At 64.2% G+C, this 226,992-nt stretch carries 196 protein-coding genes, 3 tRNA genes, 1 rRNA gene, 1 other RNA gene, 6 pseudogenes and 1 riboswitch (1 of these 208 only partly in view); of the genes and pseudogenes, 95 read left to right on the plus strand and 112 right to left on the minus strand.

Annotated elements, in window-relative coordinates; translation table 11 throughout:
- From rrf to FAZ11_RS08665, 7 genes are all read left to right on the plus strand, one after another.
- Positions 1-114: ribosomal RNA gene (rrf, locus tag FAZ11_RS08635) — 5S ribosomal RNA — on the plus strand; the annotation flags it as partial.
- A gap of 411 nt (positions 115-525) precedes the next feature.
- On the plus strand, positions 526-1,170 hold the full coding sequence (gacA, locus tag FAZ11_RS08640) for a response regulator transcription factor GacA (RefSeq protein ID WP_058763130.1): 645 nt from the start codon (positions 526-528) through the stop codon (positions 1,168-1,170).
- Position 1,171: 1 nt separating this feature from the next.
- On the plus strand, positions 1,172-2,998 hold the full coding sequence (gene uvrC / locus FAZ11_RS08645) for an excinuclease ABC subunit UvrC (RefSeq protein WP_058763132.1): 1,827 nt from the start codon (positions 1,172-1,174) through the stop codon (positions 2,996-2,998).
- 32 nt (positions 2,999-3,030) lie between these two features.
- A complete protein-coding gene (gene pgsA, locus FAZ11_RS08650) occupies positions 3,031-3,591 on the plus strand; it encodes a CDP-diacylglycerol--glycerol-3-phosphate 3-phosphatidyltransferase (RefSeq protein WP_058771822.1) in 561 nt (186 codons plus the stop codon).
- A 60-nt stretch (positions 3,592-3,651) separates the two neighbouring features.
- Positions 3,652-3,727 (plus strand) — tRNA-Gly (locus FAZ11_RS08655).
- Between the two features lie 36 nt (positions 3,728-3,763).
- A tRNA-Cys gene (locus FAZ11_RS08660) sits at positions 3,764-3,837 on the plus strand.
- A 106-nt stretch (positions 3,838-3,943) separates the two neighbouring features.
- A tRNA-Leu gene (locus FAZ11_RS08665) sits at positions 3,944-4,030 on the plus strand.
- Positions 4,031-4,075: 45 nt separating this feature from the next.
- Here the strand turns inward: FAZ11_RS08665 and FAZ11_RS08670 are convergent.
- From FAZ11_RS08670 to sseA, 6 genes are all read right to left on the minus strand, one after another.
- The gene (locus tag FAZ11_RS08670) at positions 4,076-4,336 is read right to left on the minus strand and encodes a hypothetical protein (protein ID WP_058763137.1); all 261 of its coding nucleotides are present in this window, start codon (positions 4,334-4,336) and stop codon (positions 4,076-4,078) included.
- 125 nt (positions 4,337-4,461) lie between these two features.
- Positions 4,462-4,689 (minus strand): TIGR02450 family Trp-rich protein, encoded by a 228-nt coding sequence (locus FAZ11_RS24950; RefSeq protein ID WP_058771823.1) that lies wholly within the window; start codon positions 4,687-4,689, stop codon positions 4,462-4,464.
- Positions 4,686-5,351, minus strand: coding sequence for a gamma-glutamylcyclotransferase (locus tag FAZ11_RS08680; protein WP_058766150.1), 666 nt, complete (start codon positions 5,349-5,351; stop codon positions 4,686-4,688). Before FAZ11_RS08680 ends, FAZ11_RS24950 begins: the two co-directional genes overlap by 4 nt.
- Before the next feature lie 209 nt (positions 5,352-5,560).
- Positions 5,561-7,120, minus strand: a complete 1,560-nt coding sequence (gene ahpF / locus FAZ11_RS08685) for an alkyl hydroperoxide reductase subunit F (protein ID WP_058763144.1) — start codon at positions 7,118-7,120, stop codon at positions 5,561-5,563.
- Positions 7,121-7,202: 82 nt separating this feature from the next.
- Positions 7,203-7,766, minus strand: a complete 564-nt coding sequence (ahpC, locus tag FAZ11_RS08690; protein ID WP_007161854.1) for an alkyl hydroperoxide reductase subunit C — start codon at positions 7,764-7,766, stop codon at positions 7,203-7,205.
- Between the two features lie 147 nt (positions 7,767-7,913).
- Complete coding sequence (sseA, locus tag FAZ11_RS08695) at positions 7,914-8,765, minus strand: 3-mercaptopyruvate sulfurtransferase (protein WP_058771824.1); 852 nt, start codon at positions 8,763-8,765, stop codon at positions 7,914-7,916.
- 115 nt (positions 8,766-8,880) lie between these two features.
- Here sseA and epsC point away from each other — a divergent pair, with 115 nt between their 5' ends.
- A complete protein-coding gene (gene epsC / locus FAZ11_RS08700) occupies positions 8,881-9,825 on the plus strand; it encodes a serine O-acetyltransferase EpsC (protein ID WP_058766149.1) in 945 nt (314 codons plus the stop codon).
- Here the strand turns inward: epsC and tcyN are convergent.
- The 6 genes from tcyN to FAZ11_RS08730 form a co-directional block, all read right to left on the minus strand.
- Complete coding sequence (gene tcyN, locus FAZ11_RS08705) at positions 9,816-10,580, minus strand: L-cystine ABC transporter ATP-binding protein TcyN (protein WP_058771825.1); 765 nt, start codon at positions 10,578-10,580, stop codon at positions 9,816-9,818. The genes epsC and tcyN overlap by 10 nt on opposite strands.
- Complete coding sequence (gene tcyL, locus FAZ11_RS08710) at positions 10,577-11,251, minus strand: cystine ABC transporter permease (protein ID WP_058763152.1); 675 nt, start codon at positions 11,249-11,251, stop codon at positions 10,577-10,579. The genes tcyN and tcyL overlap by 4 nt, the downstream gene beginning before the upstream one ends.
- Entirely contained in the window at positions 11,248-12,060 is an 813-nt protein-coding gene (tcyJ, locus tag FAZ11_RS08715; protein ID WP_193557146.1) for a cystine ABC transporter substrate-binding protein, read from the minus strand. The genes tcyL and tcyJ overlap by 4 nt, the downstream gene beginning before the upstream one ends.
- 96 nt (positions 12,061-12,156) lie before the next feature.
- Entirely contained in the window at positions 12,157-13,149 is a 993-nt protein-coding gene (locus FAZ11_RS08720; RefSeq protein WP_058771826.1) for a D-cysteine desulfhydrase, read from the minus strand.
- Between the two features lie 225 nt (positions 13,150-13,374).
- Positions 13,375-14,028, minus strand: coding sequence for a 7-cyano-7-deazaguanine/7-aminomethyl-7-deazaguanine transporter (locus tag FAZ11_RS08725; protein ID WP_058771827.1), 654 nt, complete (start codon positions 14,026-14,028; stop codon positions 13,375-13,377).
- A gap of 157 nt (positions 14,029-14,185) precedes the next feature.
- On the minus strand, positions 14,186-15,337 hold the full coding sequence (locus FAZ11_RS08730) for a glutathione-independent formaldehyde dehydrogenase (RefSeq protein WP_137279177.1): 1,152 nt from the start codon (positions 15,335-15,337) through the stop codon (positions 14,186-14,188).
- Positions 15,338-15,540: 203 nt separating this feature from the next.
- On the opposite strand from FAZ11_RS08730, the gene FAZ11_RS08735 reads away from it, so the two are divergent.
- Complete coding sequence (locus FAZ11_RS08735; protein WP_058771829.1) at positions 15,541-16,578, plus strand: NADP(H)-dependent aldo-keto reductase; 1,038 nt, start codon at positions 15,541-15,543, stop codon at positions 16,576-16,578.
- 1 nt (position 16,579) lies between these two features.
- On the opposite strand, the gene FAZ11_RS08740 is transcribed toward FAZ11_RS08735, so the two are convergent.
- Positions 16,580-17,452, minus strand: coding sequence for a LysR family transcriptional regulator (locus tag FAZ11_RS08740; protein WP_058771830.1), 873 nt, complete (start codon positions 17,450-17,452; stop codon positions 16,580-16,582).
- A gap of 96 nt (positions 17,453-17,548) precedes the next feature.
- Between FAZ11_RS08740 and FAZ11_RS08745 the strand changes: the two genes are divergently transcribed.
- Both FAZ11_RS08745 and FAZ11_RS08750 read left to right on the plus strand, forming a co-directional pair.
- Complete coding sequence (locus tag FAZ11_RS08745; RefSeq protein WP_058771831.1) at positions 17,549-18,256, plus strand: glutamine amidotransferase-related protein; 708 nt, start codon at positions 17,549-17,551, stop codon at positions 18,254-18,256.
- The gene (locus tag FAZ11_RS08750) at positions 18,253-18,603 is read left to right on the plus strand and encodes an antibiotic biosynthesis monooxygenase family protein (RefSeq protein ID WP_058771832.1); all 351 of its coding nucleotides are present in this window, start codon (positions 18,253-18,255) and stop codon (positions 18,601-18,603) included. The genes FAZ11_RS08745 and FAZ11_RS08750 overlap by 4 nt, the downstream gene beginning before the upstream one ends.
- Here FAZ11_RS08750 and FAZ11_RS08755 read toward each other — a convergent pair.
- On the minus strand, positions 18,569-18,943 hold the full coding sequence (locus FAZ11_RS08755; protein ID WP_058763169.1) for a hypothetical protein: 375 nt from the start codon (positions 18,941-18,943) through the stop codon (positions 18,569-18,571). The two genes, FAZ11_RS08750 and FAZ11_RS08755, sit on opposite strands and share 35 nt — an antisense overlap.
- 148 nt (positions 18,944-19,091) lie before the next feature.
- Positions 19,092-19,574, minus strand: a complete 483-nt coding sequence (locus FAZ11_RS08760) for a hypothetical protein (RefSeq protein ID WP_237141906.1) — start codon at positions 19,572-19,574, stop codon at positions 19,092-19,094.
- A gap of 239 nt (positions 19,575-19,813) precedes the next feature.
- On the opposite strand from FAZ11_RS08760, the gene galU reads away from it, so the two are divergent.
- Both galU and gorA read left to right on the plus strand, forming a co-directional pair.
- The gene (galU, locus tag FAZ11_RS08765; protein WP_058763173.1) at positions 19,814-20,644 is read left to right on the plus strand and encodes a UTP--glucose-1-phosphate uridylyltransferase GalU; all 831 of its coding nucleotides are present in this window, start codon (positions 19,814-19,816) and stop codon (positions 20,642-20,644) included.
- A 127-nt stretch (positions 20,645-20,771) separates the two neighbouring features.
- Positions 20,772-22,145: a glutathione-disulfide reductase gene (gene gorA / locus FAZ11_RS08770; RefSeq protein ID WP_058766139.1), complete on the plus strand. Its 1,374-nt coding sequence runs from the start codon at positions 20,772-20,774 to the stop codon at positions 22,143-22,145.
- Positions 22,146-22,169: 24 nt separating this feature from the next.
- Here gorA and FAZ11_RS08775 read toward each other — a convergent pair whose 3' ends face one another.
- Entirely contained in the window at positions 22,170-23,180 is a 1,011-nt protein-coding gene (locus tag FAZ11_RS08775) for a bile acid:sodium symporter family protein (RefSeq protein ID WP_058766138.1), read from the minus strand.
- Positions 23,181-23,260: 80 nt separating this feature from the next.
- Here FAZ11_RS08775 and FAZ11_RS08780 point away from each other — a divergent pair, with 80 nt between their 5' ends.
- A complete protein-coding gene (locus tag FAZ11_RS08780; RefSeq protein WP_420849641.1) occupies positions 23,261-24,052 on the plus strand; it encodes an AraC family transcriptional regulator in 792 nt (263 codons plus the stop codon).
- A gap of 26 nt (positions 24,053-24,078) precedes the next feature.
- Here FAZ11_RS08780 and FAZ11_RS08785 read toward each other — a convergent pair whose 3' ends face one another.
- The 6 genes from FAZ11_RS08785 to ku all read right to left on the minus strand — a co-directional run bounded on the left by FAZ11_RS08785 (position 24,079) and on the right by ku (position 30,648).
- The gene (locus tag FAZ11_RS08785; RefSeq protein WP_058771835.1) at positions 24,079-24,735 is read right to left on the minus strand and encodes a glycosyltransferase family 2 protein; all 657 of its coding nucleotides are present in this window, start codon (positions 24,733-24,735) and stop codon (positions 24,079-24,081) included.
- On the minus strand, positions 24,732-25,331 hold the full coding sequence (locus FAZ11_RS08790; RefSeq protein WP_058771836.1) for a methyltransferase: 600 nt from the start codon (positions 25,329-25,331) through the stop codon (positions 24,732-24,734). The genes FAZ11_RS08785 and FAZ11_RS08790 overlap by 4 nt, the downstream gene beginning before the upstream one ends.
- Entirely contained in the window at positions 25,328-26,089 is a 762-nt protein-coding gene (locus FAZ11_RS08795; protein WP_240043564.1) for a PIG-L deacetylase family protein, read from the minus strand. The genes FAZ11_RS08790 and FAZ11_RS08795 overlap by 4 nt, the downstream gene beginning before the upstream one ends.
- Positions 26,077-27,090 carry an acyl-CoA dehydrogenase family protein gene (locus FAZ11_RS08800; RefSeq protein ID WP_167497011.1) on the minus strand — a complete coding sequence of 338 codons (1,014 nt, stop codon included), beginning with the start codon at positions 27,088-27,090 and terminating at the stop codon, positions 26,077-26,079. The genes FAZ11_RS08795 and FAZ11_RS08800 overlap by 13 nt, the downstream gene beginning before the upstream one ends.
- Before the next feature lie 115 nt (positions 27,091-27,205).
- The gene (gene ligD, locus FAZ11_RS08805; RefSeq protein WP_058771839.1) at positions 27,206-29,767 is read right to left on the minus strand and encodes a DNA ligase D; all 2,562 of its coding nucleotides are present in this window, start codon (positions 29,765-29,767) and stop codon (positions 27,206-27,208) included.
- 11 nt (positions 29,768-29,778) lie between these two features.
- Entirely contained in the window at positions 29,779-30,648 is an 870-nt protein-coding gene (gene ku, locus FAZ11_RS08810; protein ID WP_058771840.1) for a non-homologous end joining protein Ku, read from the minus strand.
- A 143-nt stretch (positions 30,649-30,791) separates the two neighbouring features.
- Here ku and FAZ11_RS08815 point away from each other — a divergent pair, with 143 nt between their 5' ends.
- From FAZ11_RS08815 to FAZ11_RS08845, 8 genes and pseudogenes are all read left to right on the plus strand, one after another.
- Positions 30,792-31,781 carry an XdhC family protein gene (locus FAZ11_RS08815; protein ID WP_058771841.1) on the plus strand — a complete coding sequence of 330 codons (990 nt, stop codon included), beginning with the start codon at positions 30,792-30,794 and terminating at the stop codon, positions 31,779-31,781.
- 2 nt (positions 31,782-31,783) lie between these two features.
- Positions 31,784-32,266: pseudogene (locus FAZ11_RS24955) on the plus strand (nucleotidyltransferase family protein); the annotation flags it as partial.
- Positions 32,267-32,431: 165 nt separating this feature from the next.
- Entirely contained in the window at positions 32,432-32,941 is a 510-nt protein-coding gene (locus FAZ11_RS24960; RefSeq protein ID WP_058763245.1) for a CinA family protein, read from the plus strand.
- On the plus strand, positions 32,938-33,768 hold the full coding sequence (gene nadE, locus FAZ11_RS08825) for an ammonia-dependent NAD(+) synthetase (RefSeq protein WP_058782444.1): 831 nt from the start codon (positions 32,938-32,940) through the stop codon (positions 33,766-33,768). Before FAZ11_RS24960 ends, nadE begins: the two co-directional genes overlap by 4 nt.
- A gap of 468 nt (positions 33,769-34,236) precedes the next feature.
- Positions 34,237-36,240, plus strand: a complete 2,004-nt coding sequence (locus FAZ11_RS08830; RefSeq protein ID WP_058782443.1) for an alpha-1,4-glucan--maltose-1-phosphate maltosyltransferase — start codon at positions 34,237-34,239, stop codon at positions 36,238-36,240.
- A 135-nt stretch (positions 36,241-36,375) separates the two neighbouring features.
- Positions 36,376-39,705 (plus strand): maltose alpha-D-glucosyltransferase, encoded by a 3,330-nt coding sequence (gene treS / locus FAZ11_RS08835; RefSeq protein ID WP_058782442.1) that lies wholly within the window; start codon positions 36,376-36,378, stop codon positions 39,703-39,705.
- On the plus strand, positions 39,702-41,921 hold the full coding sequence (gene glgB / locus FAZ11_RS08840) for a 1,4-alpha-glucan branching protein GlgB (protein ID WP_058771845.1): 2,220 nt from the start codon (positions 39,702-39,704) through the stop codon (positions 41,919-41,921). The genes treS and glgB overlap by 4 nt, the downstream gene beginning before the upstream one ends.
- A gap of 88 nt (positions 41,922-42,009) precedes the next feature.
- Complete coding sequence (locus tag FAZ11_RS08845) at positions 42,010-42,738, plus strand: polysaccharide lyase family 7 protein (protein ID WP_058771846.1); 729 nt, start codon at positions 42,010-42,012, stop codon at positions 42,736-42,738.
- 6 nt (positions 42,739-42,744) lie between these two features.
- Here the strand turns inward: FAZ11_RS08845 and FAZ11_RS08850 are convergent, their stop codons facing one another.
- The 10 genes from FAZ11_RS08850 to FAZ11_RS08895 all read right to left on the minus strand — a co-directional run bounded on the left by FAZ11_RS08850 (position 42,745) and on the right by FAZ11_RS08895 (position 58,591).
- Complete coding sequence (locus FAZ11_RS08850) at positions 42,745-43,794, minus strand: lysylphosphatidylglycerol synthase transmembrane domain-containing protein (protein WP_058771847.1); 1,050 nt, start codon at positions 43,792-43,794, stop codon at positions 42,745-42,747.
- Complete coding sequence (gene clsB / locus FAZ11_RS08855; protein ID WP_058763206.1) at positions 43,791-45,035, minus strand: cardiolipin synthase ClsB; 1,245 nt, start codon at positions 45,033-45,035, stop codon at positions 43,791-43,793. The genes FAZ11_RS08850 and clsB overlap by 4 nt, the downstream gene beginning before the upstream one ends.
- A complete protein-coding gene (locus FAZ11_RS08860; protein WP_058763208.1) occupies positions 45,032-45,793 on the minus strand; it encodes an endonuclease/exonuclease/phosphatase family protein in 762 nt (253 codons plus the stop codon). Before FAZ11_RS08860 ends, clsB begins: the two co-directional genes overlap by 4 nt.
- Complete coding sequence (gene glgX / locus FAZ11_RS08865; RefSeq protein ID WP_058763210.1) at positions 45,790-47,979, minus strand: glycogen debranching protein GlgX; 2,190 nt, start codon at positions 47,977-47,979, stop codon at positions 45,790-45,792. The genes FAZ11_RS08860 and glgX overlap by 4 nt, the downstream gene beginning before the upstream one ends.
- Before the next feature lie 248 nt (positions 47,980-48,227).
- Positions 48,228-48,710, minus strand: coding sequence for a DUF2934 domain-containing protein (locus FAZ11_RS08870; RefSeq protein ID WP_058763212.1), 483 nt, complete (start codon positions 48,708-48,710; stop codon positions 48,228-48,230).
- Positions 48,710-51,514 carry a malto-oligosyltrehalose synthase gene (gene treY / locus FAZ11_RS08875; protein WP_137279178.1) on the minus strand — a complete coding sequence of 935 codons (2,805 nt, stop codon included), beginning with the start codon at positions 51,512-51,514 and terminating at the stop codon, positions 48,710-48,712. Before treY ends, FAZ11_RS08870 begins: the two co-directional genes overlap by 1 nt.
- Complete coding sequence (malQ, locus tag FAZ11_RS08880; protein ID WP_058771850.1) at positions 51,511-53,577, minus strand: 4-alpha-glucanotransferase; 2,067 nt, start codon at positions 53,575-53,577, stop codon at positions 51,511-51,513. Before malQ ends, treY begins: the two co-directional genes overlap by 4 nt.
- Positions 53,574-55,379: a malto-oligosyltrehalose trehalohydrolase gene (gene treZ, locus FAZ11_RS08885; RefSeq protein WP_081319929.1), complete on the minus strand. Its 1,806-nt coding sequence runs from the start codon at positions 55,377-55,379 to the stop codon at positions 53,574-53,576. Before treZ ends, malQ begins: the two co-directional genes overlap by 4 nt.
- A 159-nt stretch (positions 55,380-55,538) precedes the next feature.
- Positions 55,539-57,122, minus strand: a complete 1,584-nt coding sequence (gene glgA, locus FAZ11_RS08890; RefSeq protein WP_058771922.1) for a glycogen synthase GlgA — start codon at positions 57,120-57,122, stop codon at positions 55,539-55,541.
- A 347-nt stretch (positions 57,123-57,469) separates the two neighbouring features.
- Positions 57,470-58,591, minus strand: a complete 1,122-nt coding sequence (locus tag FAZ11_RS08895; RefSeq protein WP_058771851.1) for a mechanosensitive ion channel family protein — start codon at positions 58,589-58,591, stop codon at positions 57,470-57,472.
- A 331-nt stretch (positions 58,592-58,922) separates the two neighbouring features.
- Here FAZ11_RS08895 and FAZ11_RS08900 point away from each other — a divergent pair, with 331 nt between their 5' ends.
- Positions 58,923-59,294: a response regulator gene (locus tag FAZ11_RS08900; protein WP_058763220.1), complete on the plus strand. Its 372-nt coding sequence runs from the start codon at positions 58,923-58,925 to the stop codon at positions 59,292-59,294.
- A gap of 77 nt (positions 59,295-59,371) precedes the next feature.
- Here the strand turns inward: FAZ11_RS08900 and FAZ11_RS25165 are convergent, their stop codons facing one another.
- The 3 genes from FAZ11_RS25165 to FAZ11_RS08910 all read right to left on the minus strand — a co-directional run bounded on the left by FAZ11_RS25165 (position 59,372) and on the right by FAZ11_RS08910 (position 61,914).
- Positions 59,372-59,506 (minus strand): hypothetical protein, encoded by a 135-nt coding sequence (locus FAZ11_RS25165; RefSeq protein WP_257787170.1) that lies wholly within the window; start codon positions 59,504-59,506, stop codon positions 59,372-59,374.
- Positions 59,507-59,612: 106 nt separating this feature from the next.
- Positions 59,613-60,836 (minus strand): acyl-CoA dehydrogenase family protein, encoded by a 1,224-nt coding sequence (locus FAZ11_RS08905; RefSeq protein WP_058766122.1) that lies wholly within the window; start codon positions 60,834-60,836, stop codon positions 59,613-59,615.
- 166 nt (positions 60,837-61,002) lie between these two features.
- Entirely contained in the window at positions 61,003-61,914 is a 912-nt protein-coding gene (locus FAZ11_RS08910) for a TauD/TfdA dioxygenase family protein (protein WP_058766121.1), read from the minus strand.
- Between the two features lie 366 nt (positions 61,915-62,280).
- On the opposite strand from FAZ11_RS08910, the gene FAZ11_RS08915 reads away from it, so the two are divergent.
- Both FAZ11_RS08915 and solA read left to right on the plus strand, forming a co-directional pair.
- On the plus strand, positions 62,281-63,264 hold the full coding sequence (locus FAZ11_RS08915) for a fatty acid desaturase (RefSeq protein ID WP_137279179.1): 984 nt from the start codon (positions 62,281-62,283) through the stop codon (positions 63,262-63,264).
- 138 nt (positions 63,265-63,402) lie between these two features.
- Entirely contained in the window at positions 63,403-64,572 is a 1,170-nt protein-coding gene (gene solA, locus FAZ11_RS08920; RefSeq protein ID WP_137279180.1) for an N-methyl-L-tryptophan oxidase, read from the plus strand.
- Here solA and FAZ11_RS08925 read toward each other — a convergent pair.
- Both FAZ11_RS08925 and FAZ11_RS08930 read right to left on the minus strand, forming a co-directional pair.
- Positions 64,569-65,225, minus strand: coding sequence for an ion channel (locus FAZ11_RS08925; RefSeq protein WP_137279181.1), 657 nt, complete (start codon positions 65,223-65,225; stop codon positions 64,569-64,571). The genes solA and FAZ11_RS08925 overlap by 4 nt on opposite strands.
- 88 nt (positions 65,226-65,313) lie before the next feature.
- Positions 65,314-66,546, minus strand: a complete 1,233-nt coding sequence (locus FAZ11_RS08930; protein ID WP_058763230.1) for an MFS transporter — start codon at positions 66,544-66,546, stop codon at positions 65,314-65,316.
- A gap of 180 nt (positions 66,547-66,726) precedes the next feature.
- On the opposite strand from FAZ11_RS08930, the gene FAZ11_RS08935 reads away from it, so the two are divergent.
- The 3 genes from FAZ11_RS08935 (at position 66,727) to FAZ11_RS08945 (ending at position 69,437) form a co-directional block, all read left to right on the plus strand.
- The gene (locus FAZ11_RS08935) at positions 66,727-67,179 is read left to right on the plus strand and encodes a MarR family winged helix-turn-helix transcriptional regulator (RefSeq protein WP_058763232.1); all 453 of its coding nucleotides are present in this window, start codon (positions 66,727-66,729) and stop codon (positions 67,177-67,179) included.
- Between the two features lie 50 nt (positions 67,180-67,229).
- Complete coding sequence (locus FAZ11_RS08940; RefSeq protein WP_058763235.1) at positions 67,230-67,493, plus strand: hypothetical protein; 264 nt, start codon at positions 67,230-67,232, stop codon at positions 67,491-67,493.
- Between the two features lie 273 nt (positions 67,494-67,766).
- Positions 67,767-69,437 carry a methyl-accepting chemotaxis protein gene (locus FAZ11_RS08945; protein WP_137279182.1) on the plus strand — a complete coding sequence of 557 codons (1,671 nt, stop codon included), beginning with the start codon at positions 67,767-67,769 and terminating at the stop codon, positions 69,435-69,437.
- Positions 69,438-69,471: 34 nt separating this feature from the next.
- Here FAZ11_RS08945 and FAZ11_RS08950 read toward each other — a convergent pair whose 3' ends face one another.
- Positions 69,472-70,503, minus strand: a complete 1,032-nt coding sequence (locus FAZ11_RS08950) for a GGDEF domain-containing protein (protein WP_058784412.1) — start codon at positions 70,501-70,503, stop codon at positions 69,472-69,474.
- A 148-nt stretch (positions 70,504-70,651) separates the two neighbouring features.
- Here FAZ11_RS08950 and FAZ11_RS08955 point away from each other — a divergent pair, with 148 nt between their 5' ends.
- From FAZ11_RS08955 to FAZ11_RS08970, 4 genes are all read left to right on the plus strand, one after another.
- Positions 70,652-70,930, plus strand: coding sequence for a hypothetical protein (locus FAZ11_RS08955; RefSeq protein ID WP_137279183.1), 279 nt, complete (start codon positions 70,652-70,654; stop codon positions 70,928-70,930).
- Positions 70,931-70,970: 40 nt separating this feature from the next.
- Positions 70,971-72,065, plus strand: a complete 1,095-nt coding sequence (locus FAZ11_RS08960; protein WP_058784414.1) for a CdaR family transcriptional regulator — start codon at positions 70,971-70,973, stop codon at positions 72,063-72,065.
- 81 nt (positions 72,066-72,146) lie between these two features.
- The gene (locus tag FAZ11_RS08965) at positions 72,147-73,283 is read left to right on the plus strand and encodes a glycerate kinase (RefSeq protein ID WP_058789417.1); all 1,137 of its coding nucleotides are present in this window, start codon (positions 72,147-72,149) and stop codon (positions 73,281-73,283) included.
- 99 nt (positions 73,284-73,382) lie between these two features.
- The gene (locus FAZ11_RS08970) at positions 73,383-73,790 is read left to right on the plus strand and encodes a hypothetical protein (protein WP_137279184.1); all 408 of its coding nucleotides are present in this window, start codon (positions 73,383-73,385) and stop codon (positions 73,788-73,790) included.
- On the opposite strand, the gene FAZ11_RS08975 is transcribed toward FAZ11_RS08970, so the two are convergent.
- Positions 73,787-74,944, minus strand: a complete 1,158-nt coding sequence (locus FAZ11_RS08975) for a GGDEF domain-containing protein (RefSeq protein WP_137279185.1) — start codon at positions 74,942-74,944, stop codon at positions 73,787-73,789. The two genes, FAZ11_RS08970 and FAZ11_RS08975, sit on opposite strands and share 4 nt — an antisense overlap.
- Before the next feature lie 209 nt (positions 74,945-75,153).
- Complete coding sequence (locus FAZ11_RS08980; RefSeq protein ID WP_137279186.1) at positions 75,154-77,427, minus strand: OsmC domain/YcaO domain-containing protein; 2,274 nt, start codon at positions 77,425-77,427, stop codon at positions 75,154-75,156.
- A 187-nt stretch (positions 77,428-77,614) separates the two neighbouring features.
- On the opposite strand from FAZ11_RS08980, the gene FAZ11_RS08985 reads away from it, so the two are divergent.
- Entirely contained in the window at positions 77,615-78,802 is a 1,188-nt protein-coding gene (locus tag FAZ11_RS08985; protein ID WP_137279187.1) for a BaiN/RdsA family NAD(P)/FAD-dependent oxidoreductase, read from the plus strand.
- 17 nt (positions 78,803-78,819) lie between these two features.
- Here the strand turns inward: FAZ11_RS08985 and argE (FAZ11_RS08990) are convergent, their stop codons facing one another.
- The 8 genes from argE (FAZ11_RS08990) to FAZ11_RS09025 form a co-directional block, all read right to left on the minus strand.
- Positions 78,820-79,971, minus strand: a complete 1,152-nt coding sequence (gene argE, locus FAZ11_RS08990; RefSeq protein ID WP_137279188.1) for an acetylornithine deacetylase — start codon at positions 79,969-79,971, stop codon at positions 78,820-78,822.
- Complete coding sequence (locus FAZ11_RS08995; RefSeq protein WP_058771863.1) at positions 79,968-80,645, minus strand: DUF1028 domain-containing protein; 678 nt, start codon at positions 80,643-80,645, stop codon at positions 79,968-79,970. The genes argE (FAZ11_RS08990) and FAZ11_RS08995 overlap by 4 nt, the downstream gene beginning before the upstream one ends.
- Before the next feature lie 9 nt (positions 80,646-80,654).
- Positions 80,655-81,071 carry a RidA family protein gene (locus FAZ11_RS09000; protein WP_058771864.1) on the minus strand — a complete coding sequence of 139 codons (417 nt, stop codon included), beginning with the start codon at positions 81,069-81,071 and terminating at the stop codon, positions 80,655-80,657.
- A 99-nt stretch (positions 81,072-81,170) separates the two neighbouring features.
- The gene (locus FAZ11_RS09005) at positions 81,171-82,466 is read right to left on the minus strand and encodes a flavin-containing monooxygenase (RefSeq protein WP_058771865.1); all 1,296 of its coding nucleotides are present in this window, start codon (positions 82,464-82,466) and stop codon (positions 81,171-81,173) included.
- Between the two features lie 79 nt (positions 82,467-82,545).
- Positions 82,546-83,277, minus strand: a complete 732-nt coding sequence (locus FAZ11_RS09010; RefSeq protein ID WP_058771866.1) for a class II aldolase and adducin N-terminal domain-containing protein — start codon at positions 83,275-83,277, stop codon at positions 82,546-82,548.
- Between the two features lie 51 nt (positions 83,278-83,328).
- The gene (locus FAZ11_RS09015) at positions 83,329-84,168 is read right to left on the minus strand and encodes an ABC transporter substrate-binding protein (protein ID WP_058771867.1); all 840 of its coding nucleotides are present in this window, start codon (positions 84,166-84,168) and stop codon (positions 83,329-83,331) included.
- Between the two features lie 29 nt (positions 84,169-84,197).
- Positions 84,198-85,070 carry a phytanoyl-CoA dioxygenase family protein gene (locus FAZ11_RS09020; RefSeq protein WP_058771868.1) on the minus strand — a complete coding sequence of 291 codons (873 nt, stop codon included), beginning with the start codon at positions 85,068-85,070 and terminating at the stop codon, positions 84,198-84,200.
- A gap of 29 nt (positions 85,071-85,099) precedes the next feature.
- Positions 85,100-86,620 carry an amino acid ABC transporter permease/ATP-binding protein gene (locus FAZ11_RS09025; protein WP_058778277.1) on the minus strand — a complete coding sequence of 507 codons (1,521 nt, stop codon included), beginning with the start codon at positions 86,618-86,620 and terminating at the stop codon, positions 85,100-85,102.
- A gap of 379 nt (positions 86,621-86,999) precedes the next feature.
- Between FAZ11_RS09025 and FAZ11_RS09030 the strand changes: the two genes are divergently transcribed.
- Positions 87,000-87,932, plus strand: a complete 933-nt coding sequence (locus FAZ11_RS09030; RefSeq protein WP_058763006.1) for a LysR family transcriptional regulator — start codon at positions 87,000-87,002, stop codon at positions 87,930-87,932.
- A gap of 32 nt (positions 87,933-87,964) precedes the next feature.
- Here the strand turns inward: FAZ11_RS09030 and FAZ11_RS09035 are convergent, their stop codons facing one another.
- Positions 87,965-88,861: a LysR family transcriptional regulator gene (locus tag FAZ11_RS09035; protein ID WP_058768797.1), complete on the minus strand. Its 897-nt coding sequence runs from the start codon at positions 88,859-88,861 to the stop codon at positions 87,965-87,967.
- Positions 88,862-88,950: 89 nt separating this feature from the next.
- Here FAZ11_RS09035 and FAZ11_RS09040 point away from each other — a divergent pair, with 89 nt between their 5' ends.
- The 5 genes from FAZ11_RS09040 (at position 88,951) to FAZ11_RS09060 (ending at position 94,088) form a co-directional block, all read left to right on the plus strand.
- Positions 88,951-89,727, plus strand: coding sequence for an SDR family NAD(P)-dependent oxidoreductase (locus FAZ11_RS09040; RefSeq protein WP_137279189.1), 777 nt, complete (start codon positions 88,951-88,953; stop codon positions 89,725-89,727).
- A 1-nt stretch (position 89,728) separates the two neighbouring features.
- Complete coding sequence (locus tag FAZ11_RS09045; RefSeq protein WP_058789427.1) at positions 89,729-90,484, plus strand: SDR family NAD(P)-dependent oxidoreductase; 756 nt, start codon at positions 89,729-89,731, stop codon at positions 90,482-90,484.
- Between the two features lie 36 nt (positions 90,485-90,520).
- Positions 90,521-91,909, plus strand: coding sequence for an aspartate aminotransferase family protein (locus FAZ11_RS09050; RefSeq protein WP_058771873.1), 1,389 nt, complete (start codon positions 90,521-90,523; stop codon positions 91,907-91,909).
- Positions 91,910-91,926: 17 nt separating this feature from the next.
- The gene (locus tag FAZ11_RS09055) at positions 91,927-93,294 is read left to right on the plus strand and encodes a glutamine synthetase family protein (RefSeq protein ID WP_058771874.1); all 1,368 of its coding nucleotides are present in this window, start codon (positions 91,927-91,929) and stop codon (positions 93,292-93,294) included.
- A gap of 176 nt (positions 93,295-93,470) precedes the next feature.
- Positions 93,471-94,088 (plus strand): DUF2971 domain-containing protein, encoded by a 618-nt coding sequence (locus tag FAZ11_RS09060; protein WP_137279190.1) that lies wholly within the window; start codon positions 93,471-93,473, stop codon positions 94,086-94,088.
- A gap of 211 nt (positions 94,089-94,299) precedes the next feature.
- On the opposite strand, the gene FAZ11_RS09065 is transcribed toward FAZ11_RS09060, so the two are convergent.
- The 3 genes from FAZ11_RS09065 to FAZ11_RS09075 form a co-directional block, all read right to left on the minus strand.
- Positions 94,300-96,231, minus strand: a complete 1,932-nt coding sequence (locus FAZ11_RS09065) for a UvrD-helicase domain-containing protein (protein WP_058763012.1) — start codon at positions 96,229-96,231, stop codon at positions 94,300-94,302.
- Positions 96,228-98,633 carry an AAA family ATPase gene (locus FAZ11_RS09070; RefSeq protein WP_058771875.1) on the minus strand — a complete coding sequence of 802 codons (2,406 nt, stop codon included), beginning with the start codon at positions 98,631-98,633 and terminating at the stop codon, positions 96,228-96,230. The genes FAZ11_RS09065 and FAZ11_RS09070 overlap by 4 nt, the downstream gene beginning before the upstream one ends.
- 268 nt (positions 98,634-98,901) lie before the next feature.
- Positions 98,902-99,513 carry a LysE family translocator gene (locus FAZ11_RS09075; protein WP_058771876.1) on the minus strand — a complete coding sequence of 204 codons (612 nt, stop codon included), beginning with the start codon at positions 99,511-99,513 and terminating at the stop codon, positions 98,902-98,904.
- 103 nt (positions 99,514-99,616) lie between these two features.
- Between FAZ11_RS09075 and FAZ11_RS09080 the strand changes: the two genes are divergently transcribed.
- Positions 99,617-100,069, plus strand: a complete 453-nt coding sequence (locus tag FAZ11_RS09080) for an Lrp/AsnC family transcriptional regulator (RefSeq protein ID WP_058771877.1) — start codon at positions 99,617-99,619, stop codon at positions 100,067-100,069.
- Between the two features lie 37 nt (positions 100,070-100,106).
- Here FAZ11_RS09080 and FAZ11_RS09085 read toward each other — a convergent pair whose 3' ends face one another.
- Entirely contained in the window at positions 100,107-100,463 is a 357-nt protein-coding gene (locus FAZ11_RS09085; protein ID WP_058763016.1) for a YajD family HNH nuclease, read from the minus strand.
- A 194-nt stretch (positions 100,464-100,657) separates the two neighbouring features.
- Positions 100,658-101,563, minus strand: a complete 906-nt coding sequence (locus FAZ11_RS09090) for a LysR substrate-binding domain-containing protein (protein WP_240043566.1) — start codon at positions 101,561-101,563, stop codon at positions 100,658-100,660.
- 125 nt (positions 101,564-101,688) lie between these two features.
- Between FAZ11_RS09090 and FAZ11_RS09095 the strand changes: the two genes are divergently transcribed.
- The 5 genes and pseudogenes from FAZ11_RS09095 to FAZ11_RS09120 form a co-directional block, all read left to right on the plus strand.
- Positions 101,689-102,561: a transketolase gene (locus tag FAZ11_RS09095; RefSeq protein WP_058763017.1), complete on the plus strand. Its 873-nt coding sequence runs from the start codon at positions 101,689-101,691 to the stop codon at positions 102,559-102,561.
- A 1-nt stretch (position 102,562) separates the two neighbouring features.
- Positions 102,563-103,564, plus strand: a complete 1,002-nt coding sequence (locus tag FAZ11_RS09100) for a transketolase family protein (protein WP_058771878.1) — start codon at positions 102,563-102,565, stop codon at positions 103,562-103,564.
- A 10-nt stretch (positions 103,565-103,574) separates the two neighbouring features.
- On the plus strand, positions 103,575-104,420 hold the full coding sequence (locus tag FAZ11_RS09105) for an NAD(P)-dependent oxidoreductase (protein ID WP_058768811.1): 846 nt from the start codon (positions 103,575-103,577) through the stop codon (positions 104,418-104,420).
- A gap of 75 nt (positions 104,421-104,495) precedes the next feature.
- A complete protein-coding gene (locus tag FAZ11_RS09110) occupies positions 104,496-105,818 on the plus strand; it encodes an MFS transporter (protein ID WP_058771879.1) in 1,323 nt (440 codons plus the stop codon).
- Positions 105,819-106,192: 374 nt separating this feature from the next.
- Positions 106,193-106,669, plus strand: a pseudogene (locus FAZ11_RS09120) (ABC transporter substrate-binding protein); the annotation flags it as partial.
- Positions 106,670-106,727: 58 nt separating this feature from the next.
- Here FAZ11_RS09120 and tldD read toward each other — a convergent pair.
- The 9 genes from tldD to FAZ11_RS09165 form a co-directional block, all read right to left on the minus strand.
- Positions 106,728-108,173, minus strand: a complete 1,446-nt coding sequence (gene tldD, locus FAZ11_RS09125; protein ID WP_058771880.1) for a metalloprotease TldD — start codon at positions 108,171-108,173, stop codon at positions 106,728-106,730.
- An 11-nt stretch (positions 108,174-108,184) separates the two neighbouring features.
- Positions 108,185-109,528 carry a TldD/PmbA family protein gene (locus FAZ11_RS09130; RefSeq protein ID WP_058771881.1) on the minus strand — a complete coding sequence of 448 codons (1,344 nt, stop codon included), beginning with the start codon at positions 109,526-109,528 and terminating at the stop codon, positions 108,185-108,187.
- Positions 109,529-109,546: 18 nt separating this feature from the next.
- The gene (locus FAZ11_RS09135; protein ID WP_081319933.1) at positions 109,547-110,794 is read right to left on the minus strand and encodes a thioredoxin family protein; all 1,248 of its coding nucleotides are present in this window, start codon (positions 110,792-110,794) and stop codon (positions 109,547-109,549) included.
- Positions 110,795-110,803: 9 nt separating this feature from the next.
- Positions 110,804-112,489: an ABC transporter ATP-binding protein/permease gene (locus tag FAZ11_RS09140; RefSeq protein WP_204957087.1), complete on the minus strand. Its 1,686-nt coding sequence runs from the start codon at positions 112,487-112,489 to the stop codon at positions 110,804-110,806.
- A gap of 83 nt (positions 112,490-112,572) precedes the next feature.
- The gene (locus tag FAZ11_RS09145) at positions 112,573-112,998 is read right to left on the minus strand and encodes an ExbD/TolR family protein (protein WP_204957089.1); all 426 of its coding nucleotides are present in this window, start codon (positions 112,996-112,998) and stop codon (positions 112,573-112,575) included.
- Positions 112,998-113,744, minus strand: a complete 747-nt coding sequence (locus FAZ11_RS09150) for a MotA/TolQ/ExbB proton channel family protein (protein ID WP_058771882.1) — start codon at positions 113,742-113,744, stop codon at positions 112,998-113,000. Before FAZ11_RS09150 ends, FAZ11_RS09145 begins: the two co-directional genes overlap by 1 nt.
- Before the next feature lie 22 nt (positions 113,745-113,766).
- Positions 113,767-114,582, minus strand: coding sequence for an energy transducer TonB (locus FAZ11_RS09155; protein ID WP_058771883.1), 816 nt, complete (start codon positions 114,580-114,582; stop codon positions 113,767-113,769).
- Positions 114,583-115,158: 576 nt separating this feature from the next.
- Positions 115,159-116,091 (minus strand): FecR domain-containing protein, encoded by a 933-nt coding sequence (locus FAZ11_RS09160; RefSeq protein ID WP_137279192.1) that lies wholly within the window; start codon positions 116,089-116,091, stop codon positions 115,159-115,161.
- Entirely contained in the window at positions 116,092-116,604 is a 513-nt protein-coding gene (locus FAZ11_RS09165; protein ID WP_137279193.1) for a sigma-70 family RNA polymerase sigma factor, read from the minus strand. It abuts the gene before it with no gap.
- Between the two features lie 495 nt (positions 116,605-117,099).
- On the opposite strand from FAZ11_RS09165, the gene FAZ11_RS09170 reads away from it, so the two are divergent.
- The 3 genes from FAZ11_RS09170 to FAZ11_RS09180 all read left to right on the plus strand — a co-directional run bounded on the left by FAZ11_RS09170 (position 117,100) and on the right by FAZ11_RS09180 (position 121,788).
- Positions 117,100-119,478: a TonB-dependent siderophore receptor gene (locus FAZ11_RS09170; protein ID WP_158295274.1), complete on the plus strand. Its 2,379-nt coding sequence runs from the start codon at positions 117,100-117,102 to the stop codon at positions 119,476-119,478.
- 71 nt (positions 119,479-119,549) lie between these two features.
- Complete coding sequence (locus FAZ11_RS09175; RefSeq protein ID WP_158295275.1) at positions 119,550-120,578, plus strand: DUF2891 domain-containing protein; 1,029 nt, start codon at positions 119,550-119,552, stop codon at positions 120,576-120,578.
- Positions 120,579-121,077: 499 nt separating this feature from the next.
- Positions 121,078-121,788, plus strand: coding sequence for a cupin domain-containing protein (locus tag FAZ11_RS09180; protein WP_058771888.1), 711 nt, complete (start codon positions 121,078-121,080; stop codon positions 121,786-121,788).
- A 160-nt stretch (positions 121,789-121,948) separates the two neighbouring features.
- Here the strand turns inward: FAZ11_RS09180 and FAZ11_RS09185 are convergent, their stop codons facing one another.
- Positions 121,949-123,274: an NAD(P)/FAD-dependent oxidoreductase gene (locus FAZ11_RS09185; RefSeq protein ID WP_058763032.1), complete on the minus strand. Its 1,326-nt coding sequence runs from the start codon at positions 123,272-123,274 to the stop codon at positions 121,949-121,951.
- Between the two features lie 514 nt (positions 123,275-123,788).
- Between FAZ11_RS09185 and FAZ11_RS09190 the strand changes: the two genes are divergently transcribed.
- The 6 genes from FAZ11_RS09190 (at position 123,789) to FAZ11_RS09215 (ending at position 129,821) form a co-directional block, all read left to right on the plus strand.
- Positions 123,789-124,778, plus strand: a complete 990-nt coding sequence (locus tag FAZ11_RS09190) for an ornithine cyclodeaminase family protein (RefSeq protein WP_058771889.1) — start codon at positions 123,789-123,791, stop codon at positions 124,776-124,778.
- A gap of 34 nt (positions 124,779-124,812) precedes the next feature.
- Positions 124,813-125,784, plus strand: coding sequence for a threonine ammonia-lyase (locus tag FAZ11_RS09195; protein ID WP_058763034.1), 972 nt, complete (start codon positions 124,813-124,815; stop codon positions 125,782-125,784).
- A 376-nt stretch (positions 125,785-126,160) separates the two neighbouring features.
- Entirely contained in the window at positions 126,161-126,862 is a 702-nt protein-coding gene (locus FAZ11_RS09200; RefSeq protein WP_058771890.1) for a haloacid dehalogenase type II, read from the plus strand.
- Entirely contained in the window at positions 126,862-127,941 is a 1,080-nt protein-coding gene (locus FAZ11_RS09205) for a phosphotransferase (protein WP_058771891.1), read from the plus strand. Before FAZ11_RS09200 ends, FAZ11_RS09205 begins: the two co-directional genes overlap by 1 nt.
- Complete coding sequence (locus tag FAZ11_RS09210) at positions 127,925-129,280, plus strand: aspartate aminotransferase family protein (RefSeq protein ID WP_058771892.1); 1,356 nt, start codon at positions 127,925-127,927, stop codon at positions 129,278-129,280. Before FAZ11_RS09205 ends, FAZ11_RS09210 begins: the two co-directional genes overlap by 17 nt.
- Positions 129,281-129,305: 25 nt before the next feature.
- Positions 129,306-129,821: an Lrp/AsnC family transcriptional regulator gene (locus FAZ11_RS09215; protein ID WP_058771893.1), complete on the plus strand. Its 516-nt coding sequence runs from the start codon at positions 129,306-129,308 to the stop codon at positions 129,819-129,821.
- A 266-nt stretch (positions 129,822-130,087) separates the two neighbouring features.
- Here the strand turns inward: FAZ11_RS09215 and FAZ11_RS09220 are convergent, their stop codons facing one another.
- Positions 130,088-130,930 carry a GNAT family N-acetyltransferase gene (locus FAZ11_RS09220; RefSeq protein ID WP_081319936.1) on the minus strand — a complete coding sequence of 281 codons (843 nt, stop codon included), beginning with the start codon at positions 130,928-130,930 and terminating at the stop codon, positions 130,088-130,090.
- A 183-nt stretch (positions 130,931-131,113) separates the two neighbouring features.
- Here FAZ11_RS09220 and FAZ11_RS09225 point away from each other — a divergent pair, with 183 nt between their 5' ends.
- The 11 genes and pseudogenes from FAZ11_RS09225 (at position 131,114) to argE (FAZ11_RS09265) (ending at position 143,687) form a co-directional block, all read left to right on the plus strand.
- Complete coding sequence (locus tag FAZ11_RS09225; RefSeq protein WP_058771895.1) at positions 131,114-132,589, plus strand: aldehyde dehydrogenase family protein; 1,476 nt, start codon at positions 131,114-131,116, stop codon at positions 132,587-132,589.
- A gap of 110 nt (positions 132,590-132,699) precedes the next feature.
- Positions 132,700-133,479 (plus strand): annotated as a pseudogene (locus tag FAZ11_RS25430) (MCP four helix bundle domain-containing protein); the annotation flags it as partial.
- Positions 133,471-134,334, plus strand: coding sequence for a methyl-accepting chemotaxis protein (locus tag FAZ11_RS25435; RefSeq protein ID WP_420849642.1), 864 nt, complete (start codon positions 133,471-133,473; stop codon positions 134,332-134,334). The pseudogene FAZ11_RS25430 and the gene FAZ11_RS25435, both read left to right, overlap by 9 nt.
- 188 nt (positions 134,335-134,522) lie before the next feature.
- Entirely contained in the window at positions 134,523-135,194 is a 672-nt protein-coding gene (locus FAZ11_RS09235; RefSeq protein ID WP_058763037.1) for a haloacid dehalogenase type II, read from the plus strand.
- Between the two features lie 26 nt (positions 135,195-135,220).
- Positions 135,221-136,513, plus strand: coding sequence for an NAD(P)/FAD-dependent oxidoreductase (locus tag FAZ11_RS09240; RefSeq protein WP_058771897.1), 1,293 nt, complete (start codon positions 135,221-135,223; stop codon positions 136,511-136,513).
- A gap of 484 nt (positions 136,514-136,997) precedes the next feature.
- Positions 136,998-138,647 carry an ABC transporter substrate-binding protein gene (locus FAZ11_RS09245; protein WP_058771898.1) on the plus strand — a complete coding sequence of 550 codons (1,650 nt, stop codon included), beginning with the start codon at positions 136,998-137,000 and terminating at the stop codon, positions 138,645-138,647.
- Positions 138,648-138,716: 69 nt separating this feature from the next.
- Entirely contained in the window at positions 138,717-139,673 is a 957-nt protein-coding gene (locus FAZ11_RS09250; protein WP_058771899.1) for an ABC transporter permease, read from the plus strand.
- Positions 139,670-140,569, plus strand: a complete 900-nt coding sequence (locus FAZ11_RS09255; RefSeq protein ID WP_058767605.1) for an ABC transporter permease — start codon at positions 139,670-139,672, stop codon at positions 140,567-140,569. Before FAZ11_RS09250 ends, FAZ11_RS09255 begins: the two co-directional genes overlap by 4 nt.
- Positions 140,570-140,579: 10 nt before the next feature.
- Entirely contained in the window at positions 140,580-142,424 is a 1,845-nt protein-coding gene (locus tag FAZ11_RS09260) for an ABC transporter ATP-binding protein (RefSeq protein WP_058771927.1), read from the plus strand.
- A complete protein-coding gene (locus tag FAZ11_RS25170; protein WP_275045098.1) occupies positions 142,421-142,543 on the plus strand; it encodes a hypothetical protein in 123 nt (40 codons plus the stop codon). Before FAZ11_RS09260 ends, FAZ11_RS25170 begins: the two co-directional genes overlap by 4 nt.
- Positions 142,536-143,687: an acetylornithine deacetylase gene (gene argE, locus FAZ11_RS09265; RefSeq protein ID WP_058771900.1), complete on the plus strand. Its 1,152-nt coding sequence runs from the start codon at positions 142,536-142,538 to the stop codon at positions 143,685-143,687. The genes FAZ11_RS25170 and argE (FAZ11_RS09265) overlap by 8 nt, the downstream gene beginning before the upstream one ends.
- Positions 143,688-143,704: 17 nt before the next feature.
- Here argE (FAZ11_RS09265) and FAZ11_RS09270 read toward each other — a convergent pair whose 3' ends face one another.
- From FAZ11_RS09270 to FAZ11_RS09320, 11 genes are all read right to left on the minus strand, one after another.
- Positions 143,705-144,631 carry a 2-hydroxyacid dehydrogenase gene (locus FAZ11_RS09270; protein ID WP_058771901.1) on the minus strand — a complete coding sequence of 309 codons (927 nt, stop codon included), beginning with the start codon at positions 144,629-144,631 and terminating at the stop codon, positions 143,705-143,707.
- Positions 144,632-144,896: 265 nt separating this feature from the next.
- Positions 144,897-145,388: an Lrp/AsnC family transcriptional regulator gene (locus tag FAZ11_RS09275; RefSeq protein WP_007161776.1), complete on the minus strand. Its 492-nt coding sequence runs from the start codon at positions 145,386-145,388 to the stop codon at positions 144,897-144,899.
- 29 nt (positions 145,389-145,417) lie between these two features.
- Positions 145,418-146,107 carry an HAD family hydrolase gene (locus FAZ11_RS09280; protein WP_058771902.1) on the minus strand — a complete coding sequence of 230 codons (690 nt, stop codon included), beginning with the start codon at positions 146,105-146,107 and terminating at the stop codon, positions 145,418-145,420.
- Between the two features lie 55 nt (positions 146,108-146,162).
- On the minus strand, positions 146,163-147,452 hold the full coding sequence (gene gabT, locus FAZ11_RS09285) for a 4-aminobutyrate--2-oxoglutarate transaminase (RefSeq protein WP_058771903.1): 1,290 nt from the start codon (positions 147,450-147,452) through the stop codon (positions 146,163-146,165).
- A gap of 143 nt (positions 147,453-147,595) precedes the next feature.
- Positions 147,596-149,059: an NAD-dependent succinate-semialdehyde dehydrogenase gene (locus tag FAZ11_RS09290; RefSeq protein ID WP_058771904.1), complete on the minus strand. Its 1,464-nt coding sequence runs from the start codon at positions 149,057-149,059 to the stop codon at positions 147,596-147,598.
- 273 nt (positions 149,060-149,332) lie between these two features.
- Positions 149,333-149,875 (minus strand): ProQ/FinO family protein, encoded by a 543-nt coding sequence (locus tag FAZ11_RS09295; RefSeq protein WP_058771905.1) that lies wholly within the window; start codon positions 149,873-149,875, stop codon positions 149,333-149,335.
- Positions 149,876-149,963: 88 nt separating this feature from the next.
- On the minus strand, positions 149,964-150,869 hold the full coding sequence (locus FAZ11_RS09300) for a LysR family transcriptional regulator (RefSeq protein ID WP_058771906.1): 906 nt from the start codon (positions 150,867-150,869) through the stop codon (positions 149,964-149,966).
- 32 nt (positions 150,870-150,901) lie between these two features.
- Positions 150,902-151,813: a pyridoxamine 5'-phosphate oxidase family protein gene (locus FAZ11_RS09305; protein WP_137279195.1), complete on the minus strand. Its 912-nt coding sequence runs from the start codon at positions 151,811-151,813 to the stop codon at positions 150,902-150,904.
- A gap of 45 nt (positions 151,814-151,858) precedes the next feature.
- The gene (locus FAZ11_RS09310) at positions 151,859-152,470 is read right to left on the minus strand and encodes a glutathione S-transferase family protein (RefSeq protein ID WP_058771907.1); all 612 of its coding nucleotides are present in this window, start codon (positions 152,468-152,470) and stop codon (positions 151,859-151,861) included.
- A gap of 145 nt (positions 152,471-152,615) precedes the next feature.
- Positions 152,616-153,281 carry a response regulator gene (locus tag FAZ11_RS09315; RefSeq protein WP_058761938.1) on the minus strand — a complete coding sequence of 222 codons (666 nt, stop codon included), beginning with the start codon at positions 153,279-153,281 and terminating at the stop codon, positions 152,616-152,618.
- Entirely contained in the window at positions 153,278-156,673 is a 3,396-nt protein-coding gene (locus FAZ11_RS09320) for a hybrid sensor histidine kinase/response regulator (protein WP_058771908.1), read from the minus strand. Before FAZ11_RS09320 ends, FAZ11_RS09315 begins: the two co-directional genes overlap by 4 nt.
- A gap of 286 nt (positions 156,674-156,959) precedes the next feature.
- Here FAZ11_RS09320 and urtA point away from each other — a divergent pair, with 286 nt between their 5' ends.
- The 6 genes from urtA (at position 156,960) to urtE (ending at position 161,989) form a co-directional block, all read left to right on the plus strand.
- A complete protein-coding gene (gene urtA / locus FAZ11_RS09325) occupies positions 156,960-158,204 on the plus strand; it encodes an urea ABC transporter substrate-binding protein (RefSeq protein ID WP_058771909.1) in 1,245 nt (414 codons plus the stop codon).
- A 60-nt stretch (positions 158,205-158,264) separates the two neighbouring features.
- Positions 158,265-158,340, plus strand: a non-coding RNA gene (locus FAZ11_RS09330) — sX9 sRNA.
- A gap of 66 nt (positions 158,341-158,406) precedes the next feature.
- Positions 158,407-159,324, plus strand: coding sequence for an urea ABC transporter permease subunit UrtB (urtB, locus tag FAZ11_RS09335; protein WP_058771910.1), 918 nt, complete (start codon positions 158,407-158,409; stop codon positions 159,322-159,324).
- Between the two features lie 10 nt (positions 159,325-159,334).
- Complete coding sequence (gene urtC, locus FAZ11_RS09340; protein ID WP_058771911.1) at positions 159,335-160,495, plus strand: urea ABC transporter permease subunit UrtC; 1,161 nt, start codon at positions 159,335-159,337, stop codon at positions 160,493-160,495.
- Complete coding sequence (urtD, locus tag FAZ11_RS09345; protein ID WP_058771912.1) at positions 160,492-161,256, plus strand: urea ABC transporter ATP-binding protein UrtD; 765 nt, start codon at positions 160,492-160,494, stop codon at positions 161,254-161,256. Before urtC ends, urtD begins: the two co-directional genes overlap by 4 nt.
- A 43-nt stretch (positions 161,257-161,299) precedes the next feature.
- Positions 161,300-161,989: an urea ABC transporter ATP-binding subunit UrtE gene (gene urtE / locus FAZ11_RS09350; RefSeq protein WP_058771913.1), complete on the plus strand. Its 690-nt coding sequence runs from the start codon at positions 161,300-161,302 to the stop codon at positions 161,987-161,989.
- 186 nt (positions 161,990-162,175) lie between these two features.
- On the opposite strand, the gene FAZ11_RS09355 is transcribed toward urtE, so the two are convergent.
- From FAZ11_RS09355 to FAZ11_RS09390, 8 genes are all read right to left on the minus strand, one after another.
- Positions 162,176-163,414 carry a Zn-dependent hydrolase gene (locus FAZ11_RS09355; RefSeq protein WP_058771914.1) on the minus strand — a complete coding sequence of 413 codons (1,239 nt, stop codon included), beginning with the start codon at positions 163,412-163,414 and terminating at the stop codon, positions 162,176-162,178.
- Between the two features lie 12 nt (positions 163,415-163,426).
- Complete coding sequence (locus FAZ11_RS09360; RefSeq protein WP_058771915.1) at positions 163,427-164,602, minus strand: amidase; 1,176 nt, start codon at positions 164,600-164,602, stop codon at positions 163,427-163,429.
- Positions 164,603-164,630: 28 nt separating this feature from the next.
- The gene (locus FAZ11_RS09365) at positions 164,631-165,626 is read right to left on the minus strand and encodes an ABC transporter ATP-binding protein (protein ID WP_058771916.1); all 996 of its coding nucleotides are present in this window, start codon (positions 165,624-165,626) and stop codon (positions 164,631-164,633) included.
- A complete protein-coding gene (locus tag FAZ11_RS09370; RefSeq protein ID WP_058771917.1) occupies positions 165,619-166,692 on the minus strand; it encodes an ABC transporter ATP-binding protein in 1,074 nt (357 codons plus the stop codon). Before FAZ11_RS09370 ends, FAZ11_RS09365 begins: the two co-directional genes overlap by 8 nt.
- Positions 166,689-167,582, minus strand: a complete 894-nt coding sequence (locus tag FAZ11_RS09375) for an ABC transporter permease (RefSeq protein WP_058771918.1) — start codon at positions 167,580-167,582, stop codon at positions 166,689-166,691. Before FAZ11_RS09375 ends, FAZ11_RS09370 begins: the two co-directional genes overlap by 4 nt.
- Position 167,583: 1 nt before the next feature.
- The gene (locus FAZ11_RS09380; protein ID WP_058761926.1) at positions 167,584-168,537 is read right to left on the minus strand and encodes an ABC transporter permease; all 954 of its coding nucleotides are present in this window, start codon (positions 168,535-168,537) and stop codon (positions 167,584-167,586) included.
- 82 nt (positions 168,538-168,619) lie between these two features.
- Positions 168,620-170,293, minus strand: a complete 1,674-nt coding sequence (locus FAZ11_RS09385) for an ABC transporter substrate-binding protein (protein WP_058771919.1) — start codon at positions 170,291-170,293, stop codon at positions 168,620-168,622.
- Between the two features lie 216 nt (positions 170,294-170,509).
- The gene (locus FAZ11_RS09390) at positions 170,510-171,301 is read right to left on the minus strand and encodes an IclR family transcriptional regulator (RefSeq protein WP_058771920.1); all 792 of its coding nucleotides are present in this window, start codon (positions 171,299-171,301) and stop codon (positions 170,510-170,512) included.
- Between the two features lie 254 nt (positions 171,302-171,555).
- Between FAZ11_RS09390 and fmdA the strand changes: the two genes are divergently transcribed.
- From fmdA to FAZ11_RS09410, 4 genes are read left to right on the plus strand one after another with little or no spacing between them, the layout of a single operon-like run.
- Positions 171,556-172,785, plus strand: coding sequence for a formamidase (gene fmdA, locus FAZ11_RS09395; protein ID WP_058777142.1), 1,230 nt, complete (start codon positions 171,556-171,558; stop codon positions 172,783-172,785).
- A gap of 24 nt (positions 172,786-172,809) precedes the next feature.
- Positions 172,810-173,157 carry an FmdB family zinc ribbon protein gene (locus FAZ11_RS09400; RefSeq protein WP_058773079.1) on the plus strand — a complete coding sequence of 116 codons (348 nt, stop codon included), beginning with the start codon at positions 172,810-172,812 and terminating at the stop codon, positions 173,155-173,157.
- A 33-nt stretch (positions 173,158-173,190) separates the two neighbouring features.
- A complete protein-coding gene (locus FAZ11_RS09405; protein ID WP_137279196.1) occupies positions 173,191-174,234 on the plus strand; it encodes an aliphatic amidase in 1,044 nt (347 codons plus the stop codon).
- Positions 174,235-174,257: 23 nt separating this feature from the next.
- On the plus strand, positions 174,258-175,289 hold the full coding sequence (locus FAZ11_RS09410; RefSeq protein ID WP_058773081.1) for an AAA family ATPase: 1,032 nt from the start codon (positions 174,258-174,260) through the stop codon (positions 175,287-175,289).
- A gap of 28 nt (positions 175,290-175,317) precedes the next feature.
- On the opposite strand, the gene atzF is transcribed toward FAZ11_RS09410, so the two are convergent.
- From atzF to FAZ11_RS24965, 8 genes and pseudogenes are all read right to left on the minus strand, one after another.
- Positions 175,318-177,114 carry an allophanate hydrolase gene (gene atzF, locus FAZ11_RS09415; RefSeq protein WP_058773082.1) on the minus strand — a complete coding sequence of 599 codons (1,797 nt, stop codon included), beginning with the start codon at positions 177,112-177,114 and terminating at the stop codon, positions 175,318-175,320.
- A gap of 11 nt (positions 177,115-177,125) precedes the next feature.
- Positions 177,126-180,722, minus strand: a complete 3,597-nt coding sequence (gene uca / locus FAZ11_RS09420; protein WP_058773083.1) for an urea carboxylase — start codon at positions 180,720-180,722, stop codon at positions 177,126-177,128.
- Positions 180,723-180,896: 174 nt separating this feature from the next.
- Positions 180,897-181,532 carry an urea amidolyase associated protein UAAP2 gene (locus tag FAZ11_RS09425; protein ID WP_058768870.1) on the minus strand — a complete coding sequence of 212 codons (636 nt, stop codon included), beginning with the start codon at positions 181,530-181,532 and terminating at the stop codon, positions 180,897-180,899.
- A gap of 9 nt (positions 181,533-181,541) precedes the next feature.
- Complete coding sequence (locus FAZ11_RS09430) at positions 181,542-182,252, minus strand: urea amidolyase associated protein UAAP1 (RefSeq protein ID WP_058768869.1); 711 nt, start codon at positions 182,250-182,252, stop codon at positions 181,542-181,544.
- An 11-nt stretch (positions 182,253-182,263) separates the two neighbouring features.
- Positions 182,264-183,022, minus strand: a complete 759-nt coding sequence (locus FAZ11_RS09435) for an ABC transporter ATP-binding protein (RefSeq protein WP_058761915.1) — start codon at positions 183,020-183,022, stop codon at positions 182,264-182,266.
- A complete protein-coding gene (locus FAZ11_RS09440; protein WP_137279197.1) occupies positions 183,022-183,834 on the minus strand; it encodes an ABC transporter permease in 813 nt (270 codons plus the stop codon). Before FAZ11_RS09440 ends, FAZ11_RS09435 begins: the two co-directional genes overlap by 1 nt.
- Before the next feature lie 23 nt (positions 183,835-183,857).
- Entirely contained in the window at positions 183,858-184,922 is a 1,065-nt protein-coding gene (locus tag FAZ11_RS09445; protein WP_058768867.1) for a putative urea ABC transporter substrate-binding protein, read from the minus strand.
- Between the two features lie 51 nt (positions 184,923-184,973).
- A riboswitch (guanidine-I (ykkC/yxkD leader) is annotated at positions 184,974-185,073 on the minus strand.
- 192 nt (positions 185,074-185,265) lie between these two features.
- Positions 185,266-185,370, minus strand: a pseudogene (locus FAZ11_RS24965) (LysR family transcriptional regulator); the annotation flags it as partial.
- Between FAZ11_RS24965 and FAZ11_RS09455 the strand changes: the two are divergent.
- The 7 genes and pseudogenes from FAZ11_RS09455 (at position 185,336) to FAZ11_RS09485 (ending at position 193,272) form a co-directional block, all read left to right on the plus strand.
- The gene (locus FAZ11_RS09455) at positions 185,336-186,829 is read left to right on the plus strand and encodes an ABC transporter substrate-binding protein (RefSeq protein ID WP_058768866.1); all 1,494 of its coding nucleotides are present in this window, start codon (positions 185,336-185,338) and stop codon (positions 186,827-186,829) included. The pseudogene FAZ11_RS24965 and the gene FAZ11_RS09455 sit on opposite strands and share 35 nt — an antisense overlap.
- Before the next feature lie 48 nt (positions 186,830-186,877).
- Positions 186,878-187,795 carry an ABC transporter permease gene (locus tag FAZ11_RS09460; protein WP_058768865.1) on the plus strand — a complete coding sequence of 306 codons (918 nt, stop codon included), beginning with the start codon at positions 186,878-186,880 and terminating at the stop codon, positions 187,793-187,795.
- An 8-nt stretch (positions 187,796-187,803) separates the two neighbouring features.
- Entirely contained in the window at positions 187,804-188,706 is a 903-nt protein-coding gene (locus FAZ11_RS09465) for an ABC transporter permease (protein WP_058768864.1), read from the plus strand.
- A gap of 14 nt (positions 188,707-188,720) precedes the next feature.
- Positions 188,721-189,716, plus strand: coding sequence for an ABC transporter ATP-binding protein (locus FAZ11_RS09470; protein WP_058768863.1), 996 nt, complete (start codon positions 188,721-188,723; stop codon positions 189,714-189,716).
- A complete protein-coding gene (locus FAZ11_RS09475) occupies positions 189,713-190,675 on the plus strand; it encodes an ABC transporter ATP-binding protein (RefSeq protein WP_058768862.1) in 963 nt (320 codons plus the stop codon). Before FAZ11_RS09470 ends, FAZ11_RS09475 begins: the two co-directional genes overlap by 4 nt.
- Positions 190,676-190,724: 49 nt before the next feature.
- Positions 190,725-192,119: a M20 family metallopeptidase gene (locus FAZ11_RS09480; protein ID WP_137279198.1), complete on the plus strand. Its 1,395-nt coding sequence runs from the start codon at positions 190,725-190,727 to the stop codon at positions 192,117-192,119.
- Positions 192,119-193,272: pseudogene (locus tag FAZ11_RS09485) on the plus strand (M20 family metallopeptidase). The gene FAZ11_RS09480 and the pseudogene FAZ11_RS09485 overlap by 1 nt, the downstream one beginning before the upstream one ends.
- Before the next feature lie 155 nt (positions 193,273-193,427).
- Here the strand turns inward: FAZ11_RS09485 and FAZ11_RS09490 are convergent.
- Positions 193,428-194,480, minus strand: coding sequence for a Gfo/Idh/MocA family protein (locus FAZ11_RS09490; RefSeq protein WP_137279199.1), 1,053 nt, complete (start codon positions 194,478-194,480; stop codon positions 193,428-193,430).
- 110 nt (positions 194,481-194,590) lie between these two features.
- Here FAZ11_RS09490 and FAZ11_RS09495 point away from each other — a divergent pair, with 110 nt between their 5' ends.
- Positions 194,591-195,532 carry a LysR family transcriptional regulator gene (locus FAZ11_RS09495; protein WP_058773087.1) on the plus strand — a complete coding sequence of 314 codons (942 nt, stop codon included), beginning with the start codon at positions 194,591-194,593 and terminating at the stop codon, positions 195,530-195,532.
- A gap of 8 nt (positions 195,533-195,540) precedes the next feature.
- Here the strand turns inward: FAZ11_RS09495 and FAZ11_RS09500 are convergent.
- Positions 195,541-195,845: pseudogene (locus tag FAZ11_RS09500) on the minus strand (LysE family translocator); the annotation flags it as partial.
- A 66-nt stretch (positions 195,846-195,911) separates the two neighbouring features.
- The gene (locus FAZ11_RS09505) at positions 195,912-196,382 is read right to left on the minus strand and encodes an Lrp/AsnC family transcriptional regulator (RefSeq protein ID WP_058768857.1); all 471 of its coding nucleotides are present in this window, start codon (positions 196,380-196,382) and stop codon (positions 195,912-195,914) included.
- Positions 196,383-196,541: 159 nt separating this feature from the next.
- On the opposite strand from FAZ11_RS09505, the gene FAZ11_RS09510 reads away from it, so the two are divergent.
- From FAZ11_RS09510 to FAZ11_RS09525, 4 genes are all read left to right on the plus strand, one after another.
- Complete coding sequence (locus FAZ11_RS09510) at positions 196,542-197,555, plus strand: 1-aminocyclopropane-1-carboxylate deaminase (RefSeq protein ID WP_058773088.1); 1,014 nt, start codon at positions 196,542-196,544, stop codon at positions 197,553-197,555.
- A 48-nt stretch (positions 197,556-197,603) separates the two neighbouring features.
- Positions 197,604-198,008 carry a hypothetical protein gene (locus FAZ11_RS09515; RefSeq protein WP_058773089.1) on the plus strand — a complete coding sequence of 135 codons (405 nt, stop codon included), beginning with the start codon at positions 197,604-197,606 and terminating at the stop codon, positions 198,006-198,008.
- Positions 198,009-198,975: 967 nt separating this feature from the next.
- Positions 198,976-199,578, plus strand: coding sequence for an AAA family ATPase (locus FAZ11_RS24970; protein WP_338052960.1), 603 nt, complete (start codon positions 198,976-198,978; stop codon positions 199,576-199,578).
- Positions 199,575-200,225: an HNH endonuclease gene (locus FAZ11_RS09525; protein ID WP_137279200.1), complete on the plus strand. Its 651-nt coding sequence runs from the start codon at positions 199,575-199,577 to the stop codon at positions 200,223-200,225. The genes FAZ11_RS24970 and FAZ11_RS09525 overlap by 4 nt, the downstream gene beginning before the upstream one ends.
- 188 nt (positions 200,226-200,413) lie before the next feature.
- On the opposite strand, the gene FAZ11_RS09530 is transcribed toward FAZ11_RS09525, so the two are convergent.
- A complete protein-coding gene (locus FAZ11_RS09530; protein ID WP_058773090.1) occupies positions 200,414-201,277 on the minus strand; it encodes a hypothetical protein in 864 nt (287 codons plus the stop codon).
- 524 nt (positions 201,278-201,801) lie between these two features.
- Here FAZ11_RS09530 and mgrA point away from each other — a divergent pair.
- The gene (gene mgrA / locus FAZ11_RS09535; RefSeq protein WP_058761899.1) at positions 201,802-202,839 is read left to right on the plus strand and encodes an L-glyceraldehyde 3-phosphate reductase; all 1,038 of its coding nucleotides are present in this window, start codon (positions 201,802-201,804) and stop codon (positions 202,837-202,839) included.
- A gap of 39 nt (positions 202,840-202,878) precedes the next feature.
- Here the strand turns inward: mgrA and FAZ11_RS09540 are convergent, their stop codons facing one another.
- Positions 202,879-203,787: an AraC family transcriptional regulator gene (locus tag FAZ11_RS09540; protein WP_058773091.1), complete on the minus strand. Its 909-nt coding sequence runs from the start codon at positions 203,785-203,787 to the stop codon at positions 202,879-202,881.
- A 282-nt stretch (positions 203,788-204,069) separates the two neighbouring features.
- Between FAZ11_RS09540 and FAZ11_RS09545 the strand changes: the two genes are divergently transcribed.
- Together FAZ11_RS09545 and FAZ11_RS09550 are read left to right on the plus strand one after the other, a co-directional pair.
- Entirely contained in the window at positions 204,070-205,377 is a 1,308-nt protein-coding gene (locus FAZ11_RS09545; RefSeq protein WP_058773092.1) for an ABC transporter substrate-binding protein, read from the plus strand.
- Between the two features lie 73 nt (positions 205,378-205,450).
- Positions 205,451-206,224 carry an L-iditol 2-dehydrogenase gene (locus FAZ11_RS09550; protein ID WP_058773093.1) on the plus strand — a complete coding sequence of 258 codons (774 nt, stop codon included), beginning with the start codon at positions 205,451-205,453 and terminating at the stop codon, positions 206,222-206,224.
- Position 206,225: 1 nt separating this feature from the next.
- Here FAZ11_RS09550 and FAZ11_RS09555 read toward each other — a convergent pair whose 3' ends face one another.
- The 12 genes from FAZ11_RS09555 to FAZ11_RS09610 all read right to left on the minus strand — a co-directional run bounded on the left by FAZ11_RS09555 (position 206,226) and on the right by FAZ11_RS09610 (position 218,472).
- Entirely contained in the window at positions 206,226-206,819 is a 594-nt protein-coding gene (locus tag FAZ11_RS09555; protein WP_058773094.1) for a DUF1349 domain-containing protein, read from the minus strand.
- Between the two features lie 78 nt (positions 206,820-206,897).
- Entirely contained in the window at positions 206,898-207,389 is a 492-nt protein-coding gene (locus FAZ11_RS09560; protein ID WP_058773095.1) for a DUF2269 family protein, read from the minus strand.
- Positions 207,386-208,486: a saccharopine dehydrogenase NADP-binding domain-containing protein gene (locus FAZ11_RS09565; protein WP_058773134.1), complete on the minus strand. Its 1,101-nt coding sequence runs from the start codon at positions 208,484-208,486 to the stop codon at positions 207,386-207,388. Before FAZ11_RS09565 ends, FAZ11_RS09560 begins: the two co-directional genes overlap by 4 nt.
- A 225-nt stretch (positions 208,487-208,711) precedes the next feature.
- Positions 208,712-209,227 (minus strand): nuclear transport factor 2 family protein, encoded by a 516-nt coding sequence (locus FAZ11_RS09570; RefSeq protein WP_058773096.1) that lies wholly within the window; start codon positions 209,225-209,227, stop codon positions 208,712-208,714.
- Positions 209,224-210,381, minus strand: a complete 1,158-nt coding sequence (locus FAZ11_RS09575; protein WP_058773097.1) for an amidase — start codon at positions 210,379-210,381, stop codon at positions 209,224-209,226. The genes FAZ11_RS09570 and FAZ11_RS09575 overlap by 4 nt, the downstream gene beginning before the upstream one ends.
- 66 nt (positions 210,382-210,447) lie before the next feature.
- Positions 210,448-211,791, minus strand: a complete 1,344-nt coding sequence (locus FAZ11_RS09580) for an MFS transporter (RefSeq protein WP_058773098.1) — start codon at positions 211,789-211,791, stop codon at positions 210,448-210,450.
- 22 nt (positions 211,792-211,813) lie between these two features.
- Positions 211,814-213,058, minus strand: a complete 1,245-nt coding sequence (locus FAZ11_RS09585; protein ID WP_137279201.1) for an OprD family outer membrane porin — start codon at positions 213,056-213,058, stop codon at positions 211,814-211,816.
- A gap of 117 nt (positions 213,059-213,175) precedes the next feature.
- Entirely contained in the window at positions 213,176-214,135 is a 960-nt protein-coding gene (locus FAZ11_RS09590; RefSeq protein WP_058773100.1) for a PDR/VanB family oxidoreductase, read from the minus strand.
- 10 nt (positions 214,136-214,145) lie between these two features.
- Positions 214,146-214,622 (minus strand): aromatic-ring-hydroxylating dioxygenase subunit beta, encoded by a 477-nt coding sequence (locus FAZ11_RS09595; RefSeq protein ID WP_058761889.1) that lies wholly within the window; start codon positions 214,620-214,622, stop codon positions 214,146-214,148.
- 14 nt (positions 214,623-214,636) lie between these two features.
- The gene (locus FAZ11_RS09600) at positions 214,637-215,911 is read right to left on the minus strand and encodes an aromatic ring-hydroxylating oxygenase subunit alpha (protein ID WP_058761950.1); all 1,275 of its coding nucleotides are present in this window, start codon (positions 215,909-215,911) and stop codon (positions 214,637-214,639) included.
- A 361-nt stretch (positions 215,912-216,272) separates the two neighbouring features.
- A complete protein-coding gene (locus FAZ11_RS09605; protein ID WP_058768894.1) occupies positions 216,273-217,199 on the minus strand; it encodes a LysR family transcriptional regulator in 927 nt (308 codons plus the stop codon).
- A gap of 118 nt (positions 217,200-217,317) precedes the next feature.
- Positions 217,318-218,472 (minus strand): acyl-CoA dehydrogenase family protein, encoded by a 1,155-nt coding sequence (locus FAZ11_RS09610; RefSeq protein WP_240043579.1) that lies wholly within the window; start codon positions 218,470-218,472, stop codon positions 217,318-217,320.
- A gap of 282 nt (positions 218,473-218,754) precedes the next feature.
- On the opposite strand from FAZ11_RS09610, the gene FAZ11_RS09615 reads away from it, so the two are divergent.
- Both FAZ11_RS09615 and FAZ11_RS09620 read left to right on the plus strand, forming a co-directional pair.
- Positions 218,755-219,279, plus strand: a complete 525-nt coding sequence (locus FAZ11_RS09615; RefSeq protein WP_058773102.1) for a flavin reductase — start codon at positions 218,755-218,757, stop codon at positions 219,277-219,279.
- Positions 219,280-219,292: 13 nt separating this feature from the next.
- The gene (locus FAZ11_RS09620; protein ID WP_058773103.1) at positions 219,293-219,973 is read left to right on the plus strand and encodes a hypothetical protein; all 681 of its coding nucleotides are present in this window, start codon (positions 219,293-219,295) and stop codon (positions 219,971-219,973) included.
- Here the strand turns inward: FAZ11_RS09620 and FAZ11_RS09625 are convergent.
- Positions 219,965-220,924 (minus strand): LysR family transcriptional regulator, encoded by a 960-nt coding sequence (locus FAZ11_RS09625; RefSeq protein WP_058782404.1) that lies wholly within the window; start codon positions 220,922-220,924, stop codon positions 219,965-219,967. The genes FAZ11_RS09620 and FAZ11_RS09625 overlap by 9 nt on opposite strands.
- A 287-nt stretch (positions 220,925-221,211) precedes the next feature.
- Here FAZ11_RS09625 and FAZ11_RS09630 point away from each other — a divergent pair, with 287 nt between their 5' ends.
- The 3 genes from FAZ11_RS09630 to FAZ11_RS09640 all read left to right on the plus strand — a co-directional run bounded on the left by FAZ11_RS09630 (position 221,212) and on the right by FAZ11_RS09640 (position 224,290).
- Positions 221,212-222,600 (plus strand): MFS transporter, encoded by a 1,389-nt coding sequence (locus tag FAZ11_RS09630; protein WP_081320011.1) that lies wholly within the window; start codon positions 221,212-221,214, stop codon positions 222,598-222,600.
- 68 nt (positions 222,601-222,668) lie between these two features.
- A complete protein-coding gene (locus tag FAZ11_RS09635; RefSeq protein WP_137279202.1) occupies positions 222,669-223,739 on the plus strand; it encodes a catalase family peroxidase in 1,071 nt (356 codons plus the stop codon).
- Complete coding sequence (locus FAZ11_RS09640) at positions 223,736-224,290, plus strand: cytochrome b (RefSeq protein ID WP_058773105.1); 555 nt, start codon at positions 223,736-223,738, stop codon at positions 224,288-224,290. Before FAZ11_RS09635 ends, FAZ11_RS09640 begins: the two co-directional genes overlap by 4 nt.
- Before the next feature lie 504 nt (positions 224,291-224,794).
- Here FAZ11_RS09640 and FAZ11_RS09645 read toward each other — a convergent pair.
- Both FAZ11_RS09645 and FAZ11_RS09650 read right to left on the minus strand, forming a co-directional pair.
- Complete coding sequence (locus tag FAZ11_RS09645) at positions 224,795-225,739, minus strand: DNA replication terminus site-binding protein (protein WP_058773106.1); 945 nt, start codon at positions 225,737-225,739, stop codon at positions 224,795-224,797.
- 100 nt (positions 225,740-225,839) lie between these two features.
- On the minus strand, positions 225,840-226,992 hold the 3' portion of the coding sequence (locus tag FAZ11_RS09650; RefSeq protein WP_058773107.1) for an alkaline phosphatase D family protein. Its footprint extends 422 nt past the window's final position; only the last 1,153 of its 1,575 coding nucleotides appear in the window; its start codon lies off the right edge, out of view; the stop codon is at positions 225,840-225,842.

Consider the following 226,992-nt stretch of genomic DNA (forward strand, 5'->3'; position numbering starts at 1 on the left):
TGACGAACATAGAGCATTGGAACCACCTGATCCCTTCCCGAACTCAGAAGTGAAACGATGCATCGCCGATGGTAGTGTGGGGTTTCCCCATGTGAGAGTAGGTCATCGTCAAGCGCCTAATACCCAGCACCCCCGCTCAGTTCATTCTGGCGGGGGTGTTGTCTTTGGGGCGGGAAAAGTTTGGCTGGGGCGCCAAAAGCGCTCGAGACGGAAGCGGGTAGGTCATGTGGCTGGGTTGCCCTCACCCCAGCCCTCTCCCCGAGGGAGAGGGGGCTAGGCGCGTCGCGCAGCCATTTGCCAGCAAGGTCTCGGATCCGCTTCATTTTTTTGAATTTTTTAGGTATACAATGATGAACAGCTTAGGGCTGATAGGCAGGGGTGCGGAACGTCGTACCCCTTTTTTTTTGCTGGACTGACAAAATTTGCAGCTTAGCCTAGGATCTTATCCCTGGGGCCATCAGGCCCTTTGGTATTCTGGCTAAAGGCAACGCAAGCGATGAAAGCGCAAGCGAAGAGGATTCGATTTTGATCAAAGTGCTGGTTGTCGACGATCACGATCTTGTCCGTACTGGAATTGTCAGGATGCTCGCCGATGTTGCGGGGATTCAGGTCGTTGGCCAGGCTGACAGTGGAGAGACCGCACTTAAACTCGCTCGTGAACTTCAGCCGGATGTGGTCCTGATGGATGTCAGGATGCCTGGTATCGGAGGGCTTGAAGCCACCCGCAAGCTTTTGCGTAGCCAATCCGATATGAAAGTCGTGGTGGTGACCGCTTGCGAGGAGGATCCCTTTCCTACGCGTCTCCTGCAGGCCGGTGCTTCTGGCTACCTGACCAAAGGGGCCGACATCGAAGAGATGATCACCGCTATCAAGCAAGCATTCGCCGGGCGTCGCTACATCAGCGCTCAGATCGCTCAGCAGCTGGCACTGAAGCCTTTTCAATCCAAGGCTGAGGCGTCGCCGTTCGATCAGCTGTCGGAGCGAGAAATTCAGATTGCCTTGATGATAGCGGGTTGTCAGAAAGTCCAGGTCATATCCGACAAACTATGCCTGTCTCCAAAGACTGTTAATACCTACCGCTATCGTATATTCGAGAAATTATCGATTACCAGCGATGTCGAATTGGCCATGTTGGCCGTTCGCCATGGCATGGTGGATGCAACGAGTTGATATGAGTCACTCTTTTGATGCTGCAGCTTTTTTGTCCGGCTGTAGTGGTCGTCCCGGTGTCTACCGGATGTTTGATGAGGGCGGCAAGCTCTTATACGTAGGTAAGGCCAAAAATCTTAAAAATAGGCTTTCTAGCTATTTTAGAAAGACTGGTCTTGCCCCTAAAACCGCATCGATGGTCTCGAAGATCGCACAGATCGAGACCACCATTACCGGTAACGAAACGGAAGCCCTGCTGCTCGAGCAGAACCTGATCAAACAATGGCGTCCGCCGTACAACATCCTGCTTCGGGACGATAAGTCCTATCCCTACGTCTATCTCTCCACCGAAGACCAGTATCCCCGGCTGACCATTCATCGTGGTGAGAAGAGAGGGAAGGGGCGCTATTTCGGCCCCTATCCCAGTGCTGGTGCGATCCGTGAAAGCCTTAATTTGCTGCAAAAGGCTTTTCAGGTCAGGCAGTGCGACGACAACTACTTCCGCAATCGTACTCGTCCTTGTCTGCAGTATCAGATCAAAAGGTGCAAGGGGCCTTGCGTCGCCTTGGTGAGTCAGCAGGAATATGCCGAGGATGTTCGTCACTCGGCAATGTTCCTCGAGGGCCGCAGCAATGCTTTGGCTGAAGAGCTACAGGTCAAGATGGAAACGGCCTCGATCGGCTTGGAGTTCGAGCGTGCTGCGGAGCTGCGCGATCAACTCGCGCTGGTCAGGCGGGTTCAGGATCAGCAGAGCATCGAAGGTGGCAGTGGCGATGTCGATGTCATCGCGGCCATGGTCAACCCGGGTGGGGCGTGCGTGCATCTGATCAGCGTCCGCGGCGGCCGGGTATTGGGTAGCAAGAACTTTTTCCCCGAGGTGGGTATCGAGGAGGATGCCAGCGAGGTCCTGGCCGCATTCCTGGAGCAGTACTACCTCGCCTATTTGGAGCGGGATCTTCCGGATGAAATTATCGTGAATTCTGTACACGATGATTTCCCTACGCTGATAGATGCCTTCTCCGAGGTTCACAAACGGCAATTGGTCATCGCGCATCGTGTGCGCGGTACCAGGGCTCGCTGGCAGCAATTGGCTGTCACTAATGCTGAGCAGGCACTGAACACGCGCTTGGCCAATCGACAACACATGGGCGTGCGTTTCGATGCCCTGGTGCAGGCGCTGGATCTACCAGAGCCTCCGCAGCGCTTGGAGTGTTTCGATATCAGTCACTCCAGTGGCGAGGCAACGGTAGCATCCTGCGTCGTCTTTGGGCCGGAAGGACCGCTTAAGTCAGATTATCGTCGTTACAACATCGAAGGCGTTACGGCTGGCGATGACTATGCCGCCATGCACCAGGCGCTCACTCGACGTTTCAGTCGGCTCAAGGCGGGTGAGGGTAAGCTGCCTGATATTCTGCTGGTGGACGGTGGCAAGGGACAGTTGGCGATGGCTCGTGAAGTGCTCAGGGAGCTGGCGGTCCCCGATTTGGTTCTGTTGGGTGTCGCCAAGGGTGTCACGCGCAAGCCGGGCCTCGAAACGTTGTATCTGGATGACCCATCGAACGAGTTCACGCTCCCGGCGCATTCTCCAGCCTTGCATCTCATCCAGCAGATCCGTGACGAGGCGCACCGCTTCGCGATTACGGGTCATAGAGCGCGTCGGGGCAAGGCGCGGCGTACTTCCTCCCTGGAGGAGGTTGCAGGTATAGGGCCCAAGCGCAGACAGGAGCTCTTGAAACACTTCGGTGGTTTGAGAGAGCTACAGCGGGCGAGCATCGAGGAGATCGCCAAGTCGCCCAGTATCAGCAAAAAGCTCGCCGAGCAGATTTATGCCGCCTTGCACAGCGAGTAGAATTGCCCCCACGTTCATCAACAGCCGCGCCAATGAATATTCCAAATCTGCTTACCGTACTGCGCGTCTTTCTCATCCCCTTGTTCGTTATTCTGTTCTATCTGCCGGTTCACTGGAGCTACTGGACGGCGAGCACGATTTTCGCCATTGCCTGCGCGACCGATTGGTTGGATGGCTATCTAGCGCGTCGGCTTGGGCAGAGCACGCCCTTTGGTGCCTTCTTGGATCCGGTTGCTGACAAGTTGATCGTTGCAGTGGCTCTGGTGCTGCTCGTGCAGGAGCATGCCAATGCCTGGCTGACGCTTCCGGCCGTGATCATCGTCGGACGAGAGATAGTGGTATCAGCCTTACGCGAGTGGATGGCGGAGCTCGGGGCGCGGGCGCAGGTCGCGGTGTCCAACCTGGGCAAATGGAAGACAGCTGCACAGATGTTGGCGTTGGTAATACTGCTGGCCAATCCGCCGCAGCTCACCTTCTGGGTGATAAGCGGATATACCTTGCTCATCATCGCTGCTGCTTTGACGCTATGGTCCATGTGTACCTATCTGGTGGCGGCTTGGCCCCATCTGATGAGCGCTGAGAAAAAAAAATAAGTTTTTGAATCAATGGGTTGACATGTCGGGTGGCTGATATAGAATGGCGCCCGTCACCAAGCGGGAATAGCTCAGTTGGTAGAGCACGACCTTGCCAAGGTCGGGGTCGCGAGTTCGAGTCTCGTTTCCCGCTCCAAGTTTTACATGAGTGTCGCAAGACATTCAGGTTTGAGGCCGGGTGGCAGAGTGGTCATGCAGCGGATTGCAAATCCGTGTACGCCGGTTCGATTCCGACCTCGGCCTCCACTATTGAGAGCCCCGTAGATTCCGGTCTACGGGGCTTTTCATCATCCAGGGATGTTTGGGTACTGGATTAGGTGTTAAGCGTCCTGCCTGGTCAGGATTCGGCTTTGCCCGAGTGGTGAAACTGGTAGACACAAGGGACTTAAAATCCCTCGACTTCGCGGTCGTGCCGGTTCGATTCCGGCCTCGGGCACCATCCATCTGAAAGACCCCTCGTGTACGCACTAGGGGTCTTTTTCGTTTAGGAGGGGATTGTCCAGTAGGGTGTTTCGTCCGCGTCGCGCTCGATGCGTGAGCGGCTATCCAGGATGAAGGCCTCTAGCATGGCAGCATCTAGAAGTTCGGTGCGGGCGATGGGGCGTTTGAGCACTGACTGACCGCCGCGTGAGAACACCTCGACATCGTAGGCCCGTGGATCCCGCGTCGATATCACGCAACGTAACGGCTCGAAGCCACCTTTCAAGGTATTGAAGGCGCTGGCGAGTTCCACATAGAGGGTCATCCGGAAAAGCTTCCTGTTCAAAGGTGGCACTGTGACAGCATTGGCTGTTACAGGGTTTCACCTTTGCTAAGGAGTGCTGTCATATCGCGATGCTAATCGCAAAATCACAGTCCTGCGTTCGGAGTTCATTGCCAGCCTTGCAGCCAGCATTCTGCATCCAGCAGCTCATGCCAGTCCAGCGTCCATGTACGACGAGTGAGAACCGCTTGTAGATCTATTCGCGAGATGGGCTCGCTCTCCACTTCAGGCGTATAGACGCGGGTCACGATGAAGTGACGCTGGCGCTCACGGGGCTGCACGGCAGTCCATTTGCTGTGCAGCAGCTTGCTGGGATTGATGCGTCTGGCCGTCATCCCTGCATGGCCTCCAGTAGAGGAGCACGGCGATAACGCTGCAAGAGTGCCTCGAGATTGCGATCGGGCATGGCATGGGCTCTGAGCGCCGAGATGGTGCGCTCTACGTACTCCAGTGTGGTACCGAAATGACCGCAGGCTTCGGTCAGCACGCGGTTGAGGATGTCCTCCGGAAGATTGCCGGCGTAGCAGGGCAGATTGCGCTTGAGGACGAAACCGAGCGCCTGGACCTTGCTGCCGTCCTCCAGATGGCAGTGCAGCCAGCGCGGACGGTAGGAGCCGTCCGGCATCTCCCGCTTCCACAAGGCCAGCAGATGGTCGTCCAACTGGTCATCGGGCAACTGGTAGGCGAAGCCCGAGCAGGAACCGCCGCGATCCAGGCCTAGCACCAAACCGGGTTGTTCGGGTGTGCCTCGATGCAGTTGAGACCAGAGATAGAGGCCGCGGTGATAGCCATGCACCCGTGCCCTGCGGGCTGCAACTGCCGGGCATTCGGGGCGCCAGATGAGTGAGCCATAGGCAAACAGCCAGACCGGGCCAGGCTTGCGTTGCGCCAGGGTAGCCTCCAGGGAGGCAACGAGTTCCGGGTGGGTGAGGGGCGTGGCAGGCGCAAGCTTGGGTGGGTAGGAAGCGAGAGTGCTGGAAGAAATCTGTCTGTGCATAGGTGCCTGGTCCTCAACCGCAAAAGCTGCCGAGTCTTTCGGGCTCGGTCATAAGATCCTAACGAAAGTATGCTGGGAACCCATAGACCGTTCGTGCCCATCTTTATGACGCTTGGTTAGAGCACAGCGAGAAACATGCCAAAGAGCGGAATGGAAAACCTCAGGCGAAAAAAAGCCCGGCCGGAGCCGGGCTTGGGAAAGGCGGTGAATCAGGCGCTGGTGCGGATCAGGTGATCGAAGGACGCGAGTGAGGCCTTAGCCCCTTCGCCCAGAGCGATGACGATCTGCTTGTAGGGGACGGTGGTGACGTCGCCAGCGGCGAAGACACCGGGTAGCGAGGTCTGGCAACGGGCGTCGACTTCGATCTCGCCGCGCGGCGACAACTCCACGGTACCCTTGAGCCAATCGGTGTTGGGTACTAGGCCGATCTGGACGAAGACACCTTCGAGATCCACATGGTGGAATTCGCTTGAGTTGCGGTCCTTGTAGACGAGGCCGTTGACCTTCTGGCCATCACCCTTGACCTCGCTGGTGAGGGCGCTGGTGATCACGGTGACGTTGGGCAGGCTGAACAGCTTGCGCTGCAGCACGGCGTCGGCGCGCAGTTGACCGTCGTACTCGATCAGGGTGACGTGGGCAACGATGCCGGCCAGGTCGATGGCGGCCTCGACACCCGAGTTACCGCCACCGATCACGGCGACGCGCTTACCCTTGAACAGGGGGCCGTCGCAGTGGGGGCAGTAGGCCACGCCACGATTGCGGTACTCCTTCTCGCCGGGCACGTTCATTTCGCGCCAGCGGGCACCGGTGGCGAGGATCAGCGTCTTGGCCTTGAGCGAGCCGCCGTCGGCGAAGCGAACTTCGTGCAGGCCGCCGGCTTCGTGGGCCGGGATCAGCTGCTCGGCACGCTGCAGGTTCATGATGTCCACTTCGTACTGCTTGACGTGCTCTTCCAGTGCCATGGCGAGTTTCGGGCCTTCGGTCTCCTTGATGGAGATGAAGTTCTCGATGGCCAGGGTGTCCAGCACCTGACCGCCGAAGCGCTCGGCGGCTACGCCGGTGCGGATACCTTTGCGCGCGGCGTAGACCGCAGCGGCAGCACCGGCCGGGCCACCGCCGATGACCAGCACGTCGAAGGCGTCCTTGGCGTTGAGCTTGTCGGCGGAGCGGGCAGCGGCGCCGGTGTCGAGCTTGGCGACGATTTCTTCCAGACCCATGCGGCCCTGGCCGAAGGGCTCACCGTTCAGGTAGACGCTGGGCACGGCCATGATCTGGCGGCGCTCGACTTCGTCCTGGAACAGGGCGCCGTCGACGGCGACATGCTTGACCCGCGGATTGAGCACGGCCATCAGGTTCAGGGCCTGGACCACGTCGGGGCAATTCTGGCAGGACAGGGAGAAATAGGTTTCGAACTGGTAGTCGCCGTCGAGGGCCTTGACCTGCTCGATGACGTCCTGGCTGGCCTTGGACGGATGACCGCCGACTTGCAACAGGGCCAGGACCAGGGAGGTGAATTCGTGGCCCATGGGCAGACCGGCGAAACGCAGGTCGATGTTCTGACCAGGGGTCAGCAGGGCGAAGGAGGGACGGCGCTCATCGCTGCCATCGGTGCTCAGGCTGACCTGGTCGGACAGGCTGGCGATGTCTTGCAGCAGGCTGAGCATTTCACGGGACTTCGCGCCATCGTCGAGGGACGCGACGATCTCGATGGGGCGCGTGACGCGTTCGAGGTAGGTCTTGAGCTGGGCTTTCAGATTGGCGTCCAACATGGCGACGTGGCTTCCGTAAAAAATGGGCAAAAAAAGAGCGCGCGGGCGAGGCGCCCGGGCGCTCGGGCTAGATCAGGCGGGCTTAGATCTTGCCGACCAGGTCCAGCGAGGGGGTCAGGGTCGCTTCGCCTTCTTTCCACTTGGCGGGGCAGACTTCGCCCGGGTGGTTGGCGACGTACTGAGCGGCGCGGACCTTGCGCAGCAGTTCGCTGGCGTCACGGCCGATGCCGTTGTCGTGGATTTCGCACAGCTTGATCTGGCCTTCCGGGTTGATCAGGAAGGTGCCACGCAGGGCCAGGCCTTCTTCTTCGATCAGGACTTCGAAGTTGCGCGCCAGGCGAGCGGTGGGATCACCGACCAGCGGGTAGTTGACCTTCTTGATGGCCTCGGAGGTGTCGTGCCAGGCCTTGTGCGCGAAGTGGGTGTCGCAGGACACGCCGTAGATCTCGACGCCCAGCTTCTGGAACTCGGGGTACAGGTCAGCAAGGTCTTCCAGCTCGGTGGGGCACACGAAGGTGAAGTCAGCCGGGTAGAAGACGATGGCGGACCACTTGCCCTTCAGATCGGCCTCGGTCACCTGGACGAATTTGCCGTTGTGGTAGGCAGTCGCGGTGAAAGGCTTCACTTCGGTGTTGATCAGGGACATTGATGACTCCTTGAGGGTTTAAGGTAAGGGTTGAAATCGATAGGACGCATGCTAATCGCCTTTTGACGATTTGCCTCATTGTTAAAGGCGATGTCAGTGATTAGGCGCCTCTATCGAATACTACAGGGTTTGTGTGAAATCAGTGATTTAGGCGTGGCCGAGCGCTTTGGGCGTGGCCTGGTGCTGGCCCCATTCGCTCCAGGAGCCATCGTACAGCCGCCCATCCGGCAGGCCGGCGACACTCAGCGCCAACAGCAGAACGGCAGCCGTGACGCCGCTACCGCAGCTGGTGATGACCGGATGCAGGCCGTCGACGCCCAGCGCCTGGAAACGCTGGCGCAGTTCCTGCGGCGACAGCAGGGTGCCCGCCGCGGTCAGCAGGCTGTCGTAGGGCAGGTTCAGGCTGCCAGGCATATGCCCCGACGCGACGCCCGGCCGCGGTTCCGGAACCTCGCCGGCGAAGCGTTTGGCGCCTCTGGCATCGAGCACCTGGGTCTGGCCCACGGCGAGCGCGGTCTGGACATCACCCAGGCCGCAGAGCAGGCGATTGTTCAAGGCGGTGGGATAGGGCGCCTGGGGTTCAGGGCGGTTCTCGCCGGCTTCCAGGGGTAGACCCAGGTCGCGCCAATGCGGCAGGCCGCCATCCAGCACCGCCACCTGCTCGTGTCCGAACAGACGGAACAGCCACCAGGCGCGGGCGGCCGAGAAGAGGCCTTTCTGGTCGTAGGCTACGATGAAGGTTGCAGGCATGACGCCCAGTTCGCCCGCCAGCCTGGCGAAGCGGCCGGCACTGGGCACCATGTGCGGGAGCGAGGTATCCGGATCGGAAAAGAGGTCGATATCGAAACGCAGGGCGCCGGGGATGTGCTGCTGCCGATAGAGTTCGTCGGCATCTTGCGGCTCGTTCGGCAGATAGAGACTGGCATCGAGGATCAGCAGATCCGTGCGACCCAACTGCTCCTGCAGCCAGGCGGCGGTGACCAGGGGGGAGGAGATCATGGTGGCGCTCCTGGGTTGGCGAAGGATGACAGCTTAGCGTGCCGTGGACGGCATGGGCTGTCACGGATGAGCGGATACTTTATCCTCGACGGCTTGGCAACTGGGTAGATGACTTATGAGCGAACTTAACGGGCCCTCCAAGGGTGGCAACGACTGGCAGTTGAGCCGCATCGTCGGTGAGCTGCATGCCGCCCGTAGCGATTGGCGGGAAACCCACGGGCGTTTCCGTGAATTCAGCGGCCGCGAGTTGCCCTCGCGCAGCGTGATGGCGAGTGTGATCGAGTCCCTGAGCGGCGCGCTCTTTCCCCTGCGGCTCGGTCCGGATCAGCTGCGCCAGGAAAGCGAGGATTTCTACGTCGGCTTCGAACTCGAGCGCGCGCTCAACGCCCTGGTGATCCAGGCCAAGTTGGAGCTCGATTATTTCGCCAAGCAGCGTGGCGAGAATGGGGGCGATCGCGGCGCAGAGGCCCGGCGCCTGGTGCAGGCGTTCGCCCTGGCCTTGCCGGATCTGCGCCGGCTGCTGGATACCGATGTGATCGCTGCCTACCAGGGCGACCCGGCCGCGCGTAGCGTGGACGAGGTGCTGCTGTGCTATCCGGGTATCCACGCCATGATCCACCACCGTATCGCGCACCACTTCTACCGTAGCGGCCTGCCGCTGCTGGCGCGCATGGTCAGCGAGCGCGCCCATTCGGCCACCGGGATCGACATCCATCCGGGCGCCCAGATCGGCGAAGGCTTCTTCATCGACCATGGCACCGGCGTGGTGATCGGCGAGACCTGCATCATCGGCGACCGGGTGCGGATCTACCAGGCGGTGACCCTGGGCGCCAAGCGTTTCCCGGCCGATGCCGAGGGCAACCTCAAGAAGGGCCACCCGCGGCATCCCATCGTCGAGGACGATGTGGTGATCTATGCCGGGGCGACCATCCTGGGCCGCATCACCATCGGCCAGGGCTCCACCATCGGCGGCAACGTCTGGCTGACCCATGGCGTGCCGGCCAACAGCAACGTGAGCCAGGCCAGCCTGCAGGGCTGCGCCGGCTTGGCTCAGGAGTAGTCGGAAGCCTGGTCGCGAACGAACTTGGCGAGGAAACGCCGGGTTCGTTCTTCACGCGGGTGATTGAAGAGCTCGGCGGCTGGACCCTGCTCGACGATGCGACCGCCGTCCATGAACAACACCCGGTGGGCGACGTCACGGGCGAAGGCCATCTCGTGGGTGACGATGAGTAGGGTGCGCCCTTCCTGGGCCAGGCTGCGAATCGTCTGCAGTACCTCGCCGACCCGCTCGGGATCCAGCGCGGAGGTGGGTTCGTCGAAGAGGATCGCCTGGGGTCGCATGGCCAGCGCCCGGGCGATGGCGACGCGCTGTTGCTGGCCCCCGGACAACTGCCCCGGATAGGTATCGGCCTTGTCGGCCAAGCCAACCTTGGCGAGCAGTTCGCTGCCGTGGGCGAGGGCGGCGGCGCGGTCTTCGCCCTGGACGATGATGGGCCCCTCGATCACGTTCTCCAGCGCGGTGCGATGGGGAAAGAGATTGAAGTTCTGGAAGACGAAGCCCATGCGCTGGCGTAGCTGGCGGATCGCTGCCTGCTGCGCCTTCAGCGGTCGGGCCGCATCGATGTGCAGGTCGCCCAGGCTGATGCTGCCGGCGTCCGGCGTTTCCAACAGATTCAAACAGCGCAGCAAGGTGGTCTTGCCCGAGCCGCTCGGGCCGATGATGGCAACCACTTCGCCCTGGGCTACGTCCAGGGCGATGGCCTGGAGGACGGTCTGCTGGCGGAAGGACTTGGACAGCCCTCTGACCTCGATCATGACGGGCCTCTTTCGTTGAGGTGGCGTCCGTAGTGGCGCTCCAGGCGTTCCTGCAGCGTGGACAGGAGGCTGGCCAGAATCCAATAGAGCAAGGCCGCGGCGAGATAGAGACTGAAGATCTCGAAGGTCCGGGCGGTGATCAACTGGGCCTGGCGGAACAGCTCGGGCACCTGAATGGTGGCTGCCAGCGAGGTGTCCTTCACCAGCGCGATGAAGCTGTTGCCGAGCGGCGGCAGGGCGATGCGCAAGGCCTGGGGCAGGATGGCGCGCCTCAGGGTCTGCAGCGGTGTCATGCCGATGCTGGCGGCGGCTTCCCACTGGCCACGGTCGATGGCGCCGATGGCCGAGCGGATGATCTCCGCCGTGTAGGCAGCCATGTTCAGCGAAAAGCCGATCAGGGCTGCCGGCAACGGATCGAGCTGCACGCCGAGTTCGGGTAGGCCGTAGTAGATGACGAACAGCTGCACCAGCAGCGGGGTCCCCCGGAAGAAGGAAATGTAGAGCCGGGCGACGCCGCGCAACAGCAGCTGTTGCGAGCGGCGCAGCAGGGCCAGGCCGAAGCCCAGCAGCAGTCCGAAGAACATGCCGCCGAGACTCAGGACCACCGTCCAGATCGCGCCCTTCAGCAGGAAGGGCAGCGAATCGAGCAGAAGTTGTAGCGTGTCGGTCATTGGGTGACGTCAGCCTTGAACCACTTCTCGGAGATCTTCGCCAGGGTGCCGTCGGCCCTCAGCTTGGCGATGGCCTGGTCGATCGCCGCATGGAATTCAGGGTCGCCCTTGCGTTCGGCGATACCCGATTCCTGGCGGCTGAAGGGCTCGCCGGCCAGGGCCAGGCGATCCTTGGTCTTGGCCAGCAACTCCAGGGCGGCGAGGCGATCGACGAGGATGACGTCGATGCGGCCGACGCGCAGATCCTGGTACTTGGTGGGATCGTCTTCATAGGTACGGACATCGGCCTTAGGGACGTTCTGGCGCAGCCACTGTTCGTAGTTGGTGCCCAGGCCGACGCCGACCTTCTTGCCGGCGAGATCGGCGGCGGTCTTGATCTTGTCGGCGTCTTCCTTGCGCACCAGGGCCTGGATGCCGGACACGGTATAGGGGGTGGAGAAATCGTACTTTTTCTTGCGCTCGTCGCTGATCGTTACCTGGTTGATCACTACGTCCAGGCGGCGGGACTCCAGGGCGGCCAGCAGGCCATCCCATTTGCCAGGCTCGATCTTAGCCTTAACGCCCAACTCCTTGGCCAGCGCCTTGGCGAAGTCCACTTCGAAGCCGGTCAGCTGACCGTTTTCATCCTGGAAACTGAAGGGCGGGTAGGTGCCTTCCAGGCCGACGATCAATTCGCCACGCTGCTTGACGGTTTGCAGCAGGTCTTCGGCCTGAGCCGTGGCCTGATGGGCCAGGCCCAGGGCGAGCAACAGGGCGGCGCTGCGGAAGAGACGAAGGGACAGGGATTTGCGCATGGATGAGATCCTTATGGGTATGGGGTGCGCCACTATGAAGGTATCTGATCAGACAACCTTAGTGCGAAAACTGCTGACGTTATGCCATCTTCAGAGGAATTGGGCAGGCGTTCACGCCAGCCAGTCGCCATAGGCGAAGGTGCCCGGTGCGCCTCCGGTGTGCAGGAACACCAGCGGTCCAGGCGGCAATTCATCGCGGGCCGCCAGGTCCAGCAGGCCGGCCATGGCCTTGCCGGTGTAGACCGGGTCCAGGACCAGGCCTTCCAGGCGGCCCAGCCGGCGGATGGCTGCCAGGGTGCCGGCATTGGGTTCGCCGTAGCGCGGTCCGTAGTAGCCGTCGTACAGGATAGGGGCGTTCCGGGGCGCGGCGACGTCCAACAGCTCGGCCAGTTGCTGGCGTAGCAGCGCCACGCGTGGCAATTGCTCGGCGTTGCTGCGTGAAACGGTGATCCCTATGACTGGCAGGCCCGGTCGGAGGTGATCCAGGGCCAGATCCAGGCCGGCCTGGGTGCCGGCGCTGCCCGAGGCGACGATGACGGCGGCGGGTTGCAGTTCCAGGGCCTGGAGTTGATCGGCCAGTTCGAGTCCGGCCCGGACGTAGCCCAAGGCACCCCGCGCATTGGAGCCACCGATGGGAATCACCTTGGGCGTGCGGCCCTGCTGGCGCAGACGCTCGGCTTCGGCTGCCAGCTGGCCGGCCGGGTCGTCGAGGGCCGCGACTGGTTTGATTTGGGCACCGAACAGTTCGAGCAGCAGGCGGTTACCGCCGTGCAGGTAGCCCGGATCGTGCGTGGCGATGGGATTTTCCAGCAGGGCTACGCAGTCCAGGCCCTGCTGGGCGGCGACCGCGGCGGTCTGGCGGACATGGTTGGACTGGATGGCGCCGGCGGTCACCAGGGTGTCGGCGCCTTCGGCCAGGGCCTCGGCGACCAGGTATTCCAGCTTGCGCACCTTGTTGCCGCCCAGGGCCAGGCTGGTGGTGTCGTCGCGCTTGCAATACACCGCCCGCCCCAACTCCGCCGACAACCGCGGCAGGAAGTCCAGCGAGGTGGCGGAAGGCTGCAACACCAGGCGGGGAAAACGGGCGAGGGCGGTAGCGAGCATGACGAGACCTGGGTAAATGACGGGAACTTCAATCTAGACCGAAGAGGCGCCGACCTCTAAGAGCCTGTTCAAAATCTGCTGCGCGTCGGCCAAACTGCGTTGAAAACGCCTTCGGAATGCTCATTTACCACTCGTAAACTCCGCTTCCTCAGGCGTTTTCGTGGGGCCGCCCAGGCCTTGTTTGGCTCTAGCTCGCGAGATTTTGAACAGACTCTAATGCTGGACTCAGGCCAGGCTCGGGCGCCGCGCCAGAGTCTGGGGCAGCAGCGAACGCAACAGCATGCCGTAGAGCGGTACGAAGAGAATCAGGCTGACGGTCAGCTTCACCCCGTAGTCGACCAGCGCGATTTCCGGCCAGTGGGCGGCCATGAAGGGGTTGTCGCTGCGCCAGAAGGCCACGGAGAAGAAGGCGAGGGTGTCGAGGGCGTTGCCGAACAGGGTCGAGACGGTGGGCGCCAGCCACCAATGACGCGAACGGCGCAGGCGGTCGAACACCTGGATGTCGAGCAACTGGCCCAGCACATAGGCGCAGAAACTGGCCAGGGAGATGCGCAGGACGAAGACGTTGACCGCGGCCAGCGCCGCCCAGCCCTGGAAGCCGCCGTCCTGGAAGAGCACGGAAATGACATAGGACGCCAACAGCGCCGGGAGCATCACCCGGGCGATGACCTGCCTGGCGGGCGCCTTGCCCAGCAAGCGGACGGTGAGGTCGGTGGCGAGAAAGATGAAGGGGAAGCTGAAGGCGCCCCAGGTGGTGTGCCAGCCGAACAGTTGCAGCGGTAACTGCACCAGGTAGTTGCTGGCGATGATGATGAGGACGTGGAAAGCGACCAGCGCGGCGACCGCCGTGCGGCGCGCGGAATCGAGACGTGCGAGCATGAGTAGGCCTTTTTGAAGGTACCTGGGGTGAGGGAACCCAGGCCCCGGGATCCGGGGCGGCGCCATCCTAGCCCAAACAGGGCGCCTATCACCAGCGAACGCCCGCACCGGGAAGGGAGTCGCCCGTCGGGAGCGTCCCCTTCCAGGCTAAACAGACTCAGGCGGCCGGCTTGAGCACTACCTTGGTCCAGCCATCGTCCCGCGCATCGAAATGCCGATAGGCGTCCGGTGCTTCGGTCAGGCTCAGGCGGTGGGAAATGATCTGCGAGGGTCGCGCCTTGCCTGCATGGATCAACCGCGCCAGCTCGCGGTTGTAATTCTTGACGTTGGCCTGGCCGGTGCGGATTTTCTGGCCCTTGAACCAGAAGTTGCCGAAGTCGAAGGCCATCTTGCCTTGCTTGGCCAGGTCGTTCTGGCCGCCCGGGTCCTGGGGCACGAATACCCCGACCACGCCGATGCCGCCGGTGGCCCGCGTCGAGGCCACCAGGTTGTTCATGGTGAGGTGATTGACTTCGTGCCCATGGTGATCACAGCACTGGTAGCCGACGCACTCGCAGCCACGGTCGGTACCCCGCCCGTGGGTGAGATTGAGGATCTGCTCGACCGCATCGCCCTCCTTGGCATGGATGGCCTTGGCCCCGAGTTTTTCCGCCAGCGCCAGGCGATCCGGCTGGTCGTCGACCACATAGACCTCGGAGGCGCCGCGGATCATGGCGGCGTGGGTGGCCATGAGGCCGACCGGGCCCGCGCCATAGATGGCGATGGACTCCCCGGGGCGCAGGCCGGCCAGTTCGGTGGCATGCCAACCGGTGGGAAAGATGTCGGACAGCATCACATAGTCGTCTTCGCGTTCCGCGGCGTCCTCGGGCAATACCAGGCAGTTGAAGTCGGCATAGGGCACTCGCAGCAATTCCGCCTGGCCGCCCTGGTAGGGCCCCATGTCGGCGAAGCCGTAGGCCGCGCCGGCGACACCCGGGTTGGCGGTGAGGCAGAAGCCGGTCAGTCCGCGTTCGCAGTTCTCGCAGAAGCCGCAGCCGATGTTGAAGGGCAGGCAGACCCGGTCACCGACCTTGATGCGGTCGACACCGACACCGACACCGACACCGACCTCGACCACTTCGCCGAGGTTCTCGTGGCCGAAGACCCGGCCGCTTTCGAAGCTGGTTCGGCCTTCGTACATGTGCAAGTCCGAGCCGCAGATGTTGGTGGTGGTGATCCTGACGAGGACGTCGGTGGGTTTTTCGATGCGGGCGTCGTCTACGTTCTTGACCGCGACGTCGCGCGGGCCCTGGTAAACCACAGCTTTCATGATGTGCACTCCGGAGTGCCGCGCTGGTCCGTTACGGGCACCCGTTTGGGTTGATGGAAATCGTCCCTATGAGAGAGCGGCTTTAGCTGTCGCCTCAGGGGGAGGGCATCGTCAAGCGGAAGGGAGTTCAAATCGTCAGACGAGTTGGGCTGCGCTTAGGAGTCCTGCTAACGTTGCGCTTTTGACCACCAAAGAGGCTTGCCATGCACTATCGATCCCTGGGCCGAACCGAGCTGAAGGTGAGCGCCATTTCCCTGGGCACCATGACCTGGGGCGAGCAGAACACCGAGGCAGAAGCCTTCGAGCAGATTCGAGTCGCCAAGGCGGCCGGCGTCAATCTGCTGGATACCGCCGAGATGTATCCGGTGCCGCCGCGCGCCGAGACCTACACCCGTACCGAGACCATCATCGGCAACTACTTCCGCCAGCACGGGGACCGGGCCGACTGGGTGCTGGCGAGCAAGGCGGCTGGCCCCGGCCGCGACATGGACTACATCCGCAACGGCGGCCTGGCCTTCACCAAAGCCAATCTCACCGCGGCGCTGGATGCCAGCCTGCAGCGCCTGAACACCGATTATCTGGATCTCTATCAACTGCACTGGCCGGATCGGCGCACCAACTACTTCGGCCAGTTGGGCTACGTACACAACGATACCGACTTCACGCCCCTCGAAGAGACCCTGGAAGCCCTGGATGGCCTGGTGAAGGCCGGCAAGGTCCGCCATGTGGGGCTGTCCAATGAAACGCCCTGGGGTGTGCAGCGCTTCCTGCACCTGAGCGAGACCCGTGGCTGGCCGCGGGTGGTGTCGATCCAGAATCCCTATAACCTGCTCAACCGCAGCTTCGAAGTGGGCCTGGCCGAGCAGGCCATACGCGAGCAGGTGGGGCTACTGGCCTATTCGCCGCTGGCCTTCGGGGTGCTCGCGGGTAAGTACCTGAACGGCGCTCGTCCGGCAGGGGCACGCCTGACCCTGTTCGAACGCTTCCAGCGCTACAGCAATCCGCAAACGCAGCGCGCCGCCCAGGCCTATGTCGAGCTGGCCCGCGAGCGCGGGCTGGACCCGGCGCAGATGGCCCTGGCCTTCGTCACCAGCCGACCCTTCGTGACCAGCAATATCATCGGTGCCACCTCGCTCGCCCAGTTGGAAAGCAATCTGGCGAGCAGTGAACTGGAGCTGGATGCCGAGACGCTCGCGGCCATCGAGAAGATCCACGTCGATCAGCCCAACCCCGCGCCCTGAGTCAGGCGTTGTCGGGACGGTCGCCCAATCCGGCAGCCAGCGCCTGGTACAGCACCTGTACCGGGCGGATCGCCCGGCAGCCGGGGCGCATCAGCAGCCAGAGTTCCATCGGTGGCAGATCTTGCGGGGTGGCCAGCAGGACCCAGTCGGGATCGATGAGGTAGTCCGGGAGCAGGGCGACACCCAGCCCGGCGCGTACCAGGCGGGCCACGCCGAGCAGGGTGTCGCACTTCACCCAGGCCTCGCTGCCCGGATATTCCCGGCGCCGCCAGAGCACGCTGGGATGGTCGGGCAGCAGGTCATCGGGCGCCAGCCAGCGCCAGTCGCTGGCCTGGGTGCCGGCACGTTCGAGATAGGTCGCCGTGGCGCACAGACGGTACTGGACCTGCCGCAGGCGCCGGCCGACCAGGTGGCTGGGCGGACTGGCCGTCAGGCGCAGGGCCAGGTCCGCTTCGTGCCGGCTCAGGTTGACGAAGGCGTTGTCGGTGGTGAGCTCCAGGCGAATCTGCGGATAGCGCGCCAGGAAGGCATCCAGGAGCGGCACCAGCAGACGTTCGAGCACCGCATCGGTGGTACTCAGGCGCACGCTGCCACTGGGCGGTGCCTCTTCGGCCAGCAACTCGGCCCTGGCGGCCAGCAAGGCGTCTTCGGCGGCCTGCGCCGCCTGAATCAGCGGCAGCACCGGGGGCAGCGGTCGGCAGCCGTGGCGCCCACGCTCGAACAGCGCCAGGCCCAGGCGCGCCTCGAGCCGTCCGAGGGCGCGGTGTACCGAAGAAACATCCTGCGCCAGCAACTGGGCCGCCCGGGCAAGGGTCGCCCCGCGACTCAGCGCCAGTACCAGCGTCAGGTCGCTGTGTTCCAGTTGATAGTGCATCCGTGCCTGGCCTCCTGACCGCAACGCCTATGTAGGGCATACCGCCTGCCACCTTACTGTGCCTCGCGTCCTTCCACTACCCGCGAGGTAACACCCATGGCGACGCCCCTTATCCTCATGCTGTTGGGCGACCACGATCCTTCCATCGTGGCGCACCGGGCGATTCCCCAAGCCCTGGCGCTGACGGCCCAGGCGCTTGAGCTGACCGTCGAGTTCCGCTGGCTCGACTCCACGTCCGCCGAGCACGGGCTGCCCCGCTGCGATGGCCTCTGGTGCATACCCGGTAGCCCGTATCTCAGTCGCCGTGGCGTGCTCGGTGCCATTCGCACGGCGCGGGAACGCCAGGTGCCCTTTCTCGGGACCTGCGGTGGTTTGCAATATGCCTTGCTGGAGCATGCCACCTCGCTACCGGGCTGCAGCGATCTGGTCCATGGCGAGGAAGAGCCCGAGGCGCAGCGTCTCTTGCTGGCGCCCCTGAGCTGCGCGCTGGTCGAGGTCGAAAAAGAAGTACGCCTCGTACCCGGCACCCGACTGGCCCAGGTAGAAGGGCGCGAGCGCGGTCGTGCCGGCTTTCACTGCCGTTTCGGCCTGAATCCCGAGTACCTGGCGACCCTGCTCGCCGCCGGTTGGCAGGTGCTGGCCTGGGATGACGAGGGACTGCCGCTGGCCTTGGAGCTGACCACCAACCCCTGTCATTTCGGCACCCTCTACCAACCGGAGCGCGAAGCCCTGACCGGGCAGGTGCCGGGCGCGGTACGTTCCTGGCTCGCCAGCGTCGCCCGTCAACGAGGGCAGGGCGCATGAAGACGTTCGATCTGCCGCCGTCTTACGTGGTGGTCGCCTTCACCTCGCAACGGGCCGACGACGATCCGGAATACGCCAGCATGGCGCAGCGCATGCTGACGCTGGCCGCCGAACAGCCGGGTTTCCTCGGCGTCGAGTCGGTCCGGGACGCGCAAGGCCTAGGGATCACCCTATCCTATTGGACCGACCGCCAGGCGGCCGCCGACTGGGGGAGGCAGCCCGAGCACCGGGAGGCACAACGCCTGGGACGGGAACGCTGGTATCTCTGGTACCGCACGCGGGTGTGGGACGTGGTGGCGGGGCGGGACACCGTCACTCCATACGAACCGCTCCCAACGCGGGGGTAACGCGAATCCAGCCGACCGCGTTCTGTTCGCCGGTCAGCATGACCTTCTTCCAGGGGCGAAAGGGCGTGCTTTCCAGGATCAGGATGCGGTCGCCGGGCTTGAGCATGGCAATCAGCTGGCGGTTGGCGATCACGCTACGCTCGGGCATGTAGGGATTCTGCATCAGCGGGATCTGCCCCCCACGGATCTCCCAGGTCTCGCCTCGCGAGGCATTGGTGAAGGTGGGCAGCTGGGTCAGCAGCACGGCGAGGGCCAGGAATGCCGTCAGCAGCAGGACGAAGCGACGCGTCACCGTCCGGACGGCAGCGATATCGGGAGACAGCTTGCCAAGGGTGGACATGGGCGGGCTCTGGAGTACATGACGGTGGCTCAATGCTAGCGTCATGCGGCCGTTTGACATCATTCATCTGGGTGAAAGGTCAAACGGCTACTCATTTGCCATGTGCAGACTGTGAACGGCCGCAAAGGGTCTTACTAGAGCGGCTCGCTCAGGGCGTCAATTGGCGGGTGACTTCCACCGCCTTTTCGAAGGACGGATAGCCGCTCTTGGCCACCGCCAACTCCGCATAGGCGCTCTTGTAGGTCTGGGCCTGGATGGGGTCGGCCTCCGGTAACAGGAAGGGCTCGGAGTAGATGCGATAGAGCAGGGCGAAGGCCAACGGATAGCGTTTTTCCGCGGACTGGTTGAGCAGTTCCAGCACGTCATCGGTCTGCGGGCCCTGCTTGATGGCGATCACGGCCCGGTAGAACTCCACTTCGCCGTCCAGGCTGCTGCCGCCATTGCGCATCAGCAGGGCATCCGCGAGCCGGAGTTGCTCTTCGCTGCTTCCCAGGATCAGCAACTTGGCCTGGAGCAGGTCGTTCTGGCGCAGGAGGCTGATCTGGTCCTCACTCAGCGGGGGTGTCTCGTTCGCCTCTTGATGACCGCCCAGGGAGCAGCCAACAAGAGAAATACATAGCAACGGGAGCATCCATTTCTTCATATCGAGATCTATCCGCGGAGTCGTGACGCTGGTTCCAAACTTTGGACGATAGCAGTTCTTTGATGTTTTGCGCAGAACCGAGCGGGATTCCTGGAGTCGTATCCGCACGTCCAGCGAGCGCCCAGGTCTGGCTATTTCCAGCGCCGCGCGCTTCGGGCATTGTATGCGACAAGCGGCTGGATAGACCGCCGTTCGTTTTGCCTTCACGTACAGATCAAAGGACTCCCATGATCACCAAATGTCTGTTTCCGGCAGCCGGCTATGGCACTCGTTTTCTCCCCGCGACCAAGGCCATGCCCAAGGAAATGCTGCCCATCGTGAACAAGCCTCTGGTGCAGTATGCCGTGGAGGAAGCCCTGGAAGCGGGTCTGCACCAGATCGGTATCGTGACCGGTCGTGGCAAGCGTTCGCTGGAAGACCATTTCGACATCAGCTACGAGCTGGAAAGCCAAATCAAGAACACCGACAAGGAAAAGTACCTGGTCGGCATCCGTAACCTGATCGACAACTGCACCTTCTCCTACACCCGTCAGGTGGAGATGAAGGGCCTGGGTCACGCCATCCTGACCGGCCGCCCGCTGATCGGTGACGAGCCCTTCGCCGTGGTGCTGGCGGACGACCTCTGCCTGAACCTGGAAGGCGACAGCGTCCTCAAGCAGATGGTCAAGCTGTACAACCAGTTCCGTTGCTCCATCGTGGCCATCCAGGAAGTCCCGGCCAACGAGACCAACAAGTATGGCGTGATCGCCGGTGAGATGATCCGTGACGACATCTACCGCGTGAACAAGATGGTCGAGAAGCCCAAGCCGGAAGATGCCCCTTCCAACCTGGCGATCATCGGCCGCTACATCCTGACCCCGGACATCTTCGACCTGATCGAACAAACCGAGCCGGGCAAGGGTGGCGAGATCCAGATCACCGACGCCCTGATGAAGCAGGCCCAGGACGGTTGCGTACTGGCCTACAAATTCAAGGGCCAGCGTTTCGATTGCGGTAGCGCGGAAGGCTTCGTCGAAGCCACCAACTTCTGCTTCGAGAATCTGTACAAGGCGATGTAAGCCCGTCGTGCAGTCGAACAGGCCACCTGCGGGTGGCCTTTTCGTTTTCGGCGATTGGCCCCCCAGCGGCCTTTGCCCTGGGCGGCTTGCGTTATGCTGGTGCCAGCAGCAACCAAGAGAGTGTTCCATGACGACCTATGATTTCGACCTCTTCGTGATCGGTGCCGGTTCGGGCGGGGTGCGCGCCGCACGCTTCGCCGCCGACTTCGGCGCCCGGGTAGCGGTGGCGGAAAGCCGCTACCTTGGCGGCACCTGTGTGAACGTGGGCTGCATGCCCAAGAAATACTTCATCTACGGTGCGTCCTTTCGCGATGAATTCCGCCAGGCGCGCGGCTATGGCTGGGACGCCGAGGTACCGGCGTTCGACTGGAACACCCTGGTCGCCAGCAAGGACCATGAGATCCGCCGCCTGAATGGCATCTATCGCGCCCTGCTGGTCAACAGCGGGGTGACCCTGCTGGAAGCCCATGCCCGCATCCTCGATCCCCACACCGTCGAGGTGGAAGGCCAGCGCTATCGTTGCGCGCGCATCCTGATCGCCACCGGGGGCTGGCCGGACGTACCGGATTTCCCGGGGCGCGAGCATGCCATCACCTCGAACGAGGCCTTCTACCTGCCACAACTGCCCAAGCGCGTCATCGTGGTGGGCGGTGGCTACATCGCCGTGGAGTTCGCCTCGATCTTCCAGGGCCTCGGCGCCAAGACCACCTTGCTGTATCGCCGCGAGCTGTTCCTGCGCGGCTTCGATCGCGGCGTCCGCGAGCACCTGCGCGATGAGATGCAGAAGCGCGGTCACGACCTGCAGTTCAACGCCGACGTATCCCGTATCGACAAGGCCGCCGATGGCAGCCTGCAGGTGACGCTCAAGGACGGCCGTACCCTGGAGGCCGATTGCGTCTTCTATGCCACGGGGCGCCGGCCGATGCTGGATGACCTGGGCCTGGAAAACACCGCCGTCAGCCTGGACGAACGGGGCTTCGTGGCGGTAAACGACACCTTCCAGACCACGGAACCCTCCATCTACGCCATCGGCGATGTCATCGGGCGCGTGCAACTGACCCCGGTGGCCCTGGCCGAGGGCATGACCCTGGCGCGCCATCTGTTCAATCCGGAAAGCTACCGGCCGCTGAACTACGATCTGATCGCCAGCGCCGTGTTCAGCCTGCCTAACCTCGCGAGCATCGGTCTGAGTGAAGAGGCGGCGCGTGAGCGTGGCCATCGCCTGAAGATCTTCCAGAGCAGTTTCCGGCCGACCAAGCTGAGCCTGACCGATGTCCAGGAACGCACCCTGATGAAGCTAGTGGTGGATGCCGACAGCGACCAGGTGCTGGGTTGCCACATGGTCGGGCCGGATGCCGGCGAGCAGATCCAGTGTCTGGCCATCGCCTTGAAGGCAGGGGCGACCAAGGCCTGCTTCGACGACACCCTGGGCATCCATCCCACCGCCGCGGAAGAGTGGGTGACGATGCGCAAGCCGGTCCACGAAGACCCGGCGCGCTGATCGCGCGCCTGGCCTCCGCGCGGATCACTTGGTGGCAGGGACCGCCACCGGCGGGGCGACTTCCACCACCTGGCGCCGGGCATAGCGCTGGGCCAGCACCGCACAGACCATCAGCTGGAGCTGGTGGAACAGCATGATGGGCAGCAGCACCGGGCCCATGGCGCTGTTGCCGAAGAGGACCTTGGCCATGGGCACGCCCGTGGCCAGGCTCTTCTTGGAGCCGCAGAACACCACGGTGATTTCATCTTCCTTGCTCATGCCCAGCAGGCGGGCGCTATAGCGGGTGGCCAGCAGCACCAGGGTGAGCAGGGTAGCGCAGATGCATACCAGTCCGACCAGCGACAGCACCGGCGTCTGCCGCCACAGCCCTTCGATCACTGCCGCGCTGAAGGCGGTGTAGACCACCATCAGGATGGAACCCTGGTCGACGAACTTGAGCGAACCCTTGTGGCGATCCACCCATTTGCCGATCAGTGGGCGCAGCAACTGGCCGGCGATGAAGGGCAGCAGCAGTTGGACACAGATCTTGGTGATGGCATCCAGGGTGCTCTGGCCGTCCGAGCCGCCGTGGGCATCCAGCAGCAGCCGTACCAGCAGCGGGGTGAGGAAGATACCGATCAGGCTGGACAAGGAGGCGCTGCACACCGCCGCCGAGACGTTGCCGCGGGCCATGGAGACGAAGGCGATGGATGACTGCACGGTGGCTGGCAAGGCGCACATGAACAGGACGCCGAGATAGAGCTCGGGCGTGACCAGCGGCGCCAGCAGCGGCTGCAGGGCCCAGCCGAGCAGCGGAAAGGCGATGAAGGTGAAGCTGAACACCAGCAGATGCAGGCGCCAATGGGTGATGCCGGCGACCAGCGCCTGGCGCGACAGCTTGGCGCCGTGCAGGAAGAACAGCAGGCCGATGGCGATGTTGGTCACCACGTTGGCGATCTGGGCGGCGAGGCCCCGACAGGGCAGGACGCTGGCGAGGATCACCGTGGCGACCAGCAGCAGGGTGAAGTTGTCAGGCATCAGGCGGGGACGAGCCATGGTCTCTCTCGGGTTGTGTACGAATAGCCTGCAAGGCTATCGTCTGCTGACCAATCCGGCTAACGCGAAAAGCCCCAATGATATCGCCAAACGGACAGGGCGCCGTGGAGCGCCTGGTTCCCGATCTCGCGACCCTGCCGCGCCGCCTCTATGCGCGGGTCGAATCCCTCGAGCAACCGGCCTGGACCCCCTGGCATCGCCATCCCTGGGGGCAACTGTCCTATGCCATCAAGGGGGTGCTGACGGTGACGACGGCCGAGGGCAGCTATGTGGCACCGCCGCAGCGGGCGGTGTGGATCGCCGCCGACGTGGAACATCAGGTGCGCTCCTCGCCCCGGGCCGAGATGCGCAGCCTCTATGTCAGCGCCGAGGCAGCACCCTACGTGGGCAGTCAGTGCCGGGTGATCACGGTGAATGCCCTGATCCGGGAGTTGATCAAGACCTTCAGCGGCTTCGAACGGGAGTATGACGAGACGGGCGCGCACGGCCGCCTGGTGTCGGTGATGCTCGATCAACTCCAGGCGGCGCCCGAGGTGGGGCTGTCGTTGCCAGCGCCTCAGGATGGCCGGCTACGCCAACTGTGCGAGGCCCTGGCGGCCAATCCCTCGGATGACCGCACCCTGGCGCAGTGGTCACAGGTGGTGGGCGCCTCGGAAAAGACGCTGAGTCGTGCCTTCCTGCGCGATACCCAGCTGACCTTCAGAACCTGGCGCCAGCGGCTGCGGCTGATCAGCGCCCTGGAGCGTCTGGAAGAGGGCGCCGCGGTCACCGAAGTGGCCTTGGACTGCGGCTACAACTCGCCCTCGGCCTTCATCGCTGCCTTTCGCCGGCAATTCGGAGCGACGCCCGGGGCTTTCGCCCTGGGGGGCTAGTGTGGTGTTTGCGTGGTTACAGCACTCTAGGCGGTGGCCCCAAGTAGACTCAGATAGTCACCGAAGCCGCCACGGGCACGGCAATCGAGCCGCGAGCTGGTACGTACCCGGACACTGTTACTCCAGGCGATGTCTGCACCATCGGCCTTGAGCGCGGCCACCAGGCTGACATCCTCGTTGGCCGCCATGGCGGGAAAGCCGCCCACGCGCAGATAGGCGGAGGTGGCGATACCGAAGTTGGCGCCGTGGATGTGCTGATGGCCTTCGCGGTCGTGATAGGCCGCTTCATAGCGCGCTCTCAGGCTGGCGGAATGCGGCGCCCAGTCGTCCACTTCCACCACCCCGCAGACGGCTTCGGCACCGTAGGCGAGTTGCGCGGCGAACCAGTCCGGCGCCACTTCGGAGTCGGCATCGGTACAGGCCAGCCAGCGGGCGCCACGTTGGATCAGATGGGCAGCGCCAAACGCCCGGGTCATGCCGACGTTGCAGGCCCAGATTTCCAACATGGTGACGGGCAATTGGCGAACGATGCCGGCGGTGCCATCGGTGCAGCTGTCGAGCACGATGACGATCTCGACCTCTTCACCCAGCAGCGCGGGATGCCTGGCCGCGCGCAGGACCGACAGCAGACAGCGTTCGACATGTTGCTCTTCGTTATGGGCAGGTATCACGGCACCTATCATAGAAGCTGCTCCCGGCGGGCGACGGAGGTGGGGTCGGAGGACCAGAGGGTGAGGACGAAATCGGATTCTTCGAGATGACTCAGGCGGTGCAGGCCGGGCAGGGCGGCCAGGCGTTCGTGGACCTGGTCGCCGGTCAGGGAGCAACCGTCGATGGGGTGGCGCCAATGACAGCCGAGCAGCACGCCACCCGGCAGCAGCGCGCTGTGGGCGTGGTCCAGCAAGGCAGCTAGACCCTGTTCGCCGAGGTAATAGCCGATCTCGCTGATGACGATCAGATCGAAGACGCCCTCGGGCCAGCCACCCGGCAGCAACAGATGGCGCACCTCGACGTGGCGCTGATCGGCCAGGCGCGCACTGGCGGTGGCCACCGCGGAGACATTGCCGTCACTCACCAGCAGGTGGTCGCAGCGTTCGGCCAGACGGCGGGACAACTCACCGGTGGAGCAACCCGGTTCGTAGCCCTGCGTGTACCGCCGATGCGGCAGGATGGCCAGGGTCAGATCGCGCTTGCGCGCCTCGTACCAGCGATGGCGATAGTCCCAGGGATCAGCGTTACCGGCGTAGAGGGTATCGAAGTAGCTCATGGAGACGGTCACGTCAGATAGACCTCCCAGGCACGGGTCAGCCGGGCGACCACCGCCGGTGGCAGGATCGGACCCTGGCCGGTGCTGGGGTCTTCGCTCAACTGGCTACCGAAGGCATTGACCGCCTGTTTCTTCACTGCCAGAACGTCCTGTTCCAGATTCAGCCGCCGGGCTCGCTCCCAAGGCACGCGGGGGTCGCCCGGCGTGGCCCAGTGCCAGGTCCAGATCGGCACCTCGATACAGCGGATACCGCGCAGCCGACAGGCTTCGACGGCGGCCCGACCGGTCGCCTCGTGGTCGGGATGGCCATCCAGCCGCCAGGTGACGAAGACGATGTCCTGGGGCGTGAGCACCTCGAGCAGTCGTCGCTGCAGGGCTTCTTCCTGGTCGCTCACCTGGCCATCCGGGATCGCCAGGCGGGTCACGGTGGCACGCTCCAGATGCAGACGGCGCAAGGCTTCGCGGGTTTCCAGCGGACGGGTGTTGCGCAGCCGGCTCGCCGGCCAGAGGCTTGACTGCGGATGGCTGCCGTCGCCATCGGTCACCGCCACCAGCGCCAGACGGCGCCCGAGTTCGTTTAGCAGGTAGAGCAGGCCGCCACAGCCGAGGATCTCGTCATCCGGATGGGGGGCGACGATCACGGCGCGATGGCCGAGCGGGACGAGCTGGGCCGCCTCGATCTCGGGCATGCTGGCAAAGCCACTCCATTGGGCCCAGGCTTCGGGCGAGGTGCCCGCACCCTGGATCTGACGGTCACCTACAGTTGCCAAGGGGCACCCTCCAGCAGATTGAGATCGCCCAGCACCGCCAGATCGCGCTCGGCATGGCTCTGACGCAGATAGACGGGCAGGTCGGCCATGTGCCGGGCACAGTAGGCATCGCGGCACAGCGGCGCGGCGCCGAAGGCCCGGCCGGTATGACGCACGACGATTTCCGCGCATTGCTCGACCAGGGCGCGTAGTTGGCAGATGCGGTAGCGCGCATCGTCCTCGGGATGGCGATCGATCCAGTCGGCCGCCTGGCGCAGCGCGGTGGCGGCGCCGAGCAGGGCGGCATCGACATGGCCCAAGTGGGCCAGGGCATGGGGCTCGCGATGGCGCTTGCAGTGCGCCCTCAGGGTGTCGGCGAGGGCTGTCGATGAGCCGAACCAGCAGGCGGCGATGCCACCGCCGCCATGCCAGAAGCCGGGTCGATGCAGATAGCGACCGGGCGCCCCGACCAGCACGCCAGCGGCCCCGTCGAACACGACATCGACGCTGCCGGTGGCCTGCATGCCGATCGCCCGCCAGCCGTCCTGGGTGACCTCGACGCCGGGCTGGTTCATTCCCACCGCCACCAGCATGGGATGATCGTCCATCCAGGCGGTGACTAGGGCATGGCTGACCAGGGAGGCACCCGAGCACCAGGATTTGCGGCCGTGCAGGGTCACCATGCTGTCGACGCTATAACGCACCAGCAGACGCGCATCCGGGGGTTCGGCCGCCCAGACGCCCCAAAGGCTGTCCGGCGGTGCGGTGAAGCCGTCGAGTTCGGCCAGGATGGCCAGGGCATCGGTATGGCCTTCGTAGAGCTTGACCAGGCCCAGGTCCAGCTTGGCGACCTGGGCGAGGGCGCGCCAGCGGTCCAGGGTGCGACCCTGGCCAGGCAGTGGCAGGCGGTCGAGGCCGCGCTGATTGAGCGTCTGGAGGCGTTGCTGCAGCAGTGCGGGAGTGACCTCGTCGTAGGCCCACTCATCCAGGGTGTCCTGAAGGCTATCCAGATTGATCGACATCGGTTCCATCCCGTGGCTGGCGACGGCGTTGTCCACGACAACGCTCCTAGTTGCAGACCATGGCGAGCGCCGAGGGGTTTCGCTTGGGCGAGACGTTGGCGACGGCAGGCATGCCTCAGTCCACACCCAGGCGCTGGCGGCGGGCCCGGGTAAGCCCCTGGCGCACCTTGGCGTAGCCGGCCCAAGGATCGTCCTTGAGCCCTTCGAGGCGTTGCAGCAGGGTATCGAAGTGCCATTGGTCGCTTCGCTCGAGTCTGGCCAGCTCGCTGCGGGCCACGGGGACGGAAACGCCGAGGTGCGGGCGGGCGCGCAGCGAGAAGGCGCTGACCGTGGTGGCGCCCTGGCGATTGCGCAGATAGTCGACGAAGATGCGGCCGCGGCGATTCTCCGCACCCATCTTGGCGACGAAGAGCTTGGGCAGGGTATTGGCCAGGTGCTGGGCCGCGGCCTGGGCGAAGGCCTTGACGGTATCCCAATCCTGGCGGCGATCCAGCGGCACCACCAGGTGCAGGCCGCGCCCACCGCTGGTCTTGACGAAGGCCTGCAGGTCCAGTTCGTCGAGCAGGGTGAGGGTGAGTTCCGCCGCTTCCACCATGCGTGACCAGGGCAGGGCGGGATCGGGGTCGAGATCGAGGATGAAACGGTCAGGACGCTCGATGCGGTCGGCGGTGGCGTTCCAGGTATGCAGCTCCACGGTACCCATCTGGGCGGCGCCGATGAGGGCGTCGCGACTGTCGATGACCATCAGCGGTGCATGACCGGGGTCCAGCGCGGGATCAAGTTCGCGGATGTGGGGGATCGCCAGGGTCTGCTTGTGCTTCTGGAAGATCTGCTCGCCAGCGATGCCTTCGGGCGTGCGCACCAGGGCCACCGGGCGATCGGCCAGGTGTGGCAGGATCCAGTCCGCGACGGCGGCGTAATAGCCAGCCACGTCGAGTTTGCGAGCGCCGCTGGCGTCGTCGATCACCCGCTCCGGGTGGCTGATGCGTACGCCGGCCACCTCGGCGTCCTTTTGCTTGCCACTCGCCTTGCGCGGAGTACGGTCGGCGCGTTCGGCTTCGCGGGCCGGCGTCGCCGTTTCGAGACCGATCTCGCTGGCCGGCTTGTCGTCGCGCAGGCCGTGGAAGACGCCCTGGCGCACGATGCGGTCCTGGGTCATCTCGGCATAGGCGATCTCGCATAGCTGCTCGGGCTTGAGCCAGGTCACCTGCCGATAGGCGGCGCCCTTGGGCGGGTCCACCACCGGAGGCCGGTCGCTGATCAACGGTTGAAACCGCTCATGCAGCTGCTTGAGCTGCGCCGCCGTGAAGCCGGTGCCGACCTTGCCGGCGTAGTGCAACTCGCCTTGATCATCGTGCAGGGCGACCAGCAGCGCGCCCAGGTGCTGGCGGCCACCCTTGGGCGGGGTATAGCCGACGATGATGAATTCCTGACGATGGGCACACTTGAGCTTGATCCAATCCTTGCTGCGCCGGGACCGATAGGGACTGCCGAGTCGTTTGCCGATGACCCCTTCCAGGCCCAGCTCGCAGGCGCTGGCCAGGATGCGGTCGGCCGGCACCTCGAAGGCCGCGGAAAAGCGCAGCAGGTCGCTGGCGTTGCGTTCTTCCAGCAGCTTGCCCAGCAGTTCGCGGCGCTGCTCGACGGGCACCTCGCGCAGATCCGCGCCGTTGAGGTAGGGCAGGTCGAAGAGGTAGTAGGCGATGCGACTGTCCTTGGCGGTTTCGAAGGCGTTTTGCAGGGCCTGGAAACTCGACACGCCCTGGGCATCGTTCACCACGATCTCGCCATCCAGCCAGGCGTTCTCCAGGCCGAGCGCGGCCAGGGCCTTGGCCTGTTCCGGCAAGCGCGCGGTCCAGTCGTTGCCGCTGCGGGTGAAGAGCTGTACCTGGTCGCCCTCCACCCGGGCCAGCAGGCGGTAGCCGTCGTATTTCACCTCGTAGAGCCAGTCACCGGCAGGAGGGCTATCGACCAGGGTCGCCAGCTCGGCGTCCAGGGTCTCGGGCAGCTTGGCCTTGCGTGCCTTGGCCGTGCCCTGGCGCTGGGGCGCCTGGGTGGCCTTGGGTTTGGTGGCAGCCTTGGCCTTGCCCTGGCCCCGGTTCAAGCGCGGCAGGGTCTTGTCGCTCAGGACACTGTCGGGTTCGGCGGCGGTCACCTCGTAGTCCGCGGTATCCCGGGCCTCGTCGTCGCGTTCCTTGATCAGCAGCCACTGCGGCTTGTCGCTGTGCCCGCGCAGCCGGGTGCGTACCAGGGTCCAGTGGCCGCGGAGCTTTTCGCCCCTGAGTTCGAACTTGAGCTTGCCGGCGGCATAGCCTGCCGCCGCATCGCCGTCGGCCTGCCACTCGCCGCGGTCCCAGACGATGACATCGCCCGCTCCGTACTGCCCCTCGGGAATACTGCCCTCGAAGCTGCCGTAGGCGAGGGGGTGATCCTCCACCTGCACCGCCAGGCGTTTCTCCCCGGGGTCGAGGCTTGGGCCCTTGGGCACCGCCCAGCTCTTGAGAGTGCCCTCCAGCTCCAGGCGGAAGTCGTAGTGCAGGCGGCGGGCGTCGTGTTTCTGGATGACGAAAGTCAGGGCGCCCTTGGCCTTGCGGGGGCGGGGATTGTCCTCGTCGCGGGGTTCGACGGTGATGTCGAAGTTGCGCTTGCGATTGTATTCGCTGGTCGAGCTGGCCATGGCGGCGCTCCTCACTTGGCCTTGCGGGTGCGGCTGGCGGTCGAGCTGCGGCGGCGACTGGCGCTCTTAGCCTTGGGTGGCTCCGGGTCCTTGTCCTTGCGCTTGCCGCCCAGGCTGCGGCGCAGCAGTTCGGTGAGGTCGATGACGTCGGCGCCGCTGTCTTCGGTCGCCGGCTCTTCGGCGACGGCTTCGAGCTTGCCGTCCTTGAGCTTGCGTTCGACCAGGGCCATGACGTTGTCCTTGAAGGTGTCGTGGTACTGGGCCGGGTCCCATTGCTCGGTCATGTCCTCCACCAGGCGCTGGGCCATGTCCACCTCCTTCTTGGTCACCTTGGCGTCCAGGCCTTCCAGACCCACGTCTTCCGCGGAGCGCACCTCGTCGGCCCAGCGCAGGGTGTTCAGCACCAGGGCGTCGCCCAGCGGCATGATCACCGCCAGGTGCTGCTTGGTATGCATCACCAGGTTGGCCACGCCAACCTTGCCGGCGGCGCTCAGGGTGTCGCGCAGCAGCGCATAGACCTTCTCGCCGTTCTTGTCCGGTGCCAGGTAGTAGGGCTTCTCGAAGTGCAGGATGGAGATCTCGCGCGCCTCGACGAAGGCGAGGATATCGATGGTGCGGGTGGCCTCCGGGAGCGCGTTGTGGATCTCCTCGTCGCTGAGCACCACGTACTGCCCCTTGCCATGCTCGACACCCTTGACGATGTGCTCGCTGGGCACCTCCTTGCCGGTGGTCTTGTTGATGCGCTTGTAGCCCACCTGATCCAGGCTGCGGTCGTCCAGCCAGTCGAAGTCGATGCCCGACTGCCGGGTCGCCGAGACGACCGAGACGGGGATGTGCACCAGGCCGAAGCTGACGGCGCCTTTCCAGATCGAGCGTGGCATGGGCGTTCTCCAGGCAGGGGATGTCCCCTATGGATAGGCCGGCGATCCATGGGGTTCCGCCCCGGGGAACCCCGCTCCGTTGTTGGGTTCTACCCCCGAACAGTGATTTTGCCGCCGCAGGCGCAGGGTAGAGGGGAGTAGGCGTGGACAGTGTCGATCAAGAAGTTTTGCGCACGACGGTGGCCTGGCGCCGGGCCGGCCACTGCGTGAGCCTGTTCACCGTGGTCCAGACCTGGGGCAGCTCGCCGCGCCCGCCCGGCGCCATGCTGGCGCTGCGCGGCGATGGCCAGGTCTGCGGTTCGGTGTCCGGCGGTTGCATCGAGGACGACCTCATCGCCCGGCTGCATGCCGGCCAGTTCGCTGGTGAGCGGCCCGAGGTGATCACCTATGGCGTCTCGGGGGACGAGGCCGCGCGTTTCGGGCTGCCTTGCGGTGGCACCCTGCGGCTGGTGCAGGAGCGCGTCGATGACTGGCAGTGGGTGGCGCAGCTACTGGAACGCTGTGACGGCCACGAATTGGCCCTGCGCGAGCTGGACCTGGCGACGGGGGCGGTGCGCATCACCGCCACGACCCGCGACGAGCCGGTCGCCCTGGACGAACACCGCCTGCGCCTGGTCCACGGACCGCGTTGGCGCCTGCTGTTGATCGGTGCCGGGCAGCTGTCGCTGTACGTGGCCGACATGGCCGCCATGCTCGATTTCGAGGTGCTGGTCTGCGATCCGCGTGAGGAATTCCGCCTGGGCTGGGAGACGCGCCAGGCGCGGTTCATCGCCGGTATGCCGGACGACGCCGTGCTGGCGATCCGGCCGGACGAGCGTACCGCCGTGGTGGCCCTGACCCACGATCCGCGGCTGGATGACCTGGCCTTGCTGACGGCGTTGCAATCCGACGCCTTCTACGTCGGCGCCCTGGGTTCGCTGCGCAACAACGACAAGCGCCGTGAGCGCCTGCTGCAGCTGGATGTACCCGTCGCCGCGATCAATCGCCTGCACGGCCCCATCGGCCTGCATATCGGCAGCCATACGCCGCCGGAGATCGCCCTTTCGCTGCTGGCCGAGGTGGTGGCGGTGAAGAATGGCATCGCCCTGACCCAGAAGAAGCGCGCGCTGGTGGCGGTGGAGCAGGTCGCCTGAGCGTGGCGCCGGTACAGATCCTCGTCCTGGCTGCCGGTTCCGGCAGCCGCTTCCGCGCGGCGGGCGGGGGCGACAAGCTGCAGGCGGCGCTACCTGGCTATGCCGAATCTAGCGTCTTGCAGGCGACCTTCCGCCTCTGGACGACGCTCGGCCTGCCTTGCCTGGCCGTGGTTTCCAGCGCAGCGCCCTGGCGCGCCGCGCTGGCTCGCCAGGAAGGGCTGCAGGTGCTGAGCCTGCCCACCACGGGGATGGGCGACAGCCTGGCCGCCGCGGTGCGGGCGACGTCCGCTGCTGGGGGCTGGCTGGTGGCCTTGGGTGACATGCCCTTCATTCATCCGACGACCGCTCGCCAACTGCTCGAGCTGCAGCGGCCCGACCGTATCGTCGTGCCGGTCCACGCGGGGCGACGCGGGCATCCCGTGCTCTTTGGTCGGAATTATGCCGCTGCGCTTGGCGAGTTGAGGGGCGACGAAGGAGCGAAACGGCTGCTGCGCGAGGCGTCGGTGCTAGAGCTGGAGGTCGCCGACGCCGGCATCCAGCTCGACATCGACACCCCGGCCGACCTGGAAAAACCGCCCGCGACCGGCCTCGAACTTCCCCAATTCACCGCTCTTCCAACGGGGGTGAAAGCCCTGTGGTGGAAGACGTCCATGAACATCATCGAGTCCATGCTGGACTATCTCAAGACGCGTGAGCTGCAGCTCACCACGGCGGAGTCCTGCACCGCCGGCAAGGTGGTCGGGCTGTTGTCCGAAGTGCCCGGCAGCGGTAGCTGTATCGAGTCGGGTTACGTCGTCTATTCCCCGGAGGCCAAGCAGCGCCTGCTGGGGGTGAAGCCGGAGACCATCGAGCGCTACAACCTCACCAGCGAGGAAGTCGCCCGGGAGATGGCCGCTGGTGCCTTGCGCGACAGCCCGGCCCAGGTGGCCATCGCCAACACCGGGCTGGCCGGGCCGGGCGGCGCTGATGGTATTCCCGAAGGCACCGTCTGTTTCGCCTGGGGCTATCGAGCGGGTGACGACATCGTGCTCTATGCTGAGACCCAGCATTTTTCCGGCGACCGCGAAGCCGTCCAACTGGCCGCCGCCCGGCACAGTCTGGCGGGTGTAGTGCCCTATCACCAGCGTCTCGAACGCGAACTCAAGGAGAACGCCCGATGACCGACGCCCAGCAGCGCGACATCATCCAGGCCCTGCAGGTGCCCGCCCATTTCGATCCGGCCGAGGAGGCCGACCGGCGCATCCAATTCCTCAAGGATTACCTGCTGCAGAGTCGGCAGGAAAGCTATGTGCTGGGCATCAGCGGCGGGGTGGATTCCTCCACCGCTGGCCGCCTGGCGCAACTGGCGGTGGAGCGGGCGCGGGAGGAGAGCGGCAATGCCCGCCTGAGATTCATCGCCATGCGCCTGCCCTATGGCGTTCAGCGTGACGAGGAGGATGCCCAGCGTGCCTTGCAATTCATCCAGCCCGACGAGACCCATACCGTCAACGTCAAACCCGCCAGCGATGCCATGCTCGCGTCGGTGCGCGAGGCTCGGGTGGCCTTCGACGACGAGCTGCACGAGGACTTCACCCTGGGCAACATCAAGGCGCGCCAGCGCATGATCGCCCAATACGCCGTGGCCGGCGCCCGTCGCGGCCTGGTCATAGGCACCGACCATGCCGCGGAAGCCCTGATGGGCTTCTATACCAAGTTCGGCGATGGCGCCTGTGACCTCACGCCGCTGCATGGCCTGAACAAGCGGCGTGTCAGGGCGGTAGCCGAGTGGCTGGGCGCGCCCGACGCCCTGGTGCACAAGGTACCGACTGCGGACCTCGAATCCCTGTCACCAGGCAAGGCGGACGAGGATGCCTTCGGCATCACCTATGCCGAGATCGATGACTTTCTCGAAGGCAAACCGGTCAGCCCGGCAACCCTGGAGATCATCCTCAACACCTATCGGCGCAGCGCCCACAAGCGTGATCTTCCCTATACGCCCTTCATTTAAATCAATAGGTTATGTCAGTTATATGAAGTGAATTTTCATACAGTTCACTTGAGGGAGGCGTCGATTGGCGCCTTGCGTGGCTGAACGGACGCTGTTTGCCGGGTCATTTTTCAGCTATGAGAAATAACTTAATAGAGTCTTGGTAAACAATTGTTTTTAAATGTTTTCACGGTGTAGAGGAGGGCTGTTGGTCGATGTTGCGGCGCTGAACTTTTGCGCGCCCTCGTGGCTCAGACTCTTTCAGACACACCCGCGCTAGCCTTTCCGGTATCGAAGCTGACGCGGCGGTCTGGAAAGGTGGCTGCCGGGGTTCGTGGCGCATCCTTCCAGATCCAGGGCATCCCCAGCCAAGGGGGACGGCAGCCGGCTTTGCGGAAAGACGTCAGGCAGTAGCGGGGTCATGATCTAGGTCGTATCGCTTGGGCGATGCGACCTTTCACGCGTCTCAAGATGATGGAGTCAGGCTCGATGTCGAACACCGATCTCCCCGGTTCTTTTTCCACCCTTTCCCTCGATCCCGCTACCGCTGCGCAAACGCCGCGCATCGCCATCGAATCGGTCACCCCGGCGGTCGATAATGGCCAGTTCGCCGCCAAGGGCATCGCCGGTCGGGTCGTCGAAGTGACCGCCAAGATCTTCGCCGATGGGCACGATAAGCTCGCCGCGGCCATCCTCTGGCGCCAGGAGGGCGAGGAAGACTGGCAGCAGGCGCCGCTGGTACTGGAAACCAATGACCTCTGGCGTGGCCGCTTCACCCCGCCGACGGTGGGCCGCTACGAATTCGTGGTCCAGGCCTGGTGGGACGTCTGGGGCACCTACCGCTACGAGATCGAAAAGAAGCATGCCGCTGGTGTGCCGCTGAACCTGGAGTTGCAGGAAGGCCGCATTCATGTGGAGCAGGCGCTGTCCCGCGCGGAAGGCGAGCAACGGGCGCCGTTGGAGGCCTTGCTGCAGCGGCTGGAGCAAGCGCCCAGCGAAGGTGACAAGGTCGCGGTACTGCTGGGGGCCGAGGCGAGCCAGGCGATGACGCCGGTGGACGCCTATGAGCACCTCACCCACAGCATCGAATATCCGTTGGACATCGAACGGGTTCGGGCCGAATTCGCCAGCTGGTACGAACTCTTCCCGCGTTCCATCACCGACGATCCCCAGCGCCATGGCACCTTCCGCAACGTGATCGGTGAACTGCCGCGTGTGCGTGACATGGGCTTCGACGTGCTGTACTTCCCGCCGATCCATCCGATCGGCCTGGCCCATCGCAAGGGCAAGAACAACACCCTGGGCGCCGGGGCGGATCAGCCGGGCAGTCCCTATGCCATCGGCAGCCCGGATGGTGGCCATGATGCCGTGCATCCCGAACTGGGTACCCTGGAAGACTTCCGCGCCCTGGTCGCGGCGGCGGCCGACCACGGCCTGGAGATCGCCCTGGACTTCGCCATCCAGTGCTCGCCCGACCATCCCTGGCTCAGGGAACATCCGGGCTGGTTCTCCTGGCGTCCGGATGGCTCCATGCGCTATGCCGAGAATCCGCCGAAGAAGTACCAGGACATCGTCAACGTCGACTTCTACGCCAAGGACTCGATTCCCGATCTGTGGCTGGCCCTGCGCGACGTGGTCTGGCACTGGGTGGAGCAGGGGGTGAAGATCTTCCGCGTCGACAATCCCCACACCAAGCCGTTGCCCTTCTGGGAGTGGCTGATCGCCGATATCCGCGGTCGCGACGCCGACGTCATGTTCCTGGCCGAAGCCTTCACCAAGCCGGCGATGATGGCGCGTCTGGGCAAGGTCGGCTACAGCCAGAGCTACACCTACTTCACCTGGCGCAACACCAAGGCCGAGCTGACCGAGTACTTCACCCAGCTCAACGAAGCGCCCTTGCGCGATTGCTACCGGCCGAATTTCTTCGTCAACACCCCGGACATCAACCCGACCTTCCTGCAGACCAGCGGGCGCCCCGGTTTCCTGATCCGGGCGGCGCTGGCCACCATGGGGTCCGGCCTCTGGGGCATGTATGCCGGCTTCGAACTCTGCGAAGGCGCGCCGCTCACGCCGGGCAAGGAAGAGTACCTGGACTCGGAGAAGTACGAGCTGCGCCCGCGCAACTTCTATGCGCCGGGCAACATCATGGCCGAGATCGCCCAGCTCAATCGCATCCGCCGGCAGAATCCGGCGCTGCAGACCCATCTGGGCCTGGAGTTCTACAACTGCTGGAACGACCAGATCCTTTATTTCGGCAAGCGCACCGACGACCTGGGCAACTTCGTCCTGGTCGCCATCAACCTCGATCCCTTCAATGCCCAGGAAGGTAGTTTCGAACTCCCGCTGTGGGAATTCGGCCTCGACGACAATGCCACCACCCTCGGCGAGGACCTGATGACCGGGCATCGCTGGGCCTGGCACGGCAAGACCCAATGGACGCGCCTGGAGCCGTCGATGCCCTTCGGCATCTGGCGCATCCAGCCGGCCCACTAGCGCTCTCTCCGGTGGCGCGGGCCGCCCGGCGCAGGAAGCGATCCTGCGCCGGGGGCCTGACCCACCACCATCGCCGGTGGCCTGGACGACCGGTGCACGCATTCGATTCAGACGCCCTGTTAAGGACCTGACGACATGGCAAAACCCAATAAAGCTCGTTCCCGCAAACCCGCTGCCTTCATCGACGATCCGCTCTGGTACAAGGACGCGGTCATCTACCAGGTGCACGTGAAGTCGTTCTTCGACTCCAACAACGATGGCATCGGCGACTTCCCCGGCCTGATCGAGAAGCTGAACTACATCGCCAGCCTCGGCGTCAACACCATCTGGCTGCTGCCGTTCTATCCCTCGCCGCGCCGCGACGATGGCTACGACATCGCCGAATACCGCGGCATCCACCCCGACTACGGCACCATGGCCGATGCCAAGAGGTTCATCGCCGAGGCCCATGCCCGTGGCCTGCGGGTGATCACCGAGCTGGTCATCAACCACACCTCCGACCAGCACCCCTGGTTCCAGCGCGCCCGCCGCGCCAAGAAGGGCTCGGCCGCGCGTAATTTCTACGTCTGGTCCGATGACGACCAGAAGTACGACGGCACCCGCATCATCTTCCTCGATACCGAGAAGTCCAACTGGACCTGGGACCCGGTGGCCGGCCAGTACTTCTGGCACCGTTTCTACTCCCACCAGCCGGACCTGAACTTCGACAATCCCCAAGTCATGAAGGCGGTCATCTCCATCATGAGGTACTGGCTGGACATGGGCGTCGATGGCCTGCGCCTGGACGCCATTCCCTACCTGGTGGAGCGTGACGGCACCAACAACGAGAACCTGCCCGAGACCCACGCGGTGCTCAAGGAAATCCGGGCCGAGATCGATGCCAACTACCCCGACCGCATGCTGCTGGCCGAGGCCAACCAGTGGCCGGAAGACACCCAGCTGTACTTCGGTGACGGCGACGAATGCCACATGGCTTTCCACTTCCCGCTGATGCCGCGCATGTACATGGCCATCGCCCAGGAAGACCGCTTCCCCATCACCGACATCCTGCGCCAGACCCCGGAGATCCCGGCCAACTGCCAGTGGTCGATCTTCCTGCGCAACCACGACGAACTGACCCTGGAGATGGTGACCGACCGCGAGCGGGACTACCTCTGGAACTACTACGCCTCGGATCGCCGGGCGCGCATCAACCTGGGCATCCGCCGTCGCCTGGCACCCCTGCTGGAACGCGACCGTCGCCGCATCGAGCTGCTCAACAGCCTGTTGCTGTCCATGCCCGGTACCCCGACGCTGTATTACGGCGACGAGATCGGCATGGGTGACAACATCCACCTGGGCGACCGCGATGGCGTCCGTACCCCCATGCAGTGGTCGGTCGACCGCAATGGCGGCTTCTCCCGCGCCGACCCAGCCAGCCTGGTGTTGCCCTCGATCATGGACCCGCTCTACGGCTACCAGGCGATCAACGTCGAGGCCCAGTCCCGCGATCCGCATTCGCTGCTCAACTGGACGCGACGCATGCTCGCCGTGCGCAAGCAGCAGAAGGCCTTCGGTCGTGGCACCCTGAAGATGCTGTCGCCGACCAACAGGCGCATCCTGGCCTACCTGCGCAACTTCACCAACGCCCAGGGCGAGCACGAGACCATCCTCTGCGTGGCCAACGTCTCCCGTGCCGCCCAGGCGGTGGAGCTGGATCTGTCCAGCTTCGCCGGCCAGGTCCCGGTGGAGATGATCGGTGGTAGCGCCTTCCCGCCCATCGGCCAGCTGCCCTACATGCTGACCCTGCCGCCCTATGGCTTCTACTGGTTCTACCTGGCGGGCAACGAGCACCTGCCGGCCTGGCACACCGAGCCGCCGGCGCCCATGCCCGACTACCAGACGGTGGTGATCAAGCGTCATCTGCAGGAGCTGCTCAGCGGCGATCCGCGACGCATCTTCGAAGAGGTGCTGCCGGTCTATCTGCCCAAGCGTCGCTGGTTCGGCTCCAAGGACGAAGCCATCACCAGCGTACGCCTGGACTATGCCGCCCAGATCAACACGCCCAAGTTGCCGGTGATGTTCACCGAGGTGGTGGTGACCAACGCCAAGGGCGAAGAGCGCTATGCGCTGCCGCTGGGCTTCCTCGCCGAAGAGGACCAGCATTGCAGCCCCCTGGCTACCCAGCTGGCTATCTCGCGCATCCGCCATGTGCGCCGCGTGGGCTTGGTGACCGATGCCTTCGCCCTGACCAGCTTCGTGCACGGGGTGTTCGACGCCTTCCGCAAGGGGGCCAAGATCGCGCTGCCAGAGGGTGAACTGAGCTTCGAGGTCTATGACAATCCCGAAGATCTGGCCCTGGACCCCAGCACCGAGATCAAGCACCTGGGCGTGGAGCAGTCCAACAGCTCGTTGATCGTCGGCGATCACCTGATGCTCAAGCTGATCCGCAAGGTGGCCGCGGGCATCCATCCCGAGGTGGAGATGGGGCGCTACCTGGCCCAGGCCGGCTTCGCCAACATCGCCGCCACCCACGCCGTGGCCCAGCGTATCGCGCCGGACGGCACGCCCCATGTGCTGATGCTGGTGCAGCAGCACATCCACAACCAGGGCGATGCCTGGAAGTGGAGCCTGGACACCCTGGACCGCGTGACCCGCGATTTGCTCAGCGGCGGCATCTCCAACGTGGAGAACGAGTTCACCGCCATGGGCGATCTGACCGCCTTCGCCGGCGTGCTGGGCAAGCGCCTGGGCGAGATGCACGTGGTCCTGGCCCAGCCCACCGAGGATGCCGCCTTCGCGCCGGAAACCGTGGACGCCAAGGCGGCCAAGGACCTGGCGCACCGGGTGCGGGTACAGGTGGATGGTGCCCTGGATACCTTGCAAGGTATGCGCGACCAGCTCGACGCCGCCAGCCAGGAGTTGCTCGCCGGGCTGGTCGGCAAGCGTGAGGCCCTGGCCAAGCGCATCGAAGCCCTGGCTGCCGACGTCGAGGGCGGGCTGCGCATCCGCGTCCATGGCGATCTGCACCTGGGCCAGGTCCTGGTGGCTCAGGACGACGCCATCCTCATCGACTTCGAGGGTGAGCCGGCGCGTTCGCTGGAGGAGCGGCGCGGCAAGTACGGCCCCTACAAGGACGTCGCTGGCGTGCTGCGCTCCTTCGACTACGCCGCGGCCATGGTGACCCAGGTCAGCAACAGCGGAGCCGATACCTCGGAAGAGCACCAGCGGCTGCGTGCCCAGGCCGCGGAAACCTATCGGAAGTCGTCCTATGCGGCCTTCCTGGAAGCCTACCGCACCGCGGCGGCCGGTATCGGCCATCAGTGGGGCGAGCGGGGCGAACAGGCGGCGCTGGATCTCTACAGCCTGGAAAAAGCGGTTTATGAGATAGGCTACGAGGCTGCCAACCGACCCACCTGGATCAACATCCCGCTACGCGGCGTCGCCGCTATCGTCGAGACCCTCTTGTCTGGAGCCCGCGCATGACCGATCAGTCCACCGCCCCCGTCGTCCCCTTCGACGACGTCCGCCTCTCGGCCGCCGAGGCCGAGTCGCTGGCACGTGGCGAACACGGTAATCCCTTCGCCATCCTCGGCCCCCATGCCGATGGCGAGGGCGTGATCGTCCGCGCCTTCCTGCCCAATGCCCTGGGCGTCGAACTGGTCGACCGCATGAGCGGTCGGCCCCTGGCCCAGATGCAGCCCGGGCGCGTGCCCGGCCTGTTCGTCACCCGGCTGGACTACGCCGCCCCCTACAAGCTGGTCATTCGCTGGCCGAGCGGGGTGCAGGAAACCGAAGATCCCTATTCCTTCGGTGTCCTGCTGGGCGAGACCGATCTCTATCTGTTCAACGAAGGTCGTCACCGCAATCTCGGCGAGACCTTCGGTGCCCAGCGCTGTCAGGTCGACGGCGTGGAAGGCGTGCGCTTCGCCGTCTGGGCGCCCAACGCCCGGCGCGTCTCGGTGGTGGGCGACTTCAACTCCTGGGACGGTCGTCGCCTGCCCATGCGCCTGCGGGCCAATAGTGGCGTCTGGGAACTGTTCGTCCCCCGCCTGCCGGTGGGCACCGCCTACAAGTACGAGATCCTCGGCCAGTACGGCGTGCTGCCGCTCAAGGCCGATCCCATCGCCCTGGCGGCGGAGTTGCCACCGCGCACCGCCTCGGTGGTGGCCGACAACACTCCCTTCGTCTGGCGCGACCAGGATTGGATGGCGCACCGTCGTGAACGGCAGGGGCTGGAAGCGCCGCTGTCCATCTACGAGCTGCACGCCGGGTCCTGGCGCCGCGAAGGAGGGGACGAAGGTCGCCTGTACAGTTGGCGCGAGCTGGCCAAGCACCTGATTCCCTATATCCACGAGATGGGCTTCACCCATATCGAGTTGCTGCCGATCATGGAGCACCCCTTCAGCGGCTCCTGGGGTTACCAGCCGTTGGGCCAGTTCGCGCCGACCTCGCGCTTCGGCACGCCGGCGGATTTCGCCGCCTTCGTCGATGCCTGCCACCAGGCCAACATCGGCGTCATCCTCGACTGGGTACCGGCGCACTTTCCCACCGACGAACACGGCCTGGCCCGCTTCGACGGCACCGCCCTGTACGAATACGAGCACCCCTTCGAGGGCTTCCACCAGGATTGGAATACCTACATCTACAACCTGGGGCGCCACGAGGTGCACGGCTTCATGCTGGCCTCGGCCATGCACTGGCTGAAGCACTTCCACATCGATGGCCTGCGCGTCGATGCGGTGGCCTCCATGCTCTATCGCGACTATTCGCGCAAGCAGGGCGAGTGGATCCCCAACGTCCATGGCGGTCGCGAGAATCTGGAGACCATCGCCTTCCTGCGCCATCTCAACGAGGTGGTCCACGAAGAGGCGCCGGGTGCCCTGGTGATCGCCGAGGAATCCACCTCCTGGCCGGGAGTCAGCGCGCCGGTGAGCGAGGGCGGGCTGGGCTTCGACTACAAGTGGAACATGGGCTGGATGCACGACACCCTGCACTATGTGGAAGAGGACCCGGTCTATCGCCAATACCACCACCACCAGATGACCTTTGGCCTGGTGTACGCCTGGTCCGAGCGCTTCGTCCTGCCCATCTCCCACGACGAGGTGGTACACGGCAAGGGGTCGCTGATCGAGAAGATGCCGGGCGACAACTGGCAGAAGTTCGCCAACCTGCGTAACTACCTGAGCTTCATGTGGACTCATCCGGGCAAGAAGCTGCTGTTCATGGGCTGCGAATTCGGCCAGTGGCGGGAATGGAGCCATGACCGCGAGCTGGACTGGTTCCTGCTGGAGCACGGTACCCACCGCGGGGTGAAGCAGTTGCTGGCCGATCTCAACCGCCTGTATCGCCAGGAACCGGCCTTGCACCAGCGCGACCATCTGCCCGAGGGCTTCGATTGGGTGGTAGGCGACGACAACGGCAACAGCGTCTTCGCCTGGCTGCGGCGCGACGCCCAGCAACGGCCCTTGCTGGTGATCGCCAACTTCACCCCGGTCCCCCGCTACGATTACCGCGTGGGTGTACCTGGGGCGGGCCATTGGCAGGAGATCTTCAACAGCGATGCCGAATGCTATGGCGGTTCCAACGTCGGCAATGGTGGCGGTGTCAACACCGAGGAAATCGCGGCCCACGGCCAGCCGACGTCCCTGAACCTCAACCTGCCGCCGCTCGGTCTGCTGGTGTTCAAGCCGCAGGGCTGAACCTGGGTGCGCCCGCTTATGGGCGCTACGCGCTGACAGCGTCGCCAAACTGCGCGATGCTGTCAGGCGCCTGGCAACCGAGAAGCCCATGATCGATCTCGCCGAATGGAATCTGACGGTACCCGTGCCGCTACCCGTGGCCCAGGTACAGACCGCCGAGCTGAATAGCAACCGTTTTCATAGCCCCTATCTGGTCCGTGGCAACGGTGGTTCGTTGCTGTTCTGGGTACCGGTGACCGGCACGCCGCAACCCTTCAACGACTATCCTGCCACCGAGCTGCGCGAGACGCGCCCGGATGGCAGTGCCTATGCCTGGAAGTATCGCGAGGGCGACGCCCTGCTGCAGGCGGAAGCGGCGGTGCAGCAGGTGCCGTCTCGTCCTGAAGTCATCATCAGCGAGATCGAAGATCAGGCGAGTCCGCCAGACTCGGCGCCGCAGGCACTACTGCAAATGGTCTACCAGGAGGAGGAGGCGAGCGATACCAAGGGTCCGGTCCACCAGGGCCGCCTAATCGCCCGCCTGCGCGAAAGTCCGAACGACAGTCCCAAGGACGTAGTGCTGTTGGAACACCTGCCACTCAACAGTCGCTTCAGCTACGACATCAAGCTGGCGCGCAGCGGGGTGCTCAGCGTGCGTGCCCATGGCGCGGGCTCCCGTACGGGTGACCTGGGCCTGCAACTGGACAATGCCTGGAGCAGCCATCATCTGTACTTTAAGGCCGGGGCGCGCCTACGCGATGCGGAGGGACCCGCCAGCGAAGGCGGGCGCGTGCTTTTCTATAGGCTGGTTTCGATGCACCAACCCAACAACCGCTGACGACTGTCAGTGGTCGTGGGCTTCCTGCTGCTTGCGCTCTTCACGCCGATCGTTGCTCACCTTGAGCTTCTTGGCGCGGCTCTCCAGCGCGAAATAGAGCACAGCCGCGATCAGCAGCGGGACGATGAAGTAGAGCGTTCTATAGCCGAGCAGGGCGGCGATGATCTTGCCCTGGGACAGGCCATCGTTGGCCAGGAGGGCGATGAACACCGTTTCCAATACGCCCACGCCCGCAGGGATATGGACGATGACCATGGCGATACTGGAAAGCAGCAGCACGCCGAGCACGTGTAGGTAGTCCACCTGGCGTCCGAGGAACAGGTAGACGATGGCGGCCATGGCCATCCAGTTGATCGAAGACACCACCAGCTGGATGCAGGCCATGCGCAGCGAGGGCAGGGCGAGGCGCTGTTTGCGTACCGTCCATTCCCGTTGTTTGGCGAAGGCGCAGACCGCCAGGTAGAAGACGATGAAGGCCATCAGACCGACGCCGGTCAGCCGCAGAGTGGTATCGCCGACAAACCAATTGGACGGCATGTCCACCACGCCGCTGACGAAGATGCCGCCGGCCAGCAGGATGTAGCCGAGCCAGTTGGTGGCGATGCTGAGGGAAAAGATCCGCGTGATGGTGCCGCTGGAAAGCCCCAATCGCGAATAGAGCCGGTACCTCATGCCGATGCCACCCACCCAGGTACTCAGGGTAAGGGTGAAGGCATAGCAGATGAAGGACACCAGGAACACCTGCCGCTTGACCAGCTTGTGACCGCAATAGGCCCGGCCAATGAGGTCGTAGCAGCCGTACATGATGTACGACAGCACTACCAGGCCGCCGGCCATCAGTAGGGTCGTCCACTTGTAGCCGGTGAAGACCTTCCAGACCTCGCCCCAGTCCACCTTGCGGGCGTAGATCACCAGCAGCACCACCACGGCGATCAGGAAGGCCCAGGTCAGGATCTTCTTGGCCAGGGCCCAGCGGCCGTTCTGTGGCTTGTCTGTCGCCTGCTGGTCGTCCTCGTCGCCAGGGGCGTGATCGAGGGTATCGCTACGGCTGCTCATCGTTGGCACCTTGAAATCGAGGAATCCACCCGGTCCTGGGTTTCGAGCTCGTGCTGGGCCGAGGGATTGATCAACTCGATCTTGGGCGTATGGCCGGGAAGCCAGCCCACCCAGGCGGGGAAGTGGCGCAGGAAGTGGAACACCAGCATGGTCTTGGCCAGGTGCCAGTAGGTACGCTTGGGCACCTTGCTGCTGTCCACGTGCTCACAGTGATTCTGGATCAGTTGCTCCAGCCGACCGCGCAGTTCGCGATTGAAGTCGTGGTCGTGGAAGATCAGGTTGCACTCGAGATTCAGCGACAGGCTCAGCGGATCGAGGTTGCTCGAACCGACCGTGGACCAGTGTTCGTCCATGGTCGCGACCTTGCCGTGCAAGGGTCTCAGGCAGTATTCGTAGATCTCGACGCCAGCCTTCACCAGGTAGTTGTAGAGCATCTGGGCGCCCACCTTGACGATGGCCATGTCCGGCTCGCCCTGGACGATCAGGATCACCCGCACCCCGCGTTGCGCCGCATTGCGCATCTCGCGCAGCAGCCGATAGCCCGGGAAGAAGTAGGCGTTGGCGATCACTACCTCGCGCTTGGCCGTACGCAGCATCTCCAGGTAGTGCTGCTCGATGTCCGCGCGATGCTGGTCGTTGTCGCGGTAGACGAACAACGCCTGGGCATTGCCGGGATGGCGATTGTTGGCCGGCTTGCGCGAACGCTTGCCCCACCAGCGATGAGTCTCTTCCGGGGAGTCGATGGCGTCGCGGGCGAAGCGGTGGATGTCGTCGACGATGGGGCCTTCCACCTCGACGGCGTAATCCTGCTTGGCTTCAGGCCCGAAGTCGCCCAGGTGCTCGGCGGAATAATTGATGCCCCCGATGAAGCCGAGGCGGGCATCCACCACCACGATCTTGCGGTGCAGGCGACGGAAGAGGTTGGTCCTCATGCCCATCACCAGGGGGCGCGGATCGTAGTAGCGAAAGCGCACGCCGGCCTGGACCATCTCGTCGATGAACTCGCGCGGCAGATCGGGCGAGCCGTAGGCATCCACGGTGATGTCCACCTGGACGCCGCGTTTGGCTGCCGCTACCAACTCTTCCTGCAGGGCCTTGCCGACCTTGTCGTAGAAGAGGATGAAGGTCTCGATGATGACCTCGCGCTCGGCGGCGCGGATCACCTCGAACACGCGTGGGAAGAAGTCCTCGCCGTTTTCCAGCAAGGTGATGCGGTTTCCGTCCCGCCACTCGAAGTTCATAGGTGGAAGTCCGCGGCGAGAGGCGCGTGGTCGGACAGATGCGACCAGGGCTGATTGCCCAGCACCTGGGGGCGACCCACACTGACGTTGCGCGTGTAGATGCGATCCAGGCAAAGCAGCGGGCGCTTCGCCGGGAAGGTCTTGGGTAGTCGCCCTGCGGTCTTCATGAATACCTCTTCGAGTCCTGCGCCCTGGCCAAGGATGTCGTTGGCCTTCTGGCGCCAGTCGTTGAAGTCCCCGGCCACCACGACGGGGGCGTCGCTGGGCAGGGAGTTGATGTGTTCGCAGATCAACTTCATCTGCATCTGGCGATGCTTCTCGCGCAGACCCAGGTGCACGCAGATCACGTGGAGATCCACCGCCTGGTCCGGAAGGCGCAGAACGCAATGCAGCATCCCGCGCTTTTCCGGACCGGCGATGGAAATGTCGAAGTTGTCGTAACTGACGATGGGAAACTTCGACAGCACCGCATTACCGTGGTGGCCGTCCGGGTAGACCGCATTGCGCCCGTAGGCGAAGTCGGTCCACATCGAATCGGCCAGGAATTCGTACTGCGGCGCCGCCGGCCAGTTCTCGAAGCGCAACGGGTGTTTTTCGTGGGTGCCCAATACCTCCTGCAAGAAGACAATGTCCGCTGACACCGTCCGCACCGCTTCACGCAATTCCGGCAAGATGAACTTGCGATTGAAGGACGTGAAGCCCTTGTGCGTATTGATGGTCAGGACCTTGAACGAAAAACCCTGTTGCGCGTTCGTCATGCCTGGCGTTTCCTCCGCTTGGTCTGGGTCAGCTCGAACAGCAATACCGAGCGTCCGGTGACCTGATAGGTATCTCCGAAGTTGAAGACGTCACCCGCGTCCAGGTCCGGCTGATTGGTGTCGAGTTGCAACGCCCAATGCTCGCCCTGGGGGACCTCCGGCAGGGTGAAATCCACCACATCATAATGAGCATTGACCAGAATCAGCAGCGAGGTATCCGCACCCTTGCGACGAATACCGGTCGGCTGAGCACGACCATCGAGCAGGATGCCCATGCACTTGTTGCTGCCGTCCTGCCATTGCTCCACGCCCATCTCGTCGCCGCTGGGTTGCAACCAGGTGACGTCCTTGACGCCCAATTCCTCGTTGTAGACGCCGGTGAAGAAGCGGCTCCGGCGCAGTAGCGGGTAGCGTCGGCGCAGGTCGATCAGGGTGCGCACGTATTCCTGTAACTCGGCGCTCTTCTCGCTGATCTCCCAGTTGACCCAGCCGATCTCGCTGTCCTGGCAATAGGCGTTGTTGTTGCCGCCTTGGGTGCGGGCGAATTCATCACCCGCCAGCAGCATCGGCGTGCCCTGGGAGAGGAAGAGGGTGGCCAGCAGGTTGCGCATCTGGCGGTAGCGCAGTTCGATGATTTCCGGATCGTCGGTCTCGCCTTCGGCGCCGCAGTTCCACGACAGGTTGTGGGAGTGACCGTCCTTGTTGTCCTCGCCGTTGGCCTCGTTGTGCTTGTCGTTGTACGACACGGTATCGGCCAGGGTGAAGCCATCGTGGGCGGTGACGAAGTTGACGGAAGAGTAGGGCTTGCGGCCGCGGCGATTGAACTTGTCACCGGAGCCCAGGAAGATCTTCGCGAAGTCGCCGATCTGGTCCTCATCGCCTTTCCAGAAGGCGCGGGCGGTGTCGCGGAAGGTGTCGTTCCACTCCATCCAGCCGGGCGGGAAGTTGCCCACCTGGTAGCCACCGGGGCCGCAGTCCCAGGGTTCGGCGATGAGTTTGGTCTCGGCCAGGATCGGGTCCTGCCGGCAAGCGTGCAGGAAGCCGCCGCCTTCGTCGAAGCCGTCCGGCTCGCGGCCGAGGATGGTGGCCAGGTCGAAGCGGAAGCCGTCTACGCCCATCTCGGTGGCCCAGTAGCGCAGCGAGTCGGTCACCATCTGCAGCACGCAGGGGTGGCTCATGTTCAGGGTGTTACCGGTGCCGGTATCGTTGATGTAGTAACGCGCATCATCGGGCATCAGCCGGTAGTAGTTGGCGTTGTCGATGCCCTTGAGCGAGAGGGTCGGCCCCATCTCGTTGCCTTCGGCGGTGTGGTTGTAGACCACGTCGAGGATCACCTCGAGGCCGGCGTTGTGCATGCGCGCGACCATCACCTTGAACTCGCCGATGGATTGGCTGGCCATGTAGCGCGAGTGCGGGGCGAAGAACGCCAGGGTGTTGTAGCCCCAGAAGTTTCTCAGACCCTTTTCCAGCAGGTGGTTGTCATCCAGGAAATAGTGGATCGGCATCAGCTCGACGGAGGTCACGCCGAGGGACTTGATGTAGTCGATCACCTCGCTTTCCTGCAGACCGGAGAAGGTGCCGCGGGCGTTCTCGGGAACCGCCGGGTGCTGCATGGTGTAGCCGCGGACGTGGGTCTCGTAGAACACGGTGCGGTCGCGCGGGACCCGGGGATGGGTGGTGTTACCCCAGGTGAAGGCGGGGTCGATCACCCGGCAGCGCGGCATGAAGGGCGCGCTGTCACGCTCATCGAAGGAGAGGTCGCCATCGGGATGGCCGATGGTGTAGCCGAACAGGGCATCGTTCCACTCCAGCTCGCCGACGATCTGCTTGGCATAGGGATCGATCAGCAGCTTGTTATGGTTGAAACGGTGACCGTTCTGCGGCTCGTAGGGGCCATGGACGCGGTAGCCGTACAGGGTGCCCGGGCGGGCGTCGGGCAGGTAGCCGTGCCAGATTTCGTTGGTGAATTCCGGCAACTCGATGCGCTCGATCTCTTCCTTGCCTTCATCATCGAAGAGGCACAGTTCCACCTTGGTGGCGTTGGCGGAGAAGATGGCGAAGTTCACGCCAGAACCGTCCCAGGTGGCGCCCAGTGGATAGGGTAGTCCCTCACGCACACGAGACTTGGACTTACTGATGAAAGTGGTCGCTTCGGTTAACGGCTTGTGGGAATCAGTTGAAGTCATCTTGACGCTCTCGGGATAGCTGGGAAGGAAGTAGCTCTGAGTCGGCTCTCAATACCTGCCGGTGGCTGAATCGATACAGATCCGGCTACGTGTATATGAAAGGCCCGACGCAGCGCAGTTCCGGCACTCCTGAGCGAGCCGACAAAGCGTTGTTTTTTCTAAAAAAATCGGGGAATTTCGGATGAAGCGCGGGCCACCACGAGGCGGCAGGGGAAGGCCTGGCCGAACGGCCAGGCCGGGGCATCACATCACTCGCTTGCAGCGGGTTTTGCGGCGGGAGCCTTGGCGCGCGACGCGCGAGGTTTCTTCGGCGTAGCGGGAGCCACGCCAACACCCGTCGCTTCAACGTTCGCGTCCGGCTTGGCCTTGCTCGCACTGGCCTTGCTGGCGCTGGGCTTGACCGCCTGCTTGGCCTTGGACACCACCTTCTTCGCCGCCGCCTCGACCTTCTCGGTCACGGACTGGCCTTCGGCCGCCGCCTCGGTCGCAGCCTTCTCACTGCCGCTCTTGGTCTTGCCAGTGGTGCTGACCTTGCTGGCAGGCGCCTTGCTGGTCGTGGTCTTGGTCGCCCGTGGCTTCTTGGCGACGGTTTTCTTGGCCACACCTTCCTGTTCGGCTTCGTACAGTCGGGTCGCCATTTCCCAATGGCGATCATGTTCGTGCGCCGGCCGTCCTTCAGACTCCCAGATCTGATAGGCGAGCTGCTGAATGCGTTCGTCTTTTTGGGTCATTACGGTGCGGCTCCTTGAGTGGTGTCTTGTGTGCTGAGCAATCCAAGCGGAAAACGTGCCAGAACCTCGCCGATAGATAGCTCTTTCTTTTGGTCATGGACAGATGAGGGGACGAAAGTTTCCCCAAAACGGTACATGGACAAGGTTTCAGGGAGTTTTATCCGAGTGTCTTGCCAGGCATCCGCAGAAAAGCTGATTTTCCCACCGGCTTCCAACAGGCTGGACGTGTGTAGCGGCACCACGACGATGACCGCCTGCTCTTCCCAGGTGCGCGCGAAGGCGAGCACGTTCGCCGCGCGCGCACCTTCGACCGTCAGGGGTACATAGCTGCCTTCGGTGAACAGGCGCGGCTGCTGCTTGCGCAATTGCAGCACGGCGGCCAATACCTGCTGCTTGACCTCACCGTTCTGCCAATTCGCCAAGGCTTCCACAGCGGAAGCCTGCTGCGCCAGGGCGTCCTGGCGCGGGGCGTAGTCCACGGCGCGGCGGTTGTCTGGCTCCACCAGGCTGAAGTCCCAGAACTCACCACCCTGATAGAGATCGGGAACGCCAGGCGCCGTGTTGCGCAGCAGCAGTTGGACCAGGCCATTCAGGGCACCGGCCGGGGCTAGTTCCTGCACGGCAGCGACGATTTCGCCACGCAGCGAGCGGTATTTGTCATCGGTGAGCAAGCCTTCCAGGAAGGCTTTGCAGGCGGCTTCGTAGTCGCCATTCGGCGCCCACCAGTCCGACTCCAGCTTCTCTTCGCGCAAGGCTTTTTCCTGCCATTGCAGCAGGCGCTCCAGATAGGCCTGCAGGCCCTTGCTGTCGTCCGCCTGCAGGTCCAACGGCCAGCTGGCGAGCAGGGTCTGGTAGAGCATCAGCTCGTCACCGGGGGTGGGAGCGGGCGCTTCGTTCCACTGGCCACGCAAAGGTGCGGCCTGCTGCATCCAGCGGCTGACCTGAGCGATATAGGCCTCTGGTTTTTCCGATACCACTGCCAAGCGCGCCCGGGTGTCTTCACCACGTTTGTGGTCGTGGGTCGCCGTGGTCAGCATGTTGCGCGGGAAGTGCTCGGCGCGCCAGCCGCTGGCTTCATGGAAGGCACTCACTGGCTGGGCGAAATGCTGGGGGTCGAAGCCGACGTCGTTACGTGAGAGCAGGGGCGCGGAGCGATAGCAGGCGGTGTCTTCCACCGCCTTGGCGGCGATGGGCGAAGTGAGCTGCTGGAACTTGGTGATGGCGCGACGCTGTTCGCGACGGGCCAGGCTGCCCACCGGCTTGTGGCGCGGCGCCTCGCCACCCAGCCAGGCACGCAATTGCTCGAGCAAGGGTTGCTCCGCCTCGCTGACATGGGGCCGCGCCGCTTCCAGGGCGGTGTCGAACCACTGGGCATCGTTGCCGACGAAACCCGCCGCGCCGGCGTAGGTGCGATAGACCTTGAACTGCACGATCAACTCCAGCAGCACCCGGCGAATGGCGCCTTGGCTGGTGTCACGGGTCCGCCAATCCTGCTGGGCCAGCAGGTGCAGGGTATGCACGGCCGACTCGAATTCGCTGTTCAGCGCCGTGGTGAGTACCAGGCGCCGCGCCTCCCGTACCTCTTCGAGGAAGTCTTCGGTACGGCCGGTGGTTTCCGCCCAGAACTTGCGCAGGGGTGCTTCACCACGGGCATCGTGCTGGACCGCCGAGACCTCGTTCATGAATTCGTAGCCAGTGGTGCCGTCGATGCCCCAGCCTTCGCGCAGGTGTTCACCCTCGGCGAGGATCTTCTCGATGTAGATGGGGAAGCCATCTTCCGGTGCACCACCGGATCGGCTGGCGCAGAGATCGTCCACCCGGCGGCGCAGCTTGCGGCAATAGGCGCGCGGATTGGCCAGGCCATCGATGTGGTCGAGTCTCAGGCCGTCGAGCAGGCCTTCGCTGATCAGGCGGAAGATCAGCGAATGGGTTTCCTCGAACACCTCGTGGCGCTCCATGCGCAGGCCGCCCAGTTCGGTGATGTCGAAGAACCGCCGCCAGTTGATGTCATCCGAGGCGGTGCGCCAGCTGGCCAGGCGATAGTGCTGGCTCTCCAGCAGGGCATGCAGGCGTTCCTGGTTATCCGGCTGGCTACCATCGAAGGCGGCGATGGCCTTGTCGATGGCGGCGGCGACAGCGGGCTCCTTGGCGGCATCCGCCAGCTGGCGCTGGGCGCCCCGGGCTTCTGCCTGGTCCTTGGCGCGGGCGGAGAAGGCATCCGCGAACAGGCTCAGCTGGGGCAGGTCGCTCTCGCGCAGGATCTGGCCATAGGTGCCGGGATTGATGGGGAAGTGGTGGGCGTAGTACTCCACGCGGAAGGCGCCTTGTTCCGCATCGAACACCAGCTTGAGTTCGCCGGCCTGCAGGACGTTGCCATAGGCATCGCCGAGGAAGGGCAGCAGCACCTGGCCTTGCAGATCCGGATCGGGGCCGTACCAGTTGATGTCGTAGAAGCCGGCGTAGCGGCTCTGGCGGCCCCATTCGAGGATGTCGAGCCACCAGGCGTTTTCCGAACCGCCCACGTTGGTGTGGTTGGGCACGAAGTCGGCGATCAGACCCATGCCGTGCTCGCGCAGCCGGGCGACCAGGCGGCGCAGCGCCTCTTCACCGCCCAGCTCCGGGTTCACCCGGGTCGGGTCCACCACGTCGTAGCCGTGCACGGAGCCGGCGCGGGCGGTCGTGATAGGAGACGCATAGAAATGGCTGATACCCAGCTTGGCGTAGTACTCCACCAGGGGCAGGGCATCGTCGAAGGTGAAATCCTTGTGGAACTGCAGGCGTACGGTAGCGCGCAAGCGACTCATCGAGTGATCTCCGGATTGTTACGAGCAGCGCTCAGCACGCTTAGGCGTCGTTCAGGGGTGGCGGCGTCCAGCAGACGATCCGCGGGCGCATCCCAGCGGCGCAGCCAATTGGGGTGTTCATTAGTGGTGCCGGGCAGGTTGGCCTGCTCCAGCTGCCCCAGGGCGTCTTCCACCGGCAGGATGATCAAGGGCGCCGGGGTACGACCGATGAAGTCGATGGCCGCGTCGACCGCCGCCTCGACGTTGTCGACGCTGGTATCTTCCAGGTGCAGCACCTTGGCCAGGTGACGGCGATCCTCGGCACGTTCGGCCAACTGGTCTTCCCGGCTGGTGCCATCGGGCAGCAGGCCCAACTTTTCCTGCCAGTCGGCATCGCGGCCCTGCCACCAACCGGTGAGGGTCGGCAGGTCGTGGGTGGTGGGCATGCCCATGGCCGTGGCGGACCAGGCCTTGGCCGCCTTGAACGCCTTGCCATCGCGCTCGAACAGCAGGATCTGCATGCCCATGACGGCGCGTTCGGCCAGCCGCTCGCGGAAGCCTTCGGGCACCGTGCCCAGGTCTTCGCCCATGACCACGCAGCGATAGCGCCAGGACTCCAGAGCGACCAGCCGCAGCAGGTCGTCGATGGGGTAGGAGAGGTAGGCGCCATCGGCGGGCGAGGCGCCCTCGGGCACCAGCCACAGGCGTTGCAGGCCCATCACGTGATCGATACGCACGCCTCCGGCATGGGCGAAGTTGGCCCTGAGCATCTCGATGAAGGCCCGGAAGCCGTGCTTGACCATGCCGGTGGGCGAGAAGGCGGAAATACCCCAGCCCTGGCCCTTCTGGTTCAGCAGGTCCGGCGGGCAACCGACGGTGACCGAGGCCAGCAGCTCTTCCTGGCGACTCCAGGCCTGGCTACCACCGCCGTCCGCGCCCACGGCGATGTCGGCGATCAGGCCGATGTGCATCCCGGCGTCGCGGCACTGCCGCTGCGCCGCGGCCAGGCCTTCGCTGGCCAGCCACTGGGTGAAGGCATAGAACTCCACATCCTGGGCATGGTGCTCGGCGAATTCGGCCACCGCCGGATTCTTTGGATCGCGGTACTGCGGCGGCCAGTGCTGCCAGCTCGGCGACGCCTCGCCTTGGGTGAAGGAGGCATGCAGGGCCTCGAAGCGGCAGTGATTTTCCAGGGCTTCACCGCCCTCGCGGCGGAACGTCTCGAAGCGCTGGCGCAGTTCGCCGTCTGCGGTACGGAAATCCAGGTGCAGGGTACGCAGCAGGCGCAGGCGCAGCTTCGCCAGCGCCGGCCAGTCGATCAGCTCCAGCTGTTCGAGGCGCTCGGCTTCCGCCTGCAGGCCGGCCCGTTCCATGGCCTGGTGCACGCGGTCGGCGCCGAAGACCAACTCCGGCGCCGCATAGAGCACGTTGAAGAACACCCGGCTGGAGGGCGAGTAGGGGCTGTAGCGACTGCCATCGGCGCTGAACATGGCGTGCAGCGGGCTGATGGCCAGGGCGTCGGCACCCTTGCTGGCAGCGGCCTTGGCGAGTTGCACCAGGCCCTGCAGATCCCCCGCGCCGCTACCTCCTTCGCGTCGCAGGCTGTAGAGCTGCACCGCCAGTCCCCACAACCGGGCGTGTTCGTCGCCGGTCGCGTCGGCGATGGTGTAGCAACGCTCGGGCGCTACCGCGAGGGTCAGCGGTCTGCCGTCGATCTCTGCTTGGTGGTAACCCGGCTGCTCGATAGCCGGGAGTTGCCCCCGGGCGTCCACGGTGCCTTCCAGGCGCTCGCCACCTTCCAGTTGCACCTGGTAGCGGACGCCGCTCTTGAATTGATCCGGCGTCCCGACGGGTTTGCCCACCAGCGCGGTGATCAGGGGCGGCAGATGGTCCTTGTCGCCCACCTCGGCCAGCTTGCGCAGACTCGCCTCTATGTCGGCGTCGCTATCGGCCGGCAATTCGATGGCTTTGAGCAGGTTGCGTAACGCCTCGGGGCTTACCCGCTGGCGCTGGCCATCGTAGGCCGTCCATTCGATGGCGATGCCGGCCGCCTTGGCCAGCTGTTCCAGGCGATCCCCGCTCATGCCTTTTTCTCCAGCCAGACCAGCGCCGTATGAGCGGCCAGTTGGCCCTCCTGGCGCTGAGCGACAGCCTTGGCATCGCTGCTGTGCAGCAGCTCGCCGTTCGATTGCTCAGCCACCTTCACCGGGGCTTCGCTGAGGTTGAGTTCGATGGTCAGGCGACTGCCATCGGCCAGGGTCCAGCCGGCCCGTACGGCGCGGTCGGCCAGCGCCTCGGCGCCGGTGGCACGGGCGCCCTCCAGACGCGGGAAGAGTTCCTTGTGGCGGATCTCCAGCAACTCCCGATAGAGCGCGATCCAAGCGGCATGGTCGGGCTGATCCGCCTCGCCGAAGTTGGGTTTGGAATCCTCGAAGGTCTTGGGCGCGTTCGGGTCGGGGATCTGCTGGCGATGCTCTTCACTGGTGAAGAAATCGAAATCCTTGAATTCGTTGCGGCGCCCGTCGCGTACCAGTTCCGCCAACTCCTCGTTGTGGCTGGTGAAGAACAGGAAGGGTTGGCGGCTGCCCCATTCCTCGCCGATGAACAACAGCGGGATCATCGGGCTGAGCAGCAGCAGGGCGGTGGCGGCACGCAGCGCCGGCTCCGGGGCGAGGCGGGTGAGGCGTTCACCGAAGGCTCGGTTGCCCACTTGGTCGTGGTTCTGCAGGAAGACGATGAAGGACGAGGCGGGCAGGTCCTTGCTCGGCTCGCCGCGAGCCTTGCCATGGCGGGTCTGCTCGCCCTGGTAGATGAAGCCCTCGCCCAGGCAGCGCACCAGCTTGGCGGTCGCGTCCTGGGTGAAGTCCTGGTAGTAGCCCTCGTCCTCGCCGGTCAACAGCGGATGGATAACGTTATGCCAGTCGTCCGTCCACTGGGCGTTGTAGTGCTTGCCGCCAAGCAGGGTGGCGGTGTTGTCCTCGTTTTCCAGCATCAGATGGACATGGCGACCCGGCTCCACGGTGGCGCGGATTTCCTCGGCCATTTCTTCCAGGAAGCCTTTGTCATTGATGGCGTGCACGGCATCGAATCTCAGGCCGTCGAAGCGGTACTCCATCAGCCACATCAGGGCGTTGTCGATGAAGTAGCGGCGTACGGCATCCTGGCGGAAGTCGATGGCGGCGCCCCAGGGCGTGTGGATGTCTTCGCGGAAGAAACGCTCGGCGTAGGCGTGCAGGTAGTTGCCGTCCGGGCCGAAGTGGTTGTAGACCACGTCCAGGTAGACCATCACGCCATGGGCGTGGGCGGTGTCGATCAGCGACTTGAGGTCGTCCGGCGTGCCGTAGGACGCTTCCACGGCGTAGGGCAGCACCCCGTCATAGCCCCAGTTGCGGCCGCCGGGAAATTCCGACAGCGGCATCAGTTCGATGGCGGTGATGCCCAGGGCCGCCAGGCGCGGCACCAGTTTCTCCACCCCGGAGAAGCCGCCGAGGGTACCGACGTGCAATTCGTAGATGACGCTCTCGTGCCAGGGGCGACCCTGCCACTCCACGGTTTGCCAGTGGTAGGTGGTAGGGTCGATGACGATACTCGGCTCGTGGACATCGCCGGCCTGGGCGCGGGAGGCAGGGTCGGGCACCAGTTGATCGCCGATCTGATAGCGATAGCGCGTTCCCGCGCCACACTGGGCCTCGACGCTGAACCAGCCGTCGTCCTGGGCTTCCAGGGGGATGGTCATGCCGCCTTCCAGGGCCACCGACACGGCGTCGGCACTGGGCGCCCAGAAATGAAACAGCGTGCGGTCCTTGCTCAACAGCGTGGCACCGGCACGGGTCTGCCAGGCGTAGCCCCCGGTCACTGCGGCTGCGTCGCGCGAAATATCAGTCATGGATGGAAAACTCCCGAAGCCGGACGGCAGAAAAGAAACTGCGGCCCTGATGGCCGCAGTTGCAGTTATGACCGGTGGGAGTCGCTCAAAGTTGAGCGAGCCAGGCGCTTTTCGTCGGTCTTTTGCCGATGGAAAAGCGCTTGGTAGCCGCCCTGAGCGTCAGGCGCTGGCCTGACGTTCCTGCTGGGCGGTGGCGTCGAGCAGATCGAGATACAAAGCGGCGTAAGGCTTGGCGCATTCGGACCAGAAGAAGGGGCCCTGCATCGCCCGCCGGCGCATGGCATTGAGCAGGTCCTTGCGCTCGAAGGCACCCAGGGCGCGATCGATGGCACCGATGTAGTTTTCCAGCGACAAGGGGTTGAACAGGAAGCCGGTGGTACCATCTTCGATGCTGTCGGCCAGCCCACCCGTGCGGGTGGCGATCGGCAGCGAGGCGAAGCGCTGGGCGTACATCTGGCTCAGGCCGCAGGGCTCGAAACGCGACGGCATCAGCAGGAAATCGCTGCCGGCATACATACGGCGGGCTTCCGTCTCGCAGAAACCGATGTGGGCACTGACACGACCGGGATGACGCAGCGCCAGGGCGCGGACCTGCCGCTCGATGTGCGGCTCACCGCAACCGATGATCATCAGTTGGCCACCGCGGGCGACGATATGGTCGGCGGCCTCGATGGTCAGGTCGATACCCTTTTGCTGTACCAGGCGGGAAACGACGGCGAACAGCGGGCCGTTGGAGGGTTCGAGTCCGAACGCCTCGCGGATGTGGGCAGCATTGACGGCCTTGCCATCCCAGTCCTTTTCGGTGAAGCACTGGCTCAGGTGGGGATCGCTGCAGGCACTCCAGTCGTCATCGATACCGTTGAGCAGGCCGGTGAGCTTGCCCTGGCGCGCCTTGACCTGCAGCAGGCCTTCCAGGCCATAGCCGAACTCGGGCGTGGTGATTTCCTGGGCGTAGGTGTGGCTGACGGTGGTGATGTGATCGGCGTAGACCAGGCCGGCCTTTAGGAAGGACACCTTGCCCCAGAATTCGAGACCTTCCATCTGGAAGGCATGATCCGGGATGTCCAATTCGGCCAGTACCGAGGCCGGGAACAGACCCTGGTACGCCAAGTTGTGGATGGTGGTCAGGCAGGGGGTGTTGGAACCCTTCCAGCGCAGATAGCCGGCGGCCAGACCGGTCTGCCAGTCGTTGAGATGCAGCAGATCCGGCACCCAGCGAATGGAGGCTTCGCCCAGGGCGAAATCGGCGGCGGCGCTGGCCAGACGGCCGAAGCGAATGTGGTTGTCGGCCCAGTCGGCGTTGTTGAGATCGCCGTAGGGGTTACCCGGACGCTCGTAGAGCTCGGGGCAGATCAGCACATAGACGACCAGCCCGTCTTCCAGGTTGACCCGCCCAATGTCGCAGGCCGGCATCGCAGCGCGGGCGGCGATGCGACCGACCATCTGCATGCGATCCTTGACCGCTGCCATGACCTGGCGATAGCCGGGAATCAGTACCCGGACATCATGGGAGGCAGCCAGGGCGCGCGGCAGGGCGCCAGAAACCTCGCCCAGGCCACCGGCCTTGACGAAATCGGAAATTTCCGGGGTTACGAAAAGAATGCGCTTGCGGGTTTCGACGACGGAGCTCAGCGTCAGCTGGGGCTCGTCCGTACGCTTGCGGAGAGAGCTGGATCTGGTAGTGCGGGTGGCAGTTTCAACGGGCTTCAGGGCCCCAAATTTCCCCACGACGGCGTTTGCCATGGTGCGCTCCCAATGCAGCAAGTTCGAGACTGAGGTTTACCTGATTGCTTCTTTCCTGAAGCGCGATGCTCCTGGTTCAAAAACGCCTACAGCCGAGCTGCTACAGCCTTTTTGCCGGTCACCTCTTCTGAGATGTCTGGATCTGGGCGAGAACTGCTTCGCGGATTTCCAGATTGCTCTCGCACTGACTCACGGACACCGTCACAAGTTTCCCGCTCGAATGTTGCGGTCCTGCTTTGCTTTGCCAAATACATGCCCAAAGCGACAGGGTCTTCATTGGTGCGCTAAGGTTTAATCCATCGTGGAGCCGCTTGATGACGCCACGATGGGTGCCGATAGGCGCAAGATCAGACTTCTGGTTGCCGTACGACAGGCTCTTGCCTTTCGTCGGATTTCGTGACCGGTAGGCTGTCGCGTCGGCCAAGCTCGGTCCGCAGCTTGGGCAGACAGAGGGGGAATTCGCGATTGATGTAGGTGATCAGCCGCTCCCGCACGAAGCAGCGCAGGTCCCAGTTCTTCGAAGAGTCGTCCGAACTCACCAGGACGCGAATCTGCATGGATTCGTTCGAAGCGTCGGTTACCTGCAGCACGCAGACACGGCTATCCCACAAATGGGGCACCTCGGCGCAGGCACGTTCCAATTCAGTGCGGATGGGCGCCAGCGGCAGGGAGTAGTCGACCCAGATGAACACCGAGCCGATGAGGCTCGACGAGGAGCGCGTCCAGTTCTGGAACGGGGTCTCGATGAAGTACTGCAGGGGCACCACAAGCCGCCGATCGTCCCAGATACGCACCACCACGTAGGTGCCGGTGATTTCTTCCACCCGACCCCACTCGCCTTCGACGATGACCACGTCATCCAGGCGGATCGGCTGGGTCACCGCGATCTGCAGGCCGGCGATGAGGTTGCCCAGTACCGGGCGCGCGGCGATACCGGCGACCAGTCCCGCCACGCCGGCCGAGGCGAGCAGGCTGGCGCCCACCTGGCGTACGGCAGGAAAGGTCATCAGCATCAGGGCGATACCGACCAGCAGCACCACGAAACTCAGGCTGCGTACCAGTACCCGGTTTTGCGTCTGGATTCGCCGCGCCCGCAGGTTGTCGGCCACGTCCACCGGGTTGCGCAGCGCGATGGTCGCGCCCACGGCCTTGACCGCCCGCAATCCCAGCCAGGTAAAGGCGGCGATACTCAGCAGGCCGGTCACATGCTGTACCGCACGCAACAGGGGGAGGGCATCCGGTGCCGAATTCCAGACGCCTTGCAGCACCACCAGCGGCACGGCGAGGCGCGCGGGTTTTTCCACGAACTTCACCAGGTTGCGCGCCAGCAGGAAGGGATTGGCCAGGCGGCGGATCGCCGCGAAGGCCACGGTCAGGGCGATGCTGGTGATGACCAGGGCAACCGTTGCCGCGATCAGCGTGGTGATCCAGGGGGCCTGCAACCAGCCCGTCCAGTCGATGTCCGTCATGCGCTGCTCCTTTGGCTGACGGCTCCCCGTGATCTTTAGAGCTGACGCGTCGGATCGCGGGGAGCCCTTAGAGATACCTGATTTCCGACTGAAGCGATTGAGCACGGTTCCCGGTCATGCGCCTTTTGGGCTTCTACCTAGTAATACCACCCCTATAGAAAGGTTCGTGATCCCGCCTGCCTGATTTTTGTCCACCGATAGGTCGAAGTGGTGCGTTGCTGGTCCAAGCCTATGACGAAACTGCGCAGCGGACGCGTGATAGGAGTAGAATTCGCGCCCCAATGAGACACGTCCAGTCAGATGGCGGACCTGCGGAGATCGAGACGGATTTATGAAACCAGTGGTAGTGGTTGTCGAAGACGAGAACATGTTGCTCGGGCTGATGGAAGAAGTGCTCGAAGGTGAAGGCTTTCAAGTGCGGACCTTCGGTACCGCGGATCTGGCCTGGGAATTCCTGTCGACCGCGCGACCCACGCCGGACCTGCTGATCACCGACGTGCGCATGCCGGGCGCCATCGATGGTCTCGAGTTGGCTCGTCGCGTCAAGCACCAGCTGCCGGGGCTGCCCATCATCGTTTCCTCGGGCTATTTCGAAGAGCTGCAGCCCGAACGGGCGCCGGATATCTACTATCTGCCCAAGCCCTGGCGCTTCGATGACCTGCTGGCGGGTTGCTACCGCTTCCTCAATCAGCGCAAAGCCTGATTTCCGCTCCCTGGCGGTCCTTTAGCGGGCCGCGCGAAGTGGTCTGATCGGGTACTTGGCCGGGAGGCGAGGCTTCGTCAGTCGCTGAGGACGTCGACCAAGCCCAGGACGAAGAACAGCACGATACAGACCACTGCGACCACGACCGGAATGAAGCGTGGGTCCTTGATCGCCTTCCACATGACCTGACGACTGCTGCGGGACTTGTCCATAACACTGCTCCAAGAAGTAAGTCCCGATTTTAATGCATCGCCGGGCAGGGCGAATAGCGGCTCATGGTGGCTATCCCAAGGCCGCTCGGGCACCGAACGGGGTCAGCTAGGCCACGCCAATTTTCCACTGTGGCGGCGGTGGGGTGCCGTTGACCGCGAAGTCGCCGACGATACGATCCTTGTAGATGCGCGGGTTGTGCGAGGCGAGGGTGCGGGCGTTGCGCCAGAAGCGATCCAGCCCCTGGGGCCTGAGGGTCGCCGAAGCGCCCAGGGCATCGAACAAGCGACCGGAAGCATCGATGATCAGATCGGTGACCACGTTCAGCGACTGGCAAACCTCCAGCTCAGCCAAGTCCACCGCGCGATCTTCCGCTGCCTGGTCATCCGCGTGCCTGAGGTCGTACACCCGTTGCAGCGCCTCGGCATTCTTCAGTGTGATCACCCCGGCGCAATAGGCGGCGCTACGCACCTGGCCCACCACCGCCAGCACCTGCGGGTCCTGGCTGACGCGGTCGGCATTGCCAATGGTGAAGGTGCGGGTGCGCGCCGCCACGGCGGCTGCCACCTCGCCACTCATGGCGCGCCCCATGCCGGCGAGGTTGGCCAGGTGGAAGACCTGGAAGAAACCCGGTGAATAGCGGAAGCGCTCGCCCACCGCTACGACGTCCGCCGGCGCTACCCGCACATTGGTGAAGGTCGCGGTCCCGCTGGCGGTGAGGGTCTGGCCGAAACCGTTCCAGTCATCCACCACCTCCACACCTGGCGCATCACGGCGGACCGTGGCCATCACCCGGTTACCGGCTTCGTCGGTGGCCCCCACATCGATCCAGTCGGCGTAGAGCGAGCCCGTGGTGTAGAACTTGGTACCCGAGAGCAGCAGGTGGTCGCCGTCGCGGCGCAGGCGGGTACTGAATTCGGCGCGGCGGGCATCGCCGACTTCGCTGGAAGCCGGTCCGATGGTCTCGCCGGCGGCGATACGGGCGAACCAGCGCGTCCGGCGCGCCTCGTCGTCGCTGTTCAGCAGGCCCTCGACGAAGCCCATGTGCCCCCGTAGCGCCTGAACCAGGTTCGAGTCGGCTTCGGCCAGCTCGATGAGCAAGGCGAACAGTTCCGGCAGCGTTACCCCGGCACCGCCGTGCTCGACCGGTAGGCGCAGAGCCGTGAAGCCTGCGGCCTTGAGCCAACCCAATTCTTCGACGGGCAGGCGCCGCTGGAGCTCGCGCTCGATGGCCCCTTCACGAATGCGCTGGAACAGCGGCAGGAAGCGCGCCGAGAGTTCGGTATGGCGAGTGGATGGGCCGGCGCCCCAGCCTGAGGATATGACGGTCATGCGCAGCAGATTCCTTCTGGAAGATTCAAAGCTCGTGGACGATGCCGAGACGCCGCATTTCGGTGTGGGCAGCGCCAGTAGTGCCGATCAGGGTGATGGCCGCGATGAGGCCGCGGCCCAGGGTGCGAAGACGCTTCATGAATGGCTCCTTGCGTATCGGGTCGGGTCAGGCGGCCAGGTGTTTCTTGTCGGCTTCGCTACGCGGCGAGCGGGCCTCGGCCGAGGGCCTGATGGCCTGGCTGGGGCGGCCGTCGACGCCGAGCGGCACCTCGCCAGCGAGGGTGGTCCGCCGCACGATCCGCTCGGCGCTGCCGTAGTCGTCGATGGCGATATGCTGGGTGGCGCGGTTGTCCCAGAGCACCACATCGCCGGTCCGCCAGCGCCAGCGCACGGTGTTTTCCAGCGCGGTGATGCGGTCCTGGAAGAGGCGCAGCAGTTGCCTGGAGTCGTTGGCGCTGACGCCCTGGATCTGCTTGACGAAATGCCCCAGCACCAGGGCGCGTTCACCCGTTTCCGGATGGATCTGTACCAGCGGATGCTCGGTCTCGTACACCTCGGCGGTGAATTCCTCGCGATAGCGGCGCAGGCCGTTGGCCTCGGCGTGGCGCGACGGCGCGTAATCGTAGACATTGCTGTGCAGGGCGCGTAGGCCGTCCGCCAGCGCCTTGAGCGGCTCCGGCAGGTCGGCATAGGCCGCGGCGGTGTTGGCCCAGACGGTATCGCCGCCCCGGTCGGGGATCACCACGCCACGCAGGATGGAAATTTTCGGATAGTCCACCACGAAGGTAACGTCGGTGTGCCAGGAGTTGGCCCGGCTGTGGCGCGAGTCCAGGTTGAGCATGGCCGCGCTGCGCTCCGCCGAGCGCACGGTGGGGTGGGGCACCTGCTCACCGAAGCGCCGCGAAAAGGCTTCGTGCTCGTCATCGCTCAAGTGCTGGTCGCGCAGGAATATCACCTTGTGTTCGAGCAACGCCCGGTGCAATTCGGCAAAGGTCGACTCGTCGAGATCGGCGGACAACTTCACGCCGGAAATCTGCGCGCCGATACGACCAGTGAGAGGTTCGATAACGAGGGACATAGAAACACTCCTGGCAGTTGAGAGAGCGCTGGAGTGTAGAAGTGTGCTTTGGAAAATTTCTAATCTTCATTGCTGCTAAGCATATGCTTGGCAGTTTGTCTTGATCTAAATGTTCGCCAGGCAACACTTTGGGGACAGTTGATCAATTTATTTTACTTTTAAATTGCTGATTATATTCAATTTATTAAATTTTTGTTTTGCCTGTGCGACGGTTGGAGAAGTAACTGTTCGTGGGCGGTCATCTATCTTTCGATAATACCGGGATCCGTATTCAGCTTCTTCATGAGTTAATGCCCGAATGTTATTTGGCCAGGGCCTATCCTTTGCTTACTGTCGCGCTACACCTGAATGCGATGGGATGTAGTGGTGACTGTCTATCTGGATACGCGGCATCGCCGCCTGGTCAAATTACTTGCGCGAACCTTCATGGCCCGCAGCGAATGGCCTACCTGGATTTTGCTGATCGGCGTCTACGGCGGTTGGCTGGGCCTGAGCGCCGCCTGGCCGCTGCTGGGCTACTGGACGCTGCCACCGTTGATCCTGGTCGTGGTACTCCAGCAATCCCTGCAGCACGAATTGATTCACGGCCATCCCACACCCTGGCCACGAATCAATGCCGCGCTGGCCTATCCGCCGCTCGGGTTGTGGTTTCCCTATCCGCTCTATCGCGACAGCCATCTGGCTCATCATCGCCGCGAACATCTCACCGACCCGACTCTCGATCCCGAAAGTCGCTATGTCGACGGCGAGCTCTGGGAGCGCAGGGGATCGATTGGCCGAGGATTGCTTTGGCTGGACAAGACCTTGCTCGGCCGGATCCTGATCGGGCCGCTGCTGGCGCTGCACGGAATGGTCGGGCACGAAGTCCGTCGCTGGCGCCGGGGGGAGCAGGGCGTGCTGCGGGTGTGGCTAGTCCACTTGGGGTGCGTCATCGCGCTGCTCACGAGCATCCAGCACTTCTCCGGCATGCCGCTACTGGTCTACGTCCTGGGGATCGCCTGGCCCGCCCTGGCGCTGGCCTTGGTCAGGTCCTTCTACGAACACCGCCCCGCGCAGGACCCGGCCCAGCGCTGTGTGCTCAATGAAAGCGCTGGGGTGTTGCGCCTGCTGTACCTCAACAACACCTTGCATCTCGTCCACCATGACCTGCCTGGCTTGCCCTGGTATCTCATCCCGCGAGTCTATCGGGCGAGGCGTAGCGCCTATCGAGTGCGCAGCGGTGACTTCGTCTTCTCGGGCTTTCGCGAGCTGGGACGACGCTTCGCCTGGCAAGCCGTGGATGCCCCCGTGCACCCCAGTGCGCGGGTCTCATGGGACGAGCGGGCCTGCGTCCATTGCATGCCATGGTAATACCACCCCTATAGCAGCTGGGTTGTCTTGGTCCAACTCCCAGGCTCTTTCAGTCGCCAAGGGAGCAGGGCGCTACCGCCTGCCTGTCTATACCTTTGCTAGAGTGCCAGGCTTCGTCAGGGTTGCGAGGGGTTACAGGTGCAGGAATCGACATTCGAGGTGATCGTGCTGGGGCTGGGCGCCATGGGAGCGGCCAGCCTGTATCAGCTGGCCAAGCGCGGCGTGAAGGTTGCGGGCATAGATCGCTTTACGCCGCCCCATGAGCAGGGCTCCAGCCATGGGGCAACGCGCATCACGCGCCAGGCGGTGGGCGAGGGGGCCGCCTACGTTCCCTTGGCGCTGCGCTCTCATCAGCTATGGCGAGAACTGGAGGCCGAGCGAGGCGTGAGCCTGTTCGAGCAGTGCGGCGTGCTGATCATGACGGCAACAGCCACCGCTACCTCCCATCACGGTCGCCCGGATTTTACTCGGACCACCCTGGAGCTGGCGCGGCGCTACGGTATCACCCACGAGGAGTGGGACGGCCCCACCATTCGCCAGCGCTTTCCACAGTTCCAGGTGGCGGACGACGCTCTCGGCTATTTCGAGCCAGGAGGCGGTTATCTCTACCCGGAAGCCTGTATCCAGGCTCAGTTGGACGGTGCCCGGGAGCGGGGTGCCCGGCTGTTCACCGATACCGTCATCGACCGCTTGGAGCAGGACGCCAGTGGCGTGATCCTGCATTCGGCTCAGCGGAGCTGGCGTGCCAAGCGGGTAGTGGTTGCCGCCGGCATGTGGAGCGCGGAGCTATTGGGCGCGCCTTTCGACAAGCTACTGCGCGTCTGTCGCCAGACCCTGCATTGGTTCGAAGTGGTCGAGCCCGAACGGTTTCCCGCTGACTCTCCCAGTTTCATCCTGGCCCATGGCAGCGGCGATAGCGATCTCTTCTACGGCTTTCCGCCCTTGCCCGGTGAAGGCTCGATGAAGGTGGCTACCGAGCAATATGAAAATAATACCACCCCTACTGGGATTGATCGGTCACTTCACCCTGAAGAATCGAGCGAGCTGTTCAGTGATCAAGTGGAAAGGTGGATCGCCGGACTGGGGCCACGCGCCCTGCGCAGCGCGGTCTGTGCCTACACCGTGACCCCGGATTTCGGCTTCATCGTCGATGAGCATCCGGCGATGCCCGATGTGACCGTGGTCAGTGCCTGTTCCGGGCATGGCTTCAAGCATTCGGCGGCGCTGGGCGAGGCGCTGGCGCAGCGAGTCACCGAAGGGCGCAGCGATCTCGATCTGAGCAGCTTCAGTCTGGCGCGGTTCGGCTAGCGACTGCGGACCGTCAGGGTCACCAGCCGCGTCACCACCAGGGCGATATACATGACGCCGGAGAACTGGGCCAGCATGACCAGCGAACGCGCCATGGGGCGGATGGGATAGATATCGCTCAGGCCGACGCCGGAGAGGATCGCGAAGCTGACGTAGAGCAATTCCGTCCAGGTGCGCGCGGCCATGGGGTCGTTGGCGGCGGTGAAGCTGTGCGGCTGCAGGATCTGGCAGGCCGAGTAGGCGTGGGCGAAGGCCCAGGCCAGCAGGGTGAAGGTCGCGCCGACGGCGAAGAGTTCATCGGTGGTCGCGCGCTGGTCTTCCATCATGTAGGCGATGAGGCTGCCCGCCGCATAGAAGTAGAAGACCGCATCGAGGATCGCGAGGGACACTACCAGTTGGGTATTACCGTGCCATTCGACCATCACCGTCAGCACCAGGATGCAGCCGGCGAGAATGAAGCCCAGCCATTGGATGGTCGGACTGCGACGCACCATGCGCAAGGCGGTGGCCAGGACGATGATGCCGAAGGCGCCAATAAGGGCGCGGCCATGCTCTTCCTGTTCCACCAGCGGATAGAGGAGCAAGCCGAGCAGCTGGATGAACAGCAGATTGGCGGAGGGGTAGCGGACCAGGTAGTGCAGCGGGGTCTTCATCGGGGCTCGGTGAAAGGTCGGAGGGCGCAAGCGTAGCGGTTGGTGAAGGGCGCCGCCACGGGCAACGTCACTGCCCATGGCGTAACGCTCAGTTGCCTTGGCGGCGCGTGACCGGCAGCAGGATGGTGAGCACGCCCAGCAACGGCATGTAGGAGCACAGCTGGTAGACGTATTCGATGCCGCGGTGGTCCGCCAGGTTGCCCAGGCCCGCCGCGGCGATGGCGCTGACGCCGAACATCAGGCCGAAGAAGACCCCGGCGATCATGCCCACGTTGCCCGGCACCAGTTCCTGGGCGTAGACCACGATGGCGGAAAAGGCCGAGGCTAGGATGAAGCCGATGATCACACTGAGGACACTGGTCCAGAACAGGTCCACGTAGGGCAGGGCGAGGGTGAAGGGCGCCGCCCCGAGGATGGAGAACCAGATCACCGCCTTGCGACCGATGCGATCGCCGATGGGGCCGCCCAGGAAGGTCCCGGCCGCCACCGCTCCGAGAAAGAGGAATAAATGCAGTTGGGAGCTGGCTACCGACAGACCGAAGCGCTCGATGAGATAGAAGGTAAAGTAGCTGGTGATGCTGGCCATGTAGATGTACTTGGAGAATACCAGCAGCGCCAGTATGACCAGCGCAAAGGTCACGCGACCGCGCGAGAGGCCGTGGCTCACGTTCACCGGCTTGCGGCCCTTGGCGCTGCGCAGGTGGTTGCGATACCAACGCGACAGTCCGTACTGCACGCCGATGGCGAAGAGCGCGAACAGGGCGAACCAGGCCACGTGGGTCTGGCCATAGGGAATGATGATGGCCGCCGCCAGCAGGGGGCCAATGGCCGTGCCGGCGTTGCCGCCCACCTGGAAGGTCGATTGGGCCAGGCCGAAGCGACCACCCGAGGCCAGGCGCGCCACGCGTGAGGTTTCCGGGTGGAAGGTCGAGGAACCGACCCCAATCAGGGCGGAGGCGGCGAGTATGGCCGGAAAGCTACCGACGAAGGCGAGCAGCAGAACACCGAACAGGGTGCAGACCATGCCGGCGGGCAGCAGGTAGGGTTTTGGATAGCGATCGGTATGGAAGCCGATCCAGGGTTGCAGCAGCGAGGCGGTGATCTGGAACGCCAGGGTGATCAAGCCGACTTGGGTAAAAGTCAGATCATAGCTGTCCTTGAGCATCGGATAGATCGACGGCAGGACGGACTGGATAAGGTCGTTGACGAGGTGGGCGAGTGCGCAGGAAGCGAGGATTCCCATGACCAGAGGCGAGGTTGCGGGGATAGCGGACAGGGGCGTTTCGCCAGGTGCCGCTGGGGTGGCAGAGGAGACGGCCATGCAGGTATTACCCTTATTATTTATGTCCAGCCGTTCACTGTGGCATTCTGTCGACTCTGAATCCAGAACAAGTTGCCGGATACATCCGGCGGCTGATCACTTGGACCCGGGTCTTATAGCGCGCTATGGTGCCGGTGGCCCTGGTCAATCCTGTTCACGCCTTTCGTTACGGCATACCTCATGACTGTCAAAGATCCACTGCTCCTCGACCAGCAACTGTGCTTCTCCCTGTACTCGGCTTCGCTCGCCATGACGCAGCTCTACAAGCCATTACTGGAGAGCATGGGGCTGACCTTCCCGCAATACCTGATCATGCTCGTGCTGTGGGAGCATGACGGTTTGACGCTCAAGGAGCTGTCCAACCGGCTGCGCCAGGATTCGGGAGCCCTGACCCCGGTGGTCAAGCGCCTCGAAGCCGCCGGCCTGGTCACGCGCCGCCGTAGTACCGAAGACGAGCGCAACCTGTCGATTGAGCTCACCGCTGCCGGTCGTGGCCTGCGTGAGCAGGCCAATGGGGTCAACGGGCGGGTACGGCAGGTCTGCGCCCTGGGCGATGCCGGCCTGGACGATCTGCGGGAGACCCTGATCATGCTGCGTAGTCGCCTTGATGAAGAAGGTGCGACCCGTTCCTGAACCAACCGCGGGGTGGTGGTTCCCATGGCTACAGTCGCCGGGGAAATCGTATGACCTTCACCTACCAGCCTGACCAGGACTATTTGCTCGTCGATCTCGCCAGCGATCGTACCGCCGGCAAGCTGTTGCAGGGGGAACTGCACATCGCCGAGGGCTGCCAGGACGAGGATCCGCGAACCTATGCGCGGCTGCTTGGCGAGGAACTGCGCAGTACCCTGGGTGACGTGGTCGGGCGGCGTGAGGGCGACATCCTCACCCTGCGCCGTACGGGTATAAAGTTGCGCTTGGTGCCTGTAGAAGTCGCCTGCGACTAGCCAGCCATGAACCATTGGGCTGGCTAGCCTGCGGGAGCGCCACTCCAGACCAAGAGCTGGCCGACACCGAGCGCCAGGACCTGGCGCCTGGACGCCTTGGGTGCAGCGGAGGACATGGCAACGAGGCTGTACGCAAACGAGGATCGGACGTTAGCCGTTGCTGAGGTCTGCTGTAATCGTCGGACGTCATAATTCAGGCGCCATTTTGTAATCAAGCCGACATCTCGCCGCCCTAGGCTTTGACGCACAACCGTCTTCCAGCAGTGGCGAACCATGCTCCGTCTCCGCACTCCTTTCCGTCGTTTGTCGCGTCGCTCTTGGCTGAGATCGCTCAAGACCGGCCCGCGGATGCTCTGTTCCTTCACCTTCGCCGCCGTGCTGCTCGCTGGTCTGGGCACCTTCTCGCTATGGGAAATGCAACAGCTGCGGCGTCAGGCACTGATCATGGAGCAGCATTCCCTGCCGAGCATCGCCCTCGCCGATGCGCTGGCGATCAACCTCGGCAAGTTACGCAACCAGGCTTCGGTGGTACTGCTCAATGCCGAGGATCCAGGCGCCGTGGCCATGACCAGGATCACCCTGGAACAGTTGGTGAACGAGACCGATCAACTGTTCCGCGACTATCAGCCGGTCATCGCCGACAACACCGAGCGCGATTCGGTCAAGGCGTTGCACGATGCCTATCAGCCCTTCGTGGCCGGCTTGCGCGAAGAAGTGAAGCTGATCGAGCAACAGCAACTCGCGGCAGCGCGGGTAAAGCTGGATACCGTGGTGAATCTGCAGGGCGACCTGATGGACATGCAGGTCCAGCTGCTGCGCGAACTGAACAAGCAGAGTGCGGCCCAGGCCACGGAGCGAGCCGAAGCCCAGTTCGTCCAGGCCCGCACCATTGTCTGGTCGGCCATCGGGGGGGCTATCGTGGTGCTGCTGCTACTGGCCTGGCGCCTGACCCGCAGCGTGGTACAGCCACTGCGGCAGGCGGTGGACATTGCCACCGGTATCGCGGCGGGCGATCTGCGGCAGAACATCCAAGCCCAGGGGCGCGATGAGGCGACCGTGCTGCTGCTGGCGCTGGAGCGCATGCAGGGCAATCTACGCGAGGTGTTGGCGCATACCGGTAATGCTTCCGAGCAATTGGCGTCAGCCTCGACGCAGATGTGCGCGGTGATGGACGAGAGCTGTCTCAATCTGGAGCGGCAGACCGCCGAAATCCAGCAAGCGGCGACGGCGGTCAACCAACTCAACCAGGCGGTGCAGGCCGTCTGCGAGCACGCCATGTCCACTTCCGAGGAGTCCCGGCGCTGCGTCGACCAGGCCCATGAAGGAAAGGCGCAGGTGCAGGAGACGCTGGTCGCCATCACCGAACTGGTGGGTAACGTCGACGAGGCCGCTGCCCAGGCCGGGCATCTGGCCGAGCAGTCCAAGGGCATCAGCAAGATGCTCGACGTCATTCGCGAAGTGGCCGAGCAGACCAATCTGCTGGCACTCAATGCCGCCATCGAAGCGGCCCGCGCCGGGGATGCCGGACGGGGCTTCGCCGTGGTCGCGGACGAGGTGCGCGGCCTGGCACGCCGTACCGGCGATTCGACCCGCGAGATCGAAGGCCTGATCGGCGGCGTGCAACAGGTTTCTCAGAAGACCGCGATGGCCCTCGATCAGAGCCGCGCCCAGGCCAGCCAGACGCGCGACAAGGCCCAGGCCACCTGGCAGGTGCTCGAGGGCATCACCCACGCCGTCGCCGCCATCGAACGGCGCAACGATGCGATCTCCGCCGCCACCCAGCAACAGACGGCGACCACCGAAGAGGTCGACCGTAACCTGACGCTGATTCGCGATGCTGCCACCCAGACCGCGGCCGGCGCGCAGCAGACCAGTGCCAGTAGCCAGCAACTCTCGAGTCTGGCCGCCGATCTGCACGGCACCTTGCAACGCTTCGTGGTCTGAGACCGAGCTCCCTGGGTAGACCAGGGGGGCGGTCTCAGGCGGCCAGCATCACCCGGTCGCGTCCTTCCTGCTTGCCCCGGTAGAGCGCCTGATCAGCGCGCTCCAGGGCGCTGGCGAAGGCCTCGCAGTTGCGGATCTCGCAGACCGCCAGGGTTGCCGTGACCCGTGCCGGGCCACGTTCGATGACCTGGCTCACCTCGGCCAGACGGTGCCGGATGCGCTCCGCGACCGTCCAGGCCACGCTGGTCGAAGCGCCGGGCAATAGCACCAGAAATTCCTCGCCACCCCAGCGTGCGGCAAAATCCGATTGCCGGACCTCGCGACGGATGACATCGGCGATCCCTTGCAGCACCAGATCACCGCAGTCATGGCCGAAGCGGTCATTGATGTGCTTGAAATGATCGACGTCGAACAGGATGAGACTGCCGCTCAGGCACGGGCCGTTGACTGCCCGGTCGAGAATGCGCCGCCGGTTGTACAGGTTGGTGAGGCTGTCATGGCTGGCGGAGTGCAGCAGGTCCAGCTGCATCTTGGTGCTGTGGTGAAAGGAGGCCGCCGTGCCATAGAGCAACAGCAGCAGGGCGCTGGTGACGTTGATCGTGCCGAACAGCTGCATGGCCAGGGGCGGCAGCCCAGCGGCCGGGTGCAGCAGATAGCCGCCGGCCAGGGTAACCAGGATGCCGCTGACCAGCAGCAGATGCCGTTTGGGCGCGGTGCGGTAGTTGTAGATGACAATGGGCAGGATGCACAGCACGTAGTAATGGAAGTTGCTGTCCCAGCCGAGCTGCCAGGTGGCGAGCCAGGCGTGAGCGACGATCTCGCTGCACATGGTGAGGCTCGCGGCTCGATAGCGGCGGCGACGCAAGGCGGCCAGGCAACCCAGGTACAACGAGACGCTGAGCACATTGGCCCAGACCATCAGGGGCTTATCGAACAGGATGAAGACGGCCAGCAGGACCAGGTGAATCGCCATGGCCGATTGCACCACGGGTTTGGCGACGCACCAGAACTGTTCCAGGGAATCTTGCAGGGCCTGGTCACGATCGCGGGAGGAAAGAGCATTCATCGAGGGGTCCGTTGAAATACATTGCGCCAACAATAAATGCGCTAATAGTAAGCTTAATGGCAAACGGCCAGCCTGGCCAATCCTCCGGTCGAGTGGAGCGGAAGAAGTGCCCAATGGATAGCCGCGCCAGACGACCCGCCGGTCACGTTTGAAGATCGTGCTGGTTTCCCGTCTACGTGGTGCTTTGCCACGCGGCTTATCTGCTGAACGTCGAGCGATCCTTGAGTCACCGAAAAGGATGAACACCTCGCTCAGTCATCTGTCTTTTCTCCTTGGCGCAACCGCGGCGCTGGCGTTCTTCGACATCATCCAGCGCGAGGCCGCCGCAAATCTTGCCGAGAGCAGCGTCAAGGTGCCGTCCGGAACGATCGTACGCCACCAGATCCGCGCCACGGCTTGCTCAGCGGTGGGGACGCCTCTAAGGTGACGGCGCGCCACCCAGGCGCTCTGCAACCTCGGAGGTGGCCGTGGAACTGAGCCAGACGCTGGCGCAGGAAATCGTCGACCGCGCCATGCGCATCCTGCCGGGCAACGTCAACGTCATGGACGCGGCTGGGCTGATCATCGGCTCGGGTGATCCGGCGCGATTGTTCACCCGCCATGCCGGTGCGCGCCAGGTGATCGCCGAAGGGCGGGCGGTAGCACTGGACGCCCTGGCAGCGGCGCGCTTAGCGGGTGCCCAGGCGGGCATCAATCTGCCGCTGTATCGCCAGGGCGAACTGGTCGGCGTGCTCGGGGTGACCGGAGAGGACGCCGAGCAGTTGCGGTTGCCAGCCGAACTCTTGCGTCTGACTGCGGAAATGCTCATCGAACAGGCGGCCGGTCGGCAGCCCGATGCGCCCCTGATGACCGCGCCGCTGCTGCGCCAATTGCTCGCGCCCGGTGCTGCGCCCGAGCTGGGTCGCCACGCGAGCCTGCTCGGCCTCAGGCCGGACGTGCCGCGGGACGTTCTCTTGCTGGAGTTCGCCACCCCCGCGCCGACTTTCGGCGACTGGGCACAGCGGCGGGTCGCTGATAGCTGGTGTCTGCCGCGAGAGGAGCGCCAGTGGCTCTGGTATCGCCCGGACGCGGAGGCTCCAGAGCCCTTGCTGGACGAGTTGCCGGCCCAGGGCTGGGCGCTCCAGCGCAGTGCCTGGATACCCGTGACGCAGCCCTGGACCGGGCTAGCCGAGGCGACCCGCTGGGCGCTGGATCTCTTGACCGTGGCTCAGCGGCTGCGACCTGATCTTACCCAGGTGACGCTGGCGGATCTGCGGTTACCGACCTGGCTGCAGGGGCAGGCCGAGCGCCCGGAAAGCGCCTGGCTGTTGGAACCCTTGATGCGCCTGCGCCAGGCCGACCGCGACGGCCAACTGCTCACCACGCTGCGCCGTTGGTTCGCCGAGGAGGCCAGTCCCCAGGCTTGCGCCGCGGCCCTGGGGCTGCATCGCAACGGCCTGCGCCATCGACTGGAGCGCATCCAGGCGCTGACCGGCCGTGATCCCCGGCGTTTCGCCGACGCCACCGAGCTGTACTGCGGGCTGCTGCTCCTGGATTCTGGGTGGGCAGAGTCACAGTCTTGAGAGATTCTTGCTGGGCATTCGTCCTGTTGTCGTCGCCTGCTAACCAGGAAACACTCGGGGCACAACAACGGAGAATCGCCCATGAAGATCGTCATCGCCCCGGATTCCTTCAAGGAAAGCCTCTCTGCCGCTGGCGTTGCCAGCGCCCTGGCCCGCGGCCTGCGCCAGGCCCTGCCGCAGGCCGAGCTGGTTGAATGCCCGCTGGGTGATGGCGGTGAAGGCACTCTGGACGCCGTACTGGCCGCCACCGGTGGCGAGGTGCGGCAGGCGCAGGTGACCGGGCCCCTGGGCGAGCCGGTAAAGGCTCGCTGGGGTTGGTTGGCCGAGCAGCGTACCGCCTTCGTCGAGATGGCCAGCGCCAGTGGCCTGGAGCTGGTGCCCAAGGCTCGGCGTGATGTGCTGGCGGCTACCTCTCGCGGCACTGGCGAGTTACTGCGCGCGGCGCTGGACGCCGGCGCCGAGCGCCTGGTGTTGGCCATCGGTGGCAGCGCCACTAACGATGGCGGCGCGGGCCTGCTGCAGGCGCTGGGCGTACGGCTGCTGGATGAACAGGGGCAGGAATTGGTGCCCGGCGGTGCGGCCCTGGCGCAGTTGGGGCGGATCGAACTGACGGACCTGCATCCCCGGCTGGCCGACGTCGAGATGATCATCGCCGCCGACGTCGACAATCCCCTCTGCGGCCCCCAGGGCGCCAGCCACATCTTCGGCCCGCAAAAGGGGGCCTCACCCGACCAGGTCCGCCAGCTCGATGCAGCCCTGGCGCATTTCGCCACAATCACCGCGGCTATCCTGGGGCGCGACTTCAAGGACCAGCCGGGCGCGGGTGCCGCCGGTGGGGTGGGCTTCGCCGCCCTAGCATTTCTCCAGGCGACCTTCCGCTCCGGTATCGAGGTGGTAGCTGAGCTGGTGGGGCTGGAGGCGGCGCTGCAGGACGCCGACCTGGCACTGACCGGGGAAGGGCGGTTGGACGGCCAGACCTTGAGAGGCAAGACACCCGCTGGCGTGCTGCGCCTGGCTCGCCGCCACGGGGTACCGGTGGTGGCCGTGGCGGGTTCGCTGGGTGAGGGGTACGACGCCCTCTATGACCAGGGCCTGATGGCGGCCTTCAGTCTGGTACCGGGGCCGCTCAGCCTGGACGAGGCGCTGACCCAGGCCGAGGTCTTGCTGGAGCGGACCGCCCGCGATATCGGTCGGCTCTGGGCGATGGCAAGACGCTGAAGCCAGGGCCTTTGGCCGCTGGTCTGCCCAGGTGTCGCGGCTGGCAGGGCCGCGGGATTTGCCTCATGCTAGGCGTCCCGCTCCCGACCGACTGCCGCGATGATCCCGTCTGCCATCCTGCGTAACGGCCTGTTGTCCACCTTGCTGCTGTTCGGGCCGCTATGTTCCGCCGAGGCCGCCATCCCCAGTCTCAAGCCCGCCAACACCTGCGTACGCAGCGCCTTCGTGCTGCGTTGCCAGGATCGGCAGGGCGGTTGGTACGGGGTGGCGGTGCAGGGCAACGACACCCTGATGCGTGGTTTCGATCCGGTCTCCGGCCTGACCTGGGCCCAGACCAGTACCCGGCTGGGGCGGCTGCAGTTCTTCAGCGGTCTCACCAGCGATGGCCAGGTCTGGCTGGGTCGTACGCGCCAACTGGGCTGGAACGTGATCAGCCGCTTCTCCACCTCCCAAGGCGACCGCGCCCGCACCAGTTGCAACCGCGTCGCCGGGTGCGAGTGGCGCTAGGCGAGTGCCTGGTCGGCCGTCTGGTCGTCCAGGAGCACCCGATTGCGTCCCGCATGCTTGGCGCGATAGAGCGCGGCGTCGGCACGCGCCAGGGCGGCGGACCAGGAGTCGCCTGGCTCGAGCAGGGCGATGCCGAAGCTGGCGCTCACCTGCTCGAGTTGCGGATGGCTGGCGGTGAAGCGGCTCGGCACCCCGGCGCGCAGGGCATCGATCAGCTGGTAGGCGGCGTCGCCGCTGAAACCGGGCAGCAACAGGACGAATTCCTCGCCACCCAGGCGGCCGGCCAACCCCTGGCTGCCCAGTGCTTCACGCAAATGCAGGGCGAAGCGGCGCAACACATCGTCACCGGCGGCATGGCCAAGGCGGTCGTTGATCGCCTTGAAATGATCGAGGTCGGCGATGGCTACCGCCAGCGGTTGCTGCCGCGCCGCGCCTGACAGCAGCGCCTCGGCCTGCTCTTCGAGTCCGCGCCGGTTGAGCAGCCCGGTGAGCGCATCGGTACGGGCCTGGCGGCGCAATTCGGCGGCGAGATCGGCCGATACGATCAACAGCGTCAGGATGCCACTGCCGATCATGCCCGTCGGCGTCCCGATCGACAGCACCATGATGAAGACGTCATTACCCAGCGTCCCGCCCGGTCGCGCCAGCCAGGCGGTGATTCCGACGCTGATGATGTAGAGGCCATAGAGCAGCAGGTAGCCCTGCAGGATGCGGGCGGTGCCCCGGGTACGGCGTAGGGTCGCCAGCACGATGGCGATCATCAGGGCATCGACCGCGGCGGTGCCGATCCGCGAGAAGGTGCGCCACTCCGCGAGCTGGCCGTACCAGACGGCGGTGATCAGCAGCAGGGAAAGGAGCCAGCAGCCGATGACCAGCCGGCTATCCCGCTGTACCCGCAGGCGGAAACCCCAGGCCAGCAGGGCAAAACTGGCGATGGAGGCATGGCAGGCCAACATGGCGAGCAGCCCTTGCTGGGCGACCCACAGGCTGCCAGCGATGCGCAGGCCGTGGCCGACGGCGGCGGCCATGAACGAAAGGGCCCAGAGCGCCACGTGCCGCTGCAGACCGAACTCGCGCCAGGCGACGAGCAGGCTAGCGCCGAACAACAGGCTGATGACCACGATGCTGGAAGAGGTGACTAGGGTGTAAAGCATGACAAGACCGTGCGGTGGCGTTCGCTATTCAGATTAATCCTACAAATGACCAGAACCGTCCCGCGACTGACCGAGCGGTGCCGGGCGGTGGGTAGGCGGCCAGGTTGGGCAGCGCGCTTTATCGAGCGCCTCGGTCGCCAGTCCCAGGGCACCTCAACGGCGCCCCGAGGGCTTGGATAGGGCGCTGACGGGCGCAGGCCTGGCGCCGCTCAGTCCCTGGGCGCCGCCACCTTGCGGATGGCCACGCGGCGTGGCTTGAGGCCGTTGCCCGGCGTGGCGGGCTCCGCCACGGGCTGCAGCCTGGCGCGTGCGGCGTGCAGCTTCTTGTAGCTCTCGATCAGCCGCAAGTGCCGGTCGAGGCCTTCCAGTTTCAGGCTGGTGGGCGTCAGACCGTGGAAGCGCACGCTGCCGTCCACCGAGCCCAGCACCGCGTCCATCCGTTCGTTGCCGAACATGCGGCGGAGGTTGGTCTCGTAGTCGGCGATCTGCAGCTCGTCGTCCAGCTCGATTTCCAGCACGGCGTTCAACGCCTGGTAGAAGAGGCCGCGCTCGACGGTGTTGTCGTTGTACTGCAGGAAGGCTTCCACCAGCTCCTTGGCGTCTTCCAGGTGCTGCAGGGCGAGGTTGATCAGCAGCTTGAGTTCCAGCAGGGTGAGCTGGCCCCAGACGGTGTTCTCGTCGAATTCGACGCCGATCAGCGTGGTGATGTCGGTGTAGGCATCCACCTCGCTCTCTTCCAGGCGTTCGAGCAGCGCGGCGAGACGGCTGTTGTCCAGGCGATGCAGGTTGAGGATGTCTTCACGGAAGGCCAGCGCCTTGTTGGTGTTGTCCCAGATCAGGTCTTCGATTGGATAGATTTCCGAATAACCCGGCACCAGGATGCGGCAGGCCGGGACGCCCAGGTGCTGGTACACCGCCTGGTAGACCTCCTTGCCCTGGGCCGCCAACAGGCCGAACAGCGTGGCAGCCTCCTGGGCATTGGCGTTTTCCCCCTGGCTGGTGAAATCCCAGTCGACGAAGGCGAAGTCGGCCTTGGCGCTGAAGAAGCGCCAGGACACCAGGCCGCTGGAGTCGATGAAGTGCTCGACGAAGTTGTTCGGCTCGGTCACCGCCTGGCTTTCGAAGGTCGGCTGCGGCAGGTCGTTGAGGCCTTCGAAGCTGCGGCCCTGGAGCAGTTCGGTGAGGCTGCGCTCCAGCGCCACTTCCAGGCTCGGATGCGCGCCGAAGGAGGCGAAGACGCCCCCGGTACGCGGATTCATCAGGGTCACGCACATCACCGGATACTGGCCGCCCAGGGAGGCGTCCTTCACCAGGACCGGGAAGCCTTGTTCCTCCAGCCCCTGGATGCCGGCGACGATGCCGGGATAGCGCGCCAGCACCTCCGCGGGTACGTCGGGCAGGCAGAGTTCGCCCTCGAGGATTTCCCGCTTCACCGCCCGTTCGAAGATCTCCGACAGGCACTGCACCTGGGCTTCGGCCAGGGTGTTGCCCGCGCTCATGCCGTTGCTGAGGTAGAGGTTCTCGATCAGGTTGGAGGGGAAGTACACCACCTTGGCGTCGGACTGGCGCACGAAGGGCAGGGCGCAGATGCCGCGTGCCACGTTGCCGGAGTTGGTGTCATGGAGGTGCGAACCGCGCAGCTCGCCGTCTGGGTTGTAGATCGCCAGGCAGTAGGGATCGAGGATGCCCAGCGGCAGCTCGTCCTGGCGGCCCGGCTGGAACCAGCGTTCGTCCGGATAGTGCACGAAGGGCGCGTTGGCGATCTCTTCGCCCCAGTACTGGTCGTTGTAGAAGAAGTTGCAGTTCAGCCGCTCGAGGAACTCGCCCAGCGCCGAGGCCAGGGCGCTTTCCTTGGTCGCGCCCTTGCCGTTGGTGAAGCACTGCGGCGACTGGGCGTCGCGGATGTGCAGCGACCAGACGTTGGGCACGATGTTGCGCCACGAGGCGATCTCGATCTTCATGCCCAGGTCGGCGAGGATGCCCGACAGGGTGGCGATGGTCTGCTCCAGCGGCAGGTCCTTGCCCGGAATGTAGGTACGGGTGTCGCCGTTGCCACTGGGCATCAGCAGCGCCTGGGCGTCGGCGTCGAGATTGGCGACTTCCTCGATGACGAACTCGGGACCGGTCTGCACCACCTTCTTCACGGTGCAGCGGTCGATGGATCTCAGGATGCCCTGGCGATCCTTGGCGGAGATATCGGCGGGCAGCTCCACCTGGATCTTGAAGATCTGCGCATAGCGATTTTCCGGGTCGACGATGTTGTTCTGCGACAGCCGGATGTTGTCGGTGGAGATGTTCCGCGTCTGGCAGTAGAGCTTGACGAAGTAGGCCGCACAGAGCGCCGACGACGCCAGGAAGTAGTCGAACGGACCGGGCGCGGAGCCGTCGCCCTTGTAGCGGATCGGCTGGTCGGCGATTACCGTGAAGTCGTCGAATTTGGCCTCGAGACGCAGGTTATCGAGGAAATTGACTTTGATTTCCATGCAGGATTACCACGAAGAAGAAACGATTTGGTGTGCATTATCCGGACAATCGGCGCTTGGGGATACGCCTTAGCCCGCCGCGCCCCGGCCCGACGGTAGCGCCACCCGGTCGAGCGGTTGCCGGGCTTCGGGTAGAATCGCCGGCCCTCGGGCCGCTTGCCCGCTGCCAGTAGACAAGGAACCCGCCGTGCTTTCATCCCAGGTCATCATCATTGGCGCCGGTGCCGCCGGGATGCTATGTGCCATGAGCGCCGCCGCGCGCGGTCGTCAGGTGTTGCTGATCGACCATGCCAGCAAGGCCGGCAAGAAGATCCTCATGTCCGGCGGCGGGCGCTGCAATTTCACCAATCTCTATGTCGAGCCGGCCAATTTCCTGTCGCAGAATGCGCACTTCTGCAAGTCGGCGCTGGCGCGTTTCACCCAGTGGGATTTCATCGCCCTGGTCGCCAAGCACGGCGTGCCCTATCACGAGAAGAAGCTCGGCCAGTTGTTCTGCGATGGCAAGTCCAGCGACATCCTCCAGCTTTTGCTGGACGAATGCGCCCAGGCCGGGGTGGACCTGCGCCTGGACACCTCGGTGAGCGAGATCACCCGGCTCGACGAAGGTGGCTATCGACTGCAGACCAGCCTGGGCCCGCTGCGTTGCGAGTCCCTGGTGATCGCCACCGGCGGGCTGTCCATCCCGACCCTCGGCGCCACCGGCTTCGGCTATCAGATCGCCCGCCAGTTCGGGCACAGCGTGCTGCCGACCCGTGCCGGCCTGGTGCCCTTCACCTTGACCGATCCGCAGCTCAAGGCGCTGTGCGGCGAGCTGTCCGGTACCTCGGTGGAGGATTGCCGGGTGAGCTGCAACGGCCAGAGCTTCGTCGAGAACATCCTCTTCACCCATCGTGGCCTCAGCGGCCCGGCGATCCTGCAGATTTCCTCCTACTGGCAGCCCGGCGATACCGTCAGCATCGATTTGCTGCCGCACCTGGACCTAGCCGTCTGGCTGGCCGAGCAGCAGCAGGCGCGCCCCAACAGCGAATTGAAGACGCTCTTGGCCGAGCTGTTCACCAAGAAGATGGCTGGCCTGCTGGCGGAGCTGTGGTTCACCTCCAAGCCGCTCAAGCAGTACACGCCGGGCGAGTTGAAGACCATCGCCGAACGCCTGAGCGACTGGCGCCTGGTGCCGGCCGGCACCGAGGGCTATCGCACCGCGGAGGTCACCCTGGGCGGCGTCGATACCCGCGAGGTGTCGTCCAAGACCATGGAGTCGCTGAAATCGCCGGGGCTGTACTTCGTCGGCGAGGTGCTGGACGTCAGCGGTCACCTGGGCGGCTTCAACTTCCAATGGGCCTGGGCCTCCGGCTACGCCGCCGCCCAATACGTTTAGCGCCCCGCGCGACAGGCTCAGCTACAGGCGAAGGCGAGCACGCGCCCTAGCATGGCGTCGCAGCCATCCAGCTGGGCCTGGGTGACGAATTCGTCGGGCTTGTGCCCCTGGGCCATGCTGCCGGGGCCGCAGACCACCGTGGGAATGCCGGCCGCGGCAAAGAGGCCACCCTCGGTACCGAAGGCCACGGTGCCGAAGTCCCGCGAGCCGCAGAAGAGTGCGATCCACTCGGCCGCCGCGCTTTCGGCGGCCGTATCCAGGCCGGGATAGCTCGATAGCTCGGTGAAGCGGATGGCGCTCTGACCGCTGATGGCGCGCATGGCCGGTAGCAGCGCGTTCTCCGCGTAGGCCTGCACCTGGCGGATCACCTGGTAAGGGTCCTGTGCGGGCAGGGCGCGAATCTCGAAGTCGAAGGTGCAATCCTGGGGCACGATGTTCAGCGCCTTGCCTCCGCCGATCAGCCCGGTCTGCACCGTGGAGAAGGGTGGATCGAAGCGGACGTCTTGTCGGTCGGCCGCCTTGAGCGCCTCGCCCAGCCGGCCAAGTTCGACGACCAGGCGCGCGGCGTATTCGATGGCGTTGACACCCTGAGGCGCATAGGCCGAATGACAGGCCGCGCCCTGCACCTGGCAGCGCATGGCCACCTTGCCCTTGTGCCCGAGCACGGGCTTGAGTTCGGTGGGCTCGCCGATGAGGCACAGCAACGGCTTGACCGGGCGCTGGGCCAATTGGTCGAGCAGGCTGCGCACCCCCAGGCAGCCCACCTCTTCGTCGTAGGACAGCGCCAGATGCAGCGGGCGCCGCAGGGGCGCGCGGCAGGCCGCGGGCACCAGGGCCAGCAGACCGGCCAGATAGCCCTTCATGTCGGCGGTACCGCGGCCATAGAGCTTGCCGTCGCTTTCGCTGAGTTCGAAGGGGGGACGGGTCCAGGCCTGGCCATCCACCGGCACCACGTCGGTATGGCCGGAGAGCACGATGCCCGGTACGTCCGCCGGCCCCAGGGTGGCGAAGAGATTGGCCTTGGTGCCCTCGGCGTTGTGGATCAGCTCATAGGGTACGCCGAAGCCATCCAGGTAGCCGGCGACGAAGTCGATCAGCGCCAGGTTGGATTCGCGACTAGTGGTGTCGAAAGCCACCAACCGCGCCAGCAGTTCGCGGCTGGTGCTCATCGGTCGTCTCCCGGCACGCCATAGCCCGGGGCGAGATCGGGTCGCACCGCCCGGTCGAGATAATCCTGCAACTGGGGCTGGTAGGCGCGCCAGAGGTCGGCTAACTGGCCGATGGGATCGGTCTCGGCCCAGTCGACGCGCAGATTGACGATGGGCCAACTCGGCTCGCCCACTACCAGCAGCGCCGCCGAATGCACCGGGCCAGCCTCGCCACCCGCGGCCATCGCCGTCTGCATGGCCAGTAGCAAGCGCTCGGCGAGGGCGCCCTGGCTGCCTTGGAAGCTGTCCACCAGCGCATCCACCACCGCCGTATTCGCCAGCATGTTGCCGGCAGCCACGCAGTCCCGACCGCTGCGGGCGTGGTGGATGCCCAAAGTCCTGGCGCCGCTATGGTGGGCACTGCGCCCCTGGGCGTCGATGACGGTCACCTGGCGGTAGTCGGCGTAGCCGTCGCTCGCCAGACTGGCGGCCAGGGCCGTCTCGGGTGCCAAGCCCTGCGCGAGTCCCTCCAGGGTGCGCGGCCCGAGGGCGGGCAAGGTGATGTTCTGCGAGCTGACGGCGCCGATCCCCGGTTGCAGCCAGGGGCAGCGGGCACCCACGGCGATGCTGGAGGAGCTGATGGCGATGCCGAATTGACCGGTCGCGGCGCAGCGGGCGGCGATGGAAAAGGTCATGGCACGGCCTCAGTCGGGAATCACGGCGATGACGTCGATCTCCATCAGCCACTGCGGCTGGCCCAGGGCCGAGACCACCAGCCCAGTGGAGATGGGGAAGACGCCCTTGAGCCACTTGCCGACCTCCTGGTACACCGGCTCGCGGTAGCGCGGGTCGATCAGGTAGGTGGTGGTCTTGACGATATGGCTGAGGTCGCTGCCGGCTTCCTCCAGCAGTTGCTTGACGTTCTTCATCGCCTGCTCCGCCTGGGCGCGGGGATCGCCCAGCCCGACCAGGTTGCCCTCGAAGTCGGTGCCCACCTGGCCGCGCACATAGACGGTGTTGCCGGCGCGCACCGCCTGGCAGAGGTCGTTGTCCAGGGTCTGGTTGGGGTAGGTGTGCTTGGTGTTGAACATGCGGATACGGGTGTGGGTCGGGGTAGCCATGGGGATGCTCCTTGTTTCGAAGTAGGTTGGGTTGAGACGGCTTTATCGTCGAAGCCCAACATTGCCGGCCTTCGGGTCGACGTTGGGCTTCGCTGGCGCTCAACCCAACCTACGCGCCTGCAGGGGTTGGGCGGTCGTCTCGACGCCGGGGCGGTACTCCTGATACCGGCGCTGGATGGCGATCTGGTCGGCCACGTGGCGGGCGTCGTGCCAGCAGCCCCAGATGAACGCCGAGCCGCGGCGACTGAGCCAGGGCAGGCCGACGAAATAGATGCCCGGCTCGGCGCCAACGCCGCGCTGGTGTTTGGGCTTGCCGTTCTCGCCGAAGGTGTCCACCTGCAGCCAGCTGAAGTCGGTGGCGTAGCCGGTCGCCCAGATCACCGAGGTCACGCCGGCGGCCTTGAGGTCCAGCGCCTTGAGTGGTTCGCGGATGCAGGCGGCGTCGGGCACCCGCTCGCGGGCCGCAGGTTCTTCGGGCAAATCCAGGCCATGGCGAGCGGCATAGGCATCGGCGGCGTCGAGCAAGGCCAGGTAGTTGGCATCGCCGGCGTCGAGGTTCTGGTTGAGGTCTGGCCGGAAGCGCACCACACCCTCGCTGAAGGTGTCGGTGAGGCCCACCAGGGTCATGCCGGCCTGGGCCAGGCGGCGGAAGTCCACGGTATGGCCGCCACGGGCGCCGCTGACGGCGATGGTCACGTGCTCGCGGCCCGGCTGCATGGTCTCGGTGTCCCACAGGCCGAGTACGCCCAGCCACCAGCAAAAGTCACGCCCGCGATAGGCCCGCGGCGGCCGGTCGTGCGGGCCGACGGACAGATAGACGCGCTTGCCGGCGAGCAAGAGTTCCTCGGCGATCTGCACCCCCGAGGAGCCGGCGCCGACCACCAGCACCGCGCCGTCCGGCAGTTGCTGCGGATTGAAGTACTGGGCGGAATGGATCTGGTAGAGCTCCTCGTCCTTGGGCGCAATGGCCGGGATGACGGGTTTCTGGAAGGGGCCGGTGGCCACCACCACCCGCTGCGCGCTGAGGTTGCCTGCCGAGGTCTCGACCAGGAAGCCGCTACGAGCCTCGTGCCGGCATACCCGGGTGACCGCGACGCCGGTACGGATGGGGGCGTCGATCTGCCGTGCATAGGCCTCGAAGTAGGCGGCGATCTCGTCCTTGCCGGGGAAGCTGTCCGCCGGCGTCTGGAATTCCAGGCCGGGGAAGCGGTCGTGCCAGGCCGGGCCGTTGGCCACCAGGGAGTCCCAACGGCCGGTACGCCAGGCTTCGGCGATGCGGTTCTTTTCCAGCACCAGGTGTTCGATGCCCAGGCGGCCCAGGTGCTCGCTCATGGCGACCCCGGCTTGGCCGGCGCCTATCACCAGGGTGTCGATAGCGGTCGGTAATGCGGTCATGACGGTACCCTTCGGCCGCTCCGCAGGGGGCGGCCGTCATCTAAGCAGGAGGAGGGCGGAGCGCGGGGCGCCGCGGTGATCAATCCAGTACGGACGGGTCCTGCTGGATCATCAGTTCTTTCATCTCGGCGAAGTGCTGCTCGGAAAAGTCGGTGATGCCTTCCCAGGCCCGTGCGGTCTTCTCGGCGACCTCGTCGGACAGCACCTTGAGCGGCTGGCCGGTGGACCAGGCGGTGACCAGGATTTGGCAGGCGCGCTCCAGGGTCCAGATGTCATCGAAGGCCTGGCCGATGGTGGGGGCGATCACCATGACGCCGTGGTTGCCCATCAGCAGGCGCTGCTTGCCGTCGAGCAGCCCGGCAAGGCGCGCGCCCTCGGCCTCGGTGTCGGCCATGCCGCCATAGAGTTCGTCTACCGCGAGACGGTTGAAGTAGCGCGCGGTGTTCTGGTCGATGGGCGGGACCTCGGGCTTGGCCAGGCAGGCCACCGCCGTGGTATGGACCGGATGCAGGTGCAGCACCACCCGCGCCTCCGGCAGACGACGATGGATCTGCCCATGGATCGACCAGGCGGTGGTGTCCACGTCCGGCCGCTCAGCGCCCTGGGGATCGTCCGCGTCCAGCAGCAGCAGGTCGCTGGCACGGATGCGCGAGAAGTGCTTCCACTTGGGATTGATCAGGAACTGCTTGCCGTCGGCGGAGACGGCGGCGCTGAAGTGGTTGGCGACGGCTTCGTGCATGCCGAGGTGGGCGATGATGCGAAAGGTCGCTGCCAGATCGATGCGCAGCCGTTCCTCATGAGAAGGTGCCATGGTCGTGACTCCAAAGGGGGCGTCCCAGCCGCGGGGACGCCTGGTTAGAACTTAGGGCTTGGGCATCAGGGCGGCGATATCCGCCTCGGTGGGCGCCTGGAAGTTGTACTTCTTCAACAGCGCGGCGTACTCGGGGGTGGCGCTGTACTTTTTCAGCGCCTCGACCAGGGCATTCTTCACCTCGTCGTTGCCCTTTTTCACGCCGAAGCCGTTGAGCACCGGGTAGATCAGGGTGTCGGAGGAGATCACCACGCGATTGCCGAGCTTTTCCACCAGGCCGCGCGCCACGGCGGCGTCGGTGATCTGCGCCTCGACGGCCTTGGACAGCAGCGCCTGGGTGGTCTGGGGATCGGTGCCGTATTCGCTCACGGCGATGGGCTTGAGACCGTTCTTCACGCAGTACTCGTCCGACAACTTGTGCAACTGCTGCAGCCAGGAGGTGGCGCCCATGGAGCCGATCTTGTGGCCGCAGAAGTCTTCCGGTTTCTTGGGCTGATAGTCGCTGCCCTTTAGCGCGATGATGGCCTCGCCGCTCTTGAGGTAGGGGATCATGTCGATCACCTTGAGGCGGTCGGCGGTGATGTACATCGACGAGTTGGTGATGTCGAAGCGACCGCCCTGCAGCCCGGTGATGAGGTTGGGGAAGCGGGTGTCGAGGGTTTCCACGCTGCGGCCCATGATCTTGCCCAGGCCATCGACGAATTCGATGTCGAAGCCGGCCGGCTTGTTGTCCTGCACGTATTCGTAGGGGAAGAAGGTCAGGTCGGAGCCGGCGATGAGCTTGCCCGGCTGCAGGAAGTCGGCCGAGGCCAGGCTGGAGGCCAGGGCCAAGGTAGCGCCCAGCACGGTGGTGGTGAGGCTTCGAATCGAGGCGCTGCTGAATCTTTGCATGGCGGTGCTCCTTGAGGGGATGGGAAAGATCAAACGGCGGCCTGGTCGAGCCCGGCCTGTTGGACGAAGAAGGAGGCGCCGCGTGGCTTTTGCGGCAGGCGCACGCTGTTGGCCACGCTGCGCACCAGGCCGCTTTCCCGGCCTGCTACCAGCACGCCGGCGTGTTCGCTGGGCAGCGGGTTCTCGCCGAAGGGCAGGGCGTCTTCGGCGGCGTAGACGCTGATGAACAGGGTGCGCGGCAATTCGGTCTGGTTGGGGCTGGAGGCGTGCAGCAGGCGGGTGTGCATGAAGCACACCGAGCCAGCCGGGCCGAAGCAGGCCACGGGTTCGCCGCAGTGTTCGGCCACCACGCTGTCGTCCACCGATCCGGTGAAACGACCGTCTTGCCAGTGCGACCACAGCGGACCCTTGTGGCTGCCGGGGATGACCGTGAGCGGACCGTTTTCCGGGGTCACTTCGCTGACCATCAGCAGCGCGGTCACCACGTCATCGTTGCTGTGCGGGGTGAAGAGGAAGTCCTGGTGCCACTTCACCTGGGTGGCGGTGTGCGGCAGCTTCGAGTTGATCTTGCTGTGGTGGAAGCGGGTGCCGCTGCCACCGATCAGTTGGGCCGCGACCTGGGCCATCCGCGAGGCGAAGGCGACCTGGCGATAGGCCGAGGAAATCTCGGTGGGCGAGCTGACCCGGCGCAGGGAGGGGTGATCGGGCCGATGGTCCAGCTCCACGTCGAAGCGTGCCCGACCGTCCTGGGTCTCGCCCCACGCCTCGGCGTGGCTGCGGCTGTCTTCCACCCAGCGCTCGAAATCGGCCTGCAGCGCGGCGATTTCGTCGGCGCTCAGCAGGTTCTCGACTACCAGGTAACCGTTCTTGTGGAAACTATCCAGTTGCGCTTGCTCGATCATCTCTGTTCTCCAGAAGCCAAGGGTGGGGGTCAAGCCAGGGACACGTCTTTGAGGAAGGCCTCGACGCGTGGGTGCTGGCCGTTACGCAGTACCTGGGGCGCGTCGTCGCAGACCACGCGGCCCTTTTCCATGAAGACGATGCGGTCCGAGACCTTGAAGGCGAAGTTCATCTCGTGGGTGACGATCACCATGGTGATGCCCTCCTGGGCCAGGGCCTCGATCACCTGCAGCACCTCGTTGACCTTCTCCGGGTCCAGCGCCGAGGTGGGCTCGTCGAAGAGCATGATCTGCGGCCGCATCATCAGCGCCCGGGCGATGGCCACCCGCTGCTGCTGGCCGCCGGAGAGCTGGTGCGGATACTTCCAGGCGTGGTCGAGCATCCCGACCTTATGGAGCAGGGCGTAGGCCTGCTGCTTGAGCGCCGCAGGGGTATCCAGGCGGTGATAGCGCGGAGCGAGCAGCAGGTTGTCCAGCACCGTGAGGTGGGGGAAGAGGTTGAAGCTCTGGAACACCATGCCGATGTCCAGGCGATGCTCGGTGTGCTCGACAAAGCGCGGTTTCTGGGCGCCTTCCTTGCTCAGGTGGATGAACGGCTGACCATTGATGCGGATCTCGCCGTTGTCCAGTTGCTCCAGGCCGTTGAGCAGGCGGATCAGGGTGGTCTTGCCGGAGCCCGACGGGCCGATCACCGACACCACTTCGCCCGGCTGGATCTGCAGATTGACCGAGCCCAGCACCTCGACGTCGTTGTAGGCCTTGTGCAGCCGGGCGGCCTGCAGCGCCGGGATGGCCGCGTCCCATTGCGGCTTGGCGCTTGCGGTAGAGGCCTGGGTGGCCAGGGCCAGCACCTGCTCATCGGGGGTACGCACCACCTTGCGCTGGGTGACGTCGAGGAAGCGCTCCAGGCGTTTGAGCAGGAAGTCGAATACCGTGACGATCAGCACGTAGTAGAAGGCCACCGCCACCATGGTCTCCATGACCAGGAAGTTCTGCGAATACAGCCGCTGGCCCACCATCAGGATCTCGGTCAGGGAGATCACCGACACCAGGGAGCTGAGCTTGACGATGGAGATGTATTCGTTGGCCAGCGACGGCAGCGCCACCCGCAGCGCCTGGGGAATGACGATGCGCCACTGAGTGCCGAGAAAGCGCAGCCCCAGGGCCCGCGCCGCCTCGCCCTGGCCCTTGGGGATCGACAGCAGGCCACCGCGGTGGATTTCGGCGACATAGGCCGTCTCGCTGATGACCAGGCCGATCAGCCCCGCCCAGAAGGGATCGGCCAGGACCACCGAAGTCGCCGGCACCGCTTGCGGCAGGTTGTAGATGAAGATCAGCAGCACCAGCAGCGGCACGCTGCGAAAGAACCAGATGTAGCCACGGGCGGGCAGGCTAAGGGCAGGATGCCGGGACTGCTTCGCCAGGGCGATGAAGAAGCCCAGCGCGATGCTGATGATCCAGGTAAGGGTGCTGAGTTTGATGACCGTCCAGGTTGCCAGCCAGAATTGAGTGTCGCCGATGAGGCTGAACATGTAGTTCCAGTCGAAAGTCATCGTGAAAACCTGTCGCCGTTCATTGGAAGAACAGGACCGAAGAGGTAGGCCCGGTCGCTGTAATTACAGAATTGGCAATTGACGGACTTATCGTCAATTAACAAATTACGGGCCTCTGTATAGGAGTTGCCTATGCAGAAAGGTCGGTCGAGCAAGTGCCTTTTTTATATGCCCCGATACGGGGCAAAGTGCCGCCACCAGGTGCCGGATTGCAGGATTTTGGTGCACTGGCTAGCGATAGCTGCAGACCGTGCCTGCTGGATTTTCAAGGGCTTGGCTAGGGCGTCAGGCAAAGGGCGGCTGCCTGGCATGGCTTTCGCTTCGAAGGCTAAGGCTATGCAGAATTAGGCTCTGCAGTGATTTTTCCTATAGGAAATCCGTGACCCATTTTACGCTCAGGCAACTTCGTTACTTCGTCGCCGTGGTCGAGGAAGACAGCATCGTCGAAGCGGCGCGACAACTGCATATATCCCAGCCGTCGATATCCGTCGCCATCAAGAATCTCGAAGAAAGTTTCGAGCAGAAGTTGTTCGTGCGCCATCACGCCCAGGGCGTTTCCCTGACCGCCAGCGGGCGCCGCCTCTATGAAAAGGCCAAGGAGTTGTTGCGGCTTTCCTATGAGCTGGAGCAGAACGCCCGCGCGGAAAGCGAGATGGTCTCGGGCACGGTGGCCGTCGGTTGTTTCGAGTCCGCGGCGCCGCTCTATCTGCCCAAGCTGGTCGCCGGCTTCAAGCGGCTCTATCCGGAAATCACCATCCAATTGCACGACGGCGAACAGCACGAATTGATGCACGGGGTACACCGTGGGCGCTTCGACCTGGTGTTCCTCTACGACCTGGAACTGGGTGATTCCATCACCAAGGAAAAGCTCAACGCCCCGCACAAGCCCTATGCCTTGCTGCCCATCGCCCATCCGCTGGCGCGCAAGAAGGCGGTGACGCTCAAGGAGCTGAGCCGCGAGCCCATGATCCTGCTGGACGTGGTGCCCAGCCGTAACTACTTCATCGATATCTTCAAGGAAAAGGGCTACCACCCCACGGTGGCCTACAGCTCGCCCTCCATCGAAATGGTGCGCTGCATGGTGGGGCAGGGGCTGGGCTTTTCCGTGCTGGTCACTCGGCCAACCACCGACATCACCTACGACGGCAAGCGCCTGGCCCAGGTCAACATCCACGACGACATGCCGGCCTCGACCTTCATCATGGCCTACCTGCGCAACAACGAGCCGACCAAGGCCACGCGGCTGTTCATGGATTACTGCCGCAGCGTGGATCTTTCGCCGCTGGCGCCGGAGCAGGTAGCCGCTGGCTGAGAGGAGTGGATAGCCGCCGCCCGAAGGATTTCCTACTCCGGCTTGGTCCCGATCTGTTCGCGCAACAGCTGCAAATAGCGCCGGGCCCCCAGGCCCTGGGGGCGGTTCTTGATCCAGATGACGTCGATCCAGCGGCGGATTTGGCTGGCCATGTTGTCGAACTGCACCTGTTCCAGAAGCCCGGCGGCGATCAGCGGCCGCACCAGTGGATGGGGCAGATAGGCCCAGCCCAGCCCGGCCTGCACCAGGTCGAGGGTCGCCAGGTAGCTATCGGTCAGCCACACCCGGTGCGACAGCACTATCTGCGGGTCCGAGGCGTTGCGGTCATCGCCGGCCGCCACGATCTGGCGGGTATCAGCCATCAGCGTCTCGCCCAACGGATGGCCCGCGCGGGTCGAGGGATAGCCGGGCGCGGCCACCGCGGTCAGCAACTGGCTGCCGGCCTCGGCGAAGCCCTCGTGTTCGTCGATGCCCGGGCGTTCGAAGATCAGCGCCACGTCCACGCTGCCTTCGTGCAGCAAGCGGATCGCCTCGGTCCGCGCCGCCGAGCGGATCTCGATCTCCAACGCTGGGAATTCCTCGGCCAGGGTGGCGAGCGGCCGGCTCCAGGCGCCGGTTTGCAACTCGGGCGCCATCACCAGCACGAAGCGGCGCTCCAGGCCCGCATGCAGCTGCAGGGCATGGGCGTCGAGCAGATTGAGTTGGCTGGCTACCTGGCGTGCCTGGGGTTCGAGGGCGCGGGCCGCGGGCGTCGGCAGTGCCTTGCGGGTAGCGCGGTCGAACAGCACCAGATCCAGTTCCGCCTCCAACTGAGAGATGGCCATGTTGACGGCGGAGGGCACCCGGCCAAGCGCCCGGGCGGCTGCAGAAAAGGAGCCCTCGTCGATCACGGCGAGGAAGACCCGGAGCGTTTCGCTGGTGAAAGCCATGGTTGTCAGTTTCGTTGATAACGATCGTCTTTTTGTATCAGCCAGGGGCGCTTAGAGTCCATCGAAACAGCGAGGGAGCGCAGTTCGCTATGTTCGAGGCGATGACGGGCCAGGTGGCCTTGATCAGTGGCGCGGGGAGTCGATCCGGCATCGGTATGGCCATCGCCCAGCGTCTGGGGGCCGCCGGGGCGAAACTGATCGTCACCGCCAGCAGCGCGCGGATCAGTGAGCGTGTCGAGGAACTCAAGGAAGCCGGCTGCGCCGTGGAGGGCAGGGCGGTCGACCTCACCGAGGAAGCGGCGGTCGTCGATTTCGCCAAATGGGCCGAGGCCTGTTGGGGGCGTATCGACATCCTGGTGAACAACGCCGGCATGACCATGCAGGGCAGTCCCGAGCCTCTGGCCGAGGTGGCGCACCTGAGTCTTGCCGAGTGGAACCTGTCCCTGGCACGGAACCTGACGTCTGCCTTCCTGCTCACCCGGGCGGTCCTGCCCGGCATGCAACGGCGTTGCTACGGTCGCATCGTCCATGTCAGCTCCGCGACCGGCACCCGCGCCGGTAATCCGGGCGAGGCGGGCTATAGCGCGGCCAAGGCTGCCTTGATCGGCCTGAACATGAGCCTGGCCCTGGAAGTGGCCGGCCAGGGCATCACGGTCAATGCCGTGGCCCCCGGCTGGATCGCCACTGGCTCCAGCCTGCCGCAGGAACTCCGCGCGGCGACCCGGGTGCCGGTCGGGCGTGCCGGGCGCCCCGACGAGGTGGCTGCCGCGGTGGCCTTCCTGGCCTCGTCCTCGGCGAGCTACATCACCGGTGAATGGCTGGTGGTGGATGGCGGCAATAGCCGTATCGAAAACAAAGGAGCCTGATATGCAGCCAGTCGTGTTGATCACGGGCGTCTTGGGTGGCATCGGTCAGGCCACGTGCGCGCAATTCGCCAACGACGGCTGGCAGGTTTTCGGGACCGATCTCGATGCCGCGGCCTTGGCTGAGCTGCAGGCCGGCGGGGCGTTGGCCGGTTGCCACGCCGCGGACCTGCGACGAGCCAGCGCCGCCCAGGAGGTGGTCGCGGCCGCGCAGGCAACGCTCGGGCGTCTCGATGCCCTGATCAATTGCGCTGGTGTCTGGCGGGAGGGCCCGGCGGAGAGTGTCAGCGAGGAAGACTTCGACTTGGTGCTGGACGTCAATCTCAAGGCGACCTTCTTTCTCTGCGCGGCCGCCATTCCGGCACTGCGCGCCACGCGGGGTGCCATCGTCAATATCAGCAGCGATGCTGGACGCCAGGGCAACCGCAATGCCGCCGTCTACTGCGCCAGCAAGGGCGCGGTGACCCTGATGACCAAGGCGCTGGCGTTGGACCTGGCGCCCAGCGGCGTGCGCTGCAACTGCATCTCGCCCGGCGATGTGGCGACGCCCATGCTGACCTTCCAAGCCGAGCGCTATGGCAATGGCGATCCGGCCGGCTATCTGCAGGAGTTGCTGGCGAAGTATCCGCAAGGTGAGGAGGCGCGTTTCATCCAGCCCGAAGAGGTCGCCGAGCTGGCCTTTTTCCTGTGTCAGCCTGCCGCCCGCTCCATCACCGGGGCGGACCTGGCCATCGATTGCGGCGTGTCGGCTGGCCATTGAGCCGGCTCGTACAGTCCCTTAGCGCAGAGGATCTTTATGACCACCAGTGGCATCAACGAGGCGGCTGTCGAGACGTTCACCGCCCGCGAGCGTGAGCGTTTCCTGGCGCGCAACCCCAAGTCTCTCGCCCTGGCCGAGCGGGCGCGGCACTCGTTGTTCGGGGGCGTGCCCATGCACTGGATGAACGACTGGTCGATGCCCAGCGCCCTTTTCGTCAGCCATGCCCAGGGCGCGCGTTTCTTCGATGTCGATGGGCACGAATACGTCGATTTCTGTCTCGGCGATACCGGCAGCATGTTCGGCCATTCGCCCGCGCCCATCGCCCGGGCCTTGGCCGAGCAAGGCGCACGCGGCCTCACCACCATGCTGCCGGGCGAGGATGCGGTGGTTGCCGGCGAACTGCTCACCGAGCGCTTCGGCTTGCCGTTCTGGCAGGTGGCGGCCACCGCCACCGATGCCAACCGCTACGTCATCCGTTGGGCGCGCGCCATTACCGGGCGTAAGGTGCTGCTGGTGTTCGACGGCTGCTACCACGGCACCGTCGACGACGTGATGGTGCGCCATCAGGACGGGCGCACCGTGCACCGGGGTGGCCTGATCGGCGAGGTGCGCAACCTCGCCGAGACCAGTCGCGCCATCCCCTTCAACGACGTCGCGGCCCTGGAGGCGGCGCTGGCCCAGGGCGACGTGGCCGCCATCCTCTGCGAGCCGGCCATGACCAACATCGGCATGGTCTTGCCGGCCCCCGGTTTCCTGGACCAGGTGCGCACGCTGAGCCGCAAGCATGGCACCCTGTTGATCATCGACGAGACCCACACCCTGTCCACCGGCCCGGGCGGCTGCACCCGGGCCTGGAACCTGCAACCGGATTTCATCACCTTCGGCAAGCCCATCGCCGGGGGGGTGCCCTGTTCGGCCTATGGCTGCACCCACGAGATGGCCCAGGCGATGCGCCTGGCGCAACAGCACGCCAGCGAGACCAGCCATGGCCACAGCGGCATGGGCACCACGCTCTCGGCCAACGCCCTGGCCATGCGCTGCCTGCGAGTGAATCTGGAAGAGGTGATGACGCCTGCGGCCTATTACACCCAGATGCTGCCGATGGCCGCGCGCCTCGCCAGCGGCTTGCGCGAGCTGATCGCCCGCCATGGCCTCGCCTGGTCGGTCACCGAGCTGGGCGCCCGCTGTGAATTCCAGTTCTGCGCCACACCACCCACCACCGGCGCCGAGGCCGAGGCGGCCTTCCATGACAGCCTGCAACAGGCGCTGCACCTGTATCTGATCAATCGCGGCATCCTCATCACGCCGTTCCACAACATGACCCTTTGTTGCCCGGACATTCAGCTGGCGGATGTCGACCGGCTGCTCGTCACCCTCGACGGGGGCCTTACCGAGCTGCTGGCACTGCCGGGTGCCAGGGTCTGACCGCACACGAGATATTCATGAGATTCGCCGATCCCCAGGAAGCCCGTAGCTTCCTCGCTGCCCATCCCGAGGTGCGCAGCATCGAATTGCTGCTGATCGACGCCAACGGCGTACCCCGCGGCAAACTGTTGCATCGCGACGAACTGCTGGCGATCTACGAGCAGGGCAGGCCACTGCCTAGCTCCATCCTCGCCTTGACCCTCCGGGGCGAAGACGTCGAAGCCACCGGCCTGGTCTGGGAGGTGGCCGACGTCGATTGCTGGACCTATCCATTACCCGGCAGTCTGACCCTGCAACCCTGGCGCAGCAGCCCGACCGGACAGGTGCAGGTGAGCATGCACCCGACCCACGGCTTGCCGGCGACCCCTGCCGATCCGCGCCATGCGCTGGTGCGGGTGATAGAGCGCCTGCAGGCCGATGGTTTCCAGCCGGTGATGGCGGTGGAGCTGGAGTTCTACCTGCTCGACCGCGAGCGCGACACCCAGGGCCGCCCGCAACCGGCGCTGCAGATGAATGGTGCCCGTCCGGGAGCGCCGCAGGTCTATGGCGTCTATGAACTGGAGCAGTTGCAGCCCTTTCTCGACGATCTCTATGCCGCCTGCGAGGTGCAGGGGCTGCCGGTGCGCACGGCCATCTCCGAGTACGCCCCCGGCCAGCTCGAACTGACCCTGGAGCATCGCTTCGATGCGCTCCAGGCCATCGACGAGGGCATTCGCTACAAGCGCCTGGTCAAGGGCGTGGCCAACCGCCATGGCTTGCAGGCCTGCTTCATGGCCAAGCCCTTCGGTGACCAGGCCGGCAGTGGTCTACACCTGCACCTCAGCCTGGCCGATGCCGCTGGCAACAACCTCTTCGCCAGCGAGAACCCGCAAGGCACGCCGCTGCTCCGCCATGCCATCGGCGGCATGCTGCACCGGTTGCTGGATTCCCTGGCCATCTTCTGCCCCAACGCCAATTCCTACCGGCGCTTCCAGGCCAACAGCTACGCGCCGCTGGCCAAGAGTTGGGGCGTGAACAATCGCAGCGTGTCCCTGCGCGTGCCGGGCGGTCCGGCGAGCAGCCGCCATGTCGAACACCGCCTCTGCGGCGCCGATGCCAATCCCTATCTGGCCGCCGCTGCCATCCTGGCGGCCGCCCATGAAGGCCTCTGCGACCGGCGCGACCCCGGTCCCGCCATCGTCGGCAACGGCTACGCACAGGCCAGCGAATACCTGCCTACCGACTGGTTCAGCGCACTCCAGGCCTTGGAGCGTTCCGCCTGGGTCCGGGAGGCACTGGGCGAGCGTTTCGTCGAGGTCTACCTCGCCATCAAGCGTGAGGAATATCGGCAGTTCATGGCGGAGGTGGGGGAGCAGGATTGGCGGTGGTATCTGACCTATGCCTGAAGGGCGCAGACGTTCACCATGCCAGGTTCTGTACGAAAAGTCGCCGAGCGAAGGTCAGGCGAGGCCTAGGCGGCCCCGCGAAATGAGGCGTTCATATTCCTGCTGTGATAAGTTGTATAGGATCCAGATTGACTATCGGCAAGCAGCGCCCAAAAAAATTAATGTGAGAGCCCATAATGAGTAACGATCTGCCGTTCTTTGAACGCCCTGACCTCTCACCATATTTGGTGCATCTGACCCGGAGGTCTAGCGAAGATAAATCTTCAGCCTTTGAAAACCTGGTATCAATACTTTCAAGTGGGCGAATAGAAGGCAGCACAACAACAAAAGGATTTATTAAAGGTAGTAATCCAGCGGCTTGCTTTATGGATATACCTCTAAGCTCACTCAAGTACGTGCTAAATGAAGCGAACACGGATCCTTCTAAACTCAGGTATGAGCCCTATGGGATTGTCGTTACCAAAAAAACCGCATATAAAAAGGGCTGTCGACCAGTAATTTATCTGTCAAACGCTGAGATGAAGCAGCTTGGAATTTCTGACGATGAGAAATGGCGCGTAGTCCGCTTGGAAAATGTAGACGGTACAGGCATTAACTGGATCCATGAGCGAGAATGGCGATGTAAAGGTAGTTTTCAAATCCCTGAATCGCCTATCGCTGTTTTGGTAAAAAATAGTAAAGAAGCGGCGCGACTTCAACAAGCCATATCAAAAAACAAGCGTAATTTAAAAAGTATACCTAGATCAATAATTCCATTGAGTATTTTGTGCCAAGGTTTGCCATATATGGCGTAATTGGAGGGACTGTAATTGAAGCGGATAGATTAACATTGAGCTAAAAATTTCTGGTCGATGCTGTAGGGATGTGCCGCCTATCGCCACCGGCTTCTATCGGCCAATTGCAGTCACTCACATCACTCAGAGTGACCACCCAGTAGGTACCACTAGCCGCCGGGGGGAGCCTGCCACTCGGCTCTTGCTCCAAATAGGTTAGGCAATCGTTCGTCTATGACCCTACAGCTAACACTTCCTGCGTAAAGACCGCGCTTCGCGGTAAGATCCCGCTCGCAACGACGTTTTCCAGGGCGGTCGCCGGATCAGTGACAAAGAACGTTAATACCAGACCACGCTGGGCGCGAGTGCAGCAGACGTAAAGCAGTCGCAGCGTTCGGCTCCAAGTGTTTTCATCACCGCCCAGTGCTCGCGCCCGATCTGCAGCACGCGCCTCAGCACTCGCGAATACACTCTCGTAATTGTACGTTCGGTAGTCGCTTTCTTCCTCGTCCATCACCACCATGACACGTTCAAACTGCGCGCCCTTCACACCGTGCTGTGTAGCATAGGGAGAGCTTTCTGAGATGTAGCGCTCATAGGGCCAAAGTTCTTGTGCAGAGCAGTTGAAGAATTTGGCCATTGCCGCGTCCGAGGATAGTCCTTCGGCCGGAACTGCATCAGCAGCCCCGGGCTCCCGAGCAGCGTCAGCTACATCTCTGAAAAATCCAAGGACACGCGCGTAGCGATCGTCGAACTCGAAAAGACCCGTGTCACAGAGATGGAGTGCTATGTCACCAATGGTGGTTCCTGCCTCGTCCAGCATGACGACAAGTTTCGACATAGCGGCGTGCAGTTCTCGCAACACAGCCGCGGCACGTTGGCCGGCGATAGCCCCTGGCGCTAAACGCGGGCTGAACTTCCGAAGCAGGCTGATCGCCTTGAACTCGTCGCCGGCCTTCACGGCGGCAATGATCGGTAGCGCAAAACTTAGAAAGGGTCGAACGGGCCATCCGCTGCCATCCTGCATCCCCTGCTTCATTCCCTCCGATGTCCTATCGTTCAGCGCCGAGTAGATGCCACCGAAGCCAAGCCGGTTTGCGGCCATGCGGTGCACGATGACAAGAATCTTGAGCGCGCTGTCTGAGGTCGTCCAACCATCGTCGTTGTTCGTTGCCGCACTCCACTCTCGGACTCTTGCCAGGGCTTCAATTCGGTTCAGCGTGTTCGACAGGATGAACATCCGGGCCGAGCCTTCCACCGGCTTGAGATGTCCATCAACCCTTTCGTGCAGCCCTCGGACTTGCTGCATGCCGTCGCCCTGCGCGCGCACGGCGTTGGCGACATCAAGGATCTGCTTAGCACAGCGAAAATTCTCTGGTTTCGTGATAGGCCGCCAATGGTCCTCAAGCGGGATGTTCCCTGCCCCTCGCATAAAGATCGCCTGCATCGGATCGCCAAAAAAACCGAGACAGAACTTGCGCCGCATCTGGGCTTCCACTTCCTTGAATGACTTCACTACGCTCGGGAACGTGTCCTGACTCTCATCGATGAACACGAACGGGAAGTTCAACGCTACGACCCGTCGAAACAGCGGGCGATTTTGTAGCAGGAAATCGGTGAGTTGAAGGATGTCCTCGTGGCCTAAGATACCTTTCGCGTAGTCACTCCCCACGCCATAATTAAAAGTCTTGACGCCAGAAATAGCCTCCAGATTTCGAACATAACGACCCTGGTCAGCCTTGTTCCTGTCGCGTGTAGTCTGCCGAACACGCGAGCTGTAGTTCTTGAACTCTTCTTCCAGCTCGGAGATCCGTCTATGGATGTCGTTCTGTAACCAAACCTTGATGTCCGCCTGAAACGTCTTGGTAATAGACCAGTAGAAGCTATGGATGGTAGAGACATGGACCAGCGGATCATCGTTAACATCCGCCAAGATTTCTTTGGCGGCGAGGTCGGTATATGTGATGCAGGCGACCTTTTGCTTTTTCGCCCGCATGCTGACTCCGTGCTCTGAGATCACCCAGTCCATCGCCTTGATGAGGGAAGTGGTCTTACCGGAACCTGCGCCGGCGCGGACAACGAACGACTGCGGTGGTGTCGCAGCAATACAGGCGTGGATCTCGCGGTCGGCGTCGGTGTCTGGGCTATCAATTCGTCTGCTCATGCCGTCTGCCCCACGTCTGCAAGGACGCCGACAAAACCGGCCACATTCGGCTCAATTGTCGCGACCTCGGTGGCAATAGCCGCGTCCGCCTCAATTTCGTGCGCCACTTTGGCTTCTAGCCAGGCTAAGCCCTCGGCGATGTACGTAGGCACCTTCCAGCAGTTGAGCGGCCCGCTTGCGAGGACCTCCAGCGCAAAGCGAGTTTTGTCGAAGTTCTTGCCGATCACTCTATTATGTAACTTCTCAGCCAGTTCCTCAGGACTGTTTGGTACGTGCTTCAGCTTAAGTCCGACCGCCCGGTTAGCCTCTGCCTGACACCAATCAGAGTTCTCAAGACCGAAGGCCTCCTCAAGCGTGCGGCCGCAGAGCTGCGAGGTAGTGCCCCCTACCGTCACCAAAATTTTGGTCTGATAGGCTACCCGAACCTCAGCGCTGGAGCCCTCGGCAAGCGATAGTGTCTTTTGCGCCGCCGTGACTTCCCAGAGTTCGGCCACCGACCGTTTCTTGGGGATCCAGCTAATAAGGGTTTGGTTGGACGTGACGGCACCGTCCACATGAGCATGGCATGTGCTGCCACGCTTTTTGGACTTCTTCTTGCCGCCCGGTGCTGCCTCGTCGTCGTCTTCGAGCTCGAAGGGCTTCAGGTCGTCGTCCTCGTTATCTCCGTCTACGGTGCCGTCAGCTCCTGCACATTGCTCGGCGACATCCTCAGCATCCGCCTTGACCATTACGCTGTCCAAATCCGTAATTACCAGCGTAGTGAGTCCAACAAAGGCGATTAATTCTTGAAACCGATGCGCGAATGCGCCACCGACTTCAAGGATGGTCAGGGCGGAGGAGCGCAGGCGTTTAGCTGCCAACTCGATCATAGCTGGCAATAGCAGGCGCTCGACATTGCCCTCAACCAATATGACTGCATCGGAAAAGAAGAGATCGCAATGTGTGAGTTTCAGATACCGCTGCAAAAATTCGCGCGCTGGAGTGTCGGCCGCGCCCTTTTTGAAGAGCGAAAGATTCCTTACCTCGGTGTTATGGGCCAATTGGTCGCTAACACGGCGGAAGTACCTGATGGGCGAGAACCCGCGCTCATAGAGGATATGTGGGGAGTGCGTGGTGACAACGAGCTGCGTGTGGAAAAACGTCGCGTGATCGTTGGCATCCTCAAGGAGGCGCAGAACGTTCCTGATGAAGACCTGCTGGATTTGCGCGTGCAGATGCGCCTCAGGCTCTTCAATGAAGACCAGATGCAGTGGTGCCCGTTTGTCTTCCTCGGCTTTCCACTGCTCATGCAGGTCGAGGAGTTCAACTACCATATAGACTAGGTTCTTGAACCCCAAGCCGTTATAGCTGTCAGGCAGTTGCGCGGTGACCGCACCAGGAATCACGTAGTGAACCCTGGCATCCTGCCCCAGGACGGTGGTCGGATCCAAGGCCGCCCGAATTACTATCTCGGGGTTGTTAACGCCTGGGTAGCCGAGTTTGGCGAGGCGCTTGAGGGTGTCGCCGAAGACTTCCTCCAGATGGAAGTTCAGTTCCTTCTCCGAGGTATCGAGCGCTTTGAGCGCTGCATGGTCGTCGCCACGTTTCTCCAGATTGCGGTGATAAAAACGGCTCAGACGTCGCGACAAACTCTCGGCGCGGTCGGAGCTGCCAGCATCCGGGTCATCGAGGTGCCGCTGCGCACGCAGGAAGTCTACCTTCACCAGAGACTTAAGAATTGCGGCGCCACCCGGCTCATTGCCTAGAGGCAGCGGCTCATAATCAGCCTCCTTAACCTGATAGCCGACAAATGCGCGCTCATCGAGAACGTAGTAGCGGAACGTATATTCCTTACTCAGCTCCTTGGTGAGGTATTTTGTCAGACTTTCCGGCCAGGGCTTGTACTCGCCGGGATCTACCACCGCCGAAGGGCCATTTGCCGCGCCTACCTCCGCGGATGCACCGCGCTTGGCTACAAGTGCGGCCGCAGCGTTGATCCCCTTTTCATGCAATTCATGGAACTTCCGCAACAGCGCATGGGCGTCCCGAGGCTCGAACGCCACCCGGACCCCGACACACTTACCGTCCCATTCCGTGCTGGGAAGAAGCGACATTGCAGTGGCAAGGTCGTCTTCATCGACGCGGAACCAAAGATCCAAACGAATGGACGGCAACTGCTTGGGCGCGTTCTCATCACCTGGAGGCATCGTGCCAATGGCGTCGATCTCGGCCCACAGCGCCGCGCTGAAGTCGAAGAGTTCGAACCTCTTCGTTTCGCCACGAAGCATCGAGTACAGGCCTTGTATGGCAGACGTCTTGCCGCTGTTGTTGGCACCAACAAAGATAGAAATCTCGTCGTCAAGCTCAATGACGGCATCGCGCAGTCGGCGATAGTTCTGCAGCCGATATGCCTGTAGCTTCATGATCACCTCTTCCTAAGAGTTGCCGGGACCACTTGTTGCTGAGCACGCAGGCCGGCTGCTTTCCTTTGATCGTTCGCGCTTTTTTACCAATTTCTGAATCTAACAGCATCCATGAGCTGATACCGAGATGAGATTTATATAGCGCACGCCACGCTAAGGGCAGCTTCGAGTCGGAAACCGACAGATCTAGCGAGCGAAACCACCATCTTCCCACAGTGCCTCTGCATGCGATGCCCAATGCTGATCATCCAAAAGGAGCTCGCTGGGTTCAGCCAGTGAACAACCGGTACAGCGGCGGTAGGGTCGCCAGTAGCAGGAGGGCTGCCATGGCTAGATTGAACGCCTGGGCACGGCGCGGCTTTGTCAGCCAGTTGCGCAGAGCGCTACCGGCCACTGCCCAGACCCCGACGCAGGGAATGCTCAGCATGGCTAGCAAGGTGGCCGCCACGGCCACGTTCAGTTCGTGGTTCTCCACCGGGATATAGGCCGCCGCCGCGCTGATGGATAGGGTCCAGGCCTTGGGATTTAGCCATTGGAAGGCGGCGCCGCCGAGCAGTCCTGGGTGACCGCTGGGTTCGGCGTCGAGACTTACCGGGCCGCTGGTGGCGATCCGCCAGGCCAGTAGCAGGAGATAGGCGAGTCCCAGCACGCCGAGGAGCCGCTGCGAGCCAGGCAGGGCGTCAAGGATTACGCCCAGGCCAAGGCCCAGTACCGCCAGTTGCAGCCCCACGCCGAGGGCGATCCCAAGGATCAAGGGCAGGGTGCGCCTGACGCCGAGGTGCGCGCCACTGGCGAGGACCAGCGCATTATTGGGGCCGGGTGTGGAGGTCATGATGAGGCAGAACAGCAGGAACGGCAGGAGCACGGCGAGATCGGTCATGAGTAAGGACGTTGCGTGGTGGCTGTGGCAAGCGCCTATTTTATTGCCCGGTATCCGGTCTAAGATTGCAAAAATTGGGTAAATACGTGCAGGAATGCAATCAATGATCGAGCTGGATCGTCTCGACCGCCGAATATTGCGTGAGCTCGAAAGAGATGCGCGGCAGACCAACGTCAAACTGGCCGAGCGGGTAGGGCTTTCACCCTCGGCGTGCCTGAGGCGCGTCCAGGAGCTGGAACGTTCCGGCGTCATCAAGGGCTATCGCGCGGTAGTGGATCGCACGCTGGTAGGTCTTGGCTTCGTCGTCTACGTCGCCGTGGGCATGTCTTGCCACACTCGCGAGGTGCTGGATGCCTTCGAAAAGGCCATCAGAGGTTCGGCCGAGGTGGTGGAGTGCCATACCGTGACCGGCGCCGTGGAATATCTGCTGCGCGTGGAGGTGGCCGACATGCAGGCCTACCGTGCCTTCCACACCCAGGTCCTGGGCGTGCTGCCGCATGTGCATTCGGTGGTCAGCTATATCGTCATGGATACCGCCAAGGACGAGCGCGCCTAGCTAAGTAAAGCGGGTAGGCGCTCGTCCTGAGCTGCACTCAGTCTTTCTTCAGCATCCCCGCCAGGGCGGCGAAGGGATTGTGGGTGGCCTTGGCCACCGAGGGGGTGCTCAGCGAGCCCTCGGTGAAGTACTGCTGATCGGTATAGCGGCTGTGTTCGTTGTCGTGACAGTACAGGCAGAGCAATTCCCAGTTGGAGCCGTCCTGGGGATTGTTGTCGTGGTTGTGGTCACGGTGATGCACGGTGAGTTCGCTCAGGCGCTTGCCGGAAAACTCGCGGGCGCAACGGCCGCAGACGTGGGGGTACATCTTCAGCGCCTTTTCCCGATAGCCGCGTTCACGCTCGCGTTGGGTTTCGGCGAGGATGCGGTCGAGCTTGGACGTATCGTTGGCCATGGGGCACCTCGGGGTAGGAAGTGGCGAGTATAGTGCGCGCGCCGCGGCGTGCCACTCACTCGCAGCTTAGGCCAGGAAGCTGTCGACTGTGCTGACCAGGATGCCGCGTCAACTGCCAGGACGCCAGGGGCCCGCTCGACGCTCGCTCGATCTGCTCAACCGAGGCCACCGTCGAGACTCGCCAGCGGCTTCATCTACCGAGCCCCCAACTCCTCCAGCAACCATTTGCGGAACACCTCCGCCGCTTCGTTGCGGGTGCGGCTCTTCGGAAAGGCGAGGAAGTGCCCGACGTACTGGATGTCATGGGTCAGGCTACGCAGGGGCGCCACTAGCCGCCCATCGCGTAATTCACGTTCGGCCAGCAAGGTCGATTCTAGGACCACGCCCATGCCGTTGACCGCCGCAGCGATGGCCATGGCGCTGCGATCGAAGCGCAGCGAATAGTGGTGAACGGGGAGCAGGTGATTGGCCTCGAACCAGCCTTTCCACTGCAGCATCTGCACGTCGCACTGAATCAGGGTGTGCTGGTGGAGATCCTGGGGTGTCGCGATGGTCTCGGCCAGGGCCGGACAGCACAGCGGCGTGAGATGCTCGACGGCGAGCGGCATGTATTCGCAGAAGTCGTGCCGTGGCTCGCCGTAGACGATGTCGAGATCGAAGTCGTCGTTTTCGAATTGCGCGTAGTCCGTACTGGCGGAAAAGCGCAGGTTGATGTTGGGGTGTCGCTTCACGAAGTCCGGTAGCCGGGGTAGTAGCCACTGGGTGGCGAAGCTGGGGGCGGTATGCAGGCGCAGCGGGGGTGGCTCCGCCGCCTGGACGAGGGACAACCCTCGGTGCATTTCCGCCAGGCCCCGCTGGACATGCTCGAGCAGCAGCCGCCCCTTGACGGTGAGGCGGACCTCGCGGGTACTGCGCTCGAACAGTACCAGTTCGACGGCTTCCTCGAGCTTGCGAATGGCGTGGCTGACCGCGCTCGAGGTGATCCCCAGCTCCTGCGCGGCCTGGGCGAAAGACTCCGTCCTGCCCGCCGCCTCGAAGACCTTGAGGGCCGTCAAGGGCACCCGCCGCAGCAGTCTTATTGCTGAATTCTGCTCATCCATTGCTGTTAAAAACTCCTTTGTCGCCGCCATTTTCTCGATGCTAGCTTACTTCTCAAGCCGATCATCCTGCTCAGGGTGAATTTCAAGCATCTGTTGGCATCGGCTGCCACCACGAGGATATAACAATGACAACAACCACCTCAGCCGCCATCACGGCCGCTGATCCGCTTGCCCGCCTGGCCTATCACGCCTGGCGGATCCGTCGTTTCGCCCTGCGCATGGGCGAGGTCCAGGGGCAGGGCTATGTGGGTCAAGCCCTGGGCTGGGCTGATGTCCTGGCCGTCGCCTATTGCCACGCCATGACGCTCAGACCCGATGACCCGCAGTGGGAAGGACGTGATCGCTTCCTGCTCTCCCACGGCCACTATGCCATCGCCCTCTACGCCGCCCTGCTGGAAGCCCAGGTGCTGCCGGAAAGCGAACTCGACAGCTACGGTGCCGATGACAGCCGCCTGCCCATGTCGGGCATGGCGACCTATACCCCCGGCATGGAAATCTCCGGTGGCTCCCTGGGCCAGGGACTCGCCATCGGCGTTGGCATGGCCCTGGGGCTGCGCCTGAAGGGCAATCCGGCCTGGGTGTTCAACTCCATGTCCGACGGTGAACTCGACGAGGGCGCGACCTGGGAGGCGGCGCTGTCGGCGGCGCACCACGGCCTGGGCAACCTCATCGCCCTGGTAGACCTGAACAAGCAACAGGCCGATGGCAACCCCAGCGACATCCTGGGCTTCGAGCCTCTGGCGGAGAAATGGCAGGCCTTCGGCTGGCACGTCCAACGGGTGGACGGCAACGACCTGGCGGCCGTGCTCGCGGCCTTCGATACCGCGATGGCGCTACCCGAGGCGAAGCCGCGGGTGATCCTGTTCGACACCCTGATGGGGAAGGGCGTGGATTTCCTCGAGACCCGGGAAAAGAACCACTTCATTCGCGTCGATCCACACGAGTGGCAACAGGCGCTCGAAGTCTTGGATGAGAACTATCGCCGGGAGGCGCACTGACATGAGCGTCGACACCCTGAACAAACCCCGTCTCACCACCTCGGCGATGATCGCCTCGATCGCCAGTGAAGGTCAGCGTACCGAAGCCGCGCCCTTCGGCCAGGCGCTGGTGGCCGCGGCCGCCCAGGATCAGCGCATCGTCGGCATGACCGCCGATCTGTCCAAATACACCGACCTGCACGTCTTCGCCCGGGAGTTTCCCGAGCGGCATTTGCAGATGGGCATGGCCGAGCAGTTGCTGATGGCCGCCGCCGGCGGTCTGGCCAAGGAGGGCCTGGTGCCTTTCGCGACCACCTATGCGGTGTTCGCCACCCGGCGGGCCTACGATTTCATCCACCAGGTGATCGCCGAGGAAAACCTCAACGTCAAGATCTGCGCCGCCTTGCCCGGCCTCACCACAGGCTACGGGCCGAGCCATCAGGCCACGGACGATCTCGCGCTGATGCGCGCCGTGCCCGGACTGACGGTGATCGATCCCTGTGATGCACTGGACACCGCCCAGGCCGTTGCCGCCATCGCCGCCTACCAGGGCCCGGTCTACATGCGCCTGCTGCGGGGCAAGGTGCCGCTGATCCTTGATCAGTATGATTACCGCTTCGAGCTGGGCAAGGCCAAGTTGCTGCGCGACGGTCGGGATGTCCTGATCGTGTCCAGCGGCATCATGACCATGCGCGCCCTGGAGGTCGCCGAGGCCATGAGCGACGGCAGCGCCGACGTCGCGGTACTGCACGTGCCCACCATCAAACCGCTGGACGAAGCCACGCTCATCGAGCAGTGCCGGCGCAGTGGTCGTCTGGTGGTGGTGGCCGAAAACCACAGCACCGTAGGCGGGCTCAGCGAAGCCGTGGCCCTGACGTTGTTGCGCGCGCGGGTGCATCCGGAATTTCGGCAGATCGCCTTGCCGGATCAGTTTCTCGATGCGGGCGCCTTGCCCACGTTGCATGAACGCTACGGCATTTCCACCGCCGCCATGGTCGCCAGCATCCAAGGCTGGCTGAGTTAGGAGCACCTCCATGAACACAGTCTTCATAGGTTTGGGCGCTATCGGCCTACCCATGGCGCTACAGATCCAGCGCGCCGGTCACCAGGTCATTGGCATCGAATTGTCCGAGGCCGCGCGGGAGCGTGCGCAGGCGCAGGGGATCGAGGCGGTCGCGGACTGGCAGGTACTGCACGGCGCCGACGTCGTGGTGGTGATGGTCGCGACCCCGGCGCAACTGGCCTCCGTGGTCAAGCAGTGCAGCGAGGTACGCTTGGGCCAGCACTGGATCATCATGAGCACCGTGGGGCCCGCCGCCATTCGCGAGCAGGCGGCCCGCCTGGCGTTGCGCGGCGCCCAGGTGGTAGACGCGCCCGTGACCGGCGGCGTCGCCCGTGCCCTTACTGGCAGTCTGCTGATCTTCGCCGCCGGTCCGTCCGCGGCGGTCACCTATTGCCTGCCTGTCCTGCAGGCAATGGGCGAGGTCAGGGATGCCGGCAGTCAATGGGGTGATGGCCAGGCCATCAAGGTCGTCAATCAGCATCTCTGCTCCGTCCACCTGGTGGCGGCCGCCGAAGCCCTGAGTCTTGCCCGCTCGCTGGGCCTGGACCCCGCACACGTGCTGGAACTGGTCGAGAAAGGGGCAGGGGGGTCGTGGATGCTGTCGGATCGCGGCCCGCGCATGCTGGAGGGCACGGATACCCGCGTGACGAGCATGGTGGACATCTTCGTCAAGGACAGCGGATTGGTGGCGGAAGCTGCCGCAGCCTGCCAAGCCTCGGTACCGCTGCTCGAAACCGCCCACGCCCGCTTCAAGGCCGCCGCCGAGGCGGGACTCGGGCAGCGGGACGACAGCCGGGTAATAGAAACCTGGCGCTAACAGCTTTCGTTCGGCTTCAACACCAGGGGCAGGTCACCTGCCTCATTACAACAACAATAGGTATAGGAGTTACCCATGCACACAGCACAGGCTGACACAGCCCCCCAGCGGGATCACGCAGGCAAGGTCTCCTTCGCCTCCATGATCGGCTCGGCGGTCGAGAGCTACGACTTCTTCATCTACGGCACCGCTGCCGCCGGCTGGTTCGGCAGCGTCTTCTTCCATACCACCGAGCCCATCGTCGGCATCCTCGCCGCCTTCGCCACCATGGCGGTGGGCTTTTTCATGCGTCCGCTGGGTGGCTATCTGGCCGGCCACTATGGCGATCGCCTCGGCCGCAAAGCCGTGCTGCTCTGGTCACTGGTGGCTATGGGTGGCGCCACGGTCCTGATCGGCGCCTTGCCCACCTACCAGCAGGCCGGGGTAGTGGCGCCGCTGTTGCTGATCCTGCTGCGGATGATCCAGGGTATCGGCTTCGGTGCCGAATGGGGCGGGGCGGTGCTGATGGCCTGCGAGCACTCGCCGCCGCAGCGGCGCGGCTTCTTCGGCGCGGTTCCCCAGATCGGCATTCCGCTGGGGCTGCTGATGGCCAATGGCGCCTTCCTGCTGTCCGGCGCCCTGCTCGAAGGGGACTGGGTGTGGCGCGCGCCCTTCCTGGCCTCGGTCTTGATGGTCGGGGTCGGCCTCTATATCCGCCTGGGGGTCAGCGAATCCCCGGAATTCGAAAAGATGAAGGCCGAAAACACTCTGGTGAAGCAGCCGGCGGTCGAGGTGATCCGTAACGACTGGCGCAAGATCCTGCAGATCATCGGCCTGCGCCTGGCCGAAACGGGCGGCTACTACCTGGCGACCAGCTTCATGCTGTCCTATGTGCTGCTGGCGGGGGTCTCGACCAAGGAGAACGTGCTCTGGGGCACCATGATCGGCTCGGCACTCGGCCTCATCAGCCACCTGGCCTTCGGCGCCCTGAGCGACAGGATCGGCCGCAAACCGGTGTTCCTGTTGGGCTCGCTGTTCACCATCGCCTTCGGCATTCCCCTGTTCCTGCTGATCAACACTGGCGCGGTGGTCATGATCATCGTCGCGGTGGCCCTGTCCCTGCTGCTCAGCCATGATCCCATCTTCGCCGTCGAAGCGAGTTGGTTCACCGAACAGTTTCCGCCGAACGTGCGCTCTTCGGGGATCTCCCTGGGCTACAACGGCGCCTCCATGATCGCGGGTGTCTTGCCGTTCCTGGCGACCGGCCTATTCGCCATCGTCGGCTGGATGGGGCCGGCATTGCTGTTCAGCGCCCTTGGCGTCATTTCCACACTCTGTGCGCTACGGATGCCCGAGACGGCGCCTGCGGTCGCGGGGCGGCGATCCGTGCAGATGCGGGGTACCGTTCCCGTGAGTTGATCAAGACCCGGCGCCCTCATTAGGGCGCCTAGCTTATGAATATCCAGCAATAGGCTGCCGGGACTTGGGCACGCACGAAGGCGACCACCGAGCGATAGCCGAAGCCAGGGCGGCCGTGTCCACCAGTGACTAAGGCTGCTCTGGCGCCCCGATCAGGCGCTCCAGCACTAGGGCCAAGGCGAGCCACGCGGATCTTCGGCTTCGCGACGGATCAACTGGAACAGTGCCTTGGGGCCCTGGGCCTGGACGTCGTCAGCCTGCAGCACCAGCACCGCTGGCATGGCCTCGATGATGAGCTGCGATAGGCTACCGGTGAAATCGAAGAAGCCGCGACCAGCCCGGAGTCCTCGCCGGAAGTGTTTGGCCAGGGCGCCATCTCGCCAGCGGGCAATCGGCAGGCGTCCGCGGCGCTGGCCGCGCCGTTCAGCGCCGCCAGTGCCTTCCCCGTGTTGCGCAGTTTGCAAGCGCAGGCGGCGGCCGAGCCCAATGCGCCGGTACGTATAGGCTACCTGCCGATCACCGATGCCACGCCCTTGCTGGTGCCCCATGCCCGCGGCTTGTTCGATACCGAAGGCGTCCAGGTGGAAAAACCGGTGATGCTACGCAGTTGGGCGCGGGTGATCTAGGCTCTCCTATCTGGCCAGGTGAACGTCATCCATCTCCTGCCGCCGATGACCGTCTGGGACCGCTACGGCAGCCCGGTACCGGCCAAGGTGGTGGCCTGGCACCCTGTCTACGGCTTGGGCCTGACCGCGGCGCTGGGCATCCATTACGTACACCAGCTTGCGGCGCGCACCATGGCGATTCCCTTCTGGTCCTCCATCCACAACGTGGTGGTGCAGGACTTCCTGGCGTGGCGGTTGCACCAGCGCTTTCTGCCGCGGGGTAGCCCAGACCGCCTACCGCGCCCTAACCACCGCCAACGATCAGGTTATCGACTTTCAACGTCGGTTGGCCGACGCACACCGGAACGTTCTGTCCGGCTTTGCCGCACACCGCGCCGCCGTTATCGAGGGCCAGGTCATTGCCGACCATGCTGATCTGCCGAAGGGTGTCCGGGCCGTTGCCGGTCAGGGTAGCGCCCTTGATCGGCCGCGTGATCTTGCCATTCTCGATCAGGAAGGCGAGCTCGCTTTCGAAGGTGAACTGGCCGCTCACGATATCGACCTGGCCGCTACCCAGGTCCGCCAGGTAGATGCCCTTCTTCACACTCGCGATGATTTCCTCGGGATAGTGCTCCCCTGGAAGCATGAAGGTGTTGGTCATCCTGGGCAGCGGCAGATGCGCGAACGATTGCCGCCGGCCGTTACCGGTTGGCGGCACCTTCATGAGGCGGGCGTTCAGGCTGTCCTGCATGTAGCGGGTGAGCACGCCGCCCTCGATCAGCGTCGTGCACTGACCCAGCTCTCCCTCGTCATCGACCTGCAGCGAGCCACGCCGTCCCAGCAGCGTTGCATCATCGACGATGTTGACGACCGGGGAGGCGATTGGCTGGCCCATTTTGCCCGAGTAGACGGAGGTTCCGTTTCTGTTGAAGTCACCTTCGAAGCCATGCCCCATGGCTTCGTGAAGCAGCATCCCCGGCCATCCCGGGCCGATGACCACCGGCATTTGCCCCGCTGGCCCTGTCTGGGCTTCGAGGTTGGTCAACGCGGCTTGCACGGTACGCCGTACTTCGGCCGCCAAGGCCTCACCCCTGACGGAACTCAGATCCGCGCGTCCACCGAGACGACCGGTGGCCTTTTCGATGCGTCCTGCTTGCCGTGCCTGTACCTGGAACTGGATGAGAACCATAGGTCTGATATCCGCCGCAAGACGACCGTCTTCGCGGGCGATCAACACGACCGAGTGGTGCAGCTCCAGGTTCGCGAATACCTGGCTGACGCGCGGGTCGCAGGCGCGGGCCAGGTGATCCACGGATTGCAGCAGCGCGATCTTGTCGGCCGTTTCGGCCGCGGTCAGCGGATCGATCGCGGCGTAGGTGCCACTTTTTTCCACTCGACGTGATTGAACGCTGCGCCGCGAAGCGCCATGGGCGGCGACAGTGCGTACCGATTGTGCCGCGTCGAACAATTGCGCCTTGGTAATCTCCTGGGAGTAGGCGAAGGCGGTCTCATCGACACTCAAGGCCCGCAGCCCAAAGCCCTGGTCGACGGAGAAAGCGCCGGATCTGACGATGCCGTTTTCCATCATCCATTGTTCGTGACGACTGCTTTGCAGATAGAGGTCGGCATAGTCGGCGTGGTGCGTCATCACGCAATCGAAAACGCTATCGAGGTCTGAGACGTCCAGGCCATAGGGCGTCAACAGTGCGTCCCTGGCAAGGGCGATGTAATCAAGGTGCTGGTTTGACATGGGTTTATCTCTCACTGGCCGGCAACCTGCATCTCATCGATCAGGATGGAGCCGCTGGTAAAGGCGCCTTGCGTCACGCAATCGCTGCCCACGGCAACGATCCCCATGAACATCTGCTGGAGGTTTCCGGAAAGCGTCACACCGGTTACCGCATGCTTGATTTCGCCGTTTTCCACCCAGAAACCGCGGGCGCCACGTGAGTAGTCGCCAGTGATCAGCCGTACTCCATTGCCCACGAGCGTCGTGACGAGAAAGCCGGTGCCGAGCTTCTTCAGCATCGCCGCGAAGTGGTCGGAGGCATCGGTCAGGGTACTGCTCAGACGCAGATTGCCGGGGCCATAGCCGTTTCCCGTAGGTGACATGCCCAGCCGTCGCGCGCTGTACAGGGACAGGAGGTAGCCCCGCAACTCGCCATTCTCGACCAGCCGTCTCTGACTGGGAGCGATGCCCTCGCCATCGAAATTGAAGCTCGCCAGGGCAGCGGGAAGGAAAGGATCTTCACTCACGCTCAGATGACGGCTCATGATCGGCTGCCCGAGTTTTTCCAACAGGAAGGTCGATTTCATGAACAGTGCAGAGCCACCAATCGCCTGGGCGAAGTGGGCCAGTAGACCGGTCGCAGAGCGGGGATCGAAAAGCACGGGACACCGGCGAGTGGTCAGTGCCGCTCTATCCAAATAAGCCTTTGCCGCCGCCCCGGCGCGCCGTCCGACTTCTTCCGGTTCGGGCAGGTTCGCGCTCTGCCTGGCCGACGCCAGCCAATGGTCTCGCTCGCTGTACCTGTCGTTACGCGCGATGGCGCCAGCGACCAGCGTATGCAGCGTCTGGGCCGTTCCCGCATTGAAGCCTTCGCTGGTCGCCAGCTGAAAGTAGGACTCCTGGGTCGTCACCCTGGCATCTTCGCTCTGGACGGAAGGGCCCAGCTCGCCGAGGCCACTCTCGATGCGTTGGACTACCGCAACGGCCATGTCCTCGGACAGTGCCCAGGGACGATAGAGCTCCAGGTCGCGTTGCGCCTGGCCAAGCAGGGCGCGTTCGGCCGGTCCACTCGCCGGATCGTCCTGCGTATAGCGAGCGATGGCACAGGCGGCTTTCACCGACTCCTGCAGGGTTCTACCCTTGAGATCGGTGGAGTTCACCGAGCCTTGGCGTGCCCCAGAAAATACCGTCAGGGAAAAGCCACTGTGGGCTTCACGGGTGCGGGAAACCACTCGACCTTGCCGCATACGCAGTGACAGCCCTTGGCTGCGCGAGAGACTGACCTGGGCTTTGTCTGCACCCTCTCGGCGCGCCAGGCTCAGTATCTCTTGCGCGATATGACTCAGCTCTTCCGCCGTTGCCGATAATTCACTCATCGTAAGTTCCTTTCGGTATCAGACGCGAAGCAGCAGCGGTGCGCTCTTGAAGGCGGCAATCAAGTACGCCCGCGTCGCCACCTGCACCCCTTGCAGCCCTTGGATGTTGTTAGCGATGAATGCCGCCTCCTTGGCTTGATATTCACCGTTCTCCGCGAGCCACTGGGCACGCAAGGCGGTCAGCTCTTCTGGAGAAAGCTTGCCGGTGGCCGTCAGGGCCTCGCGCTCGGAGAACCACTGGTGGCGTCTTCTTTCCATGTCGCGGTCCTCTGCCGTCCAGCCACACTGATGTTGGCCGACACTGAAGGAGAGATTGCCGGCGACGCGGAAAACCGCTGCCCATTGATCATGCTGAGTACAGGCGGGGATCGGGGACAACTCGAGGAGCAACTTCGCCAAGCGCTGGATTGCCCGGTCGGGATGCTGTTGCAGGCTTTCCGCCCGGCGCTTTATCTCGGCGATGGCCGCCTCATCGACAGCCTCGCCCTGCAGGTGACTTTTACCCTGCTTCAACCAGGCGCAGCGCAGGGCATCCGCATCCGGTGCCACGGCCAGCAGACCGGGCCAGTCGAAGGTAGGCTCCTTGAGGTATTCATAGAGAACGAGTGCCGGTACCCGGCTTAGATCGGTACCCACGGTCAGGGCCTGCGAGAGTGATCTGATCGTTTCCGGGGAGCTTGCCTGGACGAAGTCCAAGGCATGGCCGACGGCCGCGGGCATCCCGCTAAGGCGTTCGAAGACATCGATGTCGGCATTATGGGCCATGGCTGCCGCGGGAGTGCCTTTCCCGTCTAGCCAAAAGGGATCCCGGCTGCCTTGAACCAGGCCTTTGGCAGCCTGCTGTTCCAGGCGAAAAAACAGGAACTCCTTGAGCTCAGGATCCCCGTAAAAAGCTGGATAGCGGGGCGTATCCGCCCGGACCACGGGCGGGCGTTCGAGCACGATCCCGTTGCCGGTCATCCACTTCATCAGCTGGTCCAGGGTTTTGACGCCGATCTCACGGCTGACTTCCTTGCCATCCTTGAACAGCAGGAGGGTGGGAATGCCGCGAACATTGAAATTGGCCATGGCCTCTGGATATTGCTCGACATCCAGCTTGGCAACCTTCAAGGCCCCGGTGGCCAGCACCGCGAGTTTCTCCAGATTCGGTGCCAGTGAGCGGCAGGGCGCACACCAGGGCGCCCATAGATCGAGAAGAACAGGGGTGCTCGAATGGAGGACGTCCTGTTCGAGCGTCTCTCCAGTGACCGTGACTACCGTGGACATGTTGGTTCCTCAAGTGTTGGGTGTGAGATCGAGCGTGTGGCTGTGGTATCGCGCCATGGAGGTGCGATGGGCAACGCTGATGAGGGTGGTATCGGGAAGCGCCTCGATCAGGGCGGTATAGAGGCGCTGCTCTGTCTCCGGGTCCAGGGCACTCGTTGCTTCGTCCAGGAAGAGATACTGGGGGCGCTGGAGCAGTACCCGGGCGAAGGCGATGCGTTGCTGTTCGCCGCCAGACAGCGACTGTTGCCAGCGGTCATAGACCGTCAGGGAGTCAGCCAGGGTGGGCAGGGCGGCGCTCCGTAGTGCGTGGCGACAGTCTTCGTCGTCGAACGCGGTGCCGGCATGGGGATAGCAGAGGGCATCCTTGAGCGTACCCGTGGGTATGTAGCTTTTCTGCGGTAGAAAGAGAGAGGTACTGGCCTGGGGCAAGGCCACCTTGCCACTGCCGTAAGGCCAAAGGCCGGCGCAGACCCTTAGTAGCGTGCTCTTACCGCTACCGGAGCGTCCCGTGATCAGCCACCGCTCACCCGGTCGAACCTGCCAGGTCTCCAGATAGGTCAGCGGCTGTCCGGTAGGGGTGTAGAGCTGCAACTGGGTGCACGACAGCGATTCGTCTGCCGTGTGGCTGTACGCGATGGCACTGACCCGGGTCTCTGCCTTGTTGATGGCCCACTGGAAATCGCGCAGCCGATTCGTCAGGGCCAGCCAATTGGTGAACCCTATGTAGGCCTGGGGGAAAAAGGCGATGGTGTTGGAGAGCATCGCGTAGGCGCCGGTGATCCGCACCATGTCGCCATAGGTGATCTTGCCATTCAGCAATAACGGCAGCGCCAGGAGGGTAGGTAGCAGGCTGAACACATGAGCGAACATGTGCTGGCCGAACATGACCTTGAAGGTTCGGTTGATGATGCTGATGGTATTGGCGCGAACCCGTTGGAAGCGGTCGTTCAGGTGCCTGCTCTCGATGTCGCCGCCGCGGTAGAAGGCGACCTGCTCCGCGTATTCTCGAACTTGCATGCCCTGGTAGCGAAAGTCCGCCTCGACCGTCTGCTTGTGATTGTTCAAGCCAATCAGCACCTTCCCCAGCCAATGGGAAAGCCACAGGTGCAGGGCACAATAGGTATAGGCGGCAAAGACCATATAACCCGGTATGGATACCTGGGTGTCATCGATCTTGAAATCCAAGCTCCCTGAAATATTCCAGAGCAATATCGAATAGGTGATGGTATTGACGATCACCCCGGTGAGCGAGGTGAACAGGCCCAGTGAAGTATCCGTGGTGAGACGGATATCCTCGGCAATGCGTTGCTCGGCGTTACTGATCAAGCCATCTCTTTCTATCTGGTAAAAATGAGCGTTTGCCGTCCATTTTTCCAAGAAGTGATGGGTCATCCAGGTCCGCCAGCGCAGATCGAGGTAATTGGTCAGCGCAGTGCTGACAATGGGCATCAAGACCGTTATCAGGCCAAGCAGCATGCTCGCCACCAACAGGGGCTTGAGCGCTTCCCAATTCAAGGCCACCAGGGCGTCGGTCAGGCTGCCTTGGACTTTATTGAGCTTGACGTGCCCATAAGTTGCGGTGAAGGAGATGGTCAGGATTGCCGCCAATAGTCCCAGGGCAATCCAACTTTCATTCGACCGCCAGAATGGCAGTAACAACTGGGCAATGGTCGGTCGTTCCGCGAAGGGCTTCACCCGACTTTCGTCAGGCAAAACCCGAGCGGATCCGCGTTCTGCAGAGGGTGTGGCCGTCATGGTGGATTCAACTTGGTGTGCGGTCAGGGAGCCGGCTTGGCGTCAGTGACGAAGTCGATCTTGGAAAGACCGATACCTTGCGCCTTGATCATGAAATTCGCGACTCGCCCGTATTCGACGGCTTTATCGGCATAGATCCGCAAGACCGGCACCGGGTCCCGGACAGCGGCTACTGCGAGCTTCTGGTCTAGTTGCTGATCCGTGACGGGTTCTTTTTCCCAGAGTATTTGGCCATCGGCGGTGATGGATACATCGATACCCTTGTCATCCTGAGAGATGACCTGGGCGTCACCCTTGGGCAGATCGACTTTGACGGCCTTGTTTATAACCGGCAGGGTGATGATGAAGATGATGAGCAGCACCAACATGACATCGATCAACGGGGTCATGTTGATATCGTTGACGAGCGCCTCGTCCGAATCGAATTGCGATCCACCCGCCATGCTCATCAGGCATTCCCCCTTTGCGCAGCGATCACCGGCCGCACCTTGTCCTTGGCTTGTCCCTGGCTTGCGGGGGTGGCCAGATTCACCCGCGCGCCGGTCAGGAAGAAGGCGTGCAGGTCATGGGCGAAGCGGCTGAGTTGGTGCACCGCGCCCTTGTTGTTCCTGGCCAGGGCGTTATAGCCAAGCACGGCGGGAATGGCCACGAAGAGGCCGAAGGCGGTCATGATCAGCGACTCACCCACCGGCCCGGCGACCTGCGAGAGCGAGGCATCACCGCTCGCGGCGATCGTCTTCAGTGCGTGGTAGATACCCCAGACGGTGCCGAACAGACCCACGAAGGGCGCCGTGCTGCCAATCGATGCCAGGATCGCCAAACCCGACTGGAGCCTGGCGATATGGTCATCCAGCACCTCTTTCAGGCAGCGCGCGAGCCAGTCGCTGAGGTCGAACCGCTGATGGAGCTCGGAGCTGCGCTGATGCTGGTGAGCATTCGCCGCATGACCCGCGATGGCGAGCGCATGGAAGGCGTTGTGCTTCGGATCGCCAAGGCCACTGACACCCTCCTGGAAGCTGTTGGCGTGCCAAAACAGCTGCGCTTTACGCTGCATCTTCTTGGCCTTGTAGGCTTGCAGTCCCTTTACCGCCATGACGGTCCAGGACAGCACCGACATGATGATCAGCACGACAGCCGTCGACTTGGATACGTAATCCGCTTGCTGCCAGGCATACGCCAATCCGAATTCCTGCATTTGTAGCTACCTCTCGGGCTGTTTAACGACTAAGGCTGAAGTTGATGGGTTGGGCCGCACGCACGGAAATGGCTCTACCGTTTTCGCGATAAGGCTCGCAACTGGCGTTCAGCACGGCTTGGCGGGCAGCTTGGTCAAGGTCGGCTGAACCGCTGGAGCGTGAGACTTGCGCGCTTTGCACCTTGCCGCTGGCATCGATGACCATCGCGATCAGGACGGTTCCCTGTTCGCCGAGGCGACGGGCCTTGCGTGGATATTCCGGCGTCGGCACTCGGCAGCCGACGGTCTGGACATCTTTCGGCCCCGAGGCAGGAAGATCGAGCGGCTTGTCGGCCACCGCCGGTTGGGCCGGCGCGACCGGGGCTGGCTTGACCGGTGGCGGGTCTTCAGCGACCGGTACAGGCTCGGCCGGTGGCTTGATCGGCGTGTGCTTCTTGACCGGCTGTGCCTTGGGTTTGGGCACAGGTTTGGGCGGTACCGGCTTGTGCTGCGGAACCTGCGGTCTCTGCTCCGTAACGGTGCGCTCTGCCTCCTTGGCCTTCATCACCTCTGGCTCTGGTGGCGCCACGACCGGCGCGACAGGCTCGGGAGGAGGAGGTGGCGGCATTCTGCTCATGGTTACCCGCACCGCGGCGGGCGCGGCCACCAGCGAGATCTCCTTCTGGCTGGTCTGCGTCAAGAACAACGCGATCAGGACGACATGGGCCAGAATGACCACCAGGGCAATGGGCACGAGATGCAGGCGCGAGGTGCCTTGCACAGGCGGCAGCTCTTGCTCCGGCACCCAGGGACTCTCCTCGGTGCGATTCTTCAGTTGGAGATTCAGATTGGTCATCATTCCGGCTCTATCATTCATGGGCAGAGCCTGCACTCGAGCGAGCTACCCGCAGGCGAGAGAGGTCACGGCGCGCCGGGTGAAAGCAGCTTCCGACCAATGCCGGACTCGGACTGCCGAAGCCACGCAGGTCAACCCCAGTCGGCACGGCCTCAGCGCTGGGATACAGCGGCAAGGCGATAACCCTGACCCAAGAGGTTAGGAATAAGGTATGGGGGCATGCGGTGTTCAAGCTCACCTCATCTTTTCTTCTCTATAGGGTCTGTGCGGCGAGAAGAAAAAAGTGACAGTGCTCGAGCAAACTTTTTTTCACCTTGCGCCCTTGCGCTGTCCTTGTGAGGCAACTGACGCGGTGAGGGGCAGCTGCTGCCGGGCCATGGCCCAGGAGATGCGCGGGGTGGGGCTGACATCGAGCAGGGCGTGCGTAAGCCGAATAGGCGGGAGGGCGATGAAGCGTTCGGGAGTTGGCCGCCTGACGGCTAGCGGTGGTAGGACGTGGCTCGGAAGAGGAGGGGGACGCCGTGACAGTTAAGGTAAAGATACCCGGCGCCGGTGCGACCCTTGCGGGCCTGGGTGACGTCAGGCGGTGTTGATGGTCACCCAGTAGTCGGTAGTGCGGGACACGCGGATAGGAAAGGTTTGCGCCAAGGCGTCCAGCGTGAAATCGGTATTGTCCAAGGGGAACAGGCCACTCACCCTGATGGCCGCGGCTTGCGGGGAGATCCGCAAGATCCCGGGTCGATAGTCGCGCAGGGCGTCTATGAGTTCGCCGAGTGGCCGATTGTCAACCTCGATGAAGCCGCTGATCCATGCGACCTCGGCGGCCGGATTGATCTTGATCGGTGAGAGATCGTTCGCCGTCATCAGCGCACCCGTACCGGGCGCCAATTGCAGCGAGCTGTTATTGCGACTCACGGCAACTCCCTCGGCGGAAAGTGCCGCTACCCGCACCTGATCGGAACGCTGGATCACGACGAGCTTCCCGCTGTTGACCTGGATAAGGCCAGCCGTGGTGGCGATCTGCAGCGGTCTCGCGGAGCTTGCGACCGCTACGTGGATCTGCCCCTTGAGTAGCTCGATGCGCCGCTGGGCGTTATCGATGCGGGTGTCGACCGCGCTGCGCGCATTGAGGATCAGCGTCGAGCCATCGGCGAGGGTGGTCGTCTGGCGTTGACCTGTGCTCGTGCTGAGGTCCGCGAAGAGGGCATCGAGTGGGGTATATCGGTTAACGAGCCAACTGCTGGTGCAGGCTATACCCGCGAGGGCAAGCGCGTTGCCCATGAACTGGCGGCGATTGGGTTTCTGGAGCCTTGAACGCACTTCCGGAACCGCGCCGAATTGAGGAATCTGTCCGAGCGTCCGTTCCAGCCTCCGACAGGCCTGCTCATGAGCAGCGTCTGCAGCGCGCCATTTCTGAAACTGCTCGCGTTCGGCCTCACTCATCTCCCCCGAATGGACTTGTACCATCCAGGCGACAGCTTCCTGGGCCGCACGATCGAGACGGGGGGACATTCAACTCTCCGCGGTAATGGCGTAGCACCTGGTCAGCGCCTGGGTCATGTACTGGCGCACCATACTCGCCGATACGCCCAGTTCAACGCCAATTTGCGCGTAGGTCATGCCATCCAGCTGGCTGTAGAAGAACGCCTTGCGTGCCTTCGTGGACAGGCCTTCCAGGGCTTTGTCGATCGCAACCAGGGTTTCCAGCAGGAGGTGCTGCTCTTCGGGCGACGGCATGACATGTTCGGGGGCGAAGGACAACGCCTCCAGATAGGCCTTTTCCAGGGCGCGGCGGCGCGAGACCTCATACATCACACGGTTGGCGATGGTAGTCAGCATCGCCCGCGGTTCGCGCACCTCGTTCAAGCCGGGCAGCGTGGAAAGGTGCAAGAACGATTCGGACGCTACGTCCTCAGCACTGAATCGGCAGCCAAGTCGATAGCGTAACCGCTCGGTCAACCAGCGATAATCGCTCCGAAAAATCTGAGTCAGCAGGTCGGCTCTTTCCAACGCAGCAGAGGCCATACTTCTTACTCATGCAGAGGGTTCATCCAGTGGTGACCCTGACAGGCGTCACAAAAGGGTGGTAATGCAACTGGGATGCCACTCGCACGAGAGGATGCTCTATAGAACTGGATGAGATCAGGACTGCCATTGGTACGCAGGACTGCCTCAGATCAGCGCGAAGCGCTACTTTGTGCACCATCGAGGTGCCTAGACGCTCTCTGGCCCCAGCCTTTGGAGCTCATTCCAACGGCGTTGCGGCTTGGCTTCGGCTCCTTCACCTCCGCTTTCGCCCCTGGCCTGATCCCCGCCGTGCGCTAACTCACTCCGCCCGTCATGACCGCCCCGTGCCCCTGACTCCCCGCGCAGGATTACAGCGATAGCGGCGATCCTGTCGGCCAGGCCGCTCGCTCGACCGGTTGGTGTTTTTTCAAGTGTCACTGTCACTTTTTCGCTCAGATTGCACAGAGGAGGTGACAACACCAAAGAGCCGACCGTTGCTGGCGAGGGATGAAGATGAAGTCGAAAAAGAGTTTCGTGTTGAAGCCCGTACATCTGGGGGTTGCGGTCGTCCTGGCGGGAGCGCCGATACAGGTAATGGCTGCAACCGCTGGCCAAGCAAAGGTAGCGATTCAAACCTACTCAGTGGCGGCCGGACCGCTGGCAGAGATGCTGCAGAGCATCGCGCGTCAAGGTGGCCGGGTCATCTCCTTCGATCCGACCCTGGTCAGCGGCTACCAAGGCAGTGCCGTCAGCGGCAGCATGACGGTGGAGCAGGCCATCGCCACCAGTCTGAAGGGGACGGACCTGGCATTGGACGTGACGGCCAACGGCACGCTCACGATCACCCGCCCTAATATCCCCGCCGCGCCGACAGCGGCGGGAGTTGATGCTCAGCTTCCGGAGATCGCTGTTACCGGGGCAACAGTCAATGAGGATCAGCTGTACTACAACCCGACACAGACCAGCGCCGTCGGGAGGACGGAAATGGCCCTCAAGGAGGTGCCTCAGTCCGTTCAGGTGGTCAGTGGCAGGGTGCTGCAGGATCGGCAGGCAAATTCGCTGGCTGAAGCCCTCAAGAACACCGCCGGTGTCAGCGTTTCCGAAACCAACCGAGGCATACCTTCCTTCAAGATTCGCGGCTTCGCCGTCCTGCGGACCTCTACCAACGGTGTACCCAACGCTTCCATCAACGACGTGGCGATGGAGGGAATCGAGCGCGTCGAAGTCATCAAGGGGCCTGACTCCATTACCGGGGGTAGCGGCTCGCCCGGCGGTACCATCAATCTGGTTCGCAAGGAGCCGGTTACCGAGGATTTGCGGAAGGTAACCCTGGAGGTTGCCGAGTATGGCGAGCTCAAGGAAGCCGTGGATCTCGGCGGGGCGCTCAATTCCGATAAGTCGCTGAGCTATCGTCTGAACCTGATGAACATGAAGAGTGACGCCTCGGCTCCCGATTTCGATGGCGGCCGTCGAGTCTATGTCGCTCCAGCCCTGAGATGGCAGTCGGACGCTACCAAGCTCACCTTCGGCGCCGAGTATGACAACTCGCGCAGCGCCGCTCCCCGTGCTGGAGCCGCCTACAACGGTGTACTACTGGATTTACCGAGCGCCCGGATATTTCAAAAGGACAATGCCTTTCTCAATGAAACGAAAACGGCTTACTACGAGCTGAATCAGAGCCTGATCGAAGATTGGTCGTTCAATAGCAAGGCCACCTATACTCAGGCCGATAATAATGCTCGTATATTTCAGGCCCAGGCTATCACGTCCGCCGGCAGAGTGGCTTTTGGTGGTCCTGCTTCCTTCGATACCACTACCGACTCGTGGGGGCTGCAGAATGACATTCGGGGAAAGTTTAAAACCGGCTTGGTAACGCACAAGGTTCTGGTTGGGGTTGATTACCAACATATCACTACCGAACAATATGAACTCTCCATTCCGGGCTTATCGAGACCCTATCCTCAGGTGTCCTTATACGACCCCGACTCTTTTGACCTGTTGCCGAAGATTCCAGAGCCAAACTATCGCTCTTCGTCGGGGAGAACTCAGCAGCGCGGGCTCATTCTCCAGGATCAGTTGGACGTAGGTGACCGTCTACACCTGCTTCTGGCGACCAAAAGAGCTGACTGGATCAGCGACAGTGCCGTCTACCTTACCGATGGTAGCCGCTATGCAGAAAGTTCTTATGAAGCCAAAAAGTGGGTTCCGAACTATGGAATCAGCTACGATTTGACCGACGAAATGACGGTATACGCCAACGTCCTCAAAGGCTTCACGGGCTCGGCTACCGTAGACAGGCGGACGGGAGCGGCCCTTCCTCCGGTGGAGAGCAAGTCAAAAGAGGTGGGGGCCAAGTTCAGCCTGCTGGGTGATGCCCTGACGCTCACGACCGCATACTTTGAACTTCAACAAACAAACGTAGCCGTCTTCGATGTTGCGGGCAATGCCATTGGCACCCAGAGTCGGGAAAGTAAAGGATACGACATCAGTCTTGCCGGGGAGATACTGCCCGGTTGGAACCTGACCTCTACCTTCACCCACATTAAATTCAAAGAGGATGCGGGATCCGTCGTGTTCATAGGCGAGCCGAAGAACACCTTTAGCCTTTGGAATACCTATGAGTTCCAGAATGGTTTCTGGAAAGGCTTTGGGGTTGGCGCCGGGGTAGAAGCCTTTTCATCCAATACAGGTGGCTATAAAACGCAGTACTATGAAATTCCAGGCGGAGCCATCACGGATGCATCAGTGTTCTATCATGGTGCCGATTATTCGGTTACGCTTGGGGTGAAAAACATCTTCGATCGTACGGCTTATTTAAACTCCACGAGCAATTCTTTTATCCCGCTCCGCGAGGAGCGCAACGCACGCCTGACCTTTACCTACAACTTCTGATGAAGCCTGACCGCGGAGCCGTGGTCAGGCCGTTCAAGAATGCACTGTGCTACAGCTCGAGTTTTTACAAGATGCCTATCGATAAGGATTTTTTGTCTAGAATTGCCAGCGTAACGCTTGGCCATGTCGTTCAAGAGTTTCCACACTCCCAGGCACGCGTTTATAGCTCGACAGAGGATTTCGCCAGGCCGCGGCTCGTGCATCCGATCTTTTTCGGCAGCTTTGACTGGCATTCTTGCGTGCATGGCTATTGGTTGCTGGTATGCATGCTGGATTTCGATCTTGAGCAGGCCCAGCTTCAAAGCATAGGGGAGCTGCTAGACCGGCAGTTCACGCCGGACAAGGTTGCCCAAGAGTTGGAGTTTTTCGCCCGGCCTGATCAAGCGGGTTTCGAACGGCCCTATGGCTGGGCCTGGCTGCTCATGCTGACGGCGAAGTTGCAGACGTCGAACCACCCTCGAGCCCCTGCCTGGTTGGTCAATCTACGCCCCTTGGCTAAGCACCTGAGGGACCAGACGATTGGCTATTTCATCAAGCTGCCTAGACCTATGCGTTCGGGGCTGCATAGCAATACCGCCTTTGCCATGGTACTGGCCTTGACGTATGCAAAAGCAGTAGGTGACGAGCAGTTGGCTACTTTCTTGATCGGGCGCGCCCATGCCTATTTTCCCGATCCCATGCCTGTAGCCGTGAATGAACCGGATGGCGAAGATTTCCTGTCACCGGCATGGCAGCAGTTGCTGCTCATGCAGCGCGTTTCGGACGAGCAGGAGTTCGAAAGCAGGGTGTGCAGCTTTCTTCACTGTATCGAGTCACCCCAGTGGCGCGAACTCATCACGCCGGTCACCACGGTCGATCGAACGGATGGCCGCTTGGCTCACTGGGATGGCTTGAACCTCAGTAGGGCCTGGTGCATGGCAAGCATCGCCAGCTCCTTGCCTAGCGATTGCCCTTATCGCGCCCGGCTGGAACGGGCCGCGACGGATCATCTCGCGGCGGGAAGCGCCCACCTGCATGAGCACTACATGGGTGAGCACTGGCTGGCGACCTTCCTGTTGCTAGCCTGCACGGAGCTCCGCGAATTCCAAGAGCTTCACTAGGTTCTGTACGAAGCTGGACATCGCTGGCCTGCGGCAGCAGTTCCCGGAGCAGGGCCGTACGGTCCTGCCGTTAGCGATCCGGGCCAGGATTTCGAGTCGCGGTGCATCCAGCAGGGACAGCACTCGAACCTGCTCTTCCAACGGGTGGGGCGAACCCTGGCCGGTAGCGCCGCAGACTGGTGCATGGATGCGTTCGTAGAGGCTGAAGTGCTGGCTGCGTTAGCGAGACATCGGGTGGCGGCGGCCATCAGCGGCGTATGGCTGCCGGCCAGTTGCAGCAGGCTGTCCATGCGGAACTGAACGGCCTCGGCTGATCGCATGGATTTCAGCCGGATCAGCCGCATCTAATGCTTGGCCGAAGACTGAACTCCGCAGCAAATAGTCAGCGATATTTCCTAGCATGGTGCTCCATCAGCGAAGCCCTTCCAGCTGATGCCAAACCCTCTTGAACGTTGATCTCGAGCAGCGTGCTGCTCTCTTTTGCCACAGGGAAAAATCGATGTCACAGCCTACCGCGATGCTGCTGGCGCTTGCCGACGGCAAGCCTGCTTCTGCCTTCCCAACCGCAGCCCTGGGACCAGCCGATCCCTTCGGGCAACTACGCCAGGTCGCGTATCTGGGTACCGATGGCCTATCCGCCGGGATCGTCCAGGCGAGTGGCGACTTCGTCGTCGAGCATTACCCCCATATCGAGATGCTGGTCGTCCACGCGGGGCAGATCAGCGTGCAGGACGAAGAGCAAACCCTTGTACTAGGTGTCGGTGCGAGCGTGGTGATCGGTCGCGGAACGGCACTGCGCCTGCAGGCAGAGGCTGGCAGCCTTTGGGCCTTCTGTGCGTCGAGCCAGGCTGACGCTGAAGCCAAGGTTGGCCTGACTCCCCTCGTTCCCTATGTCGCGCTGAAACCCTCGCAAGCACCGGATGCCGAGATACTGATCAGCGAGCCCCCGCAATGCCGCTCTCATAACGCCTTCGCGGACAGCAGTAGCAATCTGCTCATAGGCGTCTGGGATTCAACGCCGTACCGGCGCCGCGAGCGTCCGCACAAGGTGCATGAGTTGATGCATCTGCTGGAAGGTCGCGTCACGCTACGGCTCGGAGACGCTACCGAGTTGCAGGTCAATACCGGCGATACGGTGTTCGTCACCCAAGGGGCGCCCTGCGCCTGGGAGAGTAGCGTCTACGTCCGTAAGCTGTACGTCGTCAAATAGACCTGCGCATAGGTCGGCGCCTCCTGCCATTTGGTGGGGCGGAGGTTGGGCTGAGCGCAGCGAAGCCCAACGCTGCCGGGTAGAGGCCGTTGGGTTGGGCTTCGACGATGAGGCCGTCTCAGCCCAACCTAAGAGGTAACCGGTAGATTGGGTCTGCGCGTCAGAATTCCGAGATTTTGCCCCAGGCGCCTTTGTTCAGGCGGGCGAGGCTGTACTGCGTGTGGTCCACGAACGGCGCCTTGCCCTGTATCAGCTCCGCGATTAGGCGTCCGGCGCCTGGGCCGATGCCAAAGCCATGTCCCGAGAAACCGGCAGCCAAAATGAAGCCTGGCAGATTGTGCGCCTCATCGATGACCGGTACGCCATCGGGGGTACTGTCGATATAGCCGGCCCAGCCGGCCTGGACGGGTACGCTGCCGAGGGCCGGTAGCAGACGACGCGCCCGTGCCAGGGTATCGCGCAGTATCGCTTCCGAGGGGCGCGGATCGAGGATGCGCACCCTTTCCATCGGGGTCGGCCGGTCCAGCGCCCATTTGCTGCGCGTCTCGTGCCCGGACTGCCAACCCTGGAGATCGCCGGGCGAGAGCAGCTGCCAGCGCTTGGCGAACATCGGCAGGAAGTATGACGAGAAGCGCAATTGCTGTGGCGTGGGATCCACGCAGGCACGTCCGGAAATGGCCAGGGTGTAACCGCCGTCGCCACGCCGAGTGATGCTCACCTCGCTGGTATGCAGGGTATCGGGCAGGCCTTGAGCGCCCGGCATAACCGACAGGATGGACGAACGCACCGCGGCTTGCGGAAAGCGGATGCCCAGTTGGTTGCAGAAGGATGACGCCCAGGCGCCGCCGGCCATCACGACCTGGCGGGTCTGGATGACGCCACGTTCGGTGATGACGCCTGCTACCCGACCCGCGGCAGTCTCGACCCCACGGGCTGCGCAGAATTGATGGATCGTCCCGCCATGCTTGAGCACGCCCTTGGCGATCATCGGCGCTGCACGGGACGGGTCGGCGATGCCATCGGACGGTGCGAATACCCCGCCTAGCCAAGACTTGCCGGTGGCTGTACCCCGTTGCGTAGCTTCAGTGCCGCTCAGCATGTGCGAGGTGACGCCTTGGGTCAGGGCGAAATCGCGCCATTTCGACCAACCGTCCAGTTCGGCCTGGCTATCCGAGAGATAGAACAAACCGCAGCGGCGAAAACCCAGGTCTTCGCCGATGTCTGCCGTCATCTCTTCCCAGATGGCGAGGCTCTTGGTCGATAACGGCAATTCACGGGCGTCACGATTCTGCTGGCGACACCAACCCCAGTTGCGGCTGGATTGTTCTGCGCCAATACGACCCTTTTCCACCAGGGCGACCTGCATGCCCTCGCGCGCCAGAAAATAGGCGGCACAAACACCAATGATGCCTCCGCCGATGACGACGACATCGGCGCTTTTCGGCAGCTCCGGGCTGGACTCTAGGGTAATCAAGGGCGCCGGCATTCTGTTCTCCTGGCCTGGACACTACTGTGGTCTTGCGCTTTGCCGCGCGCGGCTCCGCTCAGCTGATCGCCGTGCACGGAAGCGGATGCTGGAAAACGGGGGCGGGCCCGCCGCTTTAGTGTGCTCGCCTCGGCGTGGAGTATCCGGCTCCAGCACCGTTGTGCTTGCCTCTATCTTAGGTAGCCCAGCCTGGCGGGGGTTGTCGTATTGGCAGCCTCCAGTCGCAGATTCGAATGTTTTTTGCGCGTGACCTCGACAGTTTCTGCTGCGCCACGGGGGAGGCTGGGCTGGGCCCCGGCAGGACGACCTTGCAAGGAGCGCTACACCGAGGAGGTGGAGCGATAGATTTCGTCAACGGCGCTAAAAATAACCGGAAGTGGTGCCTGATACCGGTATCCCACATTTTCTGCCCTGAGCAGGTGACATAGTTAGCCCAGTACGGTGGTTCCGAATTCCCACACTTGCTGGGCGGAACCTCCCCGGATGCAGCCTTTACCCGAAGCAGAGAACGAAGATGCAAACACTGCTGCTAAGCCAAGAAGATGTCAGCAGCTTGATATCCATGCAGGAAGTGATAGGGGCGGTGGAGGAGGCCTACAAGGCCTTCAGCGACGGACAGGTGGTGCAGCCACCTTACCTCGGCATACACCTGCCCGAACCCCGTGGTGAGATCGACTTCAAGGTCGGTTACTGCAAGGCCAATGAAATCATCTCCATGAAGGCTTCCTCGGGCGGCTTCCTCGATAACCCGGTCGTTCATGCCGTACCCAGCGGCATGGGGACCGTGCTGCTGTTCGATGCGCGCAGCTGCGCGCTACTCTGCGTGATGGACGGCAGCCTGCTTACCGGCCTCAGGACCGGCGCCGCGGGCGCAGTCTCGGTCAAGGCCCTGGCGCGAAAGGACGCGAAGAAGATCTCTTGCGTAGGGACCGGAAAACAGGCGCGGATGCAGCTTCGCGCCATCAGCTTGGTCATGCGAATTACCGAGATCCATGCCTGGAGCAGAAGCCCGGCATCGAGCGCTTGCTTCAAGGCGGATGTGGAAAGTGAACTGGGTATTCCGGTGATCTTGTCCGGCTCGAAGCAGGCAGCGGTGGAGCAGGCCGACATCCTGGTTACCACTACCCGTGGCAAGGGCCCACTGGTGGAGGCGGAGTGGGTCAAACCCGGTACTCATATCGTGGCCATCGGCACGGATATGCAGGGCAAGCAGGAATTGGCGCCCGAGATCTTCAAGCACGCCAAGATAGTCAATGACTCCATCGCTCAGTGCATCGACAAAGGGGAAACCTGGCATCCCCTGAACCAGGGAATCATCGGCCTGGACGATATACATGGTGAGCTTGGCGAGATCCTGCTGGGCAGAAAGCCCGGTCGGGAGAACGATAGGGAAATTACCCTCTTCGACTCCACCGGCATGGCTATCCAGGACAACACCACCGCCGAAAAAATTTATCGCAACGCCCTGGAACAGCACGTCGGAAGCTTTTTCGCGTTCCTTTGACGTTCGCTTTTGGCAGTAGGAGAGAGGACAGCCCATGCGCGACCATCCAACCCTCGAGGATATCCTGGAAGCCCGGGAGCGCCTGAGACCTCATATCAGGCATACGCCACTGCTGCGCGCCGAGAAGATCGAGAAGAACCTTGGCTGTCAGCTCTATCTGAAACCCGAGACGCTACAGATTACCGGGGCGTTCAAGATTCGCGGCGCCTTGAACAAGACCCTTTCGATGCCAAGGGAAGAGCTTGCCCACGGCATCATCGCCACGTCCTCGGGCAATCACGCCCAGGGTCTGGCCTATGCCGCGCGCCTGCTCGGGGTAAAGGCGTTCCTGGTACTGCCCGTGACGACGCCGAAAATCAAGATCGCCAATACTCAAGCCCTCGGCGCCGAGGTGATCCTGTTCGATGGCGATACCGCCGCCCGCTGGCAAAGGGTGTACGAGATCGCCGAGGAGAAGGGTTATGTGCCCGTGCATGCCTTCGAAGACCCGCTGGTCATGGCGGGGCAGGGCACCATGGCCTGCGAGATACTCGAGGATCTCGCGGATGTCGATACCGTCATCGTGCCCATGGGCGGCGGCGGCCTGATATCAGGGGTGGCGACCGCGCTCAAGGAGAGCAATCCCGCGGTGCGTGTGGTCGGCGCAGAGCCGGCGTTGACGCCCAAGTACTACCACAGCCGGCTGAACAGGCGGCGCACCTCCTTGCCGCTGCAAAACACCATTGCCGATGGTTTGCGCATCAGTGTGCCAGGGCAGAATCCCTATCCGATCATTGAGCGCTACGTCGATGAGATCGTCCTGGTCGACGACGAGCATATCGTTCAGGGCATGCGTGCCCTGGCCAAGGACGCCAAGCTGGTCGCCGAGCCTGCGGCCGCGATCGGGATCGGCGCGCTGCTGGCAGGTGTGGTCAAGGTTAGGCCCGAGGAAAAGGTCTGCGTGGTGTTGAGCGGAGGCAACTGGGATTTGGCGGATCTGGCCGAGGTCTATGCCGCTGCCGAGTAGGCGTGTGAAGGCGTCGGGCAGTGCCCCCGATGCTGCCTTTGCGCTCCGATAAAAAAGCCCCTCCACAAGAGGGGCTTTTTGTTTGGTCTTGTTCACCTGACGTATTGGATGGGGCGGGTCCTGCCTGCGTATCAAGGCGTCTGGTAAATCCAGGGGTTTCTTGGCAGGCAGAAGGTGCTGGGCAGCCCAAGGTCCTGTTGGCGGCGTGATGTCTAGACGATATTGGGCCGTCAGCATTCGCCCGCAGATACTGCCAGCAGGCTCCGAATTGAGCAGGAATCTGCCCGAGCGCCCCTGCCATAGAGCATCCCCGCAGGAGCGAACTCCCTAAGCTTGGAGCCATCACCACTCATCCAGGCGCGGGAGATCGCTACCAATGACGTACAAGCCGCAATTCATCAGCTTCGACTGCTACGGCACGCTCATCAACTTCGAAATGGGACCGACCGCGAAAAAGCTGTTCGAGGATCGTGTGCCAAGCGCGCTGATGCCAGCCTTCCTCGATCGCTTTCGTTTTTACCGCTTGGATGAAGTTCTGGGCGATTGGAAGCCATTTTTCCAGGTGGTGGAAAACGCCATTCAACGTACCTGTGCCAACTACGCAGTGGAATATCGCGCGTCCGACGCGCTAGCCCTGTATCAGGCCGTGCCTACTTGGCAGCCACATCCGAATGTCATCGAGACCCTCAAGGCAATAGCTCCGCATGTACCGCTGGTGATCTTGTCGAACTCCATGGTCGATCTGATTCCCGCGAGCGTGGCCCATCTGCAGGCGGAATTTCACGCGGTTTACACCGCGGAAGAAGCGCGCGCCTACAAACCCCGAGCGCAGATGTTCGAGTACATGTTCGATCAGCTTGGCTGTGGGCCGCAGCACATGATGCACGTCTCTTCGAGCTTCCGTTACGACCTGATGACCGCCTCGGACCTGGGCTTCATGGCCAAGGCCTTCATCGATCGCGGTCATGAGCCGGTCTGCGCGGGATATGGCGTCGAACGCCTGACCGATATCCGTCAGCTTCCCGGTTTGCTTGGTCTCCCGGGGCCAGCCGAGACCCTCTCGCCGAGGCAAGGGTGATGATTGCCGACACGCACCCAACCGTATCGGCGACCATGGATACGCCGCCACCGAGCCTCCCCCCTGAAGAGGTACAGGCGCTCATTCGTCGTCTCTACGGTGTGGATGGCAGTGTTGACATACTGTTGGGTGAGCGCGACCAGAACTGCTGTCTGGAGACGGCTACCGGTGAGCGTTATGTCGTCAAGATAAGCAATCCATCCGAGTCGCAGGCAGTGGTGGATTTTCAGATCGCGGCGCTCGACCATATCTTCCGCGTGGCGCCCACTCTTCCGGTCCCGCGGGTGGTGCGCACGCTTGGTGGGCAGGCGCGCGATATCGTGGTGCTCGCTGACGGGTCATCGACCTGCGTGCGGATGTTGACCTATCTCGATGGTGTGCAGATCCGCGATACCAGGCGTACGGCCACCCAGCGGCGAGCGATGGGCACCTTCCTCGCCGAGCTAAACCTCGCTTTACGAGACTTCAAGCACCCGTCCGCGACCCACGATCTGTTGTGGAACGTTTCCACGGCGCATCGCCTGGTCACCAAACTCGATAGCATCGAGGATGGTCCTCGCCGAGCACTGGCAAGGTCATTCATGGCGCGTTTCAACGAGCATGTGCTGCCGCTTTTGCCGGAACTGAGATCTCAGGTCATCCATAACGATTACCACCTCTACAACGTGCTGGCAGCACCCCGGGATCATGAGCGCATCGTGGGGATCATCGACTTCGGCGACATGCTGCATGCGCCGTTGGTAGGAGAGGTCGCTACTGCCGCGGCCTTCCACATGAGCGGCAATGCCGATCCGCTCCTGGGGCCAGCGCAATTCCTCGGCGCTTATCACGCCACGCTACCGCTTGACGAAAGGGAGCAGGAGATCGTTGCCGACCTCTTGGCGACGCGTCACCTGATCACCGTGTTGATTTCGGAATGGCGGGCCAAGCGCTATCCGGAAAACCACGGCTACATCATGCGCCACAACGCCGCCTCATGGGAGGCACTGACGTTGCTGGCCGATCTTTCTCGAGATCAAGCGCGCGAGTTGTTACTCACCGACGTATGCAAAGGACACCGCCATGAAGAGCACCCCTGACCTCAATATGGTCAACGCCTATATACCGGGCCGCGTCAAACTGAACGCTGCCACGGCGGCACTGATAGAGCGACGCGACGCCTTGCTCGGTCCGGCCTATCGGCTGATGTACGAGCATCCCCTGCATATCGTGCGTGGCGATGGCGCCTGGCTGATCGATCCCGAAGGACGCCGTTATCTCGACGCCTACAACAATGTCGCCTCGCTTGGCCATTGCCACCCCGCGGTGACCGAGGCGATTTGCCGACAGGTGCAGACCCTGGCTACCAATACGCGCTACCTGCACGATACGATTCTCGAACTGGCCGAACGCCTGCTCGCCACCGTGCCCGAGACCGAGCTTGCGCATCTCATGCTGACCTGCACCGGTAGCGAGGCGAACGACGTCGCCTATCGCATCGCCCAGGTGCGAACGGGAGGCACGGGCGTGATCGTCACCGAGACCGCGTATCACGGCTTCACCGATGCAGTGTCGAAGTTCTCGCCGTCGCTAGGTGCCACGGTGGACCTCGGTGCCCATGTGCGGCTGGTACCGGCGCCGCGCCTGTACCATGCCGGATCGGTCGATATCGCTGATCGCTTCACGCGCGACGTCGAGGCGGCGATCCGCGACTTGCAACGTCACGGCATCAAGCCGGCCGCGCTGCTCGTGGACTCGGTATTCACCAGTGATGGCATCCTTCCTGAGCCGGCGGGTCTACTGCAGGGCGCGGTCGAGGCGATCAAGCGGGCCGGTGGCATTTTCATCGCCGACGAGGTTCAACCGGGCTTCGGCAGGACTGGCGTGCATATGTGGGGCTTCCAGCGTCACGGTGTGATCCCGGACATCGTCACCCTGGGCAAGCCGATGGGCAACGGACAACCGGTCGCCGGGCTGCTGGCCACGGCTGACGTCCTGGCCGAATTTGGTAAGAATTCCAGGTATTTCAATACCTTCGCGGGTAATAACGTGTCCTGCGCCGCCGCGTTGGCAGTGCTCGACACGATCGAGAAGGAACGGCTGGTGCAGCATGCCGCCGACGTGGGCACGCTTCTGCGAGAGGGTATCGCGGCGCTCGCCCGCCGGCACGAGGCCATTGGCGATGTACGGGGGGTAGGCATGTTCGTCGGCGTGGAGCTCGTGTCCGATCGGCTGACACGAGAGCCGGATCGAGCGCTGACGACCCGGGTGGTCAACCTGATGCGCGATAAGGGTGTCCTGCTCAGCGGCTGCGCCATGGGACACAACGTGTTGAAGATTCGCCCGCCCTTGGTTCTCACCGCGGAGCAGGCCGGCGTGGTGATAGAGACGCTCGACGCAGCGCTGACTGAAGCGCACCCTGCAATCACAGGTTTATAGCGCTCCACGTTCGAAGGCAGACAACATGCACTCTACGGCGTCTCTCGATCCGTTCGATATCAAGATTCTCGTGTATCTACAGCGCGAGGGACGCTGTTCGAATGTCGAGCTCTCTTCGGCCATATCGCTGAGCGAGAGCCCCTGCCTGCTCCGCACCAAGCGATTGCAGGATGCCGGGGTAATCCGCGGTTATCATGCCGATATCGCCTTGGAGAAGGTGGGCAGTCATGTCGTCGTCTTTTCCGAGGTTACCCTCAGTAGTCATCGACCTTGCGACTTTCGCACGTTCGAAACCGGAATCACGAAGTATCAAGAGATCGTCGAGTGCCACAACGTGAGCGGCGGTTACGACTATCTGCTGAAGATCGTGGTACCCAGCATCAACTGGTTGCAGGCGCTGATGGATCGATTGTTGGAAGACAACGTCGGTATCGAGAAATTTGCCAGCCGCATCGTGTTGCGCCAGCCGCTTCGCCAAGGCGGCTACCCACTGGAAACCATAGTGAATAAACGGCCGAGCTGGGCTGATGCAGGGCTATAGCAAGCTCTCTTAGCGCCCTTAACAAAGGGTCGCGAGCAGCTGTCATGCGAGTGCGCTCGAAACGCTGGACAGGTACCGGTTCGCTTGGGTGTAGGCGCGGGATACCTGGGGAGTGGGTTCGAGCGTCGCACGCGGCTGTAGTGGTTTTGTTAGCCGTTCTCGACCTATCGCTGATCCCCCTGCTGGGTTTGTCCTGAGCCTCCTGGCGCGGCAGTTACCCCAGGGTTTCTGCCGCGAGGACACAGCTAGCGCGCGGCCGCGGTCGCTCAGCCCAGTGCCTGGGTCAGCAGGGCGAATTGATCCAGGCCGTCGCGGGGCTCAGGGGGTGTGCCCTTGGCCATCTGTTCCACCTCATCGACCTGGGGAATCCCCAAGTTGATGAGCCAGGGACTGAGCGCGCCGCGAGCGGTCACGTCGAAGCGCACGTAACGGCCCTCGGCCTGGCGCAGCAGGGCGAGGCTAAGCGCCTTGGCCTGCTCGGTGGATTCGGCCACCACGGGCCCGACTGAGAGGCCTCTGCCAAAGGGGCGTAGCAGGGCGAAGCCGCGCAGTTCGCCGGAGCGTTCCAGGCCGACGATGCGTTCGGCCTGGGGCAGCAGTTCGCGAAGCAGGGCGGTGCGGTCCAGCCCGGTGGCAGCCTGGGCCAGGGCTTCCAGCTGGGGGGCATCGGCCAGCGTCAGCGTGCGAACCTGCTCTTCCAACGGATGAGGTGAACCCATGGCTGGTAGCGCCGCGATCTGGTGCTGATAGATGTGCTCGTAGGACGCGAAGCCCTGGCTGCGGTAGAGCGGGGCGCCGCGCTGCGTGGCGACCAACAGCGGCGTGCGGTTGCCGGCCAGTTGCAGCAGGCCGTCCATGAGGCGCCGGCCGTGGCCCTGGCCCTGGTGGCTGTCGGCGACGATCACCAGGCCGATGGTGGCGTAGTCGCCCTGGGGCACGCAGAAACCGGTGCCGAACACGCCCTGGTCGTCTTCCAGTACCAGGCCTTCGGCGGTGTGGAACAGGCATTGCCAGTCTTCCAGGCGATGGGGCCACTGTAGCGCCTTGGATAGGCGGTGGGCGGTGGCGAGGTCGGTTTCGCGCAGGGGTCTCAGGGTGGCGTGGGACACGGCAGGGCTCCGGTTCGGGGCTGACAGATTCAGGCCTCAGCCTAGCAAACGCCGACGGCAGATTCGGTTGCGCTGTGCTGGGCACGCCGGCGCGAGCCACCGAAGGTCTGCGCCAGTTCGGCAAAAGATGATGATCCGCACACCTAGCATGGGGCCAAGCCCACAGCCCTAGCGGAGCGCGCCATGGCCTCGTTCGACCCCGCCGCAATTGCGGTTCGTTGTGCTCATTTCATCGGCGGTCGCAGCCGCGAAGCCGCAGCCGGGTTGGAGGTGTTCCGGCCTTCCGACGGCGAGTTCCAGAGCGGCTTGCCGTGCGCCTCGGCCGACCTGGTCGACGAGGTGGTGGAGAGTACCTGGCGCGCCTGGAAGACCAGCGACTGGGCGACTCGCCCGCCGCGGGAACGGGCGCGAGTGATGCGCCGTTGGGCCGACCTGGTGGAAGCCGATGGCGAGGTGCTCGGCCCCCTGGAAGCCGTGGGTTCGACCCGTCCGCTGCGTGACGTGTTGGCCTGGGACATCCCCTACGTGGCCGAGGGCATCCGTTTCTTCGCCGAATTCGCCGACAAGCATGGCGGCGAGGTGGCGGCTACCGCTACCAGCCATCTGGGTATGCAGATCACCGAGCCCTATGGCGTGGTGGGTGCCATCGCGCCCTGGAACTTCCCGCTGAGCATGGCCGGCTGGAAGATCGCCCCGGCGCTGGCCGCAGGAAATGCCGTGGTGATCAAGCCTTCCGAACTGACGCCGTTCTCCATCCTGCGCCTGGCCGAACTGGCGGTCTTGGCCGGTGTGCCCGCCGGTATCCTCAGCGTGGTCCAGGGCGATGGCCGGATGACCGGCGATGCCCTGTGCCGTCACCCGCGCATTGGCAAGGTGACCTTCACCGGTTCCACCGGCACCGGCAGCGCCATCATGAGCGCCTGCGCCGAGAGTGGCCCCAAGCCGGTGACCCTGGAGCTGGGCGGCAAGAGTCCGCAGCTGGTGTTCGCCGATGCCCCGGACCTGGCGCGCACCGCTCGCAGCGTGGCCGCCGCCATCACCGGCAACGCCGGCCAGGTGTGCGTCTCGGGTTCGCGGCTGCTGGTCCAGCGCGCGGCGCTGGAGCCCATGCTGGAGGGCATTCGTGCCGCCTTCGCCGAGCTGCGCCCGGGGCCGACCTGGTCGGCCGAGACAACGCTGTCGCCGATCATTTCCCACCGCCAGGCCCAGCGCATCCATGACATCGTCACGCGCAGCCAGGCCGCCGGCGCGGAGATCCTGGTCGGTGGCGCGCTGCAGGACGGACTGGGCGGCGCCTACTATCAGCCGACGCTGATCGCCGGGGTCGATGCGGAAAATCCCGCAGTGCGCGAAGAGATCTTCGGCCCGGTGCTGACCGTGCAGGTATTCGACGACGAAGCCGAAGCCCTGGCGCTGGCCGAGCACCCCACCTACGGCCTGGCCGCGGGCGTGCACACCGCCGACCTCGGCCGGGCGCTGCGCCTCACCCGGGCGCTGGAAGTGGGTACCGTCTGGGTCAACCGCTATGGCCGCAGCCACGACTGGATCATTCCCACCGGCGGCTACAAGAGATCCGGCATTGGCAAGGACCTCGGTCGCGCGGCCTTCGAGGCCAACCTGCGCAGCAAGAGCGTACTGATCGATCTGGAGCACTCCTGATCGCTGCAGGGCGCCGTTGAGTCGAGCCGTCACGACGATTACCTGATGGCGCTCCATCCCGGAGCGCCGTGGGCTTTCCGTTTCTTTCCAGGTTTTAGGGGGCGGTAGGTATGAAAACGATCAGCAATACTCGCTTGGCTACCCGGTTGTTGGCGGCCTTCGTCGCCTGTGCCTGTATCACGCTACTGGTCGGCGTGGTGACCAAGAGCGGCATCGGCAACCTATCCGGTCTATTGGAGACGGTCTTCAGCCGCAATCTGGTGGCGGTCAGCGAGGCTAATGCGGCCGTGTCCACTACCATCGCCCAGAACCGGGACCTCTATCGCTTCCTTACCCTCAGCGCCGCCTATGCACCCCTTGAGGAACGCCAGTCGGCCAAGCTGTCGCTCGACACTGACCGGACCAGCGCCGAGCGCGCCTTCGCGGCCTATAGTCGGATTCCGCAGGTCGATGAGGCGCTAGGTCAGCAAATAGGCAAGGAATGGCCGAGTTATCAGGCCGCCGTCAAGCAGGCCGTGGACTTTATCGAACAAGGCGATTTCGAGAGTGCACGCGTACTGCTCGCGGGGGATTTGCAACGCCGCTACCAGGTCGTGCTGGGGATATTGCAAGCGGCCGTGGATGCCAACAACCGTATGATCGGGGAGGGGGCCCAGGTAGCGCAAAAGACCGTTACCAGAGCCAACGCCTCGCTCTATCTGGGCATCCTGGTAGCCTTCGTCGCGGCAATCGCCCTGGGCCTGCTGATCACGCGCTCCATCACCCGACCGATCGCCCGGGCGGTCGCGAGCGCGCGGCGAGTGGCGGAAGGAGATCTGACCGCGCCGATTGCCAGCGACCGCCTGGATGAGCCGGGGCAATTGCTGCGCGCCTTGGCCAGCATGCAGGAGAACCTGAGGCGGACGCTGGGCCAGTTGGACAGCGCCTCGGCACAACTCGCCAGCGCGGCCACCCAGTTCAGTGTGACGAGCGCGGCGAATTCGCGTGACCTGGTCGCCCAGGACGGTGAAATCCAGCAGGCAGCCACGGCGGTGAACCAGCTGGCCAAGAGCGTGGACGAGGTGGCCCGCAACGCGGTGTCCGTACTGGCCAGTTCGCAGGAAACCCAGCAGGAGACCCAGACCGGACGCGATCAGGTCGAGCAGGCGGTTACCATCATCGATTCCCTGGGGCGGGATCTGGCCGTCTGCAGCGAGAGTCTGGATAACCTGGTCAACCAGGCAGTCAGCATAGGTACGGTGGCCGATGTGATTCGCGGCCTGGCCGAACAGACCAACCTGCTGGCGCTCAACGCAGCCATCGAAGCCGCGCGAGCCGGAGAGCAGGGACGTGGCTTCGCCGTGGTCGCGGACGAGGTGCGGGCGCTGGCCTCCCGAACCCAAAGCTCCATCGGTGAGATCGAGCGGATCGTGAGCGGCGTGCAGCAGGCGGCGGGCCAGGCGGTTGTCTCCATGAAACACAGTCAGACCCAGGCCGATGAGGCCCAGCAGTCGGTACAGGAGGCCCACCGGGGGCTCGGGCGCATCTCCGCCGCCATGGAAGGCATCGACCGCCGTAACCAGGCCATCGCCAGCGCGACCGAGCAGCAGGCACAGGTCTCCCGTGAGGTGGATCGCAACCTCGGCAATATCCAGCAGCTTTCGGCCAAGTCCGCGCAGGGTGCCACTCAGACCAACGTGGCCAGTCAGGAGCTGGCGCAGTTGGCCAGCTCTTTTCGGCAACTGGTGGCAGGCTTCCATCTCTAGTTGGCGTTTAGCTGAGAGGCTTCGCGACGGCCCGCAAACAATGCTGGGCCTCGCCGACAAAACAGTTTTTTCTGTCTCCCATCACCACCGAAAGCAGACAACTGCCGGGCCAACCGATGCTGTAATGCTCTCCAGGGGCGGCATCCCGCACCCCGGACTCTTCGATTCCACGCTAAAGGACCCTCGCCATGACCGCCTTTCGGCCCAAGTACATCACCTTCGATTGCTACGGCACCCTGACCCGTTTCCGTATGTCCGACATGGCCCGCGAGATGTTCGCCGACCGCATCCCGGCCGCGGCCATGGACCAGTTCTGCAAGGACTTCGACGGTTATCGCTTCGACGAGGTGCTCAGCGCCTGGAAGCCCTATTCGGAAGTGCTGTACTCGGCCGTGGAACGTACCTGCAAGCGCTGGGGCATCCCCTTCACCGACGCCGAAGCCAATGCCTACTACCAGGCGGTGCCGACTTGGGGTCCCCACGCGGACGTGACCGCAGGCCTGGCCAAGATCGCCGGCAAGATCCCGCTGGTGATCTACTCCAACGCCGCCAACGAGCAGATCATGTCCAACGTCGACAAGCTGGGCGTACCCTTCGAGCACGTCTTCACCGCCGAGCAGGGCCAGGCCTACAAGCCGCGTCTGCAGGCCTTCGAATACATGCTGGACAACCTGGGCTGCGGCCCGGAAGACGTGCTGCACGTTTCTTCGAGCTTCCGCTATGACCTGATCCCGGCCGACTACATGAATATCAAGAACAAGGTATTCGTGAACCGCGGCCATGAACCTAGCACCCCGTACTACAGCAACACCGAGATCAAGGACATCGGCGGTCTGGCTGCCGTGGTCGGTCTCGAATAAGCCCCTTGCCGCAGGAGAGCCCCTTCATGAGTCACGGCCAAGAGTCGTCCGAATCCTATTGGCTCGCGACGGCGCCGACCTTCACCGGCGGCGCCCAGGGGCCGGTCGTGGGGGAGGTCGATGTCGCCGTCATCGGCGGCGGCTTCACCGGGCTGTCGGCGGCCGTGGCGCTGCGCAAGCGCGGTGCCAGCGTGGCCGTGCTGGAGGCCGGGCGGGTAATCGGCGAAGCCTCTGGCCGCAACGGTGGGCACTGCAACACCGGGGTCGCGCAGGATTACGCGTCCCTGCGTGCCAGCCTGGGCGCCGAGCGGGCCCGGGCCTTCTACCAGGCCTATGCCGATGCGGTGGCCAGCGTCGAGGCGGTGATCGCCGAAGAGGGCATCGCCTGCGACTTCCACAAGGCGGGCAAGCTCAAGCTGGCGGCCAAGCCGCAGCACTATGACAACCTGGCGCGCACCTGCGAGCTGATCCGCGCGGAGGTGGACCCGGACGTGGAGCTGCTCGGCCCCGAACAGGCGCGTATCGAAGTGGCCTCCGATGGCTTTTACGGCGGCCTGCTGCAACGCAATGGCGCCCAGATGCACATGGGGCGCTTTGGCGTGGGCCTGGCGGAGGCGGCGGTACGCCGTGGCGCCCAAGTCTACGAAGGGGCGGCGGTGAGCGATCTGCAGCGCCTGCCGGACGGCAGCTTCCGTGTGGTCAGCGCCCGTGGTGAGTTGCGCGCCCGCCAGGTGCTGGTGGCCACGGGCAATGCCAGCATCGGGCCCTTCCAGTGGTTTCGCCGACGCATCGCCTCGGTGGGCAGCTTCATCATCGCCACCGCGCCGCTGCCGAAGGAGCAGTTGGATGCGCTGCTGCCCAATCGGCGCACCTATGTGACCAGCCGCATCATCGGCAACTACTTCCGCACCACGCCGGACCACCGGCTGATCTTTGGCGGCCGGGCGCGTTTCGCCCTGTCCGATCCACGCCAGGACGCCAAGAGCGGCGCCGTACTGCGCAATGCCCTTGGCCAGCTCTTTCCCAGCCTGGCCCGGGCGCCCATCGACTACTGCTGGGGCGGCCTGGTGGACATGACCGCCGACCGCTTGCCCCGCGCCGGCGAGCAGGATGGCCTGTTCTACGCCATGGGCTACAGCGGCCACGGGGTGCAGATGTCGGTGCACATGGGCCGGGTGATGGCCGAGGTGCTGGAAGGGCGCAGCCAAGCCAATCCCTGGCGGGTACTGGACTGGCCGGCCATTCCCGGCCATTTCGGCAAGCCCTGGTTCCTGCCCTTGGTGGGGCTGTACTACCGGATGCAGGATCGGTTGCACTGAGCGTCCGCCTTAGCTGCCGAACAGCGAACCGCCCGTCGTGGCTCCATCAATAGGGGAGCCACGGCGGGCGGTTTTTTCGTTTCTGCCACGCTATGACCTGCTGCGACGGCCGCCCGGCCGCCCCTGATGGGTAGGATGGCACCCCGGAGCAGAAACTGCTGAAACGTCCGGCTTTTGGTCTCTCGCGAGCCGTCTGGCGCCGCCGGAAACGTCGCTCGGCAACCCAGGGAGATAGCCTGCAAACGCGCCAAATCCGGGCATTGGCGGCCCTGTTGCGCCGTCGCGAAGCACACCGCAAACAATGCTGAGCCAATCGGGCAAAACAGTCTTTTGTATCTCGTCATGGGCGCAATTCGACGGTAATCGACAGGGGCCCGGTGCTGTAATGAATCAGGCCGCGAGACAAGGCGGCCGAGAGGACAGCTCCGTGCTCCCGGGGAGGGGTGCGCGGACTGGCGACAGAGCCCCCAACGAGCGAGCCGACATGACAGAGAAAAAGACTGGAAGTCCCCTGATAGGTCCTGCAGAAAGCGTCCGGGCCTTCGAGGCCTTGCACCGCGGCCTATCACGGCGTGATGCCTTGCGCCTGCTGGGTGTCGCCGGGTTGGCGGCGACGGGAGTGGGGAGTCTGCTCGGCCGCGATGGCCAGGCGTTTGCCGCCGAAGATGCCAGTGCAAGTGGCAGTGCCGGCACGCCGCGCCGTGGTGGGCGCGTGCGCGCCGCCGTCGCCAGTTCGTCCACCGCCGACACCCTCGATCCCGCCCGTGGCTCCTTCAATGGCGACTATGCCCGCCAATTTTTCTTCTACAACGGCCTGACGGTATTCGACGAGCATCTCGTCCCGCAGATGCAGCTGGCCACCAGCATGGACACCCAGGATGCGACGACCTGGACCATCAAGCTGCGCCAGGGCGTGCAATTCCACAACGGCAAGACCTTCGACAGCGCCGACGTCGTCTACTCGCTCCTGCGCCACAAGGACCCGGCGGTGGGCTCCAAGGTCAAGGCCCTGGCCGACCAGTTCGCCGAGGTCACCGCGGTGGCCCCCGACGAGGTGCGCATCCGCCTGGTATCGCCGAACTCCGAGTTGCCGGCGGTGCTGGCGATCTCTTCCTTCCTGATCATCGCCGACGGCACCAAGGATTTCTCCACCGCCAACGGCACCGGTCCCTTCAAGGTCAAGGAATTCAAGCCGGGCGTGCGCACCGTGGGGATGCGCAACGAGAACTACTGGAAGTCCGGCCTGCCGTACCTGGACGAGGTCGAACTCATCGGCATCGCCGACGAGCCCTCGCGGGTCAATGCGCTGCTGGCCGGCGACATCCAGGTCACCGTTTCGGTGGACCCGCGCTCCGCCAACCGCTTCAAGGAAAATGGCAAGGCCAAGGTGGTGACCAACACCTCGGGCACCTACACCGACCTGATCATGCGCATTCCCGACCGCCCGTTCAGCGACCCCAATGTGGTCGAGGGCATGAAGTTCTTGCTCGATCGCGAGCAGATGCTCAAGTCGGTATTTCTCGGCTACGGGGTGATCGGCAACGACCAGCCCATCATGCCGGGCACGCCCTACTATTCGCCCGATGTTCCCCAGCGACCCTACGATCCGGACAAGGCCAAGTTCCTTTTCCAGAAGGCCGGTATCGCTGGCGCCCGGATTCCACTGGTGACCTCGACGGCTGCCGACAACGCCAACGAGATGGCCGTGGTGCTGCAGCAATCGGCGCGTCTGGCGGGGCTTGACCTGATGGTCAATCGCGTCAGCGCCGATGGCTATTGGAACACCCACTGGATGAAGGATCCGCTGGGCTTCGGCAACATCAACGCTCGGCCCACCGCCAACATTATCCTGTCGCAATTCTTCAAATCCGATGCGCCCTGGAACGAGTCGGGCTGGAAGAACGAGCAATTCGACCAGCTGGTGGTGGCCGCTCGCGGCGAGACCGATCTCGCCAAGCGCAAGCAGATGTATGCCGACATGCAGTTGCTGGTTCACGATCACTGCGGCATCGGCCTACCGGTTTTCGCCAGCTCCATCGATGCTCATTCGCTCAAGCTCGGCGGCTACGGCATCGTCCCCATCGGCGGCTTGATGGGCTATATGTTCGCTGAGCACGTCTGGCTGGAGGCCTGACATTTGGCGCCTGGCGGCGAGCGCGATAGACCAGGCGCTCGCCGCTCCACCCTCAAGCAGGAGGTGGCTTTGGACCGTTCCGTCTTTTCCCTCATCATCAGACGCTTCGGGGGCGGGGTGCTGACCCTGTTCATCGTCTCGCTGCTGGTGTTCTTCATCTCAGCGCTGTTGCCGGGTGACGCTGCCCAGCAGGCCCTGGGTCAATTCGCGCTGCCCGAGCAGGTCGCAGCGTTGCGCGCCCAGATGGGGCTCGATCACCCGGCGCTGCTGCGCTACCTGCACTGGCTAACCGGCCTGCTGCATGGCGATCTCGGCCAGTCCCTGGCCAACCAGATGCCCATTACCAGCGTGATCGGTGGCCGCCTCGTCAACTCGCTGATGCTGGCCGGCGTGACTGCCCTGGTATCGGTGCCCCTGGCGCTCACGCTGGGCATCGTCTCGGCGATGAATGCCGGCGGGCGGCTGGATCGCGCGCTCAACCTCTTCACCCTGGGCATCGTCGCGGTACCGGAATTTCTCGTGGCGACCTTGGCCGTGCTGATCTTCGCCGTGCATCTGCACTGGACCTCGGCGCTGAGCTTCGCCCAAGACGTCAAGGGTCCACTGGACTTCCTGCGCGCCTATGCGCTGCCGGTGGGCACCCTGTGCTGCGTGATCGTGGCGCAGATGGCGCGCATGACCCGCGCGGCCCTGGTGGAGCAGTTGCAGAGTCCCTATGTGGAAATGGCCCGCCTGAAGGGCGTCGGCCCGGTACGCGCCGTGCTGCGCCATGCCTTGCCCAATGCCGTCGGCCCCATCGCCAATGCCGTGGCCCTGAGTCTTTCCTACCTGATGGGCGGGGTGGTGATCGTCGAGACCATCTTCAACTATCCCGGCATCGCGCAGCTGATGGTGGACGGTGTCGCCAGTCGCGACCTGCCGCTGATCCAGGCCTGCGCCATGCTGTTTTGCTGCGCCTATCTGGTCCTCATGACCCTGGCGGACCTCTGCGCCATCCTGTCCAATCCGAGGCTGAGAACGCTATGACCCGATCCGTGACGCCCGTGCGCGCCGCCGCCACCCTGCCGGTGGACGGCAAGACGCTCGACGCCCAGCTGGCGCCCCCTCGTACCCGTCGCCGCGCACGCTGGTCGCCGACCGGCATGATCGGTGGCTTCCTGGTGGCGTTCTGGCTGTTCATCGCCCTCTTTGGCGTGTGGCTTGCGCCTTACGATCCGAGCGCCCTGGGCGGCTCCGTACTGTCAAGCTACAGCGCCGCCCATCCTCTGGGGACCGACTATCTGGGGCGTGATGTGCTCAGCCGTATCCTCGATGGCGCCCGCTTTACCGTCGGCCTGGCGTTGCTGGCCGCGGTGCTGTCTTGCGCGCTGGGTACCGGGCTCGGCCTGCTGGCGGCACTCTCGGGGCGCTGGGTGGACGAGCCGCTGTCGCGCTTGATCGATGCGCTGATCTCCATGCCGAGCAAGATAACCGCGCTGGTGATGGTCTCGGCCTTCGGCTCCTCGGTGCCCTTGCTGATCGTCATGGCCGTGGTGGGCTATACGCCGGGCTGCTACCGCATCGCTCGCAGCCTGGCGATGAACCTCACCGAGTTGGAATACGTCCAGGTGGCTCGTACCCGCGGCGAGGGCAAGCTGTACATCGCCCTGGTGGAAATGCTGCCCAACATGCGCCTGCCCTTGCTCACCGACCTGGGCCTCAGATTCGTCTACATCGTGCTGCTGCTCAGCGGCATGAGCTTCCTCGGCCTCGGCGTTCAGCCGCCCGACGCCGACCTGGGTTCGCTGGTGCGGGAAAACATCGGGGGCCTGGCCGATGGCGCGCCGGCAGTGCTGATGCCGGCCCTGGCCATCGGTACCCTGACCGTGGGCGTCAACCTGCTCATCGACCGTTTCGGCGCGCGGCGCCGGGGAGGGCGCTGAGATGGCTGAAATGCAGACGCTGGTGGAGGTCAAGGACCTGCGGGTGGTCACCCAGGCCGAAGATGGCAGTGAAACCCTCATCGTCAAGGAGGTCGGCTTCAGCCTGGCCAAGGGCGAGGTACTGGCGCTGATCGGTGAATCCGGTTCGGGCAAGACCACCATAGCGCTGTCGCTGCTCGGCTACGCCCGTGCCGGCTGCCGCCTGGCCGGTGGCTCGATCCGGGTGGGCGACACCCAGGTGCTGGAGCTGGATGCGGCGGGCCTGCGGCAGTTGCGCGGCCGTACCGTGGCCTATATCGCCCAGAGCGCGGCAGCGGCTTTCAATCCGTCGCGTCGGTTGCTGGAACAGATCATCGAGAGCGCCCTGATCCACGGCGTGCTGACGCGGCGCGAAGCGGAGACGCGCGCCCTGGAACTGTTCCGCGAACTGGCGCTGCCGGACCCCGAGCATATCGGCGAGCGCTATCCGCACCAGGTATCCGGCGGCCAGCTGCAGCGGCTGATGGCCGCCATGGCGTTGATCACCGATCCGACCCTGGTGATCCTCGACGAACCCACCACGGCGCTGGACGTGACCACCCAGATCGAGGTGCTGCGCGTCTTCAAGCAGGTGGTCCGCGAGCGTGGCGTGACCGCCATCTATGTCTCCCACGACCTCGCGGTGGTGGCCCAGATGGCCGACCGCATCCTGGTGCTCAATGGCGGTGAGGTCTTTGAAAATCGCCGCACCGAGCGCCTACTGGCCAGTGCCAGGCATCCCTATACCCGCAGCCTGTTGGCCGCGGCGCAGCCGGAGCCCTTGACCGAGCGCGGGTTGCCGACGGTGGAGCCGCGGGCGCCCGTGCTGGAGGTGAAGGATTTGGTGGCCGGCTACGGTCCCCTCGGCGCCGACGGCCTGCCACGTTATCGGGTACTGGAAGGCATCAACCTGAGCATCGCATCGGGACAGGCCCTGGGGGTAATCGGCGAATCCGGCTCCGGCAAGTCGACCCTGGCGCGGGTGATCGCCGGCCTGCTGCCGCCCGCGCGGGGCAGTGTGCACCTGGGCGGTGAGCCCTTGCCACCGGGCCTGGACGGCCGCACCCGCGAGCAGTTCCGTCGGGTGCAGTTGGTCTACCAGAATGCCGACACGGCGTTGAATCCGGCCCATAGCGTGGAGCGCATCCTCATGCGCCCACTGCAGACCTATCACGCCTTCGACAAGGCCACCCGCCAACGCAAGGTCCGTGAGTTGCTCGACCGGGTCCAACTACCGGCGAGTCTCGCCAACCGGCTCCCTAGCGAGCTGTCCGGCGGCCAGAAACAGCGGGTCAACCTGGCGCGGGCCCTGGCGGCCGAACCCGAGTTGATCCTCTGCGACGAAGTCACCTCGGCGCTGGATACCGTGGTCGGCGCGGCCATCCTAGATCTGCTGGTGGAACTACGGCGCGAGCTGGGGCTGGCCTATCTGTTCATCAGCCACGACATCTCCACGGTGCGCAGCCTGTGCGACGAGGTGCTGGTGCTCTATGCCGGCCAACCGGTGGAGCTGGGCACGCCGGCCACACTGCAGCATCCGCCGCTGCACCCCTACACCGAACTGCTCACCGCCTCGGTGCCCGCGCTGCGCCAGGGCTGGCTGGAAGAGCAGCCGGTCCGTACCGTGGCGCCCCTGGCATCCAAGAGCCGGGCCGCCGCACCGCTATGCAGCTTTCTGCAGCGTTGCCCGGTCCGTATCGAGGGTCGCTGCGACCGCGAGGCGCCACCTCAGCAGACGCTGGATGGCGGCAACCGCATCCTCTGTCACCATGACGGCGAGTCCTTGCAGCGCCTGCAGGGCGGTGCGGTGCTGCATACCCAAGGAGCTCGCGCATGACATCGCGCGTCCAGCGACTGGCCGAACTCACCACCACTGGTTGTATCGATACGCCCCTGTTGGCCTGCTATGCAGCCGCTTTGCCCACACTCGTACCGAGAGTCTCGCTGGATGACTAGCCAAGAACTGCTGCAGACCCTGATTGGCTTTCCCACGGTCTCCGCCGACTCCAACCTGGCCCTGATCCATCATGTGCGAGGTCTGCTGGAAGCGGCCGGTATCACCTGCCGCCTGGTCCTCGACGAGAGCGGGCGCAAGGCCAATCTTTTTGCCAGCGTGGGCCCGACGGACGTGCCTGGCGTGCTGCTCTCCGGCCATACCGACGTGGTGCCCGTGGAAGGCCAGGCCTGGACCCTGCCACCCTTCGAGGGCACCCTGAAGGATGGCCGGATCTATGGCCGCGGCGCCTGCGACATGAAGGGCTTCGTCGCCTGCGCGGTGATGGCCCTGCTTGACGCCGCTCGCGGTGAACCACTCAAACGACCGCTGCAACTGGCGCTGTCCCACGACGAGGAGATCGGCTGCGTCGGGGTCCGGCGGCTGCTGGACGTGCTGGAACTGGCCCCCGTGCGGCCCTTCCTCTGTATCGTTGGCGAACCCACGGAATTACAGGTCGCCCTCGGCCACAAGGGCAAGGCGGCGCTGCGCGCCCACTGCCATGGCCAGGAGGGGCACTCGTCGAAAGCCCCGCTGCATGTGAACGCCATCCACCTGGCCAGCGATTTGGTCGGCGCGTTGCGTGCCAGCCAGCGACATCTGGCGGAAGAGGGCGCGCGCGATGTCGCCTACGACATTCCCTACACCACCCTGCATGTCGGTCGTATCGACGGCGGCAAGGCGCTGAACATCGTGCCGAATCTCTGCACCCTGGACTTCGAGATCCGCCACCTGCCAGCCGACGATCCCGCTGCTCTGGTGGCCGCGCTGCAAGACACGGCGGATCGTCTAGTCCGCGAGGCGCGCCAACTGTCACCCAAGGCGGCCATCGAGATCGAGACCGTCAACGCCTATCCCGGCCTGGACACCCACCCCAGCGTCGAGGCCGTGCGCTTCCTGCAGACCCTGGTCGAACCCGGCACCGCACAACTCAAGGTGGCCTTCGGCACCGAAGGCGGGCTCTTCGCCAATCGGCTGGACACCCCCGTGGTGGTCTGCGGCCCCGGTAGCATCGACCAGGCGCACAAGCCGGACGAATATGTCGAGCTGAGCCAGTTGGAGGCCTGTGATGCCTTGCTGGGTCGGTTGCGGGTGGCTTTGGGTTAAGCCACCCCGATAGCTAGCTAATAACCCCGCTGCCGATCCACCAACCCCCGCATCGGCTCACCCCGCTGATGACGACGGATGTTCTCCAACAACACCGTGAAAGCCGTTTCCGGCACCGTCATGGCGCCCACGTGGGGCGTCAGCCAGATGCGTGGGTGCTGCCAAAAGGGATGGTCGGCTGCCGGCGGCTCCGTTTCCAACACATCCAGCACTGCCTGGCTCAGTTGACCGCTGTCCAGGGCGGCCAGTAGATCCGCCTCCACCAACTGGGCGCCGCGGCCCAGGTTGATCAGGCTGGCGCCGCGGGGCAGGGCGGCGAACAGCCGGGCGTCGAGAATGCCCTTGGTCGCCTCCGTCAGCGGCAGCAGGCAGATGAGGATCTCACAGTCGGCCAGGAACGCCGGCAATTGCTCGGCGCCGGCATGGCAGCGTACGCCGGGTAGCTCATGGGATGAGCGTGACCAGCCCGAGAGGGCGAAGCCGAAGGTGGCGAGCCGCTCCAGCACTGCCTGGCCGATCTGGCCGAGGCCGAGCACCCCGACGCGTCTGTTCTCTGCCGTCACCAGGGCGTGCTCCTGCCAACGCCCCGCGCCTTGCTGGTCGAGGTAGAGCGGTAACTGGCGATGCAGCGCCAGAACCATGAGCGTCGCGTATTCCACCATGCCGGCGACGATGCCAGGATCGAGCATCCGTACCACAGGTAGCTCCGGAGGCAGCAGGCTCAGGTCGAACTGGTCGATCCCGGCGGAGGTGGCGAACAGAACCTCCAGATTGGGGAAGCGACTGGCCAGGTCTTCCGGCGGTTGCCAGCAGGCTAAATAGCGAACCTCTTCGGCGTTGCCCACCTCCGGCCAGTGGCGGAATTCGATGTCGGGTGCGTGTTCCTGGAACAGGCGTCGCCACGCCTGGCCCCGCACGGGATCGGCCTTGTACAGCAGCGTCATGATGAGGTCTCCGGCAAAGCCCAAGCATGGCGTACCGGGGCGATAGTTTGTCCCGAAATTTCGGGCGCTGCCGCCATGATCGGTGGTGCGGTGTCGCTGGCGGCACCAGGGCGAGCGCCCTGTCACGTCAGGGCGGGGGAGGCGGTGCTGGTACCGGCGGAAACCACGATGGCCTGGGACAGCCAGGAGAGGGTGCGCGAGCTGTATTGCATCCTGCGCTGAAGGGGCTGGCCGCTGCGCCAGCCGAGGGTTGGCACAGCAGTGCTCAGCCGGCCTTGATCAGGCTGCGTAGCGGCAGGGCGTTCTTGACCACCGGGGACTTGATGACGATGTAGCTGAAGTACTTCTCGATGCCCACGTTGCGGTCGAGGATGGATTCCATCAGTTCCTGGTAGTGGCCGATGCTGCTGCACATGAAGCGCAGCAGGTAGTCGTAGCCGCCGCTGATCAGGTGGCACTCGAGGATCTCGTCGACGCCGCGGATGAAGGATTCGAACTTCACGAAGTCGGCGCGCTTGTGGTCGGAGAGGGTGACCTCGGTGAACACCGTTACCGAGTTGGCGATCTTGGCGAGGTTGACGTGGGCCTCATAGCCGCTGATGTAGCCGGCCGCCTCCAGGCGCTTGACCCGCTGCAGGCAGGGGCTGGGGGAGAGGCCCACGGCTTCGGCGAGGCTGACGTTGGTCATCCGGCCGTCCTTCTGCAGTTGCACCAGGATATTGATATCGATGCGGTCCAGTTTCGTTGCGGCGTCCATCGTCATTCCTCGCAGTCGTAAACGGCAGACTAGGCACGCAGGGCGGTCTGATGCGCATGCACCAGATCGGCGAGACTCGCGTACTCGCATCGCGTGCCATCCAGGGCCTGCCGCGAAAGGTTCCAGGGCCGGGAGCGATCACGGCGCAAGGTACACAGTGGAAAATCCACCAGGGGGTTCCAGGGGTCGTCCGGTTCGCTGCCGCGTACCGGCAACAGATCCTCGCGCGCCAAGCCCAGCTCTTCGAGGGTGGTATCCAGCGCCAGGCGCAGATCACCGCCCCGGTTGGGCACCACGGCGGCGAAGACGTCTGGCAAGCGCGCCGTGACCGCTGCGGCGTCGCCATCATCGGGCGAGGCCAACAACACCAACCGATAGAACTTGCTCAGGTACTGCAGCGCGCCCGGCGCATCCTCGAACACCGGCCAGCACGTCGTGGCGTTTCCAAAGGCCACGCTGGCATCCAGGTCTGCTTCCTGCTGCAACTCCTGCGCCAGGCGCTGGTGGATGCGTAGGTGCAGGCTGGCCTGGCTGGCGGCTGGAGCCTCCTGGCGCAACTCGCGGACCAGGCGGTGATAGCTGCCGAGCAGCCAGTCGGGATGGGTGCTGAGGCCAGCCTGCGCCACTATGGGGCGCAGGGCTTCCAGGATGCCCCCTTCACGATCGATAAGGGTGCCGTAGCAGGAAAAGCCAATGGCCTGGTATCGGGTGATTCTCATGGTCGATTTCCCTTTGGCGCCGCTCCAGTGGGGCCGGGCGGCGTTACGTTCGACCTCAGGCACCGGCCTGGGCGAGGGCTTGGCCGAACATCTGCAAGGCTTCGGCCAGTTGTGCGTCGGTAGTGACCAAGGGCGCCAGGAAGCGGATGACATTCCGTTCGACGCCGCACTTGATCACCAGCAGACCAGCCTGACGGGCGCCATCGATGACCTTTTGGGCCAGGGCGGCGTCTGGGCTGTGGCCATCGGTACCGACCATTTCCACCGCCAGCATGAAGCCGCGACCGCGGACCTCGCCGATGCGCGAATGGCGCTCTTGCAGCGTTAGCAGACCGCTACGCAGTTGCTCGCCGAGGGCGACGCCGCGGGCGACCAGCTCTTCTTCCTCGAAGATGTCCAGCACCGCCAGGGCCGCGGCGCAGGCCAGGGCGTTGCCGCCGTAGGTGCCGCCGAGGCCACCGGGTTGGGGAGCGTCCATGATGGCCGCGCGGCCGACCACGCCGGAGAGCGGCAGGCCGCCCGCCAGGCTCTTGGCCACCGTCACCAAATCCGGCTGGATCCCGGTCTGCTGGAAGGCGAAGAGGCTGCCGGTACGGCCGAAGCCGGTCTGGATCTCGTCGGCGATGAGCACGATGCCGTGTTGGTCGCACAGGGCGCGCAGCGCCTGGAGGAACTCCACCGGCGCCGGGCGGAAGCCGCCGTCGCCCTGCACCGGCTCGATCAGGATGGCAGCGACCTGATCGGGCGCGATCTGGGTGGCCAGGACTTCGCGCAAGCCGGCCAGCGCCTGCTGGGTATCCAGGCCGCGGAAGGCATCGGGGTAGGGCGCGTGATAGATGTCGCCGGGGAAGGGGCCGAAGTTCTGCTTGTAGGGCTGGGCGAAGCCGGTCAGGGTCACGCCCAGCAGGGTGCGGCCGTGGAAGCCGCCGCGGAAGGCGATAACGCCTGGCCGCTTGGTATGGGCGCGGGCGATCTTGATGGCGTTCTCCACCGCTTCGGCACCCGAGGTGAGCAGCAGCGTCTTGTAGGCTTCGCCGTTGCCGATCAGGGTGTTGAGGCGGCTGGCCAGTTCCAGGTAGGGCTCGTAGGCCATCACCTGGAAACTGGCGTGGGAGATTTCCCCGACCTGGCGGCGGACGGCTTCCACCACGCGCGGGTGGTTGTGGCCGACGTTGAGCACGCCGATGCCGCCGACGAAATCGAGGTAGCGGCGACCGTCCACGTCCCAGACTTCGCTGCCCTGGGCGCGAGCCACCACGACGGGATGGGCGGTGATGATGCCCCGGGGCACGCTCTGTTCGCGATGACCCAAGAGGCGGTCGGTGGCTTTGGCAGCGGAATTCATGCAGCTATCTCCAGGCAGGGGGCGAGGGTTTCAGCCTAAGCAAACGCCGGGGTCGGTAACGCTGAAGTTGCCGGCCGTGGCATCGCGATCGGCTGTTTTGGTCTGGGGTGGCGGCATTTTCGGTTGCCTGCCGCCAGGGGCAGTCAGTCCAGTCCGCCCAGGTGCCAGGCTTTGACTTCCAGGTACTCGTCCATTCCCAGGTGCGAACCCTCGCGGCCCAGCCCGGACTGCTTCACGCCGCCGAAGGGGGCGACCTCCATGGAGAGGGTGCCGGTATTGAGCGCTACCATGCCGAACTCCAGGCGCTCACCCACCCGCCAGGCACGGCGCAGGTCCTGGGTATAGTAGTAGGCGCCGAGGCCGTAGGGCGTGGCATTGGCCAGCGCCAGGGCCTCGGCTTCGTCGCCAAAGCGGAACAGCGGCGCCACCGGGCCGAAGGTTTCCTCGCGCGCCAGCAGCATGTCCGGCGTGGCGCCGGTGAGTACCGTGGGGGCGACGAATTGGTCGCGGCCGCTGGGCAGGCCGCCGAACAGGGCCTTGGCGCCTTTGGTGAGGGCGTCGTCGACATGGCGGGCGACCTTGTCCACCGCCGGGCGATTGATCAGCGGACCGAGGGTCACCCCGGCCTCCAGGCCGTTGCCCACCTTGAACTTGGCGACCTCAGCAGCCAGCCGCTCGGCGAAGCGGTCGTGGATAGCGTCCTGGACCAGGATGCGGTTGGCGCAGACGCAAGTCTGGCCGGCGTTGCGGAACTTGCTCTGCAGCACCCCGGCGATGGCGAGGTCCAGGTCGGCGTCATCGAAGACGATGAAGGGCGCATTGCCGCCCAGCTCCATGCTGGTGCGCTTCACCGTGGCCGCGCACTGGGCCAGCAGCAGCTGGCCGATCCGCGTGGAGCCGGTGAAGGACAGTTTGCGCACCGCCGGATTGCTGGTGAGTTCGCCACCGATGCCGACGGGTAGGCCGGTGACTACGTTGAATACCCCAGCGGGAAAGCCCGCGCGTTCGGCCAGTTCGGCCAGCGCCAGGGCCGACAGCGGGGTGAGATCCGAGGGCTTGACCACCACCGGGCAGCCGGCAGCCAAGGCCGGCGCGGCCTTGCGGGTGATCATGGCGTTGGGGAAGTTCCACGGGGTGATGGCGGCGGCCACGCCCACCGGCTGTTTGAGCACCAGCACCCGGCGATCGCGGGCGGGAGCGGGCAGGATATCGCCATAGCTGCGCCTGGCTTCTTCGGCGAACCATTTGACGAAGCTGGCACCATAGGCGATCTCGCCGCGCGCCTCGGCCAGCGGCTTGCCCTGCTCCAGGGTCATCAGTAGGGCGAGGTCCTCCTGGTGTTCCAGCATCAGCGCGTGCCAGCGTTCCAGCAGCGCCGCGCGTTCGGCCGCGGGACGCTCGCGCCAGGCGGGCCAGGCCGCTTCCGCGGCGGCGATGGCGCGGGCGGTTTCCGCGGCTTCCAGGGCCGCGACCTGGGCGATCACCGCGCCGGTGGCAGGGTTTTCCACGGCGAAGGTGGCGCCGTTGTCGGCACTTATCCAGTGGCCATCGACATAGGCCGATTGTTTGAACAGGCGAGGATCACGCAGATCGAGGTGCAGCGGCATGGTGGCGCTCCCAGTGGCAGGTCAGGCCCTGAGTCTAGGGAGGCGCCGCGGTGGCGAATGCCGAATTCGACGGGCCCGAACGCCCGCGCAACGCGTTCGGCTCGCTGTGGCCGCAGTTTGTGCGGAGGGCTTGCATCGACTCGCCAAGCTTGCTGGTGACCGCGAGCCTGGCGGATTGACGTCAGCGAAAAGCGCGACCGGAAGGCCGTAGCGCTGCAGCCGGCCGCTGGGATCAGGCGCTTGCGCCTGCCCGGCTTGCGCGGGGAGGCGGGGTTATTGAGCCGATTCCGCCTGGGGGGCGTCGCTGGTCTCGACCGGCTTTTCCTTGGCTGGCGCCTTGTCGCGGCGGGCTTGTGCCCGTTGCCGCCGGGCCTGGCGCGCGGCATGCAGCGCCTGCGAGGCGGTGACGACGCCGGCCGGCTGACCGTTCAGGTCGAGACGGGGTGCATTCTCCTTCATGCTCGCCCAGTACCTATGACCCTGGCACCAGGCCGCGATGCCGAGCTTGAGCTGCTCGATGGACAGGCCGAGCGATCCCAGGTGCTGCTCGGCATCCTTGAGGATGCCTTCCTTCAAGGGCACCTTGGGCGCCGGATTGACCGGGAAGGCCAGGGGAAAGTGCTTCTGCAGACTGCGGATGGCATTGAAAGCCGCTTCCTGCTCGGGAGTCCTGGCTTCGCGCGGCGGCTTCTGCGGCTTCTGAGGCTTTTGCGCCTTCTGAGACTTCTGCGGAGGTTGCTGCTTGGCAGCAGGTTGCAGCTGCGCCTTTTCGGCGCGGAGCCGGTCGCGAAGCTCGGCTAGTTGTTCAAAACCCATTGTGCAGCTCATCGGTAGCGGATTTGGTCGGGCGAGAGGGTACCTCAAGCCGCGCCTTTGCACAGCCTCGGGCTGCCTTGAACTTCGATCAGCCGACGAAGCCTCTGCCCAATAGCGGGTCGCTCCGCAGCCTGGTCACCGCCAGCTCGACGAAGGCGCGGACCTTGGCCGCCGCCTGGCGACCCTCCGGATAGACCAGGTGTACCGGCAGCGGGGCGTCCTCATGGTCGGCGAGCACGATGCGCAGGGTGCCCTCGGCCAGGGCCGGAGCGATCTGGTAGTGCAGCACCCGGGTGAGGCCCCAGCCGGCCTTGGCCGCGGTAATGGCGGCCTCGTTGGTGTTGCACTGCAGCACGGGCTCGACCACTACTCGCTGACCGCGGGCGAAGCGCCATTCCGGCGAGGCCCAGGCGCCCTGGCAGGCGAGGATGCGATGCTCCCGCAGCGCGGCGGGCGTGGTGGGCGTGCCTTGAGCGTCCAAATAAGCGGGCGAGGCGCAGACCACCCGCCGCATGCGGCCGACCTGGATCGCGGTGAAACCGGAATCCGGTAGCTGGCCGATACGCAAGGCGACGTCCAGACCCTCGTCCAGCAGATTCACCTGGCGATCGACGAACAGGGTGCGCACCCGCATCTGCGGATGGCGCCCCAGGAACTCCAGCACCAGGGGCAGCACGTGCAGTTGGCCGAAGAGCACCGGTGCGGTGATCGCCAGGGTGCCGGATGGCTTGGCCTGGTGCCCGGCCGCGGCCAATTCCGCTTCGGCGATCTCGTCGAGGATGCGGCGGCAATCCTGCAGGTAGCGGACACCGGCTTCGGTAGGCTTCACCGAGCGGGTGGTGCGCACCAGCAGCCGGGCGCCGATGAGGTCTTCCAGGCCGGCGACCATGCGCGTCACCGCCGGCGCGCTCAGGTGCAACTCGCGGGCGGTGCGGGCGAAACTCTGGGTTTCGGCGACCTTCACGAACACGCGCATCGCCTGCCAACGATCCATCTGCCGGGTCGTCCTCTCCTATTGAACAGGCCTCAGGGTAGTCGACTGGCCCAACGCAAGGCGAGGGCACCCCGCCGACGCACCAGGGACTTGGCGCGAAACGTCCAGATCCGCTCAGCGCCTGGGAAGGCGGCGATTTCGGGCGTGTCGAACAGCACTTCGGCGGTACCGCTCAGTTGCAGGACATCACCCCGGGCGAAGTCGACGAACAACAGACCGGCCTGGCCGTTGAGCAGGATATTGCCCAGGGTGTTGAAGAACAGATTGCCGCTGAAGTCGGGCAGGGTGAGGACGCCATCGTCGCCTACCCGCACGAAGCCCGGCGGGCCACCGCGATGGGAGACGTCCACCTGCCGCTCGCCGTTTGGCTCAGCGTAGGAGGCGACGAAGCAGGTATCGGCGCGCTCGATCAACGCGCGGGCGGCGGCGTCCAGCACCGTGAGTCGCTCGATGGCAGACGCTGGGTCCGCTGCCGGGACGCTCTGGAGGTCGCGCGGCTGGATATAGCGCGGGCAGTTGCCGAAGCTCTGCTCGACTGCCAGCTGAAAGCCTTCGGCCGTCCGGGTTAGGGTGCCGTTCAAGCGATTGCGCCGACGGCTGTGCAGTTCGATGCCCAGCAGCCCTACGGCCGCGCCGTCGGTGAGACCTGCGCTGGCGGGGTCATCCAGGGCAGGCACTGCCGCGATGTCCAAGGTGGTCGCCGTCGGTGAGTGGAGAAAGCCCGGTGGGCCTTCCAGGATCGTCGCCCAAACCAGGCCCGCCACGTCCACGCTGCCCAGTACCAGGAAGGGCAACTGTTGGTAGAAGGCGCGGTGCTGATCGGGCATGAAGGAGCGGATCACCCGCGGGCCGACCTCGGCCATCCGCTGGCGGACACCGACGCGCTCCTGGATGAGGGATTCTCCCGGGTGCCAGGTGGGCAGGGTGGTCAAGGACTCGTTCATCGATGGTGCTCCTCGCGGTGGAGAGGGGGCGTTGCTCGGCGTTCGTCAGCTACGCAGACCGGCGGCCGTCTGCGGGAAGGGGACGAAGCCCGGCAAGGCCTCCACCCGTTGCAGGAAGGCGCGCACCGCCGCATAGGGCGCCAGATCGACGTTGCCCTCCGGCGCTCCGGCGAGATAGCTGTAGAGGGCCACGTCGGCCAGGGTGGGATGGTCGGCGGCCAGCCAGTCGCGGGTCGCCAACTGGCCTTCCAGGCGTTGCAGCAGTACCTGGGCGCGGGCGATGACTTCCCGGGAATCGAGCGGGGCGCCGAATACCGTGATCAGGCGCGCCGCTGCCGGACCATAGGCCAGCTCGCCAGCGGCGACCGACAGCCAGCGCTGTACCGCCGCAGCGCCGGCGGCGTCTTCCGGCAGCCAGTCGGTGCGGCCCAGTTTCTTCGCCAGGTAGACGAGGATGGCGTTCGAATCGGCGATGACCAGGCCGTCGTCCTCCAGCACCGGCACCTGGCCAAAGGGGTTGAGCGCGAGAAAGGCCGGCGAGCGGTGTTCACCGGCGGCGAGATCGACCTCCACCAGCTCGGGTGCAAGGCCCAGCAGGGAAGCGAACAGCACGGCGCGATGGGCATGACCGGACAGCGGAGTGTGATAGATCTTCATGATGCAGCTCCTGGCAAGTAGCGGGCCGGGGAGGGTCCCGCGGGGTGCTACCAGCTTGGGAGCTAATGGGTATGGCGGGAATGGGCGTTCTCGTCAGTTCTTTATTCCGCAAACTGGAAGGATGCGGCAGACGGTACCTCTCGCCTCAGCGACAGGCCGCGATGGCCAGGGTGGCGGCGGCCGTGCGGGTTTCCACGCCGAGCTTCACATAGACGTGTTCCAGGTGCTTGTTCACCGTCCGCGGCGAAAGACCGAGGATGTCGCCGATGTCGCGGTTGGTCTTGCCGCAGGCCACCCAGTGCAGCACCTCGACTTCGCGACCGGTCAGCTGGTAGCGACTGCTCAAGGGGGCGAGGTCCAGCGCGGTCCTGGCCTGGGGCCGGCTCGCCGGCAGGCTCCTGGCCGCCTGGAGTTCGCGGGCCGTACGCAGGTGGGCGGCCACCCGCGCCAGCACCTCGTCGGTCTTTAGCGGCTTGGTGACATAGTCGATGCCGCCCGCGGCAAAGGCCTCCACCACATGCTCGCTCTCGGTCAGGGCGGTCATGAACAGCACCGGGATGTCGGCCAGCTCGGCCTGGGCCTTGATCCGGCGACAGGTCTCGAAGCCGTCCAGACCGGGCATCACCGCGTCGAGCAGTACCACGTCCGGGCGGCGGCGTTGCATGCGCTCCAGGGCGCTGGCGCCGTCCATGGCCACCAGCACCATGTAGCCACTGGCATCCAGGGCATCGGAGAGCAGGGCGAGGTTGTCGGGGGTGTCATCGACGATCAGCACGACGCCGGCGGGAGCGGGCTGTAGGGCAGCGTTCATGGGTGTTCTCCTTCCAAGGGCAGGTCGGCCGGCTGCAGGCTGTCCTTGAGGCGGCGGTTGAAGTCGTTGAGCTGGAAGCGCTTGACCAGGCTGCGCAGGCTGTCGACGTAGGCGGCGCTGTGCGGTTCTTCGTGCTCGATGCGGTCCAGGCATTCGAGGATACCTTTCACATAGCCCAGAGCGCCCAGTTCCCGCAGCTCGTCCAGACTGGCGGTGCTGGGCGCCTGCAGGGGCAGCGGCGGGGTCTTGGACGGTACTTCGGGGCGCTCCAGCCATTGCAGGTCCAGGTGCTTCTTGATCTTCTCCAGCAATTGCGGCGTGTGCACCGGCTTGGCCAGGTAGTCGTCGCAGGCAGCGGCGGCGCTGCGCTGGCGGTCATCGGCGAAGGCATTGGCGGAGATGACGATGATGGGCGCCCGGGAGAGGCGGTTGCGGCGGATCAGGGTGCTGGTCTCCAGGCCGTCGAGCAACGGCATGGACAGGTCCATGAGGATCAGGTCCGGCTGCCACAGGGCCACCTGGCGGATGGCGTCCTGGCCGTTGCTGGCCTCGGCCAGTTCGAAGCCCAGGGGTTCGAGCATGCCGGCCAGTACGCGGCGATGGTCGAGGTGATCGTCCACCAGCAGCACCCGCCGGCGCGGCCCCTGGTAGCCGGTGATGGTGTGCTCGACGTGGACCAGCGCCTGGGGCACCCGGACCTCGGAGAGAAACAGCCGCACGATGAAGCGGGTACCCTGGCCCGGCGTACTCCGCACATCCAGGGCGCCACCCATCAGGGTTACCAGCATGCGGGTGATGGTCAGGCCCAGGCCGAGGCCGTTGTCCTGGCGCAGCGGGTCACCGCGTTCGAAGGGCTGGAACAGCCGCTCCAACTGCTCAGGGGCGATTCCCAGGCCGCTGTCGATGATCTCGAAGGTGGCAGTTTCCCGGGCATAGGTCACCCCCAGCACCACGCCGCCCCGGTCGGTGTAGCGCACCGCATTGCCGAGCAGGTTGATGAGGATCTGGCGCACGCGCTTTTCGTCGCCGCGGACCACCGCCGGCAGGCGCCCCTGGGCGTCGAGGTGGAAGCTCAGGCCCTTGTCCTGGGCCTGGGGGGCGAACATCTGCTGCAGTTGCTCGATGAATTCCGGGAAGGGGATTTCCGAGGGCTCCAGGTTGAGCTTGCCGGCCTCGATCTTGGCCACGTCCAGCAGGCCGTCGATCAGCGACAGCAGGTGCGAGCCGCTGCGGTAGATGGTGGCCAGGGCGTCCTGCTGACGGCTGCTGCTGGCCGGGTCGCGCTGCAGGATCTGGGTATAGCCGAGGATGCTGTTCAGCGGCGTGCGCAGCTCATGGGACAGACCGGTGACGTAGCGGCTCTTGGCGGCATTGGCGGCCTCGGAGGCTTCCTTGGCGCGCTGCAGGGCCTCGTCGGTCTTGCGGTGGGCCTGGATTTCCTGCATCAGCAGGGCGGTCTGGCGGGTCGATTCCTCCAGGGCCACATGGCGACTCTCGCGGGTCAGCACCACCCACCAGGCCAGCGCCCCGGCGAACAGGGTGAGCACCATGAAGGCCTTGAAGAAGCCCTGGTAGAGCAGGTGGCGCTCGTCGCCCTGCAGGCCCTGGGAAACCTGGCTGTAGATCAGCGCCAGGGCGCAGAACATCAGCCCGACCATGACCAGCAGCACGCCCAGGTAATGGGCCAGCCGGGTATGCAGGCGCGGCACCGAGGTGTTCGGCAGCAACCAGCGCAGCAGGGTGTCGAATTGCGCGGACAGCCGCGCCGCGGGTTTGCACAGGTCGCCGCAGCGCGCGTCCAGGGCGCAGCACAGCGAGCAGATGGGCGCGCCGTACGCCGGGCAGAAGGCGATGTCCTCGCGCTCGAAGGCATTGGTGCAGAGCACGCATTCCAGATGGACCTGGGCGGGATGGATCAGCTTCAGCACGCTGGTGCGGGCGATGTAGTAGCGGCCCCGGGTGAGCCAGGCCAGCAGTGGGGCGCAGATCAGCGCGGCTAGCAGGGACACCGCTGGCGAGATGGCCTGGGCCAGGGCGCCGAACAGGCCGGCGTGGGCCAGGCCGGAGAGCAGCGAGGCCAGCAGCATGGCCCCGACCCCCACCGGGTTGATGTCGTAGAGGTGCGCCCGCTTGAATTCGATGTGCCTAGGCGACAGCCCCAGCGGCTTGTTGATCACCAGGTCGGCGACCACCGCGCCGATCCAGGCGATGGCGATGTTGGCATAGAGCCCGAGCACCTCCTCGATGGCCTGGAACACTCCCAGCTCCATGAGCATCAACGCGATCAGCACATTGAATACCAGCCAGACCACGCGGCCGGGATGGCTATGGGTGACCCGGGCGAAAAAGTTGGACCAGGCCAGGGAGCCGGCATAGGCGTTGGTCAGGTTGATCTTGATCTGGCTGACGATGACGAACAGCACCATGGCGCCCATGGCCCAGCCTGGCGAAGAGAAGACATAGCCGAAGGCCACCAGGTACATCTGGGTCGGCTCGGCGGCGCGCTCCAGGGGGATTTCATGCTGCAGGGCGAGAAAGGCCAGGAAGGCGCCGGCGAGCATCTTCAGCGCCCCGGGCAGGATCCAACCAGGGCCGGCCAGGAGCAGCGCGGCCCACCAGCGGCGACGGTTGGCGGCGGTCTTCTCGGGCAGGAAGCGCAGGTAATCGACCTGCTCGCCGATCTGGGTCACCAGCGCCAGGCCCACGGTACAGGCGGCGCCGAAGGACAGCAGGTTGAAGGCACCGGCCTCGCCCTCGCGGCCGGCGAAGGTGGTCCAGTCCGCCAGGGCACCGGGGTTCTTGGCGATGACGAAGGCGTAGGGCAGCGCCAGCAGGATCAGCCAGAGCGGCTGGCTCCACAGCTGCAGGCGATTGATCAGGGTGATGCCATAGGTGACCAGGGGAATGACGATGATCGAGCAGATCACGTAGGCCAGGGCCAGGGGGATGCGGAAGTACAGCTCCAGGGCCAGCGCCATGATCGCCGCTTCCAGGGCGAAGAACAGGAAGGTGAAGCTGGCGTAGATCAGCGAGGTGATGGTGGAGCCGATGTAGCCGAAGCCGGCGCCGCGGGTGAGCAGGTCCATGTCCACCCCATAGCGCGCCGCATAGTAGCTGATCGGCAGGCCGGTGAGGAAGATCACCAGGCTCACCGCCAGCACCGCCCAGAGGGTGTTGGTGAAGCCGTAGCTGATCGCCAGGGCGCCGCCGATGGCTTCCAGGGCCAAAAAGGAGAGGGCACCCAGGGCGGTATTGGCGATGCGGAATTCCGACCATTTGCGGAATGACCGGGGGGTGTAGCGCAGGGCGTAGTCTTCCAGCGTCTCGTCGGCGACCCAGCTGTTGTAGTCCCGGCGGATCTTGGCGATGCGTTGCGTCCCGGTCTGCTGCACGGCAGGGCTCCTGACGGTTCGGCGGTGGACTCGTGAGGCAAGTTCCGTGCCTCGTTCGGGGTGGCAGCTCGGCGTGCAGCGCCCGGGCCATCTGCTTCCGCGCGGGCGCGCGCGAGACACAGGATGCCCCAGGGCGTTGCAGCGGGCAGTACGTCAGATGACGTAGGCCCTTACGTCATCCTGCGTATGTTCCCGGGCGGCACCGGCGCCCCATTCTTGCTCCGCAGCGAACACCCGCAGTCCTGGCCACAAGGGACGAACGGCAATCACCTAGAGGAGCGAGAAGATGCACAGATCATCGGGCGTGAAACCCAGCCTTCCCCGGCGCCTGGCGCTGGGCGCCGCGGCCTTGTCCCTGCTGGCGGCCAGCGTGTTCAGCCAGGGCGTGATGGCGGACGCCGCCAACACCACGGGTCTGGCCGTCACCGACAAGGAGGTCACCGTCGGCCAGTTGCATTCCGCCACCGGCACCATGGCCATCTCCGAGACCGGCGCCATCCAGGCCGAGCGCCTGGCCATCGAGCAGATCAACGCCCAGGGCGGGGTGCTCGGCCGGCAGATCAAGATCGTCCAGGAAGACGGCGCCTCCGATTGGCCGACCTTCGCCGAGAAGGCGAAGAAGCTGCTGGAGGCCGACAAGGTCGCCGCGGTGTTCGGCTGCTGGACCTCGGCCTCGCGCAAGGCGGTGCTGCCGATCTTCGAGAAGGACAATGGCCTGCTCTACTACCCGACCTTCTACGAAGGCCTGGAGCAGTCGAAGAACGTCTTCTACACCGGCCAGGAAGCCACCCAGCAGATTCTCTCGGCGCTGGACTGGCTGGCCAAGGAGAAGGGCGCCAAGACCTTCTACCTGGTGGGCTCGGACTACATCTGGCCACGCACCTCGATGAAGATCGCCCGCAAGCACATCGAGAACGTGCTGCACGGCGAGGTGGTGGGGGAGGAGTACTACCCGCTGGGCGGCACCCAGTTCGGCTCCCTGACCAACAAGATCAAGCTGAAGAAGCCCGACGTGGTCTTCGCCGCGGTGGTCGGCGGTTCCAACGTGGCCTTCTACAAGCAGCTCAAGGCGGCCGGCATCACCGCCGCCAAGCAGAATCTGCTGACTCTCTCGGTGACCGAGGACGAGATGCTCGGCATCGGCGGCGAGAACATGGCCGGCTTCTACTCCTCGATGAAGTACTTCCAGACCCTGGACAACCCCAACAACAAGACCTTCGTCGAGGCCTTCAAGGCCAAGTACGGCAAGGACGCGGTGATCGGCGACGTGACCCAGGCCGCCTACCTCGGGCCCTGGCTGTGGAAGATGGCGGTGGAGAAGGCCGGCAGCTTCGACGTCGACAAGGTGGTCGCGGCCTCGCCGGGCCTGGAGCTCAAGACCGCGCCGGAAGGCTACGTGAAGGTGCATGACAACCATCACCTCTGGAGCCGCTCGCGCATCGCCCAGATTCAGCCGGACGGCACCTTCAAGGTGGTCTACGAGTCGCCCGAGCTGATCGAGCCTAACCCCTTCCCCAAGGGCTACCAGTAGAGCGACTGGCAAACCTACTGCGCGTCCGCCAGGCGGGCGCGTGCAGTGCTCGGAATCCTCATGTACCGCTCGTACACTGCGGTTCCTGCGCGCCGCCCGCACCCGCCTGACAACCGCTCGCTACGTTTTGTCAGCCGCTCTAAGCCGTGTCTGACCGGGGCCGCCCACGCGGCGGTCCCGCCCACCTTCGCGGGAGAGTCTCATGGAAAGCTTATCGGACTTCGGCGCGATCGCCGTGATGCAGGGCTTCAACGGCCTGTCGGTGTTCTGCGTGCTGCTGCTGATGGCGCTGGGCCTGGCGATCATCTTCGGGCAGATGGGGGTGATCAACATGGCCCATGGCGAATTCCTCGCCGTCGGCGCCTACACCACCTATGTCGTGTCGACGCTGATCCAGCATCATTTCCCCGCCTTGCAGCCCTATTATTTCTTCTTCGCCATCGTCCTGGCCTTTTTCGTCGCCGGCGCCATCGGCTGGCTGGTGGAGTGGGCGATGATCAGCCGGCTGTATCAGCGGCCGCTGGATACCCTGCTGGCCACCTGGGGCCTGTCGCTGATCCTGCAGCAACTATTTCGCTCGGTGTTCGGCGCCCGCGAGGTGAGCGCCGAGATGCCGGAATGGCTGATGGGCTCCTGGAGTCCGACCGCCAGCATCGACATTCCCAAGAACGGCCTCTTCGTCATGGCGGTGACGGTGCTTTTGACCCTCACCCTGTTCCTCATGCTGTACCGCTCGCGCTGGGGCCTGCAGGTCCGGGCGACGGTACAGAACCGGCTGATGGCCCGCGCCGTGGGCATCAACACCCGGCGGGTGGACCGCATGACCTTCGCCCTGGGCTGTGGCGTGGCCGGGGTGGCGGGCGCGGCCTTCACCACCATCGGCTCCATCGGCCCCACCGCCGGCTCGCTGTACATCGTCGATACCTTCCTGGTGGTGGTGTTCGGCGGCGCGGCCAGCCTGCTCGGCACTATCGCCTCGGCCTTCGGCATCGCCCAGGCGCAATCGCTGCTGGAGTTCTTCCTGTCCGGCTCCATGGCCAAGGTGCTGACCCTGTCGGCGGTGATCCTCATCCTGATGCTGCGGCCCCAGGGGCTGTTCTCGGCAAAAGTCCGCAAGTAGGGAGCGCGAGATGAACAAGGCAATCGACAACCTGCTCGGCGGTCGCCAGGGCGCCCTCGGCCTGCTGGTGCTGGCCGCGCTGATCCTGGTGGTGTTCCCGCTGGCGCTGGATACCTTCCGCCTCAATCTGGTCGGCAAGTACCTGACCTATGCCTTCGTCGCCGTGGGCCTGGTGCTGTGCTGGGGCTACGGCGGCATCCTCAGCCTCGGCCAGGGGATCTTCTTCGGCCTCGGTGGCTACTGCATGGCGATGTTCCTCAAGCTCGAGGCCTCGGACCCGGTGAGCACCAAGATCCAGTCCACTCCCGGCATTCCGGATTTCATGGACTGGAACCAGATCACCGAACTGCCCTGGCTCTGGCAGCCGTTCCACAGCTTCGGCTTCACCCTGGTGGCGGTGATCGCGGTGCCGGCGCTGCTGGCCTTCGTCATCGGCATGGCGATGTTCAAGCGACGGGTAGGGGACGTCTATTTCTCCATCGTCACCCAGGCCATCGCTGCTATCCTGAGCATCCTCATCATCGGCCAGCAGGGGCTGACCGGTGGGGTCAACGGCATTACCGACCTGAAGACGGTTCTGGGCTGGGACATCCGCCCGGACAGCGCCAAGGTCACCCTCTACTTCATCAACGCCGGGCTGCTGTTCGCCTGCATCCTGCTCGCCCGCTTCGTGCTGGCCTCCAAGCTCGGCCGGCTGCTGGTGGCGATGCGTGACAAGGAAGAACGGGTGCGCTTCTCCGGCTACGACGTGGCCAGCTTCAAGATCTTCGTGTTCTGCGTGGCCGCGGCCTTCTCGGCGGTGGGTGGGGCCATGTTCGCCCTGCAGGTGGGCTTCATGTCGCCGTCCTTCGTTGGCATCGTGCCTTCCATCGAGATGGTCATCTTCGCCGCCGTCGGCGGGCGCCTGTCGCTGCTCGGCGCGGTGTACGGCACCCTGCTGGTGAATTTCGGCAAGACCTACTTCTCCGAGTCCTTCCCCGAACTCTGGCTGTACCTGATGGGCGGGCTGTTCATCGCGGTCGTCCTCTACTTCCCCAATGGTCTCGCCGGCCTGTGGAAGAGCCATGGCCTGCCCCTGGTCGCCCGCCTCAGACGCCAGCCGGCTCGCACCGCCGCCGCGCCGGCCAAGCCCACCGCTGCCAAACCGTCCCCGCTGGAGACCACGCCATGAATACCAGTCCGATCGGTTTCCAACTGGCCAAGCCGGTGCTGGCCATCGAAGGCCTGACCGTCTCCTTCGACGGCTTCAAGGCGGTGAACGACCTCAACCTCTATGTCGATCGCAACGAGGTGCACGTGGTGATCGGCCCCAACGGCGCCGGCAAGACCACGGTGCTCGACCTGATCTGCGGCAAGACCCGCGCCACCGCCGGTAGCATCGAATTCAACGGCCGCGAGCTGACCAGGATGAAGGAGTTCGACATCGTCCGTGCCGGCGTTGGCCGCAAGTTCCAGAACCCTTCCATCTACGAGAACCTCACGGTGTTCGAGAATCTGGAGATGTCCTATCCCGAGGGCCGCAAGGTATTCGGCGCGCTGTTCTTCAAGCGCAGCGCGGCGGTGATCGCGCGGGTGGAAGAGGTGGCCGGACAGATCTTTCTCGCCGAGCTGCTGCACCAGCAGGCGGACCTGCTCTCCCACGGCCAGAAGCAGTGGCTGGAGATCGGCATGCTGCTGATGCAGGACCCGGAACTCTTGATGCTCGACGAGCCGGTGGCGGGCATGAGCGTGTCCGAGCGGGCCCAGACCGCCGAATTGCTCAACCGGATCAGCGAGGGCCGCTCGGTGCTGGTCATCGAGCACGACATGGAGTTCGTCAAGAGCATCGCCCACAAGGTCACGGTGCTGCACCAGGGCAAGGTACTGGCCGAAGGCAGCATGGAGGCGGTGCAGAGCGATCCGAAGGTCATCGAGGTGTACCTGGGGCACTGATCCTCTTTTTCCATCCAAGCAGCCGATCACGGAGATCCCGGCCATGTTCACCATCCAGAATCTCGTCTCCGGCTACGGCCAGAGCCGCATCCTCCACGAACTCAGCCTGGACGTGGCGAAACAGGAAATCGTCGCCGTCATGGGCCGCAACGGCATGGGCAAGAGCACCTTCTTCCGCAGCCTGATGGGTATCCTGCCGAGTTGGAGCGGCAGCGTGGCGGTGGACGGCCAGGACGTCTCCACCCTGGAGACCCACCAGCGCGTCGAACGCGGCATCGCCTACGTACCCCAGGGGCGGATGATCTTTTCCCACATGACGGTGCTGGAGAATATCCAGACCGGCCTGCCGGCCTCGGCGAAAGGCAAGGTGCCGGACGATCTCTATGCGCTGTTTCCGGTGCTGCACGAGATGCGGCAGCGCAAGGGCGGCAACCTCTCCGGCGGCCAGCAGCAACAGCTGGCTATCGCCCGCGCCCTGGCCACCAATCCCAAGGTGCTGCTGCTGGACGAACCGACCGAGGGCATCCAGCCCTCGATCATCAAGGACATCGCCCGCACCTTGAAGGAGATCCGCACGATGCGGGACCTGACCATCGTGGTCTCCGAGCAGGTGCTGTCCTTCACCCTCGACATCGCCGACCGCTTCCTGGTGATCGAGAAAGGCCGCTTCGTGGTGGAGGAGACCCGCGACAAGGTCGATGAGGCGACCATCAGTCGCTATCTGTCGGTTTGAGAGCCTGTTCAGGGTCTGCTGCGCTGCGCTATCCACATCAGTCGCGGCGGCCGCCGTAGGTTGGGTTGAGCGCAGCGAAGCCCAACAGTGTCCGGGACACAGGCACTGTTGGGCTTCGACGATAGAGCCGTCTCAACCCAACCTACGGTCTATCGCCGCCATGGCGGCGATGACGCAGCATATCCCTCAGGACGCCCGGGCCAGCACCGCGTGCAGCAGCACGTTGGCGCCCGCGGCCAGGTGCTCCTGCTGGGCGTCCTCCAGTTCGTTGTGGCTGATGCCGTCCTTGCACGGCACGAAGATCATGGCGCTGGGCGCCACCGCGGCCAGGTAGACGGCGTCATGGCCGGCGCCGCTGACCACGTCCATGCTGGCCAGCCCCAGGGTGTCCGCCGCGCGCCGCACCAGCCCGATGCAGTCGGCATCGAAGTGGCAGGGCTTGAAGTAGACGACCTGTTCCACGGCGACCTCCAGCCGGGAATCGCTGGCCATCAGCGCCGCGCAGCTGTCCCGTAGCGCCTGATCCATGGCGGACAGCACGGCGTCGTCGAGGGCACGCAGGTCGACGGAGAACTTGACCGTACCGGGGATGGTGTTGCGCGAGTTGGGCGACACCTGCATGAAGCCGACCGTGGCCCGCGCATGGGGGGCGTGGTCGAGGGCGATCTGGTTGATCCGTTGTACCAGCTGGGCAGCGGCCAGCAGCGCATCGTGACGCTGGTTCATGGGCGTGGGACCGGCGTGGGCCTCCATGCCGGTGACGACCACGTCGTACCAGCGCTGGCCCAGGGCGCCGGGGACCACGCCGATGGTCAGGTCATGGGCCTCGAGGACCGGTCCCTGCTCGATATGGGCCTCGAAATAGGCATCGAACATCCCGTTGGGCACCTCGCCGGGCGCCTGGCTGCCGGCGTAGCCGATGCGCGCCAGTTCACCGCCCACGGTCAGGCCGTCGATGTCCTGTTGCGGCAATACCTCGTCCAGGCCGAAGGCACCGCTGAACACGCCGGAGCCCATCATGACCGGGACGAAGCGCGAGCCTTCCTCGTTAGTCCAGGCCACCACCTCCAGAGGCGCGGCGGTGCGGATGCCGGCGTCTTCGAGAGTGCGCAGCACCTCCAGGCCGGCGAGGACGCCGAAGTTGCCATCGAACTTGCCGCCGGTGGGCTGGGTATCGATATGGCTACCCATGGCGATGGCCCGGCGACTGGGGTCGCTGCCTTCACGGCGGGCGAAGATGTTACCGATGGCGTCCACCCGTATGCCCAGCCCGGCTTCCCGGCACCAGGCCACGAAGAGGTCACGGCCCTGGCGATCCAGGTCGGTCAGCGCCAGGCGGCAGACACCACCCTTGGCGGTGGCGCCGATCTCGGCGAGGTGCATGAGGGACTGCCAGAGGCGGTCGGAGTTGATCTGCAGGGTCATGGATAGCTCCAGTCAGGACAGACGCTGGCCGGTCAGGCGACGGGCCAGGGCGATGAGGGAGAGATCGCTGCCACGCGGGCCGATCAGCGATAGCCCCAGGGGCGCGCCATCGATCTGCAGCAGCGGCAGGGAGAGCTGGGGGCAGCCGGACAGCACCGACAGGCAGAGCAGGCGGATGGACAGGTTGCGGTAGTCCTCCAGCGCTTCCTCCGAGGTGCTCAGCAGCGGTGCGACGTCGGGCATGGTCGGCAGCAGGAGTACGCCGTCTCGGCCGAGCAGCGCCTGGAATCTGTCGGCGAAGTCCCCGGCCGTCTGCCTGGCGGACGCCACCTGGCCGTCGTCGAGGGTCTGGGCCCAGGCCACGCGCTCCTTCACGCCCGGACCGAGCTGGACCGGGTAGCGGGACAGGAAGTCGCCCTGGTTTTCCCAGACCTCGCGGCCCTGGATGTGGCGGAACGCCCAGTAGAGGTCGTCCAGGGGCAGCAGCGCGCCCTGGACCGGGGTCGGCAGCAGTTCGAGCTCGTCCAGCAGGGCGCGGGTGGCCTCACGGGCGCTGGGGGTGACCAGGGCCAGGAGGTCGGTCGCCAGCAGCAATCGCGGCAGCGCCGGCAAGGGGGTGGGGTCCGCGCCGAGCAGGACGTCGCCGACCTGGGCGAAGGTGTTCAAATCGCGGGCGAACCAGCCGCAGGTATCGAAGCTGTGGGCCAGCGGCATGCAGCCGTCCAGGCTGATACGGCCGTGGGTGGGACGCAAGCCGATCAACCCACAGTGGCTGGCCGGTGCCCGTACCGAGCCGCCGGTGTCGGTGCCGAGGGCGAAGTCGCAGAGGCCGTTGGATACCGCCGAGGCCGAGCCGGAACTGGAGCCACCGGGAATCCGCAAAGGCGCGGCGCCATTGCGCGGCGTGCCGAAGTGGGCGTTCTTGCCGGTCATGGAAAAGGCCAGTTCATCGGTGATGACCTTGCCGGTGAAGCGGGCACCGGCCTCCAGCAATTGCCGGACGACCGGGGCATGGCTGGACTTGAGTCCGGACGCGGCGAGCTTGTGCGGGTTGCCGCAGCCGGTGGGATAGCCGGCGACGTCGAAGAGGTCCTTGACGGCGAAGCTCAGGCCGTCGAGAGGGCCATTGTCCGCGTGGGGCACGGGACTGGCGGGGTAGGGCAGGTAGCAGTGCGCGTGGGCGTTCATGGGGGCTCCGCAGGCGTTCGAACGAGATTCAGTGAGGGGCGCTGGGCGATGCGGTCTGCGCCAGTTGCCAGCAGGCCGCGCGGTGGCCATGACCGAGGGGGGTCGCCTCCGGCACCGCCTGGTGGCAGTGTTCCTGGGCCAGGCCACAGCGCTCGGCGAAGGCACAACCAGGCGGCAGGCGGGCCAGGTCCGGCGGGGCGCCGCCGATGCTATCCAGGCGCCGGCCCTTCTGCAGGGCACCCTCGCTACGGCTCTTCAGCAGCGCCTGGGTGTAGGGATGGCGGGGTTGGGTGAGCAGCACGGCCGCCGGGCCTTCCTCGACGATGCGCCCGGCGTACATCACCGCCATGCGGTCGGCGACCTCGGCGGCGGCGCCGATGTCATGGGTGACGAAGACGATGGACAGGCCCAGCTCGCGTTGCAGCTCGCGCAGCAACAGCAGGATCTGGATCTGCACCGTGGCGTCCAGCGCCGTGGTCGGCTCGTCGGCCAGCAGCACCTGGGGATTGCAGGCCAGGGCCAGGGCGATCATCGCGCGCTGGCGCATGCCGCCGGACATCTCATGGGGGAAGGCGTCGAGGCGCCGCTCCGGGCTGGGGATGCGCACCCGTTCGAACAGTTGCAGGGCGCGCGCCCGGGCCTCGGCCTTGCTCAGTCCTTCGTGGCGGCGGATAGCCTCGCTGATCTGCTGGCCGAGGGTATAGACCGGGTCGAGGGCCAGCAGCGGCTCCTGGAAAATCATGGCGACGCGCTTGCCACGCAGCTGGGTCAGTGCCTTGGACGACAGCGCCAGCACATCCTCCCCGGCGATCTGCAGGCCGCCGGCATAGCGGGTGGTCTTTTCCGGATGCAGCCGCATCAGGGCACGCAGCGTCACGCTCTTGCCGGAGCCGGACTCGCCGATCAGTGCCAGCACCTCGCCCTGGCCGACCTCCAGGGACACCCCGTTGACCGCCTGGATGCGCTTGCCCGGCGGGTGGAATTCCACGTGCAGGTCACGCAGCTGGATGAGGGCCTCAGACATGGCTCGCCTCCGGGGTCGGGGTGGATTCCAGGGCGTAGCCGGAGGCGGGCTCGTAGCGCAGGCAGGCCACGCTGCGTCCCGGCTCGGCCTCGGCGAAGCGCGGCGCGCGCTGGGCGCAGACGGCTTGGGCGAACTCGCAGCGGGTATGGAAACGGCAGCCGGGCGGGGGCGCTATGGGATTGGGCGGATCGCCCGCCAGCGGGGCTTCCTCGGTCCGGTGCAGGGGATCGGTACTGGGCATGGAGCGCAGCAGCGCCCGGGTGTAGGGGTGCAGGGGGCGCTCGAACAGGGCCTCGGCTTCGCCCACCTCGACCACCTCGCCGAGGTACATGACCAGTACCCGGTCGGAGACGTAGCGCACCACATTGAGGTCATGGCTGATGAAGACGTAGGTCAGCCCTAGCGCCTCCTTGAGGTCGGCCAGCAGGTTCAGCACCTGGGCTTCCACCGACTTGTCGAGCGCCGAGACGGATTCGTCGAGGATGATCAGCCGCGGCTCCAGCGCCAGCGCCCGGGCGATGTTGACGCGCTGCCGCTGGCCGCCGGACAACTCGTGGGGATAGCGCCCGGCGAAGCGACTCGGCTCCAGCCCGACCCGTGCCAGCAGGTCATGGGCGCGGGCCAGAGCCTGGGCGCGGGAAACGCCATGCACGCTCGGGCCGAAGGCGATGGAGTCCTCGATGGTCATGCGCGGATTGAGCGAGGCGTAGCTGTCCTGGAAGACCATCTGGGTCTGCCGGCGATAGTCGCGTAGCGGCAACACCTCGCCGACGGTCTGGCCATCGAACACCAGCTCGCCGCTGTCCTGGCGGGTGAGCTGCATCAGTAGCCGGGCGGTAGTGGACTTGCCACAGCCGGACTCGCCCACCACGCCCAGGGTCTCGCCCTTGAGCAGGGTGAAGCTCACGCCGTCCACCGCGCGTACGGCCAGGCGCTCACGGCGCAGGCTGAAACCGCTCTTCTTCAAGGGGAAATGCTTTTTCAGGTCGCGCACGATCAGCAGCGGCTGGGCGGGACCACCGAGGTCGCGCGGATCACGCGGGGCTGACAGGGGAGACGGGCTCATTGCTTGACCTCCATGGCCGACCGCAGGCCATCGGCGAGCATGTTGAAGGACACCGAGGTGATGAAGATCAGCAGGCCGGGCAGGGCGGCTACCCAGGGCTGGCTGTAGATGGCGGTGCGCAGGGTATTGAGCATCAGCCCCCACTCGGGCTCGGGCGGCTTGACGCCGAGGCCAAGGAACGACAGTCCGGAGGCCAGGATCATCGACACCGAGATCAGGCTGGTGGCATAGACGAAGATGGGCCCTATCACGTTGCCCAGCACGTGCTTGCGCACGATCAGCAGGGCCGAGGCGCCACTGGCCCGCGCCGCGTCCACGTAGTCGCTGCGCCGCACCGCGGTGGTCACGCTCTCGGCGATGCGGGCGATCTGCGGCACGAAGACGATGGTCAGGGACACCAGCGCATTGGTGATGCCCGCCCCCAGGGCGCCGGACAGAGCGATGGCCAGCAGCACCGAGGGGAAGGCGTAGAGCACGTCGATGCAGCGCATGATGACCGTGTTCAGCCAGCCCCCGGCGTAGCCGGCGACGACGCCGAGGGTGCCGCCGAGGACGAAGGCCAGGATCACCGGGGCGATACCCATGAACAGCGACAACCGGGCGCCGAGGATCAGCCGCGAGAGCAGGTCCCGGCCGAGTTCGTCGCCGCCCAGCGGCAGCCCCGGCGTGCCGATGGGCTTCAGCCGCTTGAGCATCGAGGTGGCGAAAGGATCGTGGGGCATGATCCAGGGGGCGAACACCGCCATGAGGATCAGCAGCAGGATGATGCTGGCCGAGACCATCGCCAAGGGGTTACGCACCAGGCGGTGCAGCACGTTGGCGAGGTGGCTGCGCGAGCGCGCGATACCGGGCGCGGCGGGGGTGAGGGACGTCTGGATGGCGGCGGTCATGTCAGCCTCGTTCGATACGGGGGTCGAGGACGGTCTGGAGGACGTCGACCAGCAGGTTCAGCAGCACGAAGAACAGCGCCAGGATCAGGATCGAACCCTGCAGCAGCGGCAGGTCGCGCTGGAAGATCGCCTGGTTGAGCAGGAAACCGGTGCCGGGCCAGGCGAACACCGTCTCGATCAGGATCGAGCCGCCCAGCAGGTAACCCAGTTGCAGGCCTACCACCGCCAGGGCGGTGGGCGCGCAGTTCTTCACCACATGGCGCAGCACCCCGCCTTCGCTCAGGCCGCGGGCGCGCAGGCCGATGACGAATTCCTGCGCCAGGGTGTCCGCCACCAGGGCCCGCACGGTACGGGCGACGATGCCCATGGGGATGAAGGACATGGTCACCGCCGGCAGGATCAGGTACTGGACGTGGGCCCAGTCCCAGCGCCAGTCGCTGGAGCCGCCCGGTCCGGCGCCGGTGGCCGGCAGCCACATCAGCTGGGCGGAAAAGACGATGACCAGCACCATGCCCAGCCAGTAGTTGGGCAGGCTCACGCCGATGACCGAGACCAGCGAGGCCAGGCGGTCGGCCCAGGAGTTGCGGAAGTAGCCGGCGACGAAGCCGAACAGCGAGCCCAGGCTGAAGCCGATCAGGCTGGCGAGGACGGCGATCATCAGGGTGTTGCCGACCGCCTTGAGTACCTCGCCGGTCACCGGCCGGCTGGTGGCGATGGAGGTGCCCAGGTCGCCGTGCAGGGCGCGCCAAACCCAGCGCAGGAATTGCTCCGGCAGCGGTCGATCGAAGCCGTAGACCCTCATCATCTGCCGTTGCAGCTCGGCCGAGGCATCGGCGGGCAGGATGGATACCAGCGGATCGCCTGGCGCTATGTGCACCAGCATGAAACAGAGGAAGGCCACCCCGAGCATGATGGGTAGCGCATAGAGCAGACGGCGAAGCAGATAGCCGAGCATGGTGGTAAGCCTCCGGGCCTATGGCTGCGGGAGTCCGTGCCGAAAACGAAGGTGACCGCCCCGGGGGGCGGTTCAGGCGGCGTCAGTCCATCGTCATGGTGGCGATGTCGATGAACCAGCTCCGGGGTTGCACCACGTGCCCGATCTTAGGCGAGAGGGCGCGCGGGCCGACGTCGTGGGCGACGAAGAGGAAGGGCGCCTCGTCGACGATGTTGGCGTGCAGCACGCCCAGCGCCTGGTTGCGCGCCTGTTCATCGAAAGACGTGCGGGCCTTGGCGATGAGTTGGTCGGTCTGCTCGTTGGTGTAGTAGCCCCAGTTGTTGGAGACCGGCGGTAGGGCCTTGCTGCTGACGAAGCGCACCATGGCGAAGAAGGGGTCCATGGTCGCCGCGCTGACGTTGGTGGCGTCCGCCCCGTGCGCCGCCGGGTCCTTGGCACCGAGGCGCCAGCTTGAATAGAGGGTGTTCCATTCCAAGACGTCGAACTGCACGTCGAAGAAGCACTGCTTGAGGTTTTCCTGGATGTACTCGTTCATCGGCAGCGGCTGCATCTGGCCGGAGCCCGAGGCTGAGGTTTGCACCTTGATCTTGGCCGGGTGGTCGGCGGAGTAGCCGGCGTCGGCCATCAGCTTCTGCGCCGCGGCCACGTCGTAGCGGACCTGGAAGCTGGGCGAGCCACGCCAGGGGTCGCCCGGCTCCACCACCCCGGTCGCCGGCTCCATCTGCCCGCTGAGCAGGGTCTTGAGTTCGTCCCGGTTCACGCAGAGGTTCGCCGCCTGGCGCACGCGCTTGTCATGGAACGGCGATTGCGGCAGCAGGGAGAATTGCCAGGGCCAGAGGTGCGGCTGCAGGTTGGAATAGATCTTGTAGCCACGCGCCTTGATGGCATCGAGGGCATCCGGTGCCGGCGCTTCGATCCAGTCCACCTGGCCGGACAGCAGGGCGGCGGTGCGGGCGCTGGCCTCGGGCAAGGGCAGCAGCACCACGTGCTCGATGTGCGGGCGGCGCTTGGGGTCCCAGTAGGCGGGGTTGGCCGCCAGCTCCAGGCGCTCGCGTGGGACGAACTTGGCCATCTTGAACGGACCCGTGCCGGAGGCGTCGGCGGCGAAGGCCGTCCAGGCCTGCTGGGCGCGCTCCGCCGGATCGGTCACGGCGGCCGGTACGGCGTCGAACTTGGCCTGCCAGTGGGTCGGCGAGGCCATGAACAGGTTGGTGAGGTTATAGGGCAGGAAGGAGTCCGGTTCGGAAGTAGTGAGCTCGACGGTATAGGGGTCGATCACCCGGGCCGACCTCAGGGTCGGCATGCGCGAGGCCGTGACGCCGATCTGCGAGGGATCGTATTGCGGCGCCGCCTTGTTCAGCACTTTGTCGACGTTCCACACCACCGCCTTGGCATCGAAAGGCGAGCCATCGTGGAAGGTCACGCCCTGGCGCAGCTTGAAGATCCACTTGGTGTGGTCGTTCGGGTCGACCGCCCAGGATTCCGCCAGGTCGGGAATGAGCACGCTCGGCTTGTCCGCCGCGCTGAGGTCCCACTGGGTCAGGCCGTCGTAGAGGGTGATACCGGTGAAGCGGTTACCCTCGTAGCCCTGGTCCGGCTGGCCCAGGGTACGGGGGATGTCCCCTGCGGTCATGGCGATGCGCAGGGTCTTCTCCTGCGCCGCGGCCAGGCCGCTGCCGCCCAGGGCGCAGGCCAGGGCGAGGGTCAGACCGGCAAGCCGGGCAATCGGCGCGGAACGGTTGGTGTCATCGCTCATCGGTATCCCTCATCGGTATCCCTCATCGGTTGAAGTTGGCTGAGGGTGAAAAAGCAACGCACATGCCAATCGATACTAAAGTATCGATTATCGATTCAATTTTGCGGTCACCTGGGGTGAGGGGGCGTGCCAAACGGCCCTCCGTATCAACCGGGAGCCCAAGCCGCCCACCTGGCCACATTCAAAACGGTGCGCAGACCCGCGGGCCGTGCGCCGTTAGTGCGCGAGGGACTCGGAAATGCTGCGGGCGCAGTCGCGCACCAGGGGCGCGAGCCGCTGCGTCGCCTCTTCCAGGGTCCAACGGCTGGTCGGTGGCGAGAGGTGCACGGCCCCTGCCGGCATGCCGTGTCGGTCGACGATGGGGGCGGCGATGCCCATGTCGCCGAGGAACAATTCCTCGCAATTGATGGCGTAGCCCAGGTGGCGAGCGGTCTGGATGCGGGTGAGGATGGCCTCGACATCGGTCAGGGTGCTCGGTGTGCGGGCCTCGCGCGGCGCGGCGGCCAGCACGGCCCGTACTTCGGCGTCGTCCAGGCACCCCAGGTAGGCGCGGCCCGAACTGGTGCAGTACATGGGAATGCGCATCCCCACCGGGGTGAGCACGGGGATGGTCTGGGTCGTCATGATCTGGGCGATGTAGACCATGCTCTGGTCGACCGGCTCGGTGAGGCTGGCGGTCTCGCCGGAGGCCTGGGCGAGCTGGGCCAGGTAGGGATGCGCCAGCCGCACCAGGGGATGCCCCACCAGGTAATTGAAACCCAGTTCGATGACCTTCGGCAGTAGCCGAAAGCGCCGCGTGTGGGCGTCCCGGCCGACGTAGCCCAGAACTTCGAGGGTGTGTACGGCGCGCTGCGCGGAGGCCTTGTTCATATCGGTCAGCCGCGCGATCTCGCCGAGCGTCAGGCTGCGCTGCGCCATGAAGGTCTGCAGGACCTGCAAGCCTTTGCCCAGGGATAGATTGAATAGCGGGTCAGGGGTGGCGGGCGGGGTCGAGTCTTCTGCACTCATCGACGGGTCCAGGCTTGAGCGGGTTGCACCAACCTCGGGTTGGCGGTGAGAGCCGGCAGGGCGCCGCCGACGAACTGTAGCGCAATCATCGATCAGGAGGACGGGACCACGTTCAACCTCCAGAGGCAGGGCTCCTCGAGGCGGTCGCTACGTCATCCAACGTATTTCCCCCTTTCGTCCCTGCATCAAGACTAGCTCCCGGCACCCACCCCGGCCCCGATACGCGGGCCCCACCAGGTCCAAGGAGCTTCGTCATGACCGATACCCTGATCAAGGTCGACCTCACCCAGGCCGCCACCGAGAACGAGAACGTCCACAACCGCTGGCACCCGGACATCCCCATGGCCTGCTGGGTCAAGCCGGGTGACGACTTCATCCTGGAAACCTATGACTGGACCGGTGGCGCCATCAAGAACGACGACGACGCCAGCGACGTGCGCGATGTCGACCTCTCCACCGTGCACTACCTGTCTGGTCCGGTGGGGGTAAAGGGCGCCGAGCCGGGCGATCTGCTGGTGGTCGATCTGCTCGACATCGGCGCCAAGGCCGATTCGCTGTGGGGCTTCAACGGCTTCTTCTCCAAGCAGAACGGTGGCGGCTTCCTCACCGATTACTTTCCCTCGGCGCAGAAATCCATCTGGGACTTCGAGGGGATGTTCACCAAGAGCCGGCACATTCCGGGCGTGCGCTTCGCCGGGCTGATCCACCCCGGTCTGATCGGCTGCCTGCCGGACCCCAAGCTGCTGGCCAACTGGAACGCCCGCGAACAGGAACTGATCGACAGCAACCCGACCCGGGTACCGCCGCTGGCCAACCCGCCGTTCGCCGCCACCGCGCACCTGGGCAAGCTCACCGGCGCCGCCCGCGATGCCGCCGCCGCGACCGGTGCCCGCACCGTGCCGCCGCGCGAGCACGGCGGTAACTGTGACATCAAGGATCTCTCCCGTGGCTCGAAGATCTTCTTCCCGGTCTACGTCGAGGGCGCCGGACTCTCGGTGGGCGACCTCCACTTCAGCCAGGGCGATGGCGAGATCACCTTCTGCGGCGCCATCGAGATGGCTGGCTGGGTGCACATGAAGGTCGAGCTGATCAAGGGCGGCATGGCCAAGTACGGCATCAAGAATCCCATCTTCAAGCCCAGCCCCATCGTGCCCACCTACAACAACTTCCTGATCTTCGAAGGCATCTCGGTGGACGATGCCGGCAAGCAACACTACCTGGACGTCAACTTGGCCTACCAGCAGGCCTGCCTCAATGCCATCGAGTACCTGAAGAAATTCGGCTACAGCGGCGCCCAGGGCTATTCGCTGCTGGGCTCGGCGCCGGTGCAGGGGCATATCAGCGGGGTGGTCGACATCCCCAATGCCTGCGCCACCCTCTGGCTGCCGACCGACATCTTCGAATTCGACATCAACCCCAGCGCCGCCGGCCCGACCCGCTACCTGGACGGCAGCATCGACATGCCCATCGCCTACGACAAGTAGCGGCCCGCCCGCCAGGAGTTCGCCATGCCGATCTACGAATACGCCTGCCCGCACTGCGGTGACTTCACCCTGCTGCGACCCATGGCCCAGCGCGACGAACCTTGCGCCTGCCCCGACTGCGCGACGCCGAGCCCGCGGGTGATCCTCAGCGCGCCGGGCCTCGCGACCCTGGCCGGGGGCCAGCGCCGCGCCCATGAGACCAACGAGCGCGCGCGCCACGCGCCCCAGTCGCTGGAAGAATACAAGGCCAGGCGCAGCCACGGTGCCGGTTGCAGCTGCTGCGCGCCGAGCAAGCCGGTGGCGCGCAGCAAGGCCAATCCCCATGGACTGAAGACCAGTCCGTCCAATCGGCCCTGGATGATCAGTCACTGATCTCCGCGTCATCCCTATCGAAGGAGCAACCCGATGCGCCATGGCGATATCTCCAGCAGCCCCGACACCGTCGGCGTGGCTGTCGTCAACTACCGGATGCCGCGCCTGCATAGCAAGGCGGAGGTCCTGGACAACGCCCGCCAGATCGCCGCGATGATCAAGGGCATGAAGCTCGGCCTGCCGGGCATGGACCTGGTGGTGTTCCCCGAGTACAGCACCATGGGGATCATGTACGACCGCGACGAGATGATGGCCACCGCCGCGACCATCCCCGGCGAGGAGACGGCGATCTTCGCCGCCGCCTGCCGCGAGGCCAGGACCTGGGGCATCTTTTCCCTCACCGGCGAGCGCCACGAGGAGCATCCGCACAAGGCCCCGTACAATACCCTGGTGCTGATCAACGACCAGGGCGAGATCGTGCAGAAGTACCGCAAGTGCATTCCCTGGTGCCCCATCGAAGGCTGGTATCCCGGCGACCGCACCTACGTCAGCGAGGGCCCTAAGGGCCTGAAGATCAGCCTGATCATCTGCGACGACGGCAACTACCCGGAGATCTGGCGCGATTGCGCGATGAAGGGCGCCGAGATGATCGTGCGCTGCCAGGGCTACATGTACCCGGCCAAGGAACAGCAGGTGCTGATGGCCAAGACCATGGCCTGGGCCAACAACTGCTATGTGGCGGTGGCCAACGCCGCCGGCTTCGACGGGGTGTACAGCTACTTCGGCCACTCGGCGCTGATCGGCTTCGACGGTCGCACCCTGGGCGAATGCGGCGAGGAGGAGATGGGTATCCAGTACGCCCAGCTGTCGGTATCGCAGATCCGTGATGCCCGCGCCAATGACCAGTCGCAGAGCCACCTGTTCAAGTTGCTGCACCGCGGCTACACCGGCGTCTACAACTCCGGCGATGGCGACAAGGGCGTGGCCGATTGTCCTTTCGACTTCTACCGCACCTGGGTGCTGGATGCGCAGAAGGCCCAGGCGGACGTCGAGCGGATGACTCGCTCCACCATCGGGGTGGCGGACTGCCCGGTGGGCGAGTTGCCTCATCCGGGCCAGGAACGCCAGCTCGGCTGAGGTGGGCCGCGAGGGGAGGGAGCATGCCATTCGTCAACGATCTGTTGGAGCACAACCGCAGCCAGCTGGCCCCTGGGGGCCAGGCGCCGCTGCCCTCGCGCTTCCTCTTCGAGCCGGCGGCGGTCATGGCGCTGCTGCGGGGGCGCATCCTCGGCCAGGACAGGGTGCTCGACCAGGTGGAAGCCCTGCTCAAGGTGGTCAAGGCCGACATCGGCGACCCGGAACGGCCGCTGGGCGTCAGCCTGTTCATCGGGCCCACCGGGGTCGGCAAGACCGAGATCGTGCGGCTGCTGGCCCAGGCCATCCACGGGCGCGCGGACGCCCTCTGTCGCATCGACATGAACACCCTGGCCCAGGAACACTACGCCGCGGCCCTGGCCGGGGCACCGCCGGGTTACGTGGGCAGCAAGGAAGGCACCACCCTGTTCGATGCCGAGGCCATCGCCGGCAGCTATGGCCGCCCCGGCATCGTGCTGTTCGACGAGCTGGAAAAGGCCGATCGCCAGGTCATCCGCACCCTGCTGAACGTGCTCGACAGCGGCCAACTGGTGCTCAGCGCCGGCAGCAAGCGCCTCGACTTCCGTAACGCCCTCATCTTCATGACCAGCAACCTGGGCGCCCGCGCCGTGCAGGCCTACCGCGCCCGCTTCGAGCGTGGCTGGCGACGCTGGCTCAACCTGTTGCCCCTTGACCAGGGTCAGGTGTTGGAAGAGTCGCTCCATGAGCACTTCGACCCGGAATTCCTCAACCGCATCGATCGGATCCTGGCCTTCCAGCGTCTCGAGCACGACTGGCTGCCCGGCCTGCTCGACATCGAACTGGCCAAGCTCAACCAGCGCCTGGCCCGGCGTGGGCGCAGCCTGGAATTGGACGACACCGCCAAGGCCTTCCTCTGCCAGGGGCACGATGCCCGCTTCGGCGCCCGCGACCTGGTCCGGCGCCTGCGGCGGGTGTTGGAGCCGGCGGTGGCCGCTTTTCTGCTGGAGCAGCCTCAGGCCCAGCGCCTGGTGGCGGAAGAGCGGGGCTCAGGATTGCAGGTCCGCGCTCTCGATTAGACGACCCTCAGGCGCGTGCTAGCTGCCGTTACCCGCCGCCAGCCAGCCAGGCACGCCAGCCGCCGTGGGCGGTGATGTCCTCGGCCCCCGCCAGGCCATAGGGCTCGCAGATGAAGCCGGTTTCCCAGCTGCCGTCGGCCAGTTCCACCTTGCCCAGGCCGAGCGGGGCGGGGATGCCGGTGAGGAAGCTGCCCAGCTCGCTGCTGGGCAGTTCCCAGACCTCCACTTCGATGGCCGCGCCGTCTTCGGCGACCCGCACCATGCCGGGCCGCAAGGGCGGTCCGCCGGCCAGGGCGTAGAGGCGATAGCGCGGGGCGCTCCGGGTCAGGGCCAGGCGCCGGGCGCCGCGGGCGAGTAGTTGGCCATTGAGTGGCAGGCCTTGCAGATGGGCGCCGCAGACCACCAGGCGGGCGCGGTCATGGCGGGCGACGCGGGCCGGCAAGGTGGCGCTCGGCAGCGCACCGCCCACCAGCGGCAGGCCCTGGGTCTCTTGCAGCGCCGCCGCCAGGCTGAGCAGGTACTGGTCGGTGAAGACCCGGCCGAACAGCGTCACACCCCAGGGCAGGCCGTTGCTCATCACCCCGGCGGGTACCGCCACCGCCGCATAGTCCAGCAGGTTCATGAAGTTGGTGTAGTAGCCGAGGTCGGCGTTGCGCGCCACCGGCTCGGCGGCCAGCTCCGCCAGGGTGACCGGGCGCGGATAGGTCGGGGTGAGCACGCAATCCAGCTCGGCCAGCAGCGCATCGCACTGGGCCTTGAGCGCCTGCAGACGGTAGCCGGCGCGGAAGGCGTCCACCGCCGAGGCACTGGGCGCCTTTTCCAGCACGGCGCGGATCACCGGCAGCACCGCCTCCGGCTCGGCTTCGATCAGGGCGCCGGCCACGCTGTAGCGCTCGGCCACCCAGGGGCCCTCGTAGAGCAGGCGGGCGGCTTCCAGAAAAGGCGTGAGATCGAGCGGCACGGCTTCACCACCCAGGGCTTCCAGCTGTGCCTTGGCCGCTGCGAACAGCGCCGGGCTTTCCGGGCAACCGAGGAATTCCAGCTGGGTCGGCACGCCGAAGCGGAAGGGGCGCGGGGTGCCGAAGGCGCTGGCGTCGTTCCACTGCGGATTGGCACGGCTATAGGGATCGCGCGGGTCGGGCTTGGCGCCCAGGGCCAGCAACTCGCTGGCTTCGGCGGCGGTGGCGGTAAAGAAGGTCACGCAGTCGAGGGTCTGGCAGGCCGGTAACACGCCGGCGGTGGACAGCAGCCCCTTGCTGCCCTTGAGGCCGACCAGGTTGTTCAGCGCCGCCGGCACCCGGCCGGAGCCGGCGGTATCCGTACCCAGGGCGAAGCTGGCGACGCCCAGGGCCACGGCCAGCGCCGAGCCGGCGCTGGAACCACCGGCCGGATAGTCCGGATGGACGCTGTTGCGGCAGGCGCCATAGGGCGAGCGGGTACCGTTGAGACCGGTGGCGAACTGGTCGAGATTGCACTTGCCCAGGGGCACGGCGCCCAAGGCCACCAGTCGCTCCACCAGGGTGGCGGAGCGCTCGGGCACATAGGCATAGGCCGGGCAGGCCGCCGTGGTGGGGATGCCGGCGAGGTCGATATTGTCCTTGAGCGCGAAGGGGATGCCGTACAGCGGCAGCTCGGCCGGATCGCGGCCGTCCAGTGCGGCCAGATAGGGCTCCAGCTCTTCCGGGGTAAGCAGGTGGATGAACAGCCGATACTCGGGATTCAACTGCTCGGCTTTTTCCAGCAGTTCAGCTACGAGGGCCCGTGGCGTTTGGGTACCGGCGGCATAGGCGGCGCGCAGGGTGGCGAGGCGCAGATCAGATGTCATGGCGGCTTCCTTCAATTCTGGTCGATGACGAGCAGGCGCTGGCCGGCGCGGACCGGCGAACCGGGCTGGACATGGAGATCGCGAATCCGGCCGCTGCAGGGGGCGAGCAGGGGGATTTCCATCTTCATGGATTCGAGGACGAGCAGCGGCTGGCCGGCTTCCACCTGATCGCCGGGCTGGACCTGGGCCTGCCAAAGATTGCCGGCCACCGGACTTTCCAGCGCCTGCTGACCAGCGCTGAGCGGCGCATCCGTGGTCGGCTCGGCCAGGGGCTCGACGCTGTCGAAGTGCGCCTGGCCGGAGTCGATCCAGCGTTGCCGCTCGGCGGCGAAGGCGGCTTGCTGGCGGCTGCGGAAGGCGGCGATGCCCTCGGCTTCGCGGGCCAGGAAGGCCTGATAGTCCGCCAGCGACAGCTCGCTGTCCTCGATACGCAGCGGCACCCGCCCCAGGGGGAAATCCGCCCGGATGCGCAGCAACTCTTCCGCCGAGACTTCGTAAAAGCGGATCTGGTCGAAGAAGCGCAGCAGATAGGGTTGGCCCTGGAAGGCCTCGACCTCGCGATAGCGATTCCACATCTGCAGGGTGCGCCCGACGAACTGGTAACCGCCCGGTCCCTCCATGCCATAGACGCACAGATAGGCACCGCCGATGCCCACCGAGTTTTCCGCGGTCCAGGTGCGCGCCGGGTTGTACTTGGTGGTCACCAGCCGATGCCGTGGATCGAGCGGGGTAGCCACCGGTGCGCCGAGGTAGACGTCCCCCAGCCCCATCACCAGGTAGCTGGCGTCGAAGACGATGCGCTTGACCGCCTCCAGGGAGTCCAGGTCATTTACCCGGCGGATGAATTCCAGGTTGCTCGGGCACCAGGGCGCGTCCTTGCGTACCGTGGTGGCGTACTTCTCGATGGCCAGCCGGCAGGCCGGATCGTCCCAGGACAGTGGTAGATGGACGATGCGCGAGGGTACCCGCAGATCCTGGGCGTCCCCCAGGGCCTGCCAGCAGCGGGTCACCGCCGCCAACAACTCGGCCAGCGGCAGCGCCTCGGGCTGGTAATGCACCTGCAGCGAACGAATGCCGGGGGTGAGTTCGCGCAGGCCGGGCAGGGCCAGCGCGGCCAGTGCCTGCATCAGGCCATGGCCGCGAAAGCGCAGGGCCAGGTCCAGCTCGGGCGGGCCGATCTCCAGCAGTAGATGGGTATCGCCGGAGAGCCGGGCCACCAGTCGTTCGGCGCCCTGGCCCAGGTCCAGCACCACGGGATCGCCACGCTCGGGGGTAACGGCGATCTCCGCCTGCGGCTGCAGACTGCTTTCCTCGGTCAGGCGTACCTGTTGCAGGCGCCGCGCGGTCGCCAGGTCCACCGGCAGAAAGCGTACCCGGTCGCCGGCCTTGAGCTGGCCGAGTTGCCAGAGATCGGCCTCGATCACCGTGACCGGGCAGACGAAGCCGCCGAGGCTCGGGCCGTCCGGGCCGAGGATGACCGGCATGTCGCCGGTGAAGTCCACGGCGCCGACCGCATAGGGATTGTCGTGGATATTGGAGGGATGCAGGCCGGCTTCGCCGCCGTCCTCCCGCGTCCATTGCGGCTTGGGCCCGATCAGCCGCACCCCGGTCCGGCTGGAGTTGAAGTGCACCTCCCAGTCGGTGGCGAGGAAGAGGTCGAGATAGGCCGGGCTGAAATAGTCCGGCGCGCCGTGTGGACCGTAGATGACGCGCAGGGTCCGGGTGGTGGGCAGGCGAGTGGTCAGCGCCTCCGGCAGCCGGGCGCCCGTGCTGGGATCGTTGAGCCTGTGCAGATGGAGCACGTCACCGGCGCGCAGGGCGCGGCCACCGTGGCCGCCGAACTGGCCAAGGGTGAAGGTGCTGCGGCTGCCCAGGTATTCGGGTAGATCCAGGCCCCCGCGCAGGCAGAGATAGCTGCGCGCACCCGCACCTTCGATGGCGCCCAGTTGCAGGGTGGCACCGGCCGGCACGCGGAAGACGCTGTCCATGGCCTGGGGCTGGTCATCCAGCAGGATCGGCAAGGGCGCGCCGGTAACCGCTACCACGGCCGCGGTGTTGAACCTGAGGGTCGGACCGGCCAGGGTGATTTCCAGGGCGGCGGCGCGCTCGTCGTTACCCAGCAGGCGATTGCCCAGGCGCAGGGCACGGTCGTCCATGGGGCCGGACGGCGGAATGCCCACCGACCAGTAGCCGAGCCGACCGGGCGCATCCTGCACCGTGGTCTGGGTGCCGGCGCTGAGCACCTCCAGGGTGGTGGCCTGGTAGCTGAGGCCTTCCAGGCAGCGGGTCCAGGGGTTGCCTGCGGCGAAGGGCGCGGCGGCGAGGATCTGCCGCAGATAATCACGATTGGTTTCCACGCCGTAGAGCTGGGTCTTGGCCAGGGCCTGGTCGAGGCGCTGGCGGGCAGCCTCGCGGTCGGGCGCCCAGGCGATGATCTTGGCCACCAGGGGATCGAAGTAGGGCGGGATCTCGCAGCCAGCCTCGACCCAGGTATCCAGGCGCAGGGCGCGGCCGTCCGCGGCCGGAAAGTCGACCTGGGTGAGCAGGCCTGGGCTGGGCTGGAAGTCACGGCCCGGATCCTCGGCATAGAGGCGCGCCTGGATGGCATGGCCCGAGGGGTTGAGCGCTTGGGCCAGTTCGGCCAGCGGCGGCAGTTCGCCGGCCGCCAATTCGATCATCCAGCGCACCAGGTCGACGCCCCAGACCTGCTCGGTGACCCCATGCTCGACCTGCAGCCGGGTGTTCACTTCCAGGAAATAGAAGCGGTCGGCGGCGCTGTCGTAGACGAACTCCACGGTGCCGGCACTGCGGTAACCCACCGCGCGGGTCAGGGCCAGGGCGGCGGCGCAGAGCGCCTCGGCCATGCCGGCCGGCAGGTTGGGCGCGGGGGTTTCTTCCAGCACCTTCTGGTTGCGCCGCTGCACCGAGCAGTCGCGCACTCCCAAGGCCAGCACCTCGCCCTGGCCATCGCCGAACACCTGCACCTCCAGGTGCCGCGCCCGCTCGATGTATTTCTCCAGGAAGACGCCGGCGTCGCTGAAGTTGTTCTGTCCCAGGCGGCGCACCGTTTCGAAGCCCTCGCTCAATTCGCTGGCCGAACGGCAGACACGCATGCCGATACCGCCGCCGCCGGCGGTGCTCTTGAGCATCACCGGATAGCCGACCTGCTCGGCAGCGCTCAGCGCGGCGGCCAGGTCTTCCAGCAGCTCGGTGCCTTCCAGCAAGGGCACGCCCTGGGCGCGGGCCAGGGCGCGCGCGGTGTGCTTGAGGCCGAAGGTGCGCAGCTGCTCCGGGGTAGGGCCGACGAAGGCGATGCCGGCGGCTTCGCAAGCTTCGGCGAAGGCGGCGTTCTCCGAGAGGAAGCCATAGCCGGGGTGGATGGCCTGGGCGCCGCTCTGGCGGGCCACGTCGAGCAACTTGGCGGTGTCCAGGTAGGTGGCGGCGGCGCCCTCACCGAGGCTGAAGGCCTGGTCGGCACCGCTGACGTGGCGGCTGGCGCGGTCGGCTTCGCTGTAGACGGCGACCGAGGCGACGCCCAGCTCGCGCAGGGTGCGTTGGATCCGGCAGCCGATGGCGCCACGGTTGGCGATGAGCAGGGTGGTGAACATTCGAGGCATCCTCGAAGATGGCGGGCCGTCCCGCCGGGTAAGAGCTCTTGGGGTCGTCCCCGAGAGGCGCAAAGGCTGATTGAGGCTGGCGCCTAGACTAGTAGCGCCCGGCGCGTAGCTCGCAGAAGCGCTGGAGGCGCGGGCGCAGCCAGTGCCAGAGGCGCGTGGTACGGCTCAGTCCCATATGAGCACCTCCGCCGGCGTGGGATTCCAGCCATTGCAAGGGTTGTTCAGCTGCGGGCAGTTGGAGATCAGCAGGATGACGTCCATCTCGGCACGCAACTCCACGTACTTGCCGGCGCCGGAGATGCCGTCCTCGAAGGTCAGGCCGCCGTCGGCGGTCACCGGCACGTTCATGAAGAAGTTGATGTTGGCGCCGATGTCACGCTTGCCCAGGCGCCCGTCATGGCCCCCGGCGCAGAGGAAGTTGTCGCGGCAGCTGTGCATCTGGCGGCGGTCGAGGGCGTAGCGGACCGTGTTGCTTTCCTGGGAACAGGCGCCACCCAGGGTGTCGTGGCGGCCACAGGTATCGGCGACGATGGTCAGCAGGGGATTGCCGAGGTTGGAATAGAGCACGCTGCCGGTGGACAGATACACCCGCCCCTGACGTCTCAGGGTGCGCTGGGGATCGTAGCGCTCCTGGGGGTTGGCGGCGGCATAGAAGAGGGTGTCCACCGCCTGGTTGCCTTCCAGGTCGTGGATGCGCAGGGTCTGGCCGGCCTTGATTTCCTTGAGGTAAGGCGCCCCGGCGGGCAGGACGGCGCGGTAGCTGGCCTCTTCCGGGCGTTTGGTGCTGGCGTTCAGGGTCATGGCGAGGCCTCAGACGAAGTAGCGGGCGGTGTTCTGGAAGGCGCGCTCGTTTTCCGGGCGCGAGGTGCGGCAGCCCTCGGCCACCTCCGGCGTGGCGCGCAACTGGGCCAGATCGATCGGTCGCGGCGCATAGACCGGATCGGGGTCCAGCGGATGCTGCAGGGCGGTGAGCACCACCAGGGTGTTCATGGGCGCATAGAGCTCGACGACATCGCCGGCGCGGGAATTGCCCGGAACGAAGCTGAAGGCGCCCTCGGCATCCACGTCGACCCTGCTGAACAGATTCAGAGTCATCAGCAGGTCTTCGAGGCCCAGGCCCCACTTGGCCAGCTCCACCAGCAGGTTGTCGGTACCGTTGCGGTGGAAGCCGTTGCGCAGCTCCTGGTAGCGACCCTCGCCGTACTTTTCGGCCACCTCCGCGGCATTGGCCACGCCGCCGAAGCTGTCGTGCCAGCCGCAGGTGTCCCGCACCAGCGCCGCCAGCACCCGGCCCATGTCGGAATAGAGGCAGTGGCCGGCGGTGAGGCGGGCGGTGTGCTGGCCCTTGAGGGTATCGGGTAGGTTCAGGCGTTCGCTGCGGTCGTCGGCATTGAACAGCAGCAGGCTGACGTTGGCGCCGCCCTCCACGTCGGTCAGGCGCAGGATCTGGCCGCGGCGGAGGATGAAGGAGGCGGTACCACCGCCGGGAATGCGTTCCTGGTAGAGCACGTCGTCAGGCATGGGTGACCTCGTCAGGTAAGGGCCGGCCGCACCGTCGCCGGAGCGACGGTGCGAGTCTTGGCGGTCAGGGGAATGTCGTAGGTGATGCGGGCGCCATAGGCACCGGGGGCTTGCGGGTCCTGGCGGACCTTGTCGAACACCAGCACCCGGGTGGCCAGGCTGAAGCCCTCGTGCAGGTCATGGGTAACCATGAACACGGTCAGCGGCCGCTCGTGCCAGAGTTCCAGCAGCAGGGCATGCATGTCCTTGCGAATGCCCGGATCCAGGGCGCCGAAAGGCTCGTCCAAGAGCAGGATGCGCGGCCGGACGATCAGCGCCTGGGCGATGGCGAGACGCTGCTGCATCCCGCCGGAGAGCTGGCCCGGATACTTGTCCAATGCCTGGCCCAGGCCCACCCGTTCGAGCAGCGCCGCCGCCTGGGTGCGCGCCTCGCGTTTGGCGCCGCCCAGTAGCCGGCCGAGCAGGGGAGCCTTGGGCAGTTCCAGGCCCAGGGCGACGTTGTCGAGCACGGTCAGATGGGGAAACACCGAATAGCGCTGGAAGACCACACCACGCTCGGGGTCCGGCTCCGCCGACAGCGGCCGGCCATCGATGCGGATCTCGCCGCGGCTGGGCCGCTCCTGGCCGAGCAGCAGCCGCAGGAAGGTGGACTTGCCGCAGCCGGAGGCACCGACCAGGGCGCAGAATTCACCCTCGCGCACCTGCAGGTTCAGGCCTTCCAGGACCACCTGCTCGCCATAGCGCTGCCAGAGATTGCTGACCTCGATCATCAGCGCGCCTCCCCGAACCAGGGAAAGGCGCGCCGGGTGAGCAGGCGCAGTCCCGCATCCAGTAGCCAGGCCAGCAGGGTGATCCAGGCGACATAGGGCAGGATCACGTCCATCGCCAGATACCGCCGCACCAGGAAGATGCGATAGCCGAGGCCATCGGTGGAAGCGATGGCTTCGGCCGCGATCAGGAACAACCAGGCGGCGCCCAGTTGCAGGCGCAGGGCGATGAGCAGGCGTGGCAGCAACTGCGGCAGCACCAGCCGCAGGATCACCGTCCAGCTGTTGGCGCCCAGGGTCTGGGCCTTGATCAGCAACTCCCGCGGCAACTCCCGGGCGCGCTGATCCAGCTCGCGGATCAGTACCGGTGTCACCCCGATCACGATCAGCATGACCTTGGCCAACTCGCCCAGGCCGAAGACGATGAAGAGGATCGGCAGGATCGCCAGCGGCGGGATCATCGACAGCACCGTGACCAGCGGTGACAGCGGCGCTCCCATCAGCGGCAGGCTACCGGCGGCGATGCCCACCACCAGGGCGATCAGCGCGGCGATGCCCAGGCCGATGCCGAGGCGTTGCAGGCTGGCCAGGGTGTCCTGCCAGAAGGGGTAGCCACCGGTACGGACGTCGGCGGTGAAGGCCAGGCGCTGCATCGCCTCGGCCATCTGCGCCACGCTCGGCAGGAGCTTGTCGCTGGGGTTCTCCGCCAGCCGTGTGGCCGAGCCGACCAGATAGAGCAGGGCGAGCAGGGCGAAGGGCAGCAGCACCAGCAGGAGCCGGCCGCCACGGTCGGGATGCCGATTGATGAAGCGCATGGGAGTCTTCCTCGCGACCGGGCTCAGAGCTTGCCGTCGGCAGCCAGCTGCACGAAGGTCGGGTCGAAGCGCAGCTTGACGTTGTGGGCGTCGCCCGTGGTCTTGCCGCCGGGATAGGCGATGCCGATGGCGTCGGCGCTGGGTGCGCCCTGGCCGAGCAGGCCGTGGTCGAAGGAGAACTGGGCGATCCGCTGCATGGTGGCGGGCAGCGCGGGGTCCTTGACGAAGGCGACGGCCTCGGCGGGCGTGCTGAACAGCCGGGTGTTGTCCAGTTGCGCCTGGAAGCCGGCGAGGTCGGTGCCCGAGGCCTTGGCCATGGCTTCCAGGGCCGCCTTGCCCTTGGCATCGCCAGACTTCATCAGCGCCATCATCTCGAACCAGGCACCGGTCAAGGCCTTGCCCAGGGCCGGGTTATCCTTGAGCGTGGCCGTGTTCACCACCAGCATGTCGAGGATCTCGCCGGGAATCTTGCTGGAGTCGAACACCTCGGTGATATCCGGCTGGGCCTTGATCTCCGCCAGCAGCGGATTCCAGGTCACCACGTTGCGCACGTCAGGCGTCTGGAAGGCGGCCACCATGTCGGCGTCGGAGGTATTGACGGTGGTGAGGTCCTTTTCACTCAGGCCCACGGTCTGCAACGCCCGCGCCAGCAGATAGTGGGAGACCGAGAATTGCACCAGGTTGACCTGCTGGCCCTTGAGGTCGGCCAGGGTCTTGCCCTTGCCCTTCATCACCACGCCGTCGTTGCCGTTGGAGTAGTCGCTGACGATCAGCGCCGTGCTGTCCACGCCGCCCGCGGCCGGAATGGTCAGGGCGTCCATGTTGGTCATGGCGCAGCCATCGAACTGGCCGGCGGTGTATTGATTGATGGATTCGACGTAGTCGTTGAGCTGCACGACCTCGACGTGGATGCCGTACTTCTTGGCCCACTTGTCGATGATGCCCTGGGCCTGGGCTTCGCCCCAGGGCATCCAGCCGGCGTAGATCGTCCAGCACACCTTGAAGTCGTCACGCGGCGCCGCCTGAGCGGTGGCACCGAGCAGCAGGGAACAGCCGAGAACGAGCGAGGCGAGCAGGGGATGGCGCATGGGACCTCCAATAGGATGGACGACGGGACAGGAGCACGCGACTGGCGCTGTGTCTCCCGGGCTTTTGTCCCGCCGTGTAACCCCATCAGAGGTCGACGACTCTCGGACCAGACACTCGCCTTGGCGAGCCGGAACCCTAGTCATCCATTGCAAATTGTGGTGCATCAAACCGGCTGGCCGGTGCTCCTGCACGCTCTAGGCAAAGCCAGATGCGTGCCAGTTGTCGCCAAGGCCCGTGGCTAGTGGGATGGCGCCGGCTGGAGAAGGCGGGAGAGGGCGAGTGGCGCTCCATTGCAGTGCGCTTGGGAAGAGGCTACGCACTGCTTTGATTCACCGTCTTCGCTCAGCACCCGAGCGCCTCGACCAGTACGTCGCGAAAGGCCGCCACCGCCGGTGGCAACTCTCGACCGGCCATGCTCTGCAATTCCACCCGCCGCGCCGCCAGGCCTTCGTCCAGCAAGGCCAACGACACCCTGGTCTACGCCTCCGATACCGAGCCCGAGAACGTCAGCCCCTATCACAACGATGTCCGTGAGGGCGTCATCCTGGCCCACCTGGCCTGGGACGACCTGATCTATCGCGATCCCAAGACCGGCCAGTATCTGCCGATGCTGGCCACCCACTGGGAGCAGGTCGATCCGCTGACCATCGATTTCGATATCCGCCAGGGCGTGACCTTCCACAACGGCGATCCCCTCACCGCCGACGACGTGGTCTTCACCTTCAACTACGTGACCTCGCCCGAGGGCAAGGTGGTCACCCAGCAGAACGTCAACTGGATCAAGAGCGCCGAAAAGCTGGGCGAGTACCGGGTCCGCCTGCACCTCAAGCAGCCCTTTCCCGCTGCCCTGGAATACCTGGCCAACGCCTTGCCCATCTATCCAGCCAAGTACTTCCAGCAGGTGGGCCTGGCCGGCTTCGCGCAGAAGCCGGTGGGTACCGGTCCCTACCGCATCGTCTCCGTCACCAGCGGGCAGGGCGTCAAGCTGGAACGCAATCCCAACTATTTCAAGGACAGCCCCCAGGGCCAGCCACGCATCGGCCATATCGAATTCCGTGTCATCCCCGATCCCGAGACACGCCTGGCCGAACTCATGACCGGCGGCGTCGACTGGATCTGGCGCGTGGCGCCGGACCAGGCCGCGCAGCTCAAGGCAATCCCCAATGTCACGGTGGAAAGCGGCGCCAGCATGCGCATCGGCTTCCTCAGCATGGATGCCCAGGGCACCTCTTCGCCGGATTCGCCCTTCGCCAAGTTGCAGGTGCGCCAGGCGGTCAACTACGCCATCAACCGCCAGGCCATCGCCAGCCAACTCATGGGTGGTGGCAGCCAGCCGCTGCAGGTGGCCTGCTATCCCGAGCAGTTCGGCTGCGGTGCCAAGGCGGTACCGGGCTATCCCTACGACCCCGCCAAGGCCAAGGCGCTGCTCAAGGCCGCCGGCTATCCCAATGGCTTCAGCACCGAGCTGTTCGCCTACCGCGATCGCGACGTGGCCGAGGCGATCATCGGTGAACTGCGCGCCCTGGGCATCGACGCCAAGCTGCGCTACCTGAAGTACGCCGCCCTGCGTGACATGCAGCGCGCCGGCAAGGTGCCCATGGCGCTGCTCGCCTGGGGCTCCTTCTCCATCGCCGATGCCTCGGCGTCCACCGGCGTCTATTTCAAGGGCAATGCCGACGACGTGGCCAAGGACCCGCAGGTGATCGACTGGCTCAAGGAAGCCGATACCTCCATGGACCCGGAGGTGCGCAAGGCCGACTACCGCAAGGCGCTGCAGCGGATCGCCGCCCAGGCCTACTGGGCGCCCTTGTTCAACTACTCCGTGAACTACGCCTTCAACTCGGACCTGGCCTTCCAGCCCTATCCGGACGAGTTACCCCGTTTCGCCCTGGCGCACTGGAACTGATCCGTCCCGGCGCCCCCGGTTAGGGCGCTGCCATTCGAGGAACCGAGCATGTCCGGCTATCTCCTGCGTCGCCTGGGTATCGCCCTGGCCGTGGCCTTCACCGTTTCGCTGATCAGCTTCTGCCTGCTGCACCTGTCCGGTGACCTGGCTACCGCCATCGCCGGTCCGGAAGCCACCGCCGAACAGATCGAGGTGGTGCGCCATCAATACGGGTTGGACAAGCCCCTGCCCACGCAATACGTGGAGTGGGTGGGGGATCTGGCGCACCTGGACCTGGGGCAGTCGTTCTTCTTCCAGGAATCGGTGCGTGACCTCATCGCCACCCGGCTGCCCATCACCCTGACCCTGGGCGCCATTGCGCTGGCGGTGGCCCTGCTACTCGCCATCCCGCTCGGCGTGCTGGCGGCGGTCAAGCGCGACACCTGGGTCGACCGGGTGGCGCTGACCCTGGCCACCTTCGGCCAGGCGATGCCCAGTTTCTGGTTCGCCCTGGTGCTGATCGTCATCTTCGCGGTCAACCTGCACTGGCTGCCGGTCTCCGGCAACACCAGCTGGAAGAACTTCATCCTCCCGGCGATCGCCCTGGGCTACTACGCCACGCCTTCGCTGATGCGCCTGACCCGCGCCGGCATGCTCGATGTGCTGGGCGCTGACTACATCCGCACCGCCCGCGCCAAGGGCCTGGGCCCGGCGCGGGTGCTGTTCAAGCACGCCTTGCGCAATGCGCTGATCCCGGTGGTAGCCCTGGCCGCGGTGGAATTCGGCTTCATGCTGGGTGGCTCGGTGGTGATCGAGGCGGTGTTCTCCCTGCAGGGCATCGGCCAACTGGCCTGGGATGCCATCGCCCGCAACGACTTCCCGGTGGTGCAAGCCATCGTCCTCTTGATCGCGCTGATCTACATCGTGCTGACGCTGGTCGCCGATCTGCTCAACGCCATGCTCGATCCGCGCATCCGCGTGCGCTAGGAGGCTCCATGACCGTCGCCAATCCCTTCGTCCTCGACGACTATCTGCCGCCGCGCCCGACCTACGCTCGCCAGCTGCGCCGCTGGTTCGGCCACCGTGGTTTCGCCATCGGCGCCGTGCTGCTCCTGCTCATCGTGCTGGCCGCCCTGGCCGCGCCCTGGCTGGCCCCCCACGATCCCTATGCCCAGGACATGATGCAGCGGATGCACCCGCCGGTGTGGATGGCCAAGGGCACCTGGAGCCATCCGCTGGGTACCGACAAGCTCGGCCGCGACTACCTGTCCCGGCTGCTCTATGGCGCCCGTATCTCGCTGTTCATTGGCCTCGCCGCTGCGCTCATCTCCGGCGCCATCGGCACCTTGCTGGGGGTGCTGGCCGGCTACTACGGCGGCAAGGTGGATGCCCTGGTGAGCTACCTGGTGACCACCCGCCTGGCGCTGCCGATCGTGATGGTGGCCCTGGCCTCGGCCGCCCTGGTCGGTGGTTCGCTGAAGGTGGTGGTGATCCTGCTTGGCTGCCTGCTGTGGGATCGCTTCGCCGTGGTGGTCCGCGCCGCGGTGCAACAGATCCGCGATGCCGAATACGTCACCGCCGCCCAGGCGCTGGGCTGCTCCACCTGGCGGGTGGTGGTCGGCGAGATCCTGCCCAACCTGCTGGGCGCCCTGATCGTGGTGATCACCCTGGAGATGGCCCACGCCATCCTGCTGGAAGCGACCCTGTCCTTTCTCGGTGTCGGGGTGCAACCGCCGCTGCCGTCCTGGGGGCTGATGATCGCCGAGGGCAAACCCTACATGTTCTTTTCGCCCTGGGTGATCGCCATTCCCGGCGTCGCCCTGATCCTGCTGGTGCTGGCCATCAACCTGGTCGGCGACGGCATCCGCGACCTGGCCGCGCCTGACGGCCGCAACTAAGCAGAGGATTGGATATGGCACTGCTCGACGTACGAGACCTGCGCATCGACATCCCCCTGGGTGGCGATACCCTGCATGCGGTCCGCGGGCTGGACCTGCAGGTGGAGCGGGGCGAGATGCTCTGCCTGGTGGGGGAATCCGGTTGCGGCAAGTCGCTCACCTCCCTGGCGCTGATGGACCTGCTGCCACGCCAGGCCCGGCGCCAGGCGGCGCGGTTGAGCCTGGGCGAGCATGATCTGCTGACGGTGGGCGAGAAGGGCATGCGCGACCTGCGCGGCAATCGCCTGGCGATGATCTTCCAGGAGCCCATGACCGCCCTCAATCCGGCCTACAGTATCGGTGACCAACTCGCCGAGGTCCTGCGCCGGCATCGCCAGCTGGACCGCAAGAGCGCCTGGGCCCGCGCCGAGGCCATGCTGGAAAAGGTCGGCATCAGCAATGCCGGCGAACGCCTGCGGCAGTATCCCCACCAGCTCAGCGGCGGCCTGCGCCAGCGCGTGGTCATCGCCATGGCACTGCTCTGCGAGCCGGACCTGATCATCGCCGACGAACCCACCACGGCGTTGGACGTCACCATCCAGGCGCAGATCCTGCACCTGCTGCGCGACCTGCAACGCGAATTCGGCACCGCCATCGTCTTCATCACCCACGACCTCGGCCTGGTGGCGCGCATCGCCGACCGGGTAGCGGTGATGTACGCCGGGCAGATCGTCGAGCAGGCGCCGGCCGCCGAGCTCTTCGCCGAGCCACGCCATCCCTATACCCGCGGCCTGCTGGCGAGCATCCCGGTGCCGGGCCGGACCCGGCCCGGGCAACCGCTGGGCGCCATCCCCGGTCTGGTGCCGAGCCTGGTCGGCGAGCAGCACGGCTGCGCCTTCCGCAATCGTTGCCCGCAGGCGGTGGCGAGCTGTGCCGAGAGCGTGCCGCTGATAGAGGAGGGCGCACACCTCGTCCGCTGCCATTTCGCCGTGCAGAGCGAGCCCCTGCGTCTGGTGGGAGGTGTGCGATGAGCCGCGAGATCGCGCTGGAACTCTGTGACATCCGCCGGGAATTCACCCTGAGCCGGGGCCTGTTCCGGCCGCCGGCGACCCTCAAGGCGGTGGACGGCATCTCCCTGCGGCTCCACCGTGGCGAAACCCTCGGGCTGGTGGGGGAGTCGGGCTGCGGCAAGAGCACCCTGGCCAAGCTGCTGCTGGGCCTGCTGGCGCCCACCAGCGGCGACATCCTGGTAGGCGGCGAACACCTGCGTGGCGTGGATCGCAAGCGCATGGCGCGGCATATCCAGCCGATCTTCCAGGATCCCTATTCGTCGCTCAATCCGCGCAAGACGGTGCGCCAGATCGTCGCGCTACCGCTCAAGGTGCATGGCCTGGGCTCGGCCGCCGAGCAGCAGCGCCGGGTCGCCGAGATGCTCGACGTGGTGGGCTTGCCCCGGCGCGCCGCCGATAGCCATCCCGGCCAGCTCAGTGGCGGGCAACGCCAGCGCGTGGCCATCGCCCGCGCCCTGGTGATGCGCCCCGACGTGCTGATCTGCGACGAACCCACCTCGGCGCTGGACGTCTCGGTGCAGGCGCAGATCCTCAACCTGCTGCTGGAACTCAAGCGTGAATTCGGCCTGACCTATCTGCTCATCAGCCACAACCTGGCGGTGGTGGAGCACCTGGCCGACCGGGTCGCCGTGATGTACCTCGGCAAGATCGTCGAGGAACGCGAGCGAGCGGCGTTGTTCGCCCAGCCGGCCCATCCCTATACCCGGGCGTTGCTCGATGCGGTGCTCACGCCCGATCCGGCCCTGGGGCTGCCGGCCTTGGGGCTTGGCAACAGCTTTCCCAATCCCATCAATCCGCCCAGTGGCTGCGCCTTCCATCCGCGCTGTCCGCGCTGCTTCGCCCCCTGCGCCGAGCGCTATCCCGAGCGCGAAAAAATCCCTGGCGGCACCAAGCGCTGCCACCTGCCGGAACTTGCCTGACCGGGGCGGGCGTCAGCGCCCGCTACCCTCGAATACCCTGGAGCCTGCCATGACCAGCCGTACCCACGCCCTCGAGCTTGCCGCCGCCCACTTCGACAACGGCGCCTTCCGTGACCAGCTCGCCGCCGCCGTCGCCCAGCCCACCGAAAGCCAGGAACCCGAGCGCCAGGCGGAGCTGGGACGTTACCTGGACGATTTCATCGCTCCCTATGTCGCTCGCCTGGGCTTCACCAGCCGGCGCCTGGACAATCCCGTCGCCGGCAAGGGCCCCTTGCTGATCGCCGAGCGCATCGAGGCCCCGGCGCTGCCGACCTTGCTCAGCTACGGCCATGGCGACGTGGTACGCGGCGACGCCGCCAACTGGCGACTGGGCCTTTCGCCCTGGACACTGGTGGAGGAGGGCGAGCGCTGGTACGGCCGGGGTACCGCCGACAACAAGGGCCAGCACCTGCTCAACCTGGCGGCGCTGGAACAGGTCATCGCCGCCCGTGGCGGGCGCCTCGGCTACAACGTCAAGCTGCTGCTGGAGATGGGCGAGGAGATCGGCTCGGTGGGGCTGCGCACCTTCTGCCAGGAGCAGCGCGAAGCCCTGGCTGCCGACCTCTTCATCGCCTCCGATGGTCCCCGCGTGTCGGCGCAACGGCCGACGCTGTTCCTCGGCGCCCGCGGTACCTTCAACTTCGACCTGCACCTGGACCTGCGCGAGAGCGGCCATCACTCCGGCAACTGGGGCGGGCTGCTGGCCAATCCCGGCATCATCCTCGCCCATGCCCTGGCCAGCCTGGTCGATGCCCAGGGCCAGATCCGCGTGCCGGGCCTCAAACCCGCCGAATTGCCCCTGCCAGTAAGACGTGCCCTGGCCGACATCGAACTCGACAGTGCCGCGGGTGATCCGCAGATCGATCCGGATTGGGGCGAGCCGGGGCTCACCCCGGCCGAGCGCGTCTACGGCTGGAACACCTTCGAGGTGCTGGCCTTCAGCACCGGCAACCCCGAGGCCCCGGTCAACGCCATTCCGCCCCGTGCCCGCGCCCACTGCCAGATCCGCTTCGTCGCCGGCTGCGATTGCGACGCCTTCATCCCGCTAATCGAGGCGCACCTGGCCGAACAGGGCTTTGGCGCCGTGCGCGTGACCCGCACCAAGGATGAAATCCTCCACGCCTCGCGCCTGGACCCGGAGAATCCCTGGGTGGACTGGGCCATGACCTCCCTGACCCGCACCCTGGGCGAGAAGCCGGCTCTGCTGCCCAATTTCGGTGGCGGCTTGCCCAACGACATCTTTGCCGACATCCTCGACCTGCCCACCCTGTGGGTACCCCATTCCTATCCCGCCTGCTCCCAGCACGCGCCCAACGAGCACCTCCTGGCCCCGGTCGCGCGGCAGGGGCTGCAACTCATGGCTGGCCTGTTCTGGGACCTGGGCGATCGCTGGAGCCGCAACTGATGTCCCTTGCCAAGACCGCCGCCCTGGAATGGCTAGCCACCCAGCGCGAATCCATGACCAGCCTCCTGCAACGCCTGGTCGATACCGATTCCAACAGCTATGACAAGGCCGGTGTCGATGCCGTCGGCGCGGTGCTCGTCGCGGCCCTGGCCGAGGACGGCATCGACGTCGAGCGGACGCCGATAGCCAACTTCGGTGACGTGCTCTCCGCCCAGATAGGGCCCGCCAAGGGCGCCACAGTATTACTACTGGGGCATCGCGATACCGTCTTCCCGCCGGGGACCGTGGCCAGTCGTGGCTTCACCCGCGACGAGAAAAAGGCGACGGACCTGGGGTGGCGGACATGAAGGGTGGCCTGGTGGCGAGCTGCTTCGCCCTGCGCGCCCTCAAGCGCGCCGGCCAGTTGCCGTTCCCGGTCAGGGTGCTCTACACCGGCGACGAGGAAATCGGCTCCGGCAGCGCCCGACCGCACCTGGAAGCGGCGGCGCGCGAGGCGAGGGCGGTACTCAACTGCGAGCCCGGGCGCGTCAGCGGCAACGTGGTCAAGGCGCGCAAGGGGGGCGCCAGCCTCACCATTAACGTCAGCGGGCGGGCGGCTCATTCCGGGGTCAACCACGCCGAAGGCGCCAGCGCCATCCAGGCCCTGGCGCTCAAGGTGATCAAGTTGCATGCCCTGACCGACTACGGCCGCGGTATCACCACCAACGTCGGCCTCATCGAGGGCGGCACCTCCAGCAATACCGTCGCCCCCAGTGCCACCGCGCGACTGGACGTGCGCTTCGTGGCCCTGGCCGACTGGCCCGAGCTGCAGGCGCGCATCGAAGCCATCGTCGCCGAGGTGGAGGTGCCGGGTACCAGCGCCAGCCTCACGCCCACCGGTCTGTTCCTGCCCATGGAAGAGCACCTGAGCACCGACCTGCTGGCGCTCTACCAACGCGAAGCGCGCGAACTCGGTTTCGCGGTGGAGGGCGAATTCACCGGCGGCTGCGCCGATTCCGGCTTTACCGCGAGCCTGGGCGTGCCCACCCTCTGCGGCCTGGGTCCGGTAGGCGGCAAGGTGCACACCGAAGCCGAATTCCTGCTGCTCGACACCCTGGTCCCGCGCACCCAGGCGCTGGTCGCCACCATCCTGGCCCTGGCCGTAAAGGCCTGATCCTCTTGTCGGTTTCCGAAAAAGTGCGACACGGCCCTAGGGCCTGGTTGTAATAGCGGCGACTGCCTGCAGAATTTTCCGTTTCATCTGGCAGGGCTGCGAAAACAGCCGTGGTACACCTAAGGCAGGGCATGACTAGGCGCCATGCCAAAGACTTAGATAGAGCCTATTTCTATGATCGAGCCGCTCTTCGCGGCTTCTGAGATAGCCTCGGTTATGATCAGATTCCGCAGGCCGTCGCGCACAGAAACCAGTGGCGATTCCGTGCCTCGTATGACGTTGCAGAAGTGCTCAAGCTGGATCTCAAGCGGGTCTTGGCGCTCAACACTAGCAATGCCTGTTTGGAAGGGCTTCCACCAAGATCGGTCTTCGACCTTTGCGTAGTATTTGAGACGCATAGTGGGCACTGACAACGAGCCGTTTTTCCCACTGATGACGTAGCAGTCCTCATCTTCGTAGGATGGATAGCTCGCGTTTTCTTGCGATGTCTGTTCCCAGCTGCGGGCGCATCCAGAGCTGTCGGAAAGCAAGAAGGAACCGAGAGCTCCACTCTCAAAGCGCAGGCCGATACACACGGTATCTTCGACGGGAAACCCACGCGCTGCGCTGGACTGCATCGCCTGAACGGCAACAATCTCGCCGCACAGCGAACGCAAGTTGCCTATTTCATGGATCATATTGATCAGGATGGGGCCGCCGCCTTCCTGGCGCCGCCAGATGGCGGCGTCGAAGTAGTCATCTGGTTTGTAGAATAGAGCGCTGCCTTGGACAGCAACGATGTCTCCTAGGATGTCGTCGCGTATGACCTCTCGCGCCTTAGCAAGGATGGGGCTATGCGCCCGATGATGACCTACTAGCAGCTTGGCACCCGTTGCGTCGGCGACCGCGAGTAACCGCTTACCTTCCGCAACGCTATGCGCCACCGGCTTCTCGATCAGCGCGGCAACACCCGCTTCAATGCATTGTAGGGTCTGTTCGACGTGTAGAGCGTTAGGCGTGGCAAGAATTACGCCGTCAGGCTTGTCTTCGGCGAAGCAGGCAGAAAGATCTGCATAGTGCGTGACGCCTAGTGAATCCAAGTATTGGGCATCGATTTCAAGCGGATCGATAACCGCTGCCAATTCACAAGAAGAACTCGCCTTGATGAGTTCGATATGGCGGCGACCGATGAGGCCGGCACCGGCTACCGCAATTCTGATTTTGGACATGCTTTGATCTTCGCGAGCGTTATTGTTTTGAATCACGACGCAATTGGGGTCCCGATTCGATCTGCTAGGATCAAGGCTACTATCAACCCTGGATGCTATAATCGTCCGCCATGGAAAATCAGAATTCTCCGCTAGTAAATAATGATCCCTTCCTGAGGGATCTGCTCCTGTTCTCCGTGATCGCCAAACGCGGCAGTTTTAGCGCCGCAGGCACAGAGCTAGGGATCTCTCCCGCTCACGTCAGCAAGCGTATTCTGGCGCTGGAGGAAACGCTGAGCTGTAAGCTTTTCAACCGGACAACCAGGCGGGTGTCGATCACCAAGGATGGCGAGACGATGCTTGTCTGGGCACAGACGATCATGGACAACGTCAATGGAATGCTTGAAACGTCGCTGGGTGACCGCGTCGAACCCAGAGGCACTCTGCGTATCAGCACGAGCCAACGGATGGGGCGCTTTCACATCGCACCTGTTCTGGCCTTGCTCAGGAAACGCTACCCCAAGTTGGAGGTTTGGCTTGAGCTGGTTGACCGTCGAACTGACTTGGTTGCAGAGCAATTCGACATCGACATCCGAGTGGGTGAAGTCAACGAGCAGAACCTGATTGTTCACAAGATTGCAGACAGCCAACGGATTCTCTGTGCTGCTCCGAGCTACCTGGAGGCGCGGGGCTGCCCAACCGCGCTAAGCGACCTTCAACGCCACGACTGTTTGTTGTTTCGTGGCAGGGATCAGAGTTTCGGTGTATGGCGGCTTGAGGGGCCAAATGGCCTTGAGTCGGTAAAGGTGACAGGGCCAATGGCGTCCAATCACAGTGATGTCGTTCGGGAGTGGGCCCATGAAGGATTCGGCATCATCATGGCATCGACCTGGGACGTGGCGCCGAGCATCAGAAATGGCACGCTTGTCCGTGTCCTACCTGAACATTACCAGCCGGCTGACGTATCCGCCGTCACCACGATTCGGGCTTCTGGGTCGATGAAGATCAGGGTATGCCTAGAGTTTTTGAGTACTCACCTGAGTTCCGGCCCGTACGCACTGCGAAATGATTGACCCCTAGTGGCCGAAAGCAGACCCGTTAGAAAAATGCTGGGCAAGATTGCTGGGACGCCGGCTGCAAGCTGCGCGCGCGCAACACCTGGGTGCCGAGCCAGAGCAGATAGCCGGCACCAATAAATTTGATCCCCCAGAAAACGACCACCGAGGTTTGCAGCAGAAGGGTAAACCCTAACGAAGCGGCTGCGACGTGAAACAGAACGCCCGCGCCTGACGCCATGCCGGATACGACCGCTGCGACCTTGCCTTGGCTGAGACCACGGCCAATGGCCAAAAGGTTGTCAGGGCCCGGAGCTAATACCACCAGCACGCAGGCAACGGTGTACTGAACGGGCGCCGCTCGGCACCTGTCCCTCCCTAGGCGCCTCCCGCCGAATCAGATGGGCAACAGCCCATCGGTCTTGATCTCGTTCAGCACGAAAAAGGTGCGCACCTGGCGCACGCCGGGCAGGGCGATCAGCCGCTCGCTGTGCAAGCGATTGAAGGCCGCGATGTCCTTGACCCTGAGCTTGATGAAGTAATCGACGTCGCCGGCCACCAGGTAGCATTCGAGGACCTGGGGCAGGGCACGCGCGGCTGCCTCGAAGGCCTGGAAGGAGTCCGGCGTCGACCTATCCAGCACCACGCCCACCAGCACTGCGGTTTCCCGTTGCACGGCCTTGGGGTCCACATGCGCCCTGACACCGGTGATGACGCCGGTCTCGAACAGCTTGCGCGTGTGGTTCCAACAGGCGCTCGGACTCAAGGAAACCTGGCGCGCCAACTCGGCATTGCTCAGGCGTCCATCCTGCTGCAGCGCCCGCAGGATCTTGCGTTCGACCGGGGTCAGTTCAACGGCTTCGCTCATCGAAAGAATCTCCATGAAAAGTGGGCTTTTTCTGAACAGAATGATCGATGCGTCCCAATGCCAAAAAGAAAGGCATCTTTCGTACCGTATCTTCAAAAGCACCTTTTTCGAGGTTTTCCCTAGCATTGAAGGCGTTCTTTCACCACTGGAGTCGCCGCCATGTCCCTGGATCTCGAAAAACGTTTCCCCCGCGTCAAACTCGGTTATTTCCCGTCGCCCCTGCACAAGCTCGAGCGCCTGTCGAAAGACCTCGGTGTCGAAATCTGGGCCAAGCGCGATGACGTCTCGTCCGGCCTCGCCTATGGCGGCAACAAGGTGCGCAAGCTGGAATGGCTGGCCGCCGATGCCCTGGCGCAGGGCTGCGACACCCTGGTGTCCATTGGCAACATCCAGTCCAACCACACTCGTCAGGTCGCAGCCGTCGCCGCGGTTCTGGGCTTGAAGTGCCGCCTGGTCCAGGAGGAGTGGACCAAGTGGGAAGACCCGGTATACGACAAGGTCGGCAACATCCTGCTGTCCCGCCTCATGGGCGCCAAGACGCTGCTCGAAGGCGAGGGCTACTCCACCGCGGTAAAGGCCACCTGGGAACGCGCCCTGGAAGAGGTACGTCGTGAAGGCGGCAAGCCCTACGCCATTCCCGCCGGCGCCTCGGACCACCCGCTGGGCGGCCTCGGCTATGCGAATTTCGCTGACGAACTGGCGGCGCAGGAACAAGACCTCGGCATCTTCTTCGATACCGTCATCACGGCCACCTGCACCGGTTCCACCCAGGGTGGCATGGTGGTGGGCTTCCGCGCCCAGGAGCGGGAACGCCGGCTGATCGGTATCGACACCGCCGCCGATGCCGAGATGACCCGCACCGCCGTCACCAAGATCGCCCGCAACACTGCCGAACTGATCGGCCTAGACAAGGAGATCCGCGACGAGGACGTGATCATCGATCCGCGCTTCTGCGGCCCGGACTACGGCTTGCCGGACGGCCCCACGGTCGAGGCCATCCGCTACACCGCGCAGATGGAAGGGATGCTCACCGACCCGGTCTACGAAGGCAAATCCATCGCCGGCCTGATCGCCATGGCCCGCAGCGGCGAACTGCCCAAGGGCAGCCGGGTGCTCTATGTGCACCTCGGCGGCGCACCGGCACTCAACGCCTACCACAACGCCTTCGAGTAAACCCAGGCCACCCAGACCCAGCCACGTCCGGTCACGAGGAAATCCAGCATGGCGATCCCCCCCTGGAAAACCCTGGACCACACCCGCCAGGCCGTGGCCCTGGTCATCCTGCACGGCAGCATTGAGCCGTCGGTAACGAACGCGCTACTGGCCGGCCTGCCCAGTTGCCTGGAGCTTCCCGTCCTGCAATTGGACGAGGTCACCACCCTCCATGACGACTGGGCTACCCACGGCTCGCGAAGCCACGTCGCCACCCAACTGGCCCGCCTGGGCAGCGATTGCCTGCTGCTGGCCGTCGAGCCGGAAGGGGCGAACGAACTCGAATGGCTCGGCTCGGTTACCGGTCAGCGGCTGCTGCATTTCCACACCGGGGTGCAGATAGCGGTGGAGGAGCTGATAGCGGAGCTGCAGCAGATCAGGCGGGAGCGGTTGTTGGCGGTGTTGCCGTTGTAAGTGACTCGCGCGCAATGCCGGGTGCCCTTAGAAACGGTAAGCAGTAATTCAAGCTAGGTTCTGTACGAAAAATCGCCGAGCGACGGTCAGGCGAGGCGAAAAGCGCTGAGGAAGCGGAGTTTACGAGAGGTAAATGAGCATTCCGAAGCGTTTTTCAACGAAGCATCACCGAGCGCAGGCATTTTTCGTACAAAACCTATGTCCGGCTTTTTCGCATTATCGAACCGTTCAAGTCTGTCCAGCATGGTATTGGATTGGCATAAACACCATTACCTCATCCGACAAAATTCCTGGTTGTAACTGCAGGGCAGACGGCGATCATGAAGCCTGATAGCTTCGCCCTAGCGTTGCAGTGGTTCTCAAGCTTAAAGCGATCGCTCATGCTTGCGGTGTGAATTTTATGCTTCGCCTTGCCAGATATAGAAGCGGCTCAAGTATGGCTGGTTGGTGCCGATAACCAGATGTCAGAGACGTTTTACAAGATTAACATGTATAGCTTTTAGCCCCTGACCTAGTATCAGACAAGCGGTTTGAAAAACCAGAAGGGAATCATCTTGTACACTAAGCTGGAAGAATTCAACCCCAACTCACCAATTTCCATACTTATCGGAGAAAATGGAAGTGGCAAGAGTCAGGCGCTCGCGGACCTTGCAGAATTTTATATAAGCAAAAGATACAAGGTAATTGCTGTCTCGAACTGTCTGTTCGATAAATTTCGTGAAAATGGTAGAAAATATAATTTTATCGGTTACCGTTACGGTCAATCTTCGATAGGTATCGCATTAAAAAAGTCATTGATTCAATCAAGGAGCCATCCGCGGCAAGATTTAAAATTGGTAAGGTTCTCGATTATCTAGGATATCTTCCGGAAATAGGAGTATGTCATGAGGGGGATAAGGCTGAAATAAAATGGTTTGATCTAAGAGGAAGTCACTCTGATCTTGAGAGATCTGGAAGGCGCTGGGAGCTGAATTTATCGAAAGCTGACCTGCATAACTGGCCTGCAGTATTCCTTAGAAAAGAGAATCAGCCATTTCCACTGGAGCTTGCTAGTTCAGGTGAAATCCAGATGTTCACCACACTAGCGTTTATTGCCTCGCACATAGATAAAAGAACTGCAATTTTAATCGATGAGCCTGAAAATAGTTTGCATCCGAGATGGCAGGCTGAATTCCTAGATAACCTATCTGATCAATTTTACCAGTACGAGCCCAAGATTGTTATCGCCACACATGCACCAATAGTGGTGACGCAAGCTGCGAATTTAGGCGATGGATGTTGCGTTTATAGGATGATTAAAAACAAGCCCAAATATATCGTTTGTGAAGAGGAGGGTGTGGAAGAGATTCTATGGGATGTCTTTAAGATGCTGACTCCACGAAGCGCGTTCCTGTCCCGTCACCTAGCAAAATTACTCCATCAATATGAAATAGGAGGCGTAGACACTCAAAAACTCATGGGCGAAATTGGGAAATTAAAGATTGCGGCTCGGTATGATAACAAGCAGCGCAGCCTCATTGAACACGCTCATTCGCTGGCGCTAAAAGATGCGAAGGATCGTCTGCAATGACTTCCTTTGAATATACCCTCGAAGAATACTTCGAAATCGTAAGAGCTTTAGGCGGCAAGACGAATAAAAAGCCGAAAATACGTCCGACACCTCAACAAAGCTGGGGCTGGCCCAATTTTAGCCCAATTAAAAGAAGACTTAAAGAACATTTACTTGCTGAGCAATATAATACGTGCTGCTATTGCCAAAGAAATCTTTCTGGGGAATTCAGAATGATTTTGGATGTAGAGCATATCCTGCCGAAACATGTATTTTGTCATTGTATTTTCGACTTGCCGAATTTAGCTGTTTCGTGTCGTCGATGTAATTTTCATGTCAAAGGTAAGAAAGTTGACTTTTTTGACAAGCGTATCCTTCTTTTTCCGAAGATTCTTAAGAGCGAACTATTCAAGAAAGAATATTATGATTTTGTGCATCCAAACCTAGATGATCGTTTTGCTCATCTATGCATTGAAGTGTCGCAAAAAGGCCCTAAAGTAATAGTGAGATACGAAATACTTAGCCCTTTAGGTCAAAAAACCTATGATTACTTTCGGCTTAATCAGTTAGAGATTAATAGCTGGGATGATGCGGCAGAATTACTTGATCCTGAGACTGCAGACTATTACGACGCAATAAAGCAGCTTGAAGACGAAATCTATAGATAGACAGCTGGCGACACATATACTGTCGCCAGCATACGCAGCCCGATTGTGAAACTAAACGCGCGAGGTACTTGTAGGCCGCAAGGAGCGAGGGCAGGGTGGCTAAATCGAGGTGTGTCTGAACATAGCATTGAATGTGTGCTTTAGTAATGGGCGGATGTGCATTTCATCTGTCCACTCACCCGGCTACATTATATCTGGGGTTCGAACTTGAAGCCCGCAGCCTCCCAATCCCGCCAGTCGGGGCTAATGCTTTCAAGCCACGGCACGTCAATAGCGGTCGACCCAATCATTGGTAAATTCCCGTCTTGATGCCAAAATGCAGTTACAGTGCCATCAGCTTCAACTGCGAGTGGTTTATAATCGAATGAAGCAGGCAGCGGTAGCTTCCACCCAGGTTCCACCAGGCGTCTGACTCGTTCATGCTCCTGCCGTTGCAGAACGTAGAGTGTCTCGACCAATTCGTTAAAGTTGCAACGGACTGAGAATTTTGAGAATTGTTTGAAGCCTACTGACTTTTGCGTGGCTTTTACATGTATATCCAGAGACCTACCGCTACACAGGTAAAATTCGACATCTGCCAAATTCACATGTGTGCTGCTGACATCCGGATCCTTTTCAGCTACCGCTAGGATGTAAAACTGGGCTGGGAAAATTTTTTCAATTTTGTTCTTGTTCTGCACCATGTTCCACCGGCAGGTCTTGTGAAGCCTCCAGTTCTCCCGATTGCTCGTACTCTTGATTTCGACTGTCACTCCCCAGGTCAATTGCAGATCGAACACGTCTCCGTGGGGCTGATTGCCATAGAAGCGCTCCAGGCTTTCGGTCAATTGGCCTCGATAGGGCGTTTGGTAAGTCAGATCCAGCACACGCTCCAGCACAATGTCATCGGCACGATCCATGAGGTAGCGAGCAAGGATGAATTCGAGCATAACTCCGCGGATCACTGGGGTTGTGATGCTTGAGAACGCCCAGCGCCAGAAGTCGCCGACGTTGTAGCGGAGCGGGTTATTGTCGAAGGAAAAATTCAAGTTACGAGTTACGGTATTCGTCATGGAATGAGCGCTTTGAGAAAAATAGAATTGTACCTTGTATTTCTTATCATGGAGCTTTGTTGGCTCTTGCTGGCCGGATCTGCTACGCCATATACCAAGGACGTAGTGAAACACCCATCTCGGAAGCCAACCGGGTGGGTGGCCGATAGCGATGCAAGGATGCGGCGGTAAGCTTGGCTCCAACTGCCATGACATCACATTAAATTTAACATAATATACATTATGCGAAGTTACGGCTATGGAGCACCGCATCGAGCGTCTGCCTTTTCACGCTGGCAGCTTTCTGAAATCCGCCACCGCTTCGCCAGTTTGCCTGACCTGACGGCGTCAAGGATTCGAATCGCCGCTTACCGCACACCTGCTCCGCAAATTCCGCAGCGCCCGTTTGTACAAGACGGCGCCGGCAGCTTTAATCGAATGGCGTCCATTCCCGGATCTCCTTTCCGGTGGTCGCGTCTCTGCCTGTGTCACCACGCGCGGATGTCCTGGGTTTCCAACAAGTATTCCATCCCGAGGAGTTTTGCATGGCTTATCAAGCCGCTTCCGATCGTTATGACCGTATCCCTTACCGCCGCGTTGGTCGTAGCGGTCTGGTGCTGCCGGCGCTGTCGCTGGGCCTGTGGCACAACTTTGGCGATACGACGCCGCTGGATCGCCAGCGCGCCTTGCTGCACACGGCCTTCGATTTGGGCATCAACCACTTCGACCTGGCCAACAATTACGGGCCGCCCTATGGCAGTGCCGAGATCAATTTCGGTCGGCTGCTGCGCGAAGATTTCGCCGCTTACCGCGACGAGCTGATCATCTCCAGCAAGGCTGGCTGGGACATGTGGCCCGGACCCTATGGTCAGGGTGGCGGCTCGCGCAAGTACGTGCTGGCCAGTCTGGATCAGAGCCTCAAGCGCCTGGGGCTGGATTACGTCGATATCTTCTATTCGCACCGTTTCGACGAGCATACGCCCCTGGAAGAAACTGCCGGTGCCCTGGCCAGCGCGGTCCAGCAAGGCAAGGCGCTGTATATCGGCATCAGCTCCTATTCGGGGACCAAGACCCGCGAGATGGCCAAGCTGCTGGCTGACTGGAAAATCCCGCTGCTGATCCACCAACCGGCCTACAACCTGCTCAACCGCTGGATCGAGAAGGATCTGCTGGATGCGACCGAGGAAATCGGCAGCGGCGTGATCGCCTTTACACCGCTGGCCCAGGGACTGCTGACCGACAAATACCTCAACGGTGTGCCGGCGGATGCTCGGGTCAATCAGCCCGGCGGTCAGTCGCTGCAGCAAGGTCATCTGTCTGCCGAGAATCTCGAACGGGTGCGTGCCCTGAACGCCATCGCCCAGCGCCGCGGCCAGAGCCTGGCGCAATTGGCACTCGCTTGGACCCTGCGCGATCCGCGAATCACCAGTGCCCTGATCGGTGCCAGCCGGCCGGAGCAGATCGTGGAGAATGTGGCGGCCCTGGACAACCTGACCTTCACCGCCGAAGAGCTGGCCGAGATCGATACCCATGCGGTCGAAGGCGATATCAACCTCTGGGCCAAGCCGTCGAGCGCCGAATAACCGGCACCCTGTCAGTGCGGGTGAGGGTTACGACCACCCTCACCCGCCCTCACCCGCTGTTCGTGCTAGCCCGCGCCGATACTCGCTTGGCGTTTGCTGCATCTCGCTGCGGAAATGCCGATTGAAGTTGGACAGATTGGCGTAGCCCACCTCGAAGCAGATGGCCGCGATGGACAGCTCCGGACGCATCAGGAGTCTGCAAGCGCGCTGGATGCGCAGTTTGCGGGCCAGCTCGATGAAGCCATGGCCGGTGACTTTCTTGAAAAAACGGGAAAAGCCGGCCTCGCTCATGCCCACGCGCTGGGCGATCACCGGGAGCCGGATGTCCTCGGTCAGCTCGCTCAGCAGGTAGTCGAAGGCCTGGTGGACCCGCGCCGAACTACGGGCATCCAGGGCCGGTGCATAACAGGCACTGGCCAGACAGACCACCTCGCCAGCCGGCGCCCTGGCCAGGAGCTCCAGCAGGGAAAACAGCCCCAGCAGTCGTCGGGCACCTCTTAGCGCCCCGATTGCTTCGATCAGTTCAGCCGCGTTGCGCGCCGTTGCACCGGTGAATTCCAGGCCGCGCCTGGCTCGTTCGAGCAACGGCAGGTACTCGCCGAGCTCCGGGGCCTGGGTACTCAGGGAGCGCAGCAGTTCGCCGCTGAACTGGATGACTACATCGCGCCCCTCCAGCACCTCGCCCGGTGGGAGATCGCCGATCCAGTCATGCGGCAGGTTCGGGCCGATCATGGCCACATGGCCTGCATCGAAAGGGCCGACATAGTCACCCGCCAAGAGGCGTCCGCTGCCTTTGCGGATCAGGTGGATCTCGTACTCGGGATGATGATTCCAGCGTGCCAGCGCGAAAGGATAGTCGTGCTGGTACCAGCGAAAACTCTGGTCGGGCTCGGCGAGGATCACCTCCAGCTCCGCAGGCCGGGGTTCCAGAAAGGCGGCAACGTTCATGGCGTGATCTCGATGTGCCTTGAGCGAATCGGACCACCCTAGGCCGATACGGCGGTCCAGACAAGCTGCCATTCCTGCCGAATCGATACTTTTTTGACTTGGACAGGCAGCCACGCGACTGATCAAAAAAGTATCGGTGGCTGGTCAGAGACTCGTTAGCAAAGGCCGGATGGGTGCTGCTGTAATCAGTCCCAGCCTAGGTGCCGAAATCAAATTCCTACCGATGGCCATCCTTCATAACAACAACAAGCTGCCGTACGCGGCAGTCACGGAGAGAAGACGATGAAGCCCTCCTTCGCTTTGCTGCTGTCCGCCAGTCTCGGTTTCACCGGCGTCGCCCAGGCCGTCGAGTCGGTCACCATCGCCACGGTCAATAACAGCGACATGATCCGCATGCAGCGGCTGTCCCAGGTGTTCGAGCAGCAGCATCCCGATATCAAGCTCAATTGGGTGGTGCTCGAAGAGAACGTGCTGCGCCAGCGCCTGACCACCGACATCACCACTGGCGGCGGCCAGTTCGACGTCCTCACCATAGGTACCTACGAGACCCCGCTCTGGGGCGCCAAGGGCTGGCTGGAACCGATGAAGGAACTACCCGCGAGCTACGCCGTCAACGACATCTTCCCAGCCGTGCGCGAGGGGCTGTCGGTCAAGGGGACCCTCTATGCCCTGCCGTTCTATGGCGAGAGCACCGTCACCTACTATCGCAAGGACCTGTTCCAGCAGGCCGGCCTCACCATGCCCGCCCAGCCCACCTGGTCGCAGCTCGGGGCCTTCGCCGCCAAGCTCAACCAGCCGGACAAGGAACAGTACGGCCTGTGCCTGAGGGGCAAGCCCGGCTGGGGTGAGAACGTCGCGGTCATCAGCATCCTGGCCAACGCCTTCGGCGCCCGCTGGTTCGATATGCAGTGGCAGCCACAACTCACCAGTCCCGAATGGAAGGCCGCCGCCACCTTCTATGTCGACACCCTGCGGAAATACGGACCGCCCGGTGCCTCCAGCAATGGCTTCAACGAAAACCTGGCGCTGTTCAATAGCGGCAAGTGCGCCCTCTGGGTCGACGCCAGCGTGGCCGGCTCCTTCACCACCGACAAGAGCCAGAGCAAGGTAGCCGATCAGGTCGGTTTCGCCGCCTCGCCCCACGAGGTCACCGACAAGGGCTCTTCCTGGCTGTATGCCTGGTCACTGGGCATCCCGGCCACCTCCAAGCATAAGGACGCGGCCAAGACCTTCATCACCTGGGCCACCTCGAAGGACTATATCCAGCTGGTGGCGGACAAGGACGGCATCGCCAACGTGCCGCCGGGTACCCGCGAATCCACCTACAGCCCGGCCTACCTGGCGGCGGCGCCCTTCGCCAAGATCACCCTGGAGATGATGCAGCACGCCGATCCGGCGCATCCCTCGGCCCAGCCGGTGCCCTACGTCGGTATCCAGTACGTGACCATCCCCGAGTTCCAGGCCATAGGCACCAGCGTCGGCCAGTTATTCGCCGCCGCCCTCACCGGGCAGATGAGCGTCGAGCAGGCGCTGAACGCCGCCCAGACCTCGACCGCCCGCGAGATGAAGCGCGCCGGTTATCCCAGATAGCGCCCGACTCACCTAAGGCCCTGGTGCTGTGCCTCGCCTGCACCGGGGCTCTTCCTTTATAGGAGCAAAGAACATGAACAGACTGGAAGGAAAAAGCGCTCTCATCACCGGCGCTGCACGTGGCATCGGCAAGGCCTTCGCCCAGGCCTATATCAAGGAAGGGGCGACGGTTGCCATCGCCGACATCAACATTGATAGAGCCCAGGCGACCGCCGCGGAGCTGGGAGAAGGCGCCTATGCGGTGACGATGGACGTCACCGATCAGGCCTCCATCGAGGCGGCCATCGCCCAGGTGGTCGCCACCGCCGGCAAGCTGGATATCCTGGTCAACAACGCCGCCCTGTTCGATCTGGCCCCCATCGTCGAGATCACCCGGGAAAGCTACGACCGACTGTTCTCCATCAATGTGGCCGGCACCCTCTTCACCCTACAGGCCGCGGCGCGGCAGATGATCGCCCAGGGCCATGGCGGCAAGATCATCAACATGGCCAGCCAGGCGGGCCGCCGTGGCGAGGCGCTGGTGGCCGTCTATTGCGCGACCAAGGCCGCGGTGATCAGCCTCACCCAGTCGGCCGGGCTCAACCTCATCGAGCATCGCATCAACGTCAATGCCATCGCCCCTGGGGTGGTCGACGGCGAGCATTGGGAAGGCGTGGACGCCCTCTTCGCTCGTTATGAAAATCGCCCCCTGGGTGAAAAGAAGCGCCTGGTCGGCGAAGCCGTGCCCTATGGCCGCATGGGGACGGCAGAGGATCTGGTCGGTATGGCGGTATTCCTCGCCTCCAGTGACAGCGACTTCGTGGTCTCCCAGACCTACAACGTGGATGGCGGCAACTGGATGAGCTGAGCTAGCTCAGATCGTGCAAATCCTTGATGGTCGCCGGCCCGATCTGGAGGTCGGCGAAGGTCACCTCCAGGCCTTCTCGCTGTGGTGAGCAGCAATAGGGACCGACCTGCAGGGTTGCGCCCTCACCTGCCGTAAATCGGCACAGGCGCAGCAGCGGCCAGGTCAAGCCATCCAGGGAGTACTGGATGCGCAGCACCTCGGCGTGCAGCGTCATACGCAGCCAGAAACCCCAAACCGCATCGGGCATGGCCCCTAGGGCCCAATCGGAATAGCCCTGGGTCAGCACACTGCCCAGGTGGGCGATGTCATCGCTGATCTCCAGCCCGGTCTTGCACCAATGGTCGGTACTCGACCGGACCATCAGGCCGGCCTGGTCATAGAGCTGGGTAAAGGTGCCGGTGATGCGCACCTGGGCGGTAAAGTCGTCTCCGGCCGCATAGCCAAGAAAATGCCCGCTATCCCGCTGGAAGCCGTATTGGGTCTTCTGCCAGAAGTCGGTGCCGGCGTCGGTGCGGATCTGTAACAGCCCGTCCGCATAGGACCAATGCGTCGGCTCGTTCAGCCAGAGGGATGGCAGGGTCTTGGCGAGGGTCATGGCTGGCTATCCGCAGTCGATGGGCTGTCGAAACCTTAGATCATGAATCTCGCCTGCGCCAAAGCGTGATGGGCGAATCTAGCTGAGGAAGGCCAGCACCTGCTGGGGATAGAGCTTGGTGACCATCATCAGCAGGATGACGAACATGCCCAGAAAGCCCGCTACCCCCATCCAGAACCAGAGCCGGTAGGCACGCTGGAAGTCCGGGCCGAGCGCCCTGCCCTCGGCGACCGCGATCCTGGCCAGCTTCAGCATCCGTCCCTGCAACCAGAGCACCGGCAGCCAAAGCGCACCCACGGCGAAGAACAGCACGAGCGATCCGAAGACCCATCCAGACGTGACTGGCAGCCCCATCAGGCTGACCAGAGCGATACCTGTCCCCAATTGCAGAAAACCCGCGGGGGTGGTGATCCAGGTATCGAAGAACACCACCAGGCGCGCCACGTGCGCAATCACCTCCGGTACGCGGCTGCGGGTGGTGGCGATGAGGTAGAGGTAGGACCCCATGCCGAAGCCGAACAGGAAGATCGCAGCCAGAATGTGCAGATACTTGAGCAGGAGGTAGGTCATCGCCATTCCTCCCTGACCGTGATGAACGCGGGGCCTATTTCCTCCAGATACTCCTGCAGGGTTAGCTCACCCACGCAGACACGGGCACCAGGAACCGGGCGATAGCCCGCGGCCATCTTGCGCGCCAGGGCGATGGCGGCGCAGCAGGGAATCTGGGGCCCCTTGTCGTGCGTCGCCAGCAGTTCCCAGCGATAGCCCAAGGGGCGCCCACCGGCGATGCCGTTCAACTCCATATAGAAGGCGCTCTTGCCATTGCCGAGGCGTTCGAAACGCTGGCCGAGGCGGTGCAGCCACTGCGCTGCGCGGTCAGTGTCAGTCATGAATCCGCTGCGGACGGCGCAGGCCAGCAGGTAGTTGGCCAGGGTACCCAGGGCCAGACCCGGTCCAGCTTTGAAGCGGATATCACCCGCACCGTAGCGTTGCGGGAACACGGCCATGTCGGGCACATCTACGTCGGCCACCAGGCGCCATCCGCGCATGCCCTTTATCCTTACCCAGTGCAGTCCCTGCCAGCCCGGTACCGGGCAAAGCTGACCGTCGCGCTGTTGCGGGATGGGCCGCCCGGCATAGCTGAGCACGCCCTTGACCGTAGACAGACCGGGCATCTTGGCCGACGAGGTGATGCCGTAGTGCAGCCCCTGCAGGTGAAAACCAGCCTCGGCCTTTGCCAGAAAGGCATCTATGACCGCTGCCGATAACGTGGGCACGGAGCTGCAGCCACTCAACAGGGCTACACCCCGGGCGCGGGCAGCGTCATCCAGGTGAGCGATGTCGGCGACGAACTGCCGGGCATCGGACAGATCGCAATAATGCGCCCCCGCTTCGACACAGGCGCGGGCGATGGCATGAGTTTGCCCCTGGAACGGCCCGGCGGTATGGATGACGAGATCGATCTGCAAGGTGCGCAAGGCGGTGGCGAATTCCGGACCTAGGGCGTCGCCCTGCCAGAACCTGGCCCCCAGTTCCTCCGCCAGCGTCGCCACCTGGGCAGCACGCCCCACCAGGACCAGATCGATCCCCTGCTCCCGCGCCAGGCGGCGACTGATGATGGAACCGAAATTTCCATACGCACCCACCACCATTACAGTCAGACTCACCGGCAACCTTCCCTCTTTCCCTGGACGATGCGTCGCGAGCCATGCAGGCCGCGTCCTCCGTGAGCTTAGGCCAACTGAGGGCGCGTTGCTGGTAGCGAGCCGACTGAGCGTACGGTCAAGAGCGCGAATGGCCAAAAGTCCAACCGAGCAGACACCGGAGCCGTCTGCCTGCTGCAGGTGCGGCGCAAAGCCTGGAGCGGCACGCCGGTCATACTGCCCTGCCCCTCACCCCCGCACCGGCACAGGCAGAGCCGCCTCGCTGTTCCAGAGACTCACGGGGCGGCTGAACAAATTCTCGGTCTGGAAGTGCGCCATGCGCCAGGCGCCTTCTTCGAGCGCGAAGTCCACCTTCAGGCGAGCGCCATTGAGGTGGGAGGCGCCGTCGGCGAAGGTGCTGGTTTGCAGCATGACCCAGAGACCCACACCTCTGTCATGTTCTACCGTGATGACCTCGCTGGTGAGGAAGTGCACGTTGAGGGCGAAGTGCTCCGGGGTCTTCATGTAGGTGGCGAACATGGCACGGATTTCCTCACGGCCGCGGTAGCCGCCGAAGCTGCCGGCGTAGCGGGCGCCCTTGCCTTCCCAGCGTGCGTCGCGGGTGAACAGTTCGCTCAATTCATCCAGCGGTGTCGCGGCGTTCAGTTGATCGCACAGGGTCATGTAGCGGTTGATGCAGCAGCGAATCGCCTGCTGGTGTTCGAAGGCTTCCAGGCGTTGGTGCAGGCTGGGCAAATCGATCATGGCGCGTCTCCAGCGAGGGGATCGGGGGTCGCGGCTGAAGCCGCGTAGACGTTCAGCAGCAGTCGCTCCGCCACGGCCAGCAGGCGTTCATCCGCGCCTTTGGCGGCCACCAGTTGCAGGCCGGCGGGCAGACCTTTGGCGGTCGTCAACGGGATGGTCAGGGCGGGATGGCCGGACAGATTGAAGGGGCGCACCAGTGAGGTCATGCCCAGCACCGCACGGGTATCGGTAGCCTCTTCCAGGCGTAGCGGTACCGCGGGCATGGTGGGCAGCGCGATGACGTCGAAACGCCTCAGCACCTCATCCACTTCCGCGGTGAAGGCGCGACGAACCCTTTCGGCCTGGGCCAATTCCGCCTCGGTGGTCTGGCCCGCGGCGATCAGGCGCTGGGCGACGTCCGCGCCGACCTTGCCGGAGGCCAGCAAGGCTTCGCAGGCAAGAAAGGTTTCCCGGTTGATGACCGTCATGCCCGCGGCGTAGGCCGCATCGAAATGGCTGAAGCGGATATCCGTCAGCGCTAGCCCACTGGCCGACAGCGCGCGGGCGACGGCATGTTCCACCTCGGGCTCAGCCGCTACGCGAAGCACGGCGAGGCTGGCGCTTTCCGGTACCGGAAGCGGCTGGAAGGTCGGGTCCATCAAGGTCATGGCCCTGCCGAGCATGGGCAGGGAGGCAGCCAAGGGACCGACACAATCCAGGCTGCTCCGCTCCGGCATGACCCCTACCCGGCTGATCCGGCCAAAGGTGGGCTTCAGACCGAAAATCCCGCAGCAGCAGGCCGGAATACGCACGGAGCCCCCGGTGTCGGTGCCCAGGCTGAAATCCGCCAGTCCGGCGGCCACGGCGGCGGCGGAACCGCTGGAAGAACCACCCGGGATCAGCGCCGGAAAGCGCGGGTTGACGGGCGTTCCCTGGTACCTGTTGAGCCCCGTGGTACCGAAGGCCAGCTCGTGCAAGCTGACCTTGGCGGTGAGGTGGGCACCGTTGGCCAGCAGGCGCTCCACCACGTCCGCGTGGCGCCGCGCGGGAGGTGCATCCGCCAAGGCCCGCGAGGAGGCCCGGGTGGGATGGCCGGCCACGTCCAGGGTGTCCTTGACGACGACTCTGGGGCCGCCGGGCGTACCCAGGTCGAGGGTTTCAACGATGAGGGGCATCGGGGTATCTCCTTGCTGGACGGTCCGCGTGCCGATACCGCACGCGGTAGACGTCGGGGGTTCGATTCACGAGCTGACCGGGGCGGATACCGATGGCTCTGCGGAGGCGTTGCGCGGCACGGGCTGCGCCGGACGGATGGAGATGACCGCGACCGTGGTGATCGCGCCCATGACGATCAGCATCACCGACACCGGCCAGGCATCCCGATAGAGACTGAACAGCGCCGTGGCGGCCAGCGGCGCCATGCCGCCCGAGAAGATGGAGGCGATCTCGTGTCCCATCGCCAGGCCCGAATAGCGCACCTTGGGCGGGAACAACTCACCCATGAGCGCGGGCTGGGTACCGATCATGGCGCCGTGGCAGACGGCCATGCCGATCAGCGCGGCCAGGTAGACCCACAGCGCCTCATGGGTATCGAGCATCCAGAAGAAGGGAAAGGCGAACAGCATGAGGCCGACCGAGCCGATGGCGTAGACCGGGCGCCGGCCGATGCGGTCGGACAGCCACCCCCAGAACACCAGGGTGAAGGCCTCGACGATCATCGCCAGCATGACGCTGGCGAGCACCAGCTGGGTATCCAGGCCAGTGAACTTGGCATAGGCGACGGTGAAGGCCAGGAACAGATAGGCACTGCCGTTCTCGGCGATGCGCAGGCCAATGGCTTGCAGCACCGCCTTGGGATGCCCGCGCAGGACTTCCATCACCGGCATATGCACTGCGGCTTCCTGCTCGACCGTCTTCACGAACTCCTGGCTTTCCGGCAGGCTGCGGCGGATGTAAACGCCGACCCCGAAAATCACGATGCTGGCCAGGAACGGCAGCCGCCAGCCCCAGCTCATGAGGTCGTCCTGCGGCAACAGCTGCACCAGATAGAAGGCCACCGCCGACAGCACGAAGCCACCCACCACGCCGAGTTGGCTCCAGGCGGCATAGAAGCCGACCCGGCCCTTGGGCGCGTTCTCGCTGATCATCAGCACCCCGCCGCCCCACTCGCCTCCCGAGGCTACCCCCTGCAGGATGCGCAGCAGTACCAGGCAGACCGGCGCCAGGTAGCCCGCCTGTTCGTAGGTGGGCAACAGTCCCATGGTGAAGGTGGCGACCCCCATGATGGCGAGGGTCATCACCAGCGCCTTCTTGCGCCCGGACTTGTCGCCAATGTGGCCGAAGATCAGCCCACCCAGGGGCCGTGCCAGGAACCCCACCGCGAAGCCGGCGAAGGAGGCCATGGTGCCCAATACCGGATCGGTCCCCGCCGGGAAGAACAGGGGCCCGAAGATCAGCGCGGCGGCCGTACCGTAGAGAAAAAAGTCGTACCACTCCAGGGCATTGCCCAGTACCGACGCGAAGACGATGCGCCTCAGGGTGCGGGGATCGTTCTGTTGCTGTCGCTGAGTGTTGAGAAGTGTCATGGGCGATAGGTCTCCGGTTCTGTTACCAGAACTTCCAGGTATAGGAAGTGATCAGGCGGTATTCGTTGTAGTCGGTTTCGTACTTGCGCTGGACACGGAAGTTCTTGAGTTCGAAACTCAGGCGTTGGAAGAGTCCGCTTTGCACGGTGTAATTGATGATGACATCGCGTTCGTTCTCGGCATCGTTTTCCAAGCCCGTTCCGCGATCAATGTTTGAGCCTTTGATATAACGGGTGAACAATCGCAAGCCCGGCAATCCCACTTCGGCGAAATTGTAGCCGTAGCGCACCGACCAACTCCGCTCTTCCGGGCGAATGAACGGAATACCCGACCAGTTCGGCAGATAGAGTTGCGGCGCATAACCGTTGAGCGTCGGAAAGTTGGTCTCGCCGAGCATGCGCTGATAACTGATGCCTACCAGATGACCGCTCTTCTCCAGGGTGACCAGGCCACTGTAGGCCCGGTTGTCGACCGGGCCGCCCCGGGCGCTGCCGTCTTCCCGGTTGTTGAAGTAGCCGAGCTGGGTGCTCAGCAGGTAGCCATCGCCGAAGGCCAGGGCGTGCTTGAGGCCGCCGTAGTCCTGCCGGTAGATGTCATTCAGGACACCATGGAAATAGCTGACGCTCAGGTTCGGCGTGATGGCATAGGTGGCTCCCGCGAAGTCCAGCCCGTCACTGTCCTGGCTATCGCTCGTCCCATAGCGATACAGCCGCTCGTGATTGGCGGATTCCCGCGTCACGATGGACCAGAAGCGTCCGGCCGTGAGCTGTAGGCGGTCGATATCGCGGGATTCGATGACCGCCCCTTGATAGATGGTGTCGAGCAAGCGGCTGGGGTCGTTGGAGGCCACCGGCAGGTTCGGCTTCTGGTCGCCGATCCGTACCAGGGTCTTGGCGAACTTCAGTTTCAAGGTCGCGCCGGCCCGGCCGTAGTCGTCCGCCGCCCGCTGGTGGTAGAGGCTATAGGGCAAGGAACCATCGTTGCCGGTCGAGTCCAGGCGTAATGCGTATTGCCCATTCACATCCAGGCCGACGGCCAGCGGCGTATCGGTGTAGCCCGATTCGAATTGCAGATCGAAGCCCTGAGACCAATTACCGACCCGGTCGACCGGCGCATCGCCATTGGTGAAGTTTCGATCCAGATAGAGATTTCTTAGATTGATGAAAAGATGGCTATCGTCGCCGATAGCGGCGACGACATTGAACGGAAGTGCTGAGCCGAATAACAGGCACAGCGATGTAGCACGCAACGGCGAATTGAGTTCCATTGTGCAGCCCTGAAAGGGTTAACCAGCAAGGGGTAATAGTGAATCCTGGGCAGAATCAAGCCGCGGCGTATTACCCGCCTGCATATAACCTATTGTTGTTATTTTGTTTCAGTTGAGTCAGATATCGAGCACCAACCGTTTGCCGCGCGCCCGCGAACAGCACAGGACTATTTGTTCATTGCTCTGCTTTTCTTCGTCGGTGAGATAGACGTCGCGGTGATCCGGCTCGCCTTCGAGGACATCGCACAGGCAGGTGCCGCAAATACCCTGCTCGCAGGACACCTCGACCTTGATGCCCGCGGCGCCCAGGGCGGCAACGATGCTCTGCCCCTCCTGGACCTGCACCGTCTTGCCACTGCGGTTGGCGACCACCTCGAACCCGGCGCCCTCGGTATTGGCCTCGGCCTGGAAGTACTCGCGGTGGATGCGCGATTCGGCGTAGCCCTGCGCGCGGGCGCCGGCAATGACCCAATCCATGAAACCGCTCGGGCCGCAGGTGTAGAGATGGCTATCCGCGGGCGCCTCGCGCAGCACCGCGTTCAGGTCCAGGCGCCGCTCGGCGCCTTCGTCGTCGAAATGGGTGAATACCCGTGCGGCGAAGGGCGCGGCTTGCAATTCCTCGACGAAGGCGCAGCGCTCACGGGAGCGGCCGCTGTAGTGCAATTCGAAGGACTGCCCCTGGGCATGGAGGCTGTAGGCCATGGCGATCATCGGGGTGATACCGATGCCGCCCCCCAGCAGCAGCGAGTGGCTGGCCTCCGTCGCCAGCGGGAACAGGTTACGCGGAACGCTGATGCGCAGGTCCGTGCCCGGCAGCAGGCGCTGGTGGACCTGCGTCGAGCCGCCGCGGGAATTGGCATCCTTGAGGATACCGAGACGATAGACGCTGGCGTCACCGGGATCACCGCACAGCGAATACTGGCGTACCAGGTCCGGCGCCAGGTGCAGGTCCACGTGCGCGCCGGCGGTGAAGGCAGGCAACGCCTGGCCGTCGCGGGCGGCCAGCTCCAGGATGACCACCTCGCCGCCCTGCACTTCCCGATTGCGTACGGTCACGTCCAGCAAGAGATCCGTCATGACCGCCTCCTCACAGGATGTAGCCGATGCCGGCCAGGGCATCGTCGCTGTTGATCAGGCTGATCACCTTGCGTTGGAGCTTGAACTGCCCCTCGGCCCGTACCAGCTCGTAGGTCACGTCGGCGCTGTAGTGCTTGAGGCTTTCCTTGCGGAATTCGCGCACGTTCTGGGCGCAGCGGACGGTCACGGTGCTGCCGTCGTCGGCCAGCACGCGCATGCGCGACAGCGTCCGCACGGTGCGTGGCTGCGGGCTGGTGGAGATCGACTCGCCACTGATCAACCGTTGCACGCGCAACTGGCGCATGTGGTGGTCGTCATAGGCGTAATTGAGGCTGTTCTCCGGGTCGGTTTCCTTGGGGTCGATGGGAATGATGTAGAGCCCCTGGGCGGTCCACTGGTCGAGCCAGGCTTGATAGTCGCCGTGGTCGAGCATGTCGCCTTCCTGCCAGATGAAGGCGGTCACTTCGTTCAATAGCTGCAGATTCATAGCGCGCTCCCGGCTCAGGCCGACATCATCTTTTTCCATTGCTGATAAGCCGCCCGCATGCCGGTCTCGGCACTCACGTCGGAGATCAACCCATCCGCGCTGGATCGCTCGCCGGGTAAGCCGCGATTGAGCATGATCCAGAGGTCCTCGCCGGCGCTGGCACCCTTCTGCACCCGCTCCCAGGCCTCGGAATCGTCCGGCGTGCCGAAGCCCATGGGGCCCTGGAAGTGCTCGTGCAGGCGCAGGCGGTAGCGATTGGCCACGGCCGGCCCTCCGGCCATGGTGATCACCGCGTGATGGATCTCGGTCTCGGTGACCGAGAGCGGTTGCAGCACGCGGAAGAAGGCCATGGAGCAGGCGACGTTGGGGAAGAGATTGAGGTTGAAGCCGGTCCCGCCGACGGCGCGGACGATCCTGCGCACCTGCTGTTCGTCGATGCCTTCGGCGCGCAACTCGTCGGCCAGGGTGGTGAAGCGTTCGGGAATGGGCTTGTCGAGATCGGCCTCCAGATCGACCAATTCAGGGATCATCACCATCACGCTGTGGCCGTTGCCCAGATCCTCGACGTAGCCGGGGCCTTTGACGAAATCGAACAGCTCCAGGGTCTGTTCGTCCACGGACGACAGGAAGCTCTTGTGCACCAGCGGGAAATGGTAGGCGTCGGTGGTGTTTTCCAACTGGATCTTCCAGTTGCCGGGGAAGCGGAAGCGGTGCTCGCCAGGCACCGCGATGCCGTAGCCGGCGCCCTGTTTCATGAACAGGTCCATCCACTTCTTCGCTGCGCCGAGGAAGTCTGCCAGCGGCTCGATGTCCGCCTTGAAGGTAGCGAAGACCATGCCGGCGTAGCTTTCGGTACGCAGACTCACCAGCGGCAGCTCGGTCTTGTCGATGCAGTCGCCGTAGCTTTCCGGGTGCGGAATGCCACGCAAGGAGCCGTCCAGGGCGTAGCCCCACCCGTGATAGGGGCAGACGAAGCTGTTGGTCTTGCCCTTCTTGTGCTCGCAGACGGTGGCACCGCGATGGCGGCAGCGGTTGAGCAGGACGTTGATCCCCTGCCTGCGATCGCGCACCACGATCACCGGCTGCTTGCCGATATAGGTGGTCTTGTAGCTCCCCGCCTCGGGGATCTCACTTTCGTGGGCCACCCAGATCCAGGTGCTGTAGAAGATCTTTTCCAGCTCGGCATCGAACAGCGCCGGGTCGGTGTACAGGGAGGTATGGACGCGGTCAGCCTGCACCAGGGTGGCGGGCTCGACCGTCAGGTTGACGGCAGGGATCAGCTTGGTCACGGAAGTCACCTTCATCAGGGGTGGCGCTCGGTCTCCCGGGCAGGCCGCAGCCGCCAGCGCTCACGCACGGCGCGGTGCCTAGGGGTTTTCGGGTACAGCGGCAGGGGTCTAACCAGGCGAGGAGCAGGCGTCACCACCGCTGAAGCGGCGGCTTGGCCAGCGGCGGATGAACGTGCGCTGGCTCTTGGTCGAAGACGGCTGGTGGGGCACGGTCATGGCGGAATCCTCGTTATTGTGTGCGTCCTTCAGGAGGCGCTTTATGACTCACACGCTAAGGGGACCGCGGGGGTGGCTCAATGACAGGCCGGGTGAAAGTCGTTGCGTTCAGTGCAACGAGTGACGCCGCCAGCGAGTGCTGTCGTTACAGCGAACGGCGCATCGTCTTGGCCAGATCGGTGGCCAGCGCACGGCTCAGGGCGTCGAGCGTGCGCCCACGGCGAGTGATGATCTGGATCTCGGTGGCGGCCATTTCCGTGCAGTCGATGGCCACCGCCTTGAAGGTGCCGCTACGCAGTTCCTCGATGACCGGCAGTTCCGCCAGCAGGGTCGCGCCCAGGCCCGAGCGGACGAAGTCGAGGATCACCGCCAGGGAATTCGAAGTCATCGAAGGCGTGATATCGAGCCCGCGTTCGCGGCAGGCCGCATCGAAGAGTTCTCGCACCCGGAACCTCGGCCCCGGTAGAACCAGGGCCTCGCCTGCCAACTCGTCGAGGGTCACGGTGCTGCGTTCGGCGAGTCGGCTGTCGCGATGGACGATGAGGCGCAGCGGTTGGGCCAGGCTGAACAGACGGGTCAGGCGCGCCGCCTGGTTGGGCGAGAACGCCACGCCCAGGTGGGCTTCGTCCGCCATCACCATGCGCTGTACCTCGAGCGAGGGCGCGCTGATGATCTCCGTCTTGTGGGCTTGGTGGTCGCGTATCAGCTCCTGCAGGGAGTTGATGGCACGGGCGCCGAGCAGGCCCTCGCCGATGGCGATGACGGTGGTGGCCTGCGCCATGTCCCGCAACTCGTCCAGGCGTCCCATGAGCTGGGCGTACTGGGCCAGGCGCTCGACGTAGTAGTCCACGGCCGCCTCGCCCGCCGCCGTGAGATGCACGCGATGGGTACCCTGCCTGACCAGCTCGATATCCAACTCCTCTTCCAGCTTGGCGATCTGCCGGCTCACCGAGGACGTGGCGACGCCGAGTTCTTCGGCTGCCGCGCGCATCGAGCCCTTTTGCTGGCTCACATAGAGGTAACGCAGGCGATTGTCCTGCAGGTCGATCTGGTAATGGATGCGCTTGGCCATGCCGGGTTCTCGGTCGGTACGCCGGCGAGAAAGCCCTCGCGAGCGGCCCGGCGTCGGTCGAGATCCTACAACAGATCGAGGGAGCCACGCCCCGGACGGCTACCCGGCGCCTGGACCTTCACGGATAAGGCGCACTCGGCGCGATGCCGGCGAACAGCGCCCCGGCGCTGTCGTAGGTGGATTCGCCCAGAAAGGCGTGTTGGGTCACCACCAGCGAATCGCGCAGGATCCACTGCAAGCGATGGTCGGCGAAGATCGCCGTCGTCCCCGCCAGCCGATAGGCCATGGCCACCACCTCGGCGCAGGTGTGGGCCGCATGGGTGGCGCTCAGGCGCAACAGGTTGGCCTGGGCCTCAGTCACCGGATTGCCGGCCAGGATCGAATCCCACACGGCGTCGGGTGCCTCGTAGAAGAACGCCCGGGCGCTACGCAGCTTCGCCTCGGCTTTGCCCAGCTCGATGCGGTAGTAGGCCCTATCGCCCAGGCGCGGCGCCCCGGTCACCGTCTTGGTGCTGCCCGACATGCCGATCACCAGATCCAGCGCGGCCCGGGCCAGACCGAGATTCACCGCCGCATGGACCTGCGCCTGGTAGGAGACCGAAGGATAGCGATAGAGCGGCTCGTCGATGGTGGCCGGGGTGCCGCGCACGAAGGTCCAGGCATGGTCGACGGCCTTGTCGTGCAGCCTGAGGTCATGGCTGCCCGTCCCCTGCATACCCACCACCTGCCAGTTCTCGACGATCTCCACCTCGGCGGCGGGAAAGACCGCGGTCAATGGCTTGCCGGCCGTCTTGTCGCCGCCGCTGGCCGGGGTGCCGCCAATGCCCACGCCAATCCAATCGGCGCCCTTGCAGCCGCTGGCGAAACGCCAGTGACCGCTGACCTGCCAACCGCCTTCGATGGCTCGGGCCGGTTGCAGCGGATAGAGTCCGCCGGCATAGACCTGGTCCGGTCCCTTGGCGTAGATCAGCGCCTGGGTGGCTGGCGGCAGGGAAGCAAGATAGATGTTGGCCGACCCGAAGGCCGCGACCCAGCCGGTCGAGCCATCGGCCTCGGACACCCGCTCGACGATCCGCAGGAAGTCGCCCGGCGGCAAGGCATCCCCGCCGAAACGCCGGGGCGTGCTGGCGCGAAAGATACCCACGGCCTTCATTTTCTCGATCATGTCGCGCGGCACGTGGGAGCGCTCGTTGAACTCCTGGCGCCGGGTAGCAATCTCCGCGATCACCTCATCCAGTGTCGGGGTTCTGGCCCAAGCGGGATCACTTTCCATCGTTCTACGCAGGACTGGATTGACCGTACTGTTCATTTGACGCTCCGACTGGATAAATTACGAACGTCATCAGCATGGGCGCAGTAGTTGAGTGCGAGCAAATTCTAAAGATGAATACCGCGAATGCGCCGGATGAATTCGGTCGCGAACAATAAACCTTGGAATAATGCACAAGAGTCATTCTCCGTACTTATACGCAACATGACGAAGATGAATTTGACCGGTCGTTACTCACCTTCCAGGATGAAAGCGTTCTCTTATCCTTTCGGGACATCGACGCTCATGAACACAACCAATAAAGACAACTTTCGCCAGGCGCTGTCCTTGTTGTCGGCGGCGGTCAACATCATCAGTACCGATGGCCCCCACGGCCGCCTGGGGCTGACCGCCAGCGCCGTCTGCTCGGTCACCGACAGCCCGCCCACCGTGCTGGTCTGCATCAACCGCAACAGCTCGATCCACGACGCCCTGCTGGGCAACCGCGCGCTCTGCGTGAACATCCTGCCGGGCCATCTCGAAGAGACCGCGCGGCGCTTCGCCGGCATGACCGACGTCCCTCCCGCCGAGCGCTTCACCCATTGCGATTGGCAGGCGGGCGCCTCCGGTCTACCGGTACTCGGCGAGGCGCTGGCCAGTCTCGAAGGCCGCATAGTGGACGTCAAGGATGTCGGCTCCCACTCGGTGCTGTTCGTCGAGGTCGAGCATATTCACGTGGGCGAGCACCGCGAGGGCCTGACCTACTTCGGCCGCACCTTCCATCGCCTCGAACGCTTCGCGGCTCAGGTTCAGCACGCGTCGGCCTCCTGAGGGAGCCTAACCCATGACCCTTTGCCTGTTTCTTACCGCCTACCAGGAAGACGCGGCTTCCGACCTCGATAGGGACTGGTTGGATGCGGGCCTGGCCGAGGTGCACGGGGTGCGCGAGCTCATCCTGCATCTGCCCTTCGCCTTCGGCCAGGGCGATCCTCATCTGGTCGCAGCGGAACCGCCCCGGTGTGTGATCCAGCTGTATTTCCCTTCCCTCGCTGCGCTGGAGCAGGCCCTGGTCCGCCAGGGGCCGTTGGCACGACTGCTGACGAGAGCGGAGCTGACCGGCTATCACTGGACGCAGCAGGCCATGTTGGTTCGCTCCTTCATGCCTGCCGCTGGGGCAAGTCAGCGTTCGACAGGCGTTACCTATCTGGTGGAATACGACGGACACAGCGCAGACGACGATCACTGGCTGGCCTGCTATCTCCGGCAGCATCCACCGCTGCTGGCGCTACTGCCCGGGGTACGGGCGGTGGAGGTCTATACCCGCCTGGACTATTGCAGCGATCTGCCCATCGCGCGGGCCAGGGTGCTGCAACGCAACAAGGCGGTGTTCGATTGCGCAGCGGCACTCGCCACCGCCCTCGCCTCGCCTCAGCGCGATCGGCTACGCGAGGATTTCCTCAGCCTGCCGACCTTCACCGGCACGAGCCCCCACTACCCCATGCAAAGCGTCGCGCGGCTACCTTGAATCCCGCGCGGTACCGGCCGGCTCGGGCTCGGACGCGGTGCTGAAGAGCTCCACCAGCCGGTCGCGCAGCCAGGCGATGCCGGTATCCGCCGCAAAGCGGCTGTGGCAGTAGATGCCCACCGAAATCGTTGGCAGCTCGATGGGCAGGCGCAACAGCCGGTAGGCCTGATTACGGTTGACCTGCTGGGCGATGGCACGCGGCAGGATCAGTGCCAGCTCCGTGGTGGCGACGATTTCTGGTGCGATGGTGAAATTGGGCACCTTGAGGGCGATGTCCCGGTGCAGGCCGGCCTTGCGAAAGGCGTTGTCCGCCGTCTGGCCGTGGCCCGTCACATTGCTGGACACCTGGACATAGCGCAGCGTCCGCAACTGCTCGAGGCTCAACTCGGCGGTCTGGAGCGGATGATCCTTGCGTAGCAGGCAGATGAATTCGTCGTCCAGTAGAGTCTGGTAGAGACAATCCTCGCTGGGGTCCACCAGATAGCCCACGGCCACGTCCACATCCCCCTGACGCAGCGCCGTGGCCAGCTGGTCAATAGGCAGCGGCTGCACCTCCAGGGCGATGTTCGGTGCCTGGCTGGCCAGCCTCTCCATCAGGCGGGGCAGCACATACAGCTGGGACATGTCCGACATCGAGAGCCGAAAGGTTCGGGTGGCAGTCGCCGGGTCGAAAAGCGAGGTCATCATCAGCGCCCCCTGGATCGTCACCAGGGCATGTTCAATGGGGCCGAACAGCCGAATCGCGGCATCGGTGGGCTCCATGGCGGTCAGGGTGCGCACGAACAGCGGATCGTTGAAGACATCTCGCAGACGCCGCAACGCATGGCTCACGGCAGGCTGGCTCAGGTGCAGGCGTTCCGCTGCGATGGTCAGGCTACGGTGCTCCCAGATCGCCAGGAAGGTCTTCAACAGGTTCAGATCGACCGTGGCCAGGTTGATGTGCTTGGTCATAGGCCCTCTCGCAATACAATCACCCAGCGACTATTCATTATGCCGACACTGCACGCTCGGTGCGGCGAATTCCACCAGGCCTCGGTAATAACACCTAAGCAGCGCATTTTCCTACAACTTTCCGCAACGAACAGCGAATAAGCCGCCCCTATTCATCTCGTGCATACGGCCAATAATTCCTGATCATTTGACCGCTCGCGAGTTGCCCTCTTACTTTCCCAGGCACGGGCGCCGACACTTTGGCGCATTATTGAATCGATGCGAAACGTTGATAACAGGAAACCCTCATGACAATAAGTGTGGAAGATAACCCCAACGCTTCGCAGCGTCCGCGCGTGCTCAAAGCGGTATTCATCTCGGTGATCGGACAAATATTGGAATGGTACGATTTCTTTCTCTACGGAACGGCCGCGGCCTTGGTCTTCGGCGAATTGTTCTTCCCCATCGATGAAGATCCGCTGACCGGTATCATCGCCGCCTATGGTGGCCTGGCGCTGGGCTTCATCGCGCGCCCGGTGGGCGGCATCCTCTGCGGTCACCTCGGCGATCGCTATGGCCGCAAGGTGGTGCTGACCCTCACCCTCGCCGCCATGGGCGCCGCGACCTTCCTCATGGGTCTGCTGCCCACCTACCAGAGCATCGGGATCGCCGCGCCCATCCTGCTGATCCTGTTGCGGCTGGTGCAGGGGCTGGCGGCCGGTGGCGAGTGGAGCGGCAGCATCCTGGTGATCACCGAGAACACCCACCGCAGCCAGCGGGGCCGGTTTTCCGCCTGGGCCCCATGCGGCGCCGTGGTGGGCTTCGCGCTGTCCACCGGTGCCTTCCTGCTCGCCGAGACGATCTCCGGACCAGCGTTCCTGACCTGGGGTTGGCGACTGCCCTTCCTGTTCAGCGTCGTGTTGATCGGCGTCGGGCTGTATTTGCGTAGCCACATGCACGAAAGCCATGAGTTCGCTCAGGTCGCGGATCAGGGCAAGGCCGCCCAGGCACCGATCATGGAGGTGCTGCGCCGCCATCCCCGCCAGGTGTTGATGATCTTCGGCCTGCGGCTGGGCGAAGGCTGTGCCTCCTGGATGTATTTCACCTTCTCCATCGCCTACGGCAAGTTCCTGGGGCTTTCCAACACCTTCGTGCTGAGCGCCCTGACCTTCTCCATGCTGCTGATGATTCCCTGCGCGCTGCTGGCCGGCTATGCCTGCGATCGCATCGGCCGCAAGCCGGTATACCTGGCCGGCGCCCTGGGCATGTTGTTTCTCGCCTATCCGCTGTTCCTGATGTTCGAATCCGGTATGCCCTGGCTCATCGTCACCGGCCTGGTGCTGGCCAATGGTGTGGTACTTGGCCTACTCGAAGGCGCGCAGCCCGCCTATATCAGCGAACTGCTGCCGGCACGGCTGCGCTTCTCCGGCCTGGGCATCGGTCGGGAAGTGGCATCCGTGCTGGGCGGCGGACTGGCGCCGATCATCGCCACCGCGCTGCTGGCGCACTATCGCGCGCCAGAACCCATCGCCCTGTACCTGGGCTGCATGGCCTTGATCACCGTGATCGCCACCCTCTTCACGCCCGAGACCTACACCCGCCAGCAGCGCCTGGAAGACCGAGCGGCGTCCACGGCAAGACAGCAGCCCGCGCAGGCACAGCCCTATCCCCCATCGGGGTCGGCCATCACCCCCTGATTGCTGGCGAACAAGCCTCGGCCCACGCCACTGGGCCCGCTCCGATCACTGGAATCGACAGTACCCTGATGAATCGCTCGCAACGCAACATTCCGTGGCTACCGCTACTGGGCATAGGCGCCATCGTCGGTGGCCTGGCCCTTGCCTTCGCCTGGACCACCGGGCTGGTGGGGAGCCGGGTCACCACCCGCACCTTCCTCGGCGAAAGCCTGAACGACTTCGAGCCGGGCTACCGGCGTGCTCACGGCAAGGGGGTCTGCTTCGTCGGCGTCTTTCGCAGCAGTGGCGCCGCGGCTGAGCTGTCCCAGGCTAGGGTCTTCTCCCAGGCGGCGCTGCCCGTCATCGGACGCTTCTCCATAGGAGCCGTGGATCCCCATGCAGCGGACAACTCCACCGCCACGGTCAGCATGGCACTGCTCCTGACTGCCGATGACCACTCCCAGTGGCGCATGAAGCTCAATAACGCGCCCTACTTCGATACCCATAGTCCGGAAGGTTTTCTCGCCCAACGCCAGGCGTTCGCACCTGATCCACTAACCGGCAAGCCCGACCCGGCGCAGGTCGCCGCCTTCCTCGCGGCCTACCCCGAAGCGCGCAAGGCCATCGAACACAAGGCCACCGCGCCCTGGCCCAGCAGCTTCGCCGGAGCCCAGTACAACGTCATCAACGCCTTCATCCTGGTCACGGCGGATGGCAAGCGCCAACCGGTGCGCTGGTTCATGCGTCCCCACGCGGCCTTCGTTGGCTTCTCTGGCGAGCAACGCAGCCAGGCGCGTCACGACGCACTGTTCGAGGACCTGGCCCACCGGCTGCACAAGGGACCGCTCTATTGGGACCTGGTCCTGAAGCTCGCCGAGCCTGGTGATCCGGTCGACGATCCCTCGCAGCCTTGGCCTGCGGAGCGCCGGCAGGTGGTGGCCGGTAACCTGGAGGTGCGTCACGTGGCCGATCAACGCCTGGGCGGCTGTCGCGACGTCAACTTCGACCCCACGCTGGTGCCTGCCGGTATCGAGCTGTCCAAGGATCCGGTCCTGGCCGCCCGTGCCGGCATCTATTCGCACTCCTACAACGCCCGCTTGCGCGAGATCGCCCTGGGCAAGGCGAGCGATGCCGTGGGCGAGCAGGAAACCAGCCCATGAACCACTCGCCCACGCATTTCAACGGCCTCGCCCGCGCGCTGCACTGGCTGATGGCCGTCGCGATCCTCGCCATGCTGTTCATCGGTGCCGGCATGATGACCTCCCTGACCTGGCGGCCCTGGTTGATCGATCTGCACCAGCCGCTCGGCATCGCTATCCTGCTGCTAGCCCTGCTACGCCTGGCCAACCGGCTGCTGCGTCCCGTTCCCGAGCTGCCCTCCCACCTGCCGCGCTGGCAGGTCAGCGCGGCCCTGGCCTCGCATTGGCTGCTCTATCTGCTGATGATCTGCCTGCCCTTGCTGGGTTGGGCCGTGCGCTCAGCCGGTAACTGGCCGGTCACCCTGGCACCTGGCTGGTATCTACCCGTCATCGTCGCCCCGAACAGCACGCTCTATGCCTGGTTGCGCCTGGCACACGGGGTGTTCGCCTGGTTGCTGTTCGTGGTGATCCTCGGCCATCTTGGCGCCGCCCTGGTGCACGCCTGGATTCATCGCGATGGCGTCTTCTCCAGCATGGCGCGCGGCCAGAAGAAAGCTGAGGTCGAGGCCTAGGGTTGGTAGCCTCTGAGGGCCACGGTTCGCCTCAGGCGAGGCCGTTCAAGGATCAGGTAGAAAACCCTGCCTTGGGGCTTGATCGCACTTTCCGCCAGGCATGAAAAAAGGGAGCACTAGGCTCCCCCATCCAAATACGCCGTTGCCCTCTTGTTCTTGTTGTCGGACGCCAACGTGATCGATTGTCAGTACGCCCCACCAGGGGGTGGGAAGTGAACAGATTACTTTGGTCACTCAAGAGAGCTCCAAAATGATCTGTTCGCGAGCCTCGGCCTTCTTGTTTTTGTTGTGGGCTGTTAGCGGCGCATCTTGTTGTTCTTGTGCCAATAATAAAGCAGGCACTGTGCCAACATTTTCAACTCATTGAATTAAAAGGAATTATTAAAAAATACTGCTATTTCGCAACAGCTGGACCTTAAGATTTCGTTACCTTTCCACTCGCTGGCGAAGGATCTGGTTACGACACCGAAGCATCCGGTAACGCCCTGAGCACTCGGGTGGCCGTCACCGGCTATAGGTGGATCTCTTGAGGGTCGCTTCGTTGTGCCGCTGCGCGACCGGTCGCTCCGGGTTCTCGGTGGGCAGGTACAGCAATCGCGTTGCCAGTACTTCGCGACGAGGCTTAATATCGGGTCGCAGCGCGCCGCGCTGGGTGCGATCGAAATCCCGCAAATCCACTACCTGCATGCCATCCTGGGCCGGTACTACGAATACCGGCAGATTCGCGTGGATCATGGCGTCGTAGCGGCTCTCTTCACCGAACCAGAGCATCGCGCGCGGATGTGGCGCGATCTTCTTGTGCCTGACCAGGATGTCATCGTCCGCCATCCGATTGAGCGCCTGGTGCTCCTGCCATTCCGGTGTGCGATCGAGGGCGATCCGTTCACGGTCCGCACGGGCCAGGGCCAGGGTCTTCAATTGCTCCCTTACCTTCGCCACCTTGACGCGCTCACCGCCAGAGGTATGACCGGCCCAGGTAAAGGTCAGCTGCCGCACCGGATCGGGAAAGCCCTGGACCTTGCGGATCAGCTGCTTGGTATTGAACGCCCCACCCAAGGCCTTGCGCATGATCCGCGGACGCGCCTCTGGAGCCAGCTCCAGTTCCAGGCGCGTCTGTTCGATCGCCGCGCTGAAAGCGCTCTTGCAGGTGTTGATGGCCAGGATTTCCTCGACCAGAGGCTCGGCGAGCGCGATGTAGCCTGGCAGCCGGCTCACCGTGCCCGGCGCCTGGCCAGGCTGCAGGTGAAAGGCCAGCAAGGCCTCCTGGGTGAGCGCCACCGCCTCTGCGCCATCGAAGACTTCCACGGCGATGTGATCCGGCACCCGCTGCTGAGCCAGCAGCGGCAATCGCCAGACCTGAGCAGCCACCACCCTGCTCGGCCATAGCTCGTTGAAGGCGCTGATGGTGCTCTTGAGGGTCTCGAAGGCGTTCTTGATGTCTTCGTACATGGGCCGCATCCAACCTAATGACTACTAGATTGTAGCATTTAGCGCCATTTTCTCCTCCTTCTTGTTAACTTAGGCAGAGGATTGCAGTTAATTCTTTCAATCATACAGGGGTGGTATTATTTTCCATAGGCTTCAGTAGCTGCGCGAATTGGGCCTCGCCATCCTGGTTGCGCAAGGTGACCTTCAACTCGGCCGATTCGCCGTCGATCTCCACTTCCCCAAAGAATTGGAATTTGCTCAAGGGCGAGGTGTTTGGCTGCGGTGGCGCCTTCTGGAATACCACGCTGGGACCAAAGGTGGCATCCAACGGATTCGGTCCGAAGCTACCGGCGTTGAGCGGACCAGCGACGAACTCCCAGAAGGGGTCGAATGCCTGGAAGGCCGCCCGATCCGGGTGGTAATGGTGAGCCGCGCAATAATGCACGTCGGCGGTCAACCAGAGGGTATTGCGGATTTGCTGGCGGGCAATGAACCCCAGCAGCTCGGCTATCTCCAGTTCACGCCCCTTGGGTTGGCCGGGATCGCCATTGGCGATGGCCTCCCAACGCGGCTGCCCCTGATCGTCCTTGCCGTCCGGCACCTGCAGTCCGATGGGCATGTCGGCGGCGATCACCTTCCAGGTGGCCCGCGATGACTGCAACTCCTGCTTGAGCCAGTCCAGTTGCTCGCGCCCCAGGAACGCCCCCTTCCCGCTCGCGTCATCTCCCAGATTGCTGTCGTTACCGGCGCGATAGCTGCGCATATCCAGGACGAAAACGTCCAGTAGTGGACCGTAGGCGATCCTCCGGTAGATGCGCCCTGCCCCATCGGCGGAAACACCGCGCATGGGGGCGTATTCCAGGAAGGCCTGGCGAGAACGGCCGCTGAGGACACCGATATCCTTGACCTTGTAGCGATCGTCCAGCTGCTTGCTTGGCGACCAGTTGTTGGTGGTCTCGTGGTCATCCCATTGCCAGACCTGGGGCACCTCGGCATTGAACCGCCGCAGGTGGTCATCCATCAGGTTGTAGCGATAGTTGCCGCGGAACTCGTCGAGCGTCTCGGCCACCTTGCTCTTGGCTTCCGTGGTGACGTTGCGCCAGATGCGGCCCTCTTCCACGGTCAATTGGGCCGGCACCGGGCCGTCGGCATAGATGGTATCGCCGCTGTGCAGGAAGAAATCCGGACGGCGCTCGCGCATGGCTTGGTAGATGCGCATACCGCCGATATCGGGATTGATCCCGAAGCCCTGCCCCACGGTATCGCCACCCCAG

Source organism: Pseudomonas rhizoryzae (assembly GCF_005250615.1).
GTDB lineage: Bacteria > Pseudomonadota > Gammaproteobacteria > Pseudomonadales > Pseudomonadaceae > Chryseomonas > Chryseomonas rhizoryzae.

What these genes read in the sequence shown, in the direction of transcription:
- FAZ11_RS09530 (WP_058773090.1), bottom strand. Translation starts at nt 201,277, where the DNA reads ATGACGAATACCGTAACTCGTAACTTGAATTTTTCCTTCGACAATAAC.
- FAZ11_RS09465 (WP_058768864.1), top strand. Translation starts at nt 187,804, where the DNA reads ATGACCGTCGCCAATCCCTTCGTCCTCGACGACTATCTGCCGCCGCGC.
- FAZ11_RS09455 (WP_058768866.1), top strand. Translation starts at nt 185,336, where the DNA reads ATGCTCTGCAATTCCACCCGCCGCGCCGCCAGGCCTTCGTCCAGCAAG.
- FAZ11_RS09055 (WP_058771874.1), top strand. Translation starts at nt 91,927, where the DNA reads ATGAGATTCGCCGATCCCCAGGAAGCCCGTAGCTTCCTCGCTGCCCAT.
- tcyL (WP_058763152.1), bottom strand. Translation starts at nt 11,251, where the DNA reads ATGACCGACACGCTACAACTTCTGCTCGATTCGCTGCCCTTCCTGCTG.
- FAZ11_RS08745 (WP_058771831.1), top strand. Translation starts at nt 17,549, where the DNA reads ATGGCGACGCCCCTTATCCTCATGCTGTTGGGCGACCACGATCCTTCC.
- nadE (WP_058782444.1), top strand. Translation starts at nt 32,938, where the DNA reads ATGACCGACGCCCAGCAGCGCGACATCATCCAGGCCCTGCAGGTGCCC.
- urtE (WP_058771913.1), top strand. Translation starts at nt 161,300, where the DNA reads ATGTTCACCATCCAGAATCTCGTCTCCGGCTACGGCCAGAGCCGCATC.
- FAZ11_RS09510 (WP_058773088.1), top strand. Translation starts at nt 196,542, where the DNA reads ATGTCCCTGGATCTCGAAAAACGTTTCCCCCGCGTCAAACTCGGTTAT.
- FAZ11_RS09480 (WP_137279198.1), top strand. Translation starts at nt 190,725, where the DNA reads ATGACCAGCCGTACCCACGCCCTCGAGCTTGCCGCCGCCCACTTCGAC.
- FAZ11_RS09355 (WP_058771914.1), bottom strand. Translation starts at nt 163,414, where the DNA reads ATGACCCTGCAGATCAACTCCGACCGCCTCTGGCAGTCCCTCATGCAC.
- FAZ11_RS08750 (WP_058771832.1), top strand. Translation starts at nt 18,253, where the DNA reads ATGAAGACGTTCGATCTGCCGCCGTCTTACGTGGTGGTCGCCTTCACC.
- FAZ11_RS09095 (WP_058763017.1), top strand. Translation starts at nt 101,689, where the DNA reads ATGACAACAACCACCTCAGCCGCCATCACGGCCGCTGATCCGCTTGCC.
- FAZ11_RS09525 (WP_137279200.1), top strand. Translation starts at nt 199,575, where the DNA reads ATGACTTCCTTTGAATATACCCTCGAAGAATACTTCGAAATCGTAAGA.
- FAZ11_RS08950 (WP_058784412.1), bottom strand. Translation starts at nt 70,503, where the DNA reads ATGAATGCTCTTTCCTCCCGCGATCGTGACCAGGCCCTGCAAGATTCC.
- FAZ11_RS09425 (WP_058768870.1), bottom strand. Translation starts at nt 181,532, where the DNA reads ATGACCCTGAACGCCAGCACCAAACGCCCGGAAGAGGCCAGCTACCGC.
- FAZ11_RS09470 (WP_058768863.1), top strand. Translation starts at nt 188,721, where the DNA reads ATGGCACTGCTCGACGTACGAGACCTGCGCATCGACATCCCCCTGGGT.
- FAZ11_RS09025 (WP_058778277.1), bottom strand. Translation starts at nt 86,620, where the DNA reads ATGACTTTCGACTGGAACTACATGTTCAGCCTCATCGGCGACACTCAA.
- FAZ11_RS09205 (WP_058771891.1), top strand. Translation starts at nt 126,862, where the DNA reads ATGATTGCCGACACGCACCCAACCGTATCGGCGACCATGGATACGCCG.
- FAZ11_RS09090 (WP_240043566.1), bottom strand. Translation starts at nt 101,563, where the DNA reads ATGGATGAGCAGAATTCAGCAATAAGACTGCTGCGGCGGGTGCCCTTG.
- gorA (WP_058766139.1), top strand. Translation starts at nt 20,772, where the DNA reads ATGACGACCTATGATTTCGACCTCTTCGTGATCGGTGCCGGTTCGGGC.
- mgrA (WP_058761899.1), top strand. Translation starts at nt 201,802, where the DNA reads ATGGCTTATCAAGCCGCTTCCGATCGTTATGACCGTATCCCTTACCGC.
- atzF (WP_058773082.1), bottom strand. Translation starts at nt 177,114, where the DNA reads ATGACATCTGATCTGCGCCTCGCCACCCTGCGCGCCGCCTATGCCGCC.
- urtC (WP_058771911.1), top strand. Translation starts at nt 159,335, where the DNA reads ATGAACAAGGCAATCGACAACCTGCTCGGCGGTCGCCAGGGCGCCCTC.
- FAZ11_RS09540 (WP_058773091.1), bottom strand. Translation starts at nt 203,787, where the DNA reads ATGAACGTTGCCGCCTTTCTGGAACCCCGGCCTGCGGAGCTGGAGGTG.
- epsC (WP_058766149.1), top strand. Translation starts at nt 8,881, where the DNA reads ATGAGCGAACTTAACGGGCCCTCCAAGGGTGGCAACGACTGGCAGTTG.
- FAZ11_RS09050 (WP_058771873.1), top strand. Translation starts at nt 90,521, where the DNA reads ATGACCACCAGTGGCATCAACGAGGCGGCTGTCGAGACGTTCACCGCC.
- malQ (WP_058771850.1), bottom strand. Translation starts at nt 53,577, where the DNA reads ATGAGCGGGGATCGCCTGGAACAGCTGGCCAAGGCGGCCGGCATCGCC.
- FAZ11_RS09110 (WP_058771879.1), top strand. Translation starts at nt 104,496, where the DNA reads ATGCACACAGCACAGGCTGACACAGCCCCCCAGCGGGATCACGCAGGC.
- FAZ11_RS09180 (WP_058771888.1), top strand. Translation starts at nt 121,078, where the DNA reads ATGTCACAGCCTACCGCGATGCTGCTGGCGCTTGCCGACGGCAAGCCT.
- FAZ11_RS09460 (WP_058768865.1), top strand. Translation starts at nt 186,878, where the DNA reads ATGTCCGGCTATCTCCTGCGTCGCCTGGGTATCGCCCTGGCCGTGGCC.
- FAZ11_RS08735 (WP_058771829.1), top strand. Translation starts at nt 15,541, where the DNA reads ATGCACTATCGATCCCTGGGCCGAACCGAGCTGAAGGTGAGCGCCATT.
- FAZ11_RS08975 (WP_137279185.1), bottom strand. Translation starts at nt 74,944, where the DNA reads ATGCTTTACACCCTAGTCACCTCTTCCAGCATCGTGGTCATCAGCCTG.
- FAZ11_RS09585 (WP_137279201.1), bottom strand. Translation starts at nt 213,058, where the DNA reads ATGGAACTCAATTCGCCGTTGCGTGCTACATCGCTGTGCCTGTTATTC.
- FAZ11_RS09160 (WP_137279192.1), bottom strand. Translation starts at nt 116,091, where the DNA reads ATGTCCCCCCGTCTCGATCGTGCGGCCCAGGAAGCTGTCGCCTGGATG.
- FAZ11_RS08945 (WP_137279182.1), top strand. Translation starts at nt 67,767, where the DNA reads ATGCTCCGTCTCCGCACTCCTTTCCGTCGTTTGTCGCGTCGCTCTTGG.
- FAZ11_RS09445 (WP_058768867.1), bottom strand. Translation starts at nt 184,922, where the DNA reads ATGCGCCATCCCCTGCTCGCCTCGCTCGTTCTCGGCTGTTCCCTGCTG.
- FAZ11_RS09280 (WP_058771902.1), bottom strand. Translation starts at nt 146,107, where the DNA reads ATGAGAATCACCCGATACCAGGCCATTGGCTTTTCCTGCTACGGCACC.
- ligD (WP_058771839.1), bottom strand. Translation starts at nt 29,767, where the DNA reads ATGGCCAGCTCGACCAGCGAATACAATCGCAAGCGCAACTTCGACATC.
- FAZ11_RS09615 (WP_058773102.1), top strand. Translation starts at nt 218,755, where the DNA reads ATGAACACAACCAATAAAGACAACTTTCGCCAGGCGCTGTCCTTGTTG.
- FAZ11_RS09245 (WP_058771898.1), top strand. Translation starts at nt 136,998, where the DNA reads ATGACAGAGAAAAAGACTGGAAGTCCCCTGATAGGTCCTGCAGAAAGC.
- FAZ11_RS09105 (WP_058768811.1), top strand. Translation starts at nt 103,575, where the DNA reads ATGAACACAGTCTTCATAGGTTTGGGCGCTATCGGCCTACCCATGGCG.
- FAZ11_RS09075 (WP_058771876.1), bottom strand. Translation starts at nt 99,513, where the DNA reads ATGACCGATCTCGCCGTGCTCCTGCCGTTCCTGCTGTTCTGCCTCATC.
- FAZ11_RS08845 (WP_058771846.1), top strand. Translation starts at nt 42,010, where the DNA reads ATGATCGATCTCGCCGAATGGAATCTGACGGTACCCGTGCCGCTACCC.
- FAZ11_RS09295 (WP_058771905.1), bottom strand. Translation starts at nt 149,875, where the DNA reads ATGGGTTTTGAACAACTAGCCGAGCTTCGCGACCGGCTCCGCGCCGAA.
- FAZ11_RS25435 (WP_420849642.1), top strand. Translation starts at nt 133,471, where the DNA reads ATGCAGGAGAACCTGAGGCGGACGCTGGGCCAGTTGGACAGCGCCTCG.
- FAZ11_RS09570 (WP_058773096.1), bottom strand. Translation starts at nt 209,227, where the DNA reads ATGATCGATTTGCCCAGCCTGCACCAACGCCTGGAAGCCTTCGAACAC.
- FAZ11_RS09005 (WP_058771865.1), bottom strand. Translation starts at nt 82,466, where the DNA reads ATGACCGCATTACCGACCGCTATCGACACCCTGGTGATAGGCGCCGGC.
- FAZ11_RS09310 (WP_058771907.1), bottom strand. Translation starts at nt 152,470, where the DNA reads ATGAAGATCTATCACACTCCGCTGTCCGGTCATGCCCATCGCGCCGTG.
- urtB (WP_058771910.1), top strand. Translation starts at nt 158,407, where the DNA reads ATGGAAAGCTTATCGGACTTCGGCGCGATCGCCGTGATGCAGGGCTTC.
- FAZ11_RS09020 (WP_058771868.1), bottom strand. Translation starts at nt 85,070, where the DNA reads ATGATCGAGCAAGCGCAACTGGATAGTTTCCACAAGAACGGTTACCTG.
- FAZ11_RS09610 (WP_240043579.1), bottom strand. Translation starts at nt 218,472, where the DNA reads ATGGAAAGTGATCCCGCTTGGGCCAGAACCCCGACACTGGATGAGGTG.
- FAZ11_RS09545 (WP_058773092.1), top strand. Translation starts at nt 204,070, where the DNA reads ATGAAGCCCTCCTTCGCTTTGCTGCTGTCCGCCAGTCTCGGTTTCACC.
- ahpC (WP_007161854.1), bottom strand. Translation starts at nt 7,766, where the DNA reads ATGTCCCTGATCAACACCGAAGTGAAGCCTTTCACCGCGACTGCCTAC.
- FAZ11_RS09040 (WP_137279189.1), top strand. Translation starts at nt 88,951, where the DNA reads ATGTTCGAGGCGATGACGGGCCAGGTGGCCTTGATCAGTGGCGCGGGG.
- FAZ11_RS09475 (WP_058768862.1), top strand. Translation starts at nt 189,713, where the DNA reads ATGAGCCGCGAGATCGCGCTGGAACTCTGTGACATCCGCCGGGAATTC.
- galU (WP_058763173.1), top strand. Translation starts at nt 19,814, where the DNA reads ATGATCACCAAATGTCTGTTTCCGGCAGCCGGCTATGGCACTCGTTTT.
- FAZ11_RS08905 (WP_058766122.1), bottom strand. Translation starts at nt 60,836, where the DNA reads ATGACCGTCATATCCTCAGGCTGGGGCGCCGGCCCATCCACTCGCCAT.
- FAZ11_RS09515 (WP_058773089.1), top strand. Translation starts at nt 197,604, where the DNA reads ATGGCGATCCCCCCCTGGAAAACCCTGGACCACACCCGCCAGGCCGTG.
- FAZ11_RS09185 (WP_058763032.1), bottom strand. Translation starts at nt 123,274, where the DNA reads ATGCCGGCGCCCTTGATTACCCTAGAGTCCAGCCCGGAGCTGCCGAAA.
- FAZ11_RS08860 (WP_058763208.1), bottom strand. Translation starts at nt 45,793, where the DNA reads ATGACGAACGCGCAACAGGGTTTTTCGTTCAAGGTCCTGACCATCAAT.
- FAZ11_RS08925 (WP_137279181.1), bottom strand. Translation starts at nt 65,225, where the DNA reads ATGAAGACCCCGCTGCACTACCTGGTCCGCTACCCCTCCGCCAATCTG.
- FAZ11_RS09490 (WP_137279199.1), bottom strand. Translation starts at nt 194,480, where the DNA reads ATGTCCAAAATCAGAATTGCGGTAGCCGGTGCCGGCCTCATCGGTCGC.
- FAZ11_RS09210 (WP_058771892.1), top strand. Translation starts at nt 127,925, where the DNA reads ATGAAGAGCACCCCTGACCTCAATATGGTCAACGCCTATATACCGGGC.
- FAZ11_RS09400 (WP_058773079.1), top strand. Translation starts at nt 172,810, where the DNA reads ATGCCGATCTACGAATACGCCTGCCCGCACTGCGGTGACTTCACCCTG.
- FAZ11_RS25165 (WP_257787170.1), bottom strand. Translation starts at nt 59,506, where the DNA reads ATGGACAAGTCCCGCAGCAGTCGTCAGGTCATGTGGAAGGCGATCAAG.
- FAZ11_RS08740 (WP_058771830.1), bottom strand. Translation starts at nt 17,452, where the DNA reads ATGCACTATCAACTGGAACACAGCGACCTGACGCTGGTACTGGCGCTG.
- FAZ11_RS09575 (WP_058773097.1), bottom strand. Translation starts at nt 210,381, where the DNA reads ATGCCCCTCATCGTTGAAACCCTCGACCTGGGTACGCCCGGCGGCCCC.
- FAZ11_RS08720 (WP_058771826.1), bottom strand. Translation starts at nt 13,149, where the DNA reads ATGCTCGCTACCGCCCTCGCCCGTTTTCCCCGCCTGGTGTTGCAGCCT.
- FAZ11_RS09380 (WP_058761926.1), bottom strand. Translation starts at nt 168,537, where the DNA reads ATGCTCGGCTATCTGCTTCGCCGTCTGCTCTATGCGCTACCCATCATG.
- FAZ11_RS08850 (WP_058771847.1), bottom strand. Translation starts at nt 43,794, where the DNA reads ATGAGCAGCCGTAGCGATACCCTCGATCACGCCCCTGGCGACGAGGAC.
- FAZ11_RS08680 (WP_058766150.1), bottom strand. Translation starts at nt 5,351, where the DNA reads ATGCACAGACAGATTTCTTCCAGCACTCTCGCTTCCTACCCACCCAAG.
- FAZ11_RS09580 (WP_058773098.1), bottom strand. Translation starts at nt 211,791, where the DNA reads ATGACACTTCTCAACACTCAGCGACAGCAACAGAACGATCCCCGCACC.
- FAZ11_RS09255 (WP_058767605.1), top strand. Translation starts at nt 139,670, where the DNA reads ATGACCCGATCCGTGACGCCCGTGCGCGCCGCCGCCACCCTGCCGGTG.
- tcyN (WP_058771825.1), bottom strand. Translation starts at nt 10,580, where the DNA reads ATGATCGAGGTCAGAGGGCTGTCCAAGTCCTTCCGCCAGCAGACCGTC.
- ku (WP_058771840.1), bottom strand. Translation starts at nt 30,648, where the DNA reads ATGCCACGCTCGATCTGGAAAGGCGCCGTCAGCTTCGGCCTGGTGCAC.
- FAZ11_RS09235 (WP_058763037.1), top strand. Translation starts at nt 134,523, where the DNA reads ATGACCGCCTTTCGGCCCAAGTACATCACCTTCGATTGCTACGGCACC.
- FAZ11_RS09085 (WP_058763016.1), bottom strand. Translation starts at nt 100,463, where the DNA reads ATGGCCAACGATACGTCCAAGCTCGACCGCATCCTCGCCGAAACCCAA.
- FAZ11_RS09100 (WP_058771878.1), top strand. Translation starts at nt 102,563, where the DNA reads ATGAGCGTCGACACCCTGAACAAACCCCGTCTCACCACCTCGGCGATG.
- glgX (WP_058763210.1), bottom strand. Translation starts at nt 47,979, where the DNA reads ATGACTTCAACTGATTCCCACAAGCCGTTAACCGAAGCGACCACTTTC.
- pgsA (WP_058771822.1), top strand. Translation starts at nt 3,031, where the DNA reads ATGAATATTCCAAATCTGCTTACCGTACTGCGCGTCTTTCTCATCCCC.
- FAZ11_RS08910 (WP_058766121.1), bottom strand. Translation starts at nt 61,914, where the DNA reads ATGTCCCTCGTTATCGAACCTCTCACTGGTCGTATCGGCGCGCAGATT.
- FAZ11_RS09035 (WP_058768797.1), bottom strand. Translation starts at nt 88,861, where the DNA reads ATGGCTTTCACCAGCGAAACGCTCCGGGTCTTCCTCGCCGTGATCGAC.
- FAZ11_RS09000 (WP_058771864.1), bottom strand. Translation starts at nt 81,071, where the DNA reads ATGGCTACCCCGACCCACACCCGTATCCGCATGTTCAACACCAAGCAC.
- FAZ11_RS09555 (WP_058773094.1), bottom strand. Translation starts at nt 206,819, where the DNA reads ATGACCCTCGCCAAGACCCTGCCATCCCTCTGGCTGAACGAGCCGACG.
- FAZ11_RS08755 (WP_058763169.1), bottom strand. Translation starts at nt 18,943, where the DNA reads ATGTCCACCCTTGGCAAGCTGTCTCCCGATATCGCTGCCGTCCGGACG.
- urtA (WP_058771909.1), top strand. Translation starts at nt 156,960, where the DNA reads ATGCACAGATCATCGGGCGTGAAACCCAGCCTTCCCCGGCGCCTGGCG.
- FAZ11_RS09560 (WP_058773095.1), bottom strand. Translation starts at nt 207,389, where the DNA reads ATGACCTACCTCCTGCTCAAGTATCTGCACATTCTGGCTGCGATCTTC.
- FAZ11_RS08830 (WP_058782443.1), top strand. Translation starts at nt 34,237, where the DNA reads ATGTCGAACACCGATCTCCCCGGTTCTTTTTCCACCCTTTCCCTCGAT.
- FAZ11_RS08965 (WP_058789417.1), top strand. Translation starts at nt 72,147, where the DNA reads ATGAAGATCGTCATCGCCCCGGATTCCTTCAAGGAAAGCCTCTCTGCC.
- FAZ11_RS09620 (WP_058773103.1), top strand. Translation starts at nt 219,293, where the DNA reads ATGACCCTTTGCCTGTTTCTTACCGCCTACCAGGAAGACGCGGCTTCC.
- gabT (WP_058771903.1), bottom strand. Translation starts at nt 147,452, where the DNA reads ATGAATTCCGCTGCCAAAGCCACCGACCGCCTCTTGGGTCATCGCGAA.
- FAZ11_RS09550 (WP_058773093.1), top strand. Translation starts at nt 205,451, where the DNA reads ATGAACAGACTGGAAGGAAAAAGCGCTCTCATCACCGGCGCTGCACGT.
- FAZ11_RS09605 (WP_058768894.1), bottom strand. Translation starts at nt 217,199, where the DNA reads ATGGCCAAGCGCATCCATTACCAGATCGACCTGCAGGACAATCGCCTG.
- glgB (WP_058771845.1), top strand. Translation starts at nt 39,702, where the DNA reads ATGACCGATCAGTCCACCGCCCCCGTCGTCCCCTTCGACGACGTCCGC.
- FAZ11_RS09190 (WP_058771889.1), top strand. Translation starts at nt 123,789, where the DNA reads ATGCAAACACTGCTGCTAAGCCAAGAAGATGTCAGCAGCTTGATATCC.
- ahpF (WP_058763144.1), bottom strand. Translation starts at nt 7,120, where the DNA reads ATGTTGGACGCCAATCTGAAAGCCCAGCTCAAGACCTACCTCGAACGC.
- FAZ11_RS09045 (WP_058789427.1), top strand. Translation starts at nt 89,729, where the DNA reads ATGCAGCCAGTCGTGTTGATCACGGGCGTCTTGGGTGGCATCGGTCAG.
- FAZ11_RS09645 (WP_058773106.1), bottom strand. Translation starts at nt 225,739, where the DNA reads ATGTACGAAGACATCAAGAACGCCTTCGAGACCCTCAAGAGCACCATC.
- FAZ11_RS09595 (WP_058761889.1), bottom strand. Translation starts at nt 214,622, where the DNA reads ATGAATCTGCAGCTATTGAACGAAGTGACCGCCTTCATCTGGCAGGAA.
- FAZ11_RS09155 (WP_058771883.1), bottom strand. Translation starts at nt 114,582, where the DNA reads ATGATGACCAATCTGAATCTCCAACTGAAGAATCGCACCGAGGAGAGT.
- FAZ11_RS08725 (WP_058771827.1), bottom strand. Translation starts at nt 14,028, where the DNA reads ATGCTCGCACGTCTCGATTCCGCGCGCCGCACGGCGGTCGCCGCGCTG.
- FAZ11_RS08785 (WP_058771835.1), bottom strand. Translation starts at nt 24,735, where the DNA reads ATGATAGGTGCCGTGATACCTGCCCATAACGAAGAGCAACATGTCGAA.
- FAZ11_RS08775 (WP_058766138.1), bottom strand. Translation starts at nt 23,180, where the DNA reads ATGGCTCGTCCCCGCCTGATGCCTGACAACTTCACCCTGCTGCTGGTC.
- FAZ11_RS09175 (WP_158295275.1), top strand. Translation starts at nt 119,550, where the DNA reads ATGCCTATCGATAAGGATTTTTTGTCTAGAATTGCCAGCGTAACGCTT.
- argE (WP_137279188.1), bottom strand. Translation starts at nt 79,971, where the DNA reads ATGAGCACCAGCCGCGAACTGCTGGCGCGGTTGGTGGCTTTCGACACC.
- FAZ11_RS08870 (WP_058763212.1), bottom strand. Translation starts at nt 48,710, where the DNA reads ATGACCCAAAAAGACGAACGCATTCAGCAGCTCGCCTATCAGATCTGG.
- FAZ11_RS08995 (WP_058771863.1), bottom strand. Translation starts at nt 80,645, where the DNA reads ATGACCTTTTCCATCGCCGCCCGCTGCGCCGCGACCGGTCAATTCGGC.
- FAZ11_RS09590 (WP_058773100.1), bottom strand. Translation starts at nt 214,135, where the DNA reads ATGACGGATCTCTTGCTGGACGTGACCGTACGCAATCGGGAAGTGCAG.
- FAZ11_RS09630 (WP_081320011.1), top strand. Translation starts at nt 221,212, where the DNA reads ATGACAATAAGTGTGGAAGATAACCCCAACGCTTCGCAGCGTCCGCGC.
- FAZ11_RS08760 (WP_237141906.1), bottom strand. Translation starts at nt 19,574, where the DNA reads ATGCTCCCGTTGCTATGTATTTCTCTTGTTGGCTGCTCCCTGGGCGGT.
- FAZ11_RS09170 (WP_158295274.1), top strand. Translation starts at nt 117,100, where the DNA reads ATGAAGTCGAAAAAGAGTTTCGTGTTGAAGCCCGTACATCTGGGGGTT.
- FAZ11_RS09270 (WP_058771901.1), bottom strand. Translation starts at nt 144,631, where the DNA reads ATGACGCTGCTGTACAAGGCCGATCCCGTGCGGGGCCAGGCGTGGCGA.
- FAZ11_RS09495 (WP_058773087.1), top strand. Translation starts at nt 194,591, where the DNA reads ATGGAAAATCAGAATTCTCCGCTAGTAAATAATGATCCCTTCCTGAGG.
- FAZ11_RS09215 (WP_058771893.1), top strand. Translation starts at nt 129,306, where the DNA reads ATGCACTCTACGGCGTCTCTCGATCCGTTCGATATCAAGATTCTCGTG.
- sseA (WP_058771824.1), bottom strand. Translation starts at nt 8,765, where the DNA reads ATGATCTCCTCCCCCCTGGTCACCGCCGCCTGGCTGCAGGAGCAGTTG.
- FAZ11_RS09260 (WP_058771927.1), top strand. Translation starts at nt 140,580, where the DNA reads ATGCAGACGCTGGTGGAGGTCAAGGACCTGCGGGTGGTCACCCAGGCC.
- FAZ11_RS09275 (WP_007161776.1), bottom strand. Translation starts at nt 145,388, where the DNA reads ATGGACGCCGCAACGAAACTGGACCGCATCGATATCAATATCCTGGTG.
- FAZ11_RS24950 (WP_058771823.1), bottom strand. Translation starts at nt 4,689, where the DNA reads ATGACGGCCAGACGCATCAATCCCAGCAAGCTGCTGCACAGCAAATGG.
- treZ (WP_081319929.1), bottom strand. Translation starts at nt 55,379, where the DNA reads ATGACTGATATTTCGCGCGACGCAGCCGCAGTGACCGGGGGCTACGCC.
- uca (WP_058773083.1), bottom strand. Translation starts at nt 180,722, where the DNA reads ATGTTCACCACCCTGCTCATCGCCAACCGTGGCGCCATCGGCTGCCGG.
- FAZ11_RS08900 (WP_058763220.1), top strand. Translation starts at nt 58,923, where the DNA reads ATGAAACCAGTGGTAGTGGTTGTCGAAGACGAGAACATGTTGCTCGGG.
- FAZ11_RS09365 (WP_058771916.1), bottom strand. Translation starts at nt 165,626, where the DNA reads ATGTCTGAGGCCCTCATCCAGCTGCGTGACCTGCACGTGGAATTCCAC.
- FAZ11_RS25170 (WP_275045098.1), top strand. Translation starts at nt 142,421, where the DNA reads ATGACATCGCGCGTCCAGCGACTGGCCGAACTCACCACCACTGGTTGT.
- FAZ11_RS09505 (WP_058768857.1), bottom strand. Translation starts at nt 196,382, where the DNA reads ATGAGCGAAGCCGTTGAACTGACCCCGGTCGAACGCAAGATCCTGCGG.
- FAZ11_RS09440 (WP_137279197.1), bottom strand. Translation starts at nt 183,834, where the DNA reads ATGCGCTTCATCAATCGGCATCCCGACCGTGGCGGCCGGCTCCTGCTG.
- FAZ11_RS09065 (WP_058763012.1), bottom strand. Translation starts at nt 96,231, where the DNA reads ATGAGCAGACGAATTGATAGCCCAGACACCGACGCCGACCGCGAGATC.
- FAZ11_RS08970 (WP_137279184.1), top strand. Translation starts at nt 73,383, where the DNA reads ATGATCCCGTCTGCCATCCTGCGTAACGGCCTGTTGTCCACCTTGCTG.
- FAZ11_RS09060 (WP_137279190.1), top strand. Translation starts at nt 93,471, where the DNA reads ATGAGTAACGATCTGCCGTTCTTTGAACGCCCTGACCTCTCACCATAT.
- fmdA (WP_058777142.1), top strand. Translation starts at nt 171,556, where the DNA reads ATGACCGATACCCTGATCAAGGTCGACCTCACCCAGGCCGCCACCGAG.
- treY (WP_137279178.1), bottom strand. Translation starts at nt 51,514, where the DNA reads ATGAGTCGCTTGCGCGCTACCGTACGCCTGCAGTTCCACAAGGATTTC.
- FAZ11_RS09370 (WP_058771917.1), bottom strand. Translation starts at nt 166,692, where the DNA reads ATGAGCCCGTCTCCCCTGTCAGCCCCGCGTGATCCGCGCGACCTCGGT.
- FAZ11_RS09165 (WP_137279193.1), bottom strand. Translation starts at nt 116,604, where the DNA reads ATGGCCTCTGCTGCGTTGGAAAGAGCCGACCTGCTGACTCAGATTTTT.
- FAZ11_RS09410 (WP_058773081.1), top strand. Translation starts at nt 174,258, where the DNA reads ATGCCATTCGTCAACGATCTGTTGGAGCACAACCGCAGCCAGCTGGCC.
- tldD (WP_058771880.1), bottom strand. Translation starts at nt 108,173, where the DNA reads ATGTCAAACCAGCACCTTGATTACATCGCCCTTGCCAGGGACGCACTG.
- FAZ11_RS09290 (WP_058771904.1), bottom strand. Translation starts at nt 149,059, where the DNA reads ATGCCGCTGCACCTCGATCTGCGTGATCCTCGCCTGTTCAAACAATCG.
- FAZ11_RS09635 (WP_137279202.1), top strand. Translation starts at nt 222,669, where the DNA reads ATGAATCGCTCGCAACGCAACATTCCGTGGCTACCGCTACTGGGCATA.
- FAZ11_RS09010 (WP_058771866.1), bottom strand. Translation starts at nt 83,277, where the DNA reads ATGGCACCTTCTCATGAGGAACGGCTGCGCATCGATCTGGCAGCGACC.
- FAZ11_RS09385 (WP_058771919.1), bottom strand. Translation starts at nt 170,293, where the DNA reads ATGAGCGATGACACCAACCGTTCCGCGCCGATTGCCCGGCTTGCCGGT.
- FAZ11_RS08730 (WP_137279177.1), bottom strand. Translation starts at nt 15,337, where the DNA reads ATGAAAGCTGTGGTTTACCAGGGCCCGCGCGACGTCGCGGTCAAGAAC.
- FAZ11_RS09145 (WP_204957089.1), bottom strand. Translation starts at nt 112,998, where the DNA reads ATGAGCATGGCGGGTGGATCGCAATTCGATTCGGACGAGGCGCTCGTC.
- FAZ11_RS09135 (WP_081319933.1), bottom strand. Translation starts at nt 110,794, where the DNA reads ATGTCCACGGTAGTCACGGTCACTGGAGAGACGCTCGAACAGGACGTC.
- treS (WP_058782442.1), top strand. Translation starts at nt 36,376, where the DNA reads ATGGCAAAACCCAATAAAGCTCGTTCCCGCAAACCCGCTGCCTTCATC.
- FAZ11_RS09150 (WP_058771882.1), bottom strand. Translation starts at nt 113,744, where the DNA reads ATGCAGGAATTCGGATTGGCGTATGCCTGGCAGCAAGCGGATTACGTA.
- FAZ11_RS09225 (WP_058771895.1), top strand. Translation starts at nt 131,114, where the DNA reads ATGGCCTCGTTCGACCCCGCCGCAATTGCGGTTCGTTGTGCTCATTTC.
- FAZ11_RS09625 (WP_058782404.1), bottom strand. Translation starts at nt 220,924, where the DNA reads ATGACCAAGCACATCAACCTGGCCACGGTCGATCTGAACCTGTTGAAG.
- FAZ11_RS09405 (WP_137279196.1), top strand. Translation starts at nt 173,191, where the DNA reads ATGCGCCATGGCGATATCTCCAGCAGCCCCGACACCGTCGGCGTGGCT.
- FAZ11_RS09240 (WP_058771897.1), top strand. Translation starts at nt 135,221, where the DNA reads ATGAGTCACGGCCAAGAGTCGTCCGAATCCTATTGGCTCGCGACGGCG.
- FAZ11_RS08930 (WP_058763230.1), bottom strand. Translation starts at nt 66,546, where the DNA reads ATGGCCGTCTCCTCTGCCACCCCAGCGGCACCTGGCGAAACGCCCCTG.
- clsB (WP_058763206.1), bottom strand. Translation starts at nt 45,035, where the DNA reads ATGAACTTCGAGTGGCGGGACGGAAACCGCATCACCTTGCTGGAAAAC.
- FAZ11_RS09390 (WP_058771920.1), bottom strand. Translation starts at nt 171,301, where the DNA reads ATGAGTGCAGAAGACTCGACCCCGCCCGCCACCCCTGACCCGCTATTC.
- argE (WP_058771900.1), top strand. Translation starts at nt 142,536, where the DNA reads ATGACTAGCCAAGAACTGCTGCAGACCCTGATTGGCTTTCCCACGGTC.
- FAZ11_RS09080 (WP_058771877.1), top strand. Translation starts at nt 99,617, where the DNA reads ATGATCGAGCTGGATCGTCTCGACCGCCGAATATTGCGTGAGCTCGAA.
- FAZ11_RS08940 (WP_058763235.1), top strand. Translation starts at nt 67,230, where the DNA reads ATGACCTTCACCTACCAGCCTGACCAGGACTATTTGCTCGTCGATCTC.
- FAZ11_RS08980 (WP_137279186.1), bottom strand. Translation starts at nt 77,427, where the DNA reads ATGGAAATCAAAGTCAATTTCCTCGATAACCTGCGTCTCGAGGCCAAA.
- FAZ11_RS08935 (WP_058763232.1), top strand. Translation starts at nt 66,727, where the DNA reads ATGACTGTCAAAGATCCACTGCTCCTCGACCAGCAACTGTGCTTCTCC.
- urtD (WP_058771912.1), top strand. Translation starts at nt 160,492, where the DNA reads ATGAATACCAGTCCGATCGGTTTCCAACTGGCCAAGCCGGTGCTGGCC.
- FAZ11_RS08800 (WP_167497011.1), bottom strand. Translation starts at nt 27,090, where the DNA reads ATGTCGATCAATCTGGATAGCCTTCAGGACACCCTGGATGAGTGGGCC.
- FAZ11_RS09130 (WP_058771881.1), bottom strand. Translation starts at nt 109,528, where the DNA reads ATGAGTGAATTATCGGCAACGGCGGAAGAGCTGAGTCATATCGCGCAA.
- uvrC (WP_058763132.1), top strand. Translation starts at nt 1,172, where the DNA reads ATGAGTCACTCTTTTGATGCTGCAGCTTTTTTGTCCGGCTGTAGTGGT.
- FAZ11_RS09435 (WP_058761915.1), bottom strand. Translation starts at nt 183,022, where the DNA reads ATGATCGAGGTCAGCAATCTCTGGCAGCGCTATGGCGAGCAGGTGGTC.
- FAZ11_RS09070 (WP_058771875.1), bottom strand. Translation starts at nt 98,633, where the DNA reads ATGAAGCTACAGGCATATCGGCTGCAGAACTATCGCCGACTGCGCGAT.
- FAZ11_RS09305 (WP_137279195.1), bottom strand. Translation starts at nt 151,813, where the DNA reads ATGAACGAGTCCTTGACCACCCTGCCCACCTGGCACCCGGGAGAATCC.
- FAZ11_RS09375 (WP_058771918.1), bottom strand. Translation starts at nt 167,582, where the DNA reads ATGACCGCCGCCATCCAGACGTCCCTCACCCCCGCCGCGCCCGGTATC.
- FAZ11_RS09200 (WP_058771890.1), top strand. Translation starts at nt 126,161, where the DNA reads ATGACGTACAAGCCGCAATTCATCAGCTTCGACTGCTACGGCACGCTC.
- FAZ11_RS24960 (WP_058763245.1), top strand. Translation starts at nt 32,432, where the DNA reads ATGAACATCATCGAGTCCATGCTGGACTATCTCAAGACGCGTGAGCTG.
- FAZ11_RS09315 (WP_058761938.1), bottom strand. Translation starts at nt 153,281, where the DNA reads ATGAACGCTGCCCTACAGCCCGCTCCCGCCGGCGTCGTGCTGATCGTC.
- FAZ11_RS09430 (WP_058768869.1), bottom strand. Translation starts at nt 182,252, where the DNA reads ATGCCTGACGACGTGCTCTACCAGGAACGCATTCCCGGCGGTGGTACC.
- glgA (WP_058771922.1), bottom strand. Translation starts at nt 57,122, where the DNA reads ATGGCAAACGCCGTCGTGGGGAAATTTGGGGCCCTGAAGCCCGTTGAA.
- FAZ11_RS09640 (WP_058773105.1), top strand. Translation starts at nt 223,736, where the DNA reads ATGAACCACTCGCCCACGCATTTCAACGGCCTCGCCCGCGCGCTGCAC.
- FAZ11_RS09195 (WP_058763034.1), top strand. Translation starts at nt 124,813, where the DNA reads ATGCGCGACCATCCAACCCTCGAGGATATCCTGGAAGCCCGGGAGCGC.
- FAZ11_RS08895 (WP_058771851.1), bottom strand. Translation starts at nt 58,591, where the DNA reads ATGACGGACATCGACTGGACGGGCTGGTTGCAGGCCCCCTGGATCACC.
- FAZ11_RS09360 (WP_058771915.1), bottom strand. Translation starts at nt 164,602, where the DNA reads ATGAACGCCCACGCGCACTGCTACCTGCCCTACCCCGCCAGTCCCGTG.
- FAZ11_RS09015 (WP_058771867.1), bottom strand. Translation starts at nt 84,168, where the DNA reads ATGCAAAGATTCAGCAGCGCCTCGATTCGAAGCCTCACCACCACCGTG.
- FAZ11_RS08670 (WP_058763137.1), bottom strand. Translation starts at nt 4,336, where the DNA reads ATGACCCTCTATGTGGAACTCGCCAGCGCCTTCAATACCTTGAAAGGT.
- FAZ11_RS09300 (WP_058771906.1), bottom strand. Translation starts at nt 150,869, where the DNA reads ATGGATCGTTGGCAGGCGATGCGCGTGTTCGTGAAGGTCGCCGAAACC.